Below are 230,686 nucleotides of genomic sequence, written 5' to 3' on the forward strand. Positions count from 1 at the left end.
CCTGTTTTACATCGCTGCGTTTCCGCAATTTATTGATGCGGGCAACGTATCATTTGTTGCGGCGTATTCGCTGGTGACCATTCATGCATTGATCGCCATTTGCTGGTTCTCTTTCCTGACGGTGATGGTCTCTGTGTCTTTAGAAAAATTCAGTCAGAACCGCCGACTCATGAACGGGATTAATGCCATTTCAGGCACCTTGCTAGGCGGCTTGGGGATCAATGTTTTATTGTCATCGCGCTGAGATGGCAAACGCCCTCTCCTAAGCCGACATGAAGAAAAACGCTTCAGGTTTTCTACATCACTTTCAACCCTATCTGGCGCTTGATCCTGCCATTTGGATGATCGCAGTAGCACGATTCATCATTGCTGGCGGCACCTTTGTGCTGCCCGTCTATGCACTGATTTTGACACAGAAACTCTCCCTCTCCCCGGCCGATGCGGGAATGACGGTTTTCATCGTGTCCATCGGAGGCATGCTGGGCAGCGTGCTAGGGGGATATCTCGCCGATACCTTCAACCGCCTAACCTTGATGGCGATAAGCGAAGCCTTTTCTGCCGCCAGTGTCATCGCAGCTGGGCTGTTCGCATACGACACTCTCTCCATCGTCTTTATCGCGCTCTCCAGCGTGGCGCTCGGCGTGATGCGACCTGCCATGCGTGCTGCATTATTATCATTGTGCTCGACAAACCGCGAATCTAAACGCTACGCCCTGTCGCTGTCTTATCTCGCGTTTAACGTGGGGCACGCCATTGGGCCTTTAATCGCTGGATTTCTTTTGCTCGACTATTACCAATGGCTCTATTGGGGTGATGCAGCCACTACCCTCATTGCCGCCTTTCTGCTCGCCTCGCTCATCAAGAAAACCACGGGGAAAAAACCCAAACCAGACAAAGCGTCATCCCAAGAATCGCGTGAGAATGGCGCGACAGAAAACACGCTCAAGCCGGATAAAATACAAATCGCCTTCTTCTTGGCCGTCAATGTCTGTGTCAGTTTTTGCTATGCCCAAATCACCTTTACTTTGCCCTTACAAATGGCTGAAAGCTTTGCTGATGATGGCGCACGGTATTACGGACTGATTTTGATGATCAACGCACTGGCGGTACTTGGTTTCACCACGATATTGACCTCGCTCACCGCCAAAACGCACCCCATCAACAACCTCATGATCGCCATATCCGGATACGGTTTGGGCTATATGATGATTGGGCTTATGCCGACGTTATTAATGATGGGGTTCGCAATAATGATCATCACAGCCAGTGAGATCCTCGAAGTCACCAATGGTGACGCTTACCTTTCCGAGTTGGTGCCAGAGACTCACCTCGGGCGGTATGTGTCTCTCTCTGTTATTGCGAACAACGCAGGGATTGCGCTGTGTCCATTGCTGATGGGGTTTGCGATTGAAATCTTCGGATTATCATGGGCATGGTATTTGGTGGGCCTCGTCACTTTGTTCACGCTGTTTTGTCTTTGGGTCATGTTCAAACGTGACAAAAAAATATCCTCACAGTGATGCGTACTTATTGAGGCAATCGTCTTATATCGAAGCAAGTTATTGCCCAATAAGGCAATTTTTCGCCAGCATTTAAGCAACATTTCACCTGCCTAAAAGTCTACTGAGTAAATACTCCCTATTGTTCAACGTGTTAACTACTTTCCTATTTGGTGCAGTTATTGCTCATTTAGCAGTCTGCTTTTCTTGGCTGAAACATCAGCCCATAAAAAGCAAAAGGGAAAATAACTAAACACAATGGATTACTAGAATATGAACATGTTTTTACGCGTACTTTTGGGATTGGGCGGCGTACTCACGGTACTCTCTGGCATACTGTTTATTGGCGGAGGGGAATTATTCAACAGCGTTTTTGCATCAGAAGGCATTAATGCAGGGGGCGCACTCTTCTCAGCGTTTGGTATAGCAGGCTTAGTCATTGGAGGATTGGGATGTTGGGGCGCATTTGGTGATAAGAAGCTGCCAGCGGGCATTTTCTGCGCCATCACCTTGTTGTTCTGGCCGATCGGTACGGTTTACGCTGTTGTCTGTATTACGCTCATGTTTGTCGGAAATAAGGGTGCTGCAGATACTGTTGAATCATAGTTCGTGAGTCTTTGGGAACATGGAAGCGTACTAGCGAAATGCGCATGCTTTTATGTTCCCACCGCAGGTGATTAGCGCCACGCTGACCAACTGTCCATAAGTCGTATACTCAGTCGTTGAATCAATGCTGTTCTGCGGGTGTTTTCTCAGCCAGTTTCTTCGTTAACCACACCTTGCTAGTGACCTCTTCACCGCCGCATTTTACCTTGTACGCCTTTCCCGTGAACCAACTTTTTGATGCGACCTCATCAATGAACATGGTTGTCGATTCAACGTCATCCTTGGCGTAATCCCATTTATTCCGAAGATGCTCTGCGGCCTCAAGATTGGTATACGTTTTACCGTTTCGCACAAAGGTGCAATCCGCCTGTTCCATCTGGCTTATCAGGTACATCACGTCATGTTCAATGCGTTCTGTTGTTGTCGCGGCAAAAGCGCTTTGCGCAAAACCCACAACCACGAAAGACAGGGCAATGCATCCCTTTTTCACGCCTGCAATACTCATCCTCATCGCTCCACCGATACTGCTCCACCACACCCATGAATTAGTCTGCCAAGGGGTTATTCCACCAGTTCACAACCGGCAGCACTTCACCCACTTCTAGACGCTGACCAATTTCAGGACTCACCAATGTCACGCCTCGCTCGTTGGCAATGCGCAGTGATTTCTCCAACGGCTCATCCCAATCGTGCATCGACAAATCAAACGTACTGTTGTGAATGGGCATCATCACTTTTCCGTTAAGGTCAATGTGTGCCTGTACGCTTTGTTCAGGGAACATATGGATATGCGACCACAAGGTATTGTACGCGCCGGTTTCAATCATGGTCAGATCAAACGGACCGAAGCGCTCACCAATCTCTTTAAAGCCTTCAAAGTATCCAGAATCACCACTGAAATAGACCTTTTTCTCAGAAGATTCAATGACCCAACTCCCCCATAGCGTCGAGTCGCGATCCGTTAAACCGCGACCGGAAAAGTGCTGCGTCGGCGTCAATGTATAAGCAATGCCATTGACCGTTTTGGATTCCCACCAATCTAGCTCGGTGATTTTATCGGCTGACACGCCCCATTCGCGCAGAGTTTGACCCACTTTCAGTGGCACCAAGAACATGCCGACTTTGCTTTCCAAGGTTTTCACAGAATGCTTATCAAGGTGATCGTAATGGTCATGACTGATCACCACCACATCTATATCAGGCAGCGCTTCTAGCGAAATAGGCGTTTCGTGAAAGCGCTTCGGCCCAAAAAACTGCACGGGTGATGCACGCTCACTGAACACAGGGTCGGCCATCACAAGCTTTCCATCCAGTTTCATAAGCACACTGGAGTGACCCAAGCGATAAACCACATCACTTTCTTCATTCAATAATTGCTCTGCAGTGATGCTGCGTACAGGCAATGCAAACGTCGGCGTTGGATTTTTACGTTCTGCCGTAAAATACGCTTTGATGATTTCGAATACGTTTTCAGGCGCATTCAAAGTCGGATCACTGTTTACAAACTTGTCGGGATAACGCGGGGTTTCTTGTTCTTGTGTTGAACATGACGTCAATGAACAGCTCATTGTGATGGCTCCTACTACGGTTAACAAACGGGCGGCAAAAAGCGATTTCTTAACAACTTGGCGTTCTAAAACTGGATTCTGCATACCGTCCACGCTGGTTTAAAAAGTGAGTGAAGCTCGTCATTACAACAACAAAAAATGATGGAGCATTATGTAAACTACTCGGTGTAGTTTACAATTATCGAATGAAAAGTAAACCGGTTAGTGTAAAATAGATTTGGTTAATTTGGGTGTTGGCGACTAACGTGATGATAGAAAAGAAAAAAACACGCAGTGAATTAAAACGCGAAGCAATCCTTTGTGCAGCAAGGCAGGCCTTTCATGAGTACGGGGTGCAAAACACCAGCATGGATAAGCTCGCTGCGCTGGCAAATGTCTCCAAGCGCACCGTGTACAATCACTTCGCGTCGAAAGAAGCACTTGTGATGGAGTTGCTGTCAGTGCTTTGGAAGAGCGCCATCACCGCCGATACCCTCGAACAACTTGTTGAACTGCCCCTTGAAGAACAGCTCACCACTTTGCTCTATCAAGAGATCCTTGTCTTCTCTAAACCCGCGTATTTAGATATGGCGAAAGTGGGTATCGGCCACTTCCTCTTCCAACCCGACGCGCTGCAAGAACAGATGAAAAACATGTCGAAAGAAGACACGGCATTGCATACCTGGTTAGTGGCACAACAAGAAAAAAAAACGCTCGCGATGGATAACATCGAACAAGCGCGCTCTCAGCTTCATAACCTGATTAAAGGCAGTGCATTTTGGCCGCAACTCATTGGCGCATGTCAGCCAATCAGCGAAGAAAAAGGACGGGTGTTGGCCCAAGAGACCGCGTCGTTTTTCTTAAGCCATTACCGGAAATAATGCGCGGATATGCATCCGCGGCGCTACCCTTTCACCCTCTCCACCACATGCTCGGCCAATATTTGCGCGGCATCAAACACAGGTAATGACGTTTCTAGGTGGTTGGATACCACAGACAATTCCGTGCAGGCAATCAAGATGCAATCCGCTCCCTGATCGCGAAGGGATTCAGCGGCAATATTAAGCACACTGCACATGGAGCTGGTGCCTGAATTGGCTTTAACAGCGCGAATCAACGACATCACACCGTCCTGCCAAACAGGTTCGGGGAACAGCACCTCTAGCCCTTGTTCGTGACAGGCGGGCGCATACAAATCGGTGATTTTTACCGCCGTGGATGCCAATAAGCCAATGCAGGTAGCCTCAGGCAATGTGCGCTTTACGTGCGCGGCGGCGATATCTAAAAGATTCACCACAGGCACCTCCACCGCGTTAACCACATCATCAAAATACTTGTGGGCAGTATTGCAGGGAATGATGAGAAAATTGGCGCCAGAGGCTTCAAGCCCCTGCGCCATTTTTGCCATGTAGGGCCCAGGCGATTCACCCGTTTTCTCGATCAGCGCTTTAATCCGCGATGGCACTTTGGGGTCGTTATCCACCAGCAATCGGATATGGTCAGCATCATCTTTCGCGGGGGTGGCGTTGATGATGCGTTGCATCAGATCAACGGTGGCATCAGGCCCCATGCCACCGAGAATACCAACGGTTTGTTCAGTTTTTTCCACGGTTTCCATTCCTCTCTATGCCATTAGATTGCACTGTTTGCCGCCTCAACATTCGCTAATACCCCATCAAGCTGGGCAGCCAAAGCACGGTATCGGGGAAGTAACTCATTAAGAACACCACGAGTATTTCGACAAAGACGAATGGCAGTGCTTTCACCGATATCTCCTCTATCGTTACCTTGGCAATACTGGAGCTGATAAACATGTTTTCGCCGAGCGGTGGCGTCGAAAAACCAATTTCACAGCAACACACCAAGACCACGCCAAAGTGAATCGGATCAACCCCCAGTTGCACCATCACAGGCAGCAACACAGGCGTGACAATCATGATGGTCGCCAAGGTTTCCATGAACATGCCGATCAAAATCAGAAACAGAATCACCACCAGCCAAATCAACGCCAAGCTGTCTGTCAGTGCCAACAAGGAACTGGCGATAGCCGCCGGCGTATCGTTCTCCACCAGAATGCGTCCAAATGCCGTGGCTGCAAACATGATGATCAACACGCGGCCTGTCAGCCATGTGGTCGAACTCAGCGATTCTTTTAGCCCGTCCAAGGTCAGTTCACGGTGAATGAATTTGCCGACGAACAAGGTGTAGAAAACGGACACGACGGCAGCTTCCGTTGGCGTGAATAAACCAGAGTAAATACCGCCAAGAATGACCAAAGGCGCGAGGATCGACCAAATGCCGTCTTTGCAGGCTTTACCCAGTTCACCGGGTTGTGTTTCTGACGCGCCGACATAACCGTTTTTCTTGCTGATCATGTAGTTTGCAATCATCAAACCACCCGCCAGCATCACGCCGGGGATCACCCCTGCGATGAACAGCTTCCCGATAGACTCACTGGCGGTCACGCCGTAAATCACCATGGGAATACTCGGCGGAATCACCACCCCTAGCCCGCCTGATGAAGCGGTCAACGCAGCGGCATAGCCTTTGTTGTACCCCTTATCCGCTAACGCAGGGATCATCAACATACCCACGGCGGCTGTGGTTGCAGGGCCAGAGCCTGAAATCGCACCAAAGAACATACTTGCTAAGATCGCTGAAAAGCCTAAGCCCCCCGCCATTGGCCCCGCCAAGAGTTCAGCAATATGCACCAATCGACGAGAGATGCCCGACGCTTGCATGAGTGCGCCAGACAAAATGAATGCAGGCAATGCCATGATCGGAAAGGAATCAACGGCGTTCCATGCAGTTTGTACCAGCGAGATGTAATCTTCACCGGAGAGGAGATACACCAGCATGGCTGAGCCACCCAGTGCGATGACAATGGGCGCGCCGATCAGCAGAAGCCCAAAGAAAGAACTAAAAAGTACAACAGAAGCTGCCATGAATGGCTCCTTTCATATTGATGGCAATACAGGCTGATCCCTGTGGGAATAGGGACACGCGAATTCTCCCCACCAAGGCCTGATTGCGGCGCTCAATGTGTGAGCCTGTTTAATCGACTTTCACGTCATCCACATCGTGGAATTCCACCCCCATCACCAACTTCATGTAGTTCACCTGAATGATCCGAATGGACGTCAAGGTGAAAGAAATCGGGAAGATGAAATACAAGAAGGCCATTGACCATTCGAGTGCAGGTGAAAGGAAGGTAAATTCCATCAAGCTTTCAATGACTTCGATGCTTTTAATCGTCATCAAGGTGTTGAAGACAATCCACAGCATATCGGCGAGTAATTCCACGCTAACGCGGACACGATGCGGAAACCATTTTAGGTGGAAGGTGACGCGGTTGTGGGCGGAGAGCCTTGCTGCGTAAGATGCGCCGAGAAACACAAACCACACAAAGGCAAATCGGGAAAGTTCTTCACTCCAAGGAATGCCGTAGTTGAACACCACACGCAGAATCACCTGAATGAACAAAAGCGTGACGAACAAACACAGTAAGGCTTGGCACGCATAGCTTTCGAACTTATCCAACTTCTTGAAAAATGAGAGCATAAGCCAGTCCTATTCAGGGACGTTACCGCCCCTGTTGTTTCTGAATTGTCGCTAGGGTCTGTTACTGCGAGTTAAGCTGCCAACTTACTGCATTTTCTCTAGCACATTGTCGAAGCTGGCTTTGCCGCCAATATCGTCATAGAACTCAGGCCACACTTGCTCTTTAGCAGCTTTAATCCACTTATCTTCATCTTCCAAGGTGAACACTTCAACGCCATTGGCAATCATGTTTTGCTTGGCGTTTTCCGCTTCTGTCATTTGGAAAACAAGGGCGTATTGCTGCGCTTCAAGACCGGCTTTCAATAGGATTTCTTGTTGCTCAGGTTTTAACTTCCCAAACGTACGCGCCCCCATGACCAAAGGTTGAAGAGAGTACTGGTGGTGCACTTCGGTGAGATAAGGCTGAACTTCATAGAATTTCATGGTGTTGTTTACGATGTAGGGGTTGTCTTGCCCATCAACCACTTTCTGTTGCAGTGCGGTGAAGGTTTCTGTCCACGCCATCGCAATAGGGTTCGCGCCAAACACTTCCCATGATTTCAGCATGATGCTGTTTTGAGGTACGCGTATTTTCAGCCCTTTTACGTCTTCCATGTTCTTAACAGGACGTTTGGAATTCGTCAGGTGGCGGAAATTGGAGTAAGTCCAACCCAGAATATCGACACCCGCTTCTTTCTTTGCCAATTCCGCCCAATATGCACCGAGTTCACCCGTGGTGATCTTCACCGCATCGGATGAGTTGGTGATCAGGTATGGCATGGTTAACGCACCGAGTTTTTTCGAAAACGGCGTTAAGTTACCAATGCCAATCAGCGCCATGTCGAGCGAACCGAGGCGCGTGTTTTGCACCATTTCAGTTTCGCTGCCTAGCGCGCCGTTTGGATAGAGTTTTACTTTGATATCGCCACCTGAATAAAACTCCACCAACTCTTTAAAGCGCGTAGCATACGCACCTTGGTCTGAGTTGATAGGGTCGCCCATGCCGACCTTCATGGTTTTGGCGCTGACAAGCACTGGAAGAGCAAGACAGGAAATAGCAAGATACTTGGTCCATTTTTTAAGCGTCATATCCTTTACCTCTTTTCGTGAAAAACATCCGTGAATGAATGGCATCCCTGCACATCGCGGCGCTGCACCGCGTGTGTAGCTGATTGGCTGTATAGCCTTGGTTCGGTTTACTGTATTTCTTTCAGAACATCGGACATGATTTGAGCGATAACTTCCGCATCGCTTTCTTCAAATGTCAGTGGAATGCGCATATCGATTAAGGTTGAGAGCACCTTTTCGGTTTGCGGCAACGGTGTGGGCGGCGATAAATATTGCCAGTGATTGAACTTACTGCTGTAACCCGAAGGCTCAGGTGCACCCACCCATTTCAGGGTCACCCCGTGTTTTTGACAGCCTCTGACAAAGGCGGGAAAACATTCTGTGGGCAAATCAGGAAATGAAAATTGAATGGAACTGCCGACGAATGCTTCGTCATCAGAACGCTTGGGCAATACCACGCCTGGGAGCCAAGAAAGGGCTTCAGCCATCGCGGCATAGAGGGAATTCCAACGCTTGCACTGTCGGTCTAATCGCGCCAATTGCGGGCGAAGTATAGCGGCACGCAGGTTGTCCATTCGCCCGCTGTAGTTGGGTGTTGAACACGCCACTTCATCAAACCGTTCTTTAGGCGGCAGCGTGGGGTGCTGATCGAACAACATGTATGAGCCTGAGTAGATGATGGCTTTCGCCATCACACCATCATCATTCGTGACGAGAAAGCCCCCCTCACCGGCGTTGATGTGCTTATAAGTCTGCGCGCTAAAGCACGCCACTTTGCCAAACGTACCGCTCGCTTTCCCGCGCCATTTTGCGCCCATGGTATGTGCACAATCTTCAATTAACGTGACGCCGTAACTATCACAAATGTCCATGATGGCATTCATGTCCGCTACATGCCCACGCATATGGGAAAGCAATAAATACCGCACGTCAGGCTGAGAGGCTTTGCGTGCTAAGTCATTCAGGTCGATGGTTAACTCTGCGGTGGTTTCCACCAACACAGGTTCACCCCCCGCATTGGTGATGGCACCGGGGACAGGCGCCAAGGTGAAGGCATTACACAACACCTTTTCACCCGCTTTCACGCCCACACACAGCAGGGCGATGTAGATGGCATACCCGCCAGATGCGCAGCTCAAGCAGTACTTCACGCCTAAATAGTCAGCAAATTGCTTTTCGAGCAAATCCGTTTCGCTTAACTCGCCATCCAGCGTGTTATATCGATGAAGACGGCCTGTACGCATCACTTCTACCGCACTCGCAATCGCCCCTTCGGGGATCGGCATTTGCTGCGTAAAGGATTTCTTAAACATCAACATTCACCTGCCTCCAGCCATGACCGTTCGGTCCGTCCTTGAATCATTAGTCGTATCGCGCTTGCTGATACACATCGAAATCCCATTCGGTATCTGGGAAATACTTAGTTAAGCGCCAATCACAAGCACGTGCGTGCCCTTCCATGCCTTCGGTGCGAGAAATCCGCGAACCTGCGGTGCTGAACGTCATGTTCGCATCGGCACTGAGTTCTTGGGTGGTGAGAATTTTGAGGAATTTCTGAACGTTCAAGCCGCCGCTGTAACGCGCCGCTTTTTTTGTCGGCAAAATATGATTGGTGCCCGCGCATTTGTCGCCATGGGTCACCGTGCTGCCCTCGCCAAGGAACAGCGAACCGTAGTTACGCAGTCGTCCTTTCCACCAAGGAAGATCCGCCGCTTGAACCTGCACGTGCTCACATGCCCATTCATCGCTGACCTTCGCCATTTCTTCACGATCATCACACAAGATAACGACACCATGATCGCGCCACGCGGCTTCACACACATCCGCATTTGGCATGTCGGCAATCACGCTTGGGATGATCTCGATGACCTTTTCACCAACCTCACGGCTTGTGGTGAATAGCCATACCGGGGAGTTCGGACCATGTTCGGCTTGAGACACCAAATCGACGGCGATGGTCATAGGGTCGGCGGTCTCATCCGCAATCACGGCGGATTCCGTTGGGCCCGCAAACACGTCGATACCGACTTCACCGAACAATAATCGCTTGGCTTCAGCGACGTATGCGTTCCCCGGCCCCACTAATATGTCGGCAGATTGCCCGGTATACAGACCAAACGCCATGGTTGCGATGGCGTGCACCCCGCCCATTTCTAGAATGATGTCTGCGCCTGCCACATCCATGGCGTAAACCACCGCAGCATTGATGCTGTCGCCACGGGGCGGTGAACAGGCAATCACCGTCGGCACACCCGCGGCTTTTGCTGTCGCGACGCTCATAATGGCAGATGCTGCATGGGCGTAGCGCCCGCCCGGCACATAACAACCTGCACAATCAACAGGGATGACACGCTGACTTAGCTCCACCCCGTTTTCACTCTGAATGTCAAATTCGGTCAAACTGGCGCGTTGCGCTTCGGCAAAGCGGCGCACCTGACGGTGGGCAAAATCAATGTCGTCTTTCACGCGCTGAGGTACTGAGGCTATCAACGCGGCTCTTTTTTCATCAGACAGAACGAAATCGCCCTGCCAGTTATCAAATTGTTTGGCATATTGCTCAACGGCACTCGTGCCTTCGCGACGGATTTTGGCGAGGATTTCTTTCACGACATGTTGAATGCGCTCGTCATCAGTTTGCACTTCCGCTTCGCGCTCTGCGCGTTTTAGCATTTCCATGGCTGTACCTTTCTTCACTCTAACAACGTTGGCTGGGTATCCGTTCCAACGAAGATAATCAGAGTCAGTGACGATGCATGAATGTCGACAATCACCGACTCTTTTGGGTTACATATCGCTTGTTTGGGTAGTGATCTTTGTTTTGAACATCTTTAGCGACATGTCTCTTTTCCGTTGTGTGACATGCGTTTCTGGTGGCATCACCAGAATCAAAGCGGGTTAGCAGTAGCTATCAAACCCAAAGGCATCACGGTATCCCGGCAGTGCTTGACCGCCGCCTGTGTGAAGGAACACGACGTTTTCGCCTTTCTTGAAGGTGCCGTTGCGGATCAAATCAATCAGGCCAGCGCCGCCTTTGCCCGAGTAAACAGGGTCAAGCAAGATGCCTTCGTATTTGGCGAACATGGAGATCGCTTCAATCGTGCTTTCCGCAGGAATGCCGTAGCCTTCGCCCACGTAGTTACAGTTTGCGCGCACATTTTCACGCTTAACCGTGCCGGAAATGCCCAACAAGTCGCAGGTACGTTCTGCCAACGCGAACACGTTCGCTTCTTGCTGTTCTTGCGGCACACGCACACCAATACCCAGCAGAGGGATTTGGCTGTTGCTGGCTACCAAGCCTGTGACCAAGCCCGCTTGTGTGCCCGCAGAGCCTGTCGCGTGCACCAAGTGATCAATGCGTAGTGCCATGTCATTGGCTTGGGTAAGAAGCTCTAATGCACAATTGACATAACCCAGCGCACCAATCGGGTTCGAGCCACCACCGGGGATGATGTATGGCGTTTTTCCTTCGGCGCGCAGTGTCGCAGCAACGTCTTCCATCGCCGCATTCATGTCGGTGCCACCGGGGTATTTCGCTAACGTTGCACCGAAGAGTTGATTAAGCATCACGTTGCCATTTAGCACGTAGTCGGGGTCTTCCGAGCTGGTGCGATCTTCCAGCAGAATGTGACAATCCATGCCGCACTTGGTCGCAATGGCCGCGGTTTGGCGAGCATGGTTAGATTGCGTCGCGCCTTGGGTGATAATGGTGTCAGCCCCGGCCGCAATGGCATCTGCCATCAAAAATTCCAACTTACGTGTTTTGTTACCGCCACCAGCAAGGCCGGTACAGTCATCACGTTTAATCCAAAGCGTTGGACCACCAAGCGCTTCAGATAAGCGCGTCATTGGCTCGAGCGGCGTTGCAAGGTGAGCAAATTGCAGTCGAGGAAAGCGAGATAAATGCATAGTCTTTTGTCCCTAAATTGAGTAAACGAGCAGGAAACATATTTGCAACAATAATCCTGTGGGACGGACGCAAACCTCGCCAATACACATATTGAACAAGCGGCAGTTACTTTTTTGCATATCTCAACGAGCAGGACGCTAACAGGTTGGTTTAATGGAATTAAAATGGTTACTCGATTTCATCGCACTGTCTGAACACGGCAGTTTTTCAAAAGCAGCAGAAGCACGCTATGTGACACAACCAGCATTTAGCCGGCGCATTCGTTCACTTGAGAATTGGTTAGGGGTGGCGTTGGTGAACCGGGATACACTTCCAACCCGCTTTACCGAGGCAGGCGAAAGCTTCACTGAAAGCGCCAAACGGATCGTCAATGACATTCATGGTGTGCGCGACCAACTTCATGAGCAGAAAAACGCCCGCTCTTTGGTCTTTTTATCTCAACATTCCACCGCGATTTCGTTCTTCCCAAGCTGGATTCAAACCCTGAGCCCCCTCATCGACAATGCGATGGTGAAATTGGTGCCGGGCAACCTTCATGCCCTCAATGAAACCTTCATGGCCGGTTCTGGGGATTTCTTGCTGACGTTTTCTTCCAACACCCTCAACACGCCACAACACAAAAAGAGTCAACTCTGCATTCAGGTCGGACGGGATACCTTAGTGGCCGTATCTGCTCCCAATGAGCAAGGCGACCCCATGCACCGACTCGATGTAAATGAACCCTGCCGTTTGTTGGCGTTTCCTGATGACACTTACCTCGGCGAACTCGTCAAGGAGCAAGCGCTCAGCGTGCTGCCCTCACACTATCGATATCAGGTGGTGTGTGAGAATGAAATGGCAGAAGGATTGAAAGCGATGGCTGTGCAAGGATTTGGCGCGACATGGCTACCTTCTAGCTTGATCACGCAAGAACTCGAAGACGGAAAATTAGTGCTGATTGATGACAAGCTCCCCCCTGTCGAACTGAGGATTTTGCTCTATCGAAACAGGCACAATGTGAAGCCAGAAGTAAAACGTTTTTGGTTCTATCTGGCGGAGCTTTATGGCCAACAATAAATCTGCTTTATCTTAGCCGTTTCACAAGGTAATCTTGCTCGAAAAATGGGCTGCAAGAAATGTAATGCCCCGATTCCGATTCGATACAGCCAGACCCTATAAATCATAAAAATCAGAATGATAAGTGAAAGGCCATTCGAGCACCGTGTGACGTAAAAGGATGTAAGTGATGTTTGTTCTATTGGATGGCGGCATGGGCCGAGAGTTGCAGCGAATTGGTGCGCCATTTTCTCAACCACTTTGGAGCGCACAAGCGCTGATTGAAGCGCCAGAGTTTGTGTCTCAAGCACACAAGAATTTCATTGAAGCGGGATGCGATGTCATCACGGTCAATAGCTACGCCTGCGTACCTTTCCATTTGGGTGATGAACTGTACCAATCGCAAGGTGCAGCGTTGGCAGAAAAAGCCGCCAAAATCGCCCGCGCAGCTGTGCAAGAGAGTGCGTCTCAGCAAGAGGGCATTGGCGCGGTAAAAGTCGCGGGTTGCATTCCCCCTGTTCTGGGCTCTTATCGTCCTGATCTGTTCGATGCAGAAAAAGCCACGCCTATCTTGAATACCCTTATCGACGCACAAGCACCACATGTCGATTTCTGGATCGCGGAAACCATCGGTTCGATTGCGGAATTCAACACCATGTTTTCTGTCCTTGAGCGTTCCGATAAGCCAGCCTTTTTCGCATTTTCAGTGCTAGAAACCGACACAGATATTCCACGCTTGCGTTCGGGTGAGCCTGTTGAAGAAGCAGTACAGAGTGCCTGCGAGTGCAATGTCGATGGTATCCTGTTTAACTGCTCTCAACCTGAAGTGATGCTCGGCGCCATCGACGTTGCGAAGCACAACATCGACGCACTGGGCGCGAATATCTCCCTTGGCGCCTACGCTAACGGGTTTACCGTGATCAAAGACGCGCATGAAGCCAATAACACCCTGACTACAGTGCGCGATCTGTCTTCAGAAGAATACGCCGAGTTCGTGCAAACCTGGTTGGATGCAGGTTCAAACGTCGTCGGCGGCTGTTGCGCGATTTTCCCAGAGCACATTAAACGTTTAGATGGATTGAGGAAGTAAGTCTTAGATCGCGAGAAGCGAGAAGCGAGAAGCGAGAAGCGAGAAGCGAGAAGCGAGAAGCGAGAAGCGAGAAAAAGATAGCGTGACTACCCTTCATCACGCTATCACCCTCTGCCCTTTCTCTACTCTCGAAACCCTACTCTCAAAACCCTAGTCTCGAATCTCTAATCTCTAATCTCTAATCTCTAATCTCTAATCTCGATTCTCTACTCTCGAAACTCTACTCTCAAATCTCAGTCCTCTAAAACGCCTTCACCAACGCCTTCTGCCTTAGTTTCACTTTTTCACTCTTTAGAAAGTCCACCACCAGCATATTAAAGATATGCGTCTTCTCTAGGTGTGTGTTGTGGGCGGCTTGAGGCACAACAGCCAAGTTTGCGTCTGCGATGCCTTGCCATAGTGATTCAGGTTGCGGCCATAAATAGGACCGATCACTGTCAGGCCAAAGTACCAAGGTTTTCGCTTCAATTTGCTCGAGTCTTTCCAAGGCACGCCAGCCTGCCATGGCTAACAGGCCATTCACATAGGTCTGGGTTTGCACCATACTCGCCAGCTCAATCCCTTCTTTAAACTCAGGATCGTCTTCGCCATCTGAGAACCACGTTCTCACTGTGTCATACGCCACTTGCTGTGTGCCTTCAGTTTGTGCGCGTTCGATACTTTGCTCGATAGATTCAAATCGCCCCGGCAAGCTGCCAACAGGCCCTGTAGCATAAAGCACCAAGCCGACAACGCGCTCAGGTGCCATGATCGCCACTTCTTGCGCAATCATGCCGCCCATGGAATGCCCCATGAGGTGAAACTTCTCAATGCCCATCGCATCTAATCGGCTCAACACATAACGCGCAAACTCTTCGACGCTGTCTAAGCCAACTTCGTCGGCTTTTCCGTTGTAGCCAGGTAAGTCCATTGCCACCACGTCAAACGACGATGAAAATAACTCAATCTGTTTTTCCCAATACGCTAATCCACTCAAAAAGCCATGGACCAACACCAGTGTTGGGCCAGAGCCAACTCGTAAGCAATTCATAGTTTTTATTCCATCAATTCAGGCAGCCAAAGTGCGGTATCAGGTAAACCTACCAGCACGGCTAACAAGATAAGGAGCGCAGCAATAAACGGTAAGCAGCCAATAATGACGTCACCAATGGTCACCTCGTCACGGGCGAGGTTTTGTATTACAAAGAGGTTTAACCCCACGGGGGGCGTGAGCACCGCAATTTCCATGGTGATGGTGTAAACCACCCCAAACCAAATCAGATCAAACCCTGCGGCAGACACCAACGGATATAAGGTTGGTAAGGTAATGAAGGTCATGGAAACGGGCTCGAGAAACATGCCGAGAATAACGTAGAACACCACGATCAACGCGAGCACGGCATACGGGGAAAGGTTCATTTCAACGAAAAGCTGAGTGAACTGTTGAGGGATTTGGTGATACGTCATCACAAAGCCAAACAGCACACCGGACGAGAGCAGTAACCCCAGATAACCCATGGTTTGCATGGTCGAGCGCAATGCATGGAGTAAACCGGGTAGGCGCAATCCACCAAAGAAATAGGCAAGCACCAAGGTGAACATGGCTGAAACGCCCGCCGCCTCCGTCGGTGTTGCGATCCCCGCATAGATGGAAACGGTGATCACTAAGCCAATCACCATGACAGGCAAGATGGCAGACAGCGCCAACAACCAAGGAATTGGCGTCACGTTTTCTTGGCCCGGAATATCGATGGGGCGCACTTTCCCCCAAATCAGGATGATCACAAAGAACATGCTCACCAGCAGCAGTCCGGGCAAGACACCGGCAATGAACAAGGCACCGATGGATTGGTCAGTCACAATGCCATAAAACAGCAAAATCAAACTGGGTGGCAATAACACACTTAATGTACCGCCCGCCGCCAACACACCGCTCGATAAGCGTTTTCCATATCCGAGTTTCAGCATTTCAGGCAATGCAACACCGCCAATGGTGAGCGCACCCACCATGCTTGACCCACACACTGCGCCAAAGCCAGCACACGCGCCGATACTGCCGTAAGCCGCTGCACCACGAATGGGCAATTTACTGTGCATGAACCAGTAAAGATTGGGGCCAATGCTGGATCGCCCTATCAGCTCACCGAGGAAAACAAACAGCGGCACCGCCAATAATATGTAGTCAAACCACACCCCCCACAGCTTGAGCTCTGCGGTAACCAAGGTGGATTTGAAGCTTAAAATATCGAGTAAAAACGGGATTGAAGCGGCGGCCAATGCAAAGGGAATCGGCAACCCTATCAGGATAAAACCCATCAACAATCCGAGCATTCCTAGCCCTACGACGTACCATTCCATCATGCGTCCTTTTCGTGTTTCTCTACAGCTTCTATCGAATTCGTATCACCGCCGTTTGAAGGCGATGTGTCTGGATCAGAACGGCCAGCCACCAAAAGGCAAAATGCCGTAATGGAAAAGCTCAGCAGCGCAATCACCACAGGGATCCAGAAGTAGAAGCGAGGCCAGAGGAGAATTTCAGAGGCCGCGCCAGAATCGAAAGATTTGAACATGGCTTTCCCAGAGGCCGCCAAGAAGAACAGGCCAATGATCAGCATCACCAACATATTGAACTTATCGACCCAGAACTGAATGTTCACAGGCAATTTGTCGCGTACCAAGGTGACCTTGGGGTAAGAATCATTCAGCAAGGCAAAAGAAACACCCATGAATGCAACGGGCACCAAAAGCAGCGCTGTTGCTTCTGTCACCATGCCATCGGGTGAATTGAAGACGTACCGGACGATAACGCCGTAACTGATCCAAGCCGCCTGCACCAAAATCACGGCTGCTCCGGCATAGAGCAGCACCAGTGACATGTGGCGGAGTGTGTCGAACAGTTTTTTGTTCATACAAACGCTCCCTGTTTATCCTTCACGCTGTTATTCAGAGTGTTTTGCAAACAGGCTGCGAATGTTGTCGGCAAGTGGAACACCACATGCGTTGTTCACTTCCGGTGTCCATTTCGCGACGATGCCTTCGAGCAATTCGCCCGTGCGATCTTCTGACATCGATACCGCGGAACCGCCGTTCGCCATCACTGCGTTACCGACACGCTCATCCACCCAGCCTTCATAGCGAGGCTTGAGCCAAGCTTCAGCTTCGGTGGCGGCTTCTTTGAGCGCTTTTTGATTGGCAGGACTCAAGTCATCAAACTTGTCCTTGTTCATCATGTAGATGATGTTGCCGTAGAACATATTGGCGTTCACCATGTGAGGCATCACCGACCAAAGTTTCCACGAACTGTAGGTCGCAACGCCCATGTTGATGCCGTCAACCACACCACGTTCCGCCGATTGGAACACCTCTTTAGGTGCCACAAACACAGGCTTACCGCCCCATGTTTCAATCATCATGCTGACGAGAGGGCCTATCGACCGCACCAATTTTCCGTCAAGTTTTCCGATATCAGATACTGCGTCTTCAAACCACCACTCTTGGTCATAGGAGTAGTTAGAATTAATCAAAGGGATGAGATCGGCTTTAGCCGCTTCGGCTTCAATGAGCGAGGCATAGTTATCGTCCAGCTCAATCTGTTTTTCCAAATCGATCGCAACAGGGTACAAAGACGTGACACGGTAACATGGCAAGCGTTTATCGGCGGGAATCCAGCTGATGTCAGAGACACCACCTTGCACCGCATCCACGCCTTCGCTCCATCCGTGCAAAGTACCTGATGGGAAAATCTGCACTTTCAAGTCACCGTTACTTTTTGCCGCAGCAAGTTCGGCGAATTTCTTGAAGCCTTCATAGCGAATATCAGATTCGTTCACGTAGGTGGAAAGGCGAATGGTTTCGGCGGCACTGACCGCCATCGGCAAGGCACTCATGAGTGCGAAAGTCATTACGGAAAGCTTTAATGCGTTGGTCTTGATAGGGGATTTCATACAACTGCTCCTTGTCACGCTTTCTTGTTTTGCCACGTTGCTGTTTAGGGTTAGGGAAGCAACGAAGCAAGGCGTTTTAACGTCTTCATGTGCGAGTGTTTGGGGAAAACACAATCAACAAAAACGTCATATTAAGCATGGTCAGGATCCCTCTTTGTGCGTCATGCCGATTCGATTGGCTGACATTCCGTTTTTTAATTTCTGCATTTTTAACGCGCAATATGAATGGGTTAAAAAACATCTCCGTTTAAAAAGAACAGAAAATTTCAATGATTGTCGTTTTTCTTATTCATAAGCCCATGCCGTTTTATTCACTTTGATAGTTTTAAAGGAGGGAGATATGAAAACGCTTTCAACACGGATTGGTTGAATGCGTGCCCTACTCGGCAATTTGGATGCATACAATTTGGAGAAGACGCTTGGATTTTAAGCTCTTAGAAGATTTCGTTTGCCTTGCGCAATCCAGCAGTTTCACGTCTGCTGCGCGAGAGCGATTTGTTACCCAACCCGCGTTTAGCCGGCGTATCAGGGCGCTTGAACAGTGGGTTGGCACGGATTTGGTAAACAGAGAATCGCAACAACTTGAACTCACAGAACAAGGCCGCGCCTTTGTCACTGACGCAGAAGAAATATTGAATCGCCTTTACATGGCGAGAGAGTCTGCCCGCTCATTGAAGAAAACAGCCAGCAATGAGATTTCCGTTGCGGCGCAAAATTCCATCGTACAAACCCTGTTCATGACATGGATGAAGAACGTCGAAAAAGCCGTTGGGCCTGTGTACGTTCGTCTGTCGTCCGACCGACTGGCAGACTGCATTGATCTGTTTGCGCAAGGCAGCGTGGACTACCTACTCTGCTATACCCACGAGCAACTCGGATTGTCTATCGATCCAGACAAATTCAGCAGCACCATCATTGGTATGGAAACCTTGGTTCCCGTCGCAGCCTCCATCAATGGCGCGCCGAAATATACCTTACCCGGCAGTGAAAACGACCCCATTCCGCTTGTGGCTTACACCCACCAATCTTTGTTTGGGAAAGCGCTCGATCAACTCCTTGCTAAAGAAGTGGGATACCTCAATCGTCGATACGAAAACCCGTTTGCTCACACACTAAAATCCATGGTTCTTGGCGGATATGGCGTCGCATGGCTTCCCTACTCGTTTGTAAAAGATGAACTTCAACGAGATGAATTGCAAATAGCAGGAGAGCAGCGCTGGCACATTCCGTTTCAAATTCGCTTGTATTACCGCGAACCGGAAAATGCAGTGGCAAAATCTATTGTGAGAATTTCGAAGTTGATGGGTGATGTGGATAGCGATCTTAACATTCAATCCCAAGGATCCCGCTAAATCCAAATAAAACCGCACGCTATGCCGAATCGGAATAATGACCAAAAAACTTGGCATTGGTTGAAGGGCAAATAAGTGTCTAGGTTTAAGGGGAAAGCAACTGGTCTTGCTTCCACCCAGTGATCGTCAACGCTGTTTAGGTTGTTAGCTCCTCCTAAACATGACTGGTGTTGAACTTACTATCCCTTAGCCTAACGATAAGGTGACGCTGCATAACCTTACTCTATTTCGGCAATCAGAGGGCACCCCGCCCTCTTTTTCTTTCTTAGGTATCCCGCTTCTTTGCTCATCCATACCTTTGCCAATAACGTTCAATGGCGACATTCAACTCATCAAAGGGAAAATTTTCGCCATGCGCATCGCGAAACGCCTCGATGTACTTGAGCACCGCCTCGCCTTCCTCTTGCGTTAACGTCCCAAAACGGTGCAAAAACAAGGTGTCAGGCCAACCCGAGTCATACCATTCGTGGATACAGGTTTTCAGCGATACGGTAAACGCCGCTTCATCTTTTCCTTCAAAGCGCGCAATGACAGCGTCTGCGTCTCCCACTTCAGGGCGAATCAAGGCATCAACCACCTCGTTAGCAAACATGCTCAAGGAACCAAAGTGGTTCAGCGTGGCGGAAAGAAGCGCCGGCAAGTAATAGTGAAACGCTTTTGGCGAGAACATCCATAGGTTCGTGCCAATCACATCGCGAATTTCCAACGGTGTTAATGACCAAGGCTCACGCTCAATCAGCAAAGCACTAAATTCTTGGGCTTCATACTCACTGACATCAGACGCGACCATTTCCGTGTTTGAAGGGCGTGGGCGCGCCTGAAATGCGTGCTTTAGTTGTTCCGCAATGTGTTCATGCTTCATTCAGAATTGCTCTCCGTTTCAATCACTGTGGTGATACTCCTTTCGCAGATTACGCACCATCATCATCGTCTGATCCTAAGCTTTCTTGCAATGTATTTAACATCAGTAAGATGGCTGCAGCGGCCGCCGTCAATGTTGCAGCTTCCGCAGCGGTTATCGCCGCCGCGGCGATCGCAGCGGCAATCACTTTAATCAGCGCAATGATCGCAACAATCACGGCCACAATAAGTGCTATCACGACGGCGACGGCAAGTGCAGCCGCTGTTGCCTCAATGGCCGTCGTGACTGCAGCAACCACCGTTGCCATTGCCCCCACAAGCTCAGGGGAACAATTTGAGTTACCGAAGAAACGAAAACAACGCATCATGGCATTTACTTTGTCACACACCTGAATGCGATGCCCGCGATCCCCGCCACGAAAACACGTCGTATCTAGCGCTAAGCGAGCAGCGATTTCCGCTGACATCGCAGCGATTTTTAATGCTAAAGACACACAACTTTCAGTGACGGTACACCCCCCAAGCTGATTCGTCAGTGTCTTCGCTGAAAGCACCGATGCTCTCAAAGGTATGTAGTCAGACCAACCGCAATCTCCAGGTGGTGTCAGTCCTGTCCCCGGAAACGGGCCCGGCCCGACAGTGCAAGTGCGTGCAATTAAACTGCGCTGGAATGTCGGCGGAACGTGTTCGCTCACAGTAGGCACCATGCTGCGATGCACATGCTGTGATGCACCACCTTGTTGAATAACGTGCGTCAATTCGTGCGCAAGCAGCTTTTTGCCTTGAAATGAATGTGGGTCGTAATCCCCTTTACGGAATACGATATCAGCGCCACGGGTATAGGCTTTAGCCTGAATCGACCGCGCAGCGGTATCTGCGCGACTGTCGGTGTGAATACGCACTTGGCTAAAATCCGCGCCAAAGCGAGATTCAAAGAATTGCCGCTCGGTCGAGGGCAACGGATCGCCGCCAGAAACTGACTGAATATGCGCTGCGGCGCTATCAGAAATTTGCTGCGTCGGTGACGATGAAGACGCATCTCGCATCAACTCTTCTTCTTCGCAGGCTTTGCATGCCCTTTGTGCCACCATTTCTGACTCAGGCACACGGGAAATCGCCTCTGGACCGCCCGTGATAGGCGCAGATTCAGAGGAAGTCGGCGCGTTTCCCATCACCACATCAGCGACGCGATCAGCTTCTCGCTCATACTTGTCACCCGGATCGCTCAAACTCAACTTTGTTTGAACAAATGGCAGCGCATTCGGCGCAACATCCTTTGTCTGTCTCGACGAAAACATGCTCGTCGGTGTAGATAACACCTGACTTCGCTGACCAAACGTGCGCGTTTGATGTTCATCGCCGCTTAACGAAACCTGTTTTCCCGCATCACGCGGAGCATGTGTCCACATTGCCCCGTCCTCCTAAATGTATCTTCACGGATATCGCCAATGCCGAGGGATGGATTACGCCCCCTAAGCCTTGGGTGGCGTACGCTTCTTCGCCGCTGCACGCGTGGTTGTTTTACGTGCGGGGGTGACTTTTTTGGTCGCGGCTTTTACTGATGCTTTCGCTCTTGGTTTCGGCGCGGGTTTCGGTGCTGGCTTAGGTTTGTCTTGCTCTTTGTTCTGCTGGGGTTCAGACACCATGTCTTCAAACTTACGAATCTCATCCAGCTGTTCTTGCTCACGCTTGATGGATTCATCAATACTGCGGTTGAACACCTCCCGCTGCTTTTCTAGCTCTGCGATTCGGCGCTCTAAGCGGCTTCGTTGCATTTCAGCATTGGCCTTGGTGCGCCCGATGGGGTTTTTCTCCCCTAACGGGCGACTCACTTTCTGCAGGTCAGACACCAAAGAGAAGTGCTTCTTTAAAAGATCTTGTGCTTTTGCCATGGGAAACTCCTTACTCAAACCTGCTGATTAAATGCGTTTTCTGGCACAGGGAATTCGTTGTGCCCTTCGACACGGCCTGTCGTAATATTGCCGATGAAAGGCCCTTGCATGTTGTTGAAGTCAAAAGACGGAAGGAACCGAGTTTGGGCCTTCACTTGATTGCTCATGACGGAGGCGCGGAAGCCAGAAAGCACCACTGTGGCATGCTGCCCAACTTCGTCTTTCACGAAACCCACGTGCTCGACATAGTTGTTGCTGAAGAACACCCGTTCAAAGCGAATATTGAGGTTGTCGATAATGCCGCGAGACAAGATCTCAACGACCGTATCGCTGCCGCGGCCGAGGAATTTGTTGTTGTTGATCTGTGCCGAATACCCGATGCGAAGCGCACTGTCACCAAAGAAGAACGCCCATTCCACCAGCCCTTGCATCAACAAAGCGCGATCATCTTCGATGCGTTCTCGCGTCAGCAAATCTGAATAAGACACCAGATTGCCATCGACCCTGGCTTCCAACACAAACACAGCACCAATACCGACTGTGCGTTCCGTATTCACGTCGCCGTCTTTGTTCACGCCCGTGTTCAATACTTCATTGGATTCAATGTGGCTTTCACCAAGGTGAAACACGCACGCAATCGACGATGCGAACATGCCATCGCCCTTCACCCCCACATAATTCAAACGGTTACCAATAATGGCGGCACGCATCACACAGAGCACCACCACGATGCCGCCGTGGCTGCAATTGCTGATTTGGTTATTGAGCACATCCAAACGGACGCAGCGCTCGCACATGATCGCCGCGCCCCCATCGGTGATGTGGTTGGTTTGCACTTGAATGTCTTCACATTGGCTGCCAAACACCGAAATACTGCATTGGGTAAAGGTGTTACCTTCGATGTTTACCCCCGTACATTCAGAGGCTGTCACGCCCACTTCATCGCCCGCCTTCCCCGCAAAAATGTTGTTCAAAATGCGCAGGGCAGAGACTTGGTCGGCAGTGACACCGCCAATGAATCCCTGTATCCAGTTTTGCGTGATGGTGACACCGCCCGTAAAGGTTTCTTCGTCATCGCCGACTTTGATCGCCAGCAATGCCGCGCCATCTGTTGAACCCGCATGGGTCAACGCACGGCCAGACAAGCCTTGAAGACGGTTGCGCTCTATCAAGCAACCGAGCCCTGTCACTGAAATGCCGACACCATTTCCCGCCCCGATGTTGATTTCATTGCGCGACACCACACCAAACGCGCAAGCCAATTCAATCGCGATAGATTCATCGTCTTCAAGGTGATGCTCGATGGTGATGCGATTGTCAGTAACTTGGCTGTTCGCGGCGGTTGAGTACTGACGCCCCATTGGCGAGTTATTCACGACAACCCCGCGTCGGTATCCCCGAATGGTGTTTTTTGTCACGATGGCAGCGCCAGAAATCCGGCCGACACCAACACCAATGAGCCCACTCTCACCCAATACGCTGACATCGTCATTCGCGTTATTGCCCGACACGCCAGACGCATCCATCACGTTACCCTCAACCAGCAGATCTTCACCGCCGTCATCAAGCCATACCCCAATGGTGGTGTTATTTGTGATGTTGTTGAGTACGCGAACATGGCTGCAATTAAAAAGCCCAATGGCCGGGTTATCGGTTTGATTTTCTTGGCTTGTCTGTGAGGAGATGTGGCAATCTTCGATCAGGCTATGTTCAACACCCAGCATCGATACGATGCCCTGCGGCTTCTCACTGGGTGCAGCAACGCGGATGTCTATGGTGGTGAGATGAATCCCCGAAATGGTGTCATTGTTGTCTGACTGAACCACAATGGCAGACTCGCCACCAAGGTGACGGATTTGCGCCCCGTGACATTCCCCGTGAAGCGTGACATTGCTATGTCGAATGTGAATGGCGCGGAAGATGTCATGCACGCCAGTTTTCAAACAGACGCAACCACCAAACTCAATGGATAAGCTATCAATGGCGGCTTGAATGTCTTCACCGGGTCTAACTACGACGGTGCAGCACCCTGTCATGCCAATGGGATCGCGGCAATCTTGAAACACAGGATCGACAAACTCGCCATTGAGCGCATCCACCACCGCTAAGCGACAGAAATGATGATGCGTGCCATGAGGCGGCGCGTCGGTCAGGGTTTCAACTGAGCTGTCGGCATAGCGCGTGACAAAGGTCCAGTGATCGCCGGGATGATAACTGCCCGCGCCACCATGGCGACTCAACGCCACTTCCACGCCGTCCTCAAGGGCAATAAAGGTGCCTTCAGCGCTGATGGGGATCAGGCCATCACTGGTTGGTGAGTCTAGATTCACAATTTGGTTGCCATCAGTGTCCAACACCACACCCGATTGGTCCCAACGACGCACTATCGGATGAATCGACTGATTGGCGACCGTCGATGCAGGCACCAATAGCAAATCACCCGCAGCTAACGGGTTCTCCAACACCAAGGTGTTCGTCGCGTCATTGACCGACAACACACGCACGATGGCTCCAGGAATGCCTTCCAACACCCGAACATCATCCGTAATTTCAACCCAATCACCGGCGTTAAACCTGAGATAATCGTCCTTCGCGACCTGATCCATGGTCAGGGTATTTGACGCAGGCTGAGACAAGATCCGCGCGGCAAACGCAGCATGAACACGCGACCATTTGATTAATGGTCTGCCGTCTGCCAACACATCGTGCACGCTCACCATGTAGGTGCGGTTTTCTAATCCGCGATACCCTCCTTCAGGGGGCAACAAACATGGATCGTCTACCGCTGAGGCTGGGTTTGCACGGGTAGAAAGTCGCGCTGAAGAAGGCGCAGTCAGGTCATCCCACTTGGGGATGTCCTGATCATCGGTTGCGCACGTCACATCATCGCTGACAGGGCCAAAACGTCGCACTTGCCACACGGTTTGCATACGCGCGGTGGTATCCACGCCAATAGCAGGATCGACCAAATCAGGCGCTTCAAGAAACGTGATAGGTCGCTTCCACACTTCGAGGTACACCACGTAGCGACCGTCTTCAGGCTCATCCCCCAGCAACGCATTAGAAGCCTGTTCATTTAAAGCCAGTAGAGGCCGATAAGGTTGTTCATGGAACAGATACGGCTCAGTGCTGTGCAACTCTTCAAGGGGGTGATAAAAATCCGGGTCGCCGCTGCCAAAGTTCTCTGCCAGCAAGCCATCAACATAATATCGACCGGGATGAATAGCGAGTTGCCCTGCGATGACAGAAATTCGGAAACTGTCGGGAAGGTGTGCGGGGTATCCACAAAATCCAGCAAGATCGATGGTCTCTGCGCGGAAACGGCGGTCAACCATCGCAGCGCCTTCATTGAGTGGTGCATCTGACACCACCCGCCCTTGCATCGACACCAGTTCGGAGTAGTTATGGCGAGGGTCAAAAGTCTTTCCTGAAATATCTACAGCCATCTTTCCTCTCCTTTAGGTCACGTAGATCAAGCCGAGATCGAGACCAATCGGCAGAAATTCGTCGAGGCGAAATTTCAGCGCATCTTCTCGTTGAGGCTGGTAAAGGTGGTGATACATTCCCATTTCGCTGCCACTGTCAGCGCCACGTCGAATTTCTTCTGGAGCAGCCAACAGCACTTGCCCATAGGCTGCGTTGCCATAACGCAGTGCGGTGAATGCTGGCACTAATCGGGCGCGCACGCCGCGAACGATATGGTCACGTTCTGCATCGGTGAGGGTTGGGTTGTGCAGCTCTGCGTCTTCAATGGCTTTCGCCGACGCAAATTGGGGCTGACAGTGATGTTGGCGAGGAACGCGTGAATGCGGAGGAATGTAAGAATACCGGGCACAGCCCGTTTGTCTTTGTTGCGCCCACACAGGGGCATCCCAATCATCTACCTCGTCAAGCGCGGCATCTAACAGGGCATTGGAAATTAACGGGAAACTTTTGGCGGCCACTTTGCCGATCACCGTGGTTTCACACAGTGTGAGTGCGCCACCATGGGTCACCTCGTCAAGCGCCGAAAAAGCCACATTCGTACGCGATGTTGCGTCGATCATGCTGTCTTTTATGGTAACGGACGCACCTTCTACACAATGAATCGCGCCAAGAATCGAACGCTCAATTTCAACGGTGACATTTGGGATTTCAATCACCAATGACGGCGTCGTTGGTTGTTGAGGTTCGCCATCCATGGACAGGTGAATACCCGGCACCAAAGTGACATTGCGCAGCACCAAACGGCGAAGGGCATTGTCGCCAGTATCAGGAAGCACCAAACGCCCGCCATAAAGGGTCAAACCGTCGATGACCACTTCTGCCTCTTCACCACCAATCACGGTCATGTCATCGCCATCAAGGTTGATAAATGCACGATGACCGTCAGCTGAACGGAGCGACAAGGTTTGATCGACATCCACGGCAATCGCCAATGGCTCGGTGAAGACGTGCGATACCGATATTTCCGCCACACCGCCCGATACTATGGTGTCCAGCACGGGTTGAATCGCCTCCCCCGCGGCAATGGTTAGTAGCGGCGACAAACCTTGAATAAAGCCCTCAGCCCGCGAGTAGTCGCCGCCCCCCACATCAGCACACATGCCGTAGTGATAGGAGATGTCGACCACATCAGGCTCGTCCATGCTGGCGGGTAAAAAGAGTCGCCCGAGCTCTGGGTCAACCGAAATGCGATCGACAGGTGAATGTGCCCAATTTGCACCGTCATCACTGAGGTTACAGATTTGGATCATGTCATGGGTTTGCTCAATCCCGTCTAAAAACAGGGTGAAAGAACGCCCGTAAAACGCGGAAAGGTGCGCGCCAGAAATACGACGACGCGCTAGCGGCACGGGCAGGTTTTCTTCGTTTGCAATGTGGTTAATGTCTGGCTCGGTCAGGGGCACGTTGAACATGGCGGTGTTGATGCCCATGGGGTTAAACAAGTAACGCCGTGCTGCCACCCTGAACGCGGGTGCGAGTGGTTGCCGATACGGGCGAAGTCGCCACAAAAACAGCCCAACATGTCGAAAATGGTGCCGCCCTTCCCCTTGGCTGATGCGCCCTGTGTCCATGGTGTAGCTGGCCGTATCAAAGGCGGTGCCTAGCGCATCGCATTGTCGGCTGTTTCGAATGTCTAAGGTGTAATGTTCGTGGGGTCGCGGGGCCGCAAGGTGCTCAGGTCGTGCGAGCAACCGGAAAAACTCGACCACACGAGACGGCCAACGCGTGGTGTCTGTCGCTAATTGCTCTAGCGTTAGCGCGACGCCAAGACGACGCGCAAGGCGAATCTGATTTGCCGCAGCAGCACGCTGGCTGACACCAGGAATTTCTGGGCCATAGCGATAACCCACCAGCTCACCAATGTAAGGCGCGGCCCATTCGTCGCAGGTTTCAATAAACTGATTGTCGTAAAGTCTGTCGGCTTCATCGCGCACAATTGCCGCTTGTTCCGCCAGAATTTCCATTAACGCTTTTAGCGGAAAGCCCTGCTCTTCATCGCGCTTGCGATAGATGTCGGGCAATCGCGCATAAAGGGCATCTGGCGATAAGGCGCTTGAAGACATCATGCTGCTCATAGGCTGGTCTCCAGATAATCCAGGGGCGCAGGGTGCAAACTCAGGATGGATGCACCAACAACGTCATCACCGAGCCATTCCGCCATCGGCGCGGCCAAACCATCTCGTCGTTCTGGCGTTGCGCCGCTGTATAAACGGTCGATCACCACCGCATCAATGCCGTCTATCTCGTGAAGGATCGCGATGATCTCGCTGGCAAACACAGGCTGACCGAATTGGCGTGCATCAAACGACAACGCCAGCCGCAGTGCGCTTTCGGCCGCCGTAGCAACCTCATCTGGCAAATAATCGGAATGGACTTGAAGACGCACGCCCAATTTGAAAAAGGTTTGGCGATAACTGCGCAGTAAGAAACGCGCAAAGGGATCGCCCGCGGCGGTGAGTGCATCGGTGAGCGTGGTGTGCAAGTCGCTGCCTTCTGGTACGGTTGCACCTTCTTCCGCCGCCACACTGACAATCACCTGCGGGCCGGTTGGCAAATGCAGCCATTGAGAGCTGGCTTTTGCGATGCCACCAAAGCCTTGCGCAAAATCCGCATAGTTGGTGAGCGACACCACGCGCCCTAGAGTACGGCAGGACAAAGGCGCGCTGAGGCGAATGGCCTCCTTGCCTTCTGGGTCTGCACCGCCATCGGCATGAAGCAGGTTTTTCACCGATTCCACACCAAGGGGTTGGCTCATCAATAGATTAAGTTGCCCTGCTTTCACCCGCCCCATTAGGCCGTGGGTTTTCCGATAGCGAGCGCGAATGTTTTGATGACCATTCCCCGGCATGGCACCGAGTACGCCATCCCCAAAGGCAATATGGCTATAGCCTTCTTCGTCAATTCGAGAGGTATACACACGGTCTGATGGCAACGCATGGAGGAAATGCGGAACAGGATGCCAAAGGATGTTGTTCACCCGCACTTCCAGCGTCGGTTTTACGCCCGTCGCCGTTTCAGCAGGCACAAAGGTTTGCGGTGCTTGCTTGGTGATAAAGTGCATGTGCGGTACAGCCGCCCCATCGCCCAGCACTTCTGCGACGGTTTCACCTTGCGAGGCAAAAGCAATGTTGGCTGCAATGCGAAGACTTTGCGGTAAATACGGCGCGCCAATCGCTTTAGTGAAAATCAGTTCGGTTCCCGCACCAAGTGTCAGATCGTGGGTCACGGTTTGAACGGTACGGGTCGCAATTTCAGGCGCATCGCCAAACCCCTCCGCTAGCCCGTGCAGCATGACCGTTCGCCCTGCTTCTAGCCCCGGATACCAGCCGTTTAACAACACGGTGTTGGTATTTTCATCCATGGGCGCTTCAATCGGCGGCTCTGCCAAGGTCAGCCATTCGCTCGCACCAAACGCGGTGGTTTTTCGAATCGCAAAACGGTTGAAGTGCTGTGAACGATCTAACCTCAATCGGGTACTTTTTCCCGTGACGGCAAAGAAAGACACGGAAAGATCGGCGGCATCCTCCACACGATAACGTGCCCACTGATCGCCATTGCGCAGCACAATGTCGCTACCCACGGCAATCTCTGCCACAGGGCGATCGAGGAAAATGTCGTTGTCACCTTCGTCCATCAATTGCAGCGAGCCACCATCTGCCCATGTGTTTTCGGTTTTATCGGCATAAGGCCCGGGTTCAATGCCTTCAACAACCACGCCTGAACTGTTTTCGCTGTACACAGGCACGGAACCCGTCAGTGAATGATGCAAGCTGGATAAGGGCGGTGCGGCATTGCCAAAAATGGCCGCCGATGCACGAAATACCAGCACCTGCTTGTCTGCACCGCTCATTTCAATCAGGGGGGCAAAAAAGGCTTTTTCTTCGACCTTTTCTTTCTCCAGTACTTCCACCAATTCGGCAGCGTCCATGGCTTTGTCTGTGTGTTCACCCGCGACTCCCACAAGCACTTTCGGTACCGCAATCGCTGCGGCACTGCCTGGCAACGAAACAGGTTCAGACGCCAATGGCGAGACCGTCACCCATGTAAGATCTTTCGCATCGGGGTCGTTCGCAATATCCGCAATCACGGGCGTTACCGCGTTGACCAAGCCAAAGACAGCCGTGCCATCGTCGGCGTAAAAGAACACTGCGTCGCCCGCTTTCAAGCGCGTGTTCGTGCCTTCAAACGGCAACCGTGTTGTGATGGTGGTTAACGGATGCGGCGCGGTGAGCTTAGGGCGAATCGCATTCCATGCCGCGCGGGCGGGCAGATCATCAAGGGTTTCGTAGATAACGGGGGTTTCATCTTGCCCCGGCGTACTTTGCACTTTCGTCCCCACCGGAATGGTAATCAGCTCTGGAATGCCCTCACCCGCTGCAATGTGAAACGCTAAATCTGCCGTCGCCGCCGCACCCGGGTGCGGCACATAATCAATCAAGGCGGCCATTTCATGCAGCGAGGTATTTTCCTGTGCGGTGCGAAGGTAGGCTTCGTTAAGCCATTGTTCGCTGTAAAACGTCAACACATCGCAGCTCGCCGCCCATGCATCAATCAAGGCAAGGGTGAAGTCTTCTGAATCGCGCGACGTTAATGTGCCAAGTTCGCCATATCTTGATGAGGAAAGTCGCGCCACCATACTTTGATAAAAGGCGTTGTGCTCGCCTGCGCGAAAATCGACACGGTACAAACCTGATGCGTTATTCGGTGCTTCTGGCGTCAATACCGACGTACCTTCACACGCGCCACAGGATGAATGTCCGGCGTAAGAATTTGCCATGTCAGCGCCCTCCTTCCATGTCTAACAAGAACACGCCGTTGCCGGGATGGCTCATGTCGTTATCCACCCGCGCAATTTCGGTTCTAGAGAATTTCAGTTTTCGCTCAGACAAACCGCTGGTTCTCGGGTCGCCGAAGCGACGAAAACGGGTCGCCTTTGCGGCAATCACGCCCTCCACGTTTTGTGCGGCGGCGATCAACGGCGACAAATGCAAGGTTTCCCCCGCGCGGAACTGGTCAGGATGAAGCAAACCCAAACGCCCATTCGTAAGGCGTTTTGCCGAGAACAATTTAAGAAGCACCTGCTGAACATGCGATTTGGAGGCATTCTTGGCGAGGCAAACGTGCAAGGTGATTTCGAGCGGCACATACACGGGCGTTGACACTTCAACATCGTGTGCTGCAAGGCGATATTTCTCATAGTGATGACGCAGCTCGGTGCGCTGTTCATCCAGCATGCCGACACGATCTTTGGGATCGGGCAGCGCGAAGGTGGTTATCCAACTGCCGGTATGGACATAGGCGCAGCTGACATCTTGAATCCACGCCAAGCGTTGCCCGAGGGTTTTGTAATCTTCACGGGTCACGGCGCGCTCTTGGGTTTTGAACAGGAAAGGCGCGCGTTTTCGAATGTTGGCGTTGGTTTCTGGGTTTCGGCCGCCCGCGCCCGCCGTGATGTTTCTGACCGCCGTCACTTCGGGCAGTGCTAGCGCGAGGTGATGAAGTTTGTCAGCTCCGATGTGCCCTGCAGAGCCAATGCCCACGCGGTAGGTCGCTGAAAACGCAGTGCCTGATAGCGGGCGGCGACCAAACACATTGTCGCCAAAACGCAAACTCACCGCCCCGTCGCGCTCCACTTCGGGTTTAAATACCCGCGCCGCACTGTCGCTGGCAAGGATGTCGCGCACAGGCTCATAACTCAGGGTTTCCATCCCGTCATCACTTTGTAAAGCGATGTTGGGATAGGTATCGGCAGGAATGGGCGTGCGCAACACATCTGACGCAGCGACGGTTTCCGATTGCGCGAAATAATCGGGGCTGAAAGTCAAAGGGGCATAGGCCAAATGCGGTTGATAACGCGGCGGCAGCAATTCGGCTTGGCGAGGTTCACACCCCGTTTCGGCGCAGTTGCCCGATTTTCGCTGTTTGGCCTCGCGCCCTTTTCCGGGCGCCCACGCTAGATAAGGTTCAGGTACCGAAGGCAAGGCTTCGTTGCTCAAGGTCTGTCCATGATCGACCAACACCATGTTGCCGCGCGCCACGCTGACAGGCTCAATATAACGGCGACCTTCTTCGATAGAGGTTTCAGATGAAATGCACACTGGCGCGCGAAGTGCATCTCTGGCATGCCAATGGATCAGGGTGATTTCATCCCCTGTGACTGGGTCAGTCAGCGGATCGCCGCCTTCATCAAAGGCTTGGGTCTCCGTCAGCAGCACGACGTGGCGATGATCGAGAACCGCATCGGCATGGTTGCCTGTGTTCGCACCTGTGATTTCTTCAATGGCGAGATACATGCCCGCATCAAGAGCAGGCAAATGCCCTGCTAAAGTGGCTTGTGTAGCCCCTCGAGGTAAATGGCAACGCGCATTGCTCCAGGTGTAAAACAGCATCTCATTGTGCGCGGCAAATAGGCCCGCGACATCATGGCACGTTTCATACACTGCACGGCTTTTCATCAACAATGCATCGTCCCGTGCGAAGGTCACAGGTTGTTCGTTCAATCGCGTACACACCGCACTGCCTTGAGGCACAACCACGGTGCTTGGTGCCATCGGCAACACATCGCTGGAAACCGATAAATGGCAAAAACAACGGGCATTGCAACCTTCATCCACCGCGTAATCGACAATGCGTGTCAGGCGACTGAGGGAGATGCGAGAACGCGCATGATGCAGATAGGCTTCGGTTTGCGCGGCGTCCTGCTGGTAAGCAATTTGGTCGGCGGTATACGCCAAAATATCCACCAGCGCGCTGGACAAATCCGCAGGGTGACCCGTGGCAAAGGAAGGCGATGCGATGGCCATGCGATCGAGCATCATTCGGCGGAAAGAGTGGAAATCCCGCGCGGTGTAGTCAATGCCAGTCTCAGGCGTTGGATCATCAGGGCAATCGCAATCAGACAAACAATCAAACGGTGTAGGACATTCCACTTTGAACGAAAAGGTAATGGAAGACAGCACAGGATCAAGGCTTGGCGGCGGTGTAGGGTTTAGCGTGCTGGTCACGATGTTCAGCGTATACGGCGAAAAATCCCCCGGCTGCGCGAGTTCGATAACGACAACATTGGTTTGCCCATCCAGCCCCATGGTAACGCCAATCACGTCGACGGCAGCCCCACCTTCAAGGCGGATGTTGTCAGCATCGAGCACGAGACCGTTAGGTGCATTGACAAGGTGAAGGTGCAGAAAACGTTGTCGGTCTTGCGGAACAGCGGCGGCACGATCCAACACTTCCACAAAGTCGATGCCATTGAGGAGAGTGCCCCGAACCGCTTCACGGCGACGTTGGTCGCAACAGAAATAAATCATCCTGCGGCCTCCCGAGTGAAACTGGCAGATTGCGGATCGCCCGAAGGAAGCAGGTTGTAGCCCACATCAATCTGCAAGGCTGATCCGATGAAATTCACCGTCACTTCCGTCAGTTCAATGTCATCTGGCATCCATGTTTGTAATGCGGTGGCAACCAATGTGCGGGTTTCTTCCGCCACGACATCGCCCGCGGGCGCAAACAGCAGTCGGTCTAATCCGCAGCCAAAGGTTGGCATCATCACCCGTTCGCCGGGTTGCGTGAACAGCACTTGCTCGATGCGATCGCGGATCAAATCCGGATGCAACGTGGTCGCGGTTCGCCCTTGTGTATCTATGCGATATGGAAAGTCAGGGTAACTCATGTTTCGTTCACCTCTGTCGCTGTTATTCCACGGCGATACAACACCGTGGCTGTTGCCAATGCAAAGAGCCTAAGACGCCACCACGCGGGGTTGCACCACGGATGGGATCAGCGGTGTCCCTGTCGGCGCACACACTGATTGGCTCGTGTTCAACACTAAAGGTTGCCCTAAGGAAAGTACGCGCACCGTTCCCGTTACCCACTGCGCAGTAACGCATGGGCCGTTACCTGCCGTTGGTGGTGGCATCGCACAACCCGCCACGGTGTAAGGTGCTGTCTGCAATACCGTGGCATTGCCCGACACCATCACTCTGGGATTCGGTACTGTCGGATTCGCCTGCCCGCCGTGAGAACACATAACGGTGGCACCGACATGTAGCAAATTTCCTGGCATACCCTCTCCTCACTCCACTGCCACGACACGTTTCTTTCTCTCTAGCTTTTTCTTTTGCTTTTTCTTTTGCTTTTGCTTTTGTTTTTGCCTTTTCTCTTTCCGCTCTCCCTGCCCTTCTGCTCTTTCTGCTCTCCCTGCTCTTCCTGCTCTTCCTGCTCTTCCTGCTCTTCCTGCTCTTCCTGCTCTCCCTGCTCTCCCTGCTCTCCCTGCTCTCCCTGCTCTTCCTCGAACCTCTTCTCTCGCTTCTCGCCCTTCCTGCTCTTCCTTCCCTTCCTTCTCTTCCTGCCCCTAAGTAATCGTCAGCGCCCCGCTGTTAATATCCACCGTCGGCCCAACAAGATTGATCTGCGCTCCTTTCCCATTGGTGATGAATATCCCAGCGTCCGATACCGACAACGTCACGCCCGTGGCGGTTTGTAACGTGATGCCACCCAAACCCATTGGTCCTAGCGCGTCACTGATAACAATGCCGTTCTTCGCCATGGTTTGAAGTGTGATGGCTGAAATCGGCGCAACCGCGGTTTTCGCCAAGCTGGGAATGTCTGACGCGGCCCCTGCGTAACAGCCCGTCCAAATGGGGTAATCAACATCCCCTTGCTCGAATTCAATCCAAACCCCTGCGCCAATGGGCGGCACCGAGAAGATCCCTGAATTCAGACCAAGGACAGGCAAACAGGGTAAACACCAGCTCCCCGGCGGCATGCCCGTCGCATCAGGCACGGTGGCGAGAATGCGGCCTTGCATCATAGGGTCGACGTTATTCACCACAGTGCCGCGGTATTTACCGAAGTATTTTTCGGTCATTTATCTCTCTCCGTTTCATGTCTCCATTGCATACATGTGATGGGTCATAACGGCACCCTACTCACTGTCGACAACAAGCCATCTCGGCGCAGTTCAAACGTCTGCTTCAACTCACCTTCGCTCAACGTGGTGGTAACGGAATCCACATAATGAAGCCCATTGAAGGCATGCCCTGCACCACGTACCGAGACGTTTTTCCTCGCCTCCAACAAACTGCCATACGCCAATACATCTAAGGTGCCCGTCATTTTCACAGCGCGAACCGCCGATTTAGCGGCTTTGGCTAACCCCACCAATGCCGCTTGAACAGGCGAATACTTTGCCGTCCCTGTCATAGGTTCGTCTTGCAATGCCAGCAGACGAACAACACCTAAAGGCGGATTAAGAGGGTTTACATCAGGCACAGGAATAGTGAGAGGCACTTTGGTTTGGGGATTAATGATAGTGACTAAAGGTAGCTTTCCTGCTTGCGTATCAACACTCCCCGATAACGAAACGACATTTCTGTGGGCGTCCAAATCATCGTTAAGTGGTTTTTGCACTTTTCCGAGCCGGACATCAGGCCCCCAATAGGCAACAGATACGCCAACTTGGTCGGTAGGTTCGATGTAAAACACATACCCCACGCGATCTGCCAACGACATGATGTATTTCAGATCTGTCCCTTGGTGCGCGGGAATACGTTGCGTGGGGACAGGCACATCAATCAGCACGGAAGGGATAACTTTGGGGATCAGCCCCATGAAGGCATATTTCGCTAACACCAAGTTAATGCGCGCGAAATCCGGCATGGCGGGATAGCGCATAAAACTGAAATCGATGTAATCCAATACGCGGCTTAAATCTTCCCCCGTTAACGTCAATCGAGACACCCCTGGCACCGCACCGGGCGAGACCGCATGATCGGTCACTACACCATCCATCAACACGGATTTCTTGCCGAACATTTCTACCGCAATCACGGTGCGAACCATTGGGATAGGGCTATTCGCAGACAACAGAAACACGGTATGCAGGGGCGAGTTATTGTCGATTTCAAACACCAACTGAAACCCTGATTTACCCGTGGTCACAGAGCGAACCTCGCAGGAAATAAATGCGTGGATAACGGCTTTCGTGACGGGCACTGGGGCGACAGGCCCAATGTACAAACTCATGACAACATCAGACATCAGCGCCCTCCAGAACCATTGTCAGTGTCATCAGAACGCAGCGCAATGCGTCGCCCAATTTGACTGACAAGCTCATCAGGGTGTTGCACCAAATTTGCATCGGCAATACACCACCATTTTGACGCGTCGGCATAGTACGCTGCACCGAGCAGGTCGAGCCTATCTCCTTCCCGAATCACAAGGCTTTGCACGCGTTCCGTTGACGCAGGCTGAGGAAGGAAACGACGACTTACAAACACCCTTTCCGTGCCATTTGCATCTGTCATCACGCGCAACGGCAACCCGACGTAACGACTGTTCGGCGTAAAGTCTGCGGTCTCTTCCGTGTTGCTAAGCAAATAGTGAGAAAGATCGGTCATCTTGTTGTCCCTCTTTGAATGCGCAAATCAATTGTCGATTGCAGGTTTCGTCGCTTTGCTGGCTTGACGCTCCAACCCTGCCAAATAATGCAGAAACAGTGATGATGCAGGATGGTCGAAGCCCAAATCATCGACGGTCAACACTTGTAAATTCACGCTGGCTTTTGCGCGAAGTGGGTTCAGCGCCGAATTAAAAAACTCTTCTTGCAGCGATAAACTGGTAAAGCGCACTGGCACTCTGCGGTTCATCCCCCAGCTAAACACTGGCAATGGCTGAACCATGGGAATGATGGTGAGCTTGCCTTGTCTGGCAAGAGCGTCGTTATCCATCAATTGTCGGCGGCTTGGCGTGATCAGCCCGCGCAGCGCAGCGATGTAGTGACCAATCCCGTAATTCAAGGCATCGCGATCCCCACGTTCCATCGCGTCGGTGGCATCCAAGGTCGCTTCGAAACTGATGGACTCTTTCGGTGGCCCATTCAAGCGCATCGGTTCTGCGCGCGTTTGCGAACTGGCGGGGGATTTCACCTCAAATTGGGTACTGAGCGTGGCAGGGTTAATCAGCAAAGGAATGGCCTCAATCGGCTCTCCACTTTGCTGGTCAAGTAACACAATGCCACCTTTGAGGAAGTTCGGCTGGCTCGATAACATTTAGCGTCCCCTTCCTGCTTGTGTGCGGGTTTGCAACTGATGCATCACGGTTTCCGTTGTTCGGACGATGGCTTGCTCTCGCGCAATTGCGTGCTCTCGTATGGACGTCGCACCGTCAGAAAATCCGCTCGGCCAGTGCTCAACAACGGCGTGCGATAAGGCACGATACACGTCGTGATACGTGGCGTTATCCGGCAACGAAATGTCATCAATATGGAGATTTATCTTCATCATTTTCTCCCCTTAAAAATCAGTGCAAACCGTTAAGGCATCGCCAGATTGGCGGGTGCCGTCCACCACAGCGGTGGGGCAAGCGATGGGATCATCCGGATCCCGCGATAAATTAAATACCCAATCCCGACAGCCGCAGCCGCCCCCGCCACCGGACGCAAGTCTGGCATTTGCGTGGGCGGTGTCACCGGATTGGTAGGACGCGGCGTCTGAGGTTGTGGCTGTGGTTGAGGTAGCGGCTGTGGCTGCGGTTGAGGAGCGACACGCGGCACGGGTTGTGGTTGCGGCAACACAACTGGCACAGGCAAATGAATGCGAATACGGATACGCCTAGGTGCGCGGCGACGTTGTGTATTTCGGCAACGGTAGTAATACACACCGTTAGAGGTCGCCCCGCCTGTTGGCGGCCAGACGGACAAATCTTGCAGCGGATTGGCGACAAACGGCATGGTCGGAAACGCGTATGACCACATGGTGGTGGCGGGACCGATGATACGGCGATAATTCGCCAAATCTCGGTTTAATTGCGCCTCCGCATCGACCTGTCGACCGTTGAGCCAAGATGCGGGTTTGATTTCTCCTAATTCATCCACCAGCGGCGCACCGGTAGGCGGATACTGCTTCACCATGTCTGGGCGGGTTGAACCTGGAATTTGAAAGCCCGGGTGACCATTCCCCAAACAAGGCGTGCTGGGTGAAATGGCTTGATAGAGTAAGCCACAAAATCCACCGATTTGACGGTGTGCCGCAATCCCGATTTGCCCCATGGTCATCGCAGGGACATTACAACCCGCAACGACGGCGCGCTGCACAACACGAGGCTGACCTGACGCGCCACCGAGCAATTGTTCCGCGCTATGGGTGACACCATCAAGTGCTTTGGCTTGAGCAATGCCAGTTGTTCCAATATCCTGCCCGACACCGACACCTTGATTCGGGATTGCCCCAACTTGAGACACCAAGTTACTCGATGGCGCAGGGTCCCCCCCTATTTGATCAATGGCAGATTCGGGGATCAAATACAGGCTGTGTTGCGCGTCTTCATATTCGCGCAAACCATCAAACAAGCTCTGTAATTCATCTTGGTCAAACGCTTCGCCAAGGAATTCCAAATCGTGGGCAGGATCGTCCATGCCCACCACTTGCGCCGATTGAGAGGCATCCATATCACGCTGTGCCCAACGTCCAACGGGGCCTGATGGTGTGGCGAGTTGAAAGGCTTTCCCCGCCGCAAAGGCTTCACCACCGCGGTCGGCTTCTTTTTCGTATGCGTCGCCTGTTCCTTGCAGTTTGGCGAACGACAACCCTCTACGCTGCTGCATCACATGGGTGAGTTCGTGGCCAATAAGCTGCAAACCTGACGTCGTGTTTGGCTGGTAAAAGCCCGCGCCGAAATACACGTCGGATCCCGTGGTAAACGCTTTGGCCTGCAAAGCACTCGCATACGTTTGTGCTTTAGCGCCCGTGTGGATATTGACGTCGGGTAAGGCAGTGCCAAAGGTTTGTTCGGCGCGCGCACGGAGAGCATCCGACAAATTGCCCGCCTGAACCGACGACGTAGAAGACGATGGGCGAGATAGAAACGCGTTGCTGGCTAACGGTGACGCGGCGGCTTTTGCAGCACATGCCCCACACGTACCGCCTTGCGGCGCGGCATTTCCACAAGCACACTTGCGCTGCACGATTGCCGAACTAGCCCCCACAGGGTGAGATCCCACAGAAAATCCGCCCATTGAATTTGCATTGACTGCATCGAGCATGGTGTTCGACATAGACGGTTCGCGTTGCGGCACCACTGGTGGCACTACTGGTTTGTTGGCCTTGCGTTCAACTGTCTTGTTGGTGTTGCTCGAAGTCGTGGGTTTAGTTGTGATTGCGTGCTCAGCCATAATCCAAGTCCCCCGCTTTCACTGGTCTATCGAGTTTTTGCAACTCCGCCGATGCCGCTTCCATCAAAAAGCGCATCATCACGGGTTCGTTATGCTGCGCGGCGAGAAAGGCGCCGTTGAGTGCAACATTGTGAATGCTGCCGCCCGTCAGGTTTAAACGCGACAAACGCACGGGATCAACATCGCCTGAGAGCGGTGTTTGTGGTGGGAACACGGTGCGCCAAATACGTTCACGCTCGGCAGGCCCTGGGAAGGGAAAATCCACCACAAACCGTAATCGGCGTAAAAAGGCTTTATCGATAGAAGATTTCAGATTGGTCGCCAAAATCGCCAGCCCACGATAGCTTTCGATACGCTGCAGCAAATCATCAATGCCGATGTTAGCGTATCTGTCATTGCTGCTTTTCACGTCACTACGCTTGCCGAATAAAGCATCAGCTTCATCAAAAAACAGGATCGCCCCACACTGCTCAGCCGCCTGAAACAGTTCACGCATTTTCTTCTCAGTCTCGCCGATGTATTTGCTGATCACGCTCGACAAATCAATGCGGTATAAATCCAGTTCCAACTCGCTGGCAATGGCTTCTGCAGCCATGGTTTTCCCCGTGCCGCTGTCACCACAGAACATGGCGCTGATGCCCATGCCTCGGCTCATGCGTTCACGAAATCCCCATTGTTGATAAACGCGATTTCGTAACCCCACTTGCGCCGTGAGTTGTTCAAGCATGGTGGTTTGCTTCGGCGGCAGTACCAAGGTCTCCCAATTGGCTTTGCAATCAATACGCTGAGCAAGGCGGGATAATGCGGTTGCAGAATGACGTTGGCAGGCTTTCCACAGCACGTGATCAACGTTCGATTCACCCTGATCGCGAAGCGAAGAAACCGTGACCAATTGCTGAATATCGGATTGGCTAAAGGAAAATTGCTCCGACAAACGCAGTGGCAAATCAGCATCGGCATGGGGTAACAACTGTCGCCAATACTGCTCTTGTTCTGTCACGGATGGACGCGCTACATGAAGCGGGAAACTATGTGGGAAAATCCCCATGGGCGAGTCCCCCGCTTCGAGCACAACCACGCCGTGAATACGTTCGACAAATTGCTCAACCACATGCTGACGTGACGGATCGTCCGTGCCTTCAATCACCAGCAACAGCGGTGATAGCCCTGCCTCACGCTGCCACAAACGAGATAGCGCATCGAGGTCGTTGGCATGGGTCGGCAAACTCATCGCATGCAAGCGGTGCAAATTCATGCCAACGCTTGCCGCAAGTGCGTGTGCCATGTTTCGCTTGCTGGTTTTGTCTTCGCCATACAATTCGATAATTGCGCGATGCGACTGCATGTGTGTTTGCACGTTTTGTTGAATAAAGCGCAAGGCCCCAATGCGCTGTTTTTCTTGCGAGGCACTCAGTGGCCGTTGAGCGAGGTGATTCCCGGTCGGCTCTAACATCACACTCAAACGTTCATCCAAGTAATTCACGCCACGCACAAAATTGAGTATGCGTTCATCCGGGGAAATAATGGCATCGCTCGCGCCCATGGATTGCCACTCAATCAACAGCCAATAACGCAGCGGGGAATGCGGCGAAAATACACTTCTGTCGTTCTCACCACCTTCCTCACTTAACCCGTGTAAAGAGAGCGCCATGCCGATGCTTGGCATGGTTTGAAGCGGGTTGCCTGACATCGACACGCAGGTCGCACTCACCTCGCTGTCCAGCGCAGCACTTAATGAAAACGCCAATGCCGTTTGATCCACGCCATTTAAGCCAAACTGCTGCACCAGAAGGTTAAACGCGGTCGGCGGCTCAGACACAAATTGACGATGGATGTCGTTCAAGGGACGGATATTTTTAGGCGCACTCCGCCCTGCAAGGGCCGGTTTTGAAAGAATGGCTAACCCTTCTTTTACCCAAGCAATCACCTCAACCATATGGCTGTGATTCGCCTGTTGCCAGTTCATAAACGATGCGGACTCAGGGTGCTGTTGCGACGCATCTGAGCCTTTCGAATCATAAGCGTTCGAATCATGAGTCCCGTTACCGCGCGCCACACTGACAGTGGAATCAGAATTGGCGTTCTCTTTATCTGCGTCGATTCGAAGGATGTCGGTCATGCGGGCACCACCACGATTTGGGTTGGATCATAAATCGGCGGACGTGGCGTAAAGTCAGGGGCAATGGGCGGACGATCACGCTCAATGAACCAACTGTCCACGCCGTCTACACGGATTCGAACCGGATAGTTACCTGCAGCCAGGGCGGAGAAAACAAAAGTCAGTGTGTCTGTCGCTGTGGTGATCTCTTGGGCGCTCGCCCCTTCGCTGCCAAGCCATAACGTTGCTTGTTGGCCGGGGTGCAAATGCGGCGAAACACGGATGGTGACCGTGATGCTCGATGCGGCTCGAACAATGTTCAGCGGCGGTAACGTCAGCACCGGGGCGATTTGTACGGTAAGTTGATTCGATGTTTGCGCCGCCCCTGCCACATCCTGATGGAAAAGCAAAGAATAGGTGCCCGACGCCCAAACGGCGGGAGCATTCGGCACTTGCATGGATTGCCCACGCGCATCGCCCCCCGCTTGTGCCATAACGGTGTGTTCGATGTTTAAAGAAGGATGCAGATGAGACAGTGAAAACCGTGGATTTACCCCGCCCATTTCAACACCTTCCACATCAAACACATCATTGACGCGCGCGCTGGACTGCAAGGCTGGGGTGATCACTCGGCGAATCAATGGCGAATCAGGCGCAAGGGTTGCGATCACCATTGGCCCAGTATTGTCTTCACCAATGGTCAACACAGGCAGCACATTGTGGGTTGGTGCGCTCGATTGGATGATCACGGTGGACACACGGTAGGTCATGGACGGACGATATTGGCTTTGCAATGCACTCCACAACGAGGATATTTCACCCACCGCCATAGGATGAGGCGCAATACGGAGCGCTTCGGCTTGATCAGCCAAGCCCGTGCTCGCCAGTGCTTGAAGCAAGGGCGGTAAGCCCGCGGCAATGGCGGGAGAGGGATTCAAGGCGGTTTGTATTTCAGAACGCGTAAACCCCGGGTGTTCATGCAATATCTGCATTGCATACCCTAAGAGCACGTCATTGTGCAGATCTGCGGTGCCGTATGCACTGACAAGGTAATACAGATCTAAGGCCAGCGGCGTATTGTTGACCCGCTGCCCATCACTGTTTCGTGTTGGCAAGCCTTGATTTGCCCACGCACCGTTCACTTCGGAGTGATACAGAAACACATTCAACGCTGGCGCGTTGTTTTCTTCTTGCGCCAACATTTGATCTGGCGGCAACGCATGCACAGGTACGTTGGTATTCACCACCGCCGCCACGTCGTGATCCACCAAACCGTCGTTGAGCAAATCACGCATCAACTGGGTGACGCCTGCAATCGCTAATGCACTGCTCATCGTTCACCATCCTGACGCTGACGAAGGTAGTCATTAAGCGTCATTGCAGGCTTCCATGCTGTGCGCTCATGGGCGACTTGCTGCTGGGTTGCATGCGTAGACGACTGAGGCTGCGCTGATGCGGTTACTGTTACCTGCCCGATAGTGACATTCACCGACACATTGCTCTCTGCATGTCGGCGCTTCGTGGCAAATTGCTTTGCCTGCTCCATCTGTTGAGCACGATCTGACAACGAGGCAGTAGAGACATCTGCTGTCAGCGGAGAATGACTGGCTTGCACCGCTGTAACGCTCGGTTGAGAGGCCGCGTTCATGGTCGATGTTTGAGCAGGAGGAGATGTCGGCGACAAAATTGAGGCAGCCACGTCCTGCGTGTAATCACCACGGCTCGGTGACGTTTGATGAGATGGGGGATTTGCCGATGCTACGTCAGCGTCTTCGTTTCCGCGTTCTCCGCGTCGGTGGTCATGGTGTGTGTGTTGAACAGATGCCGATGTGATGGCTTTCCCGTCTGAGCCCTGACTTCTTGGGCTTCTTGAATGTAGCGACGACATGTTGCTCGAGGATGAATGCGCAAGGCTCGAGCCATGTTGCGAAAGTGATTGAGCTTCAAACATTGGTGAGACTGGGGTTTGATGTGCCGCGCTGTCTGCATATCCTTCGGTTGCGTTGCTAACTGTTACCTCGCTAACTTTCGTCGCGTTGTTATTGGTGCCCTTGTTTTGAGTAACGCTGCTTTCATCATCATGTTCAATATCGCGAACCGTTTCTTGAGACGCACTGACGCTTTCCTTTGTGTCGTGAAACAGCGTCGAACCGGATGGTGAAATGGCCACAACATTCGACGCGTGATGCGCGTTCGAAAGCAATGAAGAAGATGATGCTGACGATGAAAACGCATCGCCTTCCTTCCCTTCTGATTGCCCCGAATTCCCTTGGCTAGGTGTCTGCGTTGCTGTTGCAGATAGGCTTGAAGGCATGCCCGCCGAGATCCCCGAATAGTAAGACGGAATCATCGGTTTCAAGGTTTGTTGACCTTGTAGGTTTCGCGTGAGGTATTGACCGAATAGACGACTCATGAGATCACCATTGCGATATGTTGGCGACGACGCGCCGGACTCATCGATAAGATGGCATCACTCGACCAACCATAAGCGGTGGCGAGAATATGCACATCCCACAGTTGTTTCTCAACATCAGCAGCGAGTAGTGCCCAATACTGATGACCAATGTCAAATTGATGCTGCGTCTGTGCCCCGCATTCGGGGCACGACGCATTCAGCGAAACGATGGTCAGCGGTTCGATGCGCAGCATTTCTTGTTCCAGCGTATCCAAGGTGCTGATCCATGCTTGTTGTTCTTCGCTCTCTAACCCTTTGTCCTGTTGTTTTTTATTTTGATGCTCTTTGTCGTTTTGCTCCCTTTCGTTTTTTCTGCATTCAGTCGCGCCACCTTCACTGTGTTTATCAGCAAATACGGCACACAAATCGTTGAAGCTCGCCTCATCCAGCAATCGTTCGCACACCTGTTTGGTGGTTATCCCACTAGGGTTAATATTCTGAGCACTGGAAGACGATTGAATGAGCGCAAGGTCTTGTGTTGTTGGTAATCGAAACCGATATTCGTCGCCGTTTAAGGCAATAGGGTGATACGTCGGCACGTACACATCCGTGTCTACCAATGAAGCCTGCGTATGTTGATGCTTGTATTGATTGCCACTTTCATCGCGACTTCCAATGCAAGACACCGCGGCTTTTAACGTTTCTGAGCTGCTTTCAAGTAAGTCTGACACCGTGAAAGCCAGCTGCGTTTTGGTATCACACGCATGACAACGCCCTTCTACTTGAATGCTCTCGCCAAATTGGCTGCGGTATGCGAGCAGCAAGGCATGGTCTCGCCCTACCAGCGTCCAACGCTGCAATGCCTCGAATGGCACTGTCGGCAGATGGGCAGCCAAGATAGTGATTGCACGGTGGGACGGCGACAGTTCCATCGCCGATTCCCAAAGGGCAACACGCTGGTTGTCGTCTAATGACGCGATACCAACACGCATTTTTCTTACTCAACACTCAACGCAGGATCACGATTCAGGATAAACAAAGCTTGGTTCTTTCGGCACGCTAACATCATTGCGCTCCCACCCTTCGTTCTCCAACTTCACTGACTGGATCATGAACGCCGAACTTGACGCATCCAGTGCAGGAATGGCTTTGTAGTCCGAGACCCAACAGGCATGAATGGTGTAACTCATCACCTTCTGACCGGCTTCGTTGAGCACGTCTAAAATCAGTGTTTTACGAAAATCAGCCAGTGACACTTCCCCCCCAAGGTCGGTGCCGATGCGCCATACCTTGTTGGCCCATTGTTCAAACTGCAGATTCTCTGTCACGCCGCGTTCTAACGTTATGGCTTCGAACTTGGCTTGTCCGGGGGATTTACGGGTGTGGGACGGGTCACCCCCTTCTCGGTATTCCAACACTTCCACCGAGCGGCTCAGCCCAGAGACTTTTTGAACCGCTGCCAACACGTCGCCACCCATCTCTTTCACGATGAATTTGTAGCCGGGATACGGAACAATGCGTTGACCATTTACATTGAGCTGCGACATGTCGCCTCCTCGCAATTATTCGAATTCACTTGCCTTAAACACGCCTAATGAGGCGCGACCCTTCACGCCTTTAGCTGCCACTGTTGTTCATGAGCTGCAAACTCACCACCACAAACTCCGCAGGATTTTTCGGTGCGAATCCCACGAGTACATTCACACGCCCTGCAGCGCGGTCAGCAGGTGTGGTCGTTTCTGCATCACACTTGACGAGAAAGGCTTGTTCAGGCGCAGAGCCTTGGAACGCTTTTTGACGGAAGAGTCCCTGCATAAAGTTGGTCACCGCGATGCGGATCTCTGACCAAAGAGGCTCATCATTGGGTTGGAAAACGGCCCATTGCAGACCACGGAAGAGGGATTCCTCTATAAAGAGTGCGGTGCGTCTAACAGGGATATACGCCCACTCGGAGGCCAGTGCATCGGCTCCTCGTAGTGTTCGAGCGCCCCATGCAATGTTGCCGCTGATGCCACCATTGCGAAGGCAGTTGAGACCGACTGGATTTAACAAACCGATTTCGTTGTTGGTGAGGGCGTGATTGAAACTGACAACATTTCGGAGGGATGCAGTAATGCCCGCGGCGGCTGTCCATACACCGGATTCAGTGTCTTTTCTGGCATATAGCCCCGCTACCGTTCCACTCGGTGCGATGGTTCTGAGGCGATTCTCGTTGTTCGGATCGGGCACTTGAACACGCGGATAGTAAGCGGCGGTATTGCGGTGACGAAGCCCTGCCCCGGCCACTTCATCAAGCCAATCGCTCGCTTCTTCCACGCTGTTGACATCGGCCGGTGGGTCTATCAACAAGAACGAACGTTGCTCTTCACAGTAGCTGATCGCAGGGCTAATGACGCTCGACATGGCCGCAACACTGCCTAAATCCGAGGCTTCTGGAATCATCATGATGTTGAAAAGATCAACGTCTTCCAGCGCATAAATGCCTGTCCGCAAATTACGATTACCACGAAGTTGCGCAGCGGTTGGCGCAATGCCATCTGTTCCTGCTGTTGCAGCAGTTTGATGACCTGCTACCACATTGTTCATGGCATATTGCTGAACATTGGCTTCGGTGCTGCCAACAAGCATCAATACTGAGCCCGCATCCCCTGCCGATTCTGCGACAGAAACCACCTGACCGGATCGATAGTCGGGACTGCTTCTTCCCGAGAAAATCGCCATACGATCACCACGTACCACCACCTGACATTGCGCCCAAAGCGGATCGGCAGGTCGTGTGTCTCGAATGGCGTTTTGTATCATCAGGGCAGCTTCAGCTATCGTGGTGGGTTTGGCTGTCGCATCAACAACCACATCAAACACGCCTGTGCCTAAATCCACTTGAAGCGTATTATCGTCTGCCATTGCGGCGTATGTCGTGGTGTCTTGCACACCAGAATAAAACCCTGTCGGCGCAGGCATATCCGTACCTGGAGCAGGTAGCCGCAACTGCACCATAAGGGAATCGTCGTTGACCACGTTCAGCACATAACGGGGGTGTGTTGTCACCATTGAAACATTGGAGAACGTTTCGCTGCGAACGGGGACTTCAATCCCATCGACATGGCGGATTTCCGATACCGAAAGGTTGAATAAATTGGCGGGATCAGACGTGAGGTAATCGACATCAACACGAATGTGGTTGTTCCATCGACCTGGGTCTTCAACCAACGCATCTTGTACTTGGCGACCTGCAGTAAAACGGAGTGATGTCAGACCATTCCAGCTTTGCACTGTCATGTCGCCCGTTGTACCTCCACCAACCCGAACGGCAATCGCCTGACCGCCGCCATTGAGATAGAACTGAGAAATGGCATAGCTGGTTTCACTGTCGGTATGCACACCGCCGAGATGGGTGTCGAAATCACCAACATGAAACAGGGTCACAGGCGAGTTGAGTGGTCCTCGAGAAAAGCCGCCGACAAACGCGGCGATGGATGTAGCTACGCCACCGATTGAGCGGCTACCACTGGGGATTTCTTGAATGTAAACGCCCGGGTATGTCAGTGCGACTGGCATGGAATACCTCCTCAATCGAGACAATTGGCGCAAAACCTTTTTACCTCTGGTGCGAAGTGAGGGATGTAAACACCACCCAATTCTGCACGCCTTCTAAACACATCTGCACTCAAAGGAAAGCGTTTCAATCACCAAGCGATTGGCCTAACAGAAAAGCAACTTGGCATATCACAACGTTTTAAACGTTAGATTTAGAAACACCCTTGAAGAGTATTGGTGAATAGATACACAAAGGATGGAGTGAAATCGGGCGGGACGTTTGTCGCGGAGTTAAGAGAGTCCCCTCTGAACGCTGGATTTTCGCAAAAAAGAACGTTCGTTTTACGGCCTTAATTTCAGAGGCATAGCGTGCATGTAATCCTTATCATCAGTTTTTGCTTATTTAAGTCCAACTTTTTTTACGCAAAATGAGAAAGACTACTTTGCTAGACAAAACATGGAACATTCACCCACTAATTTGCTCAGTTTTCCGGCTGATACGAATAAGAGAAAGTGAGACAAAAAAGGAGCCAAATGGCTCCTTTTTTAAGACAGCGTTAAATGCGCGGTATCATTGCTCGGTGATCAAACGGTATTCAGACAAGGTCAAAATGGCACTTTCCAGTACGTCCAGACCAAGAATGCTGTAGCCGTAAAAGTTCGGCGTAATGGCATCACGCAGTGCGACCGCAGGTTTTGTTACGTCATCACCCAGCATCATGCTTTCTGACAGCGCATCAAAAAGACGCTTCGTGTTGTCATCTAACGGCCCAAGAAACTCGCTATAACCCGCTACAGAGTTGTACAAGTTACTGAAATCACCTTCACTGTTTTCTTCAATGTAATAGCTAACCGAGCGTGATGAGTTCAAGCGAATATCATTCACCATTTCATGTGCAGAGAAGGCTTGCTCAAGAAGAAACTCCCCGCCTGAATGCTCGTTGGTGTTGGGTAAAAAGCCCTCTTCAGGAAAAACCAAGAATGCTGAAATTGCGCCATCACGCGTCACTGCTGACAACACAAAACGTTTGTCTTGGTAGTATCTGATGAAATCCCCTGACATGCTTTTTTTGATGTATACAGGCGCACCGAACGTTTCTTCCAACACGTCTTCTGATGCGCGAATGTATATGCGATCAAGCTTGTTGTGCGAAGGAATATCAGTGAACTGTGACAAAGAGAGGGTATACACTTTTTCGAGCGCATCCATGGTGTCATTCAACCCGCCCAATGCAATCGCGATGATGGAAACGAAGGTAATGATCTTCGCCCATTTTTCACGCACACGCTGACGCAGGTTACGTTCGATAATTTCCTCTTGCGCTTCCAGGCAAAGTTGTTCGCTGTTTTCAACCAAAGACATGTCGCTTACCCCTTCAGATCTTCAAGCTTTTCAATGGCGGTGTCGATCACTTGCTCACTGATGGCTTCGATGTCGTCTTCGCTGATGTAACGTGTAATGTCGTCAGAAAACCTTACCCCAATAAATACGCCAAACCCGACCAGCGCAAATACGATATATTTCAACATTTATGTTCTCCGACACTACTTATAGAGCGCGATACGGCCGCTCACTTTCTTCAAATAATTCTTTGTTTCGTCGTATGGCAGATTGTCAATCATGTGCTCATACACTTCGTCTGGCGTCATCGCGTTGATCACGTGTGCTGCTTTACGAATGTTGGTTGAACGGTCTGCGTTAAACGCGCGCGCCACGTTACCTGCACCCGTGTTATAGGCAGCAATTACGCAGTACATACGGCTTTCTTCGTTGGTAATGGAGCGTAGGTAACGGGTATTCAGAATGTTCAAGTATGCCGTGCCTGCTTCAACGTTGAATGGCGGCACATAGAGGTCATCCGCCTTCATCGGCGCATCAATGTTGTGAACTTGTTTGTTCACATCATGGCCCGCACTGGTCGGCACGACTTGCATCAAACCGTATGCAGGAACATGTGATTTTGCATCAGGACGGAAAGACGACTCGCTGTGCATGATTGCCATCACCAGCGCAGCTTCAACATCCCAACGTTCACTCTCTTTTTCCACCAAAGGCTGGAATTTCGATGCGCGCGATTTCAAGGCGTTTTCTGGCAATTTCACTGTGTAGCTGACAATTTTCTTCTCAGGCTTCGCCGCTACCGTTGGCTTTTCAGCGACAAAGGAAGGCTCAACCACAGGTTTCTTCGCTACAACGGCCTTTTCTGCGTCGACAGGCTTTTTCACTTCAACGGCTTTCTCTGCGATAGCTGGCGCTGATGTGCTCGCTGCGACTTCTACAACATCTGTAGATTCCGTTTTCGCGACAACGACAGTGGTTTCTTGCACTGGCTTCTCTGCCACCACCGTCGGTTTCACCGCGGGTTTGGCCTCAGGCTTTGCTGGTGACGTGGGCGTGTTTACCACAGCAACCACGGGCTCAGGGATGCCAAGCGCTAAGCGCTTCTGCTTGAACTGCGCTGACAATGCCGAGATGCGCGTTTTTGCAGATGCCAACAGTTCCAGTTTTTTGTTATATGCACGCTCGTAGATGAACGAGTCGGGGATCCCCGTGCCTGAACGAATCAATCGTTCCGCTTGCACGTCCAGTTCCTGCATTTGTGCATAGACATGATCGACGATGAAGGCTTTCTCTTTCTTCTCTTGTTCTGCAGAATAATCCACAACATCAATGCGCTTTTCTGCTTTCGTCAACTCGATGACTTGGCCATCAATCTCAATCTTGCCCTTCGGTAAGGTTGATTGATCAACGTTACCGTCTGCGTCAACAAGCACTGACACCACAGCGGTATTGTTCTCGTAATCGACAACTTTTTTCACTGTGTTGTCTTTTGCGTATTCAACGTGTTTTGTTTGATCAGACAGCTCACCACTGCCCCACTGATCGATCAGCGTTTCACGCTGTTGATCGATGTCTTTGGTGTATGCCTCTCGCCACGCTTCATATTCTGACAAGTAAGCATCTAGCCATTCGTGGAACTGTGCTTTTTTCTCTGACTGAGACATGTTTACACGCTTAGATTCACGTTCAAGCTCATCAAAAGAATCTGATGCGTATGCAACACTCGTGGATAAAACCGCAGCAATACACGCGGCGACAATTTTCATTCGACCCAATGACATCTGGTAATTCCTAGCCACATAGAAAAAGAGGCTATCTGGCGATAACCTCATAAGGTAAGGGTTTGAAAGCACCCCGCTGAATCGCAAGGTGCCATACAAGACTCAGACTTAAAGCTGTTTCAGAGACTCAAGCGCGTTAGCAAGGTCTTCTGCTGCTTTTTCGTTGTTGAATTGGTTCCACAACGCCGAATCTTCTGTCACAGCATCGATAACGCTGTTCATATTGGCTTTGTAAGCCTCGTCATCCATGCCCACTAGCACGTAAAGGCCACCTGAAGGACTGGTTTGGCTCACCAACACTTTACTGTTAGTCAGGGTGCGAGAAACAACGGTCTTGGTGACGTTCTCAAACACTTCCATAACAGATTCAGTCGTGCCAACCGTCGAGTCAGTTTGCACTGTGCTCTCAACCGCTTGCTTGAACATGTTGTTCACGTCAGTTTCGAATTGAGAAGCTAGCGCAACACGCGCTTCACTCGCGGCAATTCTGCGCATAACGCTCATGCCCGCTGCACTTTTCTTCGCGTAACCTGTTGCTGCAGTAGCGATGTCAGATGGCATCACGTCACAAATCCAGCCAGGTGCGTTGTCTTGTGGTGAATCTGGGAACGTACACGCCGCAAAATTTTGGCTTTGTTCAACGGTTTGGTTGTTGCTTGAACATGCAGAAAGCATCAGTGCTAACGCAGTGGCGACAATGGCTTTTTTCATTATTACAGGCCTAGCTGGTTTAGGTGACACATTGGGTTCAAGATTGGGCACTCTTCAGGTACCACTTTCGCTGAGTCACCTTTACGGATTCGCAGAGACATTTCTTCGTCGATAGCAACCCAAGAGAAGTTTGGCTTCACAGCATCTTGCTCATGCTTCACAACATAACCTTCACCTAGGGTGAACGTTTCAATGTCGCCTTCATCAGACTTGTGAATTTGAGAAAGGGTGATGTCTGTGCCTGGTTCAAGCTTCTTCTTGCTACCCATTGCTACTTTCACCATGGTGCCCGCTTCACACTGACGCATCGCCGTCACTGGCGCAGAAGGTGCTAGCAGTTTTTGCAGTTCAAAGTTGTACGCTACTGCTTTCTCTGCTGCTTCACTCGCCATACCTGTGTATTGTGCGTTTGAAATTGGGCAACGTGAGTTGTTTGTTTCAGTCGAGCTGTAATCACTCGCACCTAGCTCAATACGCTGAACAAGGTTCATGTCTGGAAGTGAAACCACTTTCGCAACGGCCTTCACTTCAGTGGTGAACGAACATTTTGCAGGAACGTATTTCGTCTCGCCGTCATCGTTTTCGTAAGAGTAAGCTTCTGAGAAAGAGCTAGACAGGTTGCTTGCAGTCACTTCAGTGATCACTGCTAGGTCGGCAATTGGCACACCCGATTTGTTGTAACGGCCGCTTTGTTCTGCCAGTTTGATTTCGCCTTTTAGCTTGTTCGCCAGTTTGCGATCAACCAGCTTCGCGCCAGTACCTTCAATGGTGGCTTCCAAATCGTTACGGAATACGGTTTGAAGACGGCCTTTCGCTGCGTCTTTAAATTCCATATCTACTGGAAGAACAATCACCTTCAGTTCATCAGAGGCTTTCGCAGGGATACCCGCTGTTTCCATCTCGATTTCGGTACCCGGAGGACATACTGCCGTTACACCACAACCTGTTAGCGCTGTTGTAAGCGCGACTGCCACTAACCCTTTCTTAAACACTTTAGATACTCCAGTGTGAATTTATCGTTCTATTTTTTAAGCCCAACAGCTTGCCAAATGCCTGCTTCTTCGAGCAGTGCTGAAAAATGGCGTTCAGCGCCTTCTTGGGACAACTTGTAACTGGTCATTGAATTACCTGTTGAGATAATTTCATTGCTAGCCAAGGTTTTGCCGGCCTTGTTTTTTAGTACAAGGTCCGTCAATTTTGTCGTGATGTACGCATCGCCTACCATGCCGCGACGGTATTCCGATTTCATGATCAAAATATGTGTTGCTTGGCGAGAAGACGATTGCGTGGTAGCGATACCTTCAACAGAGAATCTCTCAGAAATAAAGGCGGCACTTTTTCTGTCTTTCTTATCTGGACGAATAGATACCAGAAGTTCAGATTTTACTTTTGAAATATCACCAAGCAGTTCTGGCAAATAAACAACGCTGTTTTTTTCATCACAGCCTAGTGAAGAAAGAATCGCGAGACGAACATAAAGATCTTCAAGCTTTACTTCAGAACCTCTGTTGTCTAACCACCAAAGTAATTTGTCTTGGTGACTCAAGTTTTCGATCTTTGATTTCGCAGCGCTTTCTATTTGTTTTACCTCAGAAGATAGTTGCGATTTAATATTATCTCGCCCCACCCTTGCTTGGACATAATAAGCCACATCGTTCTTTTCAGACTGGACATATTCCACGCCCGTTAAGGTCACTTGTGCACTTTTGGCATTTATCTTGTTGCTTGTGGTTTCGTATGATGTCGAATCATCATTGATTCTTTTATAGACATCATTCATCGAAAACGTCGAATCCACTTGTGTCCACAGCTGCGAGTTAACACCGATAAGTGCTGATTTTTTAGCAAGATTTAAGCTGCGACCTTCACCGACCGCATAAACATACTCAGGATGGTTAACGTGCTCTTCCGCATACCAATCTGGTGGTGTCGTGGACTTGCAACCCGAAAAAAGAACAGGAAAAAGCACCATCGGCAAAACTCGTGTGAACATTTTTTTCTTTATGTTTTTCATTTCGTCTCAAGCGCCCTTACCAATGAAACCATCAATGAATTATGAACAGGCGAACGAAAACGTCCGAGGTGTCGGCATAATCAAAGAAAGTTATCTTTTCGAGTTAATTAACGGATTGTTGTGAGGTGAGAGTGGATTTAACGAGATAAATCACATGACACCTGAAAAATAGTAAGGGAATTATCGGAAGTAACTTAAAAGTTTTCAACAGCAGATTGAAATTTTATTTGCAAATATATCAATTAATTTCACTTAATTTGATAGAGCACTCAATATATGAACCAAGTATTATTATTTAATAATTATCTCAACAGATAACACTCTCACCCAGAGAGTGATAACATCATTAATTTAACAGGTGGGCATAATAATATTAATAGCGATAATACAGCCGTGCAATAACCTTTCGTTCGTACCTTGCCTACTACTTTTTGAATACACCAAGTGGCCTCCATGTAAAAGTACATACCCTTCAGAATAGAACTCATTTTCACAAAAAAAAGAGCCCAAAGGCTCTTCCATAGACACTCTCAATACACCACGATTTCATTCGAAGACTTTTATTAAGTATGGCTCCAACGTGTCAGGTAATGACAAGTAAGCGGAGTAATACGTGTCCTCGCCGAACTCTGCACTGTGTAAATACCATCTGCTCGATTTCAGTGTCGCTAACAGATGGAAGACCCAACAAACCTTAACAAGGATGTAGCAAGCGACGACTATGGATATTGCATGAAGCGGAGAGTTGATCATGTCATCAACGTTCAGATAAACGTTGACCATGGCCAAAACAGCCAAGGCTACGACAATGATGGCTTTAGGTATCAGCAACGTCAAAAAAGCACGCTTCAGTTCTCGCTCGCTTTTAAAGTGCAAATTGACAAGAGCATTGGTCGTGTCACTTACCGGAATTCCATTGATGTTTCTGTTCCACCGAATCTTCGCTGTTTCTACCAACACTGGCAGTTTATTTTTCCATCCATCAATGACGATTGACACAAAAATGGCATAAATCAGCCTAACAAAAACCAAGTAGAACACCATTGCGGGTGCTTCGAAATACATTGCAAAAGCTGCAAATATTACCGTAAACATAAATAATGTTGGACCAATAACACTTTGGCTTTCACTCATAATTTTTTCTTTCCAAAAAATTAAAATCGCTTACTTCATAGATATGAAGTAAGCGATATGAGATTTATCACTTATCTAAAGGCATACAATTAAAAACCTATAGCAGTAATACTATTTAACCTGAATAAGTGTTGCGCGTTGCGCTTCTGGAATCGCATCTATCATCGCGATGGTCACAGTGCTTGCATCTACCGCTTTTTCGTCAAGTTGTGCTTCTGCCCCTTCAGGCAGTTTGAACATTGCACCTGTTGCAGGGTCAACGATAAGCATGCCGATCAAGCCGCCAAACAGAATATTGCCGAAGTACCAACCATCGACAGTGCTTTCAATTTCAATGGTTTTTTCTTCGTAGCCGTCTTTGTTAAGAATCAGTTGATACGTTTCACCTTTGAAAAAACCTGATGATGCGTTGAGTGTGACAGTATCTGGTGTTGTTCCAGTGTGGACCTGTTGTCCTTCACGGTTCACAAGAACAAAGTCAGCTTGAGATGGGCTGCTGGAGATTGAGACGGGATAGCTACTTTCGCTGACGATGGTTGAACATCCAGAAACAAGCGCCAATGACATAAATACAGCTGAGAGTTTTAACATTATACTACTTTCCTTTTTAATATAATTGCATATTCCTATTCAACAATGAGCATTAGAGTTTTAATACACCTCGTACTGTCGTTATCAAAATAGAAGTTTGCTTTATTAGAATAGATACGTGCGATATACATTTTCGCACCGCGATATTATTCATCATTTAAAAACTCACTTTGTATCATTGATGACATCTTTAATGGATAAAATTAAAACATTAAAAAAGGCTGTATAAAGCAGCCTTTTTATAAATATGGATTTATTTCAATGTTTACTCAACAAGTGTGCCAATATATTCCACTTGAAGCGGTTTGGTAAATGCACCTGGGCGACGTGCTTGCACCTCACGGACGATATCTTCAAGCTCCCAGTTACGCTCTAGAAGTAAATGTGCAGCAAGTAAACCTGTGCGCCCTGAACCGCCCATGCAGTGCATCACAACTTTGTTACCATTTTCGATGGCGTGGTGAAGTGCCTCTCGGCTCGCCTTCCAGTTTTTCTCAAAGTCTTCCGCGGGTGCACAATCATCCTCAATCGGCACATGGAACCACTGCATCCCCAAACGCTGGGTTTCTTCACCCAATGCAGCAACGTTTTTATCAGCCATTTCTTCATGGTTAATCGCGGTAACGATGACGGTTGCGCCTTGACGTTGCAATTGCTCAAGACTTTCCGTTAGCCCTTCACCTTTTGTTCCCGGACAGGGTGTCAGGATCAATGCGCCTTTTTCGACAGGCAGTTCCCATGTTGGATGTGTCATTTTCTTTCCCTAAATCAACAAACTTTTTACTTACAACGGGCCCGTCTCGCTCGAGCCGAAACGAGCACCCTATCATTTATACGGATTATTATATTGCTGCAGTTTTACTACAAACAAATGAAGAATGAACGCTCTTCATGTTTTTTAAATAAAGAAAGGGCGACTTAATGCCGCCCTTTCTTTGTTGTTTGGCTCTGACTTATTCAGTCATCAGCACAATCAAACTTATGCCGGTTCAACTTCACCGTACAGCGACTGCATCACCAGCTTTGGTGTGCGGTCTACCTTGAACAAGCCCCAGTGTTTTTCTGGTTCTTCTGGGTGCGAATCCCCTTTCCAAGGCTCATCGAACGCTTCGAAAACAAAGGTCAGAATGTTTTCTGCGCGTGTCCATTCCAGCAGTTGTGCGTAGTAAGCAGCTTGTAGCTCCTCATTCGCATTCCATGCTTCGATACCACGACCGTTTGAGGCTGTTGCCCAGCCCGCTTCAGTAATTACAACAGGCTTACCTGGGTTGCAATCTCTTACTGCGTAGTAATTTTGCTTGGTGTATTCAAGCGCTTCATCAATGGTCTTGTATTCCCAAATTGGGTAAGTGTGAACAGAGATGAAATCTAACGCTTCTGCCAATGCGCCTAGCTTGTAGGTCCATGGCACATAGTTTTCGCAGAATGTCACAGGTTGTGCGATTGCGTTTTTGACGCGTTGAACATGTTCAACCAGTTTTTCAACTGAGATCAGATGATCCGTCCACTCAACACTCGCTTCGTTACCGACAGAGACATAACCCACGCTGTCAGGGTACTCGTTTGCTAACGCGATCAAGCGATCGATTTCTTCGCTGTTTTTCTGACGATTCGCAGCGAGTTCTTCCTCACTAAATTGCGCGCCCCATGGGCACCCAGGGTTATTCATTTCAGCAGCAACGTCCGCGCCGAGCATCACTTTGAAATCCATTCCTTCGTTCTCGATCACATCCAACACCAATCTTGCGTGATGGCTGCAATCATAGAGTCGGAGTGCGCCCCAATTCTTTGACAAAATCTGAAGATCTTCTTTGACTTCGTCATAGCTTGGATAAATCCCTTCGCGGGGATTTTGGCCTTCTCGGTACCCTGAATAACAAATGGCGTTTCTCAGTTCCATGAACTTATTTCCTTTCTCTTTTTATAAGACACGGGAGTGTATAGCGTGCTCCCGTCTCTTTTGATGTGGCTATGGAGACCGACGTACCCGAGTTACTCGGTATATTTGAAATTCCCGTCTTTATCCCACAGCCCCCAGTAAGCACCTACGGCACCTTCGTCTTCTACTTTCCAAGCTTCATCAAAGGAGGAAAAGTAGATGACCTCAATATCGTCTTCTTTCGCCCACTTGTACGTGTCGATGAAGTATTGCAATGCATTTTGTTCTGATGGCACAGCACCACGCTCTGCAACACCTTGATCTGGCCAGCCTGTTTCGGAAACGATCACACGTTTTCCTTTGCCCGCAGCTTGCGCACGGCGATACATTTCTTTCATGTACGGCACAGCAAACTCGATAGGACAACCTTCCCAGAAGGGGTAACAGTTGGTGCAGATAACCTGACAAGCATCAGCAACACGTGGGTAGTTTTCAAACAGGAAGTATGCGTCTACATAGCCCACTTCCACATTTGGGCACGCGGCCTTAGCGCGGTTGATGTAATCCACCAACTCGTCTTCGCTAAGCTCGCCGCGAAGCATCACTTCATTGCCTACCGCAAGTACATCTACATAGCCTTGCTGTGCGATTTCAATGGCATTCGCCAATTCGATCTCGTTCTTTTCTCTATCACCATCAATCCAAACGCCAACCATGGTTTTTAAACCATGCTCTCGGGCGATTCTTGGAATGTTTTGATGGCCTTCTGTGCAAGAAAACGAACGAACCCAATTCACATACGGGCGGATTATCTCCAAGCGCTCGCGAATTTGCTCATCACTGATTTCAGTACCAGGGCCTTGACCGTCGATATATGGGCTAAACGACAATCCATGAATTTTGTTGTCAACAAGATCACGTGTCTGCGCACGCAGAGCACTGACACCTTCACGCTCAAACTGGTATGCGGATCCTGCTTTGTAGATATTTGACACTTTCCCACTCCCTATGGACTTAGTGTGAATCGCGACTCCCCGTGGTTTTCCATCTCTTCGCGATTTAATTGGTACTAAAAATGACGATTTATCAGTGTGTTAAATTAACAGCGCTTATTTGTTTACCCAATTTTGTTGCTGAATACGCGCTTTAAATTGAAAAGAAAGCGCTTTCTTTTCGTTTTATGCCACAACAGTTCTATAAAACAACCTTTAACATTGTGAAGGTATACCTTGATCACATTCGACGCTCGAATAATGCATTTGAGTTTCAATCATTCTCACTTATGAATATGCTTTCATTTCGAGCATAATAAGACGTCTATTCCATGCGAGTGAATAAACCCTAAATAATTGATATTTAATGATTATTTATCAATTTAAATGAAAAAACCGCCACGAATGGCGGTTTAAAAATACGAGTGACTAGGTTATTAACCAGCTCGACTTAGCTTCTATACATGTTAGCTTTCTGGCTCGACAATAGCGTCGTCTATTTCACGTTCCAACAACGCTTTTTTCAACGTTATGGCTTTCAGGTCAGCATCCAAAAGCGACAGTTCTTGCTTCGCCCTTTCCATGTTGCCTTCGGCGATTTGCTGCTCAACGAATGAGAGTCGACCGATCAATGGAGACAAGCTAATCGCGTAGTTTTCAAGCCCAGTCGCAAGCGCGCTAACTTGCGAGTAGTTTCCGTTCTTCGCCGATAAGCTCAGATTCGCAGCCCGTGTTCTTGCGGTCACAAACCGCTGCTTGAGTTCCTCAACCTCCGCCAACAGCCCCGTTTGCCAACCTTGAAGGTTTTTGTTCATCAAGGTCACCTCAGGCGCTTCTGGGAAGACATACGCCAAGCTGTTCGCGAGCTCTATTCCTTCCAGCAAGTTGTCACCTGATTTACTCGCGGTGAGCACAGACACTTTGTCCGTGTACGCTGTCAGTAACCGCTCGCGATGGGACGATAAGGCCTCAGGACCAAATTCTTGGTGGATCTGCTGTGCTTCTTCTAGCGTGATGATTTTCGGCTCAGGCAACGCCGTGGTGAGCTGAGTCGTCGGGTTCGGTCGCGTACCCTGAAGTTGAAGTAGCAAGTAAATCGCCACCGCCCCCACGGCAAGTCCTACGAAAAAGATCAACGCACTGACGTTTTGCTTCTTCACCTCCACTTCAATAGGCATTGCAGGTGCACGTGAGGTACTGCGACTTTCCAAACGATCGATATGCTCGAAAATCGTAAAGCCGAGCGCATCGAGATCATCCACTTTTGTGCCGTTTTGCTTAGACAAAAAAGCATCAATGGCTTGCAGTGAACGTTCACAGCGATAAAGCTCGCGGATCTGCCCTTGCTCTGGGCGCATCGCTCGCACTTCTTCTCCAATGCGCCCTAACATCCAGCGGTACAACTCTAAGCGCCGCGCCGCGGGCATGTCGTTGTCTTCTCGCCCTGCACCTAGCACCGAGACTTGAAGTTCAAGTCCATTCGCCAGACCTGTGAGGCCACGGGTTTTCATTGCTGCAACGGTGTAATAAATGGCGACCAGTAGGTCTACCCCTTCCTCTTGAGCGACTTTCTCGCAAAGGGTTCTTACTTTTTCCCAGTCAGTGAGACCGGCAAGCGGGTTGAATCTGCGATTAATTTCGCTTCGGATTTTCTGATAATCAGACGAATCTCGCAGGCGGGAGGTGTCTCCCGCCGGTTTCAAGCCCTCGATATCTGCATACAGCCCTTGCATTGCTCAATCAGTGTCCTTGTGGTGCATGAATGTCGTCACGGCTAGTACAGCGTGCGAGAAAGTTTAAAGCCTTTGAAAATCGACGCAGTGAACGGGTTGCTGTCTGCTTCAGAGTGCAAACGGTACAACACATTGCCGCTGTCGATGTTAAAGCGATAGTCCACGCTGGTTGCTGTTGACCCCACCACTTCTGCTTCTTCGAGCAAACGGAAGAATGCCCAAGGCCCTTGAATGGAAATACTGCGCGGTGAACGGTTAGTTCGAGACGGCACCAAGGTCACCTTGCTGACCGCGGAGTCACGTAAGGTGTTCGGCCAAATCAGCCCAACATTCTTACGCGGGCCGTGGCTGTATTCCACATATTGACCATCGACATTGATGACCGAGCGACGCTTGTTCGCACTCAACTCTACAGGCTCGAGCGTGAATTCCACATCCAACACACCTTTACGGTTGAAGAACGCGCCTTGAATGACTTCGGCAGCATCAAGCTGGCTCAATACATCGCGACGGATCAGCGATTTGTTGTCCGCATCAGAGCTCAGTTCCCCCGCTTCTTCCAAGAACATGCGCAGGTTATTTTCATAGAAGCTGGTCAAAATGCCGTTTGGCGCAAAGAAGGCTTCAAAATCTTCTAGTGCCACGTCTTTGGATGACGCAGGGTTAAACGGATAACGTGATGCCAGCTTCGTTTGGAACTGCGAATACACATCTTCCGCCCAACGCACTTCGAGATAGCGGATGGCTTCTTGCTTGATCACATACCAGCTTTCTTCTGCCAATTTCTTCAACATGTTGTCGTATGGCTGTGGCATACCAGCAGCAATGCGTTCAAGCACGTAAATGGGGTCAGCACTGTTAAGCGTTAAACGGGCTTTCGTCGCTTCTAGCGCGGCTTTACCCACATCCGGCGCATCGTTGATGGATTTCATGTACGCCAGCAACTGGGTGACAGAATCAATCACTTCGTCCAAATAAATTGGCTTGCCTTCTTCCGTAGTCGCAAGACCATTTAATTCAGCGAACTGGTTGTCGACAAGTGCCGCCACACGGTAACGCGGTGATTTCACTAACTCTTCGCGCGCAGTGTCATTTTCTGGCAATGCTGGGAATAGTTTGGTGTTGTCCGTCACTTCTTCCAGTAAGCGGTGCAACGGTTGGTTGTTACCCGTAATGCTTTCCAAAACCAACACAGCATTGTGGATGTCTTGGAAATACTTGATGTCGATGTCGTTCATCGCACGACGCCAACTGTCTGAGTAATCCGCCACATATTGGCTACGGATCTTGTCTCGCAGTACACGCTTGTCTTCATCTGAGAAATCAATGGATTCGGTTTGCCCTAATACCCAGCTATCCACCAGCGCCAACTCTGACACCGAGTCAGACTCAGGAATGAAGTAACCCTCAAAACCTTTCTTGGTCAGCATGCGTGGGATCATCAGGTTTTCGCTGTCTTCAACGCGCTGCGCGAACACCACATCAAACACAGGACCAATTGAGGTCGCAAGGTCAACAGGCGAACCTAGAACCGACGCCGATGCTTGTTTCAAATTACGGTAAACACGTTGGTCGATCGGCATACGGCTGAGCGACTGTTGGGTGTTATCAATCAGGCGGTCATACGGCTTCAGAATTTCTTCTGCACGCTCGTCACCTTGTGCACGTAAACCCTGCAGGTCGGTGTGTTCCATCGCGTAATCCAAGTGCTGCATCAAGCGATCTTGCGTTTGACGATCACCTGGGTACATTTCCTGCCACTTCGCTGCAAAGTAGTTCTGCACCATGTCCTGATAACGGCCTTTATCGTCCGTCATCATTCTGAATACTCGTAATGAGCCGAGCTGCTGTTCTTCTGTCTCTGCACCCGCAACATCTGCCGCTGCCATTTTCAGCAGTGCTGGTAGATATTGGTCTTCCAGCAAGCTCAAATACGTACGTTCGACTTCAGGTCCAATCACATGGCCCTGATACAAACCAAGATCAGAGATCAACTCTGGTTTTTCGCGGAAGAAACCAAACTCCAAGGTTGCTTCACGAATGGTGTCCAACGGCGCGAGAATATCGAGGCCACTGTCCATGCCCAGTTCCGCATCAAAGTCTTCTTGGTAGTCATTTACCTTGGTCAACACGGCATCTGCCTGCTTGACGTTTTTCAGGTAATACTGGTGCCAAGTACCAATCAAGAGTAGAGAGGCAATCGAGCACGCAACAACCGACAAGATCATTACGCGACGCTTGGTTTTCGCTACGCGGAAGTTATCTGACGCCAACCCTGCTTCAGGATAAATCACCTTGCTGAACAGACGTTGTGTGAAATAAATGGTCGAGTTCGCGGCGTTTTGAGCGGTATTCACGGCATGAGAAATGCCATAGCGGCGCGATGCCGAATCCATGAACGCATTGGTCGGCACGCCCTGTTGATAGACAGAGGTAAAGTAAACACCACGTACCAATGCAGACGTTGAGAACTGATCACTGCCAAACGCATCCTGGAGGAATTGTTTAAGCACATCGTGCAATCCGGCCATTTGACGGCTAAAGCTATAAATCGCCGTGCGATCTTCGGCATCAAATGTTTGCATGAGTACAGACGGTAGAATGTGGTTAACACGTTCTACAAACGCACCAAATTCTGTATCGAATTCATTCAGCCAGCTATCGAGATCATCAACAGAATCTAGGGTAAAGGTGAAACCCAATACTTCTTCTCGTTCTGCTTTGGTGTAATTGCGGAAGAAAGGTTCGAAACCTGTCAGCAGATCCAGCTTGGTCAAAGATACATACACAGGCAAACGTGTGGACAAGGTCTCCATCAACTCACGCAAGCGTGCACGAAGTAGGTTAGCGTATGCTCGGCGTTCACTGGTGGTAGACGTAGCAAGGTTCGCGACGTCCAGTGCAATCACCACACCGTTCAACGGGCGACGACTACGGGTTTTCTCTAACCATTGGATAAAGTGAACCCACAGACGGCGTTCCATTTCCCCTTCGCCGTCGTTCGAGGTTGCGCGTTGCGTCAGCAATTCACCATCAGGGTCGATAAGCACAGAGTCATCACCGATCCACCAATCGAAGGAGTATGGGTTTTCGCTTTTCTTACCCGACGCACGCATCACGGAAGAGAACACGAAGTTCTGACCGGAGCGGTTGATCAGGCTGGTTTTACCCGCGTTTTCAGGGCCAAGCACCAGATACCACGGCAGTGCATACAAGTAATTGCGTTTATTAAGGCTTTTGTGAAGCGCAGACATCACCTGATTAAGTTCAGATTCTTGGCGCTCTTCGAAGCGTTTAATCGGATCTTCTTGAAGGCGCTGTTCACGAATTTGCTCGGCATGGTAGCCCTTGAGCTTGCGCCACTGAATAAAGCCCCATAGTGCAAGCCAAGCAAGCGAGAAGATAACACTGGTGATAACACGCGCTGAAACAGATGATAACGGCTTGCTCTCGTCAATCGTGAGCCAAGGACCCGCCCACCAAATCGCCACATTTAGCAGCACAAAAATGGCGACCAGCAAAATAGGCAGCGAGGCCTTTAGCGCTGGAAGCATTTTCATTAGAAGCGTTTTTAACTTGCTGAACATACTTTTCGATCCCTGCTTTTAATCCGTTTTTGTTATGTTTTCCAGCCGTTGAATCAGAGACGGCTCCCAATCCACCAGTGACGTTGTTGTCACTTGATCCAACAAAATCTGGTATTGCTGATCTGCCATGGCTGACAGGTTGTGACGACGCATGACATCGGCTGATAGCATGCGCCAGTAAAATTGATCTCTTGGGTCTTTCGCGCTTGATAAGCCGTCATTCAACATGGCGAGTGCGACCGAGAGGCCACCTTCGTCTGCCAATACAAAGGCTTCTTTGCGCTTGTCTTCCCAATCAGTGCCACCACCGGAGGCACCTCCACCATTTGATTCGCCCTCGTCGAGCCATCGCCGCGTTTCGGCACTGACAAATGGCGCACCACCTTTGAAACTCAAATCAAGCACCGCTGGCAGACGTCGGATAAATGCGCGCGTTTCACTGGCAATCACTTCTGCCCACTCTGCATTGCCGAGTTTGAGCGCGATGCGGTAGCTGAGAAAATGCCCATCTATCCAATACGGTGCGACCGTGACACTTTGCTCGACCTTGCGCCACAAAGCATGATCAACACCTCGCGTCAGTTGCTCTTCATACTCTGCAACGCGATCCGTTGACACAGGCATTAACTGCGTCTCTCCATTCGCTTCGGCTTCTGGCGCTGACGTAATGGAAAACCACACAGCGAAACGACGCTGTCTTAGCGACAGTCCTATCCCGCCATCAAGCTCGGAGACAAACTCCGCAACCTTTAACAGTGTTTGTTTGATGGCACGATCTGAGCTGCCATCAATGTCCAAATTAGGTTTCGCCGCAGAAATGGGGGTGGCATTTCCACCACCTTGTCCTGCTGGGGCTGCACTGTTTGTCTGTGGCTCAGTCGGTACATTGGATGCCATGCGTCGTTTAATTAACGCATCAACTTCCTGCACACCGTCTGTCGGTAAATCTTTCTCTGATGCGGCTTCACTGAGCGCAGCAAAGGCTTTTTCAAGTTCCGACTTCTGCTCAACATCGAACATGGAAACGTCGATTTTCTCGGCGGTTTTCAGTGTTCGTTGAACAATTTGCGAGTAGAACTTTCTGCGTGGTAACACCCCACGAGGCCCCGGCGCGGGATGACAGGTTTCCCAGTACTGGGCAATAAAATCTGCCAGCACATAGAGGGATAACGTGAATCGCTCAGGTGAAGCCTGATACTGCAAACACTGCAAAAGGTGCGTCAGTAGTTTGAGATCTTTGGTGTGCGTCTCCATCAATTTGAGCGCACTTTGCTCGGCTTCTGCCCATTGCACTTCTCCGTGAGACAATGAGCCAACCTTCATCATTTGCCCTTCGACAAAATCCAGCAGCGCATCATCCAGCAGTCGCTCACCGACAGGGCTACTCCCCTCAATGGGCTTTGCTGCACGTTGGCGATAGGTTTGAATATCCATCTTCCCCCCTACCAACGACAGGTGTTGCGCATAGGACGAATCGAAGACGTTAACCCTTCGGTGTCAAAGGTCAGGTTGCCAATCTCATCCAATTCAGAGCGCAACACTGAGCCTGAACTTGACATCAATGCCTTCATCACATTAATGGCTGGAATACCGCGCCCTGCATGCATGATGGTGCCACTGTCATCGCTCAGCCATCTGTCGGTAACCGCAAAACTGCCTGAAACCAAGACCGTGGCTTTGCCCGCTGACGTGGTCGTAGGGAGCACCAACTCCATACGGCTGATACTGTCGATGCAGCTCAACATGAGAATCGGCATGTCTTCGCGTTGTTGTCCACGATCAGGAATGGCCGTTGCCGTCATCCAGATGCCTTTGCTGTGATCCTCAGGATCGGTATAACGCACCACGAAGCCTTGTTCGCCCTCACTGCGTGCTGCTTCACTCGCGTGAGCACGTTGATACGCTTCGGGTTTAATGTTTGCAATGGTCTGTTCGTTGTCAGCATCAACCGGTGTATTGAATACCCCATCAAAGCACGCCAACCTTTCAAGTCGCGTAGGAATCGCTGAACACGTTTGTGCCTGTTTCACCAGTGACGCGTTTGATCGTGCCTCTGCGTTTTCTGGCGCTGTGTTTGCCCATGCTGAGCTTAACCCTGCCCATCCAAGCATTGTGGTGCCAATCAGCAATCCAACATTCAAGGAACCGCCTCGCTTCATGGTCAATCAATCTCCATTTTTAAGCACTTGTGGGCCAAGGTTCGCTTAGGCAGACCCAAGCTTTCCGCCGCTTTCGTGCGGTCACCATCAAACACTGTCAGGCGCGAACGGATAACGTTCACTTCGAAATCCTGTACCGCGTGTTTGAGGTTATCGATGTTGGATAAATCCACGCCGATGTAGCTGTCCGTAACCACATCATCATTACTGGCAAGTACATCTGTTATATTGAGTTCGGGCTGTTCATTTAAACGTTCACTCAAAGCGGCAGGCAGAATTTCTTCACCGCTGGCCGTGACTGCACACCCGTATTCAATCAAGTTGCGCAGTTCCCTCACGTTGCCTTGGAAAGCGTGGCGATTGAGCAAATCCAATGCGGCATAGCGCAGACCTGCAATGTTGCCTCCGGAGCGAGCGTTATATTCCGCGATAAAGTGACGGCTTAATTCAGGAATGTCTTCGAGACGCTCAACCAAAGAAGGGACAAGAATCGGGAATTGGTTTAATCGGTAGTACAAATCGCGGCGAAACTCGCCCTGTTCCACGCGGCTTGGCAACGCAACATGGGTGGCTGCTACCAAACGAAAATCCACATTGATTTCTTGAGAACCACCCACAGGACGGAATGAGCGCGTTTCCAGTACGCGCAGCAATTTAGCTTGCAATGACAACGGCATATCGCCGATTTCGTCAAGGAACAAGGTGCCGCCGTCGGCGTCTGATAACAGGCCACTTTTCGCACGATCTGCGCCAGAGAATGCACCTTTCACATGGCCGAACAATTCACTTTCCAGTAAGGTGTCTGGAATGGCTGCACAGTTGATGGCCACAAAAGGTTTGGTGCGACGGTCAGACAATTCATGCACTGCACGCGCCACCAGCTCTTTGCCTGTGCCTGTGTCACCACAGACCAACACATTGAGTAAAGATTGCGCCGCCGTGACGACCTTGTCGCGCATCTTTTGCATGGGTGAACTTTCCCCAATCAAGACGCTTTTCAATTCGTACGCTTTCTCGCGCTTTTTCTCGTCACGGCGAATCGCCGCAATGGAGGAACTCAGCGCGGAAATTTGGCGATGTTCTTTACCTAACTCCGCCACCATTTGGCTTTGGTTGATATAGATCTCGCAAAGTTGTTCCCACTGTTTGTCCGCCAACAACTGGCTAAGTACCGATGATGGGCCCGTCAGCATCAAGATGGCTTTCACCTTCTTAACACCCGGCGGCAATGGCATGATGAGCACATTCTCACCGCGCTTGCGTGCCGACATCAAGGCAACAAAATCATCGTTTTCTAACCAGTAATTGAGCTTGGATGGATCAAGCAGCATGGGTGACGCAGACTGAAGCACATGTGCAAACGGATGGGTGAAATCATCGACTTTCCATTCAAACGTGTTTCCGTCTTGCGTCACACTTAGCGAGCGTCCTTGCGCGCTTGGGAACATCACCCAAGCGCGTGACACACCCAGCGATGCCTCAATCTCGTTCACGAAGGTGCTCGTGAGATCAGATTGATCGCGGGTCTTGGTCAAAGACACTGCTAATGAAAGCCAATCGCTCATGGATTACTCCACCTCGCTAACAAACTGCCCGTCTTTGGCAGTCAGATACACGCGAGTCACCGGCTCACGCGCCGCAAGTTTGTTGAGTAGCGCCAAAGAAACCGGTGGCAAAAGCTGCCCTTCGATGATGGCTTCCAACATACGCGCACCGTTTTCCGAGCGCGTAGCACGACGAGAAATCTCACCAATCAAGGCATCATCGATCTCTGTTTCGGCTTTGTAGCGTTGCTCAAACACATTCACGAGACGCTTCAACTTGCCTGCAATGATGGCTTTGAGCGTGTCGCCATTCAGTGGCAAATACGGCACAATTTCCATACGCGCTAGCAGTGCAGGTTTGAAGAAGGCGGCCAATTCTGGATACAGCTTTTCTTCAAGCAACTCGGGCTGCTCTGCGTAATCAACAATGGTTTGGTAACCCAAGTTAGACGTGAGGAAGAACACCACGTTTTGGCAATCAATCACACGGCCTTCACCGTCTGCCAATTCGCCTTTATCAAATGCTTGGTAGAAGAGGTTCAGCACTTCTGGGTGAGCTTTTTCCACTTCATCCAACAGCACAATCGAGTAAGGCATTTTACGGATTGATTCAGTCAAAATGCCGCCTTCGCCATAACCGACATAGCCCGGCGGTGAACCAATTAATCGAGAAACCGTATGTTTCTCTTGGTATTCCGACATGTTGATTGTGGTCAGGAATTGCTTGCCGCCATAAAGCATCTCTGCCAACTGCACCACGGTTTCGGTTTTACCGACGCCGCTTGGGCCAGCAAGCAAGAATGCCCCTTTCGGACGGCCTGGGCGACGCAAGTCTGCACGCGCCGTCAGCAAGTGTCGGTGGATGCATTCAATCGCTACGTCTTGGCCTTTGATTTGCGCGCCGAGCAAATCAGGAAGGTGCGTAATACGGCTCAGTTCGTCAGTGTTCATCTGATCAACAGGCACACCTGTCCAATCGCCGATCACTTCGGCAATCTGCTGTGCATCGACATGCGGGTGAACCAAGCGTTCATCATGTGGAATGGCGGCAAGTTCTGCATACAACGCTTTCAGCTCAGTACGCAGTTCTGCTTTTTCATCTTCAGTCAGCGGTTCGACCGCCTCTTCGCCGTCTTCAGCCGTTTGAGGCTTCGCCAATACTTGCTGACGTTTTTCAATGATGTCGGCAATCAGTGTTTGCTGTGTGCTCCAGGCTTCGCGCAATGCGGCTTGTTCTTCCAAATCAACGTTTTCATCGGCTTCTAACTTGGCCAACAATTCGTCGTCGATGTCATGACCCAATTGCACTTCGCGATTTAGCATGTCGATTTGGCGCTGACGCTGAATGGTTTTGGTTTCAAGCTCAGCCAAGCGACGCGGCGGCGCACTCAAATTGATGGCGATACGCGCACAGGCGGTATCTAACACATCAATCGCTTTATCAGGGAGTTGGCGACCCGACACATAACGCTCAGACAATTCAGCCGCAGCCACCAGCGCATCGTCACTGATCAACACTTTGTGGGCATTTTCATACACCCCGTGCAGGCCACGCATGATGTCCACCGCTTGATCAACCGTTGGTTCGTCCAGTTTCACCAATTGGAAACGGCGGCTCAGCGCAGGATCTTTCTCGAAGTACTTTTTGTATTCTTTCCATGTGGTTGCAGCAACAGTGCGCAACTCACCACGGGCAAGTGCAGGTTTTAGCAAGTTCGCGGCATCACCGCCCCCTTCCTGCGCACCCGCACCGATCATGGTGTGTGCTTCATCAATGAACAGGATGATAGGAATCGGTGAGGTCTTCACTTCATCAATAATGGCTTTTAGGCGCTTTTCAAACTCGCCTTTCACTGATGCACCAGCCTGCAACAAACCCAGATCCAACGACATCACATCGATGCCTTTTAATGAATCCGGCACATTGCCATCGACAATACGTTGCGCCAAGCCTTCCACCATGGCGCTTTTCCCCACGCCCGCATCACCGACAACAATTGGGTTGTTCTTGCGACGACGGCATAGGATGTCGATCATCAAATTGATTTCATCATCACGGCAAAGAACCGGGTCTAACTCGCCGTTTTTCGCCATAAGAGAATAGTTGGTACAAAAGCGACCTAGCGCGGTGTCTGCTTCATTCGGTACAGCTGCAGCATTGCCTTTTGAGGACGAAACCACCGCGGTTTCTGATGATTCTTCCGTTAGGCGCGCGAAATGCTTTTTCATGGTTTCGCGGTTTACTGAATCAAGCTGACGGATCAGGTTCATCGGCAAATAACGATCAGGGCGCATCAATGCGGCAAGGAAAATCACGCCTGAGCGGATCTCACTATGACCAAGATCGGTCGACCCTAATAGCCATGCATCTTGAAGCAGCTCGACCAAAAGTGGAGAAAACGACGGCGTGGTTTCTAGCTGTGTTTCGCGGCTAAGTGCATCGCCCGTCATTTGACGAATTTGCGTATGGTCAAGCCCTGCGCTTTTTAGCAGCACACGAATGTCTGAGAGCGGATTTTCGAGCAAAGAAAAGAGCAAGTGCTCGAACGTCACCTCTGGGTTTTGGCGACTGATGCTCAACGCACCCGCCTGCTCCAAAGCCAGTTTGGTTTGTGGGTTTAGCTTGCCAATTAGCGTGTGAAGTTCAATGCGGATCACTGGTTCACCTGTTATTGAAGAATTTGATTAAGTTGCTCTAGCACGCTCGAAGACTTGTTGTTGAGCGCAATGGAATAAGCAATGAAGATGACGACAAGGCCGGTTACGAAACCCGCAAAAATCGTCCAGACAGGCATTTGCTTCGACAGTCGATATTTCGTCGACACCACATTGTCGGCAGCACTGGTTAGCGCGAGCGGCTCTTGGTCATCAAGCTGGCGCAAAATTTGGTGCAGCTTGATGATCACTTTCTCGTATTCTTCGCGCCCTTTTTCCATCACCTTGTAGCGGCCTTCAAAGCCCAGCGTAAGGCAAAGGAAAATGAACTCGAGAAGAGACTTGTAGCGCTCTGGCTCGTTTTCTAATCGAGACAAAATGGTGAAGACTTTTTCGCCGCCCCACGTCTCGTTGTGAAAGCGGGTCAACAGTGAGTGTTCGGCCCACACACTGTCTGCGCCCCACGGGGTGCTCATGATGGCTTCATCAACAAATGAGCAAAGCACATAGCGATACGCCAAAATCACAGCATGGTCGTAACCTTGTTCGCTCAATTCCACTTCGATGGCTTTCACTTCTTCCACCGCTTGCTTGTAGATCACATCCACGTTGTGGCATTCGGTGAGCTTACGCACGCGCAACGCCATGCCTAGCAAGGGCGTGGCAGCATCAATCAGTGGATTGATATTGTCCCCACGAAGTTTGAACCAGTAGTCCTGATCCGCATCGATGTTGGCCGCTTCATCAAACAACAAATCATCATAGTGACGTTCGCGATTCGGTGTATCTATGTACATTTCCGCCATGACTAACTCCTTATTGCCCAGAACTGCAGGTCAATATCTGGGAAGTGCCCTGCCACATGGAACGCAAATCCGCTTGCGTTGGCGAGCATTGACCACGCTTGGCTGGTTTTATCCAGTTGGTAATAGGTGTAACCCGCGTGGTATGGCAATTGACGTGGTGCTACTGGCAGTGGCGAAATAGGAATGCCCGGCAATTGCAGTGAAATGAGTTCGCGGATTTTCTCCACAGACGCCACTTTGGTTTGCTGCACGAAGAGCTTGCGCAATTCGTCCATCGGCATACGTGCGCGAACGGCGATGATGAAGTCTGCATCGCGCACCAACGAAGGATCTTGAAGCGGTGCAACCATGAGGCCGTATTTACGTTGATGCAGCTGAATGGACACAGCGCGTGGTTCAAGCACGATGCTCAACGACTGGCGCAGGCGTGTCATCACAGGGCGGAACGATTCCACCGGTGCATCGTGTTGGTAACTGCCAAACTCCGGCGCCATACGGCTTTCGTCCGTAAAGGTTGCCAGTTCGCCACACATGGATGACAACGCTTCGTACAAACGCTCTGGGTGTAAGCTGCGCAGTCGAGAGAGGTGTTGAAGTTGTGGCTGCATGCGGTTAAGCGATTGCAACAGCATGAAATCAGACACATCTGCCACGCCACCTTGGCTCGGCGCGCCAATACGTTGAGAAATGTTTTTGGCTCGTTCACGCATCAAACCCGCCATTTCGCCAATAAAGCGGTGCAACACAGACACGGCACTCACATTGAGGTGGCAAGGCAGGAAGGTGTCATCCAGCAACACGCTGCCATCAGGGCGTTTTTCTAAAATACGCGCAATGGCAATCGAGGCATACGCACTGCGATCTTCTTTCTCAAGCATCAAGCGCAAGCAAACTGGGCTGACGTCTATCGGCGCCATGTCACCTTGGTAGGTGTGAATGTCTCGAATTTCCTGACTGTACGATTGGTAGCGCCCAGATCCAGCGGCTTCTGGCCACGTCACTTCGGTGATCGAATCACTGCGAAGCGGAATGGCGAGGAACACGATCTGGTTCGCCAGCGAACTGTCAGCAACTTCCAATGCTTCTGGCTGCATGTCTTCTTGAGGAATGCGGAAAACGGTGCCGTCAGGCATCACGCCTGATGCACTATCAAGTGCTATGCGTCCGAAGCTTAGGTATTCCGCGTTAAGCGTCATTTCAGTGATGCCGTACAAATAGCGGCTAACCGCTGACATGCGTTCATCTAACTGATATTCCATGTTGCGTTGTTGCTGCTGAAAATGCTGTGGCTTAACGAACAGCCCTTCGTTCCAAACAACCCGGTTTCTCGATGACATCCTTTATTCCACTTTGTCGAGTAGTACTTCGTTCTTGTCGAGGTGCATCAGCAAGTGATACTGCCTGCCCACAGGAATGATCTTGATGACCTTTTTCCAATCACTGTTATCAGGGTCAGAAAAGCGCGCCATGATGGCGATGTAGCGGGTGTCATCTTCAATTTCAAACGGATCAATGAACTTGAATTGCCCCGGCACCAACACGTAATCGCGGTGGTCAATGTAATTACTTTTCAGTGCTTCTTCGGCATCTTCCGAAAGCTGTTCAAAATCACCAGACAAGAACATCGAATCGTCTTCTAACTCGAACACCTGAACTTCTACAGGCGTGGCATCGCCACTGATATTCGGGTTAACACGTTCGGTTGCTACCAAGCTAAAGGTGACGGTTGTTGGCTGATCTTTAGGTTCATCAGAACCCCCAAACACCCCACAACCAGCCAGTTGCAGCACTAAAAAGCACGAGAGCAGGCGGACTATCACGTTAGACCTCCAATTGCTTCTCGCGCAGCTTTCTGTCGTAGGCTTGATCGAAGATTTCCCAGAACAGTTTTTCAAAGCCTTTTTGACGATCAGACGTCAATTCGCCGTAGTAGCTTTTATACATGTTCCATGCCCATGCATCGGCTGACTCTGGCGTTGTTTCGCCAGGGCGGCGGTATGCACTAAAGCGGCGCATCAATACATCTGGCGAGAGTGCGCGAAGGATTTGCGTCAGCGCTTCTGTCGTCGCAATTTGAACCGCTTCATTGTGGTGACGAACATTGGTCAGGCTTTCACTGATGGCAGACGGTGCTGAAAGGTGAACGGCACTGCGTTGACGGTCATACATGGTTTCAACCGTGTCTTTGTAATCAAGACCAAGGCGCAGTGGGTTGTCTTCAATCGGTTGAAGGTTTTTGTTCATCATGCCGTAACGGCTTTCTTCAACTTGTGTGTGCAGTTCCAACAAACCACGAATAGCCGCTTGCAGCGACGCACCCATTTCTTCAGAGAGCGCCTGCATTTCCGCCATGTTGCCAGCATTGCCTGCTTGCGCGCCGAGGCCGCGCAGAATAGGGCCAACAACGAGGTGGTTTGCATCTTCAGGTAACACAGCACTGCTCGTGCCGTAATCGGCACCTGCACCGGCTGCATAGTCGCTGTTTGAGTACGCTGATTTTTCTTCGCCTTTCGTGTTGTCCGAGAAATTTCTCCCGACTTCTTCTTCCAGGCGTTCTAGGGTTTTGTCATCCATCGGGTATTCCTCATTTATTGATGTTTTTTTCAGCGTGATGGCGGAGCTCATTTCATACTCGCTGTCCGCATGCACTGTTTTTTCGCTTCCATGCCATTCCGTGTCACGGGCCAGCAAGTAATCTTCTTTCTCTTGCGCGGGGGATGAAGGCGCAATTTCCTCATCAAGCGGTGAGGTTTCAATCGTTGCCGCTGTTAAGGCATCCAACGCAGCCAGAGGATCGTCAATCACGTCGTCTTCTGGCGGCTCTTTGTCTGAGGTCTTCTTCTCTGAACCAATGTCCAACGCATTCGGTTCGTTAAAGAAAACGTGCTCTAAACCATGTTGCCCGCTCACCACTTCTTGACCCGCTTCCACAAGGTGTATGCGTATTTTGTAAGGGCCAATCAAGACAACGTCATTTTCGTTTAGCTTGACGGGCTTACCGCCACCAACAGGAATAGTTGCGCCATTCATGTAGCAAGCGCCGCGTACGTCGAGCAAACACTGCTCACCATCGATGGACAAAATTTCGGCATGATGGCTAAACACGCGCCCTTCACGGTCTCGCAGATACCAATCATCGGCTTCACTGGCACCAATCGAGCCGCCTTCTTGGGTGAAGGTGTGTTTTGCGGAAAGGCCTGCTTCAAGGAATTGGGTGTTCGTCACCACCAGCAAGACTTGCTGTTTTGACGATACTTCCGAAGCATCCGTAAGTTGTTGTGACATACTTCCCTCTACTGCCTTAGCTGAATCCGCACGAAACGGGACTTTTTCACCTCTCCGGTGAACGATGACCAGCCTAGAGAGGCTGGCTTGGTGGCGCTCAACTGCATCGGTGGCGCTTCGTCTTGTTTAAGACCTAACTCCAAATCAAACGCCATTTGTTCGCGCAGTACGAACTCCACGAGGGTCAACAACGGCAAATATTCTTTGCCTGATGGCAAGAAATCTTTGAATCTCTCTTGCGTTAACCCATTAATACAAATCACAAATTTCCCGCTGCGATCGCCCACTTTGTCGCCAATCACTGAGTCCATGCCAATCGACGCATTAGCACGCCCCAAGCACATTTTCTGCTCTTCGGGAATATCGACATGTCGCAATTCCCACTGGCGAATCGTCACGTCTTCTAAATCAAAACAGTGCGCAACAATGCCTGACACTACCTGTGGTGAACGGCTTCTTCCTGCCAACATGCCGGCGTACGACAGCATCTTGCACCAGTTGATTGGCGTGTCGCCGCGCAGGTTTTCATCGGCCAATCCCACCAGCGCAAACAATTGTGCTGAAAACGCATCGGACGCATCTTCACGAAAACGAATGTAATAACGATACTTTCGCCAAATCTGGTAAATCAGCGAAATCAGTCGGTGGTTGAAGAAATCGAGAAACGGCTTACGCAGCCCGGTTTCCGCATCCTCAGTCAAAATGTCTTCTAAGAAGAAGCCCGGTAACGGCGATTGCGCGCCGCTCATGCCAAAAAAGGTGGTCTCTAATCGGAGCTTATCGCGCCCCACATCATCCAACGCAGTGACATCGCTTGACGCAAAGCCAAGGCTTGGGTTCGATGCGAACAACAATTTGCTCGACGCATCTGACGACGCCCCTTCTGGGTCTTCGTCTTTGATTTGATGGAGCAACTCCACCAACTGATAAAAGTTGTAAGCCCGCACATCTTGAGGCAACGCGGGTGTTACGCTGTCGCCTCCATTGTCGTCCGGTTTCATCGGCACATTGGGAGGCGCAGTTCCCTCTAGATCAGAGGTTGCTGACCGTTCTGAATACCCCATGTGTACCTTTCCTGGTTATCTGCGTTGATCACGACAAGCTCGTGAAACGAATTGATGCTGGCGTACAGCGAGAAAAATCGGCTTAATACTGTGCCGAATAGGTAGAGTTCGCCTTCGGAGCCAAACGCGGATTGCGCCAACGTGATTTCAGAACGCAAACCGCGAACCGGTAAGCCTCGGATCAGCTTTTCAATCGGTGCAGATTGAATGTCGACAATGCCGTCTAGTCGATGACGAGAAACACGCTCAGCTTGGCGATCAACCAAGGCGCGGAAATCGTATGCGCGAAGCACTGACGACAACGCATCTTTGGATAACAACGACAGGTAGTTAAGCGACAGGTTGGAAATCAACGTCCAAAGCAAGGTGCCATCAAGCATGGGGCGCATAGGTGCTGTTGGCTCGGTCAAATTGCCAAACTTGGCATACGCAGGCGAGGTGTCGGTCGGCACACAGATGTCGCCTTTTCCAAGCTCCAATGGAAGTTGGCGGTTCGTGCAGGTCAACGTCAGCGATATCGCTTCGCTAAACCCTGTGCACTCCGTTTCATCGCTGCGCACAAATGAAATGTGGTGATCAAAGCCATCACTGTGAATGCTGTCTCGAACACGCACGCGGTAATACAAGGCTTTGCGATCTCTCGCGCGTTCGATTTCATGTTGGAAGCTCTCGAATGGCGTGTAATTTCTTATTTGCCCACGAATACGCCCGACATTGTTTTCTTGCCACCCTTGCACTTGATCGACACTGAACACCTCATAATGCGAGGCATAACGACTGGATGGAGTCACTTTGTATTCGGTGCTTTTCCCGGTGAGATCAATCGGATCTGCATCATGGGTAAAGAGGTTGATAACCGGTACACAATACAGCTCAAAGCTGTCTTCTTTTACACGTACATCCGGCGGCAATGTTTTCGAAAAGCTAAAACGCAATGTGAAATCACCCGTGGCTTTAGGCGGAATGTACTTACCTAAATCTTTCACCTCGAAGAACAAGAAGGCTTCAGGAAATGACAGATACTCCTGAAGAATACGATAGCCTTCGTAGACGTTTTTCGGGTAAGGAAGAATGGCGTCTTCAGATTCGAAGCCCACCGCGCGAAAACTGTTTTTTGGCAAGGTAACGACTTGGTCACCGACCAGTATTTCGACTTTATCGAGGTAGTGACTCAACCAGAGATACAACATCTCTGCGCTGTAAGTTTCACCACCCAAGAAAAAGCGTAACGATTTTAATCCGATTTGACCGGCACTTTGGTCGCCCAAAATCGTCATGTCGACGTCGACCAAGGACGCTTCACGGGTGTGCACGGTACTCACGCTGTTGCGACGCAGTGGGTATACCTCTGTGTCTCGACAGGTACTGAAATGACAAACCGTACCAAAGACAGGATTCGCATCGAGCTGCGTGCCTTTTTCGACCGTTTGCCCGTAGGTGATCGCCTTTTCATCAGGCGAGAACTGAACAATGCTGATGCTCGGCACGGGACGGAGATAGTTCGGCCACAGCATATTGATGATGGAATGCGTTAGCTCAGGAAACTCGTCTTCCACTTTTTCGCGAAGCCGTCCCGTCAGAAACGCAAAACCCTCAAGCAAACGCTCGACATCCGGGTCTGTGTTTCGACTGTTTAAAAAACGGGCAAGCTGCGGATAGACTTCCGTAAACTCGAGTCCTTGCTCTCTTAGGAAAGCAAGCTCATCCCTGAAATATCGATTCCTTGACACTTATACGACTCTGTATTTTCGATTGCTATCTAAAAGCAGATCAATCTGGAATTTGCGGTGAAGCGCACCCACATTGACCGACGCGACGATCTGGAACCGCAAGTTAAGCGGTGACCCGTTATCAGGCTGAACAATGATGTCCATGTTCTTGAGACGGGGTTCATAGGTTTGCAAGCAATGCCGGATTGCACGACGGATTTGCACAGCAAGATCGTGAGAACTTAGCGATGCATCGTTGAAGTCGATAAGGCCTAATTCGGGCGCACTGAGGGATTCCCCAATGCGCGCGTTAAGCAGGTTCGACACATTGTGTTTCAACGACTCAAACACGTCGGCCGGATCGGGCCCTTGTGTCACAGAGCGTTTTGGAGCGTCAGTTTCTAACCGTTGAAAGAAACTGACGCCATACGCACTGTCTTCTGCGTCAGGAAGTGCCATCTATTAGGCCTGATCCAGACGCCCTACGAGTGACAACTCAAAGTTGGCACCCATGTACTTGAAGTGTGGACGGACTGCCAGTGACACCTGGTACCAACCTGGATCACCCTCAACATCACTCACTTCAACCTTCGCTGCGCGAAGTGGACGACGGCTACGAACATCTGCCGGCGGGTTCTCCTGATCTGCAACATACTGACGGATCCACGTGTTCAGCTCGCGCTCAAGATCTTGACGCTCTTTCCAAGAACCGATCTGCTCACGCTGTAGCACTTTGATGTAGTGCGCCAAACGGTTGATGATCATCATGTAAGGCAGTTGCGTACCCAACTTGTAGTTGGTTTCCGCTTCTTTACCTTCTTTGGTGTTCGGGAACACTTTTGGTTTTTGAATCGAGTTCGCAGAGAAGAATGCCGCGTTGTCACTGCCTTTACGCATGGTCAACGAGATGAAACCTTCTTCCGCCAATTCGAATTCTTTACGGTCAGTGATCAACACTTCTGTCGGGATCTTCGCTTGCAGCGCACCCAAAGATTCGAACAAGTGAACAGGCAGATCTTCAATCGCACCACCGCTTTGAGGACCGATAATGTTCGGGCACCAACGGTACTTCGCGAAGCTCTCCGTCAAACGTGATGCCAATGCAAACGCAGTGTTACCCCATAGGTAGCTTTCGTGTGAATCGCTAACGTTTTCACGGTAGTTGAATGATGTGATTGGGTTTTCAACTGGGTCGTAAGGAACACGCAGTAGGAAACGTGGCGCAGTCAAACCTAGGTAGCGAGCATCTTCAGATTCACGCAGCGCACGCCACTTGGTGTAACGCGGGCTCTCGAACGTAGCAGCAACGTCTTTTAGGTTTGGCAACTCTTCGAATGAATCGATACCGAAGAACTCTGGCGCAACCGATGAAAGGAACGGTGCGTGAGCCATTGCACCTACCGCACCAACATACTGAAGAAGCTTCATGTCAGGGGTAGACGGCGTGAATGCGTAGTTACCAACCAGCGCTCCAACAGGCTCGCCACCAAACTGACCATAGCCAGCAGAGTAGACGTGCTTGTAAAGACCAGCTTGTGTGGTTTCCGGCGCGAATTCGAAGTCGTCAAGTAGCTCTTGCTTCGTTGCATGAAGTACTTCGACTTTGATGTTTTCACGGAAATCAGTGCGGTCAACAAGCAGTTTCAAACCACGCCAAGAAGATTCCATTTCTTGCACAGGCGCGCTGTGAAGAATTTCATCCATCTGTGAACTGATCTTTTTGTCCAGCTCAACCAGCATTTGGTCAACCAATGCTTTGTTGACGGGCTCTTGATCTTGGTCAGAGCCGATAAGGTTTTCAATGAAAGCTGCCACGCCTTTCTTGGCAATGTCATAGCCTTCTTCGCTCGGAGCCATGCGGGTTTGCGCCATGATGTCGTCGAGCAGACTACCTGTGGCGTAATCCGCGCTTTCGGGCGCTTTCTCTGTTACGGACATTAACAAAATCCTTTTCTCTTTCTTCGTGGGTTATGCGTCGTCTGCGGGTTGCTCTTCAGCACCCACGAGATCGAGTTCAGCAAGAAGTTTCTCGCGTGACTCTTCAGAAGCCAGAAGCTCCTGTAGACGAGCACGGAAGGCAGGGATATTGCCAAGTGGGCCTTTTAGCGCCACGAGTGCTTCACGAAGTTCAACAAGTTTGTTGAGCTCAGGCACTTGGCTGGCAATGGAATCTGGTGAGAAATCAGCCAGAGATTTGAATGAAAGCTCAACAGGAAGCTCTTGACCTTCCTCTTCAGTCATTACATTCGGCACAGACGTGGATACGGAAAGGTTGCTTTCGCGCATTACCGACGTGAAGTTGTTTTTGTCTACCGAGACCGCTTCGCGCTCTTCGATAGAGGTGTCTTCTGGGTGACCTTTAAAGTCGCCTAGAACCACAAGTTTCAACGGAAGTTCAATTTCCGCTTGGGCGTCGCCTGTGGCAGGAACGTATTTAATATTGATACGTTCTTTAGGCGCTACACTTCCCTCTTTCGCCATTTTTTCGCTCTCCTTTCGTTCATTCGCTAGAATTTTCACCGGGTGGTGAGACAGACCGAACTAAAAATTACAAAATGCTGTTCCAAACCCACCACGGGTTTTAAAAGCAGCGAGATCAACAACACGCAAAGCATTCGCAATTACATTGGCAAAAAATGCAGACACGTGCTCGATGAAAATAAATTCACTTAAATTGAATCAAAATAAATATCAAGTCGCCCATTAAGAAATGAGCAGAATGTATACAGCAGAGGGACTACTTGGAGGGAAAAATGCCTAAATTAAAAAGCTGTTGTCATAAAATAATTGATGAATTCAAAAAACCAAATTAGGTAAACATCCTACTTCAATTTCAAAACTCGCAACAATGAGACACTAACCTGTTCAATTTATGGAATTTTGCTTGATACCACCTTAGAACCTTGCCAACCTTAAACTTACTAAATGAAGCAAAAACAAAAAATTATAATTATTTTAAACGTATCTTTGCACGTCATATCTATTAGAGAAACCTTATAGAGACTTGAAAGTGTCTCGCAGCTATCGCTGTCAACATAGGCATTCATTATATGGTTGTATAATGTGACAAACCCATCGCATACCACAAGTATTAATGAACTATTTTCTGTGCACGAAATTCAATTTTAAAATGTTAGTCACGCTTTATTACGTAGCGTCCATTCTTCTCAAATAAGAGACCAGTCACACCGAGTCTCAATAAAGATAAGAATAAGACACGCGGAATTTAAGGGCTTAAAACATTCCATTGGAACAGTACTTTTAAACAGCTTATTAAATTTAATGCATAATAAATTCAGACATCTATGAGAATTTAGTAAACACTGCAAGATTTCAGATACATTGTATGGTTTTTTTACAAGCAGCCAATTTAATATGCCGGATGTGAATATTAATATCCGGTACCAATGAAAATTACACGATGGACTCCCAAACTCCACATCTCACTTTTAGAGCACTTTTTTGGAGGTGCGCATGGCGATAAAACAAGCCAAGCGCTCTCAGCCTGCCATTATTGCCATTTGAAATCGTAGATCACATACGAGGCACATCCACACAACAAGCAGTCAAAGCCGTAACCCACTCTTTTGTAACAAGTAAAATCTAATTCTGACAAAAAATCACATATTCATTCATTGACATGTTTATTGCTTCAGCTTCTGGAGGTATTCACTGGTCAACCTCCTAATTTTGCAGTAAAACAGCGCGCATTTTCTTTTCATATGCACTTAGTTTTCTCTATTAATGATGTTCCTTCGCTGTTGTTGCGAATGGAAAGGACATAGACCGAATATGAACAATAAAAAACTCCTCTATGTGTTGATAGCGGCCGCGCTCTCCGGCTGCAACAATGATGACTTCGTAGTACTTCCCGAACCAGAAATCCACGAGCCAGCGGAGCCGGGGGTTGGCCCTAACGGATTACCCGATATTGGCGTTCATGATCCCGCTGCACCCGATGAGGGCCCTGATGGGCTGCCTGATATTGGCGTTGACAACCCTGACTTTCCCGCGGAGCCCGGTGAAGGCCCAGACGGTTTGCCTGATATTAGCGTTCATGATCCCGCTGCACCCGATGAGGGCCCCGATGGGCTGCCTGATATCAGTGTTGAGGACTCCCCTATCCCTGCTACATTTTCGCTCGATAACAACCTCATTTTCGGCGACTCAGTAACTTGTAATGAGCAACCGGCCAACGCTTTCGAATTTGAACAAAGAGAATCTGTTTCGTGTCATGTTGAAGGTCTCACGCTCGCAACCTTTAGCAGAGTGTTTGACACGCCTGAAAGACAGCAGAATGCTGAAGTAACCCGTCACAAGCTGACTTTGTCTGATGCTGACGAATTCACCGACAACCCTGACATGGCAACCAATGCGCTTGCACTTGTTCGCTCAGTCGCGGTATCACACGAAAAACACATCGATTTTGATTTCACCACATCACAAGCAAAACTGGATTTCATTGCCACATACAGCAATGACCTCGACATGGATCCAGAGGCATTTAAGAAGCTGATTGAAGAAGCACCTGCAGAAGAAAACCTCGCAGATAAACTGCCAAGCACCCACGTTCCAGATATCAAACCAGAAGTCACCCCTGGCACTTCTGTTGACCTTAACGCGGGATTTGTTTCTGCCGATGCCGAATCGGCTTACCAATACACGCCGAAAGAAGCCATTCTGTCGAAAGCGATAATCACCGATTCATTGGGTACACCTGTTAAGGGATTGGCGTACTTCAGTAAATCTTCGCGCGGAAAAACGGACGAAAACGGCGAGTTTGAATTTGTGTGGGGCGAATCGATCTCCTTTGGTATCGACACCTTTGAACTGGGTAGCGTCCGCGGTAACCAAACCGCATTCAAATTGTTCGATCTCGGAGCAGAACAACGCGGGCGCAATGCTGAAGCGCTTGTTCATCGTTATGGCAAGGCTGAACAAAACCGTCTTGAAATAACAGATACCGTTGAACGCGTTTTTGCTCAGTACCCGAACGTGATTAATGAAGTCATCTCGCTGTCATTGAGTGATAAAGATACAAAATTAGAAATTGGCGGCGGTGAAACCAAGATTGTACCCGCTGAGTTTGCAAAGCAATTCTCTGAAGGGCTTGCAGCCGATGTTGATGCCGCCATATGTAATGGTAGCTGCGGCAATGCATCAACCTTCGCATCTAGCAACGATACACGCGTCGCCTCTAACGATTTGGCAAACATCCAAGCTGACATCAACAAGCTTTGGGGTATCAATGGTGAGGAAAAGAACGGCTGGAAGCCCGTTGATGCGTTTCACGTGTTTGCAGATGCAACCAACTTCTATGGCAGTGTTGGCGCTGCACGCGGCCAAGCTGCGGTGAACGTATCTAACCGTGCCATCCCTGTCATGATGGCACGAAACGACAATAACTATTGGATCTCCTTCGGCGAATACAAGGCCTATGACGAAGGCGACTTGGCGTATATTACTGAGAAACCTTCTGCACAAATCGTCGATAAAGTCGGTGGTTCAACCGCTACCTATGGCCTGCCGTTTGCGAGCCTTGGCCAGATTGGGGCGGGGAAAATCATGGTAGTGGGTAACGCCCGTTACAACTCTATTTTGGTGTGTCCAACCAATTACTCATGGAACAACGCTGTTAACAACAGCGAAGGATGTATTGGTCGCGAAGACAGCAACGACATGAAGCATTTCTTCAGCAATGTCATTCGCTTCCTCACAAACCGGATTGATGGCGAAACCATCAATGTCGCGACAAACATTCCCTATGTGTATTTTGCAAAAGCGGGTCAATGGGCCGGCAACCAAGCAGACTACATCATCTCTGACGAATTCATGGTAAATACCCGCCAGGAAAGTCATTTTGACAACATCGATCCCGTTGATACCCCATTGCTCATCATCAACGGATTTGAATACAAATTTGGTGACGGAAGCCACTACACCCTTCCACACAGCGCCAATTTGGACAAACCAAAACTCACTCAAAACAACGTCAATGCCCTGATCGAATACACGCGTAAAGGCGGCAGTATTCTGGTCATGGAAACCGTGACCGACACCAACAACGCAGGTGAGCTAGGTCGTTTGCTGGATGCCGCTGGCATTGCATTTGGTATGGGCGGCTCTGTAGTACCAACCGGAAACGGTCCGAACGACGGCTATGCCGATCGCGTGCGCTCAAATCGTGAGCATGGGCTGTGGATCATTGAACGTTACCCGACCGTTGCTGAAGGCGAAGGCACATCCCCAAAACTGCCTTACAACATCGATGAAAACACCGGCGAAGTCACGTGGGATCACATCCTTGAAGGCAAACCGGATAAAGCCCCTAAGCTAGAAACCGCGAGTTACGCAGGCTTTGACCATGAAGGCAAACCCGCGACACTGAAAGCCTTTATCCGAGAGGAAGATCATTTCAAAAAGAACGATAAAGGCGAATGGATTCTCGATAGCAACGGTAAACCAAGCATCGACACTGAATCGTTAGAAGCGGCAAAACAAGCACTTCTCAATGAGTTTGCCGTTGATGTGGACGGCGAACTGACACAGACATATCAAGAATGTTTGCGCGCTGATTACCATTATGAAATCAACTGCCTTGAGTATCGCCCAGGCAACGGTATTCCACTAACAGGCGGTATGTCTCGCCCTATCTATACCAAGCTGAAGCTCGGTAGCGAAGAAGCCAAAGCGATGATCAAAGCGGCAGATCTTGGCACCAATATCGAGCGCTTGTATCAACACGAAACCTACTTCCGCACTGGCGGCAAAGAGGGCGAACGCTTAAGCAGCGTCGACCTCAATCGCATTTACAACAACATGTCCGTCTGGCTGTGGAATGACCTTGATTATCGCTATGAATCGTCCATCCCGAATGATGAGCTAGGGTTTGAGCGTTTCACTGAATTCTTAAATTGCTATACCAGCAACGCTGCAGGTGGCAACACCTTCTGCCCTGCTGAATTGTGGAAATCTCTAACCCGACTCAACATGGTTTATGACTTGGAAGCTGGAGAATATGCGGGCCAAATGAACCCAAGCTACCCACTGAACTACATGGAGAAACCGTTAACCCGTTTGATGTTGGGCCGTTCTTACTGGGATTTAGATGTCAAAGTGGATATCCGCCAGTTCCCGGGAGAACCAACAGGCTACTCTGGTGGCGCTAATCAAACCTATGACATGCGCAACCAAACGGCTGCATACTTCGCTGGAAACCGTCAGGCGACGGGGCAATGGGCAGTGGCTCACCAACCTTTCACCGTGACCGTGACAGGAAATACCGCGCCAGTAACGGTGACCATTGGTTTGCACGATGATCTAACGGGTCGCGACAAGCATGAGTTGGCATTGAAACGCCCGCCACGCATGCAGAAAAACGTGAAAGTCATGAACACAGAAACGATCACCGTACCTTACGGCGGCCTTATCTACGTGCAAGGCGGCAATGCAGATAAAGTCGCCATCAATTTGTCTGGCACCGTGGATGCGCCTTTGTATAACAGTGCGCAGAAATCGTGGGTAAACGGCATCGATTCACCAGCGCCGATCGGCGATGTCGTATCGAATACCTTTGTGTATACCGCACCAAAAGCGAACATGTATGCGGAAAACTTTGACGGCGATATCGGTAAGTTTGCCGATGATCTCGACCAGTTCTCTGCAGATTTGAATGATTTTTACGGCCGTGACGAGGGCTTAGTTCAAGGTTCGGTAAACCGGGCAGCGACGCATGCGGACATTCCGAACAACCGTCATGCCTTTGTGAACGACGTTGCCATCAGCATTGGTGCGGCTCACTCAGGTTATCCTGTGATGAACAGCAGCTTTAATGCCACCAGCAATGCGATGCCAACGGTGCCGCTCAATGATTGGCTGATCTGGCATGAAGTGGGTCACAATGCAGCAGAAGCGCCATTCACCGTGGAGGGTGCGACCGAAGTGGCGAACAACATTGTCGGGCTTTACATGCAGCAAAAACACCTTGGCACCATGTCACGTGTTGAGCGTGATATTCGTATCGCACCTGATTTCGTTACAGCGGAAAATGGTCATGCGTGGGGTGCTGGCGGCGCAGGTGAGCGTTTGTTGATGTTCGCGCAACTCAAAGAATGGGCGCAGACCGAGTTTGCAATCGATAAATGGTATGAAGAAGGAAAAGTCCCTGCGTATTACAGCCAAGTTGAAGGGATGGAAGGTTTCCATTTATTCACGCTTATGCACCGCCTAACGCGAAATGCCTCAGACCCTGCGATGTCGCTTCACGGTGACAACCAATGCCGCGCTCAACACCTCGGTAAGAGCGATACCTTGATGTTGTGTGCATCGTATGTCGCACAGACGGATCTGACCGACTTCTTTGCTGCGTGGAACCCAGGCGTGGTTGCCAACATGCTTCCAGGGCAATCAACACCAAATTACACAGGCGGTATAACGTCAGAAGGTAAAAAGGCCGTTGCAGCACTCAACTTGCCAAAACCAACACGTAACCCACTCGCTATCAATAGCGTGACGGTGTTTACTGCGCCATCGTATTTCTAAGCGTTAGTTCAGTGTCGGTTTAGAAAAAACAATGCCCTCTTCGGAGGGCATTTTTCTTGGCTTAACAGCAGATAAAACTAGAGATCAAACGCAACCCCCAGGCCATACGCAGAATCTCTAAAATTGTAATTCGAAATCGTCAAACCGTATCCTGTCTCCGCTTTTACATACCCTCTGAGTCCCTGATAAATCGGGAAATTCCAGCTTAGGTTGTAATAGCCACGTTCAAAATTTTGGGTAAAAACGTTCCTTGCGAGCAATTTAATTTCATTATTTTGTGTCGGCAACCAGCCAAGTTCGACTTCGCCATAGCCAAGAAAATCATCAATGTCGGGGTTGTAGTTCACACTGCCAACCCGCGCCCACGGTTTGAAGCGAACAAAACCATGCTCAAAATCATACTGAACGTCAATGTATGCGCGGTTCCAACTCACTTCGACATCACCGCCCGCGCCATTCGATTGATGCTCAAAACCGATGGATGTCTGCCAGTTTTCAAAGGTCAGTCGGTAGAACAATTCAGGGTTATAGTCGGAATCCCGAAAGTAGGCTGAAGAGTCATAAGCTTCCCAGTTGGAACGTTGGGTGTACGCGACATACAGTCCGTCGCCTCCTCTTCCGCTGTCCCCCTCGTTATCAAGGTTAAGCAGACGGTATTTCAAACTGATTTGGAATTGAATAAAGGTGTCCTTGGCGGGCGTATCGTTCGGATTTAGCGCCTCAAAACGCGCTTGGTTCACCTTCTGTTCTTTATAGAAAGGGAGAAAATAGTTATCTCGGTGCGCCGTCAGATCTTCAATGCTTGCGACGGCATGAAGAGAAACAAAGCTGACACTGAGTGCCATCACAAAAGAGCAGCGCAATACAGACATCCCTATCTCCTACATGGTGTTTTCTAAAAGGGCTTATTCGCCCTCTGCGACACCATAACAAATGCGCAGAGAATCAAATTTTTAGGGAGTATAGATAGCAATATGCCACCTCTCTGTTTAACTAATCAGACGAAAACGTTTTTTCCTTTCTCTTTTCGACCAGCACACACAGAGGTTTATATGGCTACGAGCAATCATGGTTTATCTGTCGGCATTGAACGTGTAAATGGTGAGTTGTTTGTCAAACTTTCAGTCGTGGGGAAACTTACCCACGAAGATTATGAAGTCTTCACCCCAATGCTCGATTCCGCCATCAAAGAAGTGCCTAATACCGAGGTCAACGTGGTGGTTGATCTGACACATTTTGAAGGTTGGGAGTTACGAGCAGCGTGGGACGATTTCAAGCTCGGGCTCAAACATGGCAGAAACTTCAGCAAAATCGCCATGATTGGTAGTAAGACTTGGCAGGAAGCCGCAGCCAAAGTGGGCAGTTGGTTTATCTCAGGGGAAATGAAAACCTTTGCCACAGAAGCGGACGCCATGGCATGGATTTCGAATGATAGCTAAGTGACGCAACATTCTCTTAGCGCATTGACGATCATCAAGACACAAAAAGGCCGAGCGATGTGCTCGGCCTTTCTTATTCTCAAAAAACCAATGTTACAACACGTTATCTACGCATGCTGGCGCGCCAAGAAATCAGAAAGATAAGCGGTCACTGTGTCCACTTGTTCAAGGTTGCTGATGTGCCCTGCCCCTTGAATAACGTGATATTCGCTGCCTTTAATTTCATCGTGCATCAATTGGGATTCCAGTGGTGGGCGCGGCATGTCTTGATCGCCCACCAAGATGAGGGTTGGCGCTGTCAACTTGGCGATATCATCAAAAGTATCACGTCGACCAAACACCATGCGTCCAATTCTGACCACTTGTTTTGCCTGCTCACCTTTCAGGTTTGATAATTTCTCACGAAACCCTGCAACGAGCTCTGGCGCAGTTTCAGCGGCATTACGTGAGAAAAACATCGGCGCAACCGTATCCACCAGCGGTGGAGCAACCATCTCTGCACTTTCGATCATGTCCATGATGGCAAAGTATTTCGCATGGGTAACTTCAGGTTCAAAACCAATGAAGGTGTCCATCAACACCAATGCGTTCACGCGTGAAGACGCTTTAATCGCAAGCTCTGCCCCCCACATACCACCCACAGAAAGGCCCACAATCGAAAATGTGTCAATCTCCAGCGCATCAAGCAATGCCAATACATCGTCGGCATAATCAATCAGGTTCTTCGTGCTGTCTGGGGCAGAGTCAGACGCACCGTGCGCCCAGAGATCAGGCACGATGCAGCGATAATGCTGACTAAGCGCTTCAACTTGTGGTGTCCACATGGCACTGTCCCAAAGAAAACTATGGCCAAAAACCAAAACAGGGCCACTACCCACGTCCTGATATGCCATCTTCTTGCCACGAATGTCCAATGAATGCATGTCTACTTCCCTAAATATTTTTCTCTATGAATAAGCCCACACCCAAGCAGCCTGACGTCACAAACATTCATACGTCATAGAGCAAATCTGCTCAGTTCGGCACCTTCTGGTTATTTGAATAGCATTAAACCAGATATCCAGTAGACACAAAAACTTAAAAGAGGAATGCCCTTTCTTTGAGACAGAAACGACGTAATATTAGACACTTAATTATAATGTGCTAATAAAAACCGACATTAATTGCCCCATCAGAACACGTTTTGAGCACGTAAATACGGCTTTATTGATGCATCTACAATGAATGAAGGCATCCCCTTTTCGCCATCAAAAACTGTGCTAATCTCTGTGACTATCCTCAGTTGATCAGTGCATTCACATGAAAATATTCAGCAATTTCGAAAGCGGTAACATTCAGGTTGTTAGCGCCGATACACCTAACGATATTCAGCTCACCATTCCAGCGGATAATCAGACGGATATCGCACAATGGTTTCACTTTCGTTTGGAAACCACACCGCAAACACCGCATTCCTTTAAGATCCTAAATCTTGCAAAGTCAGCCTACCCAGAAGGTTGGAAAGACTACGATGTTGTTGCTTCTTACGACCGCGATGAGTGGTTCCGCATTCCTGCCGAGTTTGACGGTGACACACTTAGCTTCACCGCCATTCCAGAGTGCGGCTCCATGTACTTTGCCTACTTTGCACCGTACTCGTACGATCGCCACCAAGACTTGATCCACAGCGCGCAAATGCACTATGCCTGCCAGCTGGAAACACTGGGGCAAACCCTTGATGGTAATGACATCAGCATGCTGACGGTTGGCGAACCTGCCGAAGGCAAAAAGAACATCTGGGTCATCGGTCGCCAGCACCCTGGCGAGACCATGGCAGAGTGGTTCATTGAAGGTTTGTTGCTGCGTCTTCTTGATGAAACAGACACGGTTGGACGCGCGTTGATCGACAACGCAGTAATCCGCGTGGTGCCAAACATGAACCCTGACGGTGCGATTCGTGGCCACCTGCGCACCAATGCCATTGGCGTGAACTTGAACCGTGAATGGGCGACTCCGACAGTCGAAAAAAGCCCTGAGGTGTATTACGTTCGTGAGCGCATGCTAGAAACTGGCGTAGATATGATGCTGGACATCCACGGCGATGAAGCCATCCCATACAACTTTGTGGCGGGTAGCGAAGGCATTCCTTCCTACAGCAAAGCGTTGGAAGCGCTGGAAAATCACTTCAAACACGCCTTGCTCACCATCACCCCAGAGTTCCAAGATGAATTTGGGTATGACAAAGATGAACCGGGCAAAGCCAACCTTACCCTGTGTTCAAATTGGGTAGGCGAAACCTTCAAATGCCTGTCGTACACCGTAGAGATGCCTTTTAAAGATCATATCAGCCAAGCCGATGCGCTTTACGGTTGGTCGCCCGAGCGCAGTGCCATGTTCGGTCATGACATGCTCGCCGCTATTTGGGCAACGCACGACAAACTGTAACGTCACGTATTTTCCAAATCATGCGCGCTAGCCTCGTGTCATGAACCAAAAAGAAAGCCCCACTCCGAGGAATGGGGCTTTTCGTTTTAACTGGCTCTTACTTAAAACCGTCAACTTATTTTAGGACGGGACAGCATTTTCGTTATCATCACTCGCCGTAAAGCGGGTGTGATAATGACAAAGAAGCTTACTGCTGCGTCGATGTCGTTGGTAGAACGCATTTCAAGATATCGGCCAAGGTCACGACACCGATCATCTTGTCGCCTTTGCTCACGACAGCTAACTGAACACTCGCTTCTCGCATGCGTGCCAGCGCCTCATAAACAGGCGTGTTTGCATCCAGCACATAGGCTTTACGCGCAACCTCTCGAGCCGGCCTGTCAGCAGGCTCTAGCAAGGTATCTCGCACGTGAACAACAAGCGGCTTCAAGCCACGTTTTCCAAACACCAGAATACGCAAATGACCCGATTCCATCGCCGCAACACGCACATCGGCAACCGTTGCATGCTTGTCAACGTGGGCCATGACCTGACCTTCTGTTACCAAGGTTTCAACCGGAATGGTACTCAAGTCGATAAGGCCAGAGAGCTGCTTTTGAATGTTCGGTTTCAGCGTGCCCACTTTGCCCGAATGCTCAACGAGCTGGCGAATGGTATCAACGTCTTGCCCGCCAACGGCCGCACTCTCAACAGGCTCAATGCCAGAGGCTTTCACCAAACCATTCGCGATGCGGTTGATCCAGTTAAGCAATGGACGTAGTGGCCAAACATAGGCTCGCGCAACGATACCAATGGCAAGTGCTGATTTTTCAGGGTGCGCAATAGACCAAGATTTCGGCGCCATCTCTCCCACCACAAGGTGAAGGAAGGTAACAACAAACAGTGCAAAACCAAACGATGCACCACCAGCCGCCCAGTCCGGTAGGCCCATCGCGAGAAAGACAGGACTGACCCAAAGGTCAACCGCAGGCTTGGTCACCGCACCCAATGCAAAGGTACAGAAGGTAATACCGAGCTGCGCACCCGCGAGCATCAAAGTAAGATCATTCATACCACGCAATGCTGCGCGCGCCGAGGCACTTTCAACCGCGATTTCTTCTAGACGGTGACGACGCGCGCCCATCAAAGCGAACTCGATAATCACGAAGAAGCCACTCAAGATGATAAGGGCTGTTGTCACGAGAGTGACAATCAATGGATCAGTGATCATTCTTCACCCTCCTCAACGGGATTCTCTACCAGTTTTACACGTACCTCTGTCGGCACGTGTCGCTCAATACGCAATACTTCTACTTCAAGATGGCGCTTGAACAATTCACCAGACGCGAATTCAGACGGATCTACAGGTAGCTCAATGTTAACCGTCTCGCCCTCAGCAGGCAGCGCGCCGCGCTCGGCAATCAACATACCCGCGATGGTTTCCACATCACCTCTTGGTAAGTCATAACCAATTGCACGTTCCACTTCGTCGATATGTACATCACCTTCCATCAACCAGATGTTGTCACTTTCAGAGACAACGGCTTCGCCGCTGTCAGCATCGTGCTCATCGGTGATTTCACCAACGATTTCCATCGCCAAATCTTCAATGGTTAGTACACCCGCAAAGCCGCCGTATTCATCAATAACACAAGCCAACTGATTGGTAGACGTAACAAGCTGATCAAGCGCATCAGGCAGGCGCATCAAGGTCGGCAGAACGATAGCAGGACGCATTACCGCTTCAACCGTGTCTTCCGTATTGCCCGCATCAATGTGCGCCAATACATCCGACAGATGCACAACACCAACAGGCGCATCGTCATCGTTAATCACGGGGTAACGCGTGTGTGCTTGTGCCATCAACGACAAAAGCTCAGTCAGTGTGGTTTCCGGCTCAACCCAATCCACTTGCGAGCGCGGCACCATGGCGTGCTCAACATCGCGCTCAGGGAAATCAAGAATACGATCCATCATCAGCGACAACTCAACAGCCAAATCGCCGCTTTCGCGCGAGTTCGCGATGATGTGGTGCAAATCTTCCTCTGATGCACTCACGTCAAGATCGTGCACAGGCTCAATACGAACAGCACGAAGAAGCAGGTTGGCTGACTTGTCAAAGAAGCTGATTATCCAGCCGAATGCTGACATGTAGATCAACGTCGAGCGAGACATCATGCGCGACATCGGCTCTGCGTTCGCAATCGCAAGGTTCTTCGGGTACAGCTCACCAAAAATCATTTGAACAACCATCGCCACGCCCAAGGTGACGATCGTACCGATCGCAATACCCGCTTCTAACGAAAACCCGAAGCTTTGCAATATCACGCCCATGGATTGACCCACGAGCGGCTCAGCAACAAAGCCAAGGACAAGGCCAGTCACTGTGATGCCAAGTTGGGCACCAGAAAGCATGAAGCTGGTTCGTTTGGTGACGGCTAACGCGCGTTTTGCTGCTTCATCGCCGGTGGCAGCTAACGTTGCGAGTCTTGCTCGGTCCACCGCCATGTACGCGAACTCTTGCGCAACGAAGTAACCGTTTGCTGCAATAATCGCCAAGATAAGAAGAATGCCAAATAGCAGGGTAAGAAGGGGCTCAATCATTGTCGTGCTCTCCCTTGATAACAAACGACCAAGAACGGTTTACACAATTGATTCGAGGAGGGGTCCACACAGTATTCCTAATGTAATAACAGGATGCGCAGTATATTTCCGTCGAATTGAAAGAGTCTAGAGAATAATCGCAGGGCAACGTGTGTGTAGTTAGAGACGCAAAGGCTAACAAAGTGCGAGCCAAGGCAGGAAACACAATACATTCAACGCATTCATCGCGTTTCTGGGTGCCGTTTCGAGCATCAAATTTCGTTACCGCCCGTTACAAAATATCTGCACGCAGCGTATGGTTTTTATGCAAAAGGCATGTTTGCCCGCATAAGCGACTGTCTATAGCCGATAAGTTCGTCCGCTAAACTCATCGGCGACGGCAAACAACTGCGTTGCAAAAATCAGTGTTCGTTGGTTGGCGCTTGCTGTGTATTGATGGTGCTTGTCGCTTTGACGTTTAGCTCCACATAAAGGGGAACCGAAACGCCAGCAATCGCCACAGCGACGATGATCGACATTAACCATTGTGGGGTTTTTGGCATATAGCTAACACGCGCACAGCTTAACGCTAAATACGTGATCGCAATAAAGCCAGCAAGCATACTGCAGGCTAAAACGTAGTCATTTGTGATTACGGCTAACATACATTCTGAAATGTTCATTTGATTTGGGGTCTGCATTTAAAAGGGGGCGAGATGGTAATTTTTTGTGACAAAAATCACAAGAGTATCTTGATGCAAAAATCCAAATGCAATGTTTGGCCCCCATCAGCGATTGGTTGGACGTCTCTTTTGGTCAAAAGCTCCGACACTGTCAACGCGCGAACTTTCTTTGCTTTTTTATCCATAATTTAACAATTAGTGACCACTCAACCCCAAAGGCTGTGCTAAAACAGTTTGTGGATCATATTGTTTACATGAATATTAAGGACGTCAGATGGCACCTACTCCCCGTCTTTTCATCGTTGAAGATGACGCTAAGCTCCGTCAGCTTCTGTCTTCTTATTTCAAAGAACAAGACTTTGACGTTAAGGCATTCGAGCAAGGGGAAGATGCGATTGAAGCGATTTTGTTGGAGCAACCCGAGATTGTCATGCTTGATCTGATGCTACCTGATATCGATGGTCTGACAATTTGCCGACAGATCCGCCCTCAGTTTTCTGGCAAGGTACTCATGCTGACAGCCAGTGATGATGATTTTGACCACGTGGCTGCACTCGAAATCGGGGCTGATGACTTTGTTACTAAGCCGATTAAACCGAGAGTGTTACTGGCGCGATTACGGGCATTAACCCGACGAGGTGATAATCCGTCAGTAACAGTAGAGCACTTGCCACAAAAAGCGAATAACACGCTGACTTATGGCAGCTTATCGCTAAATAAAACACGGAAATGGTGTGCATTAGCCGATAAGCATGTCCCGTTATCAGACAGTGAGTTTGATCTCTTGTGGTTGCTCGCGGAATCGGCGGATGAAGTGTTATCCAGAGATACACTTACCCTTGCAGTAAGAGGCATTGAATACGATGGATTGGATCGTACCATTGACAACAAAGTGGTCAGTTTGCGTAAAAAACTTGGAGACAACCCCTCCTCGCCCTCTCGGATCATTACCGTGAGGGGGAAGGGTTACCTTTTTGTGCCAGATGCTTGGCACGACCTTCAACATAACGTGTGACTATGTGGCGAATTTATATCGAATCATTTATCGGACTGTTTTTTCTGTTTATTGTCAGTCTGTTTGCCTTTGATTTCTTTGTCTACCAACTCAATCCAGACTACGACTATGTCCTGGAGGACATGCAAGCTGCCGCCCTTCATCACACCTTAAATACTCTGTCCGAGCCCCAGGGCAGTGCGTTTACAGCGCAGCTACTTGCCAACTATGCCGACACCACAGCCAGTATCTTGAACATTGTGCCCCTAGATAATGCACCCAACGAGGTGAAACACTACTTTGCGATGACCCCCCCGCCCCATCCTTATTCTTTTTATGACGAAGAACGGGCACTTTGGCTAACTTTTCCCAACTCAGAGAGTTTCTATCACATCGCCCCCGATGAGGGCGCGCTGGTTCGGCAGAAAATAGCATTTAGCGATTCTTTGTTTTTCGTGTTTACCGCGATCGGCTTCATGATCTATTCAAGTTGGCTTATCTGGTTTATCAGCCGCAGAACGCGCGCGTTGCAGCGAGCAACGGCAGAGTTTGCCAAAGGAAACTTAAACGTGCGTGCTCCCACCAACAGTGGAAACAAAGTGGGAAAAATGAACGAAAGCTTCAATGAAATGGCTGACAAAATATCCCAGCTCATCACCAGCAATCGCACGCTCACCCAAGCAGTCGCCCATGATCTACGAACACCTATTTTTCGCATTCAGTGGCAAGCGGAAATTCTTCATGAAGAAGCCGATACCCCAGCGCTCAAGGAAAAAATCGCGAGTATTATCGAAGATACAGAGGAAATGGAGCAATTGGTTGATGCACTGCTTTACTTCGCAAAAGTGGGTCGTCAGGACGCGCCGCTTAATCGAGAGAACATATGTGCACAGCCATTTGTTACACAGTTAGTTGAGCGCCTGCCTAACCCGCAGCACCGTCAAATAGACGTAGCTGTAGACCCTAATATTTCATTTCGAGCTGACAAAATCTTGTTAAAGCGGGCGATTGAAAACGTATTAGCCAATGCCATGAGGTACTCTCAATCCAAGGTGGCAGTGCATTGTTTTCAACATAAACAAACCATTCAGATCGTCATCGAAGACGATGGCCCAGGGGTTCCTGAGCAATACCGAGAGCGCCTCTTCGAGCCCTTTTTTAGTATCGATCCCTCAAGAAACAAGGCGAACATGGGCCACGGATTGGGATTGGCGATCGTCAAACTGATCATTGAGAAACATGACGGTCATGCCGCCTTTGAAGAACCTTCATCAGGCGGCGCCAGAGTCGTTCTTACGTTTCCATACCTTGGCGCTGACAATCAGTGACAAAACGCCAACAAACCCTGACACACTGACCCTTTCGTCAAGCAGGCTGATTTCGTACGGTGTTCACAGGACGCACAACTCAGGACAGCATCATGAAAAACATTATCGTTTTATGTTCTACCCTTGCCGCAGCTTCTGCCGTTCATGCCGCAGGCGACACGTATATTTTAAACGGTGGTATCTACACCAAACAAAACACATGGATAGCGGAGGTGGGCGCAGCGGGTGTCAGCGATCTCTATAAGGAACAAGATAACTCTGTCGTTCCCTTGTTGAACTTTGGCTACCACGGTGAAAACCTAAATGTCGATTTTAGTGGCGCCAACTATCGTGTCTACGGCACAGACAGTGATTGGGTCAACCTTGGGGTTATCCTGACCACGTCAGGCATCGCCTATGACAAGGACACCTCAGACTTTCTAAAAGGCATGGATGACCGGAACTTGAGCCTCGATCTCGGCGTGAATGCAGATTTCAGAGTCGGCACAGGCGTGATTTCCACCTATTTCCAACACGATGTGTCCGGTGCTTATAAAGGGTATGTTGCTGGCGCGAGATACTTCGACATCTTTCCCATCGGCGATGCCGATTTCGTTTCTTTCGCCGGCATAATGCTGCAAAGCAAAGACTTTGTTGATTACTATTTTGGCGTGAATCCAAACGAAGCGCGTGTCAATCGCCCCGCTTATACTGGCGACAGCAGTGTCGCTTATGAGGTGGGATACAAGCTGATCTATCCGCTCAGTGACAACTGGAATCTCACGCAGTCAACGCAATACACACGTTTAGGCGACGAAGTTGCTGATTCTCCCATTGTTGACAGTGAAGACCAATGGATGGTTGGTGCAACCGTGGCCTACCATTTCTAACACGCTTTACTCTGATTGTTCTTCGATAGAATAAAAAAAAGCCGCTGACTCTCGTCAGCGGCTCCTCTTTTCAATTCTGCGTTTTCTTGTTACTTCGCAAACTCAGCTGATTGCGATGCAATCACGAATTCTTCGTTAGTTGGAATAACCAACACTTGTGCACCTAGCATTTCAGACGCACCGATAACGCCTGCGTTACCGAAACGTGCCGCTTCGTTGCCCGCAACGTCTTCAACAAAACCAAGCAGTTTTAGGTTTTTCAGAATTTCACGGCGAATAGGCAGTGAGTTTTCACCAATGCCGCCCGTGAAGATAACGGCATCTAGGCTATCTAACGGGATCATGTAAGAGCCGATGAATTTCGCGACGCGGTAGGTGAACACTTCAAACGCCAGTTTCGCACCTTCATGACCGCTTTCCATGGCTTCAAGGATGCCACGTGCGTCAGACGTCAAACCAGAAACACCCAAGAAACCCGATTTTTTGTTCAAGGTGTCGAACACTTGCTCGTGCGTCCAACCTTTCTTCATCAGGAACTCGATGATACCTGGGTCAAGGTCTCCAGAACGCGTGCCCATCATCAAACCTGCCAATGGCGTAAAGCCCATAGAGGTATCAACAGATTCACCCTTGCGAACCGCTGAGACAGAAGCACCGTTACCAAGGTGAACCGAAATGAAGTTAGTTTCTTCAACAGGCTTGTTCAGCATCTTGGCAGCTTCACGGCTGACGAAGTAGTGGCTTGTGCCGTGGAAGCCGTAACGACGAATACCGTATTCTTTATACAGCTCGTTACAGATGGCGCCGGTAAAGGCTTTTTGCGGCATGGTTTGGTGGAAAGCGGTATCGAACACCGCAACTTGAGGCAATGAAGGGAATGCTTTCATTGCTGCGCGAATGCCCATCACGTTCGCTGGGTTATGCAGCGGCGCAAGGTCGCTCAGTGCGTCAATTTCATTCACAACACTGTCATTCAACAACGTTGCTTGTGCGAATTTTTCGCCGCCATGAACAACACGGTGACCAATAGCAACAAGCTGATCGTTCACGTTCATGCTTTCAACCAATTCAACGATAAGCTCAACCGCTTTCTCGTGATGATTACCACCTTGCTCGAGCATGAGCTCTTGTTTGTCTTGTCCGTCACGCTTCCAGCTGATGCGCGCATCTTCCAGACCAAAACACTCACCAAGACCAGACAACATTGCTGCGCCTGTTTGTGTGTCCATCAGTGCGAATTTAAGAGAAGAACTGCCGGCGTTCAGGACTAGTACTAATGAATTGCTCATGAAAACTCTCATTGGAAAAAGGGGGTAAAACTAAATATCGGATTCCGAGCGCCCATTATTAAATTTAATTTGAACTATTCAACTTAAATTTGGGTGATTGAATAGTTTTTGGCTGTTTACTGTTTCAGATCAATTTAGGGGTGAAAAATGTGGTTAAAAAACGTCACTTTGTAAATCAAGCGTCAAAGAATGGATCAAAAAAAGACGCTCAGGTTGAGCGTCTTTTTTAGTGTCCACAGCGAGAACTTACGAGGTCGGGAGAATATCTAGCTCTCGCGTTGATGGAGTCCAAGGTGACAAATTGTGTCCAAGGCGACCATCATTACGCCATTGTCAGTAGAGACTTCCCTAGCAACCACTCAAATTCTTTCTCAAAGTCGTCACCATAGCGATCGCAACACAGTGAATGCAGCTTCTTGCTGGCGTGGCTTGTAAACTCCTCGGCGTTTTCTGACGAGACGGTGTGAAGGAAGAACAAGCGCAACACGGCGGTAAAACGGTTATCTGAACGCAAAGCGTTCAGCCAACTGTCTATGAAGCTTCGTTTGTCGCCATCAAGATCAAGACGGTCAATCAAAATCCCGAGCAACCTGTCATCCAATCGCGTGATGAAATCGGTTTTTTTGGGAAAGTGATGGCTAATCCCTGTTCGAGAAATCCCAGTTTGCTGGCTCAATGTGGTGTAAGACATTCTGTCATACCCCAAAGTAACAAGTTGATCGACAACGGCATCTAGGATCAGTCGAATCGTTACTTCAGTATCTTCTTTGCTTCTTTTTGGCATATCTCTAATCCCTGTTTCCTGGCTTCCATACGGAGTAAGTGCAGGCTTCAGAACGTCCGACCTCTCTGCGACCAGCACGCGCGCTCTTGAGTGAAGTGTGTTTGTCGGCGCGCATTTGCTTTTTGTTTTAGCGGAAACCGATGGGAAGAATTTACCGACTACCCATCGTTAACTCGCGATCTTAAAGATAGTACATTTGTCTAATATATGAGCATATAGTTCGCGAAATTGTAAGAAGCGTGAAGCGGGTTAGGTTTGATAGGGAAGTTTGTCAGGAGAATCGATAACACCATGAAACTAAGGTGTTATTCTTTCTATATATGCATGCGTTTTCAACGCGTCTTCGTTACGAGCTTCAAAATTTGAACAAGCGTTTGAAAGAACAACTTGACCAAACCATGGCTCGAATCTTAGTTTAACAACTCAATAACATATAATTAGAACAATTAACCTCTTCCCTTCAGCTATACGGGGTCCGTTATGGGTCAACCAAAACCATATCAACAAATGCTGCGATGGGCTGATGAACGCCCTGATGAAATCTTTCTACGACAAATCATCAATCGCAAATTTACAGATTTCACTTACTCAGATGCCGTCGATCAGGCACTGAGGATCGTAACGGCCTTACGTGGAATGGGCTTAGAGCCGGGTGACAAAGTCGGGCTAATCTCAAAAAACTGTGCCGAGTGGTTCATTGCTGATTTAGCAATGATGCTAGGCAGTTACATTAGCGTGCCGATTTTCCCAACCGCTGGTGAAGATACGATTGGTCATGTGCTCGACCACAGTGAGGCAAAAGCCGTGTTTGTCGGCAAACTCGACGACACCAAAGCGCTGAAAGATGCCTTAGTCTCACGCAGTAACCTGCAAACCATCGCCATGCCCTATCCAACCATTAATTGCGGGTATGATTGGTCTGATTTGGTGGCACAGCATGAGCGAGCGGACGTGAACCCTGATCATGCTGACGACGACTTGATGTCGATTGTGTACACCTCAGGCACATCAGGCTTACCCAAAGGCGCAATGTTGACCTATGGCGCTTTCGCTTGGTCTGCACAGCGTCTGATTGACCATATCGGCATGGTGGGCGGAGAGCGTTTGTTCTCTTACTTGCCACTTGCACACATCACAGAGCGCGTATACATCATGGGCTCAGCAATGATGTCCGGTATTTGTACTGCATTCCCTGAATCACTCGATACCTTTATCGATGATGTGAAAATGCAGCGCCCTACCTTGTTCATCTCAGTACCACGCTTGTGGACGCTGTTCCAGCAACGCATTCAGCAAAAACTGCCAGACAGCAAACTTAAGATTTTGCTTAGTATCCCGTTCGTGTCGGGTTTGATTAAGAAGAAAGTCGCTTCAAACCTTGGCCTCGACCAAGCCCGCGTATTGGGTTGTGGTTCTGCGCCAGTGTCTGCCGCGTTATTGCGTTGGTATGAGCGCCTTGGGTTAAACATCACCGAGGCTTGGGGCATGACTGAATCCTTTGCTTATAGCACGCTGAACTTCCCGTTCCGTGCTGACAAAATCGGTACCGTGGGTAATGCTGGGCCAGGGGTTGAGATCAAAATCGCCGCAGATGGTGAGATTCTTGTTAGCGGCGAAGGTTTGTTTGCAGGGTATTACAAAAACCCAGAGGCATCGGCTGAAACCATCATTGATGGCTGGTTACACACCGGTGACATCGGCGATCTTGATAGCGAAGGCTTCCTCAGCATTCAAGGCCGTAAGAATGACACCTTTAAAACCGCCAAAGGGAAATTCGTTAGCCCTGTGCCGATTGAAAAGCGTCTGTTTGAACTCAGTAACATCGAAATGATGTGTCTCGTGGGTTCTGGCATGCCAGGGCCAGTGTTGCTTGCGTTGCCTCAGGAGTTTCCGAACTTCGACCCAGAGCGCTATGAGCGTCGCTTAAACCGCATCATTGACACCATTAATGGCGAGTTGGAAGCACACGCTAAGATAAAAGGCGTCTTGTTAATCAAAGAGCCTTGGAGCGTTGAAAACGGCTTACTCACGCCAACCTTGAAAATCCGTCGTCACTTGCTTGAGAAGAAGTATCACGACGTAGGTGCGACATGGCCATCGGACAAATTGGTGCAGTGGGAAGAATAATTTTCTCTCGCGATTCCTTTTTTAAATCAAAGCGGACGGATGCGTCCGCTTTCTTTTTGTAGTGATTTATTTCGCCACGCTGTTCCCACACTTTCTCCCCCGACGCGCCATAAAGAACCGTAAAAAACCCTACAAACACCAACGTTAAATGTAGTAATATTACGAAATAGCCCAAGGGCGAATCTAATTATTATCCCCATCATCGAGAGAGTGCTCATGAGTCAGGAAGAATTTCAAGTATGTGAAGCGTGCGGCGTGACCGCTGAAATGGGTTACGTTATCAGCGAAGGCGACGACGTGGCTGAAGTTGAAATCTTTGCAGAAGATAAAACGACCGCTATCGCTGAATTCAATGCGTACCTAGCACTGGCGAAGCAAGTTAACGACGCGGTGATCCACGATCTGGATGAGTCTGCAGAACTGGCGCTTAACCCACTAAAAGTCCGCTTGAAGTTTGAATGTAGCGCCGAAAAACTGATTTTCGAACTGCGCAGCCGTTCTCTGGCGAAGTAATCGCCTTTCAGCATCGTTTTCTGGTCGGTTAGCTGACCATTGAAAAGGCCGCTCAATCTTCATTGAGCGGCCTTTTTGTTTTGATGACGCTATCTCATTAGCGCCCTGTCATACCCATCGCGCTTAAAACAAGGTTGGAGTGTTCTCTTCTTCATCCATACCCAATGATTCCAACACAATCTCAAGTTTCTTCGCCGCAACTTCGTATTCAAACTTGCGGATAGCATCCTCAACAGGTGCAAGGTCAACATCCATGCTCTTAGAGCTTTCTTTAATGCCCGTAACAAAATCAACGGCTTGTGTGTCAAAGTTGTTCAAGAGAATTTTGAGTTGCTCCAGTTCGATACGGAACTCTCTTGGCGTATACCCCGCAAAAGCGGCTTCTTCTGGTTTCTGCTCAACGGGTTCATCGCTTGGAATATACTGTTGAATTTCGAGCAGCGTCGCTTGAATTTTGTCCATCAAGCTTGCTTCCATGCGTCCGTCGCTACCCGCCTGATCTTCCAAGTTACCCGCCAACACAGCAAGCCCTTTGGCTGACACATTCGCTGCAGCGCCTTTCAAGGAATGGGCAAACATCTCCACGTCTTCACGGTTTTCTTGTGCAATGTCTTCGCGAATTGTGTCGATTTTCGCCAGCTTACTCTCGACAAATGCGGTCATCACTTTCCAGTACGCCACAGTATTGCCACCAATTCGGCGAATACCTTCATTTGCATCCAACACCAGCGGGTCGATATCATTCAGGTCATGAACTTGTGGCTCTGTTTCTTTCTTCTCATTTGCCTCAACAGACGATTTCACCGCATCGCGCGATGCCGATGTCCACTTGTGAATGGCACTGATCAACTCATCGACATCGATAGGTTTCGAAACGTGGTCATTCATGCCCGCTTCTTTACATTGTTTGACGTCGCGCTCCATGGCATTCGCTGTCATGGCGACAATAGGCAGACCTGAGAGTGATTCAATTTCGCGAATCTTCTGTGTGGCAGTCACGCCATCCATCACTGGCATTTGCATGTCCATGAGAACAATATCGAACGCTTTTTCTTGCACCCTGTCGAGCGCAATTTGTCCGTTATCTGCCACTTCGATCGACGGGTTATAGGTCTCCAAGATACCCTTCGCGACTTCTTGGTTGATCATGTTGTCTTCAACCAACAAAATGTTTAATCCAGTGAAGTCATAAACAACCGACGATTTTTCTTCGATGTCCCGCGCATTCACCAACTTCAATTCTTCTTTACCGAACGCTTCCATCAATGCATCGAACAATGAGGATGGGTTAATCGGTTTCACCAAGGTGGCATCAAACAGATCCTGCATATCATCGGTAATCAAGCCCGCATCTTCACCGTATGCACTGGCAAGAATGACTTTCGGCATCTTGTTCAATGGCAGACCTTGGATTTGCATGGTGGCTTCATCACCGTTGATGCCCGGCATTTTCCAGTCCATGACCACCACGTCGAAGCCATCATTTCCTTTACAGGCATTCTCAACTTCGAATACCGCTTCTTCGCCGTTCGACACGGCTGCAACACGCAGGTCTAGGTTATCAAGCAAGGCGTACATGATGTCACGTGAGGCTTGGTTGTCGTCCACCACCAGCACGCGTTTATCGTTAAGAATGGTGCTCTTCGCCACCTGTTCTTTGATACTGGAATCGCTGCGGCCGCAACGGATCGTGAACGAGAACGTCGACCCTTTGCCCGTTTCACTCTCTACCCAAATGCGGCCACCCATGAGCTCTACGAAGCTCTTAGAAATGGTGAGACCAAGGCCAGTACCGCCGTATTTACGCGTGATTGAACCATCCGCTTGAGAGAAAGACTGGAACAGACGCGCCATTTGCTCGTCGCTCATGCCAATACCGGTATCCTCAATGTCGAACTGAATCTCCACCACTTCATCGCCATCAGACACTTTACGCGCACGGATGATGATTTCCCCACTGTCGGTGAACTTCACTGAGTTACCCGTGAGGTTAATGATGATCTGTCCGAGGCGTAGCGGGTCACCGACCAAATCATCTGGAAGGTCTGGATCGATATCAAAGATAAGTTCGAGGTCTTTTTCTTTGGCTTTCACGGAAATGATGTTGCTGATGTTGTCCAACACTTCACTGAATCGGAATTCAATGTGCTCGACAGAAAGCTTACCTGCTTCAATTTTCGAGAAATCGAGAATGTCGTTAATGATGCCGAGTAAGGATTTACCCGCTTTTTCTATGTTGCCAACATAATTGCGCTGCTTGTCATTAAGATCCGTCAGTAACGCCAAGTGCGACATCCCTAGGATGGCATTCATTGGCGTGCGAATTTCGTGGCTCATGTTCGCCAAGAATTCGCCCTTCGCTTTACTGGCTTCGGTCGCTTGGTCTTTCGCAGCAATCAAGTCAGTTTCAAGGCGTTTTTGCGTGGTGACATCGACGAAGAGACCCACAATACCGAGTGGTTGTCCATCACCGCCGTAGTAGGTGGCTTCATACACGGTAAGAATGCGCACATCCCCTTCCGCATTGGCGAGTTCAATGTCGTAAACGTGTGAACCTGGGTTTTCGAGAAGGGCTTTTTCCTTCTCCTCAAACATGGTGGCAACATCGTCTTTAAATAACTCATCCGGCGACTTGTCCACCACGTCGACGAAGAACAAACCAAGGAAGTCTGTAAACGCGTCATTCACACCAATGTACTTCCCTTCTGTATCTCGGAAGTAAGTGGGGTTAGGGATCGCATTGATGATTTGTTGGTTGAGTTTTAGCTGTTCTGAAATTCTGCGCTCGGCTTCGAGTTGAAGCTCGGCATTGATAGTAAGTTGAATACCCACCGCCAAATCTTCTTGCGCCTCTGAGAGCCAATCAATTTCTTTGTCAGAAAGTACGCGCACAGAACCTAGCTCGAGCACGCCCACCATTTCACTGTTTACAAACAGCGGGATGAAATACATTTCTTCCAGCTTCAATAGCCCAGCAGGCAGCATCAGCGTGAATTTTTCGTCTTGGTTACGGATGCGCAGGAATTCTTTGGTGCGAATGATGGTGCGATGGAAAGACACACTTTCTGCTTCCATCACTTTTGTTTGTTCATCAACCCCTACGCCGCCAATTAAATGCAGCTTTTCATTTCTCACACAATAAATGGCGGAGTAAGGGATCTCAAAGCGTTGTGAAAAGAAAGTCGGCACTTCAATGCCAAGCGAACGCGTATCAGCACAACCACGGATCAAATCAGAGAAGGCCTTTATCTGGCGACTGAACTCAAACCGTTCCGCAATTTCTTCCAGCACCGTATTTTGCGCTGAAGCGAGGTCTTTCAGCTCACCTTGGCTTTCAACATCCAGCTTGAATTCGAATTCTTTATCTTTCACTTTGCTGACGATCGTGCTTCGGATGTTATCCAGTGGTTTCAGGAAACGCACCCAAAGCAATATCGTGGTGGCAGCAACCGAAATGATCAGCAAATATGCCATCGAAATGACGATGCCATCCATGTTGCGTTTGCTTTGCGTCAGTCTGTCTAATTCTGCGCGGGTGCTTTTATCAATCGTGTCGTAGAAAGCACCAATCGGGCCCATTATCTTGTTTTTTGCGTGGATGTAATCAGGGCCAAACAGCATTTGCCGAGCGAGTTCAGGATCAGGCAATACACGCTCGATACCACGTGCTGTGCGTTTACGTCCTTGGATAAGATCCATGGCTGTCTGTTCAATGGTGATCAAATCTTGAGAGCGCGAAAGCGCTTGGTTCAAAAACGCCAAATGCGCTTCGCTAATACCTACATTGCGTAATCGACTGACCAAGGAAGGATAATCGGGGCGAATCGGGATCTCAGGCTGAGTCACTTCGTAGCTAGGGTCAGAAAGCTGTGCCCAGTAGTCAAAGTTGTACCCAGATGGCATGGGTAACTGACCATCTCGCACCGCTTTGACCTGTTCGAACAAATAGCGCCACCGATTATTTGTGGTGACAGAGTAGTTGCGCGCAAATTGCGTTAGCAAGTCAGAACTTTGTTTAAGTTCAACGGCTAAGGCATATTGTTGATGACGTTGCTCATAAATCTCATTGATGTCTTCACTCAACGCTTCAGAGCGGATTACTGCAAAAATGATGGAGGCGCCTAGAAAAAGAATGAATCCCATGAAGGCAAAATATACGTGCCGAATTGATCTCATTTCGTCTCCGAAAATCTTATGTTCGTGACATCTGTTTTATATAAGCGTAGACGGCGACATTCGGTTGATAAAGTGAGAAAAAGCAAAAGCCTGTTTGGTTCTACATTTATACTAAAATCGGTTTACCCATTACTTGCAGAAAACGGTAACCTCGAATAGGAAATTCGAAAATTCGCAAAATGATGTAAAACACAAAGGAGCGGTTGTGTCGCCTATTTATAAAGGGACGTGGGCGATGCTTGTCGGCATTACCTTGCTGAGTGTCGACAGTTTATTGATTCGATTAATACATTCTTCAGAATGGACACTGCTTTTTTGGCGCGGGCTATTTTCCGTCGTTTTAATTTTGTCTGTCATGCTAACCCTTCAGACCAAAAGCACCATCGCCGCGATCAGAAAGCCAGATAAGTTTCTTTTTCTTGGCTCTTTTGCGTTTTCAATGTCGACGATTTGTTTTGTCCTCTCCATTGAAATGACGCAGGTTGCCAGCACATTAATCATCATTAATGTCAGCCCCTTAATCAGTGCCCTGCTCGCCTACGTTTTCCTCAAAGAGCGTGTTGATCGACGCACCTTATTCGCCATTGTCGCGGCGACCGCTGGCATCATGTTTGTGTTTAGCGACACCGCATTGCCAGACGCGTCCTTGGGTAATTTGATGGCGCTGATCACGGCCTTTATGCTGGCCTCCTACTTCGTTATCTTGCGAAAAACCCAAAGCAAAAACGCGCCACTTTACCTCGTGCTGGGCGGTTTTTTCACCATGGTGATCGCCCTCTTCGCGGGCGCGGAACCCTTCTCCCTCACCCAACAAGAATGGATATATATCTTGATACTTTGTGTGGGTGTGGTGCCGCTGTCTTTCGTGCTGATCTCAATCGGCCCACGTTACTTACCTGCGGCTCACGCCAACCTGTTTATGCTTTTGGAGGCCATTCTGGGACCTTTGTTTGTGTGGTGGGGACTAGGGGAAGTACCGAGTCAAAACGTATTGATTGGCGGGGGCATTGTACTCCTGACGTTGGTGCTGTTCACCGTGTCTGCCGCCAACGAAAAACGCTCGCTCAATAAAAAAACCAGTACCGACTGATACTGGTTTTTCAACCGTTAGCGTTCTTTAGGTCGGCAGTGTTACAAGCGAAGACTCTGCCAGGCTTCACACATGGTGCGGAACGTTGCAGCGTCGCCTTCTGGACGGTCAGGGTGCCACTTCAACGCCATCTTCCGCCATTGACGGCGTATCTCTAAATCGGATGCATCCACAGACAAGCCCAATGCGGACAAGGCGTTCTTGCGCTCAATCGTTGTCTCACTGCAATGCCCAACATGCTGCTGATAGCGTTTCCAAAAAGAGGAAAGCAAATCACGCACGTCTTCAAGCTGCGCATCGTAGTTTTTCCAATCCATGTAGTATTCGCGCAACGGATCATCGCGGTTGATTTCGTGTTGGACAAACCCTGAGCTTGCGCCGCGCCATTTTAATTGAATGTCCATCGACTCTACCTGCAACCACTGCTGAGGAAGCAGCATTTCTTGCAGTTGGTATAGGGCGTTCATGATGAGAAAATTACGCTTGAAGAGATCCAATTGTGGGTCATCGTCTAAATGATCCATGATGGTCTTCTTCTGCAGCTCAGACATCAGGTAGTGAACCTTCCAGCTTTGGTGAGATTCTTCGAGCACGCTCAGAATCGGCCAGATTAGGGGGTTATCAATGTCATCCCGTTGTTCAGCAAGCATACTGCATATTCTCCTATCGACGACATGTCGTACATATAAGACATTAATCCATTATGCTGTGTATCGCCTGCGAATTTCCGTTCTTCTGCGCCGACTCACAGCTCTTTGCTCCTTAGCAGGATGTTTTCACTCCTACTGACAGAACACTCATTTGCTGTATTGAATGCATGCATAGTCGATGCCAATCACGAGACAAACTGTAAAAATATTTTACAGCGTAAAAGGGGTGGTATTTAGGCCATTGAGTAGAAAAAGAAAAAGGCCAGTGATACGCACTGGCCTTTCTTTTCGGATCCGCTATCACGGATACAAGGTGTTCGCTTGAATTGCATAAAGCGGCAATTTTGTGACTCTTATTTGGCGTATTCACTGCCGTTTGCGTTTTTTTGACGCCAAAACGTCACGCCGCATTCTCTGTCAATTCAATGTCAGGCTGCGTGATCAGCCGCGATAGTAGCGCTGTGGCACGAATGGCATCTTTTCGATGGTCATCGGCAACTTCTTACCGCGCACCTCTGCAAACACTTCTGTGCCAATCACAGCCAACGAGGTTGAAACATACCCCATTGCGACAGGCTGGCCTTTCGTTGGGCCAAACGTGCCGCTGGTGACCACACCGATTTCATTGTCATCTGCGTCAAACAGCACCGCACCTTCACGAACAGGCGCTTTACTGCCGCCCAACAAACCCACACGCTTACGCGATACGTCTTTGGTTGCGATCTGATCGAGAATGATGTCTGCACCTGGGAATCCGCCCGCACGTTCACCGTCTGCACGGCGTGGCTTGCTCAGCGCCCACAGCAGGCTTGCTTCAACAGGTGTGGTTGTCGTGTCAATATCATGACCATACAGACATAAGCCACACTCAAGGCGCAGTGAGTCTCGCGCACCCAAGCCAATCCATTCCACGGCGTCATTTGCTAATAGCGCACGTGCAAACGCATCAGCGCTGTCTGCAGGAACAGAAATTTCGTAGCCATCTTCACCGGTGTAACCAGAACGGCTCACTAAACACTCAACACCACCCAAATCCATTGATGCGGCATCCATGAACACCATGTCAGCAACCGCAGGATTGAGCGTCGCAAGCACGGTTGCAGCTTCAGGGCCTTGCAAAGCAAGCAGTGCTCGGTCTTCAATTTCTTCCAGTTGTACGTCATTTGGCAGATTGGCGCGAAGGTGTGCAATATCTTGCGCTTTACACGCGGCATTCACGACAACAAACAAATGATCGCCAAAGTTTGTCACCATCAGATCATCCATCAAGCCGCCCTGCTCGTTGGTGAACAATGCATAGCGTTGCTTACCGACAGGCAAATCAATGATATCGACAGGCACTAATGCTTCGAGTGCTTTTGCGGCATGTTCGCCATGTAAACGAAGTTGACCCATGTGCGACACATCAAACAGACCCGCATGTTCGCGGCAATGGATATGTTCTTTACGCACACCCAACTCGTATTGAACAGGCATGTCATAACCTGCAAATGGCACCATTTTGGCGCCCATTTCAATGTGTAGGGCATGTAACGGGGTTTTGAGAAGATCCTGTGACATGTTTCACTCCATGATCATGGCAATAGCCGACTTACTGAGAAATTGTCCGCCGTGTGACGGGATGGTGTTTTGGTCATCCTTCAATGGTGAATGACCAACCTCTCTCAAGAGGCAAAAATTAAGAAGCGGTTACCCAAAGAATGAGTGCATCTTCTTCGCTGGCAGACGTGAGCATGTGCCCCATCGCCGCGTCGTAATACACACTGTCACCTTCTTCTAAGGTAATCGCCTCGTAGAATTCCGAATAAAAGACAATGCTGCCTTCGAGCACCAAGAGGAACTCTTCGCCATCGTGTCTTATCCACTCATCGTATTCGTCAAATGAGCGAGCATGCACACGGGACTTGAACGGAAACATCTTTTTGTTCGTCAGTTGCGTGGCAAGCAACTCGTGCTCATAAGTCGCCGTGGGTCGCGCCTTACCTTCACCTAAGCGCGTGATGTCGCGTCGTCCTGTTGCTTTTCGCTGTTTTGGCGGCGTGAACAATTGGGGAATGCCGATGTTCAGACCTGCAGCCAGCTTTTGCATCGCTTGAAAGGTTGGCGAAATCTGTTCGTTTTCGATTTTTGATAATGTCGATCTTGCCAGGCCCGTCAGTTTGCTCGCCTCTTCCAAGGTCAAGCCTCCCGCAGTACGGATCTCTTTCAGGCGCTCGCCCAATTTTAGGGGCGCAACGTGCGCATCACCGGTCGCACTCAAGCTTCCGCGTTCAACGGTTACTGATGGATACACGTCTTGTGTATCTGTCTCTGTTGTCATTCGACTCCCCTTTACATTGTCCCTTGGGCCGTCAGCGTGGGCTCATTCTTACACAGAGATTGTGCGAGCTGATAAGCGCAAGTTAACACTTTTAACAAAAAGTTTCCTATTGGAAACTCGCGCTAAAAACGTGCAGACATGCAATGAACCCTAACCAATTGAATTTACGTCAACCTATAACATCTGTGGCATTCACAAAAACACGGAAAAAGAACACCAGCAATATATTATTGATTTTAATGGATATTAATTATTTACATTGAAATAACCGTTGCAATCATGGATGCCAAAGAGTAAAAAAGCAAACGTTTGCGCAAAAACGAAAACAAGAATGCTTCGCGTGGAAGTGTATTTCCAGAAATTGACTAAGGGATCACATCGCGAGTTTCCTATAGGAAATTTTGTTTTACGAAGTGCCATTACGTTTTGTATGTTACACAAATGTTGACGCCGGCAACGTATAAAAAGCCAATACTTAAATAATAGGCTCCGGACTGTCATCCCTCTTTAAAGGGATGGTGTGTACCCTACAAAACGAGGAGACGTGCAATGAGTCATAGCATGTTTGACCTGTTCAAAATTGGCGTTGGCCCATCGAGTTCCCACACAGTTGGACCGATGGTGGCAACCGCCCGATTTGCTGCCAATCTTCGCGAAGATGCATTGCTCCACAATACACACAAGGTATCGATTGAGCTGTTTGGTTCATTAGCCTTGACGGGAAAGGGACACGCCACCGACGTTGCGTGTGTGATGGGATTAATGGGTGAATGGCCTGACACCATTAACTCAGACGACATTCCTACCATGTGCAAGATGGTAAAAGGGAGCAAAGAGCTGCCTCTCGACGGACATCGATTTATTCCGTTTGATTGGGATGTAGACTTGGTTTTCCATTTCGACCAAGTGTTGCCAGAACATCCAAATGGCATGACGTTGACCGCATTTGGTCAAAACGACGACATTTTACTCTGCAAAACGTACTTCTCTGTCGGAGGCGGTTTTGTGGTTGAGAAAGGTGAAACTGATGCATTGGCCACAGATTTTTCGCCACCGAACACGTTTAGCAGTGCCGTTGAACTTCTCGAGCACTGTAAAACGCAAAACAAATCGATTGCCGACATCATGTTTGCCAATGAACTGGCGCGAGCCAAACATCAAGACAACACGGCAACGATGGAAACGGTCAATCAACACATTGATGCGATTTGGCATGTCATGTCTGCGTGTATTGAACGCGGCATTGAGCAAGAAGGCACCCTGCCCGGTGGTTTACAGTTAAAACGCCGCGCGAAAAAATTGCACGAGTGCATTAAGCGCAAAGACACGGACGGTTTACCCGTTGATTCGAATGACTGGGTCAACATGTATGCCATGGCCGTAAATGAAGAAAACGCGGCTGGTGGACGCGTGGTGACAGCACCAACAAACGGTGCCGCGGGCGTTATCCCAGCAGTGCTGGCGTACTACAACAAGTTTGTGTCGCCGAACAACATGGACGGTATCCGAACGTTCCTTGCCGTCGCAGCAGCGATTGGTTCGCTGTACAAGACCAACGCGTCGATATCCGCCGCAGAGGTAGGTTGCCAAGGTGAGATCGGCGTAGCCTGTTCCATGGCCGCAGCAGGCTTAGCCGCAGCAATGGGGGCGACCTCTGCACAAATTGAAAATGCCGCTGAAATCGGTATGGAACATAACTTAGGCCTGACGTGCGACCCCATTAATGGTTTGGTGCAAGTGCCCTGCATAGAGCGCAACACCATGGGCGCCGTGAAAGCCATTAATGCCACAAGGTTGGCGTTGAACGGCGATGGCGAGCACCATGTTTCACTCGATAGCGTCATCAAAACGATGCACGAAACAGGGCTCGACATGATGAGCAAGTACAAGGAAACCTCACAAGGTGGCCTTGCAACGAACACCATTGCCATCAATGTCGTCGCGTGTTGAATCGCGAGCCATCAAGCAATACAGAATAGAAAACAACCAGCGCGCGGCAATCAGCGCGCTGAAAAGCACACAGAATCGGTATTTTTCGCTGAGTGAGCGAAGACGAATAACCACGTTTCAAACGGAGATGAAGAAATGGATGCAACCCTGAAGTTTGCTGAGAGCCACGAGTGGGTAAAAGACAACGGTGACGGTACTGTAACCGTTGGCATTTCTGAGCACGCACAATCGCTTCTTGGCGATGTTGTTTTTGTGGATCTGCCTGAAGTGGGCAGTGAAGTGGAAGTGGGAGAAGGTTTCTCGTTAGTGGAATCAGTAAAAGCAGCTTCTGACATTTACGGACCAGTAAATGGCGAAGTGGTTGAAGTGAACGAAGATCTGGAAGACAGCCCAGAGCTTGTTAACGAAGCACCGTTTGAAGGTGGCTGGATTGCAAAAATCAAACTTGCTGAAGACAGCAACCTTGATCACTTGATGTCTGCTGACGCTTACCAAGAAACTATCGAAGACTAATTCAGGACGACTGTCATGACCGAATCACGCCTACTCGACCAACTTCAACCTCATGATGAGTTCGTGACGCGCCACAATGGCCCGCGCGAGACTGATCAAGCCGAGATGCTGCGTACCGTGAATGCCACGAGCCTTGAGCATTTGATTGAAGAAACGGTACCTGCTCACATTCGTCTGCCTCAGCCGCTTGAGCTAGACAATGCACTCAGCGAAGTCGCAATGCTCGACAAATTGAAGGCCATTGCCAGCAAGAATGTCATCAAGCAAAGCTTCATCGGCCAAGGTTACTACGGCACGCATACGCCGACCCCTATTCTGCGCAACGTACTTGAGAATCCGGGTTGGTACACGGCGTACACGCCATACCAGCCAGAAATCTCTCAAGGTCGCCTTGAATCATTGCTGAACTTCCAGCAAATGGTGATGGATTTGACGGGCATGGAATTGGCGAATGCTTCGCTGCTTGATGAAGCCACCGCGGCTGCAGAAGCCATGACGCTATGTAAGCGTGGTGGTAAGAGCAAGAGCAATACCTTCTTCGTTGCCGATGACGTTCACCCGCAAACCCTCGACGTGATTAAGACGCGTGCAGGTTTCATGGGCTTTGACGTGATCACTGGCGCGGCTGACTCTTTGCCACAGCACGATGTGTTTGGTGCGTTGCTGCAATACCCAGGTACAACAGGTCAAGTGCGTGATTTGACGGATTTGATTGCCCAAGCACAAGCCAATAAAACGCTCGTCACTGTTGCGGCAGACCTGCTTTCTCTGGCGCTGCTAAAAGCACCGGGTGAGATGGGTGCAGATGTGGTCATCGGTTCAGCACAACGCTTCGGTGTGCCAATGGGTTACGGCGGTCCTCACGCGGCCTTTATGGCAACCCGTGACAAACTCAAGCGCACCATGCCAGGTCGCGTTATCGGTGTGTCTATCGATAATAAAGGCAAACAAGCCCTGCGCATGGCAATGCAAACCCGCGAGCAGCACATTCGCCGTGAAAAAGCGACGTCGAACATTTGTACGGCTCAAGCGCTGTTGGCCAACATGGCTGCATTCTTCGCGGTTTACCACGGCCCTGACGGCCTCAAGAAAATCGCACGTCGTGTTCACCACCTCACCGCATTGGCGGCAGCCGCGTTCAATCACGCTGGCGTAGAAGTGGCATTCCATGATTTCTTTGACACCATCACGCTGAACACCGGTGACCAAACGGACGCACTGTTCCAAAAAGCACAAGATGCAGGCTATAACCTGCGTAAACTGGATGGTCAACTCGGTGTGAGTGTGGATGAAACCACCACGCTAGAAGACATCAACGGCCTGTTAGCCGCCATCACTGACGAAAGTGATGCGAGCCAATTCGCCGCGTCTATCGAAGCAGACGAGTTTGCAGCCATTCCAGAGTCTTGCCGTCGTAGCAGCGCGTACCTGACGCACCCAGTCTTCAATACACACCACAGCGAAACACAGCTGATGCGCTACATGAAGAAGCTTGAAAACAAAGACTTCTCATTGACGCACGGCATGATCCCGTTGGGTAGCTGTACCATGAAGCTGAACGCTGCCGCTGAAATGATCCCTGTCACGTGGCCGGAATTCGGTGCATTGCACCCGTTCGTACCAGCAGATCAAGCCTTGGGTTACACCGAGCTTGCTGACTCACTCAACAAAATGCTTTGTGAAATCACGGGCTACGATGAGATGTCTTTGCAACCAAACTCAGGTGCTCAGGGCGAATACGCTGGCTTGATCGCGATTCAGCGTTACCACGAAAGCCGTGGCGATGCGCACCGCAACGTGTGTTTGATCCCAAGTTCTGCGCACGGTACAAACCCAGCGTCTGCTGCCATGGTGTCAATGAAAGTGGTTGTTGTGGGTTGTGATGACAACGGCAACATCGATGTTGAAGATCTGAAAGCGAAGATTGAGAAGCATCGTGACAACCTCTCTTGCATCATGATCACCTACCCGTCAACGCACGGCGTATACGAAGAAGCAGTGCAGGAAGTATGTGAACGTGTTCATGAAGCGGGTGGTCAAGTATACCTTGATGGCGCAAACATGAACGCACAGGTTGGTCTTACTAGCCCAGGCTTTATCGGTTCAGACGTTTCTCACCTGAACTTGCACAAAACCTTCTGTATCCCTCACGGCGGTGGCGGTCCAGGTATGGGTCCTATCGGTGTGAAAGCGCACCTTGCGCCTTTCCTTCCGGGTCACACGGTAAACGGCACAGAATTCGCGGTATCCGCGGCGCAAATCGGCAGTGCGTCAATTTTGCCAATCTCATGGGCATACATTGCCATGATGGGCGAGCAAGGCCTGACCGAAGCCACTAAGGTCGCGATTTTGAGCGCGAACTACGTGATGGAGCGTCTGCGCCCTTACTACCCAGTCCTGTACCGCGGTACACACGGTCGTATTGCCCACGAATGCATCATTGATATTCGTCCGCTGAAAGACGAATCCGGCATTAGCGAAGAAGATATCGCAAAACGCCTGATGGACTATGGCTTCCACGCACCAACCATGTCATTCCCTGTTGCTGGCACGCTCATGATCGAGCCAACAGAAAGTGAAGACAAAGTGGAGTTGGATCGCTTCTGTGATGCCATGATTGCTATTCGTGAAGAGATCACGAAAGTGCAAGACGGCGAATGGCCATTGGAAAACAACCCATTGGTAAACGCGCCTCACACCCAATCAGACTTGATGTCTGACGTGTGGGAACGTCCTTACACTCGCGAATTGGCATGCTTCCCAAGCGTTCAAGCGAAAGATGCGAAATACTGGCCAACGGTAAACCGTGTCGACAACGTGTATGGCGACCGTAACTTGATTTGCTCATGCCCGAGCATTGAAAGTTACATGGAAGACTGATCAACACGCTACCGTTTTAAACGAAACAAAAACGAGCCAATTTGGCTCGTTTTTTCTTTCATAAAGTTTGCATTATTAGTCATTGTGTAAATGCTGCATTTTTTTGTGTATGGAGTGTAATCAACTAACCACTTACCTATCACAGCTCACACTATCAACGCCGAACCGAGTACTGCAAGCCACTGGATTTACTGCATCTATGAGTCTACACGCCTTTAATTTCGCGCCATACACCGTATTTCATCCGCCCTTCTTCTGCGCCTAATTCTCAAAGTCACAGCGAAATCTAATACCAATCAGTATTTAATCGCTTTGTACAAAAAGAGAGACACTGCGTTGTCTAACCCTTGTATAAAATTTTTTCATGCCCCGCCTTGTTTTCGAGTCGGGTGTATAAGAGAACGCTTACGTACTCGCGGTGTCACCGTGGTTTGAAAAAACAGTATGTAAAGTAGCGACTACATAATAAGAGCAACGCACAGAGCCGGTTTGCAGTTACATTTCCGCGCAAAGCACTCAAAGCATTAGCCAGTTTGTACAACGTTTGGCGAGGGTTAGGAAAATTACTATCGAGAGCATGGACGCGGCGTTTCGCAAGGTATATCAATATGCTGAGCCTAATCTGACCTTAGTTGGCTGGATGGGGCTCATTGGTTTCCCTGCATATTTTGTGATTTGGCAATACATCTTCCCTCAACCCTATGAAAACCTACCGCTCCGCCTCTTCTGTTCTGTGCTCTTTCTGATGATTTTGTTCCGCAACAAGTTGAAGCTCTCGTGGCAAGATCACATGCACTTGTATTATCAAGTTGCTATGACCGTGTGCCTTCCCTTCTTCTTTTTCTTCATGCTCTTTATGAACGATTGGTCGAGCATTTGGCTGCTCTCATGCATGGCCGCGATTTTCGTTCATATATTGATGGTGCACATCACCCGGGTGATGTTTATCCAAACCTTTATTGGCATCACCCTCGCCATCTTCTTTGCGTGGGTTTGTAAGGGCTATCACCTCGCACTCACCATGAACTGGACATACGTTCCTATCTTCCTGTTCATGTATTTGTTCGGCAATTTGTTCTACTTCCGCAATCAAATGGAACACGAAACCAAAGTCTCGATTGCGAAAGTATTCGGTGCAGGTATTGCTCACGAGATGCGTAATCCGCTCAGTGGGCTTTGCACCTCCATTGACTTGATTCAGGCCATTCTGCCTAACCCTAACGACCAGAAGAAAGCTAACTACACACTCTCAGCGGAAGATGCGCTATTACTGCGTGAAATCAGCCATGATGCAATGAACATCATACGCGCGGGGAATGAGACCATTGATCTGTTGCTGACCTCAATCGATGAGAACCGCGTGTCACGATCGACGTTCAAAAAGCACTCGGCGCAGCATGTGCTAGAAAATGCGATGACAAGTTTTGGCTATAAGAGCGCAACGGATCGTTTCTTGATTTCCATCGACATTCGGGATGAATTTGAATTTTTAGGCAGTGACACCCTACTCAAGTACGTTATCTACAATCTGTTTAAAAATGCCTTTCATCATCGAAGTGCAGAAAACTTCCACATCAATGTCACGCTGGAATCTGACGAGCGCGAAAGCCGCATCATCGTGAGAGACAATGGGTCAGGCATTCCAGAAGAAATCATCGAGCACATCTTCGACAATTTCTACACCACCGGGCGCTCGGGCAGTTATGGGCTAGGGTTACCTTTCTGTAAGAAGGTGATGGTGGCATTTGGCGGGAATATCTCATGCACTTCAGAGCTTGGGGCATGGTCAGAATTCACCTTGCACTTCCCCGCACTGAATTCTGACGAAGTTGATGTCATCGAGCGAAATGTCCTCCACCTGAAATCCATGCTGATTGTTAGCGACCAAAGCATTCTCACGTCCAAAGCGATTGATACAGGTAAAGCGCTGAGCATGCGCGTGGACAGCATGAGCACCCTTTCGATGCTGCAAAAGAAAGAACATGAGTTTGAGTACGATTTAATCTTTGTCGACTTGGAAAGCATGATCGCCAATGGTGATGTCCTGACACACATTGAACCGCTGCTCTCCTTTACCGAAGCGCGCATTGTTTATTTGTTCCAGCATTGTGCGACGGATTATCAAACCAATGCGGTGTTTAATCCGGTGTGGATTGAAGCGCGCTCCTGGCTGCTCAATACGCCATCTGTTGTGAAAGGCCTGCTGTTTGATGCCACTGAGGAAGATGCAATGGCACCGCTCCAACGCGTGTTGGAACCTCAAAAGCACACCATTTTGGTGGTGGATGACAGCGAAACATTGCGAAAATTTACCGCGAAGCTTCTTGAGAAACTGGGCTTCAAAGTCATTCAGTGCAAAGACGGCGGCGAAGCCATTGAAACCTTGGATAACAAGCGCGTAGATTTGGTGCTCATGGACATTGAGATGCCGGTGATGGGCGGTGTAGAAGCCTCGCGTATTATTCGAGATTCAGGAAAGAGTTATTCCAGCGTGCCGATCATTGCGCACACCGGCGACAGTTCGAAGTCTACCCTCGATAAAGTCGCCTCCTCTGGCATGTCTGATTTTATCGTGAAACCTTCGGATAGAAAGCGCCTGCACGATAAAATCGCGACCTGGGTGTCCTGAACAAAAGAAAAGCTCAGCACAAGGCTGAGCTTTTACGTTAACGCGAATCTGTACGTTACAACTTTGAGATCACACAAACGAGAGCTCAGCGCTGTCATACGCAGCTTGGCAAACCGTCAGCACATAATCGATGTCGCTGTTTGTCATATCAGCACTTAACGAGAAACGAATAATGGCCTTGTTTCTCGGTGTTGCTGGCCGACAAAACACAGAACCGAAGACATTTCTGTTTTCAAGAAAATCTCTCACGCGTTCAGTGTTCTTTTCGCAACCACATTCCAATGCAATGATTTGCGATTCGCTGCGCACCGTAAAGCCGATGTTTGTCAGCCCAGTACGTAGAATTTCCGCCACTTCAAAGAGCCGCTTTCGTTTGTCATCAGAACGTTGAATAACGTCCAGCGTGGTTTCTAGCCTAACGATTTCTTGCGGCAGTACCGTCGAGCTAAAGATCGCTGGAAATGAAACAAATGGCAGCGCTTGCATCAGTTTATCAGGGCCCATAATCGCACCCGCGCGGTAAGCAAACGCCTTTGCAAGACTGGTTGTGATGAAATCCACATCCTGCTCAAGCCCCAACTCCCTGACAAGGCCAGAGCCTTCAGGCCCGTGCGTTCCCAAGGAATGGGATTCATCTACCACCAGCGCGCAGTCAAACTCTTTTGCCACTTCGTAGATGGCTTCGAGCGGCGCAACCGTGCCGATTGTGCTGTAGACGGAATCCACCAAAATAATACCTGCACCATAACGTTTAACCTGCTTTCGCAGATGGGCAACGTTGTTGTGCATAAATGGGCGGATTTTCCCTCCGGCAATTCTCGCACCTTCCCACATAGACATGTGCGCAAAGAAATCGATATACACCGGGGTTTCTGGGGCGCAAATGGTCTGTAGCAAGCCAATGTTCGCCGCCCAGCCAGACTGAGAAAGCACACAGCTTTCCATGCCAACATAGGTGGCGAGCCGTTTCTCGAGATCAGGCTTGGATGCCTCATCTTGCAAAAAGACCGCCGACATCACGACGTTCTCATCACTGTTTGAGATAGCTTGCATGTGAGCAGACTGAATTTCATCGTTCAAAGACAAAGCAAGGTAGTCATTGCTTTGCATCGTTACGGCGTCGTGACTTGGTTTTTGACCCACAGGCAACGGAATGTTGTCGTTAAAGGGTTCAAACAAGTCTTGAACGAAGAAATTCAGGCGTTGTTCGATAAAAGAAGGGAGATCTTTGGTTCTCGGTTGATTGTGCATAGTCTAGCCTCTTCCTGTTATAGAAAAACGCTGGCATTGACGCGTATGCCATTAGTAGGCTGATTATGACCGATGTAACAATAGTGAGGTTTTGTAAGTTTGGGAATCTTTACAATTTAGCAAAACATTGACTAGATTCTCGGCTTATTCAATGTCGCTATTTCAGGACGAAAAGCAGCGAGAATGCGGCTTTTGGCGATCCTAGATTTCTTCACAGCACGCTGCTTGACTTCTCTCTCAATACTGCTAATCACCCGTTTTTGTTCATTATTTTGGCGAAAACTGGTGCAAAAAATCGCGTCATAAACGCTGCAAGGGTGCCGATATAGGAGACAGGTGCTTAAGTTGTTAGGCAAAGAGAGGCCCAGGTTGCATAAGCCTATACCCACCGATTCGGTGCTCTTTCGTAAACGCGTTATGGACAGGTAAATGTTGAGCAAAATTTAGCCATCAACAATCCGCAGACCCTAGCAATACTTCCCGTTTTTTTGACGTGTTTCATAGTCAATAACACTGCCGTTTTTGTCGAGAGAGAGCTCACAGCAATCCTGAAACAGCGCATTGATTTTTTCGCGGCTTTTTTGCAAACGAGATTTCAAGGTGGAGTAATTGATCCCCTGCTCTTCCGCATAGGCTTTTTGGGATTTGCCGTGCAGGTCAATGGAAGTGAGCATCTCAGCATCTTCCGGAGGAAGCGCTTGAATAAACGGAAGCAAACACGACACAAGATCGTCACGCACCTGTTCTTTTTCACGCTCGAACCATAAGTCTTCTTGAGCGATGCGCTTTGAACGCCCTTTTTCGCGATAGAAATCGATAATGGCGTTATTGGCAACTTGGAACAGCCAAGACTTCACTTTGGTTCTGTCTTTCACATCGTTGAGATGAAGGTAGGTTTTCAAAAGAATGTCTTGAAGAAGGTCGTCAACATCATCCGGGTTCGACACTTTTGCGTGGAGAAAGGCTTTTACGCTTGATTGATATTCATGCCAAACAGCTTCGATCGTCATCGTTTTACTCTTATTATTCGATAGCCGCGATATTCCACGGCTATCGAGAAACCCAACAACGTCAACATGCGTGTTCAGCAAAACCTTGTTTGGGTACATCTACTTATAGGCATGCTAGTCGATAAGCGTGATGGAATCGAGAATCCCCTTACCGCTATGAATGCCGCCTTCATTTTCTTTTGCTGGCTTACTACGCACTAAATACCCCGCATAACCTTCGAACTCAGTCACAGGTTTGCCGTCGTAATACGCGGTGAACAAGCCGATTTCACTGACAAGATCGTCCACCAGCGTTTGCTCACCATTACGCACAGCAATGGTTGGACGCTCACGCTCATGGGGATACAAACGCTGCATCAATGCCCACGCATCATAATCTTCAGGTTTAAGTGTCGCTAATTTCGCTGAAATATCGTCACCAAACACGCAGTGACCACCGCCCTCGCCTTGGTTCTTTAGTACCCACTCGCGCTTTTCAGCATCGCGGTTAAACCATGCAATTGCCTCGGCATGAATCGGCAACATATCTGCCAATACGCTTTTGACCAAGGTGGCATCTTCTTCACTCAATCCCCAGCGCGTGAGTTCTTGCGTGGTCATCATGGTGAGGATCATTTGCATGGTCTTGCTGGTGGCGAGTTGTTGACCGACTGTCGCGTTCACCGCCACGTTGTGCTGTTCAATGAACACACGCGTTTGGCTCAGGGTATGGCAGCAATTAGCTTCACGCAGTTCAGGCGCGAAATAGTCAGAATATTGGTAGCCAGCGCGAAGGTATACCACATCCACCGGGCCAATGTCTTTCAAGATCAGGCGTTGGTTTTCACCTGTCGAAAGCTGCGACGAAAGTTGGTCAAAGGTTCGACGAACGGTGCGCACACCACGCTGCTGCAGCGCAACCTCCAGCAAATGCTGGTCGTACACATTGTCTTCGTGATTCTGCACAACCATCAAGAAGGTGCGCTGTTCTTGTTGTTCAGTTGGCGTGCCATACGTTACGCGAATGTCTTGCGCTGCCGTCGCAATGCCGTGCGCCAGTTGTTCCAAACATGCATTATTCGCAGGTACAGCCGCTGGCGATTCCACCCAATCGCGATATATCTCAGGCCACTGTCTACGCATGTAATCGTGCATTTCATTGGCGCGTTGACCAAATGGCCCCATGCCAGCAGCAATGCCGTTAAACTCAATCACTTTTGCGCCTTGTTGGCGGTCATCCATGAAATCAGTGCGCATCAGAAGCAGAGGCTTACGCAGCGCGGTTTTAGGCGCAGCTTCCGTGCCGTGGATCTGTGCGTGCATTTTCATCAAGCGACCAAAGAAGGGATCGGCGTTCGCCATGCTACTCAACGAAGACTGCAAGAAAGGCATGTCTTCAGACACCTTGCTGATAAGGTTTGTCAGCATCGGCGTCACTGTTTTCAAGTGCTCAAACACGCGACGTTTCATGGTCATCGGCGCAATGCTAAAAGGGCAATGGCGTGCAGTGCCATCGCTGTTTTTTATGGCAACACCGTGCATGATTTGCCACTCACAGACCTCATCGACGGTTTGTGTATTAAGGTATTGCTCTTCAACGCATTGTTTTTCGAGAATTGAAGTCTTCATCATGTCTACCATTTCACGTTTCACGCACGCATTTGCGCGTTGTTGAATGCCGTTATAAAAGCCATTGGAAAGCGCACTCTCCATGGCCTCATGCTGTTGCCAAACCGAGATGGGCATTTTCAGTTTCATGTTCTTCTTGTTCTTTCTGCGCGAGGTATAACTCGCGATATTCACCCGGCTGCGAGACCAGCTCGTCGTGTGTACCTCGTTGAACAATCTTCCCTTTGCTCATCACCAAAATTTGGTCGGCATTCTTAATCGTTGATAACCGATGCGCGACGGCGATAACCGTGCGTCCATGCTGAATATTCGATAGCGCGCTTTTTACTGCTTCTTCCGTTTCGCTGTCAATGTTTGCCGTCGCTTCGTCCAGCAAATAGATGTCAGGGCTGTGGGCAAACACCCTTGCTAACGCAATCAGTTGCTTCTCGCCAACAGACAAAGACGCACCACCGTGCCCAGGTTGGTGTTCGTATCCTTCGGGCAAGCGCGCGATAAATCGCGATGCATTCACAGCAGTTGCCGCAGCCACCGCCGTTTCAGCGTTGGCATCTCGCTGCAGTAAATCGATGTTCTCACGAACCGATCCGCTGAACAGATACGGGTCTTGCGACACTAACCCGAACAAGCTTCGGATCTGCACATCAGGCAGCGAATCAATCGGCTGTCCACCCACCAGAATCTCGCCTTCATGGTGCGGATAAAAGCGCATCAGCAAGTTCACCACTGAGCTTTTACCGCTGCCGCTTGGGCCAACAATCGCGGTGAACTGGCCGCTCTTGGCAACAAAGCTCACATCGTCCAATGCATTTACGCCCTCTTCATACGCTAGTCGAACATGCTTGAACTCGATGTCTTTATCTCGCGCAAGTGGCAAGGTTGGTGCATTTTCTTGATGATTGTGTTGTGTTGGCGCATCCAAAATCTCGAAAATACGCGCCGAAGACACCAAGGCGACCTGCATTTTCCGTAGCTCCATCGACAGTTGCCTGAACGGTTCGAAGAAACGTTCGATGTAGTTGAGAAAGGCGTAAAGCGTGCCGATTTCAACCACAGTTTGCAGTGATGCGCTACCAAACCAAGCCACGATACCCAGTGCCGTCAATGAACCCACAAGGCGGGTAAACGGCAGCAACATGAGGCTATCCACCGCGATGGAACGGGTACGAAACCCAAACCATGCATCGTTGTCTTTTTCAAACTTGGCCTTGAAGGTATCTTCTTGTCGAAACGCCTGCACCAACGACATGCCTTGCAGCGATTCACTGATGGTGTTGTTGATGTGGCTGATTTGGACGCGGATACCATCAAACACAGGCGTGGAAACCCTGCGATAGATCTGCATGGTCGCCAACAGCACAGGAATGAGCGCCAAACTGATCACCGCTAAACGCCAGTCCAGCAACGTAATGGCGATGAAAATACCGATAATGCGCAAACTGCCTTGAATGATGGTCGGAAGCGTTGAAACAAACAGATCACGCAATGACTCAGTGTCGTTGGTGACATAAGAGACCATGCGCCCCGTCGACAAACGATCAAACGCCGCAATGGGCAGCCTGAGTACGTGGTCAAACAATTGCTTTCTAACGTCATTCACCACCAGTAAGGCACTGTGTTTGAACGAGAGCGATTGCAGGTATTGGAAACCCGCTTGCACAACATACAGCGCCAACACAGCCGCACTCAAATAGCCAAGGTGCTGCCATTCAAATTGCTGAGGCACAATCACTTCATCAATGATGACTTTTGCCAACCAAGGGATGGCCATTTCTGCGGTGACTGCTACCAGCAAAAACGAAAAGGCCACGGCAAACGTTGTGTCACCAGCAGCATGGATTTGTGGCTGAAATACGTGCGCAAGTTATGCCTCACCAAGGATTCGGTCTTCATATCGAGCGCGCTAAACGGGTCGTCGAGCATAGCTTCATGTACCCGCGCATTTTCCAAATAAGTTCCATGGGTTATCTATGTGTTAGTTGTCGCAAGGATTAGCAATCGCACGTCATGGCAGTTTTACGGCGCAAAAGCGCTCTGGAAATGAAAAATTATAGTGAATGCCGGAAATGGTTTGCATCCGTTTGCCATAACGGTTAGCCAGCCCTTGGCGATACTTCATTTTCATCTGCGCAGCATTCGAGGTGCCATATTGCGCGATCGCAATATCCTCATCGCTCGGCAATACCGGCGGCAAGCTACCCGCCCACAGCGTTTCACCCTGTGGCAATTCAGTCGCCACAAAGTGATGCAGCGACGCCAAGTGTTCAAACATCTGCAGTTTGTCGGTAAATGCCGGGGTAATAAGCTCCAGCTGCGCTTCGGCAAAGTCTGTGGTGATGAACGGATGAGTGAGCGCTGCGCCAAGTGATTTAGGGTGCGGGGTTTGGGCTAATGTGCCGCGCTTCGTGGTGCGAAGGGTTTCCTTTTCAATACCTCGGCGGATGCCTCCTAGCGTCCCGGCCAAAACATGGTTTAATTTCATTGTCATTTTTCTTATATGTAGCAATAGCTTAATTAAAATCGCCACACGCTATGCATGTGGCTTTTATTGTTTCTTTGCTTATAAGACGATGACGTAAGGGAAAAGACGACAAAAAATGAAAATAAAACAGAACGCGCCAAATTAGGCGTTATCGGATGAACGGCCCGATAAACGTTAACGCGCGAGTGATTTGGTCCGTCATTTTGTCAACATGCCCGCCTTCGAAGGTGGTATGTGTGATATTCAAACCATTTTCCTTCATGGTGGAGACCATTTGCTCAAACTGTGTCAACACTGGCATGTCGAACACATCGTCTTCTTGTGTGCCTATTTCGGTGTAAAACGGCAGTGAACCAACACTTTTTGCGTGTGTTTGCGACAATTGCGAAAGCCCCAGGGCTTCGAGCGCTGCCATTGCGTCCTTCATGTTGGTCGCAACAAAACTGGGGGCATTGTCTGCATTCGGGGCAACGCTACGCAGGATCGACAGGTAGGCGGTGATAAACCACGCCACCTCTTCGTCGTTGTAGTAACGGCGTATTTGGTCGTCAAAGAATTCTGCATGCGCTTGGTATGCATGAGGGACAAGCATCATGCCTGCAGGGCTTAACGCAGCAACAGCCTGATAGGTATTGGGAAAATGAAAAGCGGTATTAAACGCGCCAAAGCCACCCATAGAATGTCCCAACAACGCGCGTTTATCACCACACGCACGATATCGGCGCTCTACCTCTGCAATCAGATCATTGGCGATATAGTCCATGGCATTGCCAGACACATCTGAGTTCAAATACCAATTGCCCAGCAAAGAGTTCGTGCCATCCGCCGCCACAAGGATCATTTCCTCCACCTCACCAGATGCAATGAGCGAATCCATGACCTCATTGAGCGCAAGCTCGCCTTCAACGTGCATAAACCAACTTTCTGGTGAGGCATCATAGCCATGCAACACATAAACGATCGGGTAAAAGCAATCAGGCGATGCTTTGTAACTTGGCGGAAGGTAAACAACAATGTCGCGGTTCGCGGTTTCCCCTGCCGCATTATCAAGCAGTGAAGGCGCTTGAAAAGAGAATCGCTCAATCACGCTCTTATTTGTCTTAACATTCACAGAGGTAACGTGTTCTTCCCTCATTTGAATGATCGCCTCAACCTCTGAGCGCATGGCATATTCCTTAATCTTGGGCTAAATAAATATTTCAGCACAAGGTGTTGTCGTCACGGGTTTCACGTGAATAGAATGCGATGGAAGTAACAGTGAAAGCACATTGCAACACCTTTGCAGATTAATGCCACTGTTTGCATAGGCAAATCTCATTTTTGTCTATTTTTTTGACACTTTTTCTGATGGCTGTGTTTTGCGGATTTACCGTTGGTCATGCCTTTTATTTTACATCCCAGCCCAAAATGTTAATAACATGCTGTATAAGTTCAGTTAATTCTCCCTTGAAAACCAATAAATCCCTTCATTTATAAATCTTATTTATGAGACATTAATTTTATATTTGAGCCACTTGATTCTTGTGCCTACTTTTTACCTTGTAGCACTGTGCGCTTTTTGAGCGTTAGGAAATCGAGAAGAAGGTGAAAATTTATGGATGAGAAGCTTGTCGTTACTCAGGTACAGGGTAAAGCTTTTGCGGTATCGCCAGATGGCGGTACGCGAGAGGTAGTCGCTGGAGACCAAATTGGCCGAGGCGATTTACTAACCTCTCAACAAGGCAAAACCACATTCGTCGATACGGCTGATAGCTCAGTCGCCCTTAATGGCGAGGTGGTTTTCATCGATGAAAACGGTGAAGACAAGGAACTTCAATTGCCCGAGGGTGTTGAGGGTATTGTCGAAGCCATTGCCAATGGCGAAGACCCAACCGCCCAAGACGGAAGCGATCCGGCAGCAGGGCAACCTGTTAGTCAACCTACCTTCTTTGCCGGCCTCGGTAACCAAGAAGATGATGTTGATGAAGATCAGGAATCCCTTCTCGAATCGCTTTTCAACGACATCAACGATCTCAATCCCGACTTCAGCCTTTCTTCGAATCAATTTAATTCACTGGTGACCACTCGCTTTGATGCCTTCTCACCTTCTCGCCGCGCAGCAGTGAATAATGATGATCAGAATGACAACAGTTCAGAACCCACCATTGTAGAAGAAGATCCCGTATCTATCGCTGCGCTCAATCAAGCGCCACCGGAAGATGACGCGCCTGTTCAAGACGCAGTAGACCCTATTGAAGCTGTGGAGCCCGAGATTCCACAACAAGAAGCACCGCCTGCATTCGATAACGTCATTCAAGGCACAGCCGATGATGACGCGCTGGACGGTACGCAACAAAGAGACAAGATCGTTGGAAGAAACGGTGAAGATACCCTCAAAGGTGATGGCGGCGACGACATTATTAATGGTGGCCGAGGTGATGACCGCCTATACGGGAATGCTGGCGAATCTGACAGCCCCCCTGATTCAGGCAATGTAGATGCAGACCCAATAGAACTCGAACACCAAACCAATAGCAGCTTGTTTACGCTTCAAGGTGATGGGGACGTGAGCATCTCTATCTCTGACGTAGACAGCATTGCAGGATACAGAAACAGCGTTGGCTATTACTTGCTTGATGGCAACGGTAATGTCACCGAAGCGCAAGTACTCATTACAAACGCGAAAACGGCGGACAACGTCGATATCAGTATCTCACCTTCTGGTGCAGAAACACTCGGATTTTTCTTGGTGCCAAATGGGGGGAGCAATGGATTTGACGTTGGCGATGTCGAACTTGATTTAAGCCTCGCTCGCCCAACCGTCACTCAAAACGGTGCATCTCTCGATGTTTTTGTTTCTGATGATAACGCCAATGGTGACGGCGAAGACCATGAAAACTTTGACGGTACCCGCTCTCGTTGGGAAGATCTTTGGGATTTGGGTGACGCAAACTACAACGATGTCACGTTCGATCTCAATGTCACACAAAACCCTGTCATTGACGACAGCAATAGCGACAATGACACCATCCGCGGCGGTCGTGGCGACGACGTAATCTTTGGCGACGACGGCGACAACGCAACACGCGGCGAAAGTGAGCTGGTAAACGGTGAATTTGAAGCGTGGGGTAATGATGCAGGCAACCGCTGGGGGCTTTTCCAAGACGATCAAGTGGAAGGCTGGAGCACACCAGACAACGTTCGCATGGAATTCCAACAAGGCAGCTTTGGCGGTGGCCCACAAAACAGCACGTCCAACACTGTTATGGAGTTAGATTCGACGGCGAATGCAACCGTACAACAAACCGTTGATGTATCTGGTATTTCTGCAGATTCAACCTCCCCGCTTTCTTTGAGCTTCGATTATGCAAACCGCTATCGCGGTGGCAACACAGAGACCAGTCAATTCTCGGTTGAAGTCGCAGATAACGAAGGCAACGTCCTTTATTCACAGTTCTTTGACAACACCCAATCGAATGAGAGCTTCCACTCTTTCGAAGCCTTGTTTGTTGTGCCAGAAGGTACAGAAAGCGTCACGGTCACGTTTAAAGGTGAAGGACAATCTGACAGCTATGGCGCGTTGATTGACCAAGTGTCACTGGCTGAAGTTTACGAAACCGTGGAAATCGACGGTGTTGTTTACGAGTTTACTGGCCATGCAGACACCCTTTACGGCAACCAAGGTGATGACAAAATCTTTGGTGAATCCGGCGATGATCGCCTGTTCGGTGGCCGAGGTGCTGATGACCTCAACGGCGGTACTGGCAACGATATCCTGAATGGCGGTAAAGGCAACGACGAACTCCACGGCGGCGTGGGTGATGACGTTCTGAAAGGCGGACGCGGCGCAGATGAATTGCAAGGTGGACTCGGTGACGATGTGCTGCGCGGCAATCAAGGCAGCGACATGCTTTATGGCGCTGAAGGCGAAGACAACCTACACGGTGGTCGAGGCGCTGACCGACTTTACGGCGGTGATGACAACGATGTTTTACATGGCGGCAAAGGCGATGATTATGTCAAAGGCGACAACGGCGATGACACACTCTTCGGCGGACGCGGGAATGATGAGCTTCGCGGCAGTGACGGCAATGACACCTTAAACGGCGGACGTGGCGCTGACCTACTTCGCGGTGAAGAAGGCGACGATGTCCTCAATGGCGGGCTTGGTGCTGATGTGCTGCAAGGCGGCGATGACAACGACATTTTACGTGGCAACCAAGGCCAAGATTCACTTTACGGCGGTTCAGGTGAAGATGACCTGCATGGTGGGATCGGCGCTGACCGTTTGTTCGGTGGTGATGACAACGATGTTGTGAAAGGCGGAAAAGGCAACGACTACGTTAAAGGCGACGCGGGCGATGACATGCTTTACGGCGGTCGCGGCAGCGATGAGCTGAAAGGTGGCACAGGCCAAGATACCCTCAATGGCGGCTTAGGTAACGACCTGCTCAAAGGTGAAGAGGGCGACGACACCCTACTCGGCGGCAAAGGGAATGACAACCTTGACGGCGGCATGGGTAACGACGTGCTCAAAGGTGGAAGAGGCGCTGATATTCTCCACGGAGATGAAGGCGATGACACCTTACTCGGCGGTTTTGGCGCGGATGAACTTCAAGGCGGTGTTGGCAATGACACGCTGAAAGGTAACCGAGGAAACGACGAACTTTATGGCGCAGCAGGTGCTGATAATCTTCAAGGTGGCCTCGGTGCTGACCGTCTGTTTGGTGGCGACGATAACGACATCGTTCATGGCGGTAAAGGCAATGATTACGTCAAAGGCGATGCGGGCGACGACATGCTCTACGGCGGTCGCGGCAGTGATGAACTCAAAGGTGGCACAGGCCAAGATACCCTCAATGGCGGCTTAGGTAACGACCTGCTTAAAGGTGAAGAGGGTGACGACACCCTGCTCGGCGGCAAAGGGAATGACAATCTCGATGGAGGTATCGGTAACGACATTCTCAAAGGTGGAAGAGGCGCCGATGTTCTCCACGGCGATGCGGGCGACGACACACTGTTAGGTGGTCGGGGTAATGATGAATTACAAGGCGGTACCGGTGATGACACTCTGAACGGTGGCAGAGGTAACGACGAAGTATATGGCGCATCGGGCGAAGATACGCTCCATGGTGGCATAGGCAACGACCGCTTATTTGGCGGCGATGACAACGACGTTGTGCGCGGCGGTAAAGGCAGTGACTACGTCAAAGGTGACGCGGGCGATGACATGCTCTTTGGCGGTCGTGGCAATGACGAACTCAAAGGTGGCACTGGCCAGGATACGCTAAATGGTGGCCGAGGTGCCGACTTGATTCATGGTGATGAAGGCAACGACACCCTCAACGGCGGCCTCGGTGCAGATGAATTACAAGGTGGCACCGGCGATGATGTTCTTCACGGTAACGACGGAAACGACGCACTCTACGGCGCAGAAGATAATGACCTGCTCATGGGTGGCAGAGGTGATGACCTGCTTTACGGTGGTATCGGCAATGACACGCAAATTGGCGGGCAAGGCAACGACAGCCTATGGGGCGACGCGGGCAATGACAACTTAGACGGCGGTCTCGGTGATGACTTGATGTACGGCGGCGTTGGTAACGATATCGTCAACGGCGGCGAAGGCGCAGATATCCTGTACGGCAGTAACGGCAATGACGCTGTCAACGGTGGTGACGGTAACGACACGATTTATGGCGGTAACGACAACGACATCCTATCCGGCGGTTTAGGCGATGATGATCTGAACGGCGGCAGCGGTGATGACATCATGGTTGGAGGCAAAGGTAACGATAACCTTTACGGCAGCAGCGGCAGCGACGTGGTATACGGTGGTGAAGGTAACAATACCATCACCCTAGGCAGCGGCAATAACGTAGTGCTGTTCGACGGTAAAGGTAACGACACCGTTTCTGATTTCAGCGTCCGTGATGACAAAATCTCGCTACCTCGCTCTGTCGGTGTACTCACGCTCGCGGGGATCACACTCACACAAGATGGCTTGGACACCTTGATCACGCTGGGTGACAACACGTTGCGCTTGGTGGATGTAGCGGTAGATGACCTTGATGAAAGCAATTTTGAATTCTTGTCAAATGATGACTTCGATGCCTTGATTGCGCAATCAAGCATGCTCTCTTTTGATGAGCACGCCGTGGTGGCACAAGTTGACGACAACTTCCTCGCGACAGGTGCCCTACTCTCTGAAGCCGACATGATTGGCCATTGGCATATCGAGTCCATCAATATTGATGGCACGATTTACGAGGTGCCAGAATCCACTGTAGTGATCGAAACAGAAAAAGGTGAACTCACTCTCTTTGGACGCGACGACCCACGCCATGCAGAAGGTGAATACGCTTATCACTTGATTGATGATGCGATTGCTGAAGACCAACTTGAGCATTTCGATCTGGTACTTGTGAACGAGCTCGGTGAGCATGCCGAAAGCACGTTAGACATTAAAGCGGGTGAAGACGTCGATAAAGACCTTCACGCATTGGTCGATGACGACGAACTGGTAGGCACCGAAGGCAACAACCTGCTGATTGGCGACGAAGACAACAACGTCCTTCGCGGCGAAGAAGGTAACGATGGCCTGTACGGCAGTTTGGGTGATGATGACATCGATGGTGGCTTAGGGAATGACCTCATCATTGGTGGCAAAGGTTCTGACACACTCACAGGCGGAGAAGGTTCAGACACCTTTGCCTTCCTGCAAGGGGATGCAGCGCCATTGACCATCGACACCATCACGGATTACTCCCCGTCTCTCGATGTGTTGGATTTCACCGATGTGCTTGATGGCATCCAAAATGAAAACATTGGTGATTATCTTGTGTCACTCGAAAACAATGAAGACGACGAAGCCATTCTTTCTATCTCTACAGATGGTGACGTGATTGACCAGCAAATCGTGTTCAGCAACACGTCAGTGGAAGAGCTGGCTGAAAACCTCGGTATGGCGGGAACATCAACAGGTTCAGATGTGATTACAACCATGCTCGAAGAAAGTCGCATCCTCATCAGCGTCGATTAACCTGAGGCGGTAATATCTGCTGAAAGGCCTGCATCTGCAGGCCTTTTTCTTGTTGCTTCATTCCATATTCTCTCTTCTCGGGTTGTGCATCAGCCCTTCCTCCCAGTCAATTTATCTTCACAGTTTGAATGAAAAAATCATACAACCTCATTTATTGGCACAGCGTTTGAACTTTATCAATGGAAGAGAGCAATTTTACTCAATTCACCATTGGATAAGTGCAAATTGAAAATCTCTCTTCAAATTGAATTTTATTTTGAAACCAGACAGCTACGCACATCACACTCAGGAGATCACAATGAAAACATATTATCGACCCCTTGGTTTTGTCACTCTACTGGCGTGTTCAACGGCGGCCTATGCAGTTCCTGATGCCGTTTGTGGAAATGGTAAACACGTGGGTAACCCACACTGTGCCTCAAGTTCTAGTGCTCCAATGGGCGATTTTGGCGCAAGTGCAATTAGTTCGGGTGTATTACTTCTTGCAGGCGCAGTTGGTTTTGTATTACAGCGCAGAAAAGCCAAGATTCCACATACTGATAACACGGCGACCTAGTCTCTAAATAGACCTCACGGTGATAGGCATGAAAGCCCAAAATCGTAATGACAAAACCAATTTCTTTACCGAAACCGTTTATGTTGTTTTGGCCTTGCTAACGGTCGCGAATGGGCTCTCTTACAATCTCATTCTTTGGGTTAACGGAGAATCCAACGACCCTTTCCCCGCCGTCTTGATTGTCTCGTTATTTACCATAATGTGTCTTCACAGAAAGCGGGGAAAAGACAAGCACAAGCCATATAATGTTATCGTTCCTTGTCTCGTCCTCTCACTTGCTTGCCTGATTCCTAGCACCCTGGTGGCATGGGTAGGTTTAGCGTGTGCATCAGTATGGCGCATCTACTTCTGTCAACGTGCCAAACCGCAGCAGCTTCTATGGCTTATGATTGCGGGCAGCTTTATCTGGAAATCCTGTCTTTTCAAAATCACATCATCGCCAATACTAGATGCTGAGACTTGGCTCATTGGGTCTACGCTTTCGCTACTTTATGACGGGCTCATTATCAACGGAAATCACCTTCTTTTTGCCGGAAACCATGATCTTTCCATCGGCATTGGCTGTTCGTGTTTTTCCAATGTGTCTTTCGTCATGCTGGGATGGGTGTCTTTGTTCTTTTTGAAAGGCGGACAGTCAATTCGCCCACTTTGGCCAATCACCATCATTGTTCTATTGATGTCACTTAACATCGTGCGCATCGGCATAATGGCAATAAGTTACGATATTTACCTGGTTGTCCATGAAGGTGTCGGGCTCGAAGTTTACAATGTATTACTTACCCTAATTGCCGCATCTGCTCTGCTGTTCAGTGACAAAAAAACGCCAATAAATGCTGTTAGGGAGGCATAACATGATGCGAACCCACTACGGTTGTATTTTTCTATTCATCCTCATCGCCACAGTGAGTCTTGGTCAAAAGGTTGCTCGCTATACGAGCACTGCCGCCATCACGCAGCAAGAAAAAACAGAGACTCACTTCTTAAAGACCATAGAAAGCTCAGGGTGGACACTTGATTTAAAAACAGCATTAAACACCAATAACAGCAGCTATGTGTATGTGCTCTCACGAGCCCAATGCCATCAGGAAGTATTGGTTAATATTCTGGGTGAAGACGCGAGCGATAACATGCTACTCGCACAGTACCTTAATAAAAATGACATCCAATACTTCCTAGACGGAGAGCCAATAAATTCAATGCTCACAGCTCATGCATATACGGCAAGATTGAAATATAGCGTCGAAGGTTTGCTGTCTCCAGATACAGCTACCCCTCCCCTATTTTTAGCGGTATCAGGCCCAGTGAATGACAAAGGCTGCGCGATCAATGCACGAAAGAAGATCGCAAAACAAGAGAGCGTCCAGCATTCAACGTCTTCGTAAAGGTTTCTGTTCGTGGTGTTCAAATCGTCATCAGTTATCATCAGATATGGTGATGTAAGTCACAAATATAAGACGGTAACCTATTTTTCAGCGTCACGCTACGTAGGGTGAAGTCATCCGAATCTGTTCACCGAACCAAGGAAGGCGACATGGCAGACCAAGAAAATAAGCTATTTTGTAACGAATGTGCGTGCATGACGTCGCACCAGCGTATTGACCTAGAGCCACTGAAAGCTGACGAGAACAGCACTTTTTTCCACCGCGCAACCATCATGATTTCTAACTCCATTGATGTGATGCTTGGCTCTTCTTACCAACAGTGTGACCACTGCGGTTCAACATTTGGTTATCCCGAAAGTGGAAGCGGCTTTTAAAGCACGATGAACACTAAAAATTGATGATTGAAAAGAGGCCGTTTCTAAAGAAACGGCCTCTTTTTCTTTGTCGATTCCTTAATGCCCAAACAATCTGAAGTTACGCCCTCCCTTTTACGATGCGCAATTTTGTTCAAGTTTTGCTTTCTCTTCTCTCATATAGTTTGCCAAGATGTTAATAGAACCCAAAGGACTGTCATCGTGGACTCAAGTAATCGCTTCCAGTTTGTAAATAGCACGCACCTCAACGGTGTGTCAGTGCTTGATGCCAATATGCGCGACTTCACCTACGACAAACACGCTCACGAGGAGTTTTCAATCGGCGTCACCTTACAAGGGCGACAAGATTTCTTCTGCCAAGGGGCATTTCACAAAAACCCCGCAGGCAGCGTATTACTGTTCAACCCTGAAGACGTGCATGATGGCAGTGCGGGAGGCCAGCAAGATTTGGAATACTTGATGCTCTATGTGCACCCCGTAAGCGTAGAGAGTCAATTCAGAGCGCTTGGCGTGAAACAATCCAGCTCACTCCGCATCGAAGGGTGTTGTATCGACAATGTTGATCTGCGTAACCAAGCCCTGATCATGGCCTCAGTATTGAAAGACCCGCAAAGCAGTCGCATAGAGCAAGAATCTGCCTTATTTCAGCTTTCGCACGCCATGGTGTCGAGTGCAGGCTTGCTTGATGAAATGGAAACATCGAGCCGCAAAGAATCGTTACTGTTACGCGCGAAAGACTATATCCAAGCAGAGCTTCACAAAGACATCGCCATTGATGACATCGCTAACGCCGCATCGATGTCGAAGTTTCATTTCATCCGATTATTTCGCGCGCAATTTGGCATCACGCCACACCAATACGTGCTCAATTGCCGCATCAATGGTGCACGTAAAGCGTTGGAATCTGGCTTACCTTCCAGCGATGTAGCACAAGCCTTTGGCTTTTCCGACAGCAGCCATTTAAATAGACGCTTCAAACGTGTCTACGGCATGACCCCAAAACAATACCAACTCCAGATACGCGCCCTGCCGCCACCCGCTCTCAGCTAGGTCATTCATCGACATGATGGATCCCTGCATCGATCCGCTCACTACACGCTCGCGTCCTATCACGCGGTAAATCACACCGCTGCACTTTTTGCCACAACGGGCGAAATCAGAGGCAAGGCATTCGCTCGTCTATACCAAGAGGCTTCTCTTTATGTTTGAAATTTGGACGTATGCATTTGGCATCATGTATTCCCCTGGCCCCGTCAATTTTCTTAGCTTAAACGGAGGGGTTAACGGAGAAACCAAGCAAAATGTTGGCTTCTTCGCGGGCGTCGGCGTTGCCATGTTATTGCTATTTCTTGGGCTTAGCTTTCTGGGAAGCTCACTGATTAGCCCTCATGTATTGCCCTACACCAGCCTGCTAGGAAGCGGCTATATTCTTTACCTTGCCAGCAAATTGCTGCGCGCAAGTTTTCAGCAAGCCTCCCCGCTGACAGGCACATCAGACAAGCAAAATGCGCAGGCGACTGACACCTTAAGCTTTCGCCAAGGCTTAACCGTGCAATTGCTCAACCCGAAAGGGCTGGTGGCAACATTGCCGATCGTCACCATCCAATTTCCCGCTGCTGACATCAACGGTTCGGCCGGTGTGTTGTGGTCAATCGCCCTATCAATACTGGCTTTTGGTGCACCCTTATCCTATTCGCTGATCGGCAGCGCGCTTGGACGAAAAATTGAAAACCCTCGCTACGTTGCGTATTTCACGCGGACAATGGCGGTTTTATTGATATACGTTGCCCTGTCCATTTGCATAGAACACAGCCTGAGTGTCTGGTTTGGTTAGAAACAACGCCTTCACGCCACGTGTTTCAGATAAAAAAATGCCGCCCGTATTAAGGGCGGCATGTGATGTTCAGCTCAACAGTGCGGTGGACATTAACGCGTCAGATATGCGCGAATAAATTCAGTCACTGACACCATATCTGCAATCGCGATGAACTCATCAGTGGTGTGAACTTTCGACATACCGGTAGACAAGTTAACCGTGGTTAGGCCTTTTTCGTTGAAGACGTTCGCATCAGAACCGCCGCCCGTTGGTTTGGTCATTGGCTCAATACCAATGGCTTCGAACGCTGCTTTGATCGCAACAACGTGTGGGTTGTCATCCGCGATGCGGTAAGCGTTGTAAGAACGGGTAGATTCGATCTCGATCTCTGCACCGTGCTTCTCAGCCGCCGCTTCAAACGTTGACACCATGTGAGCCACTTGCTTCGCCAGCTTCTCGTCGTCCAATGAACGCGCTTCCGCTTCAATGTATAGCTCAGGCATCACGATGTTAGTCGCTTGTCCGCCACGCACCACGCCGATGTTTGCGGTGGTTTCATGGTCAATACGGCTTAGCGTCATGTTGCTGATCGCGTCGGCTGCTACCGTAAGGGCGTTAATGCCCGTTTCAGGTGCCAAACCTGCGTGCGCTGGCTTACCTTTGATGGTCACCTTCAAGCTTTGCTGACCCGGTGCCGTGGTAATGATGGTGCCAATGTTGCCGCCTGAATCAAGCACGATCGCTTGGTTCGACTCAATCTTGCTCATGTCGAAGTGCTTCGCGCCTTCTAGGCCAAGCTCTTCATACACGGTGAAAGCAACTTCAATTGTCTTGTGCGCTTCGCCATTCGCATTGATGGTGCGAACCGCTTCCATCACCGCTGCAATGCCAGATTTGTCATCGCCACCCAAAATGGTGTTGCCTTTCGAACGGATAATGCCATCTTCAATGATTGGCTCGATACCGATACCCGGTGTTACCGTATCCATGTGGCTGCTGAAAACAATGCTGCCTTCAAGCTCGCCTTGCAGTTTCGCGTAGATGTTAAAGCCATTTGAGATGGTGTCTGGAACAGGAAGCTTCGTCACTTCAAAGCCCATTTGACCCAGTTGTTCAGCAAGCACTTCAGCAACGGCTTTCTCGTTACCTGACTCGCTGTCAATTTTCACCAGCTCAATAAAATGCTCTACCAGTCTTTCTTGATTAATGTTTGTCATCGGTGTGCGACTTCTTTTCTGCGGGATGAAGCCACACCTTAAATGGAAGTGAAAAACCGATTAGATGGGTTACATCAAAGAAATGGCCGATTTGGTGACAAACTGACTGTTTGGGGCAAAAAAAGACGGGCTTTCGCCCGTCAAAGGTATGGTAAATCGATAGATTGAGAGAGTGTTACTACTCGGTATGTTTCGCGCTTTTCGTCGAGACGCTAGGCATACGCATTGATTTCGATACCGGCTTCGTCTTCCGGCACCACGCTCAAGTCTTGCTTAGATTCTTCCACCCACTGCTGCACCGCCGCGTTTGCAAGAATGTTATCCGCATAGATTTGGGCCTTCTCGGACAGTTGAACGCCGTAAGTGAGGAAACGAAGCGCAACGGGCGCATACATGGCGTCCGCAATGGAGAAGTCACCAAACAGATAGCCGCCTTTATCCGCAAACACCTCCATTTGTTCTGCCCAAATATCGTCAATGCGCTGCACATCTTTTAGGCAGGTTTCAGAGGGCGTGATTCTGCGGCGACCACGAATGTTCATTGGCATTTCACTGCGAACTCCACCAAAACCAGCGTGCATTTCAGAAGAAATGGCACGAGCTTTGGCACGGTCAGCCGCGTTTTCTGGCCAACCTTTTCCTTGCAAATATTGCTCGTTCACGTATTCGCAAATAGCAAGTGACTCCCAGACTGGAACACCATTATCCACCAGCATCGGGACCTTCGCCGCACCGCTGTGTTTTTTTAGTTCGGTGTAGAATTCGTCGGTAAAAAGAGGCAATTCCACTTCTTCAAAATCAATGTCGAAACCACGAAGTACTAGCCAACCGCGCAATGACCAAGTCGAGTAGTTTTTGTTTGCAATAAATAGTTTCACTTTGCACTCCTTTGCATTTACGTTGATGAAACCAGTATGCTGAATAAGCCGTTAGGTTTCTAACGCAAAGTATTGATACTAAGTATTCGCTTTTGTGATGTACGGAAAAATCTGTCATGGACATCGACTCACTCAGAAGCTTTCTCGCGATTGTCGACACTGGCAGTTTCACGCGCGCAGCAGCCCAAATCCATCGCACCCAATCAGCCATTAGCATGCAGATTAAGCGGCTTGAAGAAGAGCTGGGCAGTGCGTTGTTTGATCGCGATAAACGCCCACTCAGTTTGAGCTTGTCAGGGCAACGGCTGGTAAGCCACGCGAGACGACTGGTTGCTGGACATGATGAAGCCTTGATCGCCTTTAAACAGGAAGATGCGTCTCGCCCGATCCGTATTGGCTGCCCTGACGATTATGCGGAGAGCCTGCTGCCACAGCTTCTCGAATCACTTAGGGCACACGTAAATCAGCACATCACCTTTGATGTGTTGTGCGCATCCAGCACGCGTATTCGACAACGTTTAGACAGCGGAGAACTTGACGCGGCAGTGGTAACGCGAGCCCCTGATTCTGATGAAGGTTGGTTGCTGCTACATGACCAAGGCGTGTGGATCATGGGCAGCGACAAACAACTTCCATTGCAGCGCCCCCTGCCCCTTGCTCTTTTCGATAAGAATTGTAAGTTTCACACCACGGCATTGGATGGGCTGGGAAAATTCGGCATTGATGTGGATTTGTATGCTTTCACCACCAGCGCCTCCACACTGAAAGGCTTGGTCAGAAACAACCTCGCGATTTCCGCTATGGCTTCCAGCAGTGTGCCAGACGGTCTCAACGTGATCACCCATGGGAATCTTCCGCCGTTACCCGCCATTGATATTGTGCTGATCACCGCGACACGCTCGCACCCCTTATTGTCGGCGTTTGTGGTGTCGACACTGACACAAGCGTTTGCGTCAACACGCAGCGAGCAAGCCAATATCGCTTAGGCTATTTAGGAAGTACCCCCCCAACGACAGACACAAAAAAAGCAGCCTTTCCGGCTGCTTTTTTGTTGTTTGAAATGGCGCGTCAGAAAGCCGTTTTAAGCCTCTATCGGCTCACAGCCAAATACGCGCCCGCACCAATCATGACAGAGCCCGCGCATCGGTTCAGTTTGCGCTGTGCAGCTTCCGTTTTCAGCATGCGTGCCATACGCGCCGCGCCAAATGCCATCAGCATCGCGCCACTCATCAAAGCAAAACACGCCAGCACAACCGCCAATGCCACATCGCCTAAGCTCATTACCGTTAGATCCATGAAGGTTGGCAAAAATGCGATATAAAACAAAATCACTTTAGGGTTTGATGCCGAAATCAAAAAGCCCTGCACAAATGCCGCCACATGGCCTGAGTGCTTGGTCTCGGATTGATCTGCCAAGTCTTGCACTTGCGGCAAGGCGACAAACATTTTGTAACCCAAGTAGATAAGGTACGCCGCACCCACATAACGAATAACCACAAACAGGGTGGCATAATTTTCCGCAATGGTCGCCAGACCAAAACAGGCCAAGATGAGGTACACCAAATCGCTGAGCACCATACCAGACGCCAACGCCCAGCAGTCTTTTGCACCTCGCGTCATGGCTCGAGCCACTAACGCAAAAATGCCAGGCCCAGGCGTGATGACAAAAATGAATATTGCGATGGTGAACGTAATCGCCCCTTCCAACGTCATGTCGACTCCTCCGTGTTTTTTCGCTTTGTTATTCCACGAAGCTAACACAGAAATGTGAACACTATCGATGAAAGTTTTTCACGAGGAAGAGCAAATCTTATCGTCGAGATTTGATCACGTAGAATCCCGGGTTTCAAAGGTTGCTGGAACACATATGGACATCATTTTTCTCATCGCCGCTATCGTGTCATTCGTGAACGTGGTTTACGCCTTCATCACCAAACGCATTTTCTTTGCAGGCGGGTTCATCGACTATTACGAAAACAAGTCGCATTTCTTCGCAGGACTCTTCGCGTTTATCCTGTTTATCTTTTTCTACGGCGGCTTTTATTTCTTTATCTTTCCCAACGTTCAATGAACGCGTCCAACCTCACCGATTGATACGCTTCAACGATATGAGAAACCGAGGCATGCTGGCTTTGTTGAAGGCGGCGGTAATGGCTCAATGTATTGTTCAAATAGTCCAACGCCACTTTTGATTGCTCTGGCGTTTGGGTTTGCCAAAGACGCTCACCGACGGGGTGAATTGGAAATCCTGCATCGCTTTTCGTCGACACCAACAGCACCTCATACAGCCGCTTGTTTTCTGCAACTAACGCTTCATGCAGCATTGAAAACTCGAGCGAGATAAGGTGTTCGCGCAATAAAAACTGCTGACGTACAGGACAAAGCAGAAAGTCGATATCCAGCGTAGGGTAATGGCGGTGAATCGCTGAGATAAACGTCATCATAAGATCGCCACCAACGCCGGCAATGATCACCAAATGCTTCCCGTGATATTGCGATAAAGGCAGCGCTGCAACATCGATGCAGTGCGTGGTCCATGCGGAAGTTGCATGCACAAAGTACCGCTGTAGCTTCTGGTTCACCGTGTCCATGAGTGCGGGAACTATATCGACAAAATGGATATGCGGTGCGGCACTGCGGGCAAGTAAGGCTGAACCAAGAAAACCATGGTCACAACAACAGTCCCACACATGGTCATAACCCGATGCAACCATCGCATCGATTTGCGTCAATCTTTTACTGAGTTTCAAGGGGGTGTCCGTCTGAAAGCATACGCGCGGGAAGGCGGTTTTGCGGAGTAATGAAAAATCCGGCGCATTGTAATCCCAATGTGTGGAATCACAAAACCTTGATTGCCTGTTTAACGAGACATTTTTCCCTTCTGTTTTGTCCTTCCAGAAAGAAGCCTCTCCCTTTAAAAACGTGACCTATAGCCTCTTTCATTATCACGTTCCAGCCGACCACAAAACGCGGAAAACAGTTTGCAGGTGACACGGGGTTACGCACCCTTTCGATTTTCAATTCATTTCTGTGATGGCTAACACACCTGTCGCGGATTATCTTCGACAATCTCATCCTGTTGACACTCAGCAATGTGAAACCAAGATATTATTTTCTCGCATTGCACGATAAACAATAAATAGAATATGCGCGCCTTGCATTGGCAATAAACATCGCCAATTCATCGATTGCTAAATTAGACAATTGATGACAATAAAGTCATATAAAAATAACAGCAATACCTAATACCCCAGCTTTATTATTTTCAATATTAATAACCGTGCTTCGCACCGTTATTTATTACGAATGGTTAGACAAAAGGGACACAGTATCGTGAAGGGACTCATACCGCTCATGATTTGCGCGGCAGTATCGGGCTGCGCATCGACTGACAACACACAACAGCAATTGGCAAGCAGCAATCTTCAATACATTGATATGAAAACGAGTTTATTGGGTTCATGGCAATGCACTTCCGTCTCATCACCGAGCGAAAATACCGCGTTTAATGCAGACATCACTTACCTCAGCGACGGCGGTTTAGATACACAAGCCATCTCGACAATTCAAAACCCTAAGCCAATGGATGCATATTCATTTAATGTGTCTGCGCAAGGGGAGTGGAATTTAAAAGACGGGAAACTGGTGGAAAATAATAACGACTTCGATGTGGAAGCAAATAACGACATATCGAAGCCACTTGTGTCGATTCTACGTAAAGGGTTGATGCGCACAAAATCGTCAGAGTGGGATATTTCTTGGCTATCTCAATCCGCGTTTACAAAGTCAAACGAAAGCAATGGCACAACGCGTTGCCAGAAAATAGCCAGTAAGATTCTCTGACACTGTCCCAAATAAAAACGCCACAGGTTGCCGCGTCGCTCGCGAACAATCTGTGGCGTTTTTTACAATACTGCACGATTTAAGCGCGTTTCGAAGCCGTTTCTAAACGTTGCTACAGCATGGAGCTTTCTTGACTCCCCTCGAGAGCCATTGCATAACGGTTTTTACCAGCTTCTTTTGCCGCGTACATGGCTTTATCTGCTTGCTCAATGATCGAATTAAACGTTCCTTTCTCGCCCGCACGCCAATGACGAATACCAATACTCGCACTGATTTGAGGTCGTGCGCCATCAATGATGATGCTCTGGCTGAGTTTTTGAAGTACACGCTCGGCAACGGGTTCAATTTCTGCAGCATTATTGATGATCAAGAGGAATTCATCACCAGAGAGACGCGCCACCATGTCAGATTGCGCCACACTCGCCTGTAAGCGACGAGCGACCACTTTCAGCAATTCATCACCCACTCGGTGACCAAACTGGTCGTTCACCATTTTGAAGCCATCAAGGTCCACAAACAGCACGTGCACATCCCACCCCATATCGTGGCTGCGCATTAACTGTTTTTGTGCCCTTACACGGTTAGCAAGGCCCGTGAGCGGGTCATGATTCGCTAAATGGTTAAGGCGTTTAATTTCCATCGCGGCCGATTGGTCGATGATAGACACCACAAAGGCTTCGGTTTTACCTTGGCGATTTGTCAACGTGCGCACGGAGATTTGGCACGGCAAGCTGGTGCCTAATGCGGAAAGCATATGGGTTTGCCACTGATGACTGCCATTAGACAACAGCGCTTTCACTTCAGGGCGTCCAAAGCGTAGATGCTGATCCACACTCAATTCCGACCAATGACGATGCTGACCAAAGAGTCGAATACATGCCGCATTCTGCGCTTCAATTGCCAACGTGCGAGATAGCACCAAGGTGGCATCTTTGCTCTGGTCGAAGATGTATTCCGCCATTTTACGACGCTGTTCTGCCACGTGTTGCTCAGTAATGTCCTCAAATTGCAGCAGAGAATGCTTCGCGGTCGCCATTGGGTGTGTGCTAACGCGGAACAATTTGTTGGTGTGGCGATGGTGCAATTCCAGCCCTGTCAGTGGCTGGTGCGCATCAATGGCTTCTGAGATTTGGTGCATCGCAGAGGAAGGTTCAAGAATCTGCAGCAGTTGCCCCAAATCATTCGGATCACAGCCCAGCAACGCCAAATGTGCAGCGGCTGCAGGGTTGTAATACGTCACCTGATCACCCGGCGCAATTACCATCAACCCCTGATCCATGGTGTCCAAGACCTGATTGATGTAACTGTTCTTTTCTTCTAGCTGTTTAAACGTCGCGTTCAATTGCTTATCACGCGCCTCAAGGCTGCTGACCAAATCGTTGAAGCAATCCGTCAGGCGACCCAGTTCATCATTGTGATAAATCGGGATCGTGTGACCGTGAATACCCAATCGGATCATGTTCGACATTGAACGGTGAAGCGACGCCAGTGGGTACGACACAATACGGTGTAATAGCTGCGCGAACATCCAAGAAAACAGGGATAACAGCACAGTACCGAGGGCGAGGAACAAGATCAGTCGATTACGCTCATTCACGATGACGCTGCGGGAAATAAACAAATCGATGTGCCCCAACACATCCGTACCCAGCGAAATAGAGCGCGAGACTTTGGTGAATGGGGTCTTTGAGCACATGATGCCCGCGCCCATGGTGAAGCAGTCATTCGGCAAGCGCATCAAGTTAACGAATTCAGAGCCATCAACGCGAGTCACGCGTGCTGCCATTAAGTCAGGGTCAAAGCTTAAAGCGGCAAGCTGCTCCCTGCCCGTCGCCCTGTCTTCAAACGCCAGCGCCGCCGTTAAGTTACTCGCGGCACCGTTCGCCAAAATTTCGGTTCGACTTAGCAAGCTTTGCTCAAGGTTCTTACTCACAATATGTGTGACTGCAAGGCCGACAACGGCAATGCCTAAGGTAAGCAAAAGCCAGATCGGCATAATGAGTTTTACGCGAAGAGGAAGGCTGTTGATCCAGCGTCGGTTCATATTTCCTCCTCCCCGTCTATAACGGCGATGGATAGTAGCTGCGAGCGCAAAGTAAAGGGCATACCCTGAATATTCTTTCTATTAATGAGTAATTTGACGCGGTTGTTCACTTTGATAAACGAAATCATGCCACCCGCTTTCGAAAACCGTTTCCCCTCTCCCACAATCAACGCATTGGGGTATCGGTTATGCAGCGTTCTTATGTGCTCTTCGGCACGTTCAGGGGTGTAAATGATTTGGCACCTTGCCTCGGAAGACGCACTGGCTTTTATGTCGTGATAGTGCACTTGTTCAGGCTTTGTATTTGCTATGTCTTGAAGTCGACGGCTTACGCTGCTGTCGCCATAGACGCAGAAATCATAACGACCGTCTGCTGGCTGCATGTCTCGCCAATTCACCAAAAATGCAAAACGGTACAAATACACGGCCTTTAAATCTTCGTCTTGGAAGTCGTCACTTCGCACAGGCAAGCAGACAGACAACAACGCCAAGACCACCAGTCCAAGAATGAACTGGTGGATGCTTGTCGTGCTTAATCTGTTGCGTAAAAGCTGCCGTATCATCGAATAATCAGTACCACTGCCAATCAAGTTCTAGCCAGTATTGGGTGCCATTATCAAAGCCGCCCGTTGAGTCAGGAAACTCGTTCACTTGATCGTTCAAGAGGTTTTCAACCGTCAAAGTAAACAAAGGGGCACGTGGCGAATATTGCCATCCCAAAATCAGATCCCACGTTACCACTTCAGGCCATGCATATTGCTCTTTTGTTGGGATGTCATCGTCAGGATGAGATCCCGATACATAGTGAACCACATTACTCACCCAAAACTCAGGGGTAACGTCCCACATGACCTGTGCACCCGCCAGATGCATGGGCTCATTCTCGTATGAACGCAGTGGCACTTCTGTCGATGCGCAGATGCTTCCTTCGCATTTCGCTTCGATTTGTTTGTAGGCATAACTGGCATTCACTTGAAGCTGGTTATTGATCGACCACTTCATGCTTAATTCGCCGCCGTAGGTTTTCGCTGACAATGGCGTGATCAATTGATAGCTATACACATCGATAATGGTGCCCGCCGTGCCAGGCGAAGAATTCTCTCCATTCAAGTAGCGATCTGCACTGATCAACTGGTAAGCCGGAATGCTGTCTTCTTCGCTGTAAAACAGATTCGCATCAAATTGAATGCGTCTGTCATCCCAGAAGCGATAGCCGATCTCGTACGTATCAATCTTAGGCACAGGAATGTCTTCGTTACCCAGGTACCTGATGCTTTGGACGTAATCGTAATTGTCTGGCAGGCACTGTACAGGTTGAGTTGCGGTGCAAAACATGACATCGCTGCCATAGACATTCTGATGGAAGTCTGTAGAGCGATCTAAGCGCGACGGTGTGATCACGGCGCGTCCCCAACCTGCCCATAGACGTTGGTTTTCACCCACATCTTGCATCAAGCGAATTTGTGGCTGTGCGAAGGTGTCTTCAACCAAATTGAAGTACTGCCAGCGGTTCCCCACCATCAATTCAGTGGTGTCAGTGAGTGGGTAGGAATAGTTGAGATACACCGCCACACTTTGGTTGGTGAAATCCGGTTCATCCGTTACTCGAGCATAAGGCAAGGTGTACGACGATTTCGTGTCATAGGTATCGAAGTGCTCGTCGATCAATCGGTAGTTCAAACCGACTGTCAGGTTTCCTCCGAAGACATTCTGATCGGTATATCGCGTTTCAGAGTCAAATCGGGTAAAGGATGCGTTGCGGTCAGCGCCATCGCTGCTGCTATAAGTCAGCCAGAACTGCTGCTCCCACTGGCGCTGGTCGTCCACTTCTTGAAGCCATTTCAAGCCTGCAAAGTACTCTTCTGCTAAAAGCTCGGTGTCGAAAGCACTGAAGTCCGGCCCGTCATGCCCTGGGTTTAGGAAATGGGGTTCGTAGTATCCCCATTGATAGTCTTCTCGAGAGCGAATGCCGCCCAACTGCACAGAGACCGTGCGATCAAGGCGCTGATAGTCACTTCTCAATCCGAACCGTTCGGTATACACCTTGTATTCTTGGAGCGTTTTGACGCGCTCTTCGTCACTCGTCCAAGGTTTATGCTGAACAAATTCTGCATACCCACTTAAATACAGGTTTTCGCTGATCTGGCCACCGTGATGAAGCTGGTATTCTTGATAGTCATAGTTACCAACGGACACTGAAACGTGACGTCGTAACGCATCTTCTGCGTCCAGTGTGATGATATTGATGACAGCATGCACAGCGTTGCCGCCCCAAATGGTACCAACTGGCCCCATCACCACTTCAATTCGGTCGATATTATCAAGGCTAACGGGAATGAGATCCCAGTCCACCCCAGAGAACATGCCATTAAAAACACTTCGACCGTCCACCATTACCAACATGGAGTTACTCAAGGCTTCGTTGGTGGTTCGCGCAGAAATGCCCCAATCGTAGTTGGAGAACTTTGCAACATGCAGACCCGGAGCAAGCACTAAGGCGTCCGCGACTGAGCGAACACCAGAACGTTTGATTTCTTTGGCGGTAATGACATGCACAGCGGCAGGTGTATCAGCCAAACTGAGGGCAGTACGCGTAGCGGAAACAACTTTGGTTTCAGAAAGGGATTCAAGCGACATATTTAGCAATTCATCGAGTTCTGACTCGGCGAACGCGGACGTGGAGACATTGGTACTCAACCCTGCGATAAGGATTGCTAGAGAGGCTATACGCATATTTTTATCCATGAGCGCGACATTTCTCCACCTTTACACATAAGTGTATAAATGGACGTCCTCACTCAACTGCTTCTTGTTATGACACGCATTATCTAAATCGATGTTTTTAATCACGATTTGATGCATTTTTTTGCCATTATAAAAACGAAACTTTGCAGTACACACGGATAAATTGTGTATTTTAGCTTTCTCTGCGATACCCCTCACTCAGCGCCATAAAAATGACTTAAATGTGAACATATAAGCGACATTTTGCCAAACTTTCGTCGCAGATATACAAAATAATTATCACACAAGAACAATATCATATTGAGAGCAATGCGAAAAAGATATAGAGATTTAGCCGTTCTGGCAACACAAGCTCCTGTGAAGAAAATTAGTAACAGTCTTCCTTGATAGCCTTCGCTATACCAGCCCCTTTAGCTTGGCCAAACCATATGCCGAAATTGTTACGCAGTCTTTGATCTCACTTTCGATGATCATGCGCTCAAATTCCGCCACAGGGAAAGCACGCGTGATCAAATCTTCTTCTTCACTGTCGAGCTGATTTCCTCTCTGCGTCAGAGATGTTGCGAGGTAAACATGACAGGTTTGATTGAGAAAGCCGTAGGCGATGAACTGGGCACCGAGGTAGGTCATGGATGCTGCATCCAATCCCGTTTCCTCGCGCAACTCACCTTTCGCCAAATCGAGGTGATCGGCATCAGGTGAGGATTCCCATGCCCCTTGTGGAATTTCCCAGCAACGCGCCTGCACCGTATAACGGTACTGTTGAACCAAATGAATGATGCCGTTATCAATGGCAATGATCGCCGCACAATCGGGTTTATCCACCACCCCATAAATGCCTTCAGCACCACTAGGGCGAAGAATTCTATCTTCTCTTACGCTCATCCATTTGTTTTGGTATACAATTTTGCTATCGAGTTGCTTTATCACGGTGCATTCCTGTTTTGCTCCTTCGCACACCCGATTCAAGCAGGTGATAGGCGAAAGAATGATATCGAATACAACGCAATATACCCGCGCGATCCCTGCGGGAAAAGCATAAAAAGCACGGGAATACGGACCGGCTGAGACTATTTGGCGAGCCCCATTAACAAACCGTTTTCTTCCCACAGAGACACATTTACACCATCCACATTCGTTTCTACGTTTTTCATATCAGCCTCACTACCTTGCGGCAGTTTGGCTTGATAGAAGGTGTACACCCGATCAGTTTCCAGATCTTTCACATGCAGTTGAGCGGCAATTTTTCCGTCAATGCTGCAATAACGCCCACCGAGTAAGACCCATTTTTCAACGGGAAGCTGTGACGGCATGACCACCGAAAAATCTAAGCGATTGAGGTAAGTATCGCGTACTGTCTTTGTTCATAAGAGATCCTGTGTGAATGAATAAGGCGCATGTAAAACACAATGCTTTCCTTCATTAACGAATCAGTCGCAATTTTGATTGCATTGTTGTTCAACAAATTTTTCAGCGGCCCTTTTTACAAGGTATCTCAGGCACGTATTTAGGCCATGAATACGTGATAAATGCCTCGTAGAACGCCTTCACCGGCGGTTCTTTCACCATCTCAACGTCCAACATCTTGCCAAAATTTAGAATCGTGATATTTTCTTGCCAAATTTTCTCAATTGGAAAAGTGACCATGCCAAAGGCAAGTGAAATTAAAAAGAACGCAGTGATTGAACATGGCGGCAAAGTGCTGGCGGTTAAAGACATTGCTAAACTGACTCCAGCTGGCCGTGCAGGCACCAGCCTGTACAGAATGCGTCTTTACGATGTAGCGACTGGTGCTAAGTATGATGAAAGCTTCAAAGCGGATGACATGCTTCCACTGGCTGACTTCAGCCGTCACGCTGCGGATTTCTCTTACATCGATGGTGACGAGTACATCTTCATGGATAGCGAAGATTACACGCCGTACCACTTCAACAAAGAAACCATTGCAGAAGAAATCCTGTTCATTACTGAAGAAACCAAAGGTATTCAGGTTCTAACAGTAAGCGGTCGCCCTGTCGCGATCGAACTACCATCTACTGTTGATATGGTTATCACTGATACATCTCCTTCTATCAAAGGTGCATCAGCGAGTGCGCGCACTAAGCCCGCAACCGTGTCTACCGGTCTGACTGTTCAAGTGCCTGAATACATCGGTACTGGCGACAAAATCCGCATCAACACTGCGGAACACAAATTCATGAGCCGCGCGTAATTTCACGCCGTATCGCTCAACAAACTAGAAGCCTCGATAGCGATATCGGGGCTTTTTATTGTTTTTAGATGCGATGAGCGAGATTGCGAGAAGAAGCAGATAAAGCAAAACATGGTGGTCTTCTTGTCGATGCTTTCAAGGAAAGCTCCCATGAAAAAGACGCCCAAAGAAAAGCAAACAGCACATCATATTTCTCGTTCACATTTTTTCGACATCACTGCCCTTACGCTATCAGCCTGAGATCGAAGGCTCTTTCAGACTCAACAATGACAAGGCTGAAAGGGAGATAGGTACACATTGACTCTGATGTTAAGGAAAGACAAATGAAAAAAATGATCTTAAGTGGTGTTGTATTGGCGACCTTAAGCGCATTCAGTGTTCCAAGCTTCGCATCAAAAGACGCCAACATCATCAGCGAGCAAGACGCGATCAAAGCAGCACTGGCAGAAGTCGGCGTAGAAGTGCTTGGTATCCGTTTTGACGAACCAGACTCGCAGTGGGATGTATTCGTTAAGTCAGGCGCAAAAGCGTATGAAGTTGAAGTCGACGCTGCAAGCGGCAAAATCGTCGCAGCCGAAGAAGAGAGCCTTGCAGAAATTAAAGCGGAGCTTTCGGGCGACCTTTCCCACGAAGGCGTGATCGGCGACGTTGATAAGTAACGCGCTCACCCTACGCATTTAGCGACCAAGGGTTAGGAGAGAGAAACCAGAAAAACAATTTTCTCCTCGCTTTTCCCTCATACGAAAACGCCCAGAGTGATTGGCTCTGGGCGTTGTTTCTTAACCCTTTGAACTAATCGGTGGTATCACGATCAGATCATTCGAGTCTCATATCTCCCGCTCTTTCTCGAATCTCTTATCTCGAATCTTTTATCTCGCACCTCACCTCTCTTGTCTCGCACCCTGCTCTTCCATCGCCCCCACCAATCACACCAATAGCCAGAACCACATAGCGTTTTTTCTTCATCCGTAATACTGTTCAACCAACAAAGAAAAACAGAATAAAAAATAAAAGGAAGATTATGAGTTCAATCACTGTTCGTTGCCCAAGCTGTCATAAAAACAACCAGTTCCCGGTTGAACGCCTTGATGACCAGCCGAAATGTGGCGCATGTAAGTCTCCGTTAGTGAATGGCAAACCCATCGAAGGCACTGCGGCGAACATGGACGCATTGTTGTCATCAGGGAAGCCCATTGTTGTCGATTTTTGGGCACCGTGGTGTGGACCATGCCAAGGATTTGCTCCTGTCTTTGAAGCAACGGCAGCAAGCAAAGCAGACGATGTGATCTTCGTGAAAATAAACACGGAAGAAGAACAAACGCTGGCAGCGAAATACCGCATTCGTAGCATCCCGACCATCATGGTGTTTAACGAAGGAAAAATGGTGAAACAGATCAACGGTGCACTCCCTCAGTCAGAGTTCACCTCGTGGTTAGAGCAAGCCATCTAGTGTGGTGATGGGGCGTTTATCACCTGACTCGACACCAATCAACAAAAGGGCATAGCGTGCCCTTTTTTATTTTCTCATGCCAACCAGTAGGCATAACAAACTCAGGGTTGTTATAGAATGCATTAGATGATAATAATTATCATTACATCATAAAGAGCAGATAAAAGGGCTGGCGATGGATTCAAGACAGCAAATCTACAATGCCTACTTCAAAGCAAAAGACAGGTTCGACGAGGACGGAAATACGTTTGGCTATGAACCCGACATCGTTCAAGGGTTTGTGCAAACAGGGTTAATGTTGGCGTCTTATCATGAGCTTGGGTCAGAACATGAAAGCGTCTTGCTGAATGAGCTCTTTCTTCGTCAGGTTTACTTCAAACTGCTTGATGCCATTCAAAGCCCTTATAGAAGCCATAGCTTTCGACGTATATGCCTTGATGGCGTTCACAGTCCGCTCTACGCACTGCAGCGACATTATGTGCAAGTTCCCGACGGCGACCGAAAATTTGCCCAACTTCAGCTAATGCTACAACGCCTTCAAGCACCGCTAGATTGATTCCAAAAGGACAGGATATGACGCAAACATTCCGCACAGAAACAGACAGCATGGGCGACGTGAAAGTCCCTGAGAATGCACTTTATCAAGCACAAACCCAGCGTGCAGTAGACAATTTCGCGTTTAGTCAGCACACCATGCCCGTGTCGTTTATTCAGGCGCTAGCTTACATAAAACAAACAGCGGCACTGACCAATGCGCAGCTAGGTCTGCTGGAAGGTGACATTGCCCAAGTGATCGCGGAAGCCTCACAAGACATCATCAACGGCCAGTATTTGGATCAGTTCCCCATTGATGTGTTCCAGACCGGCTCTGGCACCAGTTCGAACATGAACGCCAATGAAGTGATTGCAACCCTTGCGAGTAAAGCCTTAGGCGGCGAAGTATCCCCTAATGATCACGTGAATATGGGCCAAAGCAGCAACGATGTTATCCCAACCGCGATTCAAATTAGCAGTGTCTTGAGTGTTGAAAAGCAGCTCTTGCCCGCCCTAGAACATTTGATTTCCACCTTGAGTGAAAAGCGCATTGAAGTGGGAAACACGGTAAAAACAGGTCGAACCCATTTAATGGATGCAATGCCCGTGACGTTCGACCAAGAACTGGCAGGATGGCAATACCAGATAGACCACGCAAAATGTGCCATTGAGCAAAGCTTGCAAGCGGTTCGCGCCCTAGCTCAAGGCGGCACGGCCGTCGGCACGGGGATTAATGCAGACCCTCGTTTTGCTGCGACATTCGCTGATAACTTGTCGCAACTTACGAAGGCATCTTTCACGCCGAGCGTGAATTTCTTCTTTAATCTCAGCAGCCAAGACGCCATTGTGGCGCTTTCGGGGCAATTAAAAACCGCCGCTGTCGCCATCATGAAAGTCGCCAATGATTTACGTTGGATGAACTCTGGCCCGCTGGCAGGTTTAGGAGAGATTGAGCTTCAAGCATTGCAACCTGGCTCGTCGATCATGCCGGGGAAAGTAAACCCAGTGATACCAGAAGCCGCAGCCATGGCATCTGCGCAAGTGATTGGCAACGATGCAACCATCACGGTTGCTGGGCAATCTGGCAATTTTCAACTGAATGTGATGCTGCCTGTTATTGCACATAACATTCTGGAAAGTATCGACTTACTGGCGAACAGCGCAAATGCACTGGCCGACAAAGCCATCAAGACGTTTACGGTGCGAGAAGACAACCTCAACATCGCATTGGCGAAGAACCCAATTCTCGTCACGGCGCTAAACCCAGTGATCGGTTACTTGAAAGCAGCAGACATCGCGAAGAAAGCCTACAAAGAAGGGCGTGCGATCATTGATGTGGCAGAAGAAGAAACAGAATTAGACAGAGCGACACTTGAGCGTTTGCTTGATCCGACCGCGCTAACGAAAGGCGGCGTTGCAAACTAATGCTGAAATAAACAATAAAAAAAAGCCCTCCAAGGAGGGCTATATTGCTCGCTGCCGACAAGCACAATTCTAAATAAAAGATGAAATAGGTAAACATAACACTGCATCACTCAGAAAAACCTATTTCAAATGTGTTTTAGAACACACACATACTGACTATCCATGTCAACGAGAACGCTGTAGATTAAACGCACATTGCGTTTAAGAAATAAAAAAGACAGGCAAAATGGAGTCGTGCGTTTTGCTGTTATATCTGCCTGTCTAAACTGAATACGAAAACCATTCCCTCTCTATATGCATTAAATATTCTTTAACGTATCAGAGATAAATTTCTTCCTGATGCCATCATCCCTAACCAATGCACCGCTTTTGCTCAATCGATAGGTGTATCTAAATTCGCTCCCATCCAACACACCGTTGATGGTTAAGAAACAAAACTGACGACCTTGACGACAATCAATGTAGTAGTTACCCGATTTTCGTGTTTTGGTCACTTGTAGCCCAGACTCCCCCGCCCCTGGCGTCATCAACACTTTCGACACAACAACCTTTCGATTCACCGTATCAACAAACCGCAGCGTTTCCTTCGCCAGCGTTGCATCTTGGTCAAACTCTGAATGGTAATACCCATCAATTTTCAAAGTCGCGTTCAGTTTTGCTTCTTTCGCGCCATCTTGATTGACGCATGCAGAAATTGCTAACCCTAACAATGGTACGATTGCACACTTCATCATTTGCATGGGAAACACTCCCCAGTTAACGATTAATTTAGTTTGTCGCTTATTTTTTATCCTATTGCCGACCAGTCTTCCTGATCATTTATATTTATAATCTTTTTTGTACTTGTTATATCAAAATAAAAAGAGCCATTCCCCGCAGAAAGACAACCTAGCCAATTGTCGCCAAAAATAAAGAACATCAGGAAAAGGAGTGGAAACCCAATGTTCTTATAAAACACGATTATTTCCCCTATTAAATAATCGCGTTTTCTTTCTACGCTTTTAGCTTTGACCACAATGTGATTTTTTAAAAGGACAAATGTGTTCTTTAAAGAATTAACGACTCAAATTCAAAACACCAATGTCATCTATTTTTACACAAACAAGACAATTAGAGTAATTACGTCATTTAATACAACACATGGAGAAACCTTAGTAAATGGTATATCTAATTGTAATTAAATAACTAATTTCAAAATTCATGGTTAGAACGATAGAAATTGGTAGGTAAAGAAAAATCCAAGGAAAAGCTCTCTTTTTTTTGCTCTCTAACCCACTCACACAAAAAGCCCTCTCAAGGAGGGCTTCAAAGCGATCATTTGCAGAACATGATTATGCGATGATCATCTGACCAAGCACATAACCCAGCAAACATGCACCGACAACACCAATCAGGCCAACAGACATGAATGAGTGGTTGAAGTACCACTTACCAATTTTGGTTGTGCCCGACGTATCGAAGTTCACGGTCGCGATGTCTGATGGGTAGTTAGGAATGAAGAAGTAACCGTATACCGCCGGCATAATACCGATAAGCAATGCAGGGTCTAAGCCCAAACCAAGACCCACAGGCAACATCATACGTGCAGTCGCTGCTTGAGAGTTGACCACCACAGAAACGATGAACAGCGCGAGTGCGAACGTCCATGGGTAGCTAGTCACCATATCAACAATGCCTGATTTAAATTGCGGCATCGCGTATTGGAAGTAGGTGTCTGACATCCATGCAATACCGAAAATCGCAATCGCAGCCACCATACCCGACTTAAATACCACACCATTCGGCACGTCGCGCGGGTCGGTTTTCGTTGCTAACAGAATCACACCACCGAAACACAACATCATCATCTGGATGATGACAGACATGCTGATCGGTTTTGAACCTTCAGTAATGGTGCGCACTTCAGGCACCATAGCAATCACAACGATGGTAACGATAGACGCAAGGAAGATCAGTACGGCATTACGCGCTGATTTTGGAAGTACTTCATCCAACGACGTCGCTGTGGTGTTAAGAATACGCTCTCGCCATTCTGGATCTTTCAGGCGCGCTTGATATTCAGGATCGTCATTCAGCTCTTTGCCACGCTTCATGCTGTAAAGAGACATCAGCAGCGTACCAAACAAGGTTGCAGGCACGGTGACCAGCAAGATTGAGAGCAAGGTAATGTCGGCTTGAATGCCCGAAAGTTGTGTTAAGTAATACACAACGGCTGCAGACAAGGGTGATGCAGTGATCGCGATTTGAGATGCGACAGACGATGCCGCCATCGGGCGCTCAGGGCGAATACCGTTTTTCAACGCCACGTCGCCAATGATTGGCATGATGGAGTACACGGCATGCCCTGTACCAAGCAGAAACGTCATCGCGTAGGTCACGAACGGCGCAATCAAGGTGACACGTTTTGGATTCTTACGCAGCACTCGTTCAGCAACTTGCAGCATGTATTTCAAGCCACCCGCGGCTTCAAGAATAGACGCACACGTTACCACCGCAAGGATGATGAGCATAACGGTAACAGGTGGCGATGTTGGCGGCATTTTGAAGATGAAAACTTCAATAACCAGACCTATGCCCGAAACAACACCTAGGCCAATACCACCATACCGTGAACCGATGTAAAGCATTAACAACAGGAATAAAAATTCCAAGTACAACATACCAATAACCTCTTAAATTTTATGGCTATTTGTATTTTCCGCTTATCTTTCAACAATTTCTGAACAACGTCTCACACTCCTACTTTTCCACAAAAGCGATGTCTCTGAATCAGATTTTCAGCACACAATTTCGACATTTCGTAGCCGAAACAAAACCAAGATGTAGCGAGGTTGATGACAGGTATTGAGTGAATGGTTAATTAGATTTTTGAAAACCGGTGAGCGGCAGCATCATGGGGAAAAAACAGTGAAAAAGGAGCCAGCGAATGCTGACTCCTGTGCGACGATAAGTAAACAAAGTACCTTCACATGCAGCTTGAACAAGCCTCCGTTAACGTACTTCTTTGAATCCCTCGCCGACAAACTTACGAACAATGTTTCCACGCTCTAGATCCCAGTGCTGTTGCCAACGCACATTCGCGTCTCGCTCAGCTTTCACTTGCTTCGCGTCTTCTAACTTTTGCAGAATCAGCGCACGAGCCAATCGCTTGTTAGCATGTTGGCTTCGTTCACTTTCCACACGAACAGAAACTCCGGAGGCAATATGCGTCGCCCTCACCGCTGAATCGGTTGTATTGACGTGCTGTCCGCCCGCCCCTGAAGCGCGGCAAGATTGGTAAGTAATTTCTTTATCGAGCGTTTGCGGATTGGCCTCAAACACCTTGCCACCAAAGAACCAGTTTTTACGCTTATGCTTTGGCCTCAGTGGGCTGTTGCAGACCCAAAGCATCGAGCCTTCCCAATGTTGCGCGATGTGTTTTGCGGCCTCTGCATTCTTTTCATCGAAGGCCAACAACACCGATCTAAACCCGCGTGAGCGTTCGCAAGGTAATGACGACACAATGTCCATTTTCACATTTTGCTCCCGACACGTTTGCTCGATCGCCTTCAGAGCCAAACCGACGGCAAGACAGCATTCTGCGGGTCCCTGCCCCGAGGTTAATTGCAGTAGCATCATGCCGAGCACCCTCCCTGTGTTTTGAACGTCAACACAGGACGCAATCTCGCCACCAAGGTGATCAAACCCGCATTGATCAAATCATCAATAATGCTGTCGCAACGCTTATAAGCTTGAGGAGCCTCGTCATACAACAAGCCTTTATCACCGCAGATAACTTTGCTGCCCAACGACGTTTTATACAGGTCGTCTTTCTTGTATTTATGGCTCAATCTTGCCTGACACTCACCACGCTTCCATTTTCGCCCCGCGCCATGTGCAAGGGAGAACAGCGCCAATCCCTGTTGCTTGCCCATCATTTCCGTGGGCTTCACAAGGTAGGAGTAGTCCCCTCTCGAACCGGGGATCACGACATAGCCTTTGTCACTCGGCGTCGCGCCTTTTCGATGAAGCCAACCCGCTTTCTGCTCATCACCTAGCAGTGTGCTTTTCTCAATAAAGTTGTGGTTTACATCCAGCACACATTCTCCACTCACATTGATTGCATCAAAAAAGCGTCGTGCGATAAGCTCACGGTTCAGCTCTGCCCATCGAACAGCTTCATCGTGTGCCTGCATATACGTCGAATGCTCTGGCGAATTTACCGCTAACCCTTGGTGATTGTGTTCGGCTATATGGCCAACGAGAATGGATTGCCCAAGCCCACGCGACCCAGAATGTGCAAGCAACAAAAGTTTCCTTCTATCAATGTTGAGCTGCTCCATCTCAGAAGCGTCATACACTTCATCAACAGCTTGAAACTCTGCAAAGTGATTTCCTCCACCAATAGTGCCAAGCGCAGCATCAAACAAGGAATCCGAGATCTGTTTTTCCGTCTTTCTTCTATGCACTAAGGGCTGCCAGCTTTCATCCAGTTCAGATTCAACGTGTTGAAGTTTCTTCGCTAGCTTATCGACGTTCACTTTTGCCACATTCAGGGAGGATTGCCACAGCGCCATGCCACATCCAATGTCATTACCCACCAATGCGGGATAAACCTTGGTATCTGAAAAAAATGCAGCGCCAATCGGGTATCCACGACCTGGGTGTAAATCAGGCATTCCTGCAACAGCAATCATGCCAGCAAGCTCAGAAGTTTTAATCAGTTGTTGTATAGCCAGCCCTTCAATCCACGTACATTCAGACGCAAAAAGGCTGACTTTTTCAGTCAGTATTTGGACGGATTTGTCCATGCTACCTATTCCTTTTATCAGGATAATAAAAATATGTTTTTAGGCAGGCATGTAGACGGATAGAACAGAAGACGGCGAAGCGAGGGAACTGTTACTGGCTATCAATACCTGCAAAGGGAGTGAATAGTGTCATCGTCATGTTTATGTCTCCTTTTGCTCGTAGATAAGAAAAATGGTGGAAGCACCAAGTGCGAGCGCATGTTAAGCACTCGCCGAACAAATATCAACCACCAATAACAAAATTGTAACCAGAAAAAGACAGTAAGCTTTTAGGGTTAAAGAAGATTCGTCGAGAAACATTAATGCAATTGTTTATTTTTTCCCAAAGTTGAAACGCGTTGCTTTATTGCAAATACTTTATCACTGCTTCATATGTGAGAAGTGGACATTATTCTTTTTTTCAATGGCTTAGCGACCGATATTTGTGTATATGATAAATTTTTGCTCGCGCAGTAATGTGCGAATTATTAGCTTCAAATTAGATACTTATACCCAAGCGATCTGAAGATGCCGGATTCAGCGAGCTTTACTGACGTTATGTTCAAGGCGTCCCTTTGTCGATGTAGTGCGCTCGTGACAACACCGAGCATGGCGTCAGTAAACTCGCCCGAAGGGAGGCCATCAGAGCATCTTCAAGTTGTTTGTGTATATATAACAACAGTAGAGACAAGGAGTCCTCATGTTTCTTGATTATTTCGCGCTAGGGTTACTCTTCTTCGTCGCGATCGTCTTTTTCTACGGCGTGATCGCCATTCACGACATCCCTTGTGAAATCGCAAAAAAACGCAACCATCCCCATTCAGACGCGATTCATTATGCTGGCTGGGTAAGCCTTTTTACCCTGCATGTTTTATGGCCATTTTTGTGGATATGGGCAACCATGTGGCAAGACGGAAGGGGCTGGGGATTTTCCAGTTTAGAACACAATCAAACCAAATTACTTGAACAGGTAAATGCCCTTTCAGAGCGCATCGATGCACTGGAAAAACAACAAATGACACACGCTTCTAAAAGTATTGTTTCTAATGACCTTGTTGCTAGCACGCCTGCAAATAATAAAGACGATGACAACCAAGGAGGAAACCAATAATGGATATCCTTCTGATCATGACGTACACGGCTTTATGTATTGTTATCTTTAAAGTCTTTCATATCCCGCTCACCAAATGGACAGTGCCAACGGCAGTGCTTGGGGGCATTGGCTTGGTCGGCACCTTGATTCTGCTGATGAACTACAACCACCCTTATACCCAGTTTGGTGGCAATGTGTTTGTCACCACGCCAATCATTCCGAATGTGCGTGGGCAAGTTGTCGATGTGCCCGTCAAACCCAATCAATTGCTGAAAGAGGGCGATGTCTTGTTCCAATTAGACACAACCCTCTTTGATGCACGCCTGTTGAATGCCAAAGCGGCGCTTGAGTCCGCGAAACAAATGTCTCTTGAACTCGATGCGGTTTATGAAACCGCAAAAGCTAACACGGCCAAAGCTATCGCTGATCGAGACCGCGCGAAGAAGGAATTTTCACGTTATCAGGCTGGCGCAAAGAAAGGCGCATTCACCGCAGCAAGCGTGGATAATCGCAGACAGCTTTATCTCGCCACAGAAGCCACACTTCGCGCTGCTCAATCACAAGAAGAAAAAGCGCGCTTTGCCGCACAATCTGAAATTGACGGTCAAAACACCCTCGTGGCACAAGCCCAAGCACAACTCGATCGTGCTCAGTTTGATCTCGACAGCGCCACAGTACGTGCACCGTCAGATGGCTATGTCACGCAAGTGACGCTGAGACCCGGCATGCTCGCCGTTCCAATGCCGTTAAGACCTGTGATGACCTTCATTCCGAAGGAATCAGAATTATTCGTCGGCGCATTTAGACAAAACAGTTTACTCCGCTTAGAGCCTGGCTTTGATGCGGAATTCATTTTCAAGGCGATTCCAGGAAAAGTTTTCCAAGGGGAAATTATGGAAGTGCTGCCCGCTATTGGTGAAAACCAAGTGCAGGCGCAAGGCACTTTGTATGGCAGCCAGTTGTTAGATAAACAAGGCCGCGCCTTGGTGACGCTCAAAATCAATGAAGACATGCGCCAATACGCCCTGCCCGATGGCACGAATGCGGAAATCGCCGTGTACTCAGACAGCATTGAGCACTTGGCTATCATGCGGAAAGTGCTGTTAAGAATGAAGAGTTGGCAGAACTACCTTTACTTGGATCACTAACACGCACTACAACAAAAAGAGGATCAGGAGAGACCCTGATCCTCTTTTTGTTTTTTTTCATCTTGATTGTCGTTGGCACTCGAGACACAGCGCGATGATTTAGCGCTCAGTGCGATCATTTAACGCTCAGTGCGAAGCATTTGTTTGGTTTGATTCATGGTGCGCGAGCCTGCGCCACCATAAGTGTTGATGTCAAAGCGGTTTGGAGAATAACCGCGGCGCATGCGGTAGTGCAGATCCAGCTTTCGCAAATCAATGCCGTGCGTATCGAAAAGGCGTTCAATCACGGTGTTAATTTCCGCTTGGGATGTGTTTTGTTCTCGCAGGAAGTAGTAAAGGTTCTCTGCGCGTGCTTGGTTCATCAGCGATACCTCCCTCAAATTGATGGTGAAATTGTAGTCTTTTCCATCGGCGAGATAATCGCCAATTCTGACAAATCACCCTTACTCATTGGTAATAATCCGTCTCCCTTTTTCTTTTTCCCCAAATTTGTTGTTTGCCGTGCAGCTTTTATATTGCCTGAACCGAATTTCATGGGTACTATCCCGCGACTTTTCGCCCGCAACGCCCAACGGGCAAGCGATGCGAAGGGGTTTTATGCCCAAACAACCTACGAAAATGACTGACATTTTCAAACACTAAGTGAAAGAGAACACTCTCCTTTCGCTGTATGAATGCTCCCGACACACGGGACTTGGAGTGGATAACACCAATGAAGAAATGGTCTGCGATTCTGGCCAGCGCTGCATGTGCAGTTGCTATGTTCACCACACCTGCGAAAGCAGAAAACGATCAACTGATTTTCGCGAACTGGGGACCTTACCTCTCCACCGAGTTGCTTGAGCAATTCACCCGCGAAACCGGCATCAAGGTGATTTACTCGACGTATGAGTCAAACGAAACCCTGTATGCAAAAATGAAGACGCACCCTGAAGGGTATGATCTTGTGGTGCCATCAACGTACTTCGTTGCCAAAATGCGTGATGAAGGTATGTTGCAGAAGCTTGACCTTTCTAAGTTGAACAACTTCAACGAGCTAGACAAAAACTACCTCGATAAGCCATTCGACCCAAACAATGACTACTCGATCCCTCACGTTATCGCGATGACAGGTCTGGCAGTTAACACCGACATGTACAACCCTGACGATTTCACCAGCTGGGCTGATTTGTGGAACCCAGAGTTGGAAGGTCAAATCATGCTGATGGACGACACACGTGAAGTCTTCCACATTGCATTGCGTAAACTTGGCTACTCAGGTAACTCGACCGATCCTAAGCAGATTGACGAAGCCTACGAAGAGTTGAAAAAACTGATGCCAAACGTACTGGTATTCAACTCTGACAACCCAGCAAACCCATACATGTCTGGCGAAGTGGGCCTTGGTATGTTGTGGAACGGTTCTGCGGCAGCCGCTCAACGCGAAGGCTTACCAATTGAATTGGTATGGCCAAAAGAAGGCGGCATCTTCTGGGTAGACAGCCTGTCTATTCCTAAGAACGCGAAGAACGTAGAAGCAGCGCACAAGATGATCGACTTCCTTCTGCGTCCAGAAGTGGCAGCGAAAATCAGTGCTGACACGGGTTACCTAACCGCCGTTGAGAAATCAAACTCTGCGTACAAAGACAACCCGACCCTGTTCCCACCACAAGAAGATCTCGACCGTGGTGAGTGGCAAGATGCTGTTGGCGACCTGACTGAGAAGTACGAAAACTACTTCCTACGTTTGAAGACTGGCGAGTAAGCTCGCGCTGTAAAAAAAACCGCTTAATTGAGCGGTTTTTTATTGCCTGCGGCATTCTATTCTACTCACGCCCTGTTACTTCAGTGCAGCCTCAATCCGCTCTCGATGTGTGTTGAGATACGCGATGTCATCCAAATAACTGAGGTGATGTCCATCCGCGATGTTGTCTGCAAAAGCGGCATTGCCCTTCTCGGCTTCTACCATCATGAAATCAACCAGCACTTGCAGGCGTTCAATCATGGCATCAACCAAGCCCGCTTTTTCTGGTGCCGATAATCCGTAGGCTTCACAGAACAATGCAGCGCGCTTAGCCTGTGTATTTATGTCACCCAACTTGTCGTATTCGTTGGTTTTGAACGGTGCCCAGCAATACACCGCATACGCCACATCCCAAAGTCTTGGCGCAGGGTGTGCGGTATCAAAGTCAAAGACTCCCACGACATGCTCACCGTCTAACGCCACGTTATAAGGCGCATAATCACCGTGGCAGATCACTTCAAAAAGTGGTCGAGGTGTCAGCATCCAAGGTAGGTGTTGTGCGGATTCAGACACGAGAAATAGTGCCGACACATCATGAAAATCACGCAGCAACGCACCCGCTGACATTAAAGCGGTATCTGTGCCTATCGCACCGACCAAGGGATAATTCGAGGTATCACCCTCGACAAAGCGCAATATCTCTTGTCCGCCTTCAATGCCGATAACCTCTGGGCAGGAATGAAATCCATTGTTATGAAGGAAAGTGAGGAGTTGATGAACAGAAGGCGACCATGCATTTAATGGCCTAAACACATGATCGCCTTGTTTGAAGATGGCGCTATCACGCCCGCCGTCTAATGTTTCCATATTTGCTAGACTATCGCCAAGTAGCTAAAACTTGGCGTATTTTCTAACATCCAGCAGTTGAATACTGCGAGTGAGCTTTTCTTTATGGGAATAGGATCACTGGATGGTCTCACCATTGATCGTTGCGGACACCAACTCGTTGACCTCTGTGAAAGTATTATTGCCTGATGTCGAATTCGTTTCCTCTCGAATCATTAACCCGTTACCCACCCCAATATTTTGAGTAAACACCGCGTTTGTTGATACGCCACCTTCGACAACATCAAAGGTTAACGTCATTAAACAGGTATTAAATTCACCCGCTGGAACGGTAATGGTTTCATTCTTTTCAAACGTAAAGGAAATATCGTACGTTGCCGTTTGCGTGCCATTGGTAAACACTGATACCGTCGGATACTCTCGCGTTTCTCCTGCACTCAAGTTGTAATCTAATTGGATACCATTGGGCTTGTAGATAATCTCTTCGCCATCAATAATCTGCCCAAGAGTGATAACCTGTTGTTGGCTCTCGTCAGACACAATGTAGACTTTATTCACCCCCGAATCGTCATACAACAAGACTTCACGTGCGTTTGTATAACCTTCGTAAGTGACTTGGCCGCTGACCACGTCTCGCTCAGTGTAATTCGGTCCGCTTTGTCCATTGACTACCCGAGTATTAACCATCGTTACATCCGCACCAATCGCATTAAGATCTGTATTAAAACATGCTGTGGCACTTGTGCTGTTTCCAGTATTGTTGCTACTGGTATCGCTTCCGCTGCCACCGCAACCATTCAACACCACTAACGCCACGCAAAAGAAAGACCTTTTCATAAACACCTCGAAAGACTGCAAAACATCCCTTTTCTTCTGCAATTCTACCGAGGCTCACACCTTTGCATCTGAATTCATAATGAGACAGGCTGTAAAAAATATTGGCTAAATAGCGGTGTATTTCCGAATAAAGTCATTGAGAATGTTGGCGCCAGTTTCTCCTCGTTGCTCTGCTTCCCAGCATTGATAAATTGCCGTTTCATGCTCGGCAATCAATAAAAATACGGCATGATAGTCGGCGGGAGCATCGTCTAGCCATTCGCGGTATTTCTGCTCCCAAGGTGCAACCCAATGTATCAATGTTTTTACCAATTCACTCCAGGGTAATGCTACCCATGCATGGGCATCTTCCTCACCTTTTCGCCGCATCTCTTCATCGTTTCGATCAAAGTTCACGCCGCGCGCTTTGAGCGTTTCTTCAAGCAAATCGGCCGTGAGTGCCTCGACAAGAATGAGCGCTTCCCAGAGCGCTTCTCGTGCATTTTCTGTCGCAACATTGGCAGAGGAATCTGAATAGTTATCTGCAAAGTAGGTGAAGAAAGAAATGCCATATACTTCCCCCTGATACGCACTGTGAATACGTTTTTCCATGGCAATCCCTCCACATAAAGACGCTAGAAGCCGACGCGATATTCCTTACTATCGTTCAAAGTGATAACGACATGCTTTTTCAAGCGCCAAATTCACCATTTTCTAGCAGAAATTCATTGATATAAGACACTGGCTCTATGAGTGCGAATATGGCCGAGTTCCCCAGCAGTATGGCGTTTCTTGGGTATACTCAAAGAAAACTAACCCCTTGATATCGAACCATCGGTAGGTGATTTTCGACAGGACGTAGAAATGACGCAACACACAGAGTTAAATGGAAAAAGTAGCCACTCCCCCATCCTTCTTGGCTATGTCATCGTAAACAAAGAGTTGATTGATAATGGAAAATCCATTGGGTATTTCTATCGTGAAGAGCCCGACAGCAATGAAGACAGCGGATGGCGATTTTTTACGGGTGAAGAAACCCAAGAGTTTGTAGATAATGCAGATAACTTCGTGCTGTATAGCGCGCCAAAACTGGCGGCGCTTCACCCTGAAATATTGCCCTTCTTGAGCTTGAAAGCCCCTGTCGAATTGGAATGGTTTGAAGATGCGTATGTGATTGTGGAAGAAGCGCTTTTGGATCAATAAAACTACCCAATCAGAAAAACAAAAAGGCCTGACTCCGATGGAATATCGAAATCAGGCCTTGCAATCCGCCTAACTGAAATGTCCAACGTTAAGGGAACACTTCAAATTGCTGGCGTTTTTCTCTTTAACCGCATCACTGCAAAACAACAATCAGCAGATTTTACCTGCACCGACTGCAATGTCAGTTTTGTTATCAATGGTTGCTTGCGCGGCGATTCGTAGGCCTTCTGCAATCACATCCAACGCCATGGTTGGTTGTTCGCCCGTTGTTGATTGTTCTGGCAACAATGGAATGTGAATAAAACCATGGCCAATGTTTGTATCACGCAGGTGATGCTGAACACCGTAAGCCAGGTGATTGCACACGAACGTACCGGCAGTGTTAGACACTTGGCAAGGGATCCCTTTCGCTTGCATCGCCGCGGTAATCGCTTTAATTGGCAAGGTAGAGAAATATGCATCTGGGCCATCTTCATAGATTGGCTCGTCGATAGGCTGGTTGCCACCGTTATCTGGAATGCGGAAATCATCAATATTGATCGCAACGCGTTCTGGCGTGATTGCGATGCGGCCACCGGCTTGACCAACAGTGATAACGAAATCTGGCTTGTGCGTTTCAATCGCTGCAATAACCGCATCAATGGCTTCATAACGCGTGACAGGCACTTCGCAAATGACTATTTCTCCGCCATCTAGCGTCACGCCATCCAGCTTTTTTACAGCTTCTAATGCAGGGTTAATGGCAGCGCCACCAAAAGGTTCAAAACCAGTAATCAGTACCTTTTTCATTGGGACTCTCAGAAAGCAAAGCTGTACATAATGAAGATGTTAAACGCGAGAATGATCATCGCGGGCGCAACTTGCATCAAAATAACATGGTGTTTGTTTTTCAGTTCAAGCAAGGCTGCTGGCACCACGTTAAAGTTTGCAGCCATTGGCGTCATTAGCGTACCGCAGTAACCAGAAAGCATACCCACCACACCGATGATTGCTGCATTGCCGCTGTATTCCATCACCAACAGTGGAATACCGATACCCGTCGTGATCACCGCAAAAGCGGCGAATGCATTGCCCATCACGACAGTGAAGATCATCATGCCCACACAGTAGGCAATCACGTTCACCAGCAACATGTTTTCAGGGATCATCATTTTGACGATTTGCGCGACGGTATCGCCCACACCTGCTTGGTTGAACAAGAAGCCCAATGCTGCAAGGAATTGCGAAAGAATGGCAGCCCAACCGATGGAATCAATCAAGCGACGGCCTTCATTCAAGCTGTGCATTGGCTTACTTTTGGTCAGTAGCAATGCCACGACGATGGATGCAATGGAGCTTAAACCTAGGCCCACCAGCGCACCGAGTGAGGTGAATTGGCTAATCGCAACCGTGCCTACAGGTACGATGGCCGCAGGAATGAAGAGTTTGTTTTTCAGCACAGACGCCGTTTTATGACGCTCTTCTTCAGACGTGGTGCCATAGTTGCCCACGCCCATAAAGCCGCCAGCCGCTAATGCCGTTAGCGCTAATACCATCAAACCGGTTACCCAGTTCGGGATCATTGCGCCAAAGATAAAGGTGATGCCGTAGATCATCCAGAACAGGCCGGAACCGATGCGTTTTGGGTTGTCTTTATCGAGGAAGCTTTGCAGGGAGAATGCCAGCAACAGCAAGCCTGTGGTTTGGTAAATGTATTCTAACATCGCTTACTGCCCTTCTTTTTGAACGTTTGCCGTTGCAGCAGCAGACGATGCATCCACTTTCAACAAACGGGCTTCCATGATTTTGCTGAAAATCACGAACACAACAAAAGAGGCAATCGCGGTCGGCAGTGCCCATAGCGCCATGGTTTCAAGTTTCACGTCCAATTGGTTATCCGTCATTACGCCTTTAATGAGCAAGATGCCGCCCGTACCAATAAACAACAGCTGACTAAAGAAGTTCGCGAAGTTTTCACTGGCCGCCGATAGCGCACGAATGCCTTGGCGTTTTTCATCAGACAAGTTTGGTGAGGCTTTCTCTGCAGCCGCTTCAGCCATAGGCGCAATCAGAGGACGGATCATGGATGGGTGACCACCAATGCTCAACCCCATGCCATTGGTCACTTTGCGAAGCAGCAGGTATGTCATCAAGATCTTGCTGACAGAGGCTTTTTTCATTGCGCCGATCAATGCTTCTGCACGTTGGCGAAGGCCATAGCGCTCAAGAATACCGATCATAGGGAGGATAAGAATGAACAGGGACATGTAGCGGTTCTGGGTAAAGGATTGACCTAAGATAGACAGAATGTCCATTACCGCGATGTCTGCGACCAAGCCAGTAGCAACACCCGCAACCAAAATTACCAACAAGGTGTTTAGCTTTAATGCTAAGCCCACCGTTATTATCACAATGCCAATCAATGGCCAAAAATCAATCATAAGGGCTCTCTACACGATCTGTAATTTTACGTGTTATCAGTGACTAAAAATTCAAAGATGACCCGAGTATACGTAAGCCCCTAAATCACCTCCAATTAGAGATTTTTGCGACCAAGAACAAGCATTTTTGTCGTAATGTCATTTAAGTTTCATTTGTTAAGTCGTTGTTTCCAAGTTGGCGGAGACGCTGTAAGCCTTATAAATTCTGTGTTGGCGTCAAATTCGTGGAAAATTGAGAATCCAATATGGCTAATCCATTGAATTTTCAGTTATGAAACAAAAATTCCTGAAAAATCCCGTTCTACTAGTATGCATCGCCAATACTTATCTATATCAGCGCCTGCTCAAAGGGTGGCGCTGAACGCGCAGCAGAACAGAAATGACCAGCAGGTAAGTCGAGGAAACGCGTTAGGCGGTATAAGAAATACAACGGTATGGACACCAGAAACAAAGCAGGACATTCATGAAAACGTTATATGGGATTGCGATAGCCGCCACCATGTTGTGGGCACTGCCGCAAACGGGCACAGCCTCTGCGAACACTCTTTCGAGCGATACGGAGATCCTGACGGCGTCAACCTCCACGAACATAACCATCACTCAGCCCAACGACGCACAGACAGACACAGCTCCCAAGACTGTCTCTCGCGTCAGCGATAAATCGTCCATTGATGCCGTTCGCAGCATTATCGCTTCATCATCATCGGCAGCGCGCTACTCCCGCTCTTCTATCGATGAGATTTTAGGCAAAAGCCAACGCCCGAAGACAGATACCCCCAAACCAAACGACAAAAAAACCGTGCTCATTAAACCACCAGAGCCAGTAGACACACCGAAAGTCGATTTGGTCAAAATAGATAAATCGATGCGAAAGATGTTTCTCCTCAAAGGAGACGAGGTAGTGGCTACCTATGGCATTGCGTTGGGCGCGAACCCCAAAGGCCATAAACTAAGAGAAGGTGACAAGCGCACACCTGAAGGCCGCTATACATTAGATTTGATTAACGAGCGCTCACGTTTTTACCGTTCAATTCGCATCAACTACCCGAGTAAAGAGGATCTCGCACGTGCTGAGCTATTAGGCTTTCCGCCAGGCGGTCAAATCATGATCCACGGACAAAAGAACGGTAATGGTCCTCACCCTAGCCTGAACCGAGGTAAGGACTGGACAGACGGTTGCGTTGCCATTTCAAATAAAGAGATGGATGAGTTCTTAGCATTGGTCAACATAGGCACACCCATAGAGATCGAATGGTAATGCTGACGCTGCACCGTCCGCCGGTGCAGCGTACACCAACTTTCCCCCCGCAATTTACCTTTTCATTTACAGCGCGATCCACTCGATGACATATGCCCGCGTCATCCGCCAAAATCACCCTGTATCCAACCAATTTCACTAAACATCGACTGCACACTTTCCCAGACGAGATGCTTATATTTGTTGACGCTTAATCTCAAATTTTCGGGTAACAAAAGTGTAATAGACGAAATATTGTCTCATTTTCGATATTGAATCCCATCGGCAGTGTCTGTCATCTGGCTGTAAGATAACTGTCATATTTCGATCCTACCTTCGTCGTGCGTACAGAAAACCACAACGATAAATATGTTGGTTTCCATCACAAGGAAAGGATATGGCACAGTTAGAAGCCGAAAATAAACAAACGGGTAAACGCGCTGACTTTATGGTCTGGATTAAGATCGTAGGTCTGGTTTATTTGTTACTTTTAGCCGTCGGCATGATTGGTTCAGGATTTAAATGGGCCACAGGCGGACAAGCGAAAGAACTTTTTGAATTTGCTTCAAACCCTTTTACTGCCCTCATTATCGGTACGGTATGTACTGCCCTCATTCAAAGTTCTAGTACTGTAACCTCCATCATCGTGGGCATGGTTGCGGGCGGTTTACCTCTCGCAACTGCAATCCCTATGGTCATGGGTGCTAACATCGGTACCACCATCACCAACACCCTGGTGAGCTTGGGCCACGTTCGTGACAAAGAAGAATTCAAGCGCGCTTTCTCAGCCGCCACGATTCACGATTTCTTCAACTTAATGGCAGTGGTTATCTTCTTGCCACTGGAAATCGCGACAGGCTTCTTGCAGAAAGTGAGTGCATGGATGGTGGCACCGCTGTCCGGTTCTGATGGCATGAGTTTGAGCGGTTTCAACTTCATGAAAGCCATCACCAAACCTGTGATCAACTCCGTGAAAGGCGCGTTAGAGTCACTGGGTGAACCGACTGGCGGCATCATCATGATTCTGCTGGGCATCACGTGTATCTTCATTTCCATCACCATCATCGGCAAGTTGCTGAAAGTGGCAATGGTTGGACGTGCTAAGCAGCTGCTTCACAATGCGATCGGTAAAGGCCCAGTTTCAGGCATTTTCTCCGGCACCTTGATGACGATTCTTGTGCAATCTAGCTCGACCACGACCAGCTTGGCGATTCCACTGGTTGGGTCAGGCGTGTTCAAGGTACGTGAGATTTATCCGTTCACCCTGGGTGCGAACATCGGTACCTGTGTAACCGCATTGCTGGCGGCAACCGCCGTGAGTGGTGAGTTGGCAGATGCTGCACTTCAAATATCACTGGTACACCTTGTCTATAATGTAATGGCCGTAGCAGTCATATTTGGTATTCCGTTTTTACGGGAGTTACCACTTAAAGGCGCCGCCTACATGGGCGATCTCGCAGCAAGAAGCAAGCTATATCCTTTGGCCTACATCGTGTTTGTGTTCTTCGTTGTCCCATTATTCCTAATCTTGCTTAGCTAGGAGGCCAAGATGCCAGATTCAAAATTATCGTACGACGAGTTAATGGAAGAAATCAGTCGTGCACGCAAGTTGCTTTCTGAGCTAGAAGCAGCGGCAAAGAAGAACAAAGAGAAGAAAGCAGAAGTAAAAGCAGAAATCGAGCGTGAACAACACTTGATGATTGATAACCTCGAAGCGGTTTACGAAGACACAGAACACAATGCGTCTAATCTTCAAACCTTTGCCAAGCTTGCAGCCAGCGAACTGAAAGCCTTGGTAGAAAAAATGCATAACAAAATGCATGACTAAGTCGGCCCAACCGACATAAGAAAGAGCAAAACAAAAAGCCCGGTGCACACATCCCCGCATCGGGCTTTTTCATTTCTATTCCTGTGTGTTTTCTCGCGTTTATCAGGCTTTAACGCATTAGAATGCTTCGTATATCACCACCAAACGCGTGCGTCACACCACATTGCGATTATTCGCAGACAAACACACCTTTGTGTTCCCACGCTTCTGGGGAAGATGCTGGACTGGTGTTCACCCACCATTTGGCTTGGTAAAGCTCGCCATCGAAAATCACTTGCTCGCCGCCGTTATAGGCTTTGCCTTGCGTCCATGGCACGGGCATTTTGCTCACTAGCGACCATGCATCACTGTTGTCAGGTTTTGCGCCCGTCACCCAGTAATTCGCCTGCCATACCAAACCGTTGTAACTCACTTTGTCACCACCCGTGTAAATACTGGCTGTGTCCCACGCAGGGAAGTTAACCGCTTCAGGGTCTGTGCCACACTGGTCACTTTGCTCAATCAAGTGGAAATCCAACAGCTGCTGATCAACCAGGTTACCGTCTTTATCTTTCACACGAGAAACCAGCATGTGGTGGCCTGCTGTCGCGTTCTCTAGCACCATATCAACGTAAGCGGTTGTGCCGTCTTTCAGTGCCAAGCGCTCGTTCGCCAGCGCTTCTTGTGCATGGTTATACACGGTCATTTCAACCGTTAGATCACCGGATGCCGTCACTGCAAGATCTAGCATGACGGGCTTACTGCCTATCATGTATTCTTTTTTCAGACCATCAATCGTGATGTTGTAGTCAGGCTCTGGTGAGGCAATCTCATAGCCCACTTCAACGCGCGCTAGCCCACTGCCAGCGTTCAGGTAAATCGGGTTTGCACCGTAAACAGGGACAAATTTACCTTTGCCATCAGGCTGACCCGCTTTGATCGCGTCATTGTTTGAATCGTTAATTTTGGCGGCAAGATCGTGCGACCAATTGTTCGCAATGCCTGCTTTTTCAGAATCGATTTCAAGGCGTGTGGTCAATTCAGGGCGCTCGCCTTCGTTGTCAAACACCCGGGTGAACACTTTGTCACCTTTCGCCAAATTCATGCCCGGGAAAATTTGTCCCGCCACTGACCACTCAGGTAATACAGGTTGGTCGCCATCGAACTGCACGTCGATCGCGTTATAGAACGCGGCTGCCGTATCGCCCACATCCCAGACGGCCAAAATAACGTGGTAACCCTCACGTACAGGCACATCACACGCGTGAAGGACCTGCTTAGGTGGCTTTTGCATGTTGCCTTCAACCACACAGAATGGGGTTAAATCGAGTTGGTTGCGTGAAAGCGGTTGATTGACGTTCCAGTTTGGCTTGGTGATGTAATATTTCCAGCTACGGGTAACGTGGTTTGCCGTAAAGGTCCACTCGAAGTTATTCATGCCCGCAGTAATAGGACGTTTCACCCAGCGCGATGCTGTTTGCTCGTCCAGCGGAGAGAATTGTATCAAGCCAGCACTTGCGAGTTTACCATCTTCAGGGCCTAACTCAGGGAAACCTTCTGGGCCTTCAACGCTCTGAGGCTCCCATTGTACTTGTCCGCAGTTCGCGTTTTGTTCGCCAGTGTCAGCCGTTGGTGCTTTACACAACGCAGCACGACCCGCAGCAACGCCGCCGTCATACGCGCTGATATAGCCATGAGACATTGCGCCCGCACTAAACAATGCAGCCGAAAGGGGAAGAAGAGTCGATCGTAGTTTGAGCATGTTTGAACTTCCTGCGTGTTTTTAGATTCACCCACAGCACGGACAAACGGCGCAACGGAACATTTTCTCTAGGACTCGTTTTTTGTTGAACGTCGCTTTCTACGAAAACGCGTCTTAACGAGCAGGTTCTTCATGAACCCAGAAAATGGCGGCCCCGCTGTCATAAGCTGTTACCTCTTGTTGGGTAATTGCCCTTAGACCGGAAGCTTTGCGTCCTGCTTTTTCAAGCAGTTTGCCGATGAATGTGGAACGGCCGCAAGAGTATTCAGAAAATGCGTCGAGACAAACATTTACTGCATTTAAACGGCGAATAGATCCATTTATGTGATTTATATCACATAAATTGCGAGTGGGGAAAATGCGCATTGATGCCCTTTTAAGCAGCATGGCGGCATTTCATACCGTATTGATTATAAAAGAAAAAGCCAGACATACTGGACAGCATGTCTGGCTTTCTATTGTTTCAGTGTATTGCCGAGTTCATTGACGCATGACATTTATACCCGCGGCCATTACAGCCAACGTTCCATACGGAGCAATGTCCACGCTTCTCCGTTAAAGAAACGCGTTTTGGTGTGGTCAGGCAATACGACAAACCCCAAAGAGGAATAGCAGGAAATCGCCGCCGCATTGTGCGCAAATACCGCCAATGACGCTTTATACACGTTCGGAATCACCCTTACTTTTTCCAACGCCAAAGCGACCAATTGGTGCCCTAACCCCTTTCCTCGTTGTGTCGGTGACGCAATGAGTACGCGACACAAACGGTACTCATTGTCAGACACACGAAACAGCTCGATATAGCCGACCGCTTCTTGATTGTGTTTAACCAAGTATGGGGTGACTTCTTCACGCGCAATATGCGTAGTGATCTGCTCGGGCGTCAGTGGGAAAGCAAACGCTGGCCCTCCCCACTGAAAATTTGCCGTCGCATCAGGGATCCACGCACAAAGCTGTGCCGCATCGTTGTTACCGAAGGGCACAAGCTCCATTATGCTGGCTTCTCACTACCGGAGAGATCGTCCTTATCGTCAACCACTTCATCCAATGGATGCTCAACAAAGCTGTCAAGGTAATCTTTCGGCGGCGGCGTCCACTCACGTTCAGTCAATGCATGGCGATCCATACGGTCTTCATCCATGGCATCGCGAATGGTCTCCTCCAACTGAATAAACAAATGTTGGTAGTGATTATCATACGATTGGGTTTCTTCACCGCCCATCCAAGACTGATACAGCATTTCAGAACTGCTATTTTCCAAACGAAGATACTTGGCTTTTTGCTGCTCAACCAAAAACGGGTGTACACCCAAACAACGCAGAGACGTCGCGCCTACTTCAATTGCAGAGTGGAATGTCTCCTTCTCAACGTAATCCGCACCGGCTTCACGCAGCATGTAAGAATGCCCACGGTCAAAGGCGCGCGCGATGATCTTCACATGTGGATAGGTGTGTTTTACATATCTCACCAATTCGGTCGTGGTTTCTTGATTGTCCATAGACACCACCAGCAATGATGCCTCTTCAATGCCCGCGGTATGCAGCAAATCAGGACGTGTTGCATCACCAAAGTAACTCTTGATGTTAATTTGACGAAGGTTTTCCACTTGAGTGGCTTCGTAATCAAGGACCACCGTTTTTACGCCGTTTGCCGTCAGCAAGCGGTTTACCACCTGACCAAAGCGACCAACACCCGCAATAATAGCGGTGCCTTGCTCATCAATTTCATCCGCTTCGCGATCGTTCGAGGCTTTCTCGTAGCGTGGCAAGATGACCTTGTCATACAAGATGAACAGCCCAGGCGTGAGGAACATAGAGATTGCGACCACGAGTGACAGCAACTGCGCGATATCCATCGGCAACACGTGGTTTTGAGTTGTAAAACTCAGTAGAACAAAACCAAACTCACCCGCTTGCGCAAGGCTCAATGCGAACAACCAACGGCTGCTGCCTTTGATTTTGAAAATAAAGCTGAGTAGCAACAAAATGAGGGCTTTCAGCACCATCAACCCAATAGTGAGGCCGATGATCAAGAAGAAGTCTTCAAACAGAATGCCAAAGTTGATGCCTGCACCGACCGTGATGAAGAAGAGGCCTAACAACAGCCCTTTAAACGGCTCGATGTTGGATTCCAACTCGTGACGGAATTCGCTGTTCGCCAAGATCACGCCCGCAAGAAACGTACCCAGCGCTGGCGACAAACCCACAAGGCTCATCAAGGCTGCAATACCTATGACCAGCATCAATGCGGTTGCTGTGAAAATTTCACGCAGGCCAGAGCTCGCCACAAAACGGAACAATGGACGGCTCAAGAAGTGTCCGCCAACCACAACGCCCGCAATGGTGGCTGTGATCACTAGGCCCATGGCCCAGCCCGGCAGACCCGCGACCAAGCTCATTTCTTCATGATGCTCAGCGGCACTCGCTGCTGCTGTTTGTGCCGCAGCCACCAACTCAGGCAGCGCGAGTAGCGGTATAAACGCCAACATCGGGATCACTGCAATATCTTGGAACAAAAGAACCGAGAACGCGTTGCGTCCGCCTTCTGTTTTGGTCAGCCCTTTTTCATTAAAGGTTTGAAGCACGATGGCCGTTGAAGACAGTGCGAAGATCAAACCAATCGCCAGCGCGATGCTCCATTGCAAACCAAATACAAGCGCTATGGCCATGACCGCCACTGTCGTTAATCCGACCTGTAAGCCGCCCAATCCCATTAAGCGATTACGCATCGCCCACAGCATTTTTGGTTCAAGTTCCAAGCCGACCAAAAACAGCATCATCACCACACCGAATTCAGCGAAATGTTGAATGGTGGTGGTTTCGTCGCCCACAAGGCCAACTACAGGGCCAATCACCACACCTGCGATGAGATAACCCAGCACCGAGCCTAAACCCAAACGCTTTGCGATTGGCACAGCAATAACAGCAGCGACCAGATAGATGAACGCTTGCAGAAAAATACCCGTCATGATGTTGCTCCTTTCATCATGGTGCTGAGGTTAGCCGCCGTCACTTTTTCGCGTGTCGCAACCACATCAAGATCTAATGTGTCATTTACCAAGGCTGATAACAGTTGACGATACCCTTCGGTATGGCTCGCCACTTTTCCATCTTCCACCGCGGTACGCGCGCCAAACAAGGAGTACGGTGCCATGTAGCGCATGCCAACAAGGTTCGACATCTGCTCTAGCGGATGCAACAGTTCGCGGATTTTAAAGTGGTTGTAACCGTCGGCTTTGTAGAACTCTTCTTTACCACCGGCAGAAATCGCACACATAAAGGTTTTACCGTGAAGTGCCGTGCCTTTTGAGCCATACGCGAACCCGTATTCCAGCACCAAATCCTGCCACTCTTTCAAAATGGAAGGCGTTGAATACCAGTAAAGTGGGAATTGAAAGATCACGATATCGTTGGCCAGCAAACGCTTCTGCTCGCGGTCAATATCGATATGTAAAGTCGGGTAATCAGCGTAAAGGTCGACAGCAGTGACGCCCTCAATTTGCTTGGCAGCAGCATAGAGAGGCGCGTTCACTTCCGAACGGCGCAACGAAGGATGCGCAAATAACACCAGCACCTTCTTCGGTGTGGTGCTAACGTCATTGTTTTTATCGTTTTCCATGGTTTGTCCTTTTGACATCACGATAGATGTTTTTCTATCCCGCAAAAATTGCGCGTGAAAAACAACGCTGTGATAAGGGGTTAGCTAGACCCCATACTCTTCAGTCCAGTCTCTCAGCTTTTCCAACACACACAGTGCAGAGCGGCCAAAATCCGTAATTTCATAACTTACTGCGATTGGGCGCGTACTCAGTACGTTGCGATTGACCAAGCCATACTGCTCCATTTCCTTGAGCCGTTGGTCGACCATTTTTTTACTCGCGCCGCCCAATTGCCGACAAAGGTCGTTAAATCTCACGGGTTCATCTTTTAGATGCCACAAGATCGACGCCTTCCATTTCCCACCGATGATCCGCATGCCTCGCTCAATGGGGCATGGCTCTAAACAAGCAGCAGGTTTGCCGTTAGTGCTAGCCTTATTCTCCGCTTTCTTTGCGTTTTCCATTGTTCTCATGCCTACCCGCTCTTGTTACATCAAGTGACGTGACCAACATGGAGTCACCTTAAGTAACCTGGTTAACATAGGTAACCAATGTTAACAAAGTGGCTGTTTAATTTTCAACCACATCAAGTACCAGCAAGTGTGAGCGCATTGACTCACTAAAAGCAGATAGCAGTAATAAAGTCAGAGCGTTATATCGGTTTTTTGAAAAGTATGTCGTCGCAAAATTGGGACTACTAAAAAAAGAGCTAATTTAGGGTTCTCTTTGATACTGGGCGAGATAACGACATATTCCATCGCAGACATAACTCTGGAGAAACCTGTGTTGTCGGCTTCCGAAAAAAGTAACTAGGTTACAAAAAGTACACTGATTGACAGCCTAGCAGTTCAACAACAAAGTAGGTGGGGAAAAGAGGTGAAACCCAAGCTCGCAGAACATCAAAAACAGCGATAACGATTACACGAGGAGCCTGATAATGATCTATACCAACAAACTTCAAGCGGGTGGCACATTCCCGACCATCACTCTGTCAGATCTGGATGGCAATGCGCACACCTTAGGTAAACCGCGTGAAGGCGCAACATGGCAAATGGTGGTGGTCTACCGAGGTCGCCATTGTCCTTTGTGCACCAAATACCTTAATCAGCTTGAAACCTTCAAGTCTGCCCTTGCCGAGATTGGGGTGGACATTCTTGCTGTTTCTGGCGACAGCCAAGCACAGCTTGAAGAACACCTGTCTCGCATGGAGGTATCGTTTCCTTTTGTCTATGGCCTAAGCGAAGTACAAATGCGTGAGTTAGGCTTGTATGTGTCGCTGCCGCGTTCAGAGCAGGAAACAGACCATCACTTCGCGGAACCTGGCCTCTTTGTCATCAATGAACAAGGCACAGTGCAAGTGGTCGATATCGCCAATAACCCGTTCTCTCGACCAGACTTACAGACCTTAGTAAACGGTTTGACGTGGATACGAAATCCAGACAACAACTACCCTATCCGTGGTACTGCGCCTTATTAACACGCATTAAGCGGCGTTTATGACGCAAGGTTTTTGGATATCAAGTGCTTCGATCTAAAGTGCTTCAACATAAAAAGGGACGCTGTTATGCGCCCCTTTTTTATTGTTGAAATGCAGCATCGGCATCAATGACCGACTTGAGCGTTTCCCACTCATCAGCAAAACGCCGTCGCAAATAGGCCTCCAACCATCGAGCTTTAGTCCTCCGCCACCAACCCGCGTTTACTTGTCGCCTTTTTAGGCTCGCAATGTCTGACAACAATTCTTCCCTATCAAACATCGCCCAAACAGGTGGCACGGGCGAAGAGAGGTTTTGATAACAAACGGGAGCAACAAAACGAAAGAGAGCAATTTCCACCTCGGCAAGGGGGAAATCGCGCGCCACCGCCGCGATATGTGCGTAATCCACTTCATTATCAATAAACAGATCTGACAAGGCATACATCAAATCGTCTTCGGTCGCTTGTGTGGTCATTTGAGCTCTTTCAGTTCAGCCATTGTTGAGCACGATATGCGTGATACTTTCCCACTACGCACACCTTGTCTCGTCTTCCTTTACTTTGTTGTGCTGGTGAAAAGCAGCTTCAAGCCAAACACCAACATCACTGAACCCAACACCCTATCAACCCAGTGGCCGACTTTCTTGAACTTCGCTTGCACTGATGGCTTGGAAAGCACCAAGGCGACAGAGCCAAACCACATCATTTGAATGAACATCATCCACGCACCCAGCAATGCGAGTTCAATGATTGGCATGTTTGGCGACAACACCAAGGTGAAAACGGAAAGAAAGTACAGCGGCGCTTTCGGGTTGAGTGCATTACACACAAACCCCATCGAGATAAGTTTGCCCGCAGAACGCGGTTTTACATCAACTTGCTGCTCATCATCACCAACCGAGGCTTTGCTACGAATGCCTTTCCAGCCAAGGTAAATCAGGTAAGCGGCTGCCAAGTATTTCATCACAGATAAAATCGCGGACGATTCACTGATCACCGTCGCCAATCCCACAGAGGAATAAATAATGTGAACGGATAGGCCAAGCGCAATACCTAAACTCACGAGCAATCCCGCACGACGACCGTGCACCAAAGACTGCTGAGACACCATCACGAAGTCTGGCCCCGGTGAAGCTGCCCCCAACAAATGCACCAGCGTTAAGGTTAAAAATGCCTGATAAAATTCCATGTCGTCACTCCCGTGGTTATTTCTTGTTCAACGAGTGATATTCTGTCAATCCGAATCGAATTCAACGCCGTATCATTATTTATTGCACTTTACAGGAGCTTGTGGAATGACGCTCACAGTTTTCTATGACGGCAGTTGCCCACTTTGCGTGGCAGAAATGGATCAGCTTCGTGCGTTGAACACGCAAAATAACCTGCGGTTTGAAGACATTCTCGCGCCGGATTTTCAATCGCGTTATCCGTCGATAGACCCTGCAGCTGCAAGCAATGTCCTTCATGGCATTCTGTCTGATACCGACCAACTCAATGACACCGACGGGCAGCTTCTATTAGGCTTAGACGTGACATATAAAGCCTGGTCATTGGTGGGCAAAAAACGCTGGATTGCAGTGTTACGTTGGCCTGTTATTCGCTGGTTTGCTGATCGCGCCTATTTGTTCTTTGCGCGAAATCGATACCGTATTTCTTACCTATTTACAGGGAAATATCGCTGTGAACCTTGCTCTAAAGGCGCGTGTGATCTTCCCCGCTCCTCGTCAAAATGATTCTCTCGCCATTGCATTGAATGCTATTCGCTCAATAGGTATTCAGTTAACACCCTGTCATGGCTTAACTTATTGACTTAAATGATGATTAGCCGCACCATTCTTGTTTAGCGAACCCCGCCGCATTGTTTTGCAATTCACTGATAGCGCATTAGCGCGTTCACCGAACGAAACAAGCCGGTGTATACCAACAATTACCGTTTGCAATAGACATGAAGACGACCGATATCCTGACCCCTGCACAATTTCTGCCCATGTTGCCTGTCGGCACCCCCTTGACGCTTGAACTTCGTTACAAAGACCAATCAAAAGCGTTTGGTGGCGCATCACGTGTGATTGGCTACCGCGACAAGAAATATGTGCTCATTGAAATGCCTGCCGACCGCGAGCTGGGTAAATTACTCGAAGATCCATCGATGTTTCATGTTGTGATCCGCGGCTTGTCGGCATCTAAATTTGGCGATATTTTTGCTTTCCAAAGCCATATCCTTAGCGTCATGCATCGCCCTGAAAAAATGCTCGCCATTGCTATCCCGCAATCGATAGGCATACACAGGATGCGGCAGAATCCCCGTTTTTCCATTTCTCGCATCGTTCAGATCGAATTGGAAGAACGCATGACCATTGCAAAGCTATCTGACATTTCACTCACGGGTTGTGGCATTCGCGTTTCCAGTAATGTGTTCGTCGAAAAAGGCCAAGCCATTCGCGTAGTTTTTAACAAGCTGTTCGATTCGCCTATCGCATTTTCAGGTGAGATCGCCAACGTACACGGCATCGGTGATGGCCTTCAATTAGGTGTCTGTTTCAGTGAAAAGCCGCCTCACCGCATTCGCGAAGCCATCGCACATCTACTCGCGCAAGCAGAACTGGCCGATATCTACGAGCAACTTGAAAACACCGTCGCATGATGTTTTTTGGGTAATTTCACGTCATGATCTGCTAACGTGGTGTCATATTCACAAATGGCAGTAAGACCCTCATGCAAAAAACATTTATCGACGGTGATTTGCTCTTTCGCCAACATACTTTCGATGTTCCCCTTGATTACACGCAACCGAATGGTGACACGCTTTCTGTGTTCGCGCGTGAAGTGGTCGACCTCGACCGAGATGGGGATGCACTCCCTTGGTTAGTTTACTTTCAAGGTGGCCCTGGTTTTCCTTCGCCACGCCCTGATGCGCGAAGTGGCTGGCTAAAGCGTGCATTGCAACAGTATCGCGTTCTTTTGTTAGACCAACGCGGCACGGGCCTAAGTTCACCGCTTACCCACCAGACCCTTGCACACCTGACGGATGAAGAACAAGCGAACTACATCTCGCATTTTCGTGCAGATAACATTGTTCGTGATGCAGAAACGATCCGCGAAGCGCTAGGCGTAAAACAGTGGTCAACCCTTGGGCAAAGCTTCGGCGGCTTTTGTTCACTGACGTATCTGTCTTTCTACCCACAAAGCCTCACCCGCGCTTATATCACGGGCGGTGTACCGTCGTTGTCGCGCCCTGCCGATGATGTGTATCGTGCAACGTATCAGCGCGTGCTCGACAAAAACCACACCTTGTTTGCGCAATTCCCATCAGCACAAGTGCGCTGCGCGGAAGTCGCGGATTACCTGATGGATAATCATGTCACGCTTGCCAATGGGCAACGCTTTACCGTGGAGCAATTCCAGCAGATCGGGATTAATCTGGGTCGCAGCGGCGCCAACGTGCCCATGTACTATTTGCTTGAAGAGGCATTCGTTGAGACCGCGCAGGGCAAGATACTAAGCGATACCTTCTTGCACGCCATGCTTGCCGAGCAAAGCTATCAAACCAATCCTATCTATGCCTTCTTGCATGAGCCGATTTACAACCAAGGCGTCGCATCAAATTGGTCAGCGCATCGCGTTCGTCACCACGCTTTCCCTGAGTTCAACTATGAACAAGGCAAACCGTTTTTGTTTACCGGAGAGATGGTGTATCCGTGGATGTTTGATCAGATGGAGAACCTGAAATCACTCAAAGGAGCGGCAGAACGATTGGCATCAAAAACCGATTGGCCAGCGCTATACGATGTTGATGCGTTAGCGAAGAACACCGTGCCTGTCGTTTGTGCAGTGTATGCTGATGATATGTATGTAGAAATGGATTACTCGCGCGAAACACTGAAAGGCATTCCAAATAGCCGCGCATGGATAACCAATGAATATGAGCACAACGGTCTTCGAGCAGATGGCGAGAGAATTTTGGATCGCTTAATTCGCATGGCTGACAGTATCAATAACTTGCCATAATCACCACTTGGCCACGTCGAGATAAAGCGTGGCCAATTTTTCACAACTAATAGATAAAATCGCGCCACTTACCCCAGAAAAAACTGTCAATTTTACCCCACTTGAAATGTTAATTAAATGCTATTAAACCCATGTATTAATACAATAAATATATTAAGCATTTTCACATTAAGATATATTTTCAATCACTTGAAAAAATAATGCGTATGACAATGTTGTTATTCAATCCTTATCGCTTTACAAATGCCGTTCTGGTTATAAAATCCCGCATCTTCTGACTATTTTCCATTCTGGTACTTCAATGAATCCGACACGTTTTGGTAACGTGATGGCAGCCGTTGCGTTTCTCCTATGGGGAGCCATGCCGCTTTATTACCAATTTATGCCTAACGCCGCCATGGATGAGCTGCTTGCCCTGCGAATCGCAGCATCAGTGCCTTTCTTGTTGCTCATGTTGCAGTGCCGAAAAGGCAAGGCGCCAAATTGGAAAACACTCACCGCAGACAAACGTTCATTTGGCTTTTCTGCGCTCGCCTCGGTGATGATGTGTATCTCTTGGAGTGCATTCACATGGGCAATGACGAACGATCGCGTGCTAGATGCAAGTTTGGGTTTTTTCATTAATCCACTCTTGGTGATTGCGCTCGGTGTGCTTGCGTTTAAAGAGACGCTGACGCTGGGCCAAAAAGCCGCGGTGATCTTCGGTGCACTTGGCCTGAGCTACCAGATTTTCCAATACGGTGAAGTGCCGGTTGCTGCCATGCTGATGGCGATATTTTTCGCAATGTACGGATGGTGCAAACGCTACGTAAACTATGACGCGATCACGTCGTTGTTCGTTGAGTGCATTGTGCTGTTCCCGATTGCCGCTATCTACATGGCGTACAAAATCGGCGCTGGCACCAGTGTTGCGGTATCTGGGGATTTCTCGACGCTACTTTTGTACCTGGGGGCAGCGCCTATCACGCTGTTGCCGCTTTTCTTCTTCTCTGAAGCCGTTAAGCACGCGAAAATGTCGATGGTTGGCCTCATGCAATACATTGAACCCAGTCTGCAATTTGTGTTGGCGGTGGCTCTGTTTGGCGAAGCGTTCGATAGCGTGAAGACCGTGAGTTTTGGCCTGATTTGGTTTGGTCTTGCGATTACAATCATCGAAAGCGTAGTGAAAGTCGGGCCAAAGCCGGATCTCCCCCAGCATTAAAACAAACACCTAATATCAATAAGCGCTGAGGCGGTAGAGCCTTCGCCTCGGCGCTTAATCAGCGTTAGTATCCCGAATACGCGTTCTCAACCTCGTCCTAGATTCATGCTTTCCCCACGCCTTCAAGCACCGTTTCAATGCCCTTTTTATCCAGCGCAGGTTGATAATAATACCCTTGTACAAACTCAATGCCGCACTCTTGAACAAGCGCCATTTCTGCTTCACTCTCCACGCCCTCAGCGATAACGGTATACCCCATTTCATTAAGCGCACTACTGATGTGAAGATACAAAATCTTGCCTTCTGGTGAAGAGGCATTTTCTAAGAACTGACGATCGAGTTTGACGAAATCGGCCTTCAGTTTTGCCAACATGGAAAGGCTTGCATAGCCGGAGCCAAAATCATCAATTGCAACACCAAAGCCACGCTTTTGAAGCTGTACAATCACCGATTGGGCTTCCACTCGGTTCTGTATATAGCCAGACTCTGTGATCTCAACCACCACAGGGAGACCGTCTAACATCTCTTTTATATTGTCGATATGTTCAGGATCTAACAGCGATTCCACCGTCAGGTTCATGCTGACTTTGGTATGAAGAAGTCCCCGCTGTTTCCAATTTTTCATGTCCAATGACACTTGCTCTAGCACCCAAACATCAATGGAGCTCGCGAGACCCGCCGAAATGAAATCTTTCAAAAACGTAGGACTGCTGACAACCCCATTTTTTTCAATTCGCAACAGGGCTTCTAACCCTGCCAGCTCACCGGTTTTCACATTGTATTGGGGCTGATAGTAGACTTTTAAGTCCCCTTCTAAGAGTTGCTTCATGTGATCATTCACCGTCGCAACTCGTTCGCCCAATGCATTCTGCGCTTTATTCAACAACATGTCGCCGTGCGCCAATACTCTGCTGTTAAGACGCAAGCGCCGTGCGAGTTTTTCACCGAGCATCTCATTACTGTCCACTTCAAAACGACGAATGAAAGGCCGGTAAATCATCACGCCAATCCCAATAAGGCAGGCTTGTACAAACACGGCCATGACATTTCCGTCCGTCGCCAACCAAACATTCGCTAACACGGGCGTAATCCAACTAAGGTCCAAGTTCACAACACTGATCGGAAACACTGTAAACAGCACAAAAGCTAGCAACTGATTGATAAGTGGCACCAAAATGAACGGAATAGCAAGCGTGGGGTTGTAAATCACTGGTAAGCCAAACAGGAGGATCTCATTGATGTTCAACAGCGCAAAAGGCAGGGATATTTTTGCTATAGCACGCCCATGTTGATTACGAGAAAACAAGAGCAACGCCAAGATCAATGACCACGTTCCTCCCGCGCCCCCTGGCACAGCAAACAAATCAAAGAACTGGGTGAACGGAATATTCGAAACATAAACATCCGTGACAAATTGGGCATCAAAGAAGGTGTAATAAGCCGCAGCACCATGAATCCCAATTAACCAGAACAAATGAATGAATAGGTTATACGCCACGCTTTGCCACTGCATAGATTGCTCAGCGACCCAATCAACAAAAGGCGTAAGGGAAAAATAGTGCATGACTGGCGTTAACAGTAGAGCAAAAATGTAAATGACAATATATGGCAAAGTGGCGTCGATATGATGTCTTAAAGAGCGGTTCAATACGCCTTTTCGATCAATCGTAAATTTGAACACTCGGCGTAAAACAACATAAAACACACTCACAAATACAGGAATTGCAATTGCCTGAGGTAAAACGAAATTGCTCGATAGTTCTATTCCTCCTTCCGATACTTGGATATAACCAGAGAACTTGAGAAACAGCAGTAAGGTTAAAATAGTGGCGTGAATACGTTCATAAGAAAAACCCAGAGCGAGGTGATAAGCCAACGATATTGTGAGTAACAGAGGAAAGATAAGACCAAACATTTGTGACAACGCAACAGTCACATCATGATCAATAATCAAATAATGCTCATTGATGATAGTGAACAATATCCAAACAGAGCGCAGAAGCATAAAAGGAAGGAGCGCAAGCGCTGCTTCTCTCAGCGCATCTGAAAATATCTTGAATCCCGATACGAGGTTGACCGTGTGTGTCATTCATCACTCCGACGACTATTCTCAAAATAAAGAGCACAATTTCAAGAAGGAACCAACACACACCTTCAAATCAATGATTAATCTCCTCAGCATAATAAACATGATTTTCATTTTTAATCATGTTCACTTTGCGAGAATCATTAATAACCAGTCACATTAAAACCATCCACATAGAAATAACTCTTATGAAAATCATTCAAAATTGACCAATTCACTCTCAAAAACTGATATCCGCGCGTATTTAAGCATCATTTATTTTCAGTAGAAAGCCCCTATTAGTAATTAACACCTCTCTTTAATCGCTAATGAAAAATAGTAGATTAGTGATAATAACCTTGACGGAACGTTAGTAATTTCAACATTACGTCTCGCTCCTGATGCAACTGAATTAAATCTATAAGGCAGGAAATAAATAATCATATTCTTGTCATAATGGTCTATTCGCTGTTTACATGACGAAAAAAAGCCCAGTGAGTCATCACTGGGCTTTTCAATGCCTATCTTTGTTCGCTATACGCCAATAATCAGTGAGGCCACTGTTGACACGATCAACGCTCCCACCATGGGAATGGCAGTGCGTTTTACCAATTCAAACGGTGACACACCCGCAACACCCGCCACGGCAACAACTGCCCCGGTGATAGGTGACATAGAACGCGCAATGCCCGATGCGAGTTGCATTGGCATCAACATCGCTATTGCCGGAATCCCCACTTTACCCGCGATGTCTGGCACGATGGCCGCAAAAGAGAAAAATGGCGCATTGCCTGAACCCATGATGATTGCTGCCAATGCAATGATTAACACCATCAAGATAACCATCAATGCCGGAGAAACACTTGCTGCCAAGGCACCATCAATTACGGTGTTCAACAAGCCTGTGGTTTTTAAGCCTTGCGCGAAGGTTTGACCCGCAACAACAAGGGTAACAACCCGTGCAAACTGGCGACCCATGCTGTCGAAGTAAACCAAAATATCACTGAAAACAGCTTTTGGTTTACGGCGGAAGGTTTCGCACAACATTGCGACAGCAATTGAGACGAACATTGCAGTGACGACATCAATCTTCACTGACTCTATCGCCATTGGGCTGAAAATAAGCAGCAACGCCAAAGGAATAACAGGCAGTAATGCATACCACATCGGTGGGTTCGCTTCGCTTTCGCCCGCGTTTATTTCGGTATCGCCGTTATCTGTCTCTCTGCTATCGAACCAGCGTTGTACAAACAAATGCAGTATTGCGATCGTGACCATGGTGATCAGTGCGACAGGAAGTTGGTAAGAAATGAAGTATTCCGTCACCGGCATATCTGCGGTACGCGCGGCAAGGTTTGCGTTCCCTGACGCAGGCCCCAAGTCCAAACACGCCGCCGTGGCAATCACAGCAGTCGCTGACATCTTGCTCACGCCCAAGCGAACCAAGATTGGGTACAGCGTCACCATCAGCAACAAACCAAGCCCAGAAGCACTTGGTATGAAGATATTGAGGAATTGTCCGATCAGATATCCCAACGCCATGACGAGATAAGGCGCTTTGAAATATCCCAAGGGCTTAATGGCGATGCTTACCAGCGCACGAGAAGCACCGATATGGTCCATATAATGCGCGAAACCACCCACGGCCATGATGATGAGACCAAGACCTGCAACCGTTTTACTCGTGGTCTGTTTTACAAACGTGAATATATCGAGGGCAACAGAACCGCTTGATGCAGACTCAGGTAACGGCATACCTGTTTCGAAGAAAATGCCGGCGACCATGAGGATCATACCGCCGATAAACAGCGTCGTTTGTGGGTTGTAACGTTTTACGATGAGGTAACCGACAGCAAAGATCACTGTCAAGCTAAAGAGCGTTGTCATTCATGCTTCTCCATAAACAAAAATTGACACGAAAGCGTATGGATACCGTGGAAAGATTCAGTCCATAACGTGTCATTTCCTTCTTTGATTCACACAAAGAATCAAAGAGAAGCAGATATCTAGCAGTCTCCCTGAATACGCACAATGATTTTCAGCTTGATGAATGATTGAGCTATTGATAAATCTATTAGGTGTATCCATGAGATGATTTCGCATCAAAAACAGACAAGGCCAGCAACATGCCGTTTTGTGGTTTTTATGATTTTGTTTTTTGACGAAGAGAACGTAAAGACAGAATGTTGCTAATCAACATGACTTTGGTGAACAAGTACGAAGAGAAAGTGCCATTCAAGGTGGGGATTGGTGTTTATCGCGTATTTCATTGAGATGCAGTTACATTCATTGCCAACCCTTAAACCTAGATTTGGAAGCAAATCACATTTAAAACACCCACATTCCCCCTGTCAGGTCTGTTTCACTGACCAAAGCACAAACCTTTAACACCTCGCTCAAAACAACTGTCGTCTGTTACTACCTGATTCAATGCAAAAAAAAGCACCCGAAGGTGCTTTTAAGTGTGGTTTCCTTTGGTGAAATCAGTCCTCTAATTCCACCAGTTTTGTCGAACCACCGTGGTGCTTTTCTCGCAGTCGTTGAATCAAGGCAAAGAAACCTGGAATCAAGAATGTACCTGCCAACAAGACACACAGCAGGCCGCCCGTGAGAGAAATACCCAAAGAGTTCTGGCTGATGTGACCGGCGCCACTTGCGAAAATCAACGGCATGATACCGAGGATAAATGACCAAGATGTCATGTTCACCGCGCGGAAACGCAGCTTACCGCCTTCCACAGCCGCATCAGAAATCGACATCTCTTTCTCTTCACGCTCATATTTGCCGAATTCCACGATAAGGATCGCGTTCTTCGCCGCCAGTGCAATCAAGAGAACCAAACCAATCTGCGCGTACAGGTTCAGCGGGGTACCTGTCATTGCGAGCGCGAGGAAGGACCCCAACGTCGCGACGGGCACAACGAGAATGATCGCCAGTGGAATACTCCAGCTCTCATACTGCGCCACCATGAACAAGTAGATGAAGATCAGTGCCAGAATAAAGGCGTAAATGGCAAGGTTACCCGCTTGCACTTCTTGGTAAGCCATGCCCGTCCATTCATACTGGTAGCCTTGTGGGAGCATTTCAGCAGCAACACGCTCCATGGCGGCAATCGCATCACCTGACGAATAACCCGGTGCAGGTGAACCCTGAATGACAGCAGAACGGTACATGTTGTAACGCCATGCCACATCAGGCTCGAACACTTGCTCTACATCAATCAAGGTGCTGAGTGGGATCATGTCACCCGAGGTTGAACGCACGTGGAAACGCCCCAGTGAATCAAGGTCGTTACGGTAATCCGAACCCGCTTGAATGGTCACGCGGTAGTTCTTGCCATACATGCTGAAATCATTCACATACATCGACGCCAAGTTACCTTGAAGTGTGGTGAAGATTTCAGACAGTGGAATGCCTAGTTGCTTGGCTTTCTCACGGTCAATGTCTACATAGAAATGCGGCACGTTCGCGCGGAATGTACTGAAGGTACGGGCAATTTCAGGCTGCTCATTCGCTTTCACCATCAATTGCTGCATCAACATGGCAAGATCACTTCGGCTACGGCCTAAGGTGTCTTCCAACACAAACTCGAAGCCCGATGCAGCGCCCATCCCAGGCACGGCTGGCGGCCCCATCGCAAACACAATCGCTTCCGGCAATTGCATTGCCGCTGCGCCGTTAATGCGGTTGGTGATGGAGAACGCATCATGCTCGCCCTCAAGCGCCTGACGGGTTTCCCAGTCTTTTAGCTTGATGAACATCGACGCACCGTTTGATGCGGCAGCCCCCGTTAGGAAGGCAAAGCCATTCGCAACGGTTGCGCCGTCAACACCCGGTTCATTCTTCACGATTTGCGTCAGCTTGCGTGTCACTTCTTCCGTGCGCGACAAAGAAGCAGCATCTGGCAACTGAATGTTGACCAAAAGGACGCCTTTATCTTCTTGCGGAACAAAGCCGGTTGATGTGGTTTTCGCGAAGTAACCTGCCGCGCCCACAGCAACAACAAACAAAGTCCCTAACACCACGGTTTTGCGAACAAGGAAGCCCGCAACCGCGCCGTATTTGTTCGTCACTTTTTCCAACCCACGGTTGAATTTAGTAAACCAACGCGCATGGTTGTCTTCGCCTTGTTTCAACACAAGGGAACACAATGCTGGCGACAACGTTAAGGCGTTGATCGACGAAATCAGAACCGAGATACAAATGGTCAGTGCGAACTGACGGTACATGATGCCTGTGATACCCGGCAGCATTGCAACAGGCAAGAACACCGCTAACAACACCAAGGTCGACGTGATGATTGGCCCGGTCACTTCCTTCATTGCAATCAAAGTAGCTTGTCGCGGTGTCAGGCTTGGGTCTTTCGACATGTTGGTATCAACGTTCTCGATCACCAAGATGGCGTCATCCACCACGATACCGATGGCGAGTATCAAACCAAACAATGTCACCGTGTTCACGGTAAACCCAGCGGCAAGCATGATCGCAAACGTGCCCACCAGCGAAACAGGGATCGCGATAACTGGAATCAAGGTCGAACGGAAACTGCCCAAGAACAAGTAAGTCACAGCGATAACCAAGAGCACGGCTTCAATCAAGGTTTTCACAACGCCTTTGATGGATTCCGCAACGAACAAGGTCGTGTCGTAACTGGCTTCATACGCCATGCCTTTCGGGAAGTTCTGAGAAAGATCTTCCAATCTCTCCATGATAAGACCGCCACTTTCCAACGCATTCGCGTCAGATTGGAGGTTCAAAATCACGATTGATGCTGGGCGATCGCGGTATTTACCGTTACCCGAGTAGAATTTACGGCCGAGAGAGACGTCAGCTACGTCTTTCAAATACACCATGCTGCCGTCGGTATTTGCACGCACAACCACTTGCTCGAATTCTTCCACAGAACCAAGTCGACCCTGCGTCACGAGTTTGAACGTCATTTCCTGCGCGTCATTAAACGGTGGCGCGCCGATATCACCCGCCGCCACTTGGACGTTTTGCTCCGCAAGCACAGAGCGAATGTCCGACGTGGTAATACCAAGGTTGGCCATTTTCTCTGGGTTCAACCATACACGCATGGCGTATTCACCACCGCCCACCACGTTCACTTCACTGATGCCTTTTACACGCGCCAGTTGGTCTTTTACGTTGAGGTTGATGTAGTTAACCAGAAATTGGTCATCATACTTGCCTTCTGGTGAGTAAAAGTTCAACACCATCAACAAGTCGGGAGAACGTTTTTTCACCGTCACGCCAACTTGGCGAACTTCTGGCGGCAGTTTAGATTCAATCTGCGCCACGCGGTTCTGCACGTTCACCTGCGCCATGTCAGGGTCAGTACCGATGTCGAACGTTACGTTCAAGCTGTATGAACCGTCATTCGCACTTTTAGAGGACATGTAGATCATGTTCTCGACACCGTTGACTGACGTTTCAATCGGGTCAGCAATGGCCTGCTCTACCACCTCAGCACTTGCACCCGAGTAAATGGCAGACACGTTAACGGAAGGAGGACTGATCCTTGGGTACTCTGCGACGGGCAAGTTGAGCAATGCGATTGCCCCTGCCAGCGTCAGAATAATCGAAATCACCAGCGCGAATTTTGGGCGCTGGATAAAAAATCGGCTCAACATCGTCGATTATGCTCCCTGATCTTGGAGACGCACAGTCATGCCGTTTCGAACACGTTGCAGACCTTTCACCAACACTTGTTCTTCTGTCTGCAAGCCGTCTTTGACGATCACACCTTCATCGGTTTGCACACCTAATACCACGTTACGACGTTCAACAATGTTCCCATCTTTCAGCACCATGACGTAATCCCCTTCCAGATCGGTTTGCACCGACATACGCGGGATAACAATGCTAGGGGTGGCTTTCTTGTCACGCACTTCTACTTCCACATATTGGCCAGGCAACAAGCGGAATTCAGGGTTAGGGAAACTCGCGCGTAGCGCAATGGTGCCCGTTTTCAGATCAATACGGTTACCGATGTAATCAATGTGACCAGCGTGCTTATAGTCATGCCCTTTGCCTAGACTGAGGAAGACTTCCGCATTGCCGCTGCGGCCTTCGCCACTGCCCGAGATCAAATCTGCGCCCATGTTTAAGCGCTGTTTCTCACTCATCGAGAAAGCCGCTTGCATTGGGTCAAGGCTAACGATGGTCGTCAGCACACCGGTTGATGGGGAAACCAAATCACCAATGCTGGCATTGCTTTCACTGATACGGCCGGTAAAAGGTGCAACTATTTCGGTATGGGCCATATCAACTTCAGCGCCTTTCAACTGCGCTTCCGCAGACTTTAACGCCGCTTCCGCCTGCAGTTTCACTGCGGTCAATCGGTCAAATTCAGATTGGCTAATGCCACCTTTAGGCAAGAGGTCTTTTCCGCGTTCCCAATCCAAATTTGTATTGGTCACACCCGCTTTTGCCTGCGCCACAGCCGCATTTGCACTCGCCACTTTGGCTTCATACAAAGAAGGATCGATTTGATAGAGTTTTTGTCCTTGGAAAACCAACTCACCTTCTTTGAAAAAACGTTCTTTCAGGTAACCAGACACCTGCGGAACAATGCTGACATCTTCAACGGCCTGCGTACGCCCAACGAAGGTTTGGCGCGGTTGATAATCAATAACTTGTGCAACTTCGACCGTCACCAGAGGGACGAACCCGCCGCCCTGTTGTGCCTCTTTACCGCCGCAACCAACCAATAGCGTTGCGCTAATGAGCGCAGGAAGCAGTAACTTCCGGTTGACCATTTTTCTCTCCTTTTCCTTAACATTTCCCTCAAAGGGGATGAATGTGAAGGTTTACTGATTACTTTATAAAAACGCATTCGACCTGAGGCCACGTTATGTGCTTCAAGTCATTGTTTAGCCGACATTCTTCAAGGCCAAGCGTGCACATGATTGCACATATTGATAACAAACAAATAAGGAATGTTAGAAAATACGGCCATGACAGCAGAAGTATGACAAGCGATCCTTTCTGTTAGCTGTACAGGCCAACAAAAAGCGCAAAAGAATCAGTAACAAAATAAGGGGAAGATGTGACGAAATGTGTCAAAAGGAGACACATGGCGACCCGCACGTCGCCATGCTGAAAAGGCAGTGTTTTATGACACCAGCGATGCCATGGTGGTTTTCAATGCGTTGTTCAATGTTTCATCTTTCAACGAACCTGTTTCCATATCAAAGTTATCATAGAAAGACGGCACTGAAAGGCTCGCTGTTACGTCGGCTGCAAAGTGCGGTGCTGAGGTGGTTGCCGCGGCCAATACATTGCGCGCACCACCTGGGCCAGGGGACGTTGACAGCAAAACTGTCTTTTTGCCTTGGAAGACTTTTTGATTAATGCGTGATGCCCAATCAAACAGGTTTTTATAGGCCGCAGAATATGAACCGTTGTGTTCAGCGAAGGAAATCACCAGCGCATCGGCCTGACCAATTTTCTCGAAAAAGGCTTTGGCTTTATCAGGCTGGCCCAATGTTTTTTCCAGATCAACGCTGAACAGCGGTAATTCGTAGTCATTCAGGTCGAGCACTTCCGTTTCTGCGCCATCAACCAGACTTGCTGCATAGGTTACCAATTGTCTATTGATGGATTCCGTGCTGCTCGAAGCTGCAAACGCCAATACTTTCATTTTCTCTCCTTGAAGATCTATAGGTGATGCCTAACAATTATCCGTGCCAGCATAACACTCCCATCGCGCCATGCCAGCACCGGTACTCAGTCAGTTGTTTTTATGGTGTTTTTGTCAAAAAATCACACATCGTCATTTTGCATCTTTTTCATTTCAAATCGCCCTCATAAAATAAAAAGCCTTTGTTTATAGACATATAACCGCACACATCCACACTTTAGAAATAAACGTCTCATTAATGAGCCAATACTTAACTACACTTTTCAATGACTAAACAGCAACTTCCTAATAATTCGAACTCACAATCAAAGGACACGGTTGTCGTTATGAAGACATTGCTCAGGTGTATAAGCGCCATCTTTTTTCTTTTTTTCTTTGCATCTAGCATCGCGTTGGCGAAGCCTGTGTCGGGGTCACACTTAAAAGTGTTCATTCCCAGCCTGCCTTATATCTATATTTCCCATTCCATCAATGCTGCGCTTCTTCGCCCTGCAAATAACGCACAAGGGTGGGAATATGACATGGCAACCAGCCACAGCGTCATTGATGAACGCACCTATGAATTCACACTAAGAAAAGGTGTTAAATTCCAAGATGGCACACCGTTTAATGCAGATGCTGTGCTGTTAAATATGGAGTACTTTAAGAAAGCGCCTTTTCTCTTCACCAAAATAGACACGGTATTTGATCGCGCTGAGAAAATTGATGACTACACAGTGCGTTTTCATTTAACGCAGAAATACGGGCAATTTCTTAACGATGCCATTTGGATTCAATTTTATACCCGTACGTATTTAGAAAAATTCGGCTGGAACGGCAAAGCGACGTGCCCGAATTTGGCAGAGCCTGGCCCGTATGGCCTTGGCCCTTACATCCTCAAAGAAGGATACATTGAAGGCGATCGCCAGACCCCAAATGCTGTGCTTGAAGCCAATCCAAACTATTGGAACCCCGACTATCCGAAAATTGAAAAGGTCACCGTCTACACCGAACTCGACAGCAAGGTAGCGCTAGAAAGAGCAATAGACAGAGATGGCGAGTTAGATATCATGCCGATCCCTGTGTCTGAGAAGCGCCGCGTCAATCAATCGCTCTACGCTAAATTGGTGACCGCACCATCAACCGATAACATCGCCATTCACATCAACATGATCACGGGCAACAAACGCCTTCAAGACAAAGCGGTCCGCGTTGCCCTGAACAAAGCCATCGACCAACGCCGTTTACTCAGCAAATATTATGACGGTGAAGGGCAAGTCAAACCGACCCTCGCTGCCCCGCTCTACCCCGGCGTCGATAAGGTGGTCAAAAAACTCAAGGCTTATTCAGACGTTGAAGACCCAAAAGCCATTCGTGATCAACTCAAGCGCACCCTCGATGGGTTAGTGCTGAACGTTTATACACAAGACAGATACATGCACATTTGGAAAGGCATCGACCGAGACCTTCGCAAAGTTGGTGTAAAGCTCAAGTTCGATATTACAACCAGTGAAAAGGATGTGTTCGGGCAATTGCTCAGTACCAATGCAGGCAAGAACACTAAGCAATGGGATTTACTCGCGTGGGGAGATGACGATTGGTACTACAACCACCCTTGGTCAGCATTCCTCGTCTATCGTACCCACAACTACTGGAGCACCATTTCACCGGATCCTCAGCTCGATGGTTATGTGGAGGAGATGTTCCGTGAGTCTGTCGGCACGTCCGCTTTCGACAACGTCTCTGAAAAGATCATGTACCACGTCTATGACAACGGATACATGCTGTTTGTGCCCACACCTAATAAGGTGTTAGCCGTCAACAAACACGTCACCTATTCCCCTTACCGCATGGCAAACATGCCGCTTTGGGAAATAGAGGTGTCCGATGAACACTGGTCTGTTCGCTAGAAAGCGCTAGAACATCCGTATGTCACCGCGGGTAAATCCATTTAGGGGAACGCTTTTCGTTTCCAACTTGATGAGAAAGAAGGGTTAACCATGTTTGGAAAGTTAAGAACAAAACTGCTGCTTATCTTCCTTTTCATCGGGGGCGTGCCGATCATGGTCGTCGGTTATGCTGCTCTCGCCAAATCCAGTGAAGCCATGCAAAGCCAAGCCTTTGCACAGCTCGTCAGCATGCGAGAAGTCAAGAAAACACAAATTGAAGCCTACATCGAGCGCGCCTATGACGATATTAAAATTCTGGCAGGCAGTGAAGACACCAAGCAAATTCAAAAACTGCTTCAGTTCTATGCCGTCGATGAAGAGATTGGCGACAATGACCCGTTCAACACCGACACCTATGAGTACGATGAAATTTGGAGTTCCCAAGGTAGCACGCTGAGTGACTACGTGAATGTTTATGGCTATTCCGATGTATTTATTATTCAAGCCAATAGCGGCCATGTGGTGTTCTCCGCGAACCGTAACAGCGACCTTGGCGCGAACCTGAATACGGGCACACTGAAGAACAGCCCTCTCGCCTCTTTGTTCCGAAAAGTGCTCGCATCAAAAGAAACACATGTTCAAGATTACCAGCGCTACGCGCCACAAAACGACGCCCCCACCGCCTTCATAGGTCGCCCTATTGTTGATTTAAGCGGCAACACACTGGCCGTCGCCGTGCTTCAACTCTCTGTCGATGAAATAAACAAGATCATGCTTCAACGCACCGGAATGGGAGAATCCGGCGAAACCTATTTGGTCGGGCCCGACTACTTGATGCGCTCAGACTCTCACCTCGCTGATAACAGCCACTCTGTTTTAGCGTCATTTGCCAATCCAGAAGTAGGTAACATTAAAACCGTTGCTACACGCAATGCCTTAGCCGGTCTTTCTGCTTATGAAGTGGTTAGCGATTATCGAGATATCCCTGTGTTGTCAGCCTATACGTCGATTCCCTTTGGCGACACATCGTGGGCGCTCATCGCAGAGATCGATGAATCCGAAGCCTTTGGTACCATCATCTCGTTAAAATGGTTGCTTGGGTTTATTCTGGTTAGCGGCGTCGTGCTCATCACGGTGATAGCAACTGTCTTTACGCAATCTGTGACGCGTCCTATTATCGAACTTACCAAGAAGCTCGAAACCGTCGCCCTGAATGGCGATTTCTCGGCACGTGTAGAAGTAAAAAGCCAAGACGAAATTGGTCAATCTGCCGATGCATTCAACAGCTTTATGCAAAGCACCCAACAAGCATTGTCTGAAATTAATAAAGTCATGGAAGGCCTTGCGAAAGGAGACTTTAGCAACCGCATTGAAGCCGATTTTCAAGGCGATCTGCTGTCGATTAAAGAAGCGACCAATACGTCTTTGGAAAACGTTGAGAATTCAGAAAACCTTCGCGCGGAAATGGAGAAAAACGCCAAGTTACGTGCAGAGGAAAATGTGCGCGTTCGACAGGCACTCGACAACGTGTCTACTAACACCATGATTGCGGATAAAGACTACAACATCATCTACCTAAACCGCACCGCGCATGCGTTAATGGAAAACGCGAAAGATGATTTCGCCACACTGGTTCCTCGCTTTAACCCAGACAAAATTCTGGGTCAGAATATCGACTTCTTCCATAAAAACCCGGCACATCAACGCAATATCTTGGATCAACTCGAAGGAACACATCATATTGAATTGCCTGTAGGCACACGCACAATGGCCATTGCAGCCAATGCGATCATCGACGATGACGGTCAACGCATTGGTACCGTCATCGAGTGGACAGATCGCACCGCAGAAGTGGCGATTGAACGTGAGATTGACGGCATGGTAGACGCGGCCAGCCGTGGCGATTTTACCAAACAACTCTCGTTGCAGGACAAGCAAGGCTTCTTCCTTAACCTCGCACAAGGTTTAAATAACCTCACATCAAACACAGACACAGCCTTGGCTGACATGCAGCGGATCCTTGGCTCGATCGCAAGCGGCAATCTTACCGAGCGCATTGAACAAAGCTACACAGGACGATTTGGTCAGCTAAAAATCGACACCAACTCTACCATCGATAAACTGACCCAAGTGATCAGCAACATCAGGCAAGCCTCGAGCACCATTTCAAGTTCATCGAATGAAATCGCTTCAGGTAACCGAGACCTTAGCCAACGTACGGAAGACCAAGCAACCTCGCTGCAAGAAACGGCGGCCAGCATGGAAAACATGACAGAGACCGTCAAGCAAAGCGCAGAGAATGCCAAAGTTGCGAACAAGCTGAGTGAGGAGGCCCGTCTAAAAGCCCGTGAAGGCGGTAATGTCGTAATGCGCACCATCTCGGCGATGGATCAAATTAGTGGTGCGAGTAATAAGATTTCAGACATCATTGGCGTGATCGATGAAATCGCTTTCCAAACCAATCTACTCGCGCTTAATGCCGCCGTTGAGGCTGCACGTGCAGGGGAACAGGGCCGAGGTTTTGCGGTTGTCGCAGGTGAAGTGCGCAGCCTCGCGCAACGTTCAGCGGAAGCGGCAAAGGAAATCAAAGAACTGATCCGTGATACCAACAAGAAGGTCGAAGACGGTGCGGAATTGGTGATTGAATCTGGCGATACTTTGCAAGAGATCGTCAATATGGTGGAAGAAGTCGGTATCAAAATGGCGGAGATTAGTGATGCAGCACAAGATCAAAGCTCAGGCATTGAGCAAGTAAACATTGCCATTGCCAGAATGGACACCATGACGCAACAAAACGCAGCCTTGGTTGAACAAGCTGCCACCGCGGGTGAAAGCATGCTCTCGCAAGCGCAGGACATGAATGTGATGATGGAATTCTTTACCGTCACACAAGTCGACGAAGAAATTAAAACACCAATTTTTAAGCGAAAAGCGAAGCCACAGAGAAAACTGGAGACAAGACCTAAACCGCTCGTTGACGATAATGACGTTGAGTGGGATGAGTTTTAAAACGGTGCGCTTATACAAAACAACAGAGGGAGCATGATGCTCCCTCTGTTGTTTTGTAGAATCACTGGCTCACTGTAGCAAGTGACGGCGTCACTCTATGTGTTTCTGTTCTACGCTGTCGCTTGATATGACGCCACATCAATGGAATGACAATGGATGCCAACACAATGTTTGAGAGTGGCATCGCCAGCCAAACACCTTGCAACCCGAACAGTTTCGGCATGATCGCCAGAAATGGAAACTGAACCAACATGTTTGCCACGGAAATACTCAACGATGTCCCGCCCTTTCCAACGGAAAGAAAGTACATCGATGCCAAAATGATCAGGCCATCGAGATACATCGCTGATAGGTGCAAACGAATACCCAAGGTGGCTTCGTCCACCAACGCCGGATCGCCCGTGGTGAACCAACCAATAACGTGTTCAGGAAACGCATTCAGTACCCCTAGCCACAGCAGCCCCGCCCCCAAAGACACCATGGTGGCTAGTTTCGCGACTTTCGCGATATTCGAGAATTGACGCGCACCGTGATAGAAACTCACTTGTGGTTGCATACCTTCAGCAATGCCTTCAGCAACCACGTAATACAAGGTCATTAAATAGCCAACAATGGCGAATGACGCGATGCTGATTGGCGAGCCGTATTCCACAAATAAGCGGTTGTGAAACGCCACTAGCACGCCGTAGTACAAATACATCACGAGGGACGACACGCCCATTGCTACGCTTTTTCTTGCATCACTCAGGCTAAATTGCAGCTGATGAGAAAAAACCGACAAATAAGAGTGACGTGACAACAGGTACACAAACGCCATGGCGACTGTGGTGAGCTGTGCAATCACGGTTGCCCATGCCGCACCGGCTAACCCCCAATGCAGTACGCCGATAAACAGGTAATCGAGTACGATGTTCGTTAACGCACCTACCACCATCATGGCCGTTGCGACGATCGGACTATCATCATTTCGGATAAGAAACGGCAAAGCACCTGACGCGACTGTCGCCATCGCGCACAGTGAAAAGACACGGATGTAATCCGCTGCGTATGCTTGCGTCATGCCTTGCGCCCCCTGCAAACCGATCAGGGGGTCACCCAGGAATGCCAGGTAGAGAGACGCCAACACGCCAAACACGATGATCAGCATGAGACCAGTAAACATGGCGGTTCGCGCGGCAGGGATCTTTTCCTCACCACGGTAAATGGAAACTAGGCTACCTGAACCCATGCCAATGAGAAGACCCAATCCGCTCACGAGCGCAATCACGGGCCACGCAATATTGATGGCCGCCAAACCCTCTGCGCCAATGTAGTGGCCAACAAAAACGCCATCAACCAATTGATAGAGGCCGTTCACAATCATTGCTGCAATCGCTGGAATGGTATATCGCCAGAAAGTGCGACTGATCGAACCGTTGTGTTCTAAAGAAGAAGTATGCATAAAAGTTTCATCAAAAAAGGAGGCGGCTATTATCTCGTTTAAACCGATAGGATAAAGTTACAATCCATCCGAAAATGAGATAGATTAAGTCATTGTCTTATTGTGATTTATACCTTTAGGTTACTGTGATGAACTGGACGCTCGATCAATTAAAGGCCTTTGTTGAAGCGGCTGAATGTGGATCTTTTTCTGCCGCAGCAAGGCGACTAGGCAAAGCGCAATCTCGCGTCAGTACTGCCATTTCTAACCTTGAAGTGGATTTAGGGTTTGAGTTGTTTGACCGCAGCGCTAAGTTACCCGTGCTGACTGACGCCGGAAAAGAAATGTTGGTGGATGCGAAAGCCATTTTGCAACAATGCCAGCGCATGAACTCGCGCGCAATGGCGGTGACCGAAGGCGACCCTGTCTCTTTCAACGTCGCCATGGATGAAGCGGTACCGATTCAAACCTTTGAAACCTTATTTGTCATGCTGGCCGATAATTTCCCAAACTTGAAGCTCACCATACTCAATGGCTCGCAAGATGACATTGCAACGTGGGTGAATGAAGGCCGCGCCGACATTGGTTTCATCTTCCGCATGAAACCGTTGTCAGAATCGTTAGATTGGTATGATTTGGCTACGATCAAACAAGTCATGATCGCCCCGTGTGACCACCCATTGAGTCTCATTGAACACCCGCATGAAGACGATTTGATCACGTATCGACAGCTCGCCATTCGAGATCGGTTAGGGTATTCGCAAGAGCAACCTATTTCGCCGCGCTATTGGCACGTTGATAGCTACTTTTACATCATTAACTTGGTCATGCGAGGTGTTGGCTGGGCGTTTGTTCCCGAGCACATTGCAAAGCATGAGTGGCACCATGGCCAAGTGAAAATCATTTCTACACAAGAGTTGTCCAGTCCACCGATTTACACGCTGAGCGTTATCAAACGTAAAGCACGCGGCTGGGACAAAGTCATGACATGGCTCGATACGACTTTGTTTTCTCTGTTCCCTTCCCAGCGATAACAAAGCGCCTCGTCAGAAAAGAAAAAACGCCCATAACGGGCGTTTTTTGTGTTGAGTTGTGCCGTGGGAGAATCTCTCGCAGCTAGCCCTTCATGGCTTATTCATCATCGTACGGTTCAATCGCCGTACCTTCGATCAAATAACCCGCTTGAGCAAGTTCATGAGAAACCGTATGGGTTTTCAACGTGCCTATCACATAGACCACATCCCAAAGCTCATGAACAGGTGCACCTTCTTCAAATTTCACATACACAATTTGGTTCGGTGGCGGCGGTGGCACGTGAATACACGCCCCGAAAAATGGCACTAGCAAGAACTCCGTAACCTTATCTGCATCCCCTTCGAGTGGGATAACAAACCCAGGGATCTTCACTTGGCTGTTGTTCAACTCAGGACGCACTGCACCGTACAAACTTTGTTGCGGTTCTGGATTATTATGGTCAATCGCAGGCATGCCACGATCATCAAATTGATTTCTTTCTTGTTCTGGCACCAGATCAATCCAATCCAGCGTTAGCACGTCTTCATTGTTTGCTTGGGCAAGCAAAGGGAAACACGCAACCAGTATTAATATCCATTTTTTCATTCAATTAGATCCGAATTGTCATTCCATCAGAAAGTGATTGTTTGTAAGCACGCAGTGCGGGTAACACACCAACGAGAAAACCTGCGCTAAGCACAATGCCCATCAACATCCATTCGTGCAGACTCAGCCAAGAGGCTGACAGTTGTAACCCGTAGTGGGAAAGCACAAACGGAGAGGCAATAGCCAAGACACCATATAACGTCACCACACCCAAAGCGATACCTAAGGCTGTTAGTAAGAGCGCTTCGCTGATCAACAAAATAAAGATGTGTGATGGACACGCACCCATTGCTCGTAAGATTGCCATCTCACGACGGCGTTCATTCAAGCTAGTCAGTAGGCTCGATAACATCCCCATTAAGCCTGCAATAACAACAAATCCTGACACCACCAGCAATGCTTGTTCTGCCACCGACATCAAGCTCCAAAGTTCATGCAGAGCGATACCCGGCATAATGGCGGTCAGCGGTTCTTTGGTGTATTCGTTGATGCTACGTTGTAAGGCAAAGGTTTGGATACGGCTTTTCAGCCCAACAAATAGTGCCGTAATTTGATCGGATTGAAGTGTTTCAATATCAATATCTTCCGCGGAAATACCCGGGCCTAACTGTGCACCACTTTCCCACCCAATATGGATAGCTTCGATAGCAGGCAAAGACACATGCACACTGCGATCAACGGGCGTTCCTGTCGGCGCAAGGATACCCGTGACGGTGAAAGGAAGATTATCATGGCGACTGAATTTTTTATCCGCCAAGCCATGCGCAATCACAATGTTGTCGCCGAGCGAATAGCCAAGCTTTTGCGCCACTTCCGCACCAACAACCGTATCAAACAACCCTTCAAACGGTTTCCCTTCACGGAAGGTGAGCGCTTGTTTCTGGCCAAAACGATAATGTTTGAAGTAGTCATCCGTGGTGCCAACCACACGAAAACCACGATGCGAATCCCCTAGCGTAATCGGAATGCTCCACTTAACGGCGGGGTTGGCGCGGATGTCTTCAACACTTTTCCAATCAATATTGTTGGTGGCATTGCCAATTCGGAAGACAGAATACAGCAGCAGATTCACTTGTCCTGAACGCGCACCCACGATCAAATCGGTGCCAGAAATGGTATTCGCGAAGCTGTCCTTCGCTTGCGTTCGAACACGCTCAACACCGAGTAACAACACCACGGAAATGGCCACTGTGAGTACGGTTAGTAGCGCCGTTGCCTTACGGTTTTTCAGGCTTTGTAAGGCGAGTTTAAAAATGGTCATACGCCCTCCGCTTGCGTTGCAGTACCTGAATGACTGGCTCCATTGATGTCGGTAAGCGATACCGAACGATCAAAATGCGATTCTAAGGTGTGATCATGGCTCACAAACAGCAAGCTAGACCCAGCATGCTCACATTCTTTCATCAGCAACGCGATAAACGCATTTCGGCTATCAAAATCAAGGGCGGAGGTGGGTTCATCGGCCAAAAGCAAGGCAGGCTTGCCAATCAATGCACGCGCAGCCGCTACACGTTGTTGTTGCCCAATACTTAACGCGGTGACAGGCTTGATTAAACAGCTTTCAGGTAGATCAAGCGCCAGTAGAAGACGTTTAGCTTCTTGCATTAAATCGCCTGACACGCGCTGCTTACGTAAAGAGGAAAAACGGCAAGGCAGGAGAACGTTGTCCAATACCGACAGATAAGGAAGCAAATTAAACTGCTGAAAAATATAACCAATGTTGTCGGCACGAAACACATCACGCTGACTGCCTTTTAAAGCGGTCAGTTCAGTATCACAGAGCTGCAGCGACCCCGATGATGCGAGATTAATACCAGCAATTAAGCTTAATAACGTGGATTTACCGCTTCCACTTGCGCCCTTCAAAAACACTTTTTCACCCTGCTCTACGGAAAAAGCAGGAATATCAATTTGCCAATCTGGCTGGCCTTCCCAGCGAAAACGCACGTTCTCAAGTTTTAATATCGACATGTGGTAAAGACCCTCATAGAGAGGGTCTACTCCTTGTTTTTCTTTTATGTCTGACTGTATCGCCGCTTAAAATTTAAAGGTGTTTGATGATGCTGTCATGTCTGCAGCTGTAACCCCACTGTCTGTCAGTGATTGAACCTTGATTTGTTCAGTCTGCGGGAAAGCCTTAAACCAGCTAGTGCTTACAGATTTGAGGTTCTCTGGGTTATCACAGTGGAACGTGTACTGCACGTTGAACTCACCGTGCCCATCTTCACCCTCATGATCATGGTGGTCGTGGTGGTCGTGGTGGTCATGGCCTTTGTGATCATCATGACCGTGGTCGTCATGGCCTTTGTGATCATCGTGACCATGGTCGTCATGGCCTTTGTGATCATCATGACCGTGGTCGTCATGGCCTTTGTGATCATCATGACCGTGGTCGTCATGGCCTTTGTGATCATCGTGACCGTGGTCGTCATGGCCTTTGTGATCATCATGACCGTGGTCGTCATGATCATCTTCCTTCGATGCGGCCAACGTGTGGCTGATGTTTTTTTCTTCTAGCGAACAATTTGCGCCACTGTTTACCGCAAACAAAGCATTGGCATCTGCTAAGGCAATAAGCGCTGAATTCAGTGCCGTTGTTTGTTCGTCATTCTTTGGGGCATGTTCAAAACCCACAACGTCGCTGCCAGGCGCGGCAATTTCGACAAGCAGATCATTGCCGTCTTGAGCAATAACCCACTCAACCAAACCGTGTTGATGAGCGCTATGCTGGCGGAACTCTGCTGATTCAGCAAAAGCAGTTGAGGATAGGCACAAAGCCACGGCGCTAAGAGTAAATAAAGGGGTAGTACGCATAATTTCTCCAAAATAAATCGATATAACTCTAGATAACATTGAGGAGATTGCGCGGTGGTGAGCGCGCTTTTGCGGTGATGGAAACAATTAGCGGTAAAGAAACCAGAAACGTGCTTTCACCTGACTCGACAAGCCAAGTCACGGGCGTGGGTAAATCATGACCAAGCACCGCTGGCGAACCTAACACGCAGATGGTGCAATGCGCATCCGTTTTTAACTCATGATGATGCGAACCTTTATGTTCAGCAACCAACAAACCTTGCCATCCCAATAAGACAACAAGAATCAGTGGTAATCCTCTACGAAACAAAAGCAGCATGACATCACAGGTATATCGGCATGTAATGTTATAATATAACACTCCATATCCGTCTTGCCTATGCGCGATTTTGTTTGCCAAGGCCTTGTTCAGACGAATAAAACGCCATTTATCGACAAAAAAACAATATCGCCCTAAAACGCTATAAGCCTCATCATTCGATGAGGCTTATAGCATTCAATACTGCGACAAATCGCAGCGCGATTTATCCCAAAACGAAAAAAGCCCCGTCTTTCGACGAGGCGTCTAAATCTGGCTCCCCCTGTGAGACTTGACGGGGCCGCCTAGGCTTGCGACAAAATCGCAGCGCGATTTATCCCAAACGAAAAAAGCCCCGTCTTTCGACGAGACTTCTAAATTTGGCTCCCCCTGCGAGACTTGACGGGGCCGCCTAGGCTTGCGACAAAATCGCAGCGCGATTTATCCCAAACGAAAAAAGCCCCGTCTTTCGACGAGGCTTCTAAATTTGGCTCCCCCTGCAAGACTTGAACTTGCGACATACGGATTAACAGTCCGCCGTTCTACCGACTGAACTAAGGGGGAATTGTTTACTCAGGATTTCGCTTTCTTAAAGATTGCTTTCTCGTGAGAACGAGGTCGATATTAGGCAAAGGGCCGAGAGCATGCAAGCACTAATTTGCATTCCGACCCAAAAATCCTATCAAGTGGCGAATTGATGAGCTATTTCACGCGATTAGCATGGATTTCACTCAATCAAACTTACTGCCCGGACAGAATTTGCGCCATCGCCCACGTCGTGTTTCTTGCGCTGTGGCCAAGACTTGGGTGTGTTTTCTCATCATTCAGGTGCTTAACCATATTTTCAACGTGAAAGTAATGAATCGGATCAGGATTATCAATCATCGAGGTCTGGTTCTCTTTGCCTTCTAGCACGAAAGGCACGTCTCCAAACACCGAACACACGATGCGTCCTTCACTGCCCACAATCTCTACCCTGTCTTCACGCGAGGCCGCGCCAAAATTCCAATAGCCCGATCCCATGACACCGCTATCAAACAAAAAACTGCCCGAAACCGCGTCTTCCGCTTCGTAGTAACCCTGTTGATTACTGCAAATGCCCTTCGCTTGACGAATATCTCCAAACCAACGTTGAAACAGATTCAAACCGTGGCTGGCAAGATCAACAAAATACCCCCCACCAGCTTGTGCGGGATTAACGCGCCAGTTTGCTTTTCCAGCCACATCGTCTGGATTTGGCTGACGGTGGTACGTCCAATGGATATGACGCACTTTTCCGATCATGCCTTGATCAATCCAATCTTTCACCGCATTAAAGCGCGGTAAAGACCGACGGTAATACGCGACAAATATCGGCTGCTTTGCTGCTTCAAACGCGGCAATCATGGCATCGCATTCTTCAACGCTAACGGCCATAGGCTTTTCCACCACGCAGGGCTTACCCGCACTTGCGACCATCAGGGCATATTCCAAATGACTATCCGGCGGTGTCGCCACGTAAATCGCATCAATGTTTGGGTCATTGATCAGCGCACTCGCGTCCGTGGTGTAGCGTCTAACACCATGTCGCGCGGCATAGTCTTTTACCTTTTCTTCAGCGCGCCCCATGACACATTCAAGCGATGAATGCTCAACCTGCCAAAATGCAGGGCCGCTTTTGCGTTCCGTGACGCTGCCACAGCCAATCATGCCCCAGCGAATGTGTTTGTGTTCCATTTGTTCCCCTCAATTGTTGCAATATTTCTCACTAATGATCATATATCCGCCTTTTAGGCCTTGCTAACGTGATCTCGATGAGTGATGCATAAAACGATGACGCCATTGTCTCTATATTGAGAACATAAATATTTAAGTAATTCCTTATACTCATCGGGTCGTAGTTTCATTTTCGACTGACAAACAGTCAGCGCTGTGCAGGGATTTGCACGTCCGTATGAGCGGAAGCGATAAACATGGATTTGGAAAATGAAAAGTTAATCCAAGTATTCATTTATCGAGGTTGTTGATGTCGTACTCACCCAACCGCAATAAAGTTATCCTGCAATCAATAGTACAATTTTTTGTTCTTGCAGTGCTCGTATCGCTACCTATTTTAATTGTTCGTACCGATGTCCTTATCCTAAAAAATGGATTATCCGAGCGTTCACTTACAGAATACAGTGAGCAGATTCTGCTCGCCGCGACAGTGTATTGCTATTTATTTGTCGCTTATGCTCAGCCCGCATGCCGGCGGTTTATGGCTCTGGTGTCTGGCTTTTTTGCCGTACTGCTCATTCGTGAACTCGATTTGTTCTTTGATGAAGCCATCTCTCATGGTTTTTGGGTTTACCCTGCTACTTTCGTTGCTGCCTCTGCATTGATTTATGCACTAAGCAACCGTGAGGAGACCATGAAAGGCTTTAATGCCTTTGTGTCTCACAAAGAGTTTCCTCTGCTCAGTTTTGGGTTGGTGCTACTTTTGGTATTTTCTCGCCTCTTTGGTATGGGTTCGCTCTGGGAAGATGCGCTGGGGGACGGGTATGTTCGCGTGGTCAAAAATATGGTCGAAGAAGGCACAGAGTTGATGGCATATTTCATCATCCTCTATTCTTCTGCACGCTATGTATTGTCCATACACCGTACACAACGCGAATTGCCGCAAGGTGCCAGGCCCTGTGAACAGTGAAGAAGAATAAACCGATAAGAAGCCACCCTTTCGGGTGGTTTTTTTGTGCGTGTTATGTGGTTTACCAACGGTCAGCGCGAACCAAATACAACCAAGTCCCAGATATAGAACGATCAGGTACAACCTCGAATTTTTATACTCACATACCGCACATCGAATTCAGGGAGTGAAGTATGAGTAAGATGTCGATGCTTCCTTTCATCTTCTTCAGCCTTGCTGCGTGTTCGGATGAACCCGTCACTTTAACCTCTGGCGCGTGTCCCTCTGAAAGCAACTATTCCCAAGCGTTTCTGAAAAGTGATTTCTATGCTGGCTGGAAACGGCTGCACAGCAATGGGACAAAACATGCTAACTGCAAGGCCGCCATGCGTTATTTTTCTCGTGGCGTAAACCAAGGCGCCGTGTTTGAGCTCTCAGCGCTCTATCTTGATTATTGTGATGACGGTAGCCACATTTTGCCGCTGGCCAACAGCAGCATTTACACCGGTAAAAAACAAGAGAACGGCATTGATTACGATGAATTCAAGTGGGTGCTTGATCTTGCTCTTTGCGACAGCCCTATTGAACAATATGCCCTTGGCAACATGTTAATCAAAGGGTTCATTACCGACAAAGACATTCAAAAAGGCATTTATTTCCTAAGCCTCTCTGCCCATCAAGAATATGTTCACGCCCAAGTGTCACTGGCGCAAGCATTGGTTCATGAAGGTGAAACGGACGTTGCGGCACTTTGGCTAGAAAAAGCCAAAGTAAACGGTGCACATGTGTTTTCAACGAAGTGAGCGCCAATCGAACATTCATCGACGGCTTGAGGTGGGAATTTGCATGAATTTACACTTTGTTTGCTACTCATTTTCATTCATCACACGTAAAGTTACTTTATTGATGCAAGAAAACAGAGCGATAGATGCAAAACGATCTTCCCCTATTTTTAGCTGGCCCTATTCTTCGAAGAATCACTGCCAATGAAATTTGCCTGTGGGCGATCACATCGCGTCCTTTGGACGCAACCTTTCAGCTTTACGCATCTTCAGACACTTCCCCGTTTTATACATCGCCGTTCGCTGAACAACCGCGGGTTGAGCTTGGGGAGCACTGCCATGTCGTCATGGCGGCCTTTACGGATACGCAAGCCTTTCCAACTAACGTGCCTCTCGAGTACGACATCATCGAGAGTGCGACGTCTTTGCTTCAGGACGTCGAAGGGCTGGTCTACGACAACGAAACGCGCCCTAACTTCGTCATTTCAACGCAAGCGGATTACATCGCACATGGTTCATGCCGTCATCCTCACCACCCTTGTGAAGATGCCCTTGTTGCTTTAGACAATAAAAACAATGGCCTTGATGTCAGTGCGCGCGCTGATCTCCTCATCATGAGTGGTGATCAAATTTATGCTGATGACGTATGCGGACCATTGATGCTAGCCATTCGCCAGACCATCACCTTGCTCGGTATGCGCGATCAAACATTTGAAGATGCACCAATATCAGCATGTAGCGACCTCGCCGACACCTCGATGCTCTATCAACGCGATGCGCTGCTTCCTCGTTCAACCATCAATCATGGCCTATTCAAACGGCTTTTTAAGGCAGAGCCTGAACCAGTTTTCAGCTCCCGCACCACCAATAATCACCTCATCAGTTTTAACGAATTCATCGCGATGTACATGCTGGTTTGGTCGCCGTCCCTATGGGCATTTATCACTTTGCCAGAAAACGATGAATTTCCGTCCTTGACGACAGATGAGCGAAAACGCTGGGACGACGAAAAATCCGAACTCAAGACATTCTGCGCAGGACTTTCACAAGTTCGACGCCTGATGGCCCACATTCCGACCTACATGATTTTTGATGATCATGACATCACAGACGACTTCAACCTGACCGTGGGTTGGGAGCGCGCGATTTACGAATCACCCTTTGCGCACGCCATTATCAATAATGGCATGCTGGGGTATTTCTTTTGTCAGGGTTGGGGGAATAATCCCGCGGCATTTTCATCATCATTTTGGCAAACCATCACGCGGTTTACTGCAACGCCAAACAACGCACATTTGAGTGACGTCATTACGTTGTTCCAGCATTTTGAACAGTGGCATTACACCATTCCGACGTCTCCCAAAGTGGTCGTCATTGATACACGCACACGGCGCTGGCGCTCAGAGTCGAGCAATAACAAGCCGTCAGGCTTGATGGATTGGGAGTCCTTGATGGATTTTCAACAAGACGTGTTTAACAATGATGCCGTTGTTGTTGTATCCCCCGCCCCCATGTTTGGTGTGAAATTCATTGAAACCATGCAGCGCATCGTGACATTTTGCGGTCAACCGCTTGCGACGGATTCCGAAAACTGGATGGCGCATCCGGGCTCCGCCAATGCCCTTTTGAACATCTTCAAACACCCCAAAACACCTAAGAACTTCGTTATTCTGTCTGGCGATGTGCATTACTCATTCGCGTATGACATTCGCCTGCGTTTTCGTAAAGGAAGCCCGAGAATTTGGCAAATTACGGGCAGCGGATTTAGAAACCAATTTCCAGAGCCCTATTTGTCGATTTTCGAGTGGTTTGACCGCAAATTGTTTTGGCCTGAATCGCCCCTAAACGTGTTTACACGCCGCAAACGCATGCGAATCGAACGCCGTTGCCCAGACAATGGCAGCAACCAATTTTTGCTTAATCGAAGTGCGATTGGCGAAGTTCACCTACACGCTGATGGGTCACCATCGCGCATTGGGTTGCTCACAGGCCGAGGGGAGGAAATCGCCTTTTTGCCAAGAGAAGACGAACAAGAAAGCGTGTCCGCAGAGGCTGATCGTCAACACCCTTAACTCAGACAACGCGCTGACGAGCGAGGCAGGCAATACATAAAATTGCCGTGATTCGGCGAGGCAGGATTGACTTGATGACGAGGCTGCGAAATACTCCGCAACCTTAATTTTTGCTACACGCTACAGGTGCCGATATGTCACGCCAACTGCAATACACTTATAAAGGCGAAACCAAAGTCATTACGTTTTCTTATCAACAGCACCGTTCTGCACACGAAGCAGCGGCTGAAGCAGAAGGAATTGATTTGACTGACTTCCTGAAAATGGAGCTTCAGTTGGAAATGGTGGCGGATACTAAAGCGGTACGAAACCACCGTGACAGCTACTTCAACAAGCTAGGTTTTGGCCGTATTCTTCTGCTGAAAAAAGAAGCAGCATCTATCAAAGATAAACGCCAATCTTAAGAAATAACGGCATTCGCCCCTGAAACAACGCCATTGTTTCATCACCTCAAGGTGCAGCCTCAACAAGAATCGAACCCACTGATCTCCCGTTGAATCTGCATCTTGCTGTTATTTGCGTTTATCACGTTTCACTTTCAAGAAAACCTCTCCATCCCTTTTGCCGAATACTAGAATCCTTCTCATTTTCTCCCTATTCTCAGATTAGCGAAGTTATTTCCGCAGACCGAAACGGGTAGAACACGCCAAGGCAATATCGCCTAGCCCAAAGGGCATTGGCAGAATCTTTTAAAGGAGATGTTATGTTAGGCGAAAATCACGCACTGATGTTTGAGTTCCCAGAATACAAAGACAAAATCCATGAAATGAAAATGGCTGACGACGTCTTCGGTGCAAAAGTCGATGAGTACCACGATCTTGACCACAAAATCCGAGGCCTAGAATCTGGCAATGTGCCAACGGACGATGCGACATTCCGCAGTTTGAAAATGCGCCGCGCTCAACTGAAAGACGAGATTTACTCGCAACTCACTCAATAGTGAGTGTTTATCCTTGCACCATTTCCTGATAAATGGTGCAAGTTATTCCTCCTGTCCCCTTGTTCACTTCCCGCTCCCTGTGATTTCTTGCGCCTAAACCCATGAAAAAGGTGGCATCTCTATCTACGCTTAACGAACGTCATTTCGACTTTCTATACAATCGACTCAACAATGATACAAAGTTTGTGCAATGGGTTGGGTACGCTAGATAACCACAAAAACAATAAGTTGATTACACCGTTTATGCGCAAGGAAGTTCTACCAATGTCTACATCTTTTTTCCGTCCGGTTATTCTTGCTGCGCTGATTTTACTCAGTTTTTCTAGTGCAGCCGTTGAAAAAACACGTTCATTTGAAAAAACGCTGAATGGCGTCCAATCGATTCTTTACTCGGTGCCAATAAAGGCCCGCGCGCTGTTATCTGATCTAGAAAAAGTCGAGCTTAATGAGAACCAGCCACTCCCGTTACTCGTCCGTTATTACTTACAAAAAGCCACGGTTGATATTCTACTCAATTCGCCAGAGCAAGCCGTTGTTGCAGCCAACCGCGGGATAGAACTAGCAAAAAGTGACCCACTGCTTAAAGCCGAGCTTTATCGCCTTGAATTGCGATTAAGCCAGGCCTTTATCATGCGCGGTGATGAAACCTCCGCCTTGCAACAGCTCGATGCCCTGCTCGCTAATTCTGAAACCTTGAGCGACCCATCGGTAACCGCAGAAATACTTCTGGTAAAAGGTCAGGCTTATAAAGCGCAAAACGAGTACGACGTTTCAATGGCCGCATTAATGAGCTCGCTCGATGCCGCCAAGGAAACGGACAATGACATGCTGATTGAGCGCATCGCATCAAACCTTGGTAGCGTGCTTGTGCAACTCAACGGGTTCGATAAAGCCTCCGTGTTGCTTGATCAGTCATACCAATTCTTCCGCTCCAGAAAGATGTCGTTTAACCAACTTCTAGTCAAACTCGACATGGCAGAGCTTGCGAGAAAGCGAGGTGATAACAAGAAAGCGCTGATCGAATACAAACAGGCACTTCAAATCGCCCAAGTATTAGGAGATGGCTCTCACCGCTTTCGCATTAACCTGCAAATTGCCGACCTCTTGCTACAAGCCGGCGACACCAAGAACATGATCCGCTATTTGCGTGCAACAGATAATCTGCGAGACCGTGAAACCATTCGTTACTACATCAGTAAATACAATCACCTCAAGGCGAATGAACAGTTACTTAATAACAACTTCCAAGCGGCCATCGATCACGTCACGCCATTGATTGAAGACCAGAAAACCCTCAGCCGCCTCTATCGCACAGAGTTAGCATTATACCTTGTCGCCTCCAAGGCCTATTTTGGCTTAGAAGATTACAAAAACGCGTATATCACCCTGCTCGATTACCAAGATCGTTTCTCCACATTCAGCTCAGACGAACAAGTGAATAACCTTGAACGCCAACAAATGATGTTCAACTTGGAAAAGCTGAAAGCTGAAAACCAGAACTTAAGCTGGAACAACGTGCTCCACACGCTTGAAATCAAGAACAATGAACAGCAAGTTGAATACTTGAACGTTCTGGTGATTGCGGGCATCAGCGCCACCATATTGGCAAGTTTGGTGGCCTTTGGTATTAACCGCCGTCGCATTCGTTGGGGTGAAATTGCCAATACTGACAGCCTTACCGGCCTGTTCAACCGTCGGTATTTCAATTCTCAGCTAGAGCGTTTACAAAAAGACATGGTTTCGAACAACACCGATGTCAGTTGCTTGCTGCTTGATGTGGATTTCTTCAAGCGCGTCAACGATACCTATGGGCACCCTGTCGGGGATAAAGTGTTGATCGGGGTGGCTGAAATGTTCCGCAATAACTTACGACGCGACGATATTTGTGCAAGGGTCGGCGGCGAAGAATTTATGTTGCTACTGCCAAACAGCCAACTCGAACAAGCGGCGGCCATCGCGGAAGATTTGAGGCTGCGCATTAGCGAGCTTTCTTTCCATAGTGAGCAAGGTGATCAATTCAGCGTGACGGCGAGTTTCGGCGTGCACCCGGTAAGCGCAAAGCAATCATTGTCTGAACTCTATAGCGACGTCGACAAACTGCTCTACCGCGCCAAACAGCATGGACGGAACCGTGTTGAATTACCGGAAGGTCACGTTGATGGTGAAGCCACGACTGAGGCGGCAGAAGAAACCATGTCGATAACGCAACGCTCCGAACGTTTCGCTCGCCAACTCCGTCGCTTGAAATTCCGATTCGCGCAACACTTCAGTTAACGCCGACATGTGCGTCAATGGCGGTTAGGGGCATGCAAATGGAACGAATTCGTTGATAGCATGCCCAATGTGTAGATTCTCCAACTCAGAGACATCCAGAACACGGCCACATCCGTAACGTGTTGAGGGTTGGAGGTATTCAACCCTTTTCGACGTTTAAAGGTGAAAATACATGGCTTGTCTAAACCGACTTCTCTCACGTGCGCATCAATTCGCTTTCTTGTCCCTTTGTTTTTTCGCACCATCGGCAACGGCCGACACGGTAAACACACAAAAACATGCCTTGAATATTGACGTTGTGGCGACGGGGCTCAACCACCCTTGGTCAATGGTATTTCTACCTCAAGGGGATATCTTGGTTTCCGAGCGAAACGGTTCGTTGAAGCGCGTTTCAGCCAAAGGCGATGTGTCTCCCGTGTCCGGATTACCAGAAGGCTTAGTCTACAAAGGGCAAGGCGGATTGTTAGGGCTCGCGCTTGCGCCTGATTTCAGCACCAGCAAGATCATCTATCTCGCCTTTTCAGAGGAAGGGCAATACAACAAAGCGGGCACGAGCGTTATCCGTGCCAAACTCCATGGCGACACCCTTACTGATATCACGACGATTTTCCAAACTGCACCACGCTTTGCCGGAGGGCGTCACTTTGGTGGCCGCCTGTTGACCACGGATGAGCATCTTTATATTGCACTCGGTGATCGGGGAAACAGAGACAAAGCCCAACACCTTGATTCCCATATTGGCAGTGTCATTCGTTTGAATCTGGATGGCAGCACACCGATTGATAACCCGTTTTACGCGCAAAGCACCGCCAACGACGGCACAAAAGCAGAGATTTTCAGTTACGGGCACCGAAACATTCAAGGTATGGCATTAGATCCTAAAACAAACACGCTTTGGACCCACGAACATGGCCCTCAAGGGGGCGACGAAGTGAATGTCATTGCAGCGGGTGCAAATTACGGCTGGCCAACCATTACCTATGGCGTGAATTACGGCACGGGCTCAAAGATCGGTAAAGGCACCCATGCTGAAGGCATGGAGCAACCACTTCATTACTGGGTACCGTCGATTGCACCCTCAGGCTTAGCCATGGTGCAAGGTAACGCCTTTCCAGCATGGCAGGGTGATTTACTGCTGGGCTCATTGAAGTTTGGCCTGTTAGTCAGACTTGATATTGAAAACGGCGTTATTGTGAATGAAGAACGCATGTTAGATGGAAAATACGGTCGGATACGTGACGTGGTTGAAGGGCCAGAAGGCAACCTTTACCTGCTGACAGATGCATCAAATGGCCAGATATTGCGGCTACGCCCCTCTCCGTGAAGCGTCGAAACAGCACGGAGAAGGCCAAGTGTAAAGTTTTCCTAACAAGCACAGAATGCTAATTTTGCCCAAAAAACGTAAGTAATCTCGAGTCACAATGCCAAAATACTTATGCAACTGAATCTGTTACATTAAAAAAGTGACTGTCAACCCATGTTTTAAACTCACTGCCGAGAGTATTGGACAGCCCTAAAACTCGACACTATAGTCACTTCATAAAAGAAAAAACGAAGTCACCTTTGCTTGCTAAAATAGACAATCCCCCGCCATTGCGGGGGTTTTGTTTTTTAAGTCCCCACGTTTTTCTTCCTATCTCTCCAATGAAAACACGCATTTCATCAGACGAATTCTTCATGTTGTCTATACTGAATTTATGGCCTTAATTTTCTTAAAGCGCATGAAACTACAGACTTTTTTATATGCACTGGCATGCTATTCACTTATTTTTGCAAGTTCACTAGCAAGCGCTAAAAGTGAAGACGCCAAACGGTTTGTGGTCGGTGTACAGAATTTTAATGATTATTCCCCTTATTCATCCTTCGTAAATAACACCTATTCAGGATTTAACAGAGAATTACTGGATGCTTTCGCACAAGATTATGGCTATGAATTCGTATACATGGCGCTCCCGATCAAGCGCTTGTACCGTCAATTCCTCGATGGGACAGTCGACTTTAAGTACCCTGACAATGCCATCTGGAGCGCCACGCAAAAGGAAGGTCATAATATTCTGTACAGCGATCCAATCGTCTCTTTTGTTGATGGGGTCATCGTGTTGAACAAGAACAAACCGATTCAACGTGACGAATTGAACAAACTCGGGATGATCGCTGGCTTCACGCCGTCGCCTTACCTCAAAGACATTGATAGTAAACGCCTAGAAGTATTCGAAACGCGAAGCCTAGAACCGCTCATTAAGATGCTCACAACAGGCCGTATTGACGGCATTTACACCAACCTGGCAGTCATGCGAAACCACGTGAGTCATCATCACGACCAAACAACCCTCATGTCGATGAGCCAAACGCTGCCTCATGTTACTGGCACGCGTCATCTATCCACCAAGCTGCACCCCGGAATGATCGTGGAGTTTAATCAGTTCCTAAAACAAAACAGAAAGTTAGTGAACGAGATAAAACAAAAACATGGATTACTTTGAGCGAGAAGCGAGAAATAATAGAAAGTCCCGTCTGAAAGACAAAAGAAAGCCGACGCATTCGTCGGCTTTGTCATACCAAATTACCTCAAGGTACTTGCGTGGTTTTCACCCTCAAGCCTATTGCGATGACGTCTTGGCGGTTTTGCTGTGCAGCACTTGGTACATGGCGTCTGTCAGCTCATCGTTAGGATCACCCGATAATTCCCATGTAAAGACGCCAGCTAACCCCTGTTGCTTTGCCCATTCCGCTTTGGCTGTCACAGAGCGTGTATCTTCAAATGAGATAAACACTTTCTTCTCAGGGTTCCACAAATACGGGGCTTGTGATTCTTCATCATACCCATATTGGTATCCTTGCTCAGCGGTATAATTGGTTTTCAAATCCCAGTACATGAAATAGCCCGGCTCACCCGTACCAAAACTTGCCCCTTTCTCTGACGCTAAATCGCTCGTTGGCAAGCTCCCATCAAATTGAGAACCTTCCCACCCACGGCCGTAAAAAGCAGCGCCCAGGACGAGTTTTTCTTTTGGAATGCCGTTTTCAATCATCTGATTTACAAACACATCAGCACCCATCCCCCACCAGCTTCGTTCCGTTGCGTGAAGGTTCGTCAAATGGCCCGTTTGCGTTCCCCATCCCCCCAAGAAGTCATAGGTCATGGCGAACATGTTATCCATCATCGGGGCGACAGAAGGCCAATCAATTTGTGCCGCTTTTGGCCCAACACCAACCGCAGACGACAATTCGTAGTCTTGGCCTGTTTCTGCTTTCAAAGCATCCAATTCCGCGCGTAATGCAGTGATCAAGGTGGTGAATGCTTTGCGCTCTGACGCTTTTTGTTCATCCGTGAGTTTGGTTTCAGGGTTCCAAGGAGACGTTGTTAAACCGCCGCCTCCAGGGTACTCCCAATCAAGATCAATACCGCCGAAAAAGTCATACTCTGCAATCAGTGCCACGGCAGACTTTGCAAAGTGCTTAATGGCATCTTCATCTTTTGCCATAGCATGGAAAGGCTCAGACATGGTCCAACCGCCGAACGACGGCAAAATGGTGATGTCAGGGTTGTCTTTTTTAAGCTGCGCTAACTGCGCAAAATGGCCTTTATAAGGAACATCCACTGACACCGAACCAAAATCGATGTTCAATGCGGCTTCTTGATCAACAACCACTGCAGAGAAAGGTGCTTTCCCCTCACATGCTGTTTCCACCTGCTTCTGAACAAGCTCTGATGCACTGTAATGAGGCCCACACATGCTTAAAAAGGCGTAAATCACGTGTGTCATCTTGTCTGCAGGGATATCCGCAACGGTATACGGATTGTCAGGGTTGGCATATTGCCAATCCGCGAAATACCCACCTACTACGTTATTTTCAGCGAAAGTTGGCGCAGCGATACACGCACTCAGTACCGCGCCTGCGAGGATAGTTTTCATGTCATCTCCTTCCATGATGTCATTGCTAAGCGACTAATTATTAGACGATTTACTCACGTATTAATGTCGCCCATGTTCCGAAGAAAACCTTCTTAACACTTTCATTACAAAGTTTGCGAGCGTGACGTTTTTTTGGTGCAGGAAGGAGGTTCAATTGTGCATTTATTTGTTTAATCGCGCACAGTTATCTTGGTGCTTGAGTCACGGGATAAGGCTGTGGCACAGCAAAGACATTCCGTTTTTCGAAACGAGAGAGTATGCTTCACTTATCGTGTTAAAAATCATGTCTTTGCTCATTTTTTGTTGGCCTGACTTTGTATTCGCCATAGCAAAGCATCAATCAAGGATTTTACGTTGAGCAACAAACTGATCAGCATCGATTTGTTTTTCGTCATTGAAAGGCTGCTGCCGGGTAAGCGCACGGTAGAGCTTTTCCGCAGCAACAATAAGCATCTCCCCGTCACAACTTTGCCACTCACGCACTACGATTCGGCCTCCTCACTTCAATTGGCATTATTCAAATACTGCATTAACTATGCTGCGTTTTCACAAGGTAAGCCGCTGGCTGACGACTACGCGATTGATGGCAATGATGATCAAATCCAGCCGGCAACCCAAATCGTTGCGGGTTTCATTCGTGGTTCTTACTGGTGGGTGGAACATTACTTGGAAGTGTATCGAGACGATTGGAGTGAAGATCAGAAAGACCGCTGGTTAAGAGATTTCAAGTTGCTCGTGCAAGCCATCATTGGTATTGGGAATTGCACCAAAGCCGAATGGTTAATCCGAAATCACGGCGCGATCAAAGCACTGACTTACAGTAGCCATAGCGCTCCATTCTTGCAGCACTACGATTAACAGCCTAGGCGCGTAATCAGCCCCCACGCAAAAAGACTGCGACCTTGCAGTCTTTTTCGCTTTTCACGCACACTCACCCTCTTAATCTTCACGTTTCTCACTGTCTCTGTTTCGTCATTTTTCTCTATTACACTAAACGCAATGTTCTCGCTTACTTAGGTTCAGGTGAAAAGACTCAAACGCTACCAATACGAGCGCTACGCCATATTGTGTCGAGATGCTTATCCTAGTGTCTTCGATCATGAGCACTATGGGTTTTCTCCGCAGGGCCGCATTGATATCCATAATCGATGGGGGAAAACCATTGTTCGCGTGTTGTGGCGAGAAGATGGAGATGCCGTGGTGGTGTTTAAGGGGTCGCAAAGCGTGTGGGATTGGTTGCTGAACTTGGTCTTCGTACCCACCCGTGTTGATGCACCTAAAAATGCAGGGTATGTGCATTGGGGATTTCACTACTTGCTTCGCCAGCCCAGCATACCGCGAAGCGCTTATCACCATCGTGATATCGTAAACCTGCCTTTAGGGTTGCAAGCCGACCTTCTTCATTCAAGAGAGCGCTCAGCGTTAGACGGGCATTCGGTGATGGAAAAGCTAGAGCAATGCCTGATCCCCTTGATAAAAGAAGGTAAGCGTCTGTCTTTTACCGGGCACTCTTCAGGCGGAAGTATGGCAATCATCGCGGGCGAAATCTTGGAGCAAACCTATCCCAATTGCATTAAACGTATCGTTACGTTTGGACAACCCGCGACAGGCTATTGGAATTTCAAAAAACGCTACCGTTTAAACGCGAAAACCTATCGTATTTGTTGCGACGTTGACATGGTGACATTCCTCCCTGGTATTCCCCTTCTGTTTTGGCACGTTGGTGAGTTGCTTTGGCTACATAATGATAAAATCTACCGTAACATGCCGTCTTTAATTCGTATTATTCGAGTACTAGTTAGTTGGCTATTACGTCCGATTTCGTATCATTTTATGGACAAATATATCCGAAGGAAAAACTACTTCGACAAACATTAACACTGCGTTTGAAACAAAAATCATTCTCTTTCATTATCAGCATATTAGCGAACCTTAATGATTGATTGCAAATATTTGGCGAAAGGCAAAATGAGAAAAAAATTTCATCAGCCATACTTTAACCATCGAATATTGGTGCATTAGAATAGACAATTGAAAATACCACCCCAGTCTTTTGTCATTCTTCTATCAAAAATTTCTTATAAAGTTCTCGTCAAATAATATCAAAAATCAAACCGTCTCATTTGTGAGATGGAAATTGTTCAATGAGTTACATAGTCTCTCGTCATCCGCTGGGCAATATTTTGCCTAGGCATCGAAAACCTTTTAAATGCAAGCCGTACCACCCGTCACTAAACACACCGGCGTGGTTAACAACGCGCCGCATGAAAAAGGGTAACTTTTTTGGGTAAAGGGATTTCATATGAACATAAAGAAGACGTTAATCTCGACAGCCATACTGGCAAGCACCCTCGTTTCTGCCCAAGCAGCAGCAAATTGTGCAGGTAATGTTTACTCAATGAACGCCGGTCGTGGCCACGTTGGATTGCTGTTAGATGTACAAGAAGCTGAGGTAATGGGCAACTTGTACAGCGCAGATGCATCTGACCGCAGCGATTACCACTCGCGAGCGTTGTTTAGCGCGTCAAGCATGTCATATGATCGAATCACTGACCGCCTCTACTACACTAACTCGCCTCAGCCAACGTCATTCCATGTGACTGGTGCTCAAAATGACGTAACGGCTGAAGAATACAAAAGTTTGGATCTTCACGCTAAAACCATAAAAGCATTCCAACTTGCCTATTACGATCCGGCGACAGGCAACCATGTTGCTGGCCCTACCGTGAAAAAACAAATTTTGCGCATGGCATTCGATCCGGATTCCGGTGAGCTTTTCGCCTCAGATTCCCAAACCATTTTCAAAGTAGACCCCGTCACTGGCGCAATCACCCACTTGGGTAACTTTGACACTGGCTTAAAAAATGGCGGATTTTCAAACTGGGGTGATTTTGTTTTCCAAGATGGCGAACTCTTGTTTGTTACCAATGGCCGTACCTTCTCTATCAACACGACCACAGGCGCGCAAACGTTCAAAGCTTTCCACTTCGTAGATTTCGTCGCTGCAGCAACGTTGGATCAAAACGGTCAGATGCTTATCGCGGCAAAAAACCAGAATGTTTCCGGCAATGTAAACAGCAACATTCTTTACCGCATTAAACCTTCTACCGGTGAGAAAAAGCGCGTTGGCCTCTTCCCTAGCCGCATAAGTGCCATGGCAACAGTGACGTCTGAAGACCATACCTGTTATGAAAAGACCGTGTTCCCTAGCGATTCGAAACCAGAAGTGTCAGGCTTTGCCGCCAACGCTGGATCAGTAAATGAAGGCTCTACGGCTTACTTCACTGCTTCTTTTGATAAAGAGACGGCGAATGCAACCACACAAATTCGATTGGCGATTAAAGATGGCAGCGCGCGTTTGAACAGTGATTACCGCAATACGGTTCAACTGCGTTATTCAGATGGCACGACGTCATCAGCAACCATTTCATCAACCCTCACTGCCATCACCTTGCCGCAAGGAATTACCTCTGTGCGCATTGGCGTGCCAACCGTGAATGATTCAACGCACGAGAACAACGAATACTTCACCATGCAGGCGTGGATCAATGACGATAAGAGTGATCTTGGCACTGCTAACGTCACGATTATCGATAATGACCCGAACATCGATACCTTACTTCAAAATGCCGCCAATAACAGTGGCGTAGCATGGCATGGTAGCCGAGGTGGCGCGTGGTTCACCAAAGACCAATACATCCGTGGTGTTCATGCAAACATTAACGGAACGATTCCAGCAGGAACAACACTAGAGTTTTATCAAACGGGCGGGTTCCTTCGCAGCATCTCAATCAGCAGCGGCGGAAAATACTACGAGCAACATTCAAATCATGAGCGTTACTACAAAGGCGGTGATATCGCATGGGCACGTTTGAAAGGCCCTAATGGTAAATACTACAACGTGAAAACTGGCCACCGTGCTCAGTTACACCACAATAAGAACGTAAATTGTTCAAACGGGTGCTGGTCGCAAATCCATAACTAAAAACAATGACAGTTAGGCTAAAAGGAGCGCAGATGCGCTCCTTTTTTATATTCTCGCATCAGCACATCCCCGTCGGTAGCAGCTCAGCACTCGACTCACACTAAATTTGAATATTACCAAAAAAATTCAATCTTCAGCTCTTACGACATTCGTCCATCACAGTTAAGAAATGCCATCATCCATAACGTCAAATGAAATCAAAAAATCGTAATTACCACTCAATAGATAAGCCACATTTAAAACAGAGTGATGCAATTATCCTCACACCCCCCCGAAATGAGAGAAAACATACCCAGCCAATGCTAATTAATTTATGTCTAATATATTAATAACTTAAGTAAGTTTTATGGCAAATTTAATAGTAATTATCTTACATTGAGAGAAATTTGAGAGGATTTTTAAAACAAAACATGAATCATAAAGACTGCTATCTCACGCTTTTATAATCGACTTACAGACCAGGTTTAATACTAAGTGATGGTATTCATATGTAACTGATAATTTCACCGTGACGAACCAAATGTGCGGCTGCTAGAGTTTGTTTCAACATTGAACAGGAAGATGTAAATAAAGTCGCCGCAATGTCAGTTAGGCTAGATATGACAAACTCTATTTTCAACAGAGAACTGCCACCAAAATATAGATACATAACCAACCGGCGAATGTAGATGGAACTTCAAATTAGATAGGAATAATATCGCTATGAAAAAGAATAGAATTGCTCAACTCATGCTGGCATCTAGCATCATGGTCTCTACCAACGTTTTTGCGGCTTGTTATGGAAACGTTTACAGCATGAATGCTGGACGTGGTCACGTGGGTGCGCTTATTGATCTAAAAGAAAGCGCTTCCTTGGATAACAACTACTTTCAAAACGCGTCTGAGCGAGCTGTCATCAACTCTAAAGCCCTCTTTAGTTCTTCTGCGATGGCTTATGATGAAAATACTAACCGCATCTATTATTCAAATGTGCCAACCCCTACGGCATACCACATCAATGACACTGAAACGTTTTTTAGTGACGACGAATTAGCATCATTAGATTTTCACGCAAAGTCTTCAGAGCGCTTCAAACTGGCATACTATGATGTTGCGACTGGCGAACATGTAGAGGTAGCGAACACCAAATACCAAATTATGCGCATGGCATTCTCACCAGAGACGGGTGAGCTTTACGCATCAGATGCAAATCGCCTTTTCACTGTAAACCCAACGTCTGGCGAAACGACTCAAATTGCTCTTTTCCCTACTGGTCCACGTAACGGTGGCTTTACCAACTGGGGCGATTTTGAGTTTTATAAAGGCGAATTGTTGTTTGTTACCAATGGACGCTCTTACTCGGTCGATTTAACAACCGCTGACCTAACATTGAAAGCGTTTCACTTTGTCGATTTCGTCTCTTCTGTCACGACAGATCAGAACGGCCAGCTCATCATGGCCGCAAAGAATCAGAACGTGTCTGGCAACGTGAACAACAACCGTCTGTGGCGTTTTAACCCTTCAACGGGTGAGAAGGTACAGGTAGGTTTGTTCCCTACTCGCATTAGTGCAATGGCGACCGTCACCTCAGAAGAACATACGTGTTATGACGCGACGGTATTCGAAAGCCAAAAAGTCACCGTTGAGTCTCTCACTAACGATGGCGCAAAAAAATCAGAAGGAACAACTGGCGAGTTCTCGGTTTCATTAGAAGAAGCAACAACAGATGAAACGACAATCAGGGCTGCATTGGTTGATGGAACAGCAACAGGCGGCCAAGATTACAATCGTCAAGTAACGGTGTCATTCCTTGACAGTTCAGGTAACCAGCTTACTTCTAGAAGCCAAACCTTGAGCAACGAAGGTGACGAAATATCTCTTCCTACTGGCACAAAAGATGTGACGTTCACCGTTTCCTATCTCAGTGACAGTAACGTGGAAAGTGATGAAACTGTCACGTTCCAAGTCTGGGGACAACAGGATAGAAGCGACATACAAGAATCGACAGTGACGATTGCAGAACCCGATCAGACATTGGCTGTTAGCAGTATCACTGTTGACGGACTGGCCCCTGAAGGTGGTTTTTTCTGGGGGACGACGGTGACACTGAATAAAGTCGTTACCGAAGATACACCTAGACTTCGTTTTCTCTTAGGAAGTGGTTCGACCTCAACAGCGGAAGAAGACAGAGATTTTGCAAATAACTTTGCTATCTTTAGGTTCTTTACCGCAAATGACCAACTCATTTCCGAGAGCACAAATCTCCTCCTAGATAGTGACAATGGCCACAAAGGAAATCCTTCCGTCATGAACATTCCAGCGGGAACACAATACATTAAGGTGGGCATCCTCATCGCTGGCGATTCAATCAAAGAAGCTGATGAGACGTTTAATGCTATCGTTGCTCTGCAACACGGATTTACGGATTTGAAAGTCGCCGTTGTCACCATAAAAGACGACGACTAAAGCCATATTCCACGCAGAAAACTAACTAAAAAGGGGAGCGACATGTCGCTCCCCTTTTTTATTTTATCTTTGTGTATCAACGTTTGCTGCGCTGCAAAAACTTATCGAGTTCGTTAGCAAATCGCTGGCGATCTTGCTGATTGAGTGCTGCAGGGCCACCCATCTGCACACCACTCGAACGCATGGTATCCATAAAATCACGCATGTTCAGGCGTTGGCGAATATTTTCCAACGTGTACAGTTCTCCACGCGGGTTTAACGCCAACGCTTTTTTCTCGATGACTTCAGCGGCCAGAGGAATGTCAGCCGTGATCACGAGATCTCCTGGCTCAACGCGTTTAACGATTTCATCGTCAGCCACATCAAACCCTTTCTCTACCTGAAGGCTAGAAATGAATCGAGAAGGCGGTGTTCGCAACCCTTGGTTAGCCACAAGCACAACCTGCGTTTGGGTTCTGTCTGCCGCGCGGAAAAGCACTTCTTTAATTACAGCGGGACACGCATCCGCATCGACCCAAATTTTTGCCATGTTTCTCTTCCTCAAACGTCAATTGCAGCGAACATTAACAGCCTAAATCTGGCGAAGCAATGCCTCTCACTCAGCATTGGGTTTGCCTGCCTTTTGAACCGCATAAAATGCCGCGATATCCGCTAAATCTTGCTCGTTTAAAGCGGAGAGCTGTTGCTGCATCATTTTACCCAAGACCCCGCCACGCTCGCCTTGTTGATAGCTCAGCATGGCGTTATACAGATATTGCGCATTTTGACCATTCAAGTGCGGATAACCACCGCGCTGACTATACCCCGTTGCACCATGACAAAATTGGCAAGAATACGCCTTCTTTTGCCCCAAATCTGACTTTCCCACAGGCATGGCTGCCAGTAGCGGTGAAGAGATAAAAAACATCGTTAAAGCAATAGAATAGCGAAATAGCATGCGAGTTCTCCTTTTGTGACGGCATCATAGCGGTACGCATCAAAAATGCACGCAATCAGTGAACGCGTTCAAACAGATGTATGAAAAACCATCACTTACTCTACAACTTTCGATACACTTTCGCGGTTTTCAACGGCCTATACTCAGCTCGATATTGGAATAGGTATCGCTTAATTCCTCCAATATCACAGCGTTTATCTCTTTGCGCATTTTGGTGCATATTCGAATGGCCTATTTAATTCTGGCTAGGCGACAAAGGCGATAGTTGACATGTTTTCTTCATCGGCTTGTCACCCGTACTTAACAATCAAGAACCAAAATCCGCAGCCATAACGATAAGAAACTCCCCCTAAAATACAGAAAGTAAAGGAAGACAACGTGAGCGAATATAATCAACATGACGATCAACGTCCTCTAGACCACGAACCTGAATTTAACCGCTTTATTGATGCCGCAATGAACCGCCGTAATTTCCTTCGCGCTGCTGGTGCGACAGGTACGGTGGCTTTCTTTGCCGCAACCCCTGTGGCTCAAGCCATTGCAGAAACCATGAAGAAAAGTGAACTAATGGGGTTCACTGCCATTCCCACGTCAACTGCAGACACCGTCGTTGTTCCTGAAGGCTACGTTGCAGAACCATTGATCTCTTGGGGTGATGCCCTGTTTGCAGACTCTCCGGCGTTTAGCCAAAGCAACGATTCTAAAGCGCAGGAAAAGCAGTACGGTGACAATACTGACGGCATGACGTTCTTCCCAATCTCAGACACCCGCGCCGTCTTGGTGGCAAACAACGAATACACCAACAACGAATACCTTTATACGCATCAAGGTAAAAACATTTCTGCTGATGATGTGCGTAAATCTCAGGCAGCTCATGCCGTTTCCATCGTTGAATTGGTTAAAAAGGACGGCCAATGGCAAGTGAACACTGAAGGTCGCCTGAATCGCAAACTCACCGCTTACACTCCCATGGAAATGACAGGCCCGGCTGCGGGTCATGACTTGTTAAAAACCAAAGATGATCCAACCGGAACGAAAATACTGGGGACATACAACAACTGTGCAAACGGCCAAACCCCATGGGGAACCTATCTCGCCTGTGAAGAAAACTTCAATGGTTACTTTGCAGCGTCTAAAGAGGTTGAGTTGACGGATGAATACAAACGTTACGGTGTAAAAGAAAAAGACTGGGGTTATGACTGGTGGAAACACGACGATCGTTTCGACATCGCGAAAACACCTAACGAGCCGAACCGTTTCGGTTGGGTGGTAGAAATCGACCCAATGAACCCAAATTCAACGCCGAAGAAACGCTCTGCATTGGGTCGCTTCAAGCATGAAAATGCAGCGATGGCGATCAATGATGACGGCCATGTTGTTGTCTATCTGGGCGATGATGAACGCGGTGAGCACCTGTACAAATTTGTTTCTAAGAACAAATATAAGCCCGGCAGCCATGCCTCTAACCTCGATCTTTTGGAGGAAGGCACGCTTTACGTTGCAAAATTGGACGGAAAAGAAGGCGAACTCAAAGGCAACGGCCAATGGCTAGAGCTGACTTTCGGCAAAAATGGCCTCACGCCGGAAAATGGTTTCAATAGCCAAGCGGAAGTCATGATTTTCGCACGAAAAGCCGCCACGCACGTTGGTGCGACCACCATGGATCGCCCAGAGTGGGTGGCTGTCCACCCAGATAACAAACACGTGTTCTGTACCCTCACCAACAACAAGTACCGTGGCGTGAGGGACACGCAACCCGTGAACGTTGCCAACCCACGAGTCGAAAACCCTTATGGACACATCATTCGGTGGGAACCAAAAGGTGGCGATCACACAGCGACGGATTTCGATTGGGATCTGTTCGTGATGGCAGGTAACCCAGAAATACATGAAGGCTTGATGGCCGGAACGGACAACATCAACAAAGACAACATGTTCAACAGCCCCGATGGCTTAGGGTTTGATGCGGCGGGTCGCATGTGGATCATGACGGATGGCAAGTACTCAAACGAAGGCAACTTCGCGGGCATGGGTAACAACCAAATGTTGTGTGCGGATTCAAAGACTGGCGAAATTCGTCGTTTCTTAACAGGCCCTATCGCGTGTGAAGTGACCGGACTGACGTTCTCGCCCGATTACAAAACCATGTTTGTCGGTATTCAACACCCCGGTGAAAATCTTGCCCCCTCTCATTTCCCAGAAGGTGGAGATGCGATTCCCCGTTCAACCGTTATGCGCATTACGCGCAAGGATGGCGGCGTCATTGGTGCATAGTCCACGAATACAGTGTATTCGGTGACATGAATAAACACGACGCAACAAAAAGCCCCATTGAATGCAATGGGGCTTTTCTATTAACCCTGATCGTAATTGTCGTGACAACCTATTGTTATTGCTGGTTAATCAGCACTGATCGCATACTCATACTGCCATGAGAAATCCCCATCACAGGAAAGCTCAGTATATCTTCATCACGCTTTACACCAAGGGTATACAACAACGGCCAATAATGGTCCGGCGTAGGAATCGCCAAATCCATTTCTTGTCCTAGTGAATCGTAGTCAAGCAGAGGCTCGACGTCGTTTTGCACCAGGTGATGCGCTATTTTTGCGTCCGCATGCAACGCCCACGGGTAAGCATACTCTTCGCGATGATCGATCAAGGTGAGGTTATGGACAATGTTGCCACTGGCGAGAATGAGGATATTTTCATCGCGCAGAAAATCGAGTGCTTTGCCACGCTCAAAATGCTCTCGCGCCGACAAGTTCATGTCCAAGCTCATTTGTACAACAGGGATATTTGCATCTGGATACATGTGACGTAGTACCGTCCATGCGCCGTGATCGAGCCCCCATCCCTCATCTAGCTCAATGTCAAACGACACACGCCCTGCAATGTCTCTTGCTAACGACGGCGCGCCAGGTGCTTTGTATTCAATGACGTTGAGCCTAGGATCGATGGGCCCAAAATCGTGGATCGTTTTTGGATATTCGGCTGTTGTAATGCGCGTGCCGCGTGTCATCCAGTGTGCAGAAATGCATAAGATCGCTTTGGGTATTGCCATGTCTCTTGCGATTTGTTTCCAAGCATTCGTGTAACGGTTTTCAGATAAAGTATAAATCGGCGTCCCGTGGCCGATAAACAGCGCAGGCATTCTTTGGCCCATACTCGCCTGCGTAGGTAGTGACATTTAGTTTCCCCCTTTTCTATCAGATATCCATTGGCTACATTTTTGTTGTTCTTTGTAGCACTATTCATTGCCTCCATTTGATGCATTATGAACAAGGCATTTAAGGTATAAAATCCCAGTAAACAAGATACAGGTGCACTCCAACTCGAAAAACAGCGATAACCAGAATTAACCTTTCATCAAAACTGAACAATCCCTATATTTTTATTTATCTTCAATTGGATAGTTAACATTTACGCTTGAGAAGATAGTAATAATTCACTTGGCACCAGTGCCAGGCGTGTTGAGACTGTGCGCAACCCGATCAAGTGTAAAATCGCACTAACGGTTGGGCTAAGATCTGGCACGATGGTGACCTTGTATTTTTAAGCGGTTTTAGAAATTTCGGTGTGAGTGACACAACTCTGCATCATTCCCCCGGCTACCCACACATTTTCAATACCTTTCTCTGACAACACGCTTTCTAACGTTGTATTTGGCGATTTGTCACCTCACATCACATTAAAGGTTTGCGCCGAGTCTCGGGAGTTGTTGTCAACAACGACAGGGTTTCACCTCATCGCTAGCCATGGTCTTGATGCGTTTGATAACAGCGACATCATTTCAAAAAATCATTTGCCATATCACCGTCGGCATAGAGAAAGTTATTTGAGCAGTCACTTTCAAACACCCAATAGCAAAAAAACACAAAATCAAAACGAACTAAATGAGCGTTAGGTACATTAACAAAGGCTAAATTAATCAGCACATTAACACTGAGGTCTTTATTATTTTCGTTACAAACTCATTCTTTTAAGTGTAAATTTTTCAAACAAAACACAATAAAAACTCAGTCTTCATTCATTCTATTTTCTGCTATTTGTGCAATTAGCATCTTTTCATTGAAAGCATTTTCACGTTTAGCCAAACTTTATGTGACCAAGATGTAAACAAAAAAGTACCAATTTCACGTCTGAGGTATTATTCGGCATTTGCAGTCACGAAAACGCTTTCAAGGGCTCACTCCACTGAGCGACACATTTGAGAGAGGGCGCTAATCTTGGCCCCCGAGCATGACTGACATTTACCTCTAACAAAAACGCGTGAATGCACAAACGCAACGCGGCGAATAAATGGTATGGCGCAACAACAAACGTCAGACGATTTGTATGAGCATATGTAAACATTCTCTTTTAGCTATAATTGCAGCCCAACTCACGATCATCGGTGGTTGGGATTTTTTTTGCCCTTTTCTTAGCAACAAAAGCATGAATGTCCGCGTTTAGCGATCAACTGTCGTGTTTTGTGAGGGGAAAGAAGAAGTGAAAAACCCACGCAGGGCCAATAAGTAAAAACTGAACATCTTTGAAGAAAGACGGCTTTTTACCTTCAATGTGGTGACCAACGAATTGCAGAATCCAAAGCACAACAAACAGCACAAGTGACAGCGCCAGAATATTCACGTTGGCATGTTCAAGCTGCACGAGCAACAGGGTGCAAAACATCGAGAAGGCTGTCATCACAACAAACGCTTTGAGTGACATCATGGCATAGAAACACAGCACAAACGCCAACACGAGGAAATACGGCGCAATGCTCACGCCCGCAATGGACAACGATGGAACAAGCCATAGCAAGCCCGCAACTGAAAAGAAAATCCCTGGGACGGCGACCTTATGAATTTTTTGGTTAGTGGGGTTCTGGTGGCTCTCGCCATATTCCTCAAACCATTGGTCTAACGACTTCATTTGCCACGCTCCTTGTCATCGATCTTGTCTTCATACTGCCCGATTCAAGCCATGATTTGAAATACAATATCTCGAACGACCGGTATGACTGACAACACTAATAGCAGTGACATGCAGTAGTTAAACACCTTTCTTCTCGCCGATGATGTAAGCACTTTTTTCAACATTGAGCCGAATAACAGCCATACGCCAACACTGGGAAATGACACAAAAAAGAAGGTTGTCGCGATGATGGCATTTTGTGTATAGAACCCCTCTCCGACGGAGGTAAAAGCGGCAATGGTTCCCGTGGCAACAACCCATGCTTTCGCATTGACCCACTGAAATAACGCCCCCTTTAGAAAAGTGAGTGGCCTTGCCTGCTCGTCCGTTGAATCGGACATTTCTCCGGCGCGCGCAATCAAGTAAGCCAAATACAGAAGATACGCTGTACCTATGCATTTGATGATCAAATGAAGCTCAGGAAAACGCTGAAAAAGCTGGCCGAATCCCAGCCCCACCAGCAAAAGCATGATGGTGAAACCAACACAAATCCCCAAAAGCAAAGGAACACTCTTACGAACGCCAAAATTAACCCCAGAAGACATCAATAAGAAGTTATTTGGCCCAGGGGTAGCGGAAGCGGAAATGGCAAAAAGCGTAACAGCGAAAAGATACTCCACAGTGCAAGCTCCTTTATCAGACTGCGCGAACAACGCAGCCGTTATTGCGTTTCAGACGAATTTCGTTCGGCGCGATAAAGGCCATAAACAGCATGATCGACAATGCGATCATCCAGCTTTTCTGCCTGCCGGATGACGCCTTCCAATGTGAAGCCTAATCTTTCACATACCGCGCGACTGGCTTTGTTGTCCGTCGCTGCAGATATTTCCACTTTTTCCATACCAAGCGTTTCAAAAGCAATGCGAACAAGTGCCATCACGCAGCGAGAAACAATGCCTTTTCCTTGCTGGTTTTGGCAAATCCAATAGCCGATTTCCACTTTCTTTAGATCATGAGAAATCATATTGAAACTGATGTTTCCCACAACCTCCCCTTGGTAGAGCATCGCGCAGGTTAACGATTTCCCATCAGCGTAATCATGAAGCGAGCGTCGGACAAACCCTTCAAAAAAGACAACACCATCGGCATGCGGTGGCCATGCTAACCATTTTGCCAAATACTCCCTGTCGCGACTGACAATGTCGAAATAGTCATGAGCAAAGGAAGGTTGAACAAGCGCGAGTGAAATGTCTTCATCGACAACAGTGGTAAACATAACGTTAATCCTTTACGCCTTTAAAGCCGCGTCCATCACACTCAAGCGGGATGCACATAGTTCGATATCTCTATCAAATTGCCATCAAGGTCGCGAAAGTACAATGATTCAATCGCGCCTTGCGCCCCAGTGCGCGGCACTGGGCCTTCTTCAATGGCGACACCCTCGCGGCGTAAGTGTTGAGCCGCCTCGCTCAGCGGGGTGGACAAGATGAAGCATAAGTCAGCGCTTCCTGATTGGACATGGCGCGCATGGGGCAGGAACTCCGCGCCCTTTTGATGAAGGTTTATCTTTTGGTGGCCAACGTTCTGATGACCAAAGCTAAGCGCCGTTCGGCCATCACCAAAAGTAACGATGTTCATGCCAAGCACACGGTGATAGAAATCCGCAGAGGCATTAATATCCGCAACAGTAAGCACTAAATGGTCAAGATGACTGACTTTCACATGGCCTCCAATGAATGATGTGGCGCTCTTAAACACGTCGAGAAGCCATTGGGTGTTCAGGCGTTAGCTGCAGAAGATCCCAGCGATTACCATAGAGATCTTCAAACACGGCCACCGTGCCATAATCCGCCTCCATAGGTTCGCGGATAAAATGCACGCCCTCTTCACGCATTCGGTTGTAGTCGCGCCAGAAATCATCCGTAGAAAGAAATAGGAACACACGGCCACCTGCTTGATTACCGATGAAGGTGCTTTGCTCTTCGTTAGAAGCTCTTGCAAGTAATAGTGTCATGCCATTCGAACCCGGTGGAGAAATGACGACCCAACGCTTATCCTGTTCTGGCTGGTAAGTATCTTCCACCACCTCAAACTTCAACTTATTGACGTAGAACTCGAGTGCCTCGTCGTAGTCTCTCACCACAATCGCGACGTGGATCAGCGCTTGTTTCATGCTATTCCTCTCATTATCTTTTTCACTCAAACTAAAATACGTTCTTTTTAACGATTTAATTGTGATAAATTATCTTACAAATAAGAATATAAAACTATTTGCATTTAAACGTAATAATTGCGCCAAATCAATTTAATTGCAGAAGCTTACGCCTTATAAAAACTAAAAACTCATCGAGAATGAAATAAAAATAACATTTATTTTTAACCACTTACTTTGCATTTCTAAAAGACACAATAACTTTCATTGTTTTTTTCTATTATCACCATCGAAATAATCCCTTTCATAAATTGTGTCAATGCTATCTATACTCATTTTACTGACAAACATTCTAGACATAACAATGGGAGGTGCTATTTACAGACAAAGCACAATGACACATTAAGTGGTTACTTATTTAACATTATTTATATCGTCAACATTCCGCATGATTGACCTAGGCCTCTTTTTGCATAAAAAAAAGGACAAGGTGAACTAAACCAAAACTGAGTGTTTTTCCGGTGTAAATATTACTCTTAACCCAAGTAAATACTGAGAGTTTTTTAAAATCACATTCACTGTGTCAGCGTTTTGTCATTTGCACTGAAATATGAGTACAGAGACGTTAACTCCTTAAATTAAATAATAGACGTGTTTTTATTTTTAAAATAACGCGCGGATTACTGTATCCACACACACGTATACATGGAAGAGGAAAGTAACATGTTTAAAAAGACCCTTATTTCGGTCGTCTTGTCTGGTCTATTGGTTTCATCACCAACATTCGCGCAAGGCGAACCAAAATCAAACCAATTCTGGTGGCCTGACCAACTCAATCTAGCTCCCCTTCGTGATCATGGCCAAGAATCAAACCCTCTCGGCGAAGACTTTGACTACGCTGCCGCATTCGAAACCTTGGACCTCGACGCCGTTAAAAAAGACATCTCCGTTGTGCTTACCGAATCCCAACCTTGGTGGCCCGCAGATTACGGCCACTACGGCCCATTCTTTATCCGCATGGCATGGCACGCAGCAGGGACTTACCGTGTTTCTGATGGTCGTGGTGGGGCTGGCGGTGGTCAACAACGTTTTGACCCGCTCAATAGCTGGCCTGATAACGCCAACCTCGATAAAGCGCGCCGCCTGCTGTGGCCTGTGAAACAAAAATACGGTGAAAGCCTTTCTTGGGCTGACTTGATGGCACTGACAGGCAACGTTGCCCTTGAATCGATGGGCTTTAAAACCTTCGGGTTTGCCGGTGGCCGTGAAGATGATTGGGAACCCGACTTTGTTTACTGGGGCCCAGAAGAAGAAATGCTCGCTGATGAACGTCGCGATGAAAACGGCAAGTTGAGGGAAGGCCTTGCCGCGGTTCAGATGGGCCTTATCTACGTCAACCCAGAAGGCCCAGGCGGTGTGCCTGATCCGCTTCTAGCAGCAAAAGACATTCGTCATTCATTTGGCCGTATGGCAATGAACGATGAAGAAATTGTCGCGCTGATCGCTGGCGGACACACCTTTGGTAAGGCGCACGGTGCGCACAAGCCAGAAGAATGTTTAGGTGAAGCGCCGGCGGGTGCACCCGTTGAAGAACAGGGTTTCGGCTGGAAAAACAAATGTGGCACGGGCAAAGGTGCTGATGCCATTACCAGTGGTCTAGAAGGCGCATGGACAGTCACACCAACACAATGGACGACCAATTACCTTGATAACCTGTTCGGCTTCAATTGGGTGCTGACAGAAAGTCCTGCTGGCGCGAAACAGTGGATCCCAGATTCAAAAGCAGCAGCACAGCTTGTGCCTGATGCGCACGATCCTACCAAGCGCCATGCACCAATCATGTTCACCACAGACATTGCAATCAAAGAAGATCCACAATTCCGCGCAATAGCTGAAAGCTTCCGCGAGGACCCTGCAAACTTTGAGCTCGCATTTGCCAAAGCGTGGTTCAAACTCAATCACCGCGATCTCGGCCCACGTGCAAGGTACATCGGTGCTGAAATCCCAGAAGAAATTCTGGTCTGGCAAGATCCGGTGCCTGCGGTTGATCACCCGCTCATCACGGACAAGCAAGCTGACGAGATCAAAGCCGATATTCTGGCATCGGGTTTGAGCGTGCCGGAGCTGGTGAAAACAGCATGGGCATCAGCAGCAAGCTACCGCGGCACGGACATGCGTGGCGGTGCAAATGGCGCGCGCTTGCAGCTTGAGCCTCAAAAAGATTGGGCGGTTAACAACCCGAAAGAGACGCAAAAAGTGCTGAAAGCACTCACTAAGATTCAGAAAGACTTCAACAAGCAAGCGGGCGACACACAAGTCTCTCTGGCTGATGTGATTGTGCTGGCAGGCGCTGCAGGTGTTGAGAAAGCGGCGAAAGACGCAGGGCTGAAAGCGGATGTTCCATTTAACCCAGGCCGAACTGATGCCACACAAGCAATGACGGATGTCGAATCGTTCGCTGTGCTTGAACCCACGGCAGACGGTTTCAGAAACTACTTTGATGCGTCGAAAAACTACCGTTCACCGGCCGAAGCATTGGTTGAACGCGCTGACTTGCTCACCCTCACTGTGCCTGAAATGACGGTACTTGTCGGCGGTATGCGTGCAATGAACGCGAACAGCGATGGCTCGTCCAACGGTGTGTTTACGTACAAACCAGGCACCCTAAGCAACGATTACTTCCTGAACTTGCTTGATATGTCCACCAAGTGGTCAAAATCGTCAGACATGGAAGGCATCTATGTCGGTACAGACCGTGCTTCTGGTGATAGGAAATGGACGGCAACGCCAGTCGATTTGATTTTCGGTTCAAATGCAGAGCTTCGCTCAATTTCGGAAGTGTACGCATCAAACGGTTCTGAGCAGAAGTTTGTGGATGATTTTGTCGCGGCATGGACAAAAGTCATGAACAACGATCGCTTTGACCTGAAAAACTAAGGAAACGTCCTTTAAGACGTAGCGATCTCATCCCAATGTCGCTTGCTATCCAAAGAGCTCGAACCCAGGTTGGTCGAGCTCTTTTTTTGTCTTGCAGGCTGCAAAATGAATCCACGAAAAAACCAGCCTCTCGGCTGGCTTTATGCAGATAACGCAACAGCTGCTTAGGCAGTTACATCAAATCCGCTTTATCATCCGCAGCGATTTTCGCTTTGGCTTTATCAGCTTCAGCTTGCAAAAGATCAAACCACTTCTTGCCATCATCTACGTTCTCTTGGAACCAGGTGTACACAGGCGCAGCCGCTTCTTGGAACTTGGCTTTGTCTGCTGGCGATGGCACATAAAGCTTACCGCCTGATTTTTTGAAGGCTTCATACGCCGCGATAGACTTACGCTTCGGAGATGCAAACGTTGCTTGTTGTAACGCACGGAAGCCATCAACGATCACTTTGCGTTGCTCAACAGGCATGTCCAAGAACACTTCGTTATTCATGTACCAAAGCGCTGACATGTAGGCGTGACCATCAAGCGTGACATATTTCAGGCCCGCTTCTGGAAATTTCATGCCCATGATGTCGGTGATGCCGTTTTTAGATCCTTCAACCACGCCTGTTTGGAAAGATGTGTAAAGCTCTGGCCATGGGATTGGCGTAGGGCTTGCGCCCAGCGCTTTAACAAGTTCTTGCGGCAAATCAGCTACCACGGTACGGATTTTCAACCCTTCCATGTCGCTTGGCTGTTTTACCGTACGCTTGGTATTAGCAAAGTTACGCCAACCGCCCGTGTTACCAATCGCCATCAAACGCAATTTATTGTCAGTATCCGCGAGGATTTCTTTACGCAGCTCACGCACGAAATCACCCTGAAGCACGGCTTCAGCAGTGCGATCATCAGGCAATACATACGGCAGATCCAACACTTGGATATACGGGAACATGTTCGCCGCACCACCAGAGGTTGAAATATAAACATCAACAGAGCCATCTTCTACCGCTTGAATACACTCGGTGCCGTTGCCGCAAAGTTGGGTACCAATGAAAAGGTCGACTTTAATCTTGCCGTTTGAGTGTGATTCCACGAAGTCTTTGAAGACAACAAGACCATCATAATCTTCATCGTTTTCGTTCGAATTCGCGACAGCACGAAGGTTAAAATCAGCGGCCATTGTTGGCGCGGTCATTGCCATTGTCGACATGACAGCAGCCAGTCCGAGAGCACTTCCTTTCAATGCTTTATGCATTGTTTTTACTGTTGTTT

General features: G+C 48.7%; 190 protein-coding genes, 1 tRNA gene, 1 pseudogene and 1 riboswitch (2 of these 193 only partly in view). Of the genes and pseudogenes, 64 read left to right on the forward strand and 128 right to left on the reverse strand.

Annotation, left to right across the window (positions count from 1 at the left end):
* The 3 genes from EQP46_RS01630 to EQP46_RS01640 form a co-directional block, all read left to right on the forward strand.
* Positions 1–244: the end of a LysE family translocator gene (locus EQP46_RS01630; protein ID WP_129491982.1), read on the forward strand. It extends 437 nt beyond the left edge of the window; only the last 244 of its 681 coding nucleotides appear in the window; its start codon lies off the left edge, out of view; its stop codon occupies positions 242–244.
* A gap of 28 nt (positions 245–272) precedes the next feature.
* Entirely contained in the window at positions 273–1,520 is a 1,248-nt protein-coding gene (locus tag EQP46_RS01635) for an MFS transporter (protein ID WP_129491983.1), read from the forward strand.
* A 252-nt stretch (positions 1,521–1,772) separates the two neighbouring features.
* Positions 1,773–2,105, forward strand: coding sequence for a hypothetical protein (locus tag EQP46_RS01640; RefSeq protein WP_240671593.1), 333 nt, complete (start codon positions 1,773–1,775; stop codon positions 2,103–2,105).
* A 121-nt stretch (positions 2,106–2,226) separates the two neighbouring features.
* Here EQP46_RS01640 and EQP46_RS01645 read toward each other — a convergent pair whose 3' ends face one another.
* Both EQP46_RS01645 and EQP46_RS01650 read right to left on the reverse strand, forming a co-directional pair.
* A complete protein-coding gene (locus tag EQP46_RS01645; protein ID WP_129491984.1) occupies positions 2,227–2,610 on the reverse strand; it encodes a DUF5329 family protein in 384 nt (127 codons plus the stop codon).
* 40 nt (positions 2,611–2,650) lie between these two features.
* Entirely contained in the window at positions 2,651–3,673 is a 1,023-nt protein-coding gene (locus tag EQP46_RS01650; protein ID WP_129491985.1) for an MBL fold metallo-hydrolase, read from the reverse strand.
* Positions 3,674–3,921: 248 nt separating this feature from the next.
* Here EQP46_RS01650 and EQP46_RS01655 point away from each other — a divergent pair, with 248 nt between their 5' ends.
* Positions 3,922–4,533 carry a TetR/AcrR family transcriptional regulator gene (locus tag EQP46_RS01655; RefSeq protein WP_129491986.1) on the forward strand — a complete coding sequence of 204 codons (612 nt, stop codon included), beginning with the start codon at positions 3,922–3,924 and terminating at the stop codon, positions 4,531–4,533.
* 23 nt (positions 4,534–4,556) lie between these two features.
* On the opposite strand, the gene cuyB is transcribed toward EQP46_RS01655, so the two are convergent.
* From cuyB to cuyA, 7 genes are all read right to left on the reverse strand, one after another.
* The gene (gene cuyB / locus EQP46_RS01660) at positions 4,557–5,270 is read right to left on the reverse strand and encodes a cysteate racemase (protein WP_129491987.1); all 714 of its coding nucleotides are present in this window, start codon (positions 5,268–5,270) and stop codon (positions 4,557–4,559) included.
* 46 nt (positions 5,271–5,316) lie between these two features.
* Positions 5,317–6,597, reverse strand: coding sequence for a TRAP transporter large permease (locus tag EQP46_RS01665; protein WP_129491988.1), 1,281 nt, complete (start codon positions 6,595–6,597; stop codon positions 5,317–5,319).
* 109 nt (positions 6,598–6,706) lie between these two features.
* On the reverse strand, positions 6,707–7,213 hold the full coding sequence (locus EQP46_RS01670; RefSeq protein ID WP_129491989.1) for a TRAP transporter small permease: 507 nt from the start codon (positions 7,211–7,213) through the stop codon (positions 6,707–6,709).
* Positions 7,214–7,297: 84 nt separating this feature from the next.
* Complete coding sequence (locus tag EQP46_RS01675) at positions 7,298–8,281, reverse strand: TRAP transporter substrate-binding protein (RefSeq protein ID WP_129491990.1); 984 nt, start codon at positions 8,279–8,281, stop codon at positions 7,298–7,300.
* Between the two features lie 107 nt (positions 8,282–8,388).
* A complete protein-coding gene (locus EQP46_RS01680) occupies positions 8,389–9,573 on the reverse strand; it encodes a DegT/DnrJ/EryC1/StrS family aminotransferase (RefSeq protein ID WP_240671595.1) in 1,185 nt (394 codons plus the stop codon).
* Between the two features lie 49 nt (positions 9,574–9,622).
* Complete coding sequence (gene hisD / locus EQP46_RS01685; RefSeq protein WP_129491992.1) at positions 9,623–10,936, reverse strand: histidinol dehydrogenase; 1,314 nt, start codon at positions 10,934–10,936, stop codon at positions 9,623–9,625.
* Between the two features lie 219 nt (positions 10,937–11,155).
* The gene (gene cuyA / locus EQP46_RS01690) at positions 11,156–12,166 is read right to left on the reverse strand and encodes a D-cysteate sulfo-lyase (protein ID WP_129491993.1); all 1,011 of its coding nucleotides are present in this window, start codon (positions 12,164–12,166) and stop codon (positions 11,156–11,158) included.
* Between the two features lie 154 nt (positions 12,167–12,320).
* Here cuyA and EQP46_RS01695 point away from each other — a divergent pair, with 154 nt between their 5' ends.
* Together EQP46_RS01695 and EQP46_RS01700 are read left to right on the forward strand one after the other, a co-directional pair.
* On the forward strand, positions 12,321–13,223 hold the full coding sequence (locus EQP46_RS01695; protein ID WP_129491994.1) for a LysR family transcriptional regulator: 903 nt from the start codon (positions 12,321–12,323) through the stop codon (positions 13,221–13,223).
* 169 nt (positions 13,224–13,392) lie between these two features.
* On the forward strand, positions 13,393–14,292 hold the full coding sequence (locus EQP46_RS01700) for a homocysteine S-methyltransferase family protein (protein WP_129491995.1): 900 nt from the start codon (positions 13,393–13,395) through the stop codon (positions 14,290–14,292).
* Positions 14,293–14,533: 241 nt separating this feature from the next.
* Here the strand turns inward: EQP46_RS01700 and EQP46_RS01705 are convergent, their stop codons facing one another.
* Genes EQP46_RS01705 through dctP form a run of 4 tightly spaced genes read right to left on the reverse strand, consistent with a single transcriptional unit; the run spans position 14,534 to position 18,215 of the window.
* Positions 14,534–15,322 carry an alpha/beta fold hydrolase gene (locus EQP46_RS01705; protein ID WP_129491996.1) on the reverse strand — a complete coding sequence of 263 codons (789 nt, stop codon included), beginning with the start codon at positions 15,320–15,322 and terminating at the stop codon, positions 14,534–14,536.
* Between the two features lie 5 nt (positions 15,323–15,327).
* Positions 15,328–16,629: a TRAP transporter large permease gene (locus EQP46_RS01710; RefSeq protein ID WP_129492174.1), complete on the reverse strand. Its 1,302-nt coding sequence runs from the start codon at positions 16,627–16,629 to the stop codon at positions 15,328–15,330.
* On the reverse strand, positions 16,629–17,180 hold the full coding sequence (locus tag EQP46_RS01715) for a TRAP transporter small permease (RefSeq protein ID WP_129491997.1): 552 nt from the start codon (positions 17,178–17,180) through the stop codon (positions 16,629–16,631). The genes EQP46_RS01710 and EQP46_RS01715 overlap by 1 nt, the downstream gene beginning before the upstream one ends.
* Before the next feature lie 30 nt (positions 17,181–17,210).
* A complete protein-coding gene (gene dctP, locus EQP46_RS01720) occupies positions 17,211–18,215 on the reverse strand; it encodes a TRAP transporter substrate-binding protein DctP (RefSeq protein ID WP_129491998.1) in 1,005 nt (334 codons plus the stop codon).
* A 419-nt stretch (positions 18,216–18,634) separates the two neighbouring features.
* Between dctP and EQP46_RS01725 the strand changes: the two genes are divergently transcribed.
* Complete coding sequence (locus EQP46_RS01725) at positions 18,635–19,567, forward strand: LysR family transcriptional regulator (RefSeq protein ID WP_129491999.1); 933 nt, start codon at positions 18,635–18,637, stop codon at positions 19,565–19,567.
* Between the two features lie 286 nt (positions 19,568–19,853).
* On the opposite strand, the gene EQP46_RS01730 is transcribed toward EQP46_RS01725, so the two are convergent.
* The 47 genes from EQP46_RS01730 to tssB all read right to left on the reverse strand — a co-directional run bounded on the left by EQP46_RS01730 (position 19,854) and on the right by tssB (position 78,471).
* Complete coding sequence (locus EQP46_RS01730; protein ID WP_129492000.1) at positions 19,854–20,429, reverse strand: DUF6714 family protein; 576 nt, start codon at positions 20,427–20,429, stop codon at positions 19,854–19,856.
* Positions 20,430–20,478: 49 nt separating this feature from the next.
* Positions 20,479–21,837 carry an eCIS core domain-containing protein gene (locus EQP46_RS01735; RefSeq protein ID WP_129492001.1) on the reverse strand — a complete coding sequence of 453 codons (1,359 nt, stop codon included), beginning with the start codon at positions 21,835–21,837 and terminating at the stop codon, positions 20,479–20,481.
* A 63-nt stretch (positions 21,838–21,900) separates the two neighbouring features.
* The gene (locus tag EQP46_RS01740) at positions 21,901–22,320 is read right to left on the reverse strand and encodes a hypothetical protein (protein ID WP_129492002.1); all 420 of its coding nucleotides are present in this window, start codon (positions 22,318–22,320) and stop codon (positions 21,901–21,903) included.
* Positions 22,321–22,334: 14 nt separating this feature from the next.
* Positions 22,335–25,766 (reverse strand): DUF6519 domain-containing protein, encoded by a 3,432-nt coding sequence (locus EQP46_RS01745; protein ID WP_129492003.1) that lies wholly within the window; start codon positions 25,764–25,766, stop codon positions 22,335–22,337.
* Positions 25,767–25,778: 12 nt separating this feature from the next.
* Positions 25,779–27,881 (reverse strand): hypothetical protein, encoded by a 2,103-nt coding sequence (locus EQP46_RS01750; RefSeq protein ID WP_129492004.1) that lies wholly within the window; start codon positions 27,879–27,881, stop codon positions 25,779–25,781.
* Positions 27,878–30,583, reverse strand: coding sequence for a baseplate J/gp47 family protein (locus tag EQP46_RS01755; protein ID WP_129492005.1), 2,706 nt, complete (start codon positions 30,581–30,583; stop codon positions 27,878–27,880). Before EQP46_RS01755 ends, EQP46_RS01750 begins: the two co-directional genes overlap by 4 nt.
* A gap of 1 nt (position 30,584) precedes the next feature.
* Positions 30,585–33,113, reverse strand: coding sequence for a baseplate J/gp47 family protein (locus EQP46_RS01760; protein ID WP_129492006.1), 2,529 nt, complete (start codon positions 33,111–33,113; stop codon positions 30,585–30,587).
* Positions 33,110–33,475, reverse strand: coding sequence for a GPW/gp25 family protein (locus EQP46_RS01765; RefSeq protein WP_129492007.1), 366 nt, complete (start codon positions 33,473–33,475; stop codon positions 33,110–33,112). Before EQP46_RS01765 ends, EQP46_RS01760 begins: the two co-directional genes overlap by 4 nt.
* A 69-nt stretch (positions 33,476–33,544) precedes the next feature.
* The gene (locus EQP46_RS01770) at positions 33,545–33,868 is read right to left on the reverse strand and encodes a hypothetical protein (RefSeq protein WP_074924852.1); all 324 of its coding nucleotides are present in this window, start codon (positions 33,866–33,868) and stop codon (positions 33,545–33,547) included.
* Positions 33,869–34,156: 288 nt separating this feature from the next.
* Positions 34,157–34,672 carry a phage baseplate assembly protein V gene (locus EQP46_RS01775; RefSeq protein WP_017015410.1) on the reverse strand — a complete coding sequence of 172 codons (516 nt, stop codon included), beginning with the start codon at positions 34,670–34,672 and terminating at the stop codon, positions 34,157–34,159.
* Positions 34,673–34,716: 44 nt separating this feature from the next.
* Positions 34,717–35,844 (reverse strand): hypothetical protein, encoded by a 1,128-nt coding sequence (locus EQP46_RS01780; RefSeq protein WP_129492008.1) that lies wholly within the window; start codon positions 35,842–35,844, stop codon positions 34,717–34,719.
* Positions 35,844–36,203, reverse strand: a complete 360-nt coding sequence (locus EQP46_RS01785) for a LysM domain-containing protein (RefSeq protein WP_129492009.1) — start codon at positions 36,201–36,203, stop codon at positions 35,844–35,846. Before EQP46_RS01785 ends, EQP46_RS01780 begins: the two co-directional genes overlap by 1 nt.
* Before the next feature lie 27 nt (positions 36,204–36,230).
* Positions 36,231–36,854: a CIS tube protein gene (locus EQP46_RS01790; RefSeq protein ID WP_102309542.1), complete on the reverse strand. Its 624-nt coding sequence runs from the start codon at positions 36,852–36,854 to the stop codon at positions 36,231–36,233.
* Positions 36,855–37,088, reverse strand: a complete 234-nt coding sequence (locus EQP46_RS01795) for a hypothetical protein (protein WP_129492010.1) — start codon at positions 37,086–37,088, stop codon at positions 36,855–36,857.
* A gap of 29 nt (positions 37,089–37,117) precedes the next feature.
* Entirely contained in the window at positions 37,118–38,974 is a 1,857-nt protein-coding gene (locus EQP46_RS01800; RefSeq protein ID WP_129492011.1) for an eCIS core domain-containing protein, read from the reverse strand.
* Positions 38,967–40,940, reverse strand: coding sequence for an ATP-binding protein (locus EQP46_RS01805; RefSeq protein ID WP_420841364.1), 1,974 nt, complete (start codon positions 40,938–40,940; stop codon positions 38,967–38,969). The genes EQP46_RS01800 and EQP46_RS01805 overlap by 8 nt, the downstream gene beginning before the upstream one ends.
* A gap of 149 nt (positions 40,941–41,089) precedes the next feature.
* Positions 41,090–42,406 carry a Pvc16 family protein gene (locus EQP46_RS01810; RefSeq protein ID WP_129492013.1) on the reverse strand — a complete coding sequence of 439 codons (1,317 nt, stop codon included), beginning with the start codon at positions 42,404–42,406 and terminating at the stop codon, positions 41,090–41,092.
* The gene (locus EQP46_RS01815) at positions 42,403–43,485 is read right to left on the reverse strand and encodes a hypothetical protein (protein WP_129492014.1); all 1,083 of its coding nucleotides are present in this window, start codon (positions 43,483–43,485) and stop codon (positions 42,403–42,405) included. Before EQP46_RS01815 ends, EQP46_RS01810 begins: the two co-directional genes overlap by 4 nt.
* A complete protein-coding gene (locus EQP46_RS01820) occupies positions 43,482–44,459 on the reverse strand; it encodes a hypothetical protein (protein WP_129492015.1) in 978 nt (325 codons plus the stop codon). Before EQP46_RS01820 ends, EQP46_RS01815 begins: the two co-directional genes overlap by 4 nt.
* A gap of 27 nt (positions 44,460–44,486) precedes the next feature.
* Positions 44,487–45,014: a phage tail protein gene (locus EQP46_RS01825; protein WP_129492016.1), complete on the reverse strand. Its 528-nt coding sequence runs from the start codon at positions 45,012–45,014 to the stop codon at positions 44,487–44,489.
* Positions 45,015–45,084: 70 nt separating this feature from the next.
* A complete protein-coding gene (locus EQP46_RS01830) occupies positions 45,085–47,025 on the reverse strand; it encodes a phage tail sheath family protein (protein ID WP_129492017.1) in 1,941 nt (646 codons plus the stop codon).
* Between the two features lie 550 nt (positions 47,026–47,575).
* Positions 47,576–48,367 carry an ETEC_3214 domain-containing protein gene (locus EQP46_RS01835; protein WP_129492018.1) on the reverse strand — a complete coding sequence of 264 codons (792 nt, stop codon included), beginning with the start codon at positions 48,365–48,367 and terminating at the stop codon, positions 47,576–47,578.
* A gap of 5 nt (positions 48,368–48,372) precedes the next feature.
* Positions 48,373–48,534: a hypothetical protein gene (locus EQP46_RS24170; RefSeq protein WP_017009843.1), complete on the reverse strand. Its 162-nt coding sequence runs from the start codon at positions 48,532–48,534 to the stop codon at positions 48,373–48,375.
* Positions 48,535–48,549: 15 nt separating this feature from the next.
* On the reverse strand, positions 48,550–50,127 hold the full coding sequence (locus EQP46_RS01840; RefSeq protein ID WP_129492019.1) for a transglycosylase SLT domain-containing protein: 1,578 nt from the start codon (positions 50,125–50,127) through the stop codon (positions 48,550–48,552).
* A gap of 108 nt (positions 50,128–50,235) precedes the next feature.
* Positions 50,236–50,838: an LPP20 family lipoprotein gene (locus tag EQP46_RS01845; RefSeq protein WP_129492020.1), complete on the reverse strand. Its 603-nt coding sequence runs from the start codon at positions 50,836–50,838 to the stop codon at positions 50,236–50,238.
* Between the two features lie 2 nt (positions 50,839–50,840).
* The gene (locus EQP46_RS01850; protein ID WP_017015395.1) at positions 50,841–51,830 is read right to left on the reverse strand and encodes a hypothetical protein; all 990 of its coding nucleotides are present in this window, start codon (positions 51,828–51,830) and stop codon (positions 50,841–50,843) included.
* 29 nt (positions 51,831–51,859) lie between these two features.
* Positions 51,860–52,852, reverse strand: a complete 993-nt coding sequence (locus EQP46_RS01855) for an LPP20 family lipoprotein (RefSeq protein ID WP_240671596.1) — start codon at positions 52,850–52,852, stop codon at positions 51,860–51,862.
* A gap of 546 nt (positions 52,853–53,398) precedes the next feature.
* A complete protein-coding gene (locus EQP46_RS01860; RefSeq protein WP_129492021.1) occupies positions 53,399–53,986 on the reverse strand; it encodes a hypothetical protein in 588 nt (195 codons plus the stop codon).
* A gap of 111 nt (positions 53,987–54,097) precedes the next feature.
* Positions 54,098–54,577, reverse strand: a complete 480-nt coding sequence (locus tag EQP46_RS01865; RefSeq protein ID WP_129492022.1) for a hypothetical protein — start codon at positions 54,575–54,577, stop codon at positions 54,098–54,100.
* A 265-nt stretch (positions 54,578–54,842) separates the two neighbouring features.
* Positions 54,843–55,331 (reverse strand): cyclin-dependent kinase inhibitor 3 family protein, encoded by a 489-nt coding sequence (locus EQP46_RS01870; RefSeq protein WP_129492023.1) that lies wholly within the window; start codon positions 55,329–55,331, stop codon positions 54,843–54,845.
* A gap of 225 nt (positions 55,332–55,556) precedes the next feature.
* A complete protein-coding gene (locus tag EQP46_RS01875) occupies positions 55,557–56,477 on the reverse strand; it encodes a glycoside hydrolase family 17 protein (RefSeq protein ID WP_129492024.1) in 921 nt (306 codons plus the stop codon).
* A 92-nt stretch (positions 56,478–56,569) separates the two neighbouring features.
* The gene (locus tag EQP46_RS01880) at positions 56,570–57,451 is read right to left on the reverse strand and encodes a glycoside hydrolase family 17 protein (protein ID WP_129492025.1); all 882 of its coding nucleotides are present in this window, start codon (positions 57,449–57,451) and stop codon (positions 56,570–56,572) included.
* 464 nt (positions 57,452–57,915) lie between these two features.
* A complete protein-coding gene (locus EQP46_RS01885; RefSeq protein WP_129492026.1) occupies positions 57,916–59,181 on the reverse strand; it encodes a type VI secretion system ImpA family N-terminal domain-containing protein in 1,266 nt (421 codons plus the stop codon).
* Positions 59,182–59,222: 41 nt separating this feature from the next.
* Positions 59,223–62,768, reverse strand: a complete 3,546-nt coding sequence (tssM, locus tag EQP46_RS01890) for a type VI secretion system membrane subunit TssM (RefSeq protein ID WP_129492027.1) — start codon at positions 62,766–62,768, stop codon at positions 59,223–59,225.
* 18 nt (positions 62,769–62,786) lie between these two features.
* Positions 62,787–64,202 carry a type VI secretion system protein TssA gene (tssA, locus tag EQP46_RS01895; protein WP_129492028.1) on the reverse strand — a complete coding sequence of 472 codons (1,416 nt, stop codon included), beginning with the start codon at positions 64,200–64,202 and terminating at the stop codon, positions 62,787–62,789.
* Positions 64,203–64,210: 8 nt separating this feature from the next.
* A complete protein-coding gene (gene vasI, locus EQP46_RS01900; RefSeq protein WP_240671614.1) occupies positions 64,211–64,927 on the reverse strand; it encodes a type VI secretion system-associated protein VasI in 717 nt (238 codons plus the stop codon).
* Positions 64,928–64,929: 2 nt separating this feature from the next.
* A complete protein-coding gene (locus EQP46_RS01905; protein WP_129492030.1) occupies positions 64,930–66,492 on the reverse strand; it encodes a sigma-54 interaction domain-containing protein in 1,563 nt (520 codons plus the stop codon).
* A 3-nt stretch (positions 66,493–66,495) separates the two neighbouring features.
* A complete protein-coding gene (gene tssH / locus EQP46_RS01910) occupies positions 66,496–69,129 on the reverse strand; it encodes a type VI secretion system ATPase TssH (RefSeq protein WP_129492031.1) in 2,634 nt (877 codons plus the stop codon).
* A gap of 11 nt (positions 69,130–69,140) precedes the next feature.
* Positions 69,141–69,917: a type IVB secretion system protein IcmH/DotU gene (icmH, locus tag EQP46_RS01915; protein WP_371734790.1), complete on the reverse strand. Its 777-nt coding sequence runs from the start codon at positions 69,915–69,917 to the stop codon at positions 69,141–69,143.
* A 17-nt stretch (positions 69,918–69,934) separates the two neighbouring features.
* On the reverse strand, positions 69,935–71,269 hold the full coding sequence (gene tssK, locus EQP46_RS01920; RefSeq protein WP_129492032.1) for a type VI secretion system baseplate subunit TssK: 1,335 nt from the start codon (positions 71,267–71,269) through the stop codon (positions 69,935–69,937).
* Between the two features lie 3 nt (positions 71,270–71,272).
* On the reverse strand, positions 71,273–71,752 hold the full coding sequence (tssJ, locus tag EQP46_RS01925; protein ID WP_129492033.1) for a type VI secretion system lipoprotein TssJ: 480 nt from the start codon (positions 71,750–71,752) through the stop codon (positions 71,273–71,275).
* 1 nt (position 71,753) lies between these two features.
* A complete protein-coding gene (gene tagH / locus EQP46_RS01930; protein WP_129492034.1) occupies positions 71,754–73,217 on the reverse strand; it encodes a type VI secretion system-associated FHA domain protein TagH in 1,464 nt (487 codons plus the stop codon).
* 8 nt (positions 73,218–73,225) lie between these two features.
* Positions 73,226–74,281, reverse strand: coding sequence for a type VI secretion system baseplate subunit TssG (gene tssG / locus EQP46_RS01935; RefSeq protein ID WP_192545468.1), 1,056 nt, complete (start codon positions 74,279–74,281; stop codon positions 73,226–73,228).
* Positions 74,245–76,011 carry a type VI secretion system baseplate subunit TssF gene (gene tssF / locus EQP46_RS01940; RefSeq protein WP_129492035.1) on the reverse strand — a complete coding sequence of 589 codons (1,767 nt, stop codon included), beginning with the start codon at positions 76,009–76,011 and terminating at the stop codon, positions 74,245–74,247. The genes tssG and tssF overlap by 37 nt, the downstream gene beginning before the upstream one ends.
* Positions 76,012–76,449: a type VI secretion system baseplate subunit TssE gene (gene tssE, locus EQP46_RS01945; RefSeq protein WP_129492036.1), complete on the reverse strand. Its 438-nt coding sequence runs from the start codon at positions 76,447–76,449 to the stop codon at positions 76,012–76,014.
* 3 nt (positions 76,450–76,452) lie between these two features.
* Positions 76,453–77,928: a type VI secretion system contractile sheath large subunit gene (gene tssC / locus EQP46_RS01950; RefSeq protein ID WP_129492037.1), complete on the reverse strand. Its 1,476-nt coding sequence runs from the start codon at positions 77,926–77,928 to the stop codon at positions 76,453–76,455.
* A 30-nt stretch (positions 77,929–77,958) separates the two neighbouring features.
* On the reverse strand, positions 77,959–78,471 hold the full coding sequence (gene tssB / locus EQP46_RS01955) for a type VI secretion system contractile sheath small subunit (RefSeq protein WP_129492038.1): 513 nt from the start codon (positions 78,469–78,471) through the stop codon (positions 77,959–77,961).
* Between the two features lie 1,311 nt (positions 78,472–79,782).
* On the opposite strand from tssB, the gene EQP46_RS01960 reads away from it, so the two are divergent.
* The gene (locus EQP46_RS01960; protein WP_240671598.1) at positions 79,783–84,531 is read left to right on the forward strand and encodes an SslE/AcfD family lipoprotein zinc metalloprotease; all 4,749 of its coding nucleotides are present in this window, start codon (positions 79,783–79,785) and stop codon (positions 84,529–84,531) included.
* Positions 84,532–84,608: 77 nt separating this feature from the next.
* Here the strand turns inward: EQP46_RS01960 and EQP46_RS01965 are convergent, their stop codons facing one another.
* Complete coding sequence (locus tag EQP46_RS01965; RefSeq protein WP_129492039.1) at positions 84,609–85,403, reverse strand: phospholipase A; 795 nt, start codon at positions 85,401–85,403, stop codon at positions 84,609–84,611.
* Positions 85,404–85,583: 180 nt separating this feature from the next.
* Here EQP46_RS01965 and EQP46_RS01970 point away from each other — a divergent pair, with 180 nt between their 5' ends.
* Positions 85,584–85,970 carry a SpoIIAA family protein gene (locus EQP46_RS01970; protein ID WP_129492040.1) on the forward strand — a complete coding sequence of 129 codons (387 nt, stop codon included), beginning with the start codon at positions 85,584–85,586 and terminating at the stop codon, positions 85,968–85,970.
* 107 nt (positions 85,971–86,077) lie between these two features.
* On the opposite strand, the gene EQP46_RS01975 is transcribed toward EQP46_RS01970, so the two are convergent.
* Positions 86,078–86,893 (reverse strand): alpha/beta fold hydrolase, encoded by an 816-nt coding sequence (locus tag EQP46_RS01975; protein ID WP_129492041.1) that lies wholly within the window; start codon positions 86,891–86,893, stop codon positions 86,078–86,080.
* A 376-nt stretch (positions 86,894–87,269) separates the two neighbouring features.
* On the opposite strand from EQP46_RS01975, the gene EQP46_RS01980 reads away from it, so the two are divergent.
* Positions 87,270–88,394 (forward strand): M14 family metallopeptidase, encoded by a 1,125-nt coding sequence (locus EQP46_RS01980; protein WP_129492042.1) that lies wholly within the window; start codon positions 87,270–87,272, stop codon positions 88,392–88,394.
* A 187-nt stretch (positions 88,395–88,581) separates the two neighbouring features.
* Here EQP46_RS01980 and EQP46_RS01985 read toward each other — a convergent pair whose 3' ends face one another.
* The 3 genes from EQP46_RS01985 to EQP46_RS01995 all read right to left on the reverse strand — a co-directional run bounded on the left by EQP46_RS01985 (position 88,582) and on the right by EQP46_RS01995 (position 91,621).
* The gene (locus EQP46_RS01985) at positions 88,582–89,604 is read right to left on the reverse strand and encodes a CNNM domain-containing protein (RefSeq protein ID WP_129492043.1); all 1,023 of its coding nucleotides are present in this window, start codon (positions 89,602–89,604) and stop codon (positions 88,582–88,584) included.
* Positions 89,601–90,977 carry a hemolysin family protein gene (locus EQP46_RS01990; RefSeq protein ID WP_129492044.1) on the reverse strand — a complete coding sequence of 459 codons (1,377 nt, stop codon included), beginning with the start codon at positions 90,975–90,977 and terminating at the stop codon, positions 89,601–89,603. The genes EQP46_RS01985 and EQP46_RS01990 overlap by 4 nt, the downstream gene beginning before the upstream one ends.
* Before the next feature lie 401 nt (positions 90,978–91,378).
* The gene (locus tag EQP46_RS01995) at positions 91,379–91,621 is read right to left on the reverse strand and encodes a hypothetical protein (protein ID WP_240671600.1); all 243 of its coding nucleotides are present in this window, start codon (positions 91,619–91,621) and stop codon (positions 91,379–91,381) included.
* A 292-nt stretch (positions 91,622–91,913) separates the two neighbouring features.
* Between EQP46_RS01995 and EQP46_RS02000 the strand changes: the two genes are divergently transcribed.
* The 3 genes from EQP46_RS02000 to ompV all read left to right on the forward strand — a co-directional run bounded on the left by EQP46_RS02000 (position 91,914) and on the right by ompV (position 94,830).
* The gene (locus tag EQP46_RS02000; protein ID WP_129492045.1) at positions 91,914–92,654 is read left to right on the forward strand and encodes a response regulator; all 741 of its coding nucleotides are present in this window, start codon (positions 91,914–91,916) and stop codon (positions 92,652–92,654) included.
* Positions 92,655–92,656: 2 nt separating this feature from the next.
* Positions 92,657–93,961: an ATP-binding protein gene (locus tag EQP46_RS02005; protein WP_129492046.1), complete on the forward strand. Its 1,305-nt coding sequence runs from the start codon at positions 92,657–92,659 to the stop codon at positions 93,959–93,961.
* 92 nt (positions 93,962–94,053) lie between these two features.
* Positions 94,054–94,830, forward strand: a complete 777-nt coding sequence (gene ompV / locus EQP46_RS02010; RefSeq protein ID WP_129492047.1) for an outer membrane protein OmpV — start codon at positions 94,054–94,056, stop codon at positions 94,828–94,830.
* A gap of 89 nt (positions 94,831–94,919) precedes the next feature.
* Here ompV and EQP46_RS02015 read toward each other — a convergent pair whose 3' ends face one another.
* Both EQP46_RS02015 and EQP46_RS02020 read right to left on the reverse strand, forming a co-directional pair.
* On the reverse strand, positions 94,920–96,119 hold the full coding sequence (locus EQP46_RS02015) for an acetate/propionate family kinase (protein ID WP_129492048.1): 1,200 nt from the start codon (positions 96,117–96,119) through the stop codon (positions 94,920–94,922).
* Between the two features lie 322 nt (positions 96,120–96,441).
* Positions 96,442–96,903 (reverse strand): TetR family transcriptional regulator, encoded by a 462-nt coding sequence (locus tag EQP46_RS02020; protein ID WP_129492049.1) that lies wholly within the window; start codon positions 96,901–96,903, stop codon positions 96,442–96,444.
* Positions 96,904–97,383: 480 nt separating this feature from the next.
* Here EQP46_RS02020 and EQP46_RS02025 point away from each other — a divergent pair, with 480 nt between their 5' ends.
* Positions 97,384–99,030 (forward strand): AMP-binding protein, encoded by a 1,647-nt coding sequence (locus EQP46_RS02025; protein ID WP_129492050.1) that lies wholly within the window; start codon positions 97,384–97,386, stop codon positions 99,028–99,030.
* Between the two features lie 216 nt (positions 99,031–99,246).
* On the forward strand, positions 99,247–99,543 hold the full coding sequence (locus tag EQP46_RS02030) for a DUF406 family protein (RefSeq protein ID WP_129492051.1): 297 nt from the start codon (positions 99,247–99,249) through the stop codon (positions 99,541–99,543).
* Between the two features lie 123 nt (positions 99,544–99,666).
* Here EQP46_RS02030 and EQP46_RS02035 read toward each other — a convergent pair whose 3' ends face one another.
* Positions 99,667–103,719, reverse strand: a complete 4,053-nt coding sequence (locus EQP46_RS02035) for a hybrid sensor histidine kinase/response regulator (protein ID WP_240671601.1) — start codon at positions 103,717–103,719, stop codon at positions 99,667–99,669.
* Between the two features lie 205 nt (positions 103,720–103,924).
* Here EQP46_RS02035 and EQP46_RS02040 point away from each other — a divergent pair, with 205 nt between their 5' ends.
* The gene (locus tag EQP46_RS02040; RefSeq protein ID WP_129492052.1) at positions 103,925–104,809 is read left to right on the forward strand and encodes a DMT family transporter; all 885 of its coding nucleotides are present in this window, start codon (positions 103,925–103,927) and stop codon (positions 104,807–104,809) included.
* A 41-nt stretch (positions 104,810–104,850) separates the two neighbouring features.
* Here the strand turns inward: EQP46_RS02040 and EQP46_RS02045 are convergent, their stop codons facing one another.
* The 3 genes from EQP46_RS02045 to EQP46_RS02055 form a co-directional block, all read right to left on the reverse strand.
* On the reverse strand, positions 104,851–105,459 hold the full coding sequence (locus EQP46_RS02045) for a DNA-J related domain-containing protein (protein WP_129492053.1): 609 nt from the start codon (positions 105,457–105,459) through the stop codon (positions 104,851–104,853).
* 441 nt (positions 105,460–105,900) lie between these two features.
* Positions 105,901–107,019, reverse strand: a complete 1,119-nt coding sequence (gcvT, locus tag EQP46_RS02050; RefSeq protein ID WP_129492054.1) for a glycine cleavage system aminomethyltransferase GcvT — start codon at positions 107,017–107,019, stop codon at positions 105,901–105,903.
* Positions 107,020–107,137: 118 nt separating this feature from the next.
* Positions 107,138–107,779: a helix-turn-helix domain-containing protein gene (locus EQP46_RS02055; protein ID WP_129492055.1), complete on the reverse strand. Its 642-nt coding sequence runs from the start codon at positions 107,777–107,779 to the stop codon at positions 107,138–107,140.
* Between the two features lie 549 nt (positions 107,780–108,328).
* Here EQP46_RS02055 and EQP46_RS02060 point away from each other — a divergent pair.
* The 4 genes from EQP46_RS02060 to EQP46_RS02075 all read left to right on the forward strand — a co-directional run bounded on the left by EQP46_RS02060 (position 108,329) and on the right by EQP46_RS02075 (position 115,751).
* Positions 108,329–109,729: an L-serine ammonia-lyase gene (locus EQP46_RS02060; RefSeq protein WP_129492056.1), complete on the forward strand. Its 1,401-nt coding sequence runs from the start codon at positions 108,329–108,331 to the stop codon at positions 109,727–109,729.
* A gap of 135 nt (positions 109,730–109,864) precedes the next feature.
* Positions 109,865–110,242: a glycine cleavage system protein GcvH gene (gcvH, locus tag EQP46_RS02065; protein WP_129492057.1), complete on the forward strand. Its 378-nt coding sequence runs from the start codon at positions 109,865–109,867 to the stop codon at positions 110,240–110,242.
* 15 nt (positions 110,243–110,257) lie between these two features.
* Entirely contained in the window at positions 110,258–113,122 is a 2,865-nt protein-coding gene (gcvP, locus tag EQP46_RS02070; RefSeq protein ID WP_129492058.1) for an aminomethyl-transferring glycine dehydrogenase, read from the forward strand.
* 577 nt (positions 113,123–113,699) lie between these two features.
* Positions 113,700–115,751 carry a hybrid sensor histidine kinase/response regulator gene (locus tag EQP46_RS02075; RefSeq protein WP_129492059.1) on the forward strand — a complete coding sequence of 684 codons (2,052 nt, stop codon included), beginning with the start codon at positions 113,700–113,702 and terminating at the stop codon, positions 115,749–115,751.
* 69 nt (positions 115,752–115,820) lie between these two features.
* Here EQP46_RS02075 and cqsA read toward each other — a convergent pair whose 3' ends face one another.
* From cqsA to EQP46_RS02105, 6 genes and pseudogenes are all read right to left on the reverse strand, one after another.
* Positions 115,821–117,002 carry an alpha-hydroxyketone-type quorum-sensing autoinducer synthase gene (gene cqsA, locus EQP46_RS02080; protein WP_129492060.1) on the reverse strand — a complete coding sequence of 394 codons (1,182 nt, stop codon included), beginning with the start codon at positions 117,000–117,002 and terminating at the stop codon, positions 115,821–115,823.
* A 467-nt stretch (positions 117,003–117,469) separates the two neighbouring features.
* Positions 117,470–118,012, reverse strand: coding sequence for an RNA polymerase sigma factor SigZ (sigZ, locus tag EQP46_RS02085; RefSeq protein ID WP_129492061.1), 543 nt, complete (start codon positions 118,010–118,012; stop codon positions 117,470–117,472).
* Between the two features lie 114 nt (positions 118,013–118,126).
* Positions 118,127–119,620, reverse strand: a complete 1,494-nt coding sequence (locus tag EQP46_RS02090) for a glutathione synthase (RefSeq protein ID WP_192545471.1) — start codon at positions 119,618–119,620, stop codon at positions 118,127–118,129.
* Positions 119,621–119,708: 88 nt separating this feature from the next.
* A complete protein-coding gene (locus EQP46_RS02095; RefSeq protein WP_241744721.1) occupies positions 119,709–121,391 on the reverse strand; it encodes an ABC transporter ATP-binding protein in 1,683 nt (560 codons plus the stop codon).
* Positions 121,392–121,646: 255 nt separating this feature from the next.
* Positions 121,647–122,102: pseudogene (locus EQP46_RS02100) on the reverse strand (glutamate--cysteine ligase family protein); the annotation flags it as partial.
* A gap of 148 nt (positions 122,103–122,250) precedes the next feature.
* On the reverse strand, positions 122,251–123,267 hold the full coding sequence (locus EQP46_RS02105) for an alpha/beta hydrolase (protein WP_129492064.1): 1,017 nt from the start codon (positions 123,265–123,267) through the stop codon (positions 122,251–122,253).
* A gap of 429 nt (positions 123,268–123,696) precedes the next feature.
* On the opposite strand from EQP46_RS02105, the gene EQP46_RS02110 reads away from it, so the two are divergent.
* The 7 genes from EQP46_RS02110 (at position 123,697) to EQP46_RS02140 (ending at position 133,269) form a co-directional block, all read left to right on the forward strand.
* Complete coding sequence (locus EQP46_RS02110) at positions 123,697–129,123, forward strand: DUF4114 domain-containing protein (RefSeq protein WP_129492065.1); 5,427 nt, start codon at positions 123,697–123,699, stop codon at positions 129,121–129,123.
* Positions 129,124–129,421: 298 nt separating this feature from the next.
* Complete coding sequence (locus EQP46_RS02115; RefSeq protein ID WP_129492066.1) at positions 129,422–129,679, forward strand: hypothetical protein; 258 nt, start codon at positions 129,422–129,424, stop codon at positions 129,677–129,679.
* A gap of 28 nt (positions 129,680–129,707) precedes the next feature.
* On the forward strand, positions 129,708–130,529 hold the full coding sequence (locus EQP46_RS02120; RefSeq protein WP_129492067.1) for a hypothetical protein: 822 nt from the start codon (positions 129,708–129,710) through the stop codon (positions 130,527–130,529).
* Between the two features lies 1 nt (position 130,530).
* A complete protein-coding gene (locus EQP46_RS02125) occupies positions 130,531–131,061 on the forward strand; it encodes a hypothetical protein (RefSeq protein WP_129492068.1) in 531 nt (176 codons plus the stop codon).
* A 149-nt stretch (positions 131,062–131,210) separates the two neighbouring features.
* Entirely contained in the window at positions 131,211–131,435 is a 225-nt protein-coding gene (locus EQP46_RS02130) for a hypothetical protein (RefSeq protein ID WP_129492069.1), read from the forward strand.
* Positions 131,436–131,636: 201 nt separating this feature from the next.
* Positions 131,637–132,485, forward strand: coding sequence for an AraC family transcriptional regulator (locus EQP46_RS02135; protein WP_129492070.1), 849 nt, complete (start codon positions 131,637–131,639; stop codon positions 132,483–132,485).
* A gap of 151 nt (positions 132,486–132,636) precedes the next feature.
* Entirely contained in the window at positions 132,637–133,269 is a 633-nt protein-coding gene (locus EQP46_RS02140; protein ID WP_129492071.1) for a LysE family translocator, read from the forward strand.
* A 92-nt stretch (positions 133,270–133,361) separates the two neighbouring features.
* On the opposite strand, the gene EQP46_RS02145 is transcribed toward EQP46_RS02140, so the two are convergent.
* Together EQP46_RS02145 and EQP46_RS02150 are read right to left on the reverse strand one after the other, a co-directional pair.
* The gene (locus EQP46_RS02145; RefSeq protein WP_129492072.1) at positions 133,362–134,468 is read right to left on the reverse strand and encodes a M20/M25/M40 family metallo-hydrolase; all 1,107 of its coding nucleotides are present in this window, start codon (positions 134,466–134,468) and stop codon (positions 133,362–133,364) included.
* 212 nt (positions 134,469–134,680) lie between these two features.
* Positions 134,681–135,346 carry a glutathione S-transferase family protein gene (locus EQP46_RS02150; protein WP_129492073.1) on the reverse strand — a complete coding sequence of 222 codons (666 nt, stop codon included), beginning with the start codon at positions 135,344–135,346 and terminating at the stop codon, positions 134,681–134,683.
* Positions 135,347–135,462: 116 nt separating this feature from the next.
* On the opposite strand from EQP46_RS02150, the gene EQP46_RS02155 reads away from it, so the two are divergent.
* A complete protein-coding gene (locus tag EQP46_RS02155) occupies positions 135,463–136,332 on the forward strand; it encodes a LysR family transcriptional regulator (protein WP_129492074.1) in 870 nt (289 codons plus the stop codon).
* A gap of 103 nt (positions 136,333–136,435) precedes the next feature.
* Here the strand turns inward: EQP46_RS02155 and EQP46_RS02160 are convergent, their stop codons facing one another.
* Positions 136,436–137,059 carry a LysE family translocator gene (locus EQP46_RS02160; protein WP_129492075.1) on the reverse strand — a complete coding sequence of 208 codons (624 nt, stop codon included), beginning with the start codon at positions 137,057–137,059 and terminating at the stop codon, positions 136,436–136,438.
* Positions 137,060–137,213: 154 nt separating this feature from the next.
* Between EQP46_RS02160 and EQP46_RS02165 the strand changes: the two genes are divergently transcribed.
* Positions 137,214–137,417 carry a hypothetical protein gene (locus tag EQP46_RS02165; protein ID WP_129492076.1) on the forward strand — a complete coding sequence of 68 codons (204 nt, stop codon included), beginning with the start codon at positions 137,214–137,216 and terminating at the stop codon, positions 137,415–137,417.
* Here EQP46_RS02165 and EQP46_RS02170 read toward each other — a convergent pair.
* Positions 137,395–138,096 carry a tRNA (adenine(22)-N(1))-methyltransferase gene (locus EQP46_RS02170; protein WP_129492077.1) on the reverse strand — a complete coding sequence of 234 codons (702 nt, stop codon included), beginning with the start codon at positions 138,094–138,096 and terminating at the stop codon, positions 137,395–137,397. The genes EQP46_RS02165 and EQP46_RS02170 overlap by 23 nt on opposite strands.
* A 583-nt stretch (positions 138,097–138,679) precedes the next feature.
* On the opposite strand from EQP46_RS02170, the gene EQP46_RS02175 reads away from it, so the two are divergent.
* Positions 138,680–139,189, forward strand: a complete 510-nt coding sequence (locus tag EQP46_RS02175; protein ID WP_240671607.1) for a hypothetical protein — start codon at positions 138,680–138,682, stop codon at positions 139,187–139,189.
* 112 nt (positions 139,190–139,301) lie between these two features.
* Here the strand turns inward: EQP46_RS02175 and EQP46_RS02180 are convergent, their stop codons facing one another.
* The 5 genes from EQP46_RS02180 to EQP46_RS02200 all read right to left on the reverse strand — a co-directional run bounded on the left by EQP46_RS02180 (position 139,302) and on the right by EQP46_RS02200 (position 145,291).
* Positions 139,302–141,233, reverse strand: a complete 1,932-nt coding sequence (locus EQP46_RS02180) for a diguanylate cyclase domain-containing protein (protein ID WP_129492078.1) — start codon at positions 141,231–141,233, stop codon at positions 139,302–139,304.
* Positions 141,230–141,796: a YfiR family protein gene (locus tag EQP46_RS02185; protein ID WP_129492079.1), complete on the reverse strand. Its 567-nt coding sequence runs from the start codon at positions 141,794–141,796 to the stop codon at positions 141,230–141,232. The genes EQP46_RS02180 and EQP46_RS02185 overlap by 4 nt, the downstream gene beginning before the upstream one ends.
* Positions 141,797–141,803: 7 nt before the next feature.
* On the reverse strand, positions 141,804–143,966 hold the full coding sequence (locus EQP46_RS02190) for a TonB-dependent receptor plug domain-containing protein (RefSeq protein WP_129492080.1): 2,163 nt from the start codon (positions 143,964–143,966) through the stop codon (positions 141,804–141,806).
* 408 nt (positions 143,967–144,374) lie between these two features.
* Entirely contained in the window at positions 144,375–144,863 is a 489-nt protein-coding gene (locus EQP46_RS02195; protein WP_129492179.1) for an NUDIX domain-containing protein, read from the reverse strand.
* Positions 144,864–145,048: 185 nt separating this feature from the next.
* Positions 145,049–145,291 carry a hypothetical protein gene (locus EQP46_RS02200; RefSeq protein WP_129492081.1) on the reverse strand — a complete coding sequence of 81 codons (243 nt, stop codon included), beginning with the start codon at positions 145,289–145,291 and terminating at the stop codon, positions 145,049–145,051.
* A 332-nt stretch (positions 145,292–145,623) separates the two neighbouring features.
* On the opposite strand from EQP46_RS02200, the gene efpL reads away from it, so the two are divergent.
* The 5 genes from efpL to EQP46_RS02225 all read left to right on the forward strand — a co-directional run bounded on the left by efpL (position 145,624) and on the right by EQP46_RS02225 (position 149,599).
* The gene (gene efpL, locus EQP46_RS02205; protein ID WP_129492082.1) at positions 145,624–146,190 is read left to right on the forward strand and encodes an elongation factor P-like protein EfpL; all 567 of its coding nucleotides are present in this window, start codon (positions 145,624–145,626) and stop codon (positions 146,188–146,190) included.
* A gap of 323 nt (positions 146,191–146,513) precedes the next feature.
* Positions 146,514–146,849: a PepSY domain-containing protein gene (locus EQP46_RS02210; RefSeq protein ID WP_129492083.1), complete on the forward strand. Its 336-nt coding sequence runs from the start codon at positions 146,514–146,516 to the stop codon at positions 146,847–146,849.
* Between the two features lie 362 nt (positions 146,850–147,211).
* On the forward strand, positions 147,212–147,640 hold the full coding sequence (gene trxC / locus EQP46_RS02215; RefSeq protein ID WP_129492084.1) for a thioredoxin TrxC: 429 nt from the start codon (positions 147,212–147,214) through the stop codon (positions 147,638–147,640).
* Between the two features lie 175 nt (positions 147,641–147,815).
* Entirely contained in the window at positions 147,816–148,196 is a 381-nt protein-coding gene (locus EQP46_RS02220; RefSeq protein ID WP_129492085.1) for a hypothetical protein, read from the forward strand.
* A gap of 17 nt (positions 148,197–148,213) precedes the next feature.
* The gene (locus EQP46_RS02225) at positions 148,214–149,599 is read left to right on the forward strand and encodes a class II fumarate hydratase (RefSeq protein WP_129492086.1); all 1,386 of its coding nucleotides are present in this window, start codon (positions 148,214–148,216) and stop codon (positions 149,597–149,599) included.
* A gap of 299 nt (positions 149,600–149,898) precedes the next feature.
* On the opposite strand, the gene EQP46_RS02230 is transcribed toward EQP46_RS02225, so the two are convergent.
* The 4 genes from EQP46_RS02230 to EQP46_RS02250 form a co-directional block, all read right to left on the reverse strand.
* On the reverse strand, positions 149,899–150,339 hold the full coding sequence (locus tag EQP46_RS02230) for a hypothetical protein (RefSeq protein ID WP_129492087.1): 441 nt from the start codon (positions 150,337–150,339) through the stop codon (positions 149,899–149,901).
* A gap of 591 nt (positions 150,340–150,930) precedes the next feature.
* Positions 150,931–152,259, reverse strand: a complete 1,329-nt coding sequence (locus tag EQP46_RS02240; protein WP_129492089.1) for an anaerobic C4-dicarboxylate transporter — start codon at positions 152,257–152,259, stop codon at positions 150,931–150,933.
* Positions 152,260–152,590: 331 nt separating this feature from the next.
* On the reverse strand, positions 152,591–153,217 hold the full coding sequence (gene prfH, locus EQP46_RS02245; RefSeq protein WP_129492090.1) for a peptide chain release factor H: 627 nt from the start codon (positions 153,215–153,217) through the stop codon (positions 152,591–152,593).
* Positions 153,214–154,389 (reverse strand): RNA ligase RtcB family protein, encoded by a 1,176-nt coding sequence (locus EQP46_RS02250; RefSeq protein ID WP_129492091.1) that lies wholly within the window; start codon positions 154,387–154,389, stop codon positions 153,214–153,216. The genes prfH and EQP46_RS02250 overlap by 4 nt, the downstream gene beginning before the upstream one ends.
* A gap of 679 nt (positions 154,390–155,068) precedes the next feature.
* Between EQP46_RS02250 and EQP46_RS02255 the strand changes: the two genes are divergently transcribed.
* A complete protein-coding gene (locus tag EQP46_RS02255) occupies positions 155,069–155,479 on the forward strand; it encodes a DUF3302 domain-containing protein (RefSeq protein WP_129492092.1) in 411 nt (136 codons plus the stop codon).
* Entirely contained in the window at positions 155,479–156,609 is a 1,131-nt protein-coding gene (locus tag EQP46_RS02260) for an HlyD family secretion protein (protein ID WP_129492093.1), read from the forward strand. Before EQP46_RS02255 ends, EQP46_RS02260 begins: the two co-directional genes overlap by 1 nt.
* A 119-nt stretch (positions 156,610–156,728) precedes the next feature.
* Here EQP46_RS02260 and EQP46_RS02265 read toward each other — a convergent pair whose 3' ends face one another.
* Complete coding sequence (locus tag EQP46_RS02265; RefSeq protein WP_129492094.1) at positions 156,729–156,971, reverse strand: hypothetical protein; 243 nt, start codon at positions 156,969–156,971, stop codon at positions 156,729–156,731.
* A gap of 14 nt (positions 156,972–156,985) precedes the next feature.
* Complete coding sequence (locus tag EQP46_RS24065) at positions 156,986–157,144, reverse strand: hypothetical protein (protein ID WP_161972834.1); 159 nt, start codon at positions 157,142–157,144, stop codon at positions 156,986–156,988.
* Positions 157,145–157,321: 177 nt separating this feature from the next.
* Between EQP46_RS24065 and EQP46_RS02270 the strand changes: the two genes are divergently transcribed.
* Positions 157,322–158,353 (forward strand): extracellular solute-binding protein, encoded by a 1,032-nt coding sequence (locus tag EQP46_RS02270; protein WP_129492095.1) that lies wholly within the window; start codon positions 157,322–157,324, stop codon positions 158,351–158,353.
* A 75-nt stretch (positions 158,354–158,428) separates the two neighbouring features.
* On the opposite strand, the gene EQP46_RS02275 is transcribed toward EQP46_RS02270, so the two are convergent.
* The 3 genes from EQP46_RS02275 to EQP46_RS02285 form a co-directional block, all read right to left on the reverse strand.
* Entirely contained in the window at positions 158,429–159,199 is a 771-nt protein-coding gene (locus tag EQP46_RS02275; protein ID WP_129492096.1) for a phosphotransferase, read from the reverse strand.
* Between the two features lie 96 nt (positions 159,200–159,295).
* Positions 159,296–160,015, reverse strand: coding sequence for a DUF3108 domain-containing protein (locus EQP46_RS02280; protein WP_129492097.1), 720 nt, complete (start codon positions 160,013–160,015; stop codon positions 159,296–159,298).
* Positions 160,016–160,120: 105 nt separating this feature from the next.
* Positions 160,121–160,606: a hypothetical protein gene (locus EQP46_RS02285; RefSeq protein ID WP_129492098.1), complete on the reverse strand. Its 486-nt coding sequence runs from the start codon at positions 160,604–160,606 to the stop codon at positions 160,121–160,123.
* Positions 160,607–160,858: 252 nt separating this feature from the next.
* On the opposite strand from EQP46_RS02285, the gene EQP46_RS02290 reads away from it, so the two are divergent.
* Positions 160,859–161,197: a DUF2185 domain-containing protein gene (locus EQP46_RS02290; protein ID WP_129492099.1), complete on the forward strand. Its 339-nt coding sequence runs from the start codon at positions 160,859–160,861 to the stop codon at positions 161,195–161,197.
* 150 nt (positions 161,198–161,347) lie between these two features.
* On the opposite strand, the gene pcp is transcribed toward EQP46_RS02290, so the two are convergent.
* From pcp to EQP46_RS02305, 3 genes are read right to left on the reverse strand one after another with little or no spacing between them, the layout of a single operon-like run.
* The gene (pcp, locus tag EQP46_RS02295) at positions 161,348–161,986 is read right to left on the reverse strand and encodes a pyroglutamyl-peptidase I (protein WP_129492100.1); all 639 of its coding nucleotides are present in this window, start codon (positions 161,984–161,986) and stop codon (positions 161,348–161,350) included.
* A gap of 8 nt (positions 161,987–161,994) precedes the next feature.
* Positions 161,995–162,900, reverse strand: coding sequence for a DUF979 domain-containing protein (locus EQP46_RS02300; RefSeq protein ID WP_129492101.1), 906 nt, complete (start codon positions 162,898–162,900; stop codon positions 161,995–161,997).
* Positions 162,901–162,903: 3 nt separating this feature from the next.
* Entirely contained in the window at positions 162,904–163,617 is a 714-nt protein-coding gene (locus tag EQP46_RS02305; RefSeq protein ID WP_129492102.1) for a DUF969 domain-containing protein, read from the reverse strand.
* Between the two features lie 463 nt (positions 163,618–164,080).
* On the opposite strand from EQP46_RS02305, the gene EQP46_RS02310 reads away from it, so the two are divergent.
* The 3 genes from EQP46_RS02310 to EQP46_RS02320 all read left to right on the forward strand — a co-directional run bounded on the left by EQP46_RS02310 (position 164,081) and on the right by EQP46_RS02320 (position 166,682).
* Entirely contained in the window at positions 164,081–164,875 is a 795-nt protein-coding gene (locus EQP46_RS02310) for a L,D-transpeptidase family protein (RefSeq protein ID WP_129492103.1), read from the forward strand.
* A gap of 376 nt (positions 164,876–165,251) precedes the next feature.
* A complete protein-coding gene (locus EQP46_RS02315; protein ID WP_129492104.1) occupies positions 165,252–166,394 on the forward strand; it encodes a Na/Pi symporter in 1,143 nt (380 codons plus the stop codon).
* Between the two features lie 9 nt (positions 166,395–166,403).
* Positions 166,404–166,682 (forward strand): hypothetical protein, encoded by a 279-nt coding sequence (locus tag EQP46_RS02320; protein WP_017011428.1) that lies wholly within the window; start codon positions 166,404–166,406, stop codon positions 166,680–166,682.
* A gap of 169 nt (positions 166,683–166,851) precedes the next feature.
* Here the strand turns inward: EQP46_RS02320 and gbpA are convergent, their stop codons facing one another.
* The 5 genes from gbpA to EQP46_RS02345 all read right to left on the reverse strand — a co-directional run bounded on the left by gbpA (position 166,852) and on the right by EQP46_RS02345 (position 172,485).
* The gene (gene gbpA, locus EQP46_RS02325) at positions 166,852–168,423 is read right to left on the reverse strand and encodes an N-acetylglucosamine-binding protein GbpA (protein WP_129492105.1); all 1,572 of its coding nucleotides are present in this window, start codon (positions 168,421–168,423) and stop codon (positions 166,852–166,854) included.
* 144 nt (positions 168,424–168,567) lie between these two features.
* A riboswitch (cyclic di-GMP riboswitch) is annotated at positions 168,568–168,670 on the reverse strand.
* Between the two features lie 265 nt (positions 168,671–168,935).
* A complete protein-coding gene (locus tag EQP46_RS02330; RefSeq protein WP_129492106.1) occupies positions 168,936–169,415 on the reverse strand; it encodes a GNAT family N-acetyltransferase in 480 nt (159 codons plus the stop codon).
* Positions 169,415–171,391, reverse strand: a complete 1,977-nt coding sequence (locus tag EQP46_RS02335) for a monovalent cation:proton antiporter-2 (CPA2) family protein (protein WP_129492107.1) — start codon at positions 171,389–171,391, stop codon at positions 169,415–169,417. The genes EQP46_RS02330 and EQP46_RS02335 overlap by 1 nt, the downstream gene beginning before the upstream one ends.
* The gene (locus EQP46_RS02340) at positions 171,388–172,041 is read right to left on the reverse strand and encodes an NAD(P)H-dependent oxidoreductase (RefSeq protein ID WP_129492108.1); all 654 of its coding nucleotides are present in this window, start codon (positions 172,039–172,041) and stop codon (positions 171,388–171,390) included. The genes EQP46_RS02335 and EQP46_RS02340 overlap by 4 nt, the downstream gene beginning before the upstream one ends.
* Before the next feature lie 84 nt (positions 172,042–172,125).
* Positions 172,126–172,485 (reverse strand): winged helix-turn-helix transcriptional regulator, encoded by a 360-nt coding sequence (locus EQP46_RS02345; protein ID WP_102316886.1) that lies wholly within the window; start codon positions 172,483–172,485, stop codon positions 172,126–172,128.
* 473 nt (positions 172,486–172,958) lie between these two features.
* Here EQP46_RS02345 and EQP46_RS02350 point away from each other — a divergent pair, with 473 nt between their 5' ends.
* The gene (locus EQP46_RS02350) at positions 172,959–173,498 is read left to right on the forward strand and encodes a peroxiredoxin-like family protein (protein ID WP_129492109.1); all 540 of its coding nucleotides are present in this window, start codon (positions 172,959–172,961) and stop codon (positions 173,496–173,498) included.
* Between the two features lie 100 nt (positions 173,499–173,598).
* Here the strand turns inward: EQP46_RS02350 and EQP46_RS02355 are convergent, their stop codons facing one another.
* Positions 173,599–173,973, reverse strand: a complete 375-nt coding sequence (locus tag EQP46_RS02355; RefSeq protein ID WP_129492110.1) for a DUF7079 family protein — start codon at positions 173,971–173,973, stop codon at positions 173,599–173,601.
* Between the two features lie 80 nt (positions 173,974–174,053).
* The gene (locus EQP46_RS02360; protein ID WP_129492111.1) at positions 174,054–174,686 is read right to left on the reverse strand and encodes a LysE family translocator; all 633 of its coding nucleotides are present in this window, start codon (positions 174,684–174,686) and stop codon (positions 174,054–174,056) included.
* A 106-nt stretch (positions 174,687–174,792) separates the two neighbouring features.
* Here EQP46_RS02360 and EQP46_RS02365 point away from each other — a divergent pair, with 106 nt between their 5' ends.
* From EQP46_RS02365 to rarD, 4 genes are all read left to right on the forward strand, one after another.
* On the forward strand, positions 174,793–175,230 hold the full coding sequence (locus EQP46_RS02365; RefSeq protein WP_129492112.1) for a thiol-disulfide oxidoreductase DCC family protein: 438 nt from the start codon (positions 174,793–174,795) through the stop codon (positions 175,228–175,230).
* 212 nt (positions 175,231–175,442) lie between these two features.
* Positions 175,443–176,141 carry a PilZ domain-containing protein gene (locus EQP46_RS02370; protein ID WP_129492113.1) on the forward strand — a complete coding sequence of 233 codons (699 nt, stop codon included), beginning with the start codon at positions 175,443–175,445 and terminating at the stop codon, positions 176,139–176,141.
* Positions 176,142–176,212: 71 nt separating this feature from the next.
* On the forward strand, positions 176,213–177,505 hold the full coding sequence (locus tag EQP46_RS02375; protein WP_129492114.1) for an alpha/beta fold hydrolase: 1,293 nt from the start codon (positions 176,213–176,215) through the stop codon (positions 177,503–177,505).
* Positions 177,506–177,806: 301 nt separating this feature from the next.
* Positions 177,807–178,706 carry an EamA family transporter RarD gene (gene rarD, locus EQP46_RS02380; protein WP_129492115.1) on the forward strand — a complete coding sequence of 300 codons (900 nt, stop codon included), beginning with the start codon at positions 177,807–177,809 and terminating at the stop codon, positions 178,704–178,706.
* 103 nt (positions 178,707–178,809) lie between these two features.
* Here the strand turns inward: rarD and EQP46_RS02385 are convergent, their stop codons facing one another.
* From EQP46_RS02385 to EQP46_RS02405, 5 genes are all read right to left on the reverse strand, one after another.
* The gene (locus EQP46_RS02385; RefSeq protein WP_192545469.1) at positions 178,810–180,795 is read right to left on the reverse strand and encodes an EAL domain-containing protein; all 1,986 of its coding nucleotides are present in this window, start codon (positions 180,793–180,795) and stop codon (positions 178,810–178,812) included.
* Positions 180,796–181,305: 510 nt separating this feature from the next.
* Complete coding sequence (gene dcuC, locus EQP46_RS02390) at positions 181,306–182,658, reverse strand: C4-dicarboxylate transporter DcuC (protein ID WP_129492116.1); 1,353 nt, start codon at positions 182,656–182,658, stop codon at positions 181,306–181,308.
* A 596-nt stretch (positions 182,659–183,254) separates the two neighbouring features.
* Positions 183,255–186,404 (reverse strand): efflux RND transporter permease subunit, encoded by a 3,150-nt coding sequence (locus EQP46_RS02395; RefSeq protein WP_129492117.1) that lies wholly within the window; start codon positions 186,402–186,404, stop codon positions 183,255–183,257.
* 6 nt (positions 186,405–186,410) lie between these two features.
* The gene (locus EQP46_RS02400) at positions 186,411–187,532 is read right to left on the reverse strand and encodes an efflux RND transporter periplasmic adaptor subunit (protein WP_129492118.1); all 1,122 of its coding nucleotides are present in this window, start codon (positions 187,530–187,532) and stop codon (positions 186,411–186,413) included.
* A 356-nt stretch (positions 187,533–187,888) separates the two neighbouring features.
* Positions 187,889–188,416, reverse strand: coding sequence for an NADPH-dependent FMN reductase (locus tag EQP46_RS02405; protein WP_129492119.1), 528 nt, complete (start codon positions 188,414–188,416; stop codon positions 187,889–187,891).
* A gap of 404 nt (positions 188,417–188,820) precedes the next feature.
* On the opposite strand from EQP46_RS02405, the gene EQP46_RS02410 reads away from it, so the two are divergent.
* Positions 188,821–190,305 (forward strand): ABC transporter substrate-binding protein, encoded by a 1,485-nt coding sequence (locus EQP46_RS02410; RefSeq protein WP_240671608.1) that lies wholly within the window; start codon positions 188,821–188,823, stop codon positions 190,303–190,305.
* Positions 190,306–190,395: 90 nt separating this feature from the next.
* Positions 190,396–193,293 (forward strand): methyl-accepting chemotaxis protein, encoded by a 2,898-nt coding sequence (locus EQP46_RS02415; RefSeq protein WP_129492121.1) that lies wholly within the window; start codon positions 190,396–190,398, stop codon positions 193,291–193,293.
* Between the two features lie 61 nt (positions 193,294–193,354).
* Here EQP46_RS02415 and EQP46_RS02420 read toward each other — a convergent pair whose 3' ends face one another.
* Positions 193,355–194,734: an MATE family efflux transporter gene (locus tag EQP46_RS02420; RefSeq protein WP_129492122.1), complete on the reverse strand. Its 1,380-nt coding sequence runs from the start codon at positions 194,732–194,734 to the stop codon at positions 193,355–193,357.
* A 128-nt stretch (positions 194,735–194,862) separates the two neighbouring features.
* Between EQP46_RS02420 and EQP46_RS02425 the strand changes: the two genes are divergently transcribed.
* Positions 194,863–195,747, forward strand: a complete 885-nt coding sequence (locus EQP46_RS02425; protein ID WP_129492123.1) for a LysR family transcriptional regulator — start codon at positions 194,863–194,865, stop codon at positions 195,745–195,747.
* 97 nt (positions 195,748–195,844) lie between these two features.
* Here EQP46_RS02425 and EQP46_RS02430 read toward each other — a convergent pair whose 3' ends face one another.
* The 7 genes from EQP46_RS02430 to EQP46_RS02460 form a co-directional block, all read right to left on the reverse strand.
* Positions 195,845–196,333, reverse strand: a complete 489-nt coding sequence (locus tag EQP46_RS02430) for a DUF3299 domain-containing protein (protein WP_129492124.1) — start codon at positions 196,331–196,333, stop codon at positions 195,845–195,847.
* A 4-nt stretch (positions 196,334–196,337) separates the two neighbouring features.
* Positions 196,338–197,594 carry an ABC transporter permease gene (locus EQP46_RS02435; protein WP_129492125.1) on the reverse strand — a complete coding sequence of 419 codons (1,257 nt, stop codon included), beginning with the start codon at positions 197,592–197,594 and terminating at the stop codon, positions 196,338–196,340.
* Complete coding sequence (locus EQP46_RS02440) at positions 197,591–198,304, reverse strand: ABC transporter ATP-binding protein (protein ID WP_129492126.1); 714 nt, start codon at positions 198,302–198,304, stop codon at positions 197,591–197,593. The genes EQP46_RS02435 and EQP46_RS02440 overlap by 4 nt, the downstream gene beginning before the upstream one ends.
* Positions 198,305–198,370: 66 nt before the next feature.
* Positions 198,371–199,147, reverse strand: coding sequence for a zinc uptake protein ZrgA (gene zrgA / locus EQP46_RS02445; protein ID WP_129492127.1), 777 nt, complete (start codon positions 199,145–199,147; stop codon positions 198,371–198,373).
* A gap of 28 nt (positions 199,148–199,175) precedes the next feature.
* The gene (locus tag EQP46_RS02450; protein WP_129492128.1) at positions 199,176–199,508 is read right to left on the reverse strand and encodes a hypothetical protein; all 333 of its coding nucleotides are present in this window, start codon (positions 199,506–199,508) and stop codon (positions 199,176–199,178) included.
* A gap of 425 nt (positions 199,509–199,933) precedes the next feature.
* Positions 199,934–200,009 (reverse strand) — tRNA-Asn (locus EQP46_RS02455).
* Positions 200,010–200,186: 177 nt separating this feature from the next.
* Positions 200,187–201,161 carry a Gfo/Idh/MocA family protein gene (locus EQP46_RS02460; protein WP_129492129.1) on the reverse strand — a complete coding sequence of 325 codons (975 nt, stop codon included), beginning with the start codon at positions 201,159–201,161 and terminating at the stop codon, positions 200,187–200,189.
* Between the two features lie 289 nt (positions 201,162–201,450).
* Between EQP46_RS02460 and EQP46_RS24395 the strand changes: the two genes are divergently transcribed.
* The 8 genes from EQP46_RS24395 to EQP46_RS02500 all read left to right on the forward strand — a co-directional run bounded on the left by EQP46_RS24395 (position 201,451) and on the right by EQP46_RS02500 (position 210,640).
* A complete protein-coding gene (locus EQP46_RS24395) occupies positions 201,451–202,110 on the forward strand; it encodes a hypothetical protein (RefSeq protein WP_167482744.1) in 660 nt (219 codons plus the stop codon).
* Positions 202,111–202,283: 173 nt separating this feature from the next.
* A complete protein-coding gene (locus EQP46_RS02470; RefSeq protein ID WP_129492130.1) occupies positions 202,284–202,892 on the forward strand; it encodes an SEL1-like repeat protein in 609 nt (202 codons plus the stop codon).
* 125 nt (positions 202,893–203,017) lie between these two features.
* Positions 203,018–204,943 carry a metallophosphoesterase family protein gene (locus tag EQP46_RS02475; RefSeq protein ID WP_129492131.1) on the forward strand — a complete coding sequence of 642 codons (1,926 nt, stop codon included), beginning with the start codon at positions 203,018–203,020 and terminating at the stop codon, positions 204,941–204,943.
* 134 nt (positions 204,944–205,077) lie between these two features.
* Positions 205,078–205,347, forward strand: coding sequence for a DUF2960 family protein (locus tag EQP46_RS02480; RefSeq protein WP_129492132.1), 270 nt, complete (start codon positions 205,078–205,080; stop codon positions 205,345–205,347).
* A 299-nt stretch (positions 205,348–205,646) separates the two neighbouring features.
* Positions 205,647–205,883 carry an HP1242/YdcH family protein gene (locus EQP46_RS02485; RefSeq protein WP_129492133.1) on the forward strand — a complete coding sequence of 79 codons (237 nt, stop codon included), beginning with the start codon at positions 205,647–205,649 and terminating at the stop codon, positions 205,881–205,883.
* Between the two features lie 264 nt (positions 205,884–206,147).
* Positions 206,148–208,157: a diguanylate cyclase gene (locus tag EQP46_RS02490; RefSeq protein WP_129492134.1), complete on the forward strand. Its 2,010-nt coding sequence runs from the start codon at positions 206,148–206,150 to the stop codon at positions 208,155–208,157.
* 172 nt (positions 208,158–208,329) lie between these two features.
* Positions 208,330–209,481 carry a PQQ-dependent sugar dehydrogenase gene (locus EQP46_RS02495; protein WP_129492135.1) on the forward strand — a complete coding sequence of 384 codons (1,152 nt, stop codon included), beginning with the start codon at positions 208,330–208,332 and terminating at the stop codon, positions 209,479–209,481.
* Positions 209,482–209,878: 397 nt separating this feature from the next.
* On the forward strand, positions 209,879–210,640 hold the full coding sequence (locus EQP46_RS02500) for a substrate-binding periplasmic protein (protein WP_240671618.1): 762 nt from the start codon (positions 209,879–209,881) through the stop codon (positions 210,638–210,640).
* A 117-nt stretch (positions 210,641–210,757) separates the two neighbouring features.
* Here EQP46_RS02500 and EQP46_RS02505 read toward each other — a convergent pair whose 3' ends face one another.
* Entirely contained in the window at positions 210,758–212,074 is a 1,317-nt protein-coding gene (locus tag EQP46_RS02505; RefSeq protein WP_129492137.1) for a glycoside hydrolase family 18 protein, read from the reverse strand.
* Positions 212,075–212,428: 354 nt separating this feature from the next.
* Here EQP46_RS02505 and EQP46_RS02515 point away from each other — a divergent pair, with 354 nt between their 5' ends.
* From EQP46_RS02515 to EQP46_RS02530, 4 genes are all read left to right on the forward strand, one after another.
* Positions 212,429–212,932, forward strand: coding sequence for a hypothetical protein (locus tag EQP46_RS02515; protein WP_017007979.1), 504 nt, complete (start codon positions 212,429–212,431; stop codon positions 212,930–212,932).
* A 165-nt stretch (positions 212,933–213,097) separates the two neighbouring features.
* Entirely contained in the window at positions 213,098–213,952 is an 855-nt protein-coding gene (locus tag EQP46_RS02520) for a lipase family protein (RefSeq protein WP_129492139.1), read from the forward strand.
* Between the two features lie 424 nt (positions 213,953–214,376).
* Positions 214,377–216,059: a YncE family protein gene (locus tag EQP46_RS02525; protein ID WP_129492140.1), complete on the forward strand. Its 1,683-nt coding sequence runs from the start codon at positions 214,377–214,379 to the stop codon at positions 216,057–216,059.
* Between the two features lie 702 nt (positions 216,060–216,761).
* Positions 216,762–218,504: a YncE family protein gene (locus EQP46_RS02530; RefSeq protein WP_129492141.1), complete on the forward strand. Its 1,743-nt coding sequence runs from the start codon at positions 216,762–216,764 to the stop codon at positions 218,502–218,504.
* A gap of 76 nt (positions 218,505–218,580) precedes the next feature.
* Here EQP46_RS02530 and EQP46_RS02535 read toward each other — a convergent pair whose 3' ends face one another.
* The gene (locus EQP46_RS02535) at positions 218,581–219,033 is read right to left on the reverse strand and encodes a YaiI/YqxD family protein (RefSeq protein WP_129492142.1); all 453 of its coding nucleotides are present in this window, start codon (positions 219,031–219,033) and stop codon (positions 218,581–218,583) included.
* 66 nt (positions 219,034–219,099) lie between these two features.
* On the reverse strand, positions 219,100–219,441 hold the full coding sequence (locus EQP46_RS02540; protein WP_129492143.1) for a c-type cytochrome: 342 nt from the start codon (positions 219,439–219,441) through the stop codon (positions 219,100–219,102).
* A gap of 456 nt (positions 219,442–219,897) precedes the next feature.
* On the opposite strand from EQP46_RS02540, the gene EQP46_RS02545 reads away from it, so the two are divergent.
* Positions 219,898–221,715 (forward strand): PhoX family protein, encoded by a 1,818-nt coding sequence (locus tag EQP46_RS02545; protein ID WP_192545472.1) that lies wholly within the window; start codon positions 219,898–219,900, stop codon positions 221,713–221,715.
* A 115-nt stretch (positions 221,716–221,830) separates the two neighbouring features.
* Here the strand turns inward: EQP46_RS02545 and ygiD are convergent, their stop codons facing one another.
* The 6 genes from ygiD to EQP46_RS02580 form a co-directional block, all read right to left on the reverse strand.
* The gene (ygiD, locus tag EQP46_RS02550) at positions 221,831–222,631 is read right to left on the reverse strand and encodes a 4,5-DOPA-extradiol-dioxygenase (RefSeq protein ID WP_129492145.1); all 801 of its coding nucleotides are present in this window, start codon (positions 222,629–222,631) and stop codon (positions 221,831–221,833) included.
* Positions 222,632–223,899: 1,268 nt separating this feature from the next.
* Entirely contained in the window at positions 223,900–224,358 is a 459-nt protein-coding gene (locus tag EQP46_RS02560) for an Mpo1 family 2-hydroxy fatty acid dioxygenase (RefSeq protein WP_129492147.1), read from the reverse strand.
* A 44-nt stretch (positions 224,359–224,402) separates the two neighbouring features.
* Entirely contained in the window at positions 224,403–225,020 is a 618-nt protein-coding gene (locus EQP46_RS02565) for a LysE family translocator (RefSeq protein ID WP_129492148.1), read from the reverse strand.
* A gap of 41 nt (positions 225,021–225,061) precedes the next feature.
* The gene (locus EQP46_RS02570) at positions 225,062–225,616 is read right to left on the reverse strand and encodes a GNAT family N-acetyltransferase (RefSeq protein ID WP_129492149.1); all 555 of its coding nucleotides are present in this window, start codon (positions 225,614–225,616) and stop codon (positions 225,062–225,064) included.
* A 41-nt stretch (positions 225,617–225,657) separates the two neighbouring features.
* A complete protein-coding gene (locus EQP46_RS02575; protein WP_129492150.1) occupies positions 225,658–226,062 on the reverse strand; it encodes a VOC family protein in 405 nt (134 codons plus the stop codon).
* Between the two features lie 28 nt (positions 226,063–226,090).
* Complete coding sequence (locus tag EQP46_RS02580; protein ID WP_129492151.1) at positions 226,091–226,513, reverse strand: VOC family protein; 423 nt, start codon at positions 226,511–226,513, stop codon at positions 226,091–226,093.
* A 702-nt stretch (positions 226,514–227,215) separates the two neighbouring features.
* On the opposite strand from EQP46_RS02580, the gene katG reads away from it, so the two are divergent.
* Positions 227,216–229,429 (forward strand): catalase/peroxidase HPI, encoded by a 2,214-nt coding sequence (gene katG, locus EQP46_RS02585; protein WP_129492152.1) that lies wholly within the window; start codon positions 227,216–227,218, stop codon positions 229,427–229,429.
* A 172-nt stretch (positions 229,430–229,601) separates the two neighbouring features.
* Here the strand turns inward: katG and EQP46_RS02590 are convergent, their stop codons facing one another.
* Positions 229,602–230,686: the 3' portion of a TRAP transporter substrate-binding protein gene (locus tag EQP46_RS02590; protein WP_129492153.1), read on the reverse strand. It continues 4 nt past the right edge of the window; the window shows 1,085 of its 1,089 coding nt (coding positions 5–1,089); its start codon lies off the right edge, out of view; its stop codon occupies positions 229,602–229,604.

The sequence above is a fragment of the Enterovibrio baiacu genome, from assembly GCF_004120195.1.
GTDB lineage: Bacteria > Pseudomonadota > Gammaproteobacteria > Enterobacterales > Vibrionaceae > Enterovibrio > Enterovibrio baiacui.

What these genes read in the sequence shown, in the direction of transcription:
- EQP46_RS01635 (WP_129491983.1), top strand. Translation starts at nt 273, where the DNA reads ATGAAGAAAAACGCTTCAGGTTTTCTACATCACTTTCAACCCTATCTG.
- EQP46_RS01640 (WP_240671593.1), top strand. Translation starts at nt 1,773, where the DNA reads ATGAACATGTTTTTACGCGTACTTTTGGGATTGGGCGGCGTACTCACG.
- EQP46_RS01645 (WP_129491984.1), bottom strand. Translation starts at nt 2,610, where the DNA reads ATGAGTATTGCAGGCGTGAAAAAGGGATGCATTGCCCTGTCTTTCGTG.
- EQP46_RS01650 (WP_129491985.1), bottom strand. Translation starts at nt 3,673, where the DNA reads ATGAGCTGTTCATTGACGTCATGTTCAACACAAGAACAAGAAACCCCG.
- EQP46_RS01655 (WP_129491986.1), top strand. Translation starts at nt 3,922, where the DNA reads ATGATAGAAAAGAAAAAAACACGCAGTGAATTAAAACGCGAAGCAATC.
- cuyB (WP_129491987.1), bottom strand. Translation starts at nt 5,270, where the DNA reads ATGGAAACCGTGGAAAAAACTGAACAAACCGTTGGTATTCTCGGTGGC.
- EQP46_RS01665 (WP_129491988.1), bottom strand. Translation starts at nt 6,597, where the DNA reads ATGGCAGCTTCTGTTGTACTTTTTAGTTCTTTCTTTGGGCTTCTGCTG.
- EQP46_RS01670 (WP_129491989.1), bottom strand. Translation starts at nt 7,213, where the DNA reads ATGCTCTCATTTTTCAAGAAGTTGGATAAGTTCGAAAGCTATGCGTGC.
- EQP46_RS01675 (WP_129491990.1), bottom strand. Translation starts at nt 8,281, where the DNA reads ATGACGCTTAAAAAATGGACCAAGTATCTTGCTATTTCCTGTCTTGCT.
- EQP46_RS01680 (WP_240671595.1), bottom strand. Translation starts at nt 9,573, where the DNA reads ATGTTTAAGAAATCCTTTACGCAGCAAATGCCGATCCCCGAAGGGGCG.
- hisD (WP_129491992.1), bottom strand. Translation starts at nt 10,936, where the DNA reads ATGGAAATGCTAAAACGCGCAGAGCGCGAAGCGGAAGTGCAAACTGAT.
- cuyA (WP_129491993.1), bottom strand. Translation starts at nt 12,166, where the DNA reads ATGCATTTATCTCGCTTTCCTCGACTGCAATTTGCTCACCTTGCAACG.
- EQP46_RS01695 (WP_129491994.1), top strand. Translation starts at nt 12,321, where the DNA reads ATGGAATTAAAATGGTTACTCGATTTCATCGCACTGTCTGAACACGGC.
- EQP46_RS01700 (WP_129491995.1), top strand. Translation starts at nt 13,393, where the DNA reads ATGTTTGTTCTATTGGATGGCGGCATGGGCCGAGAGTTGCAGCGAATT.
- EQP46_RS01705 (WP_129491996.1), bottom strand. Translation starts at nt 15,322, where the DNA reads ATGAATTGCTTACGAGTTGGCTCTGGCCCAACACTGGTGTTGGTCCAT.
- EQP46_RS01710 (WP_129492174.1), bottom strand. Translation starts at nt 16,629, where the DNA reads ATGGAATGGTACGTCGTAGGGCTAGGAATGCTCGGATTGTTGATGGGT.
- EQP46_RS01715 (WP_129491997.1), bottom strand. Translation starts at nt 17,180, where the DNA reads ATGAACAAAAAACTGTTCGACACACTCCGCCACATGTCACTGGTGCTG.
- dctP (WP_129491998.1), bottom strand. Translation starts at nt 18,215, where the DNA reads ATGAAATCCCCTATCAAGACCAACGCATTAAAGCTTTCCGTAATGACT.
- EQP46_RS01730 (WP_129492000.1), bottom strand. Translation starts at nt 20,429, where the DNA reads ATGAAGCATGAACACATTGCGGAACAACTAAAGCACGCATTTCAGGCG.
- EQP46_RS01735 (WP_129492001.1), bottom strand. Translation starts at nt 21,837, where the DNA reads ATGTGGACACATGCTCCGCGTGATGCGGGAAAACAGGTTTCGTTAAGC.
- EQP46_RS01740 (WP_129492002.1), bottom strand. Translation starts at nt 22,320, where the DNA reads ATGGCAAAAGCACAAGATCTTTTAAAGAAGCACTTCTCTTTGGTGTCT.
- EQP46_RS01745 (WP_129492003.1), bottom strand. Translation starts at nt 25,766, where the DNA reads ATGGCTGTAGATATTTCAGGAAAGACTTTTGACCCTCGCCATAACTAC.
- EQP46_RS01750 (WP_129492004.1), bottom strand. Translation starts at nt 27,881, where the DNA reads ATGAGCAGCATGATGTCTTCAAGCGCCTTATCGCCAGATGCCCTTTAT.
- EQP46_RS01755 (WP_129492005.1), bottom strand. Translation starts at nt 30,583, where the DNA reads ATGGCAAATTCTTACGCCGGACATTCATCCTGTGGCGCGTGTGAAGGT.
- EQP46_RS01760 (WP_129492006.1), bottom strand. Translation starts at nt 33,113, where the DNA reads ATGATTTATTTCTGTTGCGACCAACGTCGCCGTGAAGCGGTTCGGGGC.
- EQP46_RS01765 (WP_129492007.1), bottom strand. Translation starts at nt 33,475, where the DNA reads ATGAGTTACCCTGACTTTCCATATCGCATAGATACACAAGGGCGAACC.
- EQP46_RS01770 (WP_074924852.1), bottom strand. Translation starts at nt 33,868, where the DNA reads ATGCCAGGAAATTTGCTACATGTCGGTGCCACCGTTATGTGTTCTCAC.
- EQP46_RS01775 (WP_017015410.1), bottom strand. Translation starts at nt 34,672, where the DNA reads ATGACCGAAAAATACTTCGGTAAATACCGCGGCACTGTGGTGAATAAC.
- EQP46_RS01780 (WP_129492008.1), bottom strand. Translation starts at nt 35,844, where the DNA reads ATGTCTGATGTTGTCATGAGTTTGTACATTGGGCCTGTCGCCCCAGTG.
- EQP46_RS01785 (WP_129492009.1), bottom strand. Translation starts at nt 36,203, where the DNA reads ATGACCGATCTTTCTCACTATTTGCTTAGCAACACGGAAGAGACCGCA.
- EQP46_RS01790 (WP_102309542.1), bottom strand. Translation starts at nt 36,854, where the DNA reads ATGTTATCGAGCCAGCCGAACTTCCTCAAAGGTGGCATTGTGTTACTT.
- EQP46_RS01795 (WP_129492010.1), bottom strand. Translation starts at nt 37,088, where the DNA reads ATGATGAAGATAAATCTCCATATTGATGACATTTCGTTGCCGGATAAC.
- EQP46_RS01800 (WP_129492011.1), bottom strand. Translation starts at nt 38,974, where the DNA reads ATGGCTGAGCACGCAATCACAACTAAACCCACGACTTCGAGCAACACC.
- EQP46_RS01805 (WP_420841364.1), bottom strand. Translation starts at nt 40,940, where the DNA reads ATGAACTGGCAACAGGCGAATCACAGCCATATGGTTGAGGTGATTGCT.
- EQP46_RS01810 (WP_129492013.1), bottom strand. Translation starts at nt 42,406, where the DNA reads ATGAGCAGTGCATTAGCGATTGCAGGCGTCACCCAGTTGATGCGTGAT.
- EQP46_RS01815 (WP_129492014.1), bottom strand. Translation starts at nt 43,485, where the DNA reads ATGAGTCGTCTATTCGGTCAATACCTCACGCGAAACCTACAAGGTCAA.
- EQP46_RS01820 (WP_129492015.1), bottom strand. Translation starts at nt 44,459, where the DNA reads ATGCGTGTTGGTATCGCGTCATTAGACGACAACCAGCGTGTTGCCCTT.
- EQP46_RS01825 (WP_129492016.1), bottom strand. Translation starts at nt 45,014, where the DNA reads ATGTCGCAGCTCAATGTAAATGGTCAACGCATTGTTCCGTATCCCGGC.
- EQP46_RS01830 (WP_129492017.1), bottom strand. Translation starts at nt 47,025, where the DNA reads ATGCCAGTCGCACTGACATACCCGGGCGTTTACATTCAAGAAATCCCC.
- EQP46_RS01835 (WP_129492018.1), bottom strand. Translation starts at nt 48,367, where the DNA reads ATGTCTTTGGTTGAAAACAGCGAACAACTTTGCCTGGAAGCGCAAGAG.
- EQP46_RS24170 (WP_017009843.1), bottom strand. Translation starts at nt 48,534, where the DNA reads ATGTTGAAATATATCGTATTTGCGCTGGTCGGGTTTGGCGTATTTATT.
- EQP46_RS01840 (WP_129492019.1), bottom strand. Translation starts at nt 50,127, where the DNA reads ATGTCATTGGGTCGAATGAAAATTGTCGCCGCGTGTATTGCTGCGGTT.
- EQP46_RS01845 (WP_129492020.1), bottom strand. Translation starts at nt 50,838, where the DNA reads ATGAAAAAAGCCATTGTCGCCACTGCGTTAGCACTGATGCTTTCTGCA.
- EQP46_RS01855 (WP_240671596.1), bottom strand. Translation starts at nt 52,852, where the DNA reads ATGAAAAACATAAAGAAAAAAATGTTCACACGAGTTTTGCCGATGGTG.
- EQP46_RS01860 (WP_129492021.1), bottom strand. Translation starts at nt 53,986, where the DNA reads ATGAGTGAAAGCCAAAGTGTTATTGGTCCAACATTATTTATGTTTACG.
- EQP46_RS01865 (WP_129492022.1), bottom strand. Translation starts at nt 54,577, where the DNA reads ATGTTAAAACTCTCAGCTGTATTTATGTCATTGGCGCTTGTTTCTGGA.
- EQP46_RS01870 (WP_129492023.1), bottom strand. Translation starts at nt 55,331, where the DNA reads ATGACACATCCAACATGGGAACTGCCTGTCGAAAAAGGCGCATTGATC.
- EQP46_RS01875 (WP_129492024.1), bottom strand. Translation starts at nt 56,477, where the DNA reads ATGGAACTGAGAAACGCCATTTGTTATTCAGGGTACCGAGAAGGCCAA.
- EQP46_RS01885 (WP_129492026.1), bottom strand. Translation starts at nt 59,181, where the DNA reads ATGCAAGGGCTGTATGCAGATATCGAGGGCTTGAAACCGGCGGGAGAC.
- tssM (WP_129492027.1), bottom strand. Translation starts at nt 62,768, where the DNA reads ATGTTCAGCAAGTTAAAAACGCTTCTAATGAAAATGCTTCCAGCGCTA.
- tssA (WP_129492028.1), bottom strand. Translation starts at nt 64,202, where the DNA reads ATGGATATTCAAACCTATCGCCAACGTGCAGCAAAGCCCATTGAGGGG.
- vasI (WP_240671614.1), bottom strand. Translation starts at nt 64,927, where the DNA reads ATGAAGCGAGGCGGTTCCTTGAATGTTGGATTGCTGATTGGCACCACA.
- EQP46_RS01905 (WP_129492030.1), bottom strand. Translation starts at nt 66,492, where the DNA reads ATGAGCGATTGGCTTTCATTAGCAGTGTCTTTGACCAAGACCCGCGAT.
- tssK (WP_129492032.1), bottom strand. Translation starts at nt 71,269, where the DNA reads ATGTCATCGAGAAACCGGGTTGTTTGGAACGAAGGGCTGTTCGTTAAG.
- tagH (WP_129492034.1), bottom strand. Translation starts at nt 73,217, where the DNA reads ATGTCACAACAACTTACGGATGCTTCGGAAGTATCGTCAAAACAGCAA.
- tssG (WP_192545468.1), bottom strand. Translation starts at nt 74,281, where the DNA reads ATGGGGTATTCAGAACGGTCAGCAACCTCTGATCTAGAGGGAACTGCG.
- tssE (WP_129492036.1), bottom strand. Translation starts at nt 76,449, where the DNA reads ATGGCACTTCCTGACGCAGAAGACAGTGCGTATGGCGTCAGTTTCTTT.
- tssC (WP_129492037.1), bottom strand. Translation starts at nt 77,928, where the DNA reads ATGTCCGTAACAGAGAAAGCGCCCGAAAGCGCGGATTACGCCACAGGT.
- tssB (WP_129492038.1), bottom strand. Translation starts at nt 78,471, where the DNA reads ATGGCGAAAGAGGGAAGTGTAGCGCCTAAAGAACGTATCAATATTAAA.
- EQP46_RS01960 (WP_240671598.1), top strand. Translation starts at nt 79,783, where the DNA reads ATGAACAATAAAAAACTCCTCTATGTGTTGATAGCGGCCGCGCTCTCC.
- EQP46_RS01965 (WP_129492039.1), bottom strand. Translation starts at nt 85,403, where the DNA reads ATGTCTGTATTGCGCTGCTCTTTTGTGATGGCACTCAGTGTCAGCTTT.
- EQP46_RS01970 (WP_129492040.1), top strand. Translation starts at nt 85,584, where the DNA reads ATGGCTACGAGCAATCATGGTTTATCTGTCGGCATTGAACGTGTAAAT.
- EQP46_RS01975 (WP_129492041.1), bottom strand. Translation starts at nt 86,893, where the DNA reads ATGCATTCATTGGACATTCGTGGCAAGAAGATGGCATATCAGGACGTG.
- EQP46_RS01980 (WP_129492042.1), top strand. Translation starts at nt 87,270, where the DNA reads ATGAAAATATTCAGCAATTTCGAAAGCGGTAACATTCAGGTTGTTAGC.
- EQP46_RS01985 (WP_129492043.1), bottom strand. Translation starts at nt 89,604, where the DNA reads ATGATCACTGATCCATTGATTGTCACTCTCGTGACAACAGCCCTTATC.
- EQP46_RS01990 (WP_129492044.1), bottom strand. Translation starts at nt 90,977, where the DNA reads ATGATTGAGCCCCTTCTTACCCTGCTATTTGGCATTCTTCTTATCTTG.
- EQP46_RS01995 (WP_240671600.1), bottom strand. Translation starts at nt 91,621, where the DNA reads ATGTTAGCCGTAATCACAAATGACTACGTTTTAGCCTGCAGTATGCTT.
- EQP46_RS02000 (WP_129492045.1), top strand. Translation starts at nt 91,914, where the DNA reads ATGGCACCTACTCCCCGTCTTTTCATCGTTGAAGATGACGCTAAGCTC.
- EQP46_RS02005 (WP_129492046.1), top strand. Translation starts at nt 92,657, where the DNA reads ATGTGGCGAATTTATATCGAATCATTTATCGGACTGTTTTTTCTGTTT.
- ompV (WP_129492047.1), top strand. Translation starts at nt 94,054, where the DNA reads ATGAAAAACATTATCGTTTTATGTTCTACCCTTGCCGCAGCTTCTGCC.
- EQP46_RS02015 (WP_129492048.1), bottom strand. Translation starts at nt 96,119, where the DNA reads ATGAGCAATTCATTAGTACTAGTCCTGAACGCCGGCAGTTCTTCTCTT.
- EQP46_RS02020 (WP_129492049.1), bottom strand. Translation starts at nt 96,903, where the DNA reads ATGCCAAAAAGAAGCAAAGAAGATACTGAAGTAACGATTCGACTGATC.
- EQP46_RS02025 (WP_129492050.1), top strand. Translation starts at nt 97,384, where the DNA reads ATGGGTCAACCAAAACCATATCAACAAATGCTGCGATGGGCTGATGAA.
- EQP46_RS02030 (WP_129492051.1), top strand. Translation starts at nt 99,247, where the DNA reads ATGAGTCAGGAAGAATTTCAAGTATGTGAAGCGTGCGGCGTGACCGCT.
- EQP46_RS02035 (WP_240671601.1), bottom strand. Translation starts at nt 103,719, where the DNA reads ATGAGATCAATTCGGCACGTATATTTTGCCTTCATGGGATTCATTCTT.
- EQP46_RS02045 (WP_129492053.1), bottom strand. Translation starts at nt 105,459, where the DNA reads ATGCTTGCTGAACAACGGGATGACATTGATAACCCCCTAATCTGGCCG.
- gcvT (WP_129492054.1), bottom strand. Translation starts at nt 107,019, where the DNA reads ATGTCACAGGATCTTCTCAAAACCCCGTTACATGCCCTACACATTGAA.
- EQP46_RS02055 (WP_129492055.1), bottom strand. Translation starts at nt 107,779, where the DNA reads ATGACAACAGAGACAGATACACAAGACGTGTATCCATCAGTAACCGTT.
- EQP46_RS02060 (WP_129492056.1), top strand. Translation starts at nt 108,329, where the DNA reads ATGAGTCATAGCATGTTTGACCTGTTCAAAATTGGCGTTGGCCCATCG.
- gcvH (WP_129492057.1), top strand. Translation starts at nt 109,865, where the DNA reads ATGGATGCAACCCTGAAGTTTGCTGAGAGCCACGAGTGGGTAAAAGAC.
- gcvP (WP_129492058.1), top strand. Translation starts at nt 110,258, where the DNA reads ATGACCGAATCACGCCTACTCGACCAACTTCAACCTCATGATGAGTTC.
- EQP46_RS02075 (WP_129492059.1), top strand. Translation starts at nt 113,700, where the DNA reads ATGGACGCGGCGTTTCGCAAGGTATATCAATATGCTGAGCCTAATCTG.
- cqsA (WP_129492060.1), bottom strand. Translation starts at nt 117,002, where the DNA reads ATGCACAATCAACCGAGAACCAAAGATCTCCCTTCTTTTATCGAACAA.
- sigZ (WP_129492061.1), bottom strand. Translation starts at nt 118,012, where the DNA reads ATGACGATCGAAGCTGTTTGGCATGAATATCAATCAAGCGTAAAAGCC.
- EQP46_RS02090 (WP_192545471.1), bottom strand. Translation starts at nt 119,620, where the DNA reads ATGAAGACTTCAATTCTCGAAAAACAATGCGTTGAAGAGCAATACCTT.
- EQP46_RS02095 (WP_241744721.1), bottom strand. Translation starts at nt 121,391, where the DNA reads ATGGCCATCCCTTGGTTGGCAAAAGTCATCATTGATGAAGTGATTGTG.
- EQP46_RS02105 (WP_129492064.1), bottom strand. Translation starts at nt 123,267, where the DNA reads ATGCGCTCAGAGGTTGAGGCGATCATTCAAATGAGGGAAGAACACGTT.
- EQP46_RS02110 (WP_129492065.1), top strand. Translation starts at nt 123,697, where the DNA reads ATGGATGAGAAGCTTGTCGTTACTCAGGTACAGGGTAAAGCTTTTGCG.
- EQP46_RS02115 (WP_129492066.1), top strand. Translation starts at nt 129,422, where the DNA reads ATGAAAACATATTATCGACCCCTTGGTTTTGTCACTCTACTGGCGTGT.
- EQP46_RS02120 (WP_129492067.1), top strand. Translation starts at nt 129,708, where the DNA reads ATGAAAGCCCAAAATCGTAATGACAAAACCAATTTCTTTACCGAAACC.
- EQP46_RS02125 (WP_129492068.1), top strand. Translation starts at nt 130,531, where the DNA reads ATGATGCGAACCCACTACGGTTGTATTTTTCTATTCATCCTCATCGCC.
- EQP46_RS02130 (WP_129492069.1), top strand. Translation starts at nt 131,211, where the DNA reads ATGGCAGACCAAGAAAATAAGCTATTTTGTAACGAATGTGCGTGCATG.
- EQP46_RS02140 (WP_129492071.1), top strand. Translation starts at nt 132,637, where the DNA reads ATGTTTGAAATTTGGACGTATGCATTTGGCATCATGTATTCCCCTGGC.
- EQP46_RS02145 (WP_129492072.1), bottom strand. Translation starts at nt 134,468, where the DNA reads ATGACAAACATTAATCAAGAAAGACTGGTAGAGCATTTTATTGAGCTG.
- EQP46_RS02155 (WP_129492074.1), top strand. Translation starts at nt 135,463, where the DNA reads ATGGACATCGACTCACTCAGAAGCTTTCTCGCGATTGTCGACACTGGC.
- EQP46_RS02160 (WP_129492075.1), bottom strand. Translation starts at nt 137,059, where the DNA reads ATGACGTTGGAAGGGGCGATTACGTTCACCATCGCAATATTCATTTTT.
- EQP46_RS02165 (WP_129492076.1), top strand. Translation starts at nt 137,214, where the DNA reads ATGGACATCATTTTTCTCATCGCCGCTATCGTGTCATTCGTGAACGTG.
- EQP46_RS02180 (WP_129492078.1), bottom strand. Translation starts at nt 141,233, where the DNA reads ATGAACCGACGCTGGATCAACAGCCTTCCTCTTCGCGTAAAACTCATT.
- EQP46_RS02185 (WP_129492079.1), bottom strand. Translation starts at nt 141,796, where the DNA reads ATGATACGGCAGCTTTTACGCAACAGATTAAGCACGACAAGCATCCAC.
- EQP46_RS02190 (WP_129492080.1), bottom strand. Translation starts at nt 143,966, where the DNA reads ATGCGTATAGCCTCTCTAGCAATCCTTATCGCAGGGTTGAGTACCAAT.
- EQP46_RS02195 (WP_129492179.1), bottom strand. Translation starts at nt 144,863, where the DNA reads ATGAGCGTAAGAGAAGATAGAATTCTTCGCCCTAGTGGTGCTGAAGGC.
- EQP46_RS02200 (WP_129492081.1), bottom strand. Translation starts at nt 145,291, where the DNA reads ATGCCGTCACAGCTTCCCGTTGAAAAATGGGTCTTACTCGGTGGGCGT.
- efpL (WP_129492082.1), top strand. Translation starts at nt 145,624, where the DNA reads ATGCCAAAGGCAAGTGAAATTAAAAAGAACGCAGTGATTGAACATGGC.
- EQP46_RS02210 (WP_129492083.1), top strand. Translation starts at nt 146,514, where the DNA reads ATGAAAAAAATGATCTTAAGTGGTGTTGTATTGGCGACCTTAAGCGCA.
- trxC (WP_129492084.1), top strand. Translation starts at nt 147,212, where the DNA reads ATGAGTTCAATCACTGTTCGTTGCCCAAGCTGTCATAAAAACAACCAG.
- EQP46_RS02220 (WP_129492085.1), top strand. Translation starts at nt 147,816, where the DNA reads ATGGATTCAAGACAGCAAATCTACAATGCCTACTTCAAAGCAAAAGAC.
- EQP46_RS02225 (WP_129492086.1), top strand. Translation starts at nt 148,214, where the DNA reads ATGACGCAAACATTCCGCACAGAAACAGACAGCATGGGCGACGTGAAA.
- EQP46_RS02230 (WP_129492087.1), bottom strand. Translation starts at nt 150,339, where the DNA reads ATGCAAATGATGAAGTGTGCAATCGTACCATTGTTAGGGTTAGCAATT.
- EQP46_RS02240 (WP_129492089.1), bottom strand. Translation starts at nt 152,259, where the DNA reads ATGTTGTACTTGGAATTTTTATTCCTGTTGTTAATGCTTTACATCGGT.
- prfH (WP_129492090.1), bottom strand. Translation starts at nt 153,217, where the DNA reads ATGATGCTACTGCAATTAACCTCGGGGCAGGGACCCGCAGAATGCTGT.
- EQP46_RS02250 (WP_129492091.1), bottom strand. Translation starts at nt 154,389, where the DNA reads ATGGACAAATCCGTCCAAATACTGACTGAAAAAGTCAGCCTTTTTGCG.
- EQP46_RS02255 (WP_129492092.1), top strand. Translation starts at nt 155,069, where the DNA reads ATGTTTCTTGATTATTTCGCGCTAGGGTTACTCTTCTTCGTCGCGATC.
- EQP46_RS02260 (WP_129492093.1), top strand. Translation starts at nt 155,479, where the DNA reads ATGGATATCCTTCTGATCATGACGTACACGGCTTTATGTATTGTTATC.
- EQP46_RS02265 (WP_129492094.1), bottom strand. Translation starts at nt 156,971, where the DNA reads ATGAACCAAGCACGCGCAGAGAACCTTTACTACTTCCTGCGAGAACAA.
- EQP46_RS24065 (WP_161972834.1), bottom strand. Translation starts at nt 157,144, where the DNA reads ATGAAATTCGGTTCAGGCAATATAAAAGCTGCACGGCAAACAACAAAT.
- EQP46_RS02270 (WP_129492095.1), top strand. Translation starts at nt 157,322, where the DNA reads ATGAAGAAATGGTCTGCGATTCTGGCCAGCGCTGCATGTGCAGTTGCT.
- EQP46_RS02275 (WP_129492096.1), bottom strand. Translation starts at nt 159,199, where the DNA reads ATGGAAACATTAGACGGCGGGCGTGATAGCGCCATCTTCAAACAAGGC.
- EQP46_RS02280 (WP_129492097.1), bottom strand. Translation starts at nt 160,015, where the DNA reads ATGAAAAGGTCTTTCTTTTGCGTGGCGTTAGTGGTGTTGAATGGTTGC.
- EQP46_RS02285 (WP_129492098.1), bottom strand. Translation starts at nt 160,606, where the DNA reads ATGGAAAAACGTATTCACAGTGCGTATCAGGGGGAAGTATATGGCATT.
- EQP46_RS02290 (WP_129492099.1), top strand. Translation starts at nt 160,859, where the DNA reads ATGACGCAACACACAGAGTTAAATGGAAAAAGTAGCCACTCCCCCATC.
- pcp (WP_129492100.1), bottom strand. Translation starts at nt 161,986, where the DNA reads ATGAAAAAGGTACTGATTACTGGTTTTGAACCTTTTGGTGGCGCTGCC.
- EQP46_RS02300 (WP_129492101.1), bottom strand. Translation starts at nt 162,900, where the DNA reads ATGTTAGAATACATTTACCAAACCACAGGCTTGCTGTTGCTGGCATTC.
- EQP46_RS02305 (WP_129492102.1), bottom strand. Translation starts at nt 163,617, where the DNA reads ATGATTGATTTTTGGCCATTGATTGGCATTGTGATAATAACGGTGGGC.
- EQP46_RS02310 (WP_129492103.1), top strand. Translation starts at nt 164,081, where the DNA reads ATGAAAACGTTATATGGGATTGCGATAGCCGCCACCATGTTGTGGGCA.
- EQP46_RS02315 (WP_129492104.1), top strand. Translation starts at nt 165,252, where the DNA reads ATGGCACAGTTAGAAGCCGAAAATAAACAAACGGGTAAACGCGCTGAC.
- EQP46_RS02320 (WP_017011428.1), top strand. Translation starts at nt 166,404, where the DNA reads ATGCCAGATTCAAAATTATCGTACGACGAGTTAATGGAAGAAATCAGT.
- gbpA (WP_129492105.1), bottom strand. Translation starts at nt 168,423, where the DNA reads ATGCTCAAACTACGATCGACTCTTCTTCCCCTTTCGGCTGCATTGTTT.
- EQP46_RS02330 (WP_129492106.1), bottom strand. Translation starts at nt 169,415, where the DNA reads ATGGAGCTTGTGCCCTTCGGTAACAACGATGCGGCACAGCTTTGTGCG.
- EQP46_RS02335 (WP_129492107.1), bottom strand. Translation starts at nt 171,391, where the DNA reads ATGACGGGTATTTTTCTGCAAGCGTTCATCTATCTGGTCGCTGCTGTT.
- EQP46_RS02340 (WP_129492108.1), bottom strand. Translation starts at nt 172,041, where the DNA reads ATGGAAAACGATAAAAACAATGACGTTAGCACCACACCGAAGAAGGTG.
- EQP46_RS02345 (WP_102316886.1), bottom strand. Translation starts at nt 172,485, where the DNA reads ATGGAAAACGCAAAGAAAGCGGAGAATAAGGCTAGCACTAACGGCAAA.
- EQP46_RS02350 (WP_129492109.1), top strand. Translation starts at nt 172,959, where the DNA reads ATGATCTATACCAACAAACTTCAAGCGGGTGGCACATTCCCGACCATC.
- EQP46_RS02355 (WP_129492110.1), bottom strand. Translation starts at nt 173,973, where the DNA reads ATGACCACACAAGCGACCGAAGACGATTTGATGTATGCCTTGTCAGAT.
- EQP46_RS02360 (WP_129492111.1), bottom strand. Translation starts at nt 174,686, where the DNA reads ATGGAATTTTATCAGGCATTTTTAACCTTAACGCTGGTGCATTTGTTG.
- EQP46_RS02365 (WP_129492112.1), top strand. Translation starts at nt 174,793, where the DNA reads ATGACGCTCACAGTTTTCTATGACGGCAGTTGCCCACTTTGCGTGGCA.
- EQP46_RS02370 (WP_129492113.1), top strand. Translation starts at nt 175,443, where the DNA reads ATGAAGACGACCGATATCCTGACCCCTGCACAATTTCTGCCCATGTTG.
- EQP46_RS02375 (WP_129492114.1), top strand. Translation starts at nt 176,213, where the DNA reads ATGCAAAAAACATTTATCGACGGTGATTTGCTCTTTCGCCAACATACT.
- rarD (WP_129492115.1), top strand. Translation starts at nt 177,807, where the DNA reads ATGAATCCGACACGTTTTGGTAACGTGATGGCAGCCGTTGCGTTTCTC.
- EQP46_RS02385 (WP_192545469.1), bottom strand. Translation starts at nt 180,795, where the DNA reads ATGACACACACGGTCAACCTCGTATCGGGATTCAAGATATTTTCAGAT.
- dcuC (WP_129492116.1), bottom strand. Translation starts at nt 182,658, where the DNA reads ATGACAACGCTCTTTAGCTTGACAGTGATCTTTGCTGTCGGTTACCTC.
- EQP46_RS02395 (WP_129492117.1), bottom strand. Translation starts at nt 186,404, where the DNA reads ATGTTGAGCCGATTTTTTATCCAGCGCCCAAAATTCGCGCTGGTGATT.
- EQP46_RS02400 (WP_129492118.1), bottom strand. Translation starts at nt 187,532, where the DNA reads ATGGTCAACCGGAAGTTACTGCTTCCTGCGCTCATTAGCGCAACGCTA.
- EQP46_RS02405 (WP_129492119.1), bottom strand. Translation starts at nt 188,416, where the DNA reads ATGAAAGTATTGGCGTTTGCAGCTTCGAGCAGCACGGAATCCATCAAT.
- EQP46_RS02415 (WP_129492121.1), top strand. Translation starts at nt 190,396, where the DNA reads ATGTTTGGAAAGTTAAGAACAAAACTGCTGCTTATCTTCCTTTTCATC.
- EQP46_RS02420 (WP_129492122.1), bottom strand. Translation starts at nt 194,734, where the DNA reads ATGCATACTTCTTCTTTAGAACACAACGGTTCGATCAGTCGCACTTTC.
- EQP46_RS02425 (WP_129492123.1), top strand. Translation starts at nt 194,863, where the DNA reads ATGAACTGGACGCTCGATCAATTAAAGGCCTTTGTTGAAGCGGCTGAA.
- EQP46_RS02430 (WP_129492124.1), bottom strand. Translation starts at nt 196,333, where the DNA reads ATGAAAAAATGGATATTAATACTGGTTGCGTGTTTCCCTTTGCTTGCC.
- EQP46_RS02435 (WP_129492125.1), bottom strand. Translation starts at nt 197,594, where the DNA reads ATGACCATTTTTAAACTCGCCTTACAAAGCCTGAAAAACCGTAAGGCA.
- EQP46_RS02440 (WP_129492126.1), bottom strand. Translation starts at nt 198,304, where the DNA reads ATGTCGATATTAAAACTTGAGAACGTGCGTTTTCGCTGGGAAGGCCAG.
- zrgA (WP_129492127.1), bottom strand. Translation starts at nt 199,147, where the DNA reads ATGCGTACTACCCCTTTATTTACTCTTAGCGCCGTGGCTTTGTGCCTA.
- EQP46_RS02460 (WP_129492129.1), bottom strand. Translation starts at nt 201,161, where the DNA reads ATGGAACACAAACACATTCGCTGGGGCATGATTGGCTGTGGCAGCGTC.
- EQP46_RS24395 (WP_167482744.1), top strand. Translation starts at nt 201,451, where the DNA reads ATGTCGTACTCACCCAACCGCAATAAAGTTATCCTGCAATCAATAGTA.
- EQP46_RS02470 (WP_129492130.1), top strand. Translation starts at nt 202,284, where the DNA reads ATGAGTAAGATGTCGATGCTTCCTTTCATCTTCTTCAGCCTTGCTGCG.
- EQP46_RS02475 (WP_129492131.1), top strand. Translation starts at nt 203,018, where the DNA reads ATGCAAAACGATCTTCCCCTATTTTTAGCTGGCCCTATTCTTCGAAGA.
- EQP46_RS02480 (WP_129492132.1), top strand. Translation starts at nt 205,078, where the DNA reads ATGTCACGCCAACTGCAATACACTTATAAAGGCGAAACCAAAGTCATT.
- EQP46_RS02485 (WP_129492133.1), top strand. Translation starts at nt 205,647, where the DNA reads ATGTTAGGCGAAAATCACGCACTGATGTTTGAGTTCCCAGAATACAAA.
- EQP46_RS02490 (WP_129492134.1), top strand. Translation starts at nt 206,148, where the DNA reads ATGTCTACATCTTTTTTCCGTCCGGTTATTCTTGCTGCGCTGATTTTA.
- EQP46_RS02495 (WP_129492135.1), top strand. Translation starts at nt 208,330, where the DNA reads ATGGCTTGTCTAAACCGACTTCTCTCACGTGCGCATCAATTCGCTTTC.
- EQP46_RS02500 (WP_240671618.1), top strand. Translation starts at nt 209,879, where the DNA reads ATGAAACTACAGACTTTTTTATATGCACTGGCATGCTATTCACTTATT.
- EQP46_RS02505 (WP_129492137.1), bottom strand. Translation starts at nt 212,074, where the DNA reads ATGAAAACTATCCTCGCAGGCGCGGTACTGAGTGCGTGTATCGCTGCG.
- EQP46_RS02525 (WP_129492140.1), top strand. Translation starts at nt 214,377, where the DNA reads ATGAACATAAAGAAGACGTTAATCTCGACAGCCATACTGGCAAGCACC.
- EQP46_RS02530 (WP_129492141.1), top strand. Translation starts at nt 216,762, where the DNA reads ATGAAAAAGAATAGAATTGCTCAACTCATGCTGGCATCTAGCATCATG.
- EQP46_RS02535 (WP_129492142.1), bottom strand. Translation starts at nt 219,033, where the DNA reads ATGGCAAAAATTTGGGTCGATGCGGATGCGTGTCCCGCTGTAATTAAA.
- EQP46_RS02540 (WP_129492143.1), bottom strand. Translation starts at nt 219,441, where the DNA reads ATGCTATTTCGCTATTCTATTGCTTTAACGATGTTTTTTATCTCTTCA.
- EQP46_RS02545 (WP_192545472.1), top strand. Translation starts at nt 219,898, where the DNA reads ATGAACCGCCGTAATTTCCTTCGCGCTGCTGGTGCGACAGGTACGGTG.
- ygiD (WP_129492145.1), bottom strand. Translation starts at nt 222,631, where the DNA reads ATGTCACTACCTACGCAGGCGAGTATGGGCCAAAGAATGCCTGCGCTG.
- EQP46_RS02560 (WP_129492147.1), bottom strand. Translation starts at nt 224,358, where the DNA reads ATGAAGTCGTTAGACCAATGGTTTGAGGAATATGGCGAGAGCCACCAG.
- EQP46_RS02570 (WP_129492149.1), bottom strand. Translation starts at nt 225,616, where the DNA reads ATGTTTACCACTGTTGTCGATGAAGACATTTCACTCGCGCTTGTTCAA.
- EQP46_RS02580 (WP_129492151.1), bottom strand. Translation starts at nt 226,513, where the DNA reads ATGAAACAAGCGCTGATCCACGTCGCGATTGTGGTGAGAGACTACGAC.
- katG (WP_129492152.1), top strand. Translation starts at nt 227,216, where the DNA reads ATGTTTAAAAAGACCCTTATTTCGGTCGTCTTGTCTGGTCTATTGGTT.